The sequence below is a fragment of the Trinickia sp. HAY1-2D genome, assembly GCF_056754935.1.
Window position 1 is genome coordinate 1 of sequence record NZ_JBPGWX010000001.1, and the last position, 230686, is coordinate 230686.

A 230686-nucleotide genomic window follows, 5' to 3' on the forward strand; every position below is an offset into this window, starting at 1 on the left:
ATGGCGAACTGATTGACCGCCTGCCGCCAGGTGATAGGCGGCATCTTCCAGTCCTTTTCGATGTTGCGCAAGGCCAGATACAGCAGTTTGCTGGCCGCTTCGTCGCTCGGGAAGTGACCTCGGTTCTTGACGATCTTGCGAAGCTGCATGTGCATGCTCTCGATCGCGTTTGTCGTATATATGATTTTGCGTACTTCCGGCGGATAGGCGAAGAATGGGATGACTTGCTCCCATTGGCGCTGCCACGTCGCGGCCACTGTCGGGAATTTCTTGCCCCATTCGCTTTGAGAGAAGGCTTGCAGCGCCGCCTCGGCGGCTTCGGCGGTAGCGGCCTGATAGATCGGCTTGAGCGCCGCAGCCAACGGCTTACGGTCCTTCCAACTCGCCAGATTTAGCGAATTGCGGATCAGGTGCACGATGCATGTCTGGATCTGGGCGGCCGGATACACCGCTTCGATCGCCTCGGGGAAACCGCGCAAGCCATCGACGACGGCGATCAGGATGTCGTGCAAGCCGCGGTTCTTCAGTTCGTTGAAGACCTTCAGCCAGAACTTGGCGCCTTCGGTTTGCTCGATCCACAAACCCAGCACTTCCTTACGGCCGTCGGCCCGAATGCCCAGCGCGAGGTACACCGCCTTGTTCTTGACCGTGCCTTCGTCGCGAATCTTCAGCCGAAGTGCGTCGAAATACACGATCGGATACATCGCTTCGAGGGGGCGTTGCTGCCACTGCTCGACTTCGGCCAGCACCTCATCGGTGACGGTCGAAATCAGGTCGGGCGACACCTGTAGGCCATATAGCTCCAGCAAATGGCCTTGGATCTCGCGCACGCTCATGCCGCGCGCGTACATGCTGATGACGTGGTCATCAAAGCCTGGCAGCCGGCGTTGATATTTGCCCACTAGCTGCGGCTCGAACGTCGCCTGCCGATCGCGCGGAATGTCCAGATTCAGTTCGCCGTTGGGCGTGAGGACCGTCTTGGGGCTCGTACCGTTGCGGTGGTTGCCGGCCTTGCCTTGCTCAGCCTCGTTCTCCAGGTGATGCGTGAGCTCCGCTGCCAGCATGCGCTCAGCCAGTCGCTTCTTCAGTTGCCCGGCCAGGCCCGATTCGCCGAGAACCGACTCGGCATCCTTGTTCTGAATCTGCGCCAGCAGCTGATCGATCAGTTCATCGGGGAACAGCTTCGGCGCCTTCGTGTTCTTGCTCTTCTTAGTCACAGTTGCTTCGGTCATAGGACGTAATTTCCGTTATCGTCTCATGACCTCGGCACACTAAAATTCTGACAGGCTCTGCGCCTGCCACAAATCCCATTGCGCTTGCATGCCGACCCACATCTCGGGCGACGTGCCTAGCCATGCAGCAAGCCTAAGCGCAAAACTGCCCGTCACGCCAGCCTTACCGTTCAGCACGTTGGACAGCGTGACGCGGTTGATCTGCAGCGCCTGAGCCGCCTGGCCCACAGTCATGTCTTCGGGGATCCATTCCCGCAGCACCTCGCCTGGGTGCGCTGGGTAGTGCATCATCGTCATAGCAATCACCTTAATGATAGTCCTGGTGTTGGGCCGCAGTCGGCCAGAAGCGGTCAGTCACGACATTCACGGAAACAAGCACTATTCTTCAAGCAGATGCAAGATCCTGTTGAGCACATGGAGCTGCTGCTTGTACAAGACTGAAGCTGTCCCGCCGGGGGTATGGTCGGATGACTTCAACTCGACTCGTCGTATCGACTCCGCTGTCAGGCTGCGTATCGCATCGATACGTTTGTAGGCTTTCGCGAGCCTACGATCGGCATCGAGATACCATTCGTAGACCAGATCGACTTCCTTACGCAACTCATTCAGGTTCAATCTGTCGTAGCTCAGCGTGAGAGCAGTCGCGTTCATCGAAAGCGAAGTGCCCGCGCCAGCCGTAGCGGTAAGTGTGTTTTCGTCCCGCTCAAGATAAATCGGCTTTGTGTACAGGAGATCGCGAAAAAACTCCACGTAGGTCGAGACGTTCCCTAACCCTTCCAGGGAAATCTGTAGTACTTGCTCGTCGCGCGGAGACGCGGGATGAAAGTCATATACAAAACGAAGCTGCAACGCCGAGCCGACCTGCTCGCATTCAGTGACGTACATGTCTTCAGCTGGTATAGCAATATCCATGACTTCCCTCGCAGGCGCAATTTACGAGCGAATGGTATCAACTGCGCCACGATGGCACGGTCAACAACCGCTTTCAAGAGGCCCGGGCGGCCGTTGTGGGTCGAACTGAGCCAGACGCGTTGGACCGGGTTCGGCCACAACCTGACGTTCAGCTAGCGGACGAACCTGCCGTTGGTACGACGGCATTACTCCGTTAACGGCCATTGCTCGCGTGCGGCAACGAATCGCTGCTATGCGTCGACTACCGCCGACCGCATCGGGCGACAGTCGGCCAAGTGCAGTCGTCCGTCCGACATTTCATTCATTTGTGTTGTAAGCAGGCAGGACCGTGTTGCGAAAGCGACCTCTACGCGCCCGATCCTTCGGGTTATGGAAGTGACGGGGCAAGTGAGCGGACCGTGACGCGATCCGAAGTGAAGCGCGATCCTCGTGTCCGGGCTGACGTCGTCAAGCGCGCAGATGGCAAGTGTGAACGCTTGACGTGCGGAGCGATCGCGCGATACAAGGGCTTTCTCGACGTTCATCACATCCTTGGCGTCAGGAATAGCGATCGCGTCTGGAATTGCGTCGCACTCTGCCCAAGCTGTCATCGTGACGCGCATTTCGCACCCGAACGCGACGTGATTAATGACACGCTTCTGGACTTCGCTTCCCGTTTCCGGAAATGACCGTCCGGCATAGCCCGCGCCACTCCCGTACGTTCTTCTCGCCGATGCCTTTCTCCCTGCCGGCTGTCCGGTTGCAGGTCTCGGGCTCGAGCAGATAGTGGCGCACTTCAGCCATGTGCAGCCATCCAATACACCGAATTCAATGTCCGATTTAGGGTGAATAGCCGCCGTCCTTCGCACGGCGAGGGTGGAGTTTCTGAATGTCGCGCATAAGACGCGATGGTCGAGACACCGGCCGATAGCGCGTGGCTCACCAGGAGGGTTCCTGGGCGCAGGCAGTCGCGTCAACGTTCGCTTTATCGCAACGATGCTTTCGCCTCGGTCCCCTTCTTCGTGGCAGGTGAACGTACGACTATACGTCCACGCCTTGACACAACGTTGAGGCCTCTTCCAACAGGATGAGCAATCAAAGTGGACATTAATCAACGTTATCGAGTCGGAAGTGCGACGGTGACGCGCGTCGCCGAGCTCGAGCTCCCGGAAATTCCTTCGGCCTATCTTTTCCCCGACCGTGATCGCACAATTCTCGTGAACGACCCGCCTCTATGGATTGGGCGCGAAAGCGTTTCGCAAGGCGGTGAGGCGCTCGCGCTAAGCGTGCACAGCTGGCTTGTGCAGACAGACACCCACACGATCCTGATAGACACGGGCGCTGGCAACGGAAAGAGCCGGCCGCTCAATCCCGTCTTCGACCAGCTCAACACGCCGTTTCTCGAGCGCCTCGCAGCTGCCGGAGTGCGTCCCGAGGATGTCGACTTCGTCCTGATCACGCACCTGCACGTCGATCACGTGGGATGGAACACGGTACGTCGCGGCGACGCTTGGATTCCTACATTCCCGAATGCGATCTACGTTTTCTCCGACGCCGAATACCGCTTCTATGCCGATGAGGCAAACGTACAAACTCCGAGCGCCGGCGTGTTCGAAGACAGCGTTCAGCCGATTATCGATGCGGGTCAAGCGATGTTGATCGATGCTCGAGCCAATGCGACGGTCGACGGGCTCGACGGCTTCACGTTTCACCCGACCAAGGGACACAGCTTCGACCATCTATCGATTGGCTTTACGTCGAACGGCGAACACGCGCTGTTTTCGGGCGATGTCATGCATCACCCGATTCAAGTCGCGAAGCCGGAATGGAACTCCACGTTCTGCGAGTTTCCGGAAGACGCGCAGCGCTCGCGGCGTTGGGCGTTGACTCACGCCGCTGATCGGAAGGCACTCTTGTTCAGCAGTCATTTCCCAGGAACATCCGTCGGCCTCGTCGAGCAGCACGCCGGTAACTTCGTCTGGATCCCACGCTAACCCTTCACATTTAGCGAAGACATCATGACAACCCAAACGACGATCGAAGCCCGTGATTTCATGGTACCGAGCGACACGCCCGAAATTGACCTGCATATTCGCAACAAGCGCCTCGCTGGCCAGACCGAATTCGGCGAAGCGCGCACCGTGATGCTCATGCACGGGGCGACGTACGGATCGGGCAGTCTTTACGATACGCCGATCGGCGGCTATTCGTTCATGGACTATCTCGCAGGCGCCGGCTTTGATGTGTATGCGGTCGACGTGCGCGGGTACGGAGAATCGACGCGCCCGCAACAGATGAGTGTGTCCGCGTCACAAAGCGAGCCATTGGGGCGCACCGAGTCCGGCGTGCGCGATTTCACGAGCGCCGTGAATTTCGTGCTTCGCACCTCGAGAATCGCACGCCTGAACGTGATCGGCATGTCGTGGGGCGGCAGCGTGACGGGCACCTTCACGGCCCGCAATGGACACAAAGTCCGCAGGCTCGGGCTGGTCGCGCCGCAGTGGGTTAGCGACAAGCCGATTCCGCTTGACACAGGCGGGCCGCTCGGTGGGTACCGCGTCGTGCGCGCCGCCGATGCACGCGACCGCTGGGTCAACGCCGCCCCTCAGCGCAAGCGCGACACCTTGATTCCGGACGGTGGGTTCGAAGCGTGGCTCGAGAACACCGTTCGCTCGGAGCCAGACGAAGCGTTGCGCGAAAGCCAGTCGATTCGTGTCGCAAATGGTCCGATCCAGGACATCCGTGAATACTGGGCCGCAGGCAGGCCGTTCTATGACCCCGCCCAGATCGAGGTCCCTGTACTGCTGATTCATGGCGAATGGGACATCGACGTACCGCTCCCGCTTGCACAGGACTATTTCGCGCATCTGAGCGGATCGCCCGATAAGCGTTGGCTCGAACTCGGCGAAGCAACGCATATGCTGATGCTCGAAAAGAACCGGGTACAGGCGTACCAGGCTTTGGCGAGCTTTCTGAGCGAAGTCTGAGCGCAAGGCGAAGCGTGTTGCAACTGTCGTCGTCTGTGACACGCTTCGCCTGATTTTCGCGTGGGAGAATGTCGAAGCGATGACTTTCGTCCCCTCGATCGGGGCTCACGCATGTTGTGACGCTCGACCGCACGACTCCGACTTCACTTATTGACGCATGGATAAACTCGCCGCGATGCAAACCTTCGTCCGTGTCGTCGACTCGGGCACATTTACACGGGCCGCGGATCTTATGAATGTGCCTAAATCCACGGTGACGCGGCTCGTGCAGGAACTCGAGAAGGAACTCGGCGTGCGGCTCTTGCATCGGACGAGCCGGCAACTCACGTTGACCCAGGAAGGGCAGATCTACTACGAAGGCTCGATTCGCGTACTCGACGAAATCGGCTCGCTCGACGGCAGCGTACTGAGCGCGACGCGTTCGCCGAAGGGAAAAATCAAGGTTGAGTTGCCGGGCTCACTGGCCTATCAGTTGGTCATCCCGGCCATGCCGGACTTCTTTGCTCGCTATCCCGATGTTCAGGTGGAAATGAGCGTCGGCAATCGATCGGCCGATCTCATAGCAGAAAACCTCGACTGCGTGCTGCGTCTCGGACCGTTGCTCAACGATTCGCTGATCGCTCGCCCTGCGGGCACGCTGGCGCTCATGACGTGTGCTTCGCCAGCCTATCTCGAGCGGCATGGCCTGCCGCGCGATCCCGCCGATCTGGCACAGGGTCACACGATCGTGCGCATGATGTCGCCGCGCTCGGGCCGCGACTTTACGTTCCAGTTGCGTCGAGCTGAACAAATGTTCGAGATCCACGGTAGTCATCAGCTCAGCGTCAATGACTCGGGGGCGGCGCTTATCGCCGGATTGGCGGGCCTCGGCATACTCACGACGTATGCGTTCCTCGTGGCCCCGCATATCCGCTCGGGTGCGCTCGTGCGAGTGTTTCCCGACTGGCATGGCGACGACATCCCCGTTCACGTCGCTTACCCGGTCAATCGACATCTCGCGTCCAAGGTCCGCGTGTTCGTCGAATGGGCAATCGAACTCATCAAGGCGGCCGCGCAAGGCGAGTGACTCACGTCAGCCGCGTTTCGTCCGGCGTGCGCCGGACGACGGCGCAGTCGAATCGACACAGTCCCAGTACGGCGGATCGCCGATGTGCTCGCGCATGTGATCAAGGAAGAGCCGGCCTCGGGCGATGTTCGAACGCCCGGGGAGGCGTACTGCATAGATAGCGGATGCGCCTTTCGCCGTGCTGCCGTCGTCCTCTGGAAAGAGTGAAACGAGCGAGCCATCCCGCACACAGTCTCCTACAAGCCAGCTTGCCAGATGCACGATCCCGAGCCCAGCCGTTGCTGCATTCAGAAGCGCTTCGGTGTCGTCACACTGAAACCGGCCATTCACTGGCAGCGCTCCTCCCCGATTAATGCCCGGAAAAGTCCACCAGCCGGGCGGCGTCGGCTTGGACGAAACGGTCAGGCACTCGTGCTCGACGAGTTCTTTCGGCGATTCGGGACGGCCCGCGCGCTTCAAATAGGACGGTGCTGCGCACACGAGACGACGTAGCGGTGCAAGCCGTGTCGCAATCAGCTCCCCATTGAGGTTGCTACCGATGCGAATCGCGACATCGACGGGTTCGCTGGCGAGGTCCACGACGCGGTCGCTGAGCTGGAGATCGACCTGGATTTGCGGGAATTTCGCAAGGAAGGTCTGTACAGCCCGTGCAACGTGGCGCCTGCCGAACGATGCGGGTGCCGAAATGGTCAGCAGGCCACGCGGCTCCGTATCTTGATTCGAGAGTTGCTCGCGCGCTTGGGTTAGCTCGGCGAGCACGTTGCGCGCAGTCCCGACAAACTGTTGCCCCGCGTCGGTCAGCGTGAGCTTGCGATTGCTACGCCGAAAAAGCGCCGTTCCGAGTTCATCTTCCAATCCGTCGATTCGTCGCGTTATCGACGACACGGCGACATCGAGCTCGCGTGCGGCGACGGAGAAGTTTCCCGCGTCGACAACCGCGATGAATACCTCGAGATCCTTCAGCAATGGCGCCTCCTTCTCATTGCGTTTATTGCAAAATGAGTTTGCATTGTAGCTGGTTGTTTAGCGTTATTCGCAAAAGCACAATCACTCCCATGACATCAACGGCAACGAGCCAAAACCAAGGAGAGTGACCATGAATACGTTGAACCTTCGGAAGAACGCGGGAAAATTCATTGCGGGTGTCGCATTCGCGACAACGCTGCTGGGGTCAAACATCGCAAGCGCCGGCGACATCACGTTCACGGCTGCGCAGACCTACCCCGAGAGCATCACGTGGTCGCAGCGGCAACATGTCTTCATGGTCGGATCGGTACGCCATGGCACCGCCGGGAAGATTACTCCCGACGGGCAGTACTCGGTGTTCATCCATGATGATCGCCTCGTTTCGACGCTCGGGTTGTTCGTCGACGATCGACACAACACGCTTTGGGTCACGAACTCCGATCCGGGCGCGGGCGAGCGTACGAGCGACGCGACGCGAGGCAAACTCGCCGCGATCGCGACATATGACGCGACGACCGGGAAGCCGCGTGCCTACTACGACCTCTCGGCGATCGATCCGGGTGCGCACCTGGCCAACGACCTTGTTCTCGATGCGCAGGGCAATGCATACGTGACCGACAGCTTTGCGCCGATCGTCTATCGGATCGACACGCACGGGCATGTGACGGTTTTTGCGCAAGACGCGCGCTTCAAGACGGGCGACGGCTTCAACTTGAACGGCATCGCCGTGCATCCGGGCGGCTACCTGATCGTGGGCAACTACAACTCGGGTGAACTCTTCAAGATCGATATTCACGACCCGTCGAAAATCGAGCAAATCGCGTTGCCAGAGGCGCTCAAGGGCGCGGACGGATTCAACCTGGTCGACGCACGACATCTCGTCGTTGTGCAAAACGCAGGCATCGATCGCACGGTCGAGCTCGCGACGACCGATGGTTGGAAGACCGCGACGATCGTACGGACCCTCAAGAGCGTAGCGTCGATGCCGACTGCGGCGGTGAAGGAGAACGGCGACGTGTACGTCTTGAACTCACGGATCGATACGCTGTTCAAGCAGGGCGCGCCCAAGATCGACGAGTATGTGCTGCAGCAATTCTAAGTCGCGATTTACCGGAGCATTGACAGCGCATCTCAATGCTCCGCCGCAAATCGCGTTTGATATTCGCTCGACGAGAGACCGCGCTTGCAATGGGAGCAGCAAAAGGGAGAACGCGTGAATTGGACGTTGGGCAACGACGTTGGGTTGCTGTTGCGCCCAATCCGCAAAGACTACCCACAGCAGCAAAGCCCCGACGACGGCGACAACGGGTCCAGTTACGTGCCCCGGGATCTGTCGAACAAGGTGAGGTTCAATGCGCGAGCGGACGGGCGTACCGTCCCGTCCGCAATTGAATTCGTGTTCAGCCGAGCGGCGGTGAAACGTCTCGCGAGCACCTGAATCCGCGCTAACCACCGCCTGCCAGCGTCATCAAGCCCGGGGCGAACACGTAGAAACCCACCCCGATGATGATGAGGTAGAGAAGCATGATGAATGTCCATCCCATGTTGTGCCGGATTACTTCCCCTTCGTTACGCACGAAACGGCTGGTCGACACGCCCACGCTCGCGGTCTGCGGCGCAACCGGCTTTCCAACCTCGGCGCCCACCGAGTTGAGCGACGGCAGGAGCAGCGTGGGGAAGCCGAGCAAGCGCCCGACCGTTACCTGAAAGAAGCCGAACATTGCGTTGGTGGACGTATTGCTGCCAGACAGCGCCACGCCGATCCAGCCGAGAATGGGCGCAACGACGATGAAGGCGACACCGATTTTTGAGAATCCCTCGGCAAGGGAGGCCGCCATGCCCGAGAAATTGAAGATGTACGCGAGGCCGAAGATGAAGACGCCTACCAACAAGGCGCCCCACATCTGATGCCAGGTGCGGCGGAAGGCTTCCGCATATTGCGCGGGCTTCATGCCGATCAGCAGGGTGGTGATGAGCCATGCGGCGAAGATCGCCGTGCCCCCGATGAAAGGCGCGAAAGCGAAGACGGCGCTCACTTGAGTGCCCGGGCGAATCGAGGAGCCTGCCGTGACCGCGAGCTTGAGCCAGACTATCTTGGGCAGCGGCGACCATGGGCCGGTCCACAGGACCACCACCACGATCAGCACAATAAAGGGCAGCCAGGCGCGGAACACCTGCGCCCTCGAAAGTCCGTGCGGCGCGTTGCCAAGTGCCGCCGCCGCCGCATCGACCGGCTTGCCGCCATAGCCGAGCACGGTTTTCGGGCGCCAGAATTTGAGCAGCACGAGCAGGGCGGCAAAGCAAACGATCGAACCGGTCACATCCGGCAGATAGGGTCCCAGATAAACCGCGACCGGATATTGTCCGGCGATGTAGCCGAGCGAGCCAACCACCGCGAGCGGCCAGCCGTCACGCAAGCCGGTTCGTCCGGAGACCAGATAGATCAATACCCAGGGCGGCAGCAACGCGAGCACCACCACGATATGCGCGACCGAGGCGGAAAGCGCGAGTATTGGCAGGCCGGTCACGGCTGCCAGGGCAATGATCGGCACACCGAGCGCGCCGTAGGAGACCGGGGCATTATTGGCGATCGCGGCAACGCGGATCGCGTCGAGATCGGGAATGCCAAGCGCGATCAGAATCGGCGCCACGAACGCCCAAGGGTAGCCGAACCCGACAAGCCCCTCGAGCAAGGCGCCGAAAGCCCAGGCAAACAGCATGGTCTGTGCCCTGACGTCCGCCGTGCCCTGGGCGGTGAGCCAGCGCCGGAAATCGTCGAACACACCGGTGAGCGTCAGCGAATTGAAAAGCATGACACCCCAGAACGTAATCCAGTCGACCGCCCAGATGCCCGTCAGCGAGCCATAGATATAGGCCCGGATCCCCGTGCTCAGCGGCATCCCCCATACCGCGACGGCGAGGATAAAGGTGACAATCGCGCCGAGCAGCACGGAAAGCCAGGCAGAAATCTTGAAGACCGCGAGTAGTACCAGCAGAATGATCACCGGTACCAGCGCCAGCAGCCACGACGCGAACAAGCTGCCGGTCGGATTGAGAATTTGCTGGAACATAGATGAGACTCCGGTTTGTTTTTAAATATCGCCGGGAGACGCGTGACCGCGGTGCGGTACCTTTCGCAGTGTAGGTAAGATATTCGATATCGCAATAAGCGCTTCTGTGGATGCGTGTGTCGTTGTCACGGACCGAAGGTGCTCGGGTAATTCCGTACTCGTTAGCACTAGAGGGCGTTCAGATCGAAGTCCTCCTGTTGCGATCAGGCGCCACGTTGCAGAGCTTTCGCCTGGCTGACGAGAGGATCCTGTTCGGGCTGGGGCAAGCGGCCAACTCCAGATTGACATGCCGAAGTCGAAGCCAGGTGTGTCCCGTGCCGTCGGCACGGGCGCCCGTACGTGATAAGCGTTTCGCGGCGGGTAGCCTTTCTCGGCAGCGGAGCGGAATCAACGCCGCATTAGGGGAATTAGTGGGACAACCCAAACGGGTTAGCCCTCCGAATCCATAAAGACACGAAGGTATTCGATCGCTGACCAAGCTCACCGTAGGTCGGCTGTACTTCCATAACTGCCGTTCGGTTTCAGGATCCTCTATGACCGAATCGGGTCGGCATCTGTCGTCCGCCTCGCGTTTGCCAGCGGTGCGGTGCACGCCTCGTCGTCGCCCGGATTCGGCCAAGAGCGGTCAGTCGACTGGGAGACGGAGATCGTCGACAATACAGATGTTCTTGGATCGGTAGGTAGTGGAAATATGCGCGTTGTCGTTGCACTGCTCGCTTTCATGGCCAGCAGCCTTGCTTACGCGGGCTACGACGTTCATGTCACCCGGAAATCTTTCTGGGCGGAAGCATCGGGGCCAAGGATCACACTCGAACAATGGAAGGCATACGTTCAGTCCGACCGGCAAGTGGTGAACGATCCTGCAAACGGACCAACGGACTTCCTCGTAACGGTCAGAGGGGCAGCCTTTCCGCTTTGGTACAACGCCGAGCTGGGTGAGCTCTATACAAACGACCCAACGGACGAAGCAGTTCACAAGCTCGAGGATATCGCTAGGGCGATGCGAGCGAGAGTTCAGGGCGATGACGGCGAGTCGTACCCTGCTCAGCCGTGACCTCTGGTACATGTAAGCTAGGAGTCGGCCAGCCGCAGATAGTTGACACGGCTACAGGATCGGGACAACTTTCGCGGGGGCCGCGCGCCTCGGGCTCGTGGTAAACACACAAACTCGACAACGAAAGAGCCGCTCGAATGTATAAACCGTGGAGGCCCCTCGGGGAAATTGTAAAAGGCGACCGGCCGGGCTTCGAGCTGACGATCAGGGGGCGCAGCCTAACTGTGGACCGCCATGTGTGGCGGGAGCGAATCTGCATTTCGGGAATGTGCCTGAATTTCCAGCACAGCGTAGCGGGTTTCTATCTTATCGACGAAAGCGTTGAAGTTACGTCGAACTACTCGCCTCTTCCGCAAGAATTCGACCATTCGGATGCGGCATGGCGTGGATGCGAAATGTGGGTCGAGGAGAACAGCGCGCGGATTGACCTATACGGGGAGCTTGGAAAAGCAAATTATGAGAAGTTACACAGCTACTACATGGTCGGGCAAGATGTTGTCCTCGTGATCGACGCAGAAAGGGAGCCGACCGTTGTCGAGTTGCCGGCATCTTCGCTGCCAGTGTGGGAATGAATGTTTTCGTAAATTGCGACAGTCGCCTTCGGGTCGACCCCGGGAAGTTCGGGCCAACTCGGCGACGCGCGATGGTCCGCGGGCTCGGCATTCCCGGAATCGGCCAGTTCCAGTCATTCTTAGCGTACGAAGACGTAGCGTTCATGCGGCAGTTCCGCTGCTTACAGCGGACGACTCAGGGCACCGTTTAACAAACGTTGCCTGTGTGTAAGCGAGGCTACACCCGGCCCGCTCCGTATTGCGGGCGCTAGCGCTCTGAGGCCGAGCTGTGATGCTCGCGTGGTGCACCCGGCCTGCTGGGCCGCAGCCAATCTTGAGCGGATCAGTGCGAGTTGAATGCCACGACCGCGATGCGGCAGGTGCGTGCTGGCAATATAGAGTAGAGATGTGCGATCTTCACGAACGAATGTCGTTCGCTCAAGTTTCCCGCAAACGATCCGATATAGCGCGTATCGCGGAATAGTCGATAACGCCAATTAAACGGGACCACCGATGCGCTCAACCTTCAACTTCTTTAACCTGGCCGCGATCTCCGCGCTCACGGTTCTTCTCGTGGGCTGCGCGTCGGCCCCGCGCGCCGAGGTCGATGCGGCGAAGATTCGTAGCGTTCACACCGTTACGGTCGTCTATCCCGGCAAGGCCGTGTACTCCGCCGGGCGGCCGCAGTTCGGGTTCCAGTCTGTAGGCGGCGGCGCGATCGTTGCGATAGCCATGGGCACCGCGGCCGCCGTCGCGAATGCTCACAACGCCAAACAGAACCCGCTCGCGTTTGACGATGTCGTCACGAAGAAGCTAGGCGACACGCAATTGAATCGCAAATTTACGGACGGTATCGAAGCGGCGCTACGTTCGCACGGCTACGTCGTGCGAGAAGTCGATGCGTCAGATCCGGCGCTCCCTACGTTCGCGCGTGACGACCATAACCTCTGGCATGCCGGGGGCCCCGTCTATCGCGACAGCGACGCGGTGCTGATCATTCGTGTGTCGCCAACCTATGGCCCGGCTGGACCGATGAGCTACCTTTCGCGCTTCATCATCGGTGAGATCGTGATGTTCGCGCGCGATACCCACGAAGCCGTCCTTCGACAACGCATTTATTCGGTGAAGCTCTACGACCCGTACAGCTATTACTCGACCGATTTGATCAAAGCCGATCTCGCCCACGCGATCAGCGGCCTCGATGAGAGCATGATGGCGCAAGTCGGCGTCTTTGATAGGTCGCTCGACGGCATAGCGCATTGAAGCGGTCGATCGATACGACGTCTATTGGCGGACGAAGAAGCTCCGGGCAGTGCAGTTGCTACTCGGAGATACGAAGCTGGAGAGCACGGTTTGCTATCTCGGCATTGAGGTTGACGATGCCTGCAACATGACGGCGCGCAACCTGTAAGGCCGAGATCGGCCACAAGCCGTCGCTCGCGCGCGCTGTCGTACAGTCATTCGAGCGACCGCTCCGTATCAGTCATCGGCCGTCAAGGAAGCTTAGCGATATGTCGTCGCGCGATAAACAGAGCTAGCCTCATTGTCAGTCAGCCTTGAAGCGCGTCAAAAAGCCCGCTGCGACCAGAGTAGGAATCATATAAACCAAGAAGGACGGATGATGAAGGAGGGGCCGAGTGGTCGCCAGCGGTTGAGCTGGAACTCCGGCGTCTGCAGTTGATAGTTGCACCGCGAGGGGAGACGTGGGCGAGGGCGGGATCTCGCCCCCAGCCCGCACAGCCTTGGGTCGGGTCAAACTTTTCCACCCGCTACTTATGACCCAGCATATCGAAGCGTACGTAAAATTCGACCGGATCGTCGGACACCTTGAAACAATCCATAAGCGCGGACGGAACAGGCACAAAGATCTTGTTCTTCGTCACGATCGTTGTGGTGATCAATGGACATCCCCCTGCTGCACCTGCGTTCCTGGCGCCGCGAAGTTCGATATCGTAGTAAAGGTTCTGCGGCGAGTTGGCTAACCCGAACAGAAATACGATCCGCCGCCCGGCCCATGCAACTTGTGTCGAATGGGGGAACGCAAAGAAATCCCGTTCGAGCTGGAACAGTCGGTCAGAGAGTGCCAGGAACATACGGTGATTATTGAGTTGAGCGACTTCCCTGTCCGTAGTCAACAGTCTCTCCCTCAGCTCTGTGTCGAGTCGAAGAATTGGAGATCCCGCCATTGGAGCCGAGATGGCCTGGACAGGCTCCGGACTTACCGCTGCATTGACCACGTCGTTCAGGACATTTTCGACGTTGCCGACGGCATCGCTACTGACTCGCTGTGTTTGAGCGGAGCTCACCTGTGCGGCGGCGGTCAAAACCTGGCCCAGTTCCACTTTTCCCGCGAGATATTCCGCGAGCAAAGGCTCGAGTTCGCCCCGGTCGTCCATCTCCAGGCGGTATAGTTCACGTCGTCTCGCGAGCGTTTTTTGAAGAGCGTCGAGTCCCGCCCGTTGCGACGAAGGGACAAACGCCTTGATCTTGTCATAGACGTGGACGCGTACAAAATCCTTGGTCATGCCATCGCCGACATCTGGCGTTGCTTCTATGACGCGGAGCAACGCCTGCACTGCACCCCATGACCTCGACAGCCTGATGATCAGGCGCTCTCCGGCCATCTCGGTCAACATCGGCACGTTGTAACCGATTTTCACCCATTCGACCGCGACTTCGTCGATGAGATAGTCCGCTCTCAGCACGCGCGCTATCGAGAAAGTAAGCGATACCTCTTCCCATGTGAGCTCGCTCGGTGCGTAAGTAGCGAGCACTGTGGCAGTCTGGGGAATCTCTTTCAATTGAACGATTTCGTTGAGATATCGATTTTGTAGTTCGCGTCTCGGACTTTGCTGACTCACTCGGACCAGTGGATTATCTTCGCTGGAAAAGGTGTTTATCGTGTCCGGGTCCTGGCCCGCGTACCAGTGCAGATCGACGTTCGGGAAGGTTTCCCGCAGTTTGCCAAGTTCGACGCGGTTGTCCCCCGGGCTCATTTGTATGCTCACCCGGTTTGCCCACTGAATCCGGTTCAGGATAAGCAGATGCTGTTGGAACAGCGGCAGACTGTCGGCAAGGTCTGTGTCCTTGATTGCCTCGCTCAGAGCCTCCTCGAGAGGCGGGACAAGCTGCGACGATGTCTGGATTGACTCCCTCGTCAAGGCTTCGCGGCCGGCTGTCGGGGTAAGGAAAGGCAAATCAATATAGCCGCCAAGCTGGTAGTACGTGGGCAGGGGTGCCGGGGCCAGGCCGAATCTGGATCGAAGTCCCATGATTTGTCCTGCGCCCTGTCGAAGCCACATCCCGCCGGCCGACGACCTTCCGTCAATGGCGAAGTTCTCGGCAACAACAGCTATCTGTCTTCCGTCACTGAGCAGGTTTGCGTCGAAGGCTATGCCGCCAACGCAGATGTTTTCCTTGCGCGCCAACGACCGCCAGCCCGCTCCGATTCCCGCAGCTTCGCGGGGATCCTGCTGGCTAAGTAGCTCGCCATTGAAAACAACGGGAATCGTGAGGAACTGGACAAAGGGTCTCAGGTAATTTCGCAATGCGTCGACGTTGAGGGGCGCTGACGTGCTGATATCTGCCGTCAACGTGGTTCCAACAGGGAGTGGCGAATCGATCGGCTCCATCGAGATGCAGTCCGACCCGATCGTCAGTTCGCTCTTGACCGCGACAGTGCGAATCCCGGTTTCAGAACCGGATTCCCGCGTGTCTACCTGGAGCCGTTCACAAACACCAAAGTTCGCCATCGCACCGATGCCGAATGTGCCGATGACGCCCGCAGCCCGAGCCTCGTCATTGTTTTTGCCCGATGAGCCGGCACGCCAGAAGTTTTCCCGAAGCACCTGCTCTGACATGCCGATACCTTCGTCGCAGATCTCAATGCGCTGGGGCGAGGCCGTGATCTTCACCGAAAATTCGGACGGGCTACGGCCTTCCTTGCTAGCACGTATGAGTACCGCGTCATAGCCGTTCTGCACGTTTTCACGGGCCATAGCATACGGCGAATCGTAGATTTGCTTGGACAGAATCTCGAGAACTCGCGTCGTCTCGACTTGAAATGGAATTTTTGACATTATCAATTCACCCCGACACGCGCTTTAGCTGTTTCAACACTTATCCGTACTGCGGCATCTTGATTGTTTGCAACGGCTTCCTGAGCAATGAATTCTCGCAACGCCGGCTTTTCGCCCAACAGGTACAGCGCTTCACACAAGGCGATGATTTCCGGGTTGGATTGCGGCACGGCGCAGAACTCGCGGATGCCCTCCCAGTCACCGATGGATGTCAGCGCTTCAAGTGCGACTCGCCGCGCATACGGCTCGTCAGGATATTTTCCCGCGAGCTTGGCCGCCCCCTGGGCGTCACCCGCCCTGAGAAGTTCCGCCGCCTCTCCCGCTGCCTGAATCGGAGAGACGGGCCGCACAGCCATCGTCATCTCAAACGTCATGCTCGAACCTTCGAATTCGGGTACATAGGCCGCACCCCAGACGGGCAGACTGAACGAGTTATTTGTCATTTCGCGAACGTGCAATGCTCCAGAGCTTTTTTCACGGTCGATGGTAACGACATTGTAAGATCGCCGTCTCCCGGTAGGGAGGCTTTGCGGACCGCCACATAGCGTACCCGCACTGAGAACCGTGAGCGTTCGCTTCTTGTCCGCAGTGAACCGGTGCTCAAGGTATTGAGGGCGATGCTGATGGCCGTGCAGGCCAATTGAAAAATGGCCGTCCATTAACGTCTGCAGGAACTCCGCATCGAGATAGTCGGAGTCTTTCGGGCCGCCTGCCAGGTTGTGATGCCAGACGGCAATCGGCAGACGCCCCTTTTTCACGTAGGCCGCGACCTCACGGGTAACGCGGGCAACGTTGTCGGGATGGATTCGCGCCGAGCGGTTAAAGAGATCGTTGTCGGCGCAACTCGACAGCCCGGCAACCACTACGCCCAGCTCAGGAAAGTCGTGCAGGGAAAATTGGGCAGCCGGATCAACGGAGAACTCGCGTCCGCCTTCATAGAACGTCTTAAAGAACAACGCGAAGGGTTCCATCCGGCGGTTGTATTCCTCGGGACTCACAATTCGCCGAAGCGCGAACTCAGCCCACACCCAACGCCAGGCACTGGTCTCGGAAGCGAGTTCGCGAGCAAGCATCTTGCGCTTTTCAGATTCGGTCGGCAGGTCTGCCATTTCCGTTGCGCGCATCACATGTGGATGACTCACGTCGTGATTTCCCGGCACCAGAACCACCCGCTCGCGGTCGCCCGAGAAGAATGTGTCTGCCAGGCGGGCGAGGAAGTCATGGGCCTCATCATATTGCCGCTTTAGCGCCGCGTCGCTATCCGCGTCGCTGGTATTGACACCGTAAACAATATCGCCGCTGACGATTGCAAGATCAGGCGTCGGGAGGCCTTCATGGACATAGCGTTCCCTGTCAAGGCGCAATGACTCCAACAATGATTCCGTTGTTATCCTACTTCCCGAGTCCCGGTGCAGATCAGAAATATGCAGGAGGCTAATCATATTCGATCGAAGGCTTGTTGTTAGAGTCTTGGCGTGTGAGGGCAAAATTATCGCACACGTGAAGAAAAAATCGCATGCCTGCATTGAGATGAACTCGTGTTACTCCAAAGAGGGCCTTTGTAAGCTCATCGTTATCCCCGTCCAGAGCAAATCTTTGAATGTTGAGCCTAGTGACTGCCGCCTTCCGCTTAGCCCGCATGTCGGGGGCTCGGTCCAGGTTGGAAATTGTTTTGCGCGGGGCAATTTTGACCAGTTCCGCTGCTGTCAACTTGGCCATCCCTGCGGCAATGTCGGCGGCCAATCTCTCTCCCCGTGTTTTTTTCACTCATGTCACTTTCTCATGAAACATGATCGTGAGCAAACTATCGCCTCAACCGGAAAACGTGTCGAGTCGGCAGAAAATTATGTAAAGTCCCGGCCCATGCCACTGCCGGCGGCGACGTCTAAGGAGGTCAATCCCTTTCGGTCCTGCCGCGCGAGGAAGGGAGTTTTTCGCGGCTGTGCTGCATCCGACGCTGTGTGCGCGAATGACCGTTGGACTTTTGAGAACGGCCGCTGACGTCGCTGCGACCTGAATAACAGAAACGGGTCGAGATCTGCCGCCCGGACGCCACTGGCTCGCCCGCGCGGCACGACGGCGTCGGGTGGCGCAGTGCTGCCATCTCCAGCCGTTCGCCGTCGCTCTCGGGCGGACATTCGACCGGCAGTTTCACAGCAGTTAACGGACCTTCCGCCGGGATCATGTTCATCGTGTCCTTGAGCCACCATAAATAGTCCGTTGCAGTGTGAAAGACGGCTGGTACGAGCCCAACTTTCGCCTTATGCATATGCAGGTACCGCGCCCGCGGCGATCGCCGCGCTCGATCGTTGTGCGCTAGCCGGCCATAACCGGTCGTTCCGGAATCCCTCTCATTGAGCCCCGCGACTGAACATCCGCTAGACTGAGCTACCTCCAAACCACTCCGCTCTCATCAATCATGCAATGCACCGCCAGAAGGCTGGCTATGATCGGCATGCTCCTGTTATCAGACGCTGCTTTGGCTCATCAGCCGTCGCAGGCAGACGAGCCCCGCGAGTCAGTGCATCGGGCGGGGCCGAAAGGTCTTGAAGGTTGGACGGTGATCTATCCTTCTCCGGACGGTCACGGCTACCCCACCACCTTGGTTATCGCCCAGTGGGGGCACGTTGTCCGTCGAATCCAAGGAAATCCATTGGTGTGGAAATGGATGTTTTGGGAAAACGGAAACCAGGTCGCCTATCAGACTGGATCCTTGCACTTCAACATGGGGTGCGTGCTAGTCGATATCGCAAGTGGCCGACAACTGGCGAAACTCGATTGCTATCGCGAAGTTGCCGAGGATGCCCCTGCATGGGAGAAAGCGTTGCGGGACGCACAGTAAATTGGCGCGAACCCGGCCATGATCATCGTGACAGCACCGTGGTGGACGCTCAATAAATTGGAGCCGGTACCGAGAGACAACGAATGGTGACGAATGACACTGTCGCACTCATCGAAACCTCCATGAAGGACGCGAGGCCATCATCTAATGACAAGCGAGAACGATCTTAACGAACGAGCTGTCCACGGTCCCGCGATTTGTGTGGTCGAAGTTTACGACCAAGAGACGGAAAGCATCGTCCAGACGCACAGCTTTAACGTGCCGGACATTTCCGATCTTTGCAGAATCTTGAGGATCGATTCCTTCGACTCTTGGGCATGCTATGAGTTGGACGAGCGAGATATCGAGTCGCTGAGTGAGGTCTACGAGCTTCGCATTGATCGTGACAGATTGGCGCACCTAAGACTGAGGCGAGGCTACGACGAACATCCGTACTTGCTTCATACCAACCGCGAATTGTTGCTGATGCTAGTGGGACGCAAGCCGTTCAGCGCTTTCGAAGACGAGGACGGATTGTCCGGCAAACCTTCAAGGTTCTTTCCCGAAGCAAAGTTCGACGCCTTCGTGGCGGCGGGCCGTTTTGTGAAGCACGAATATCTCGAACCGTTCGAGGTCGATGCGACGCATCGGATCAGAAGGGTGTTCTATGCGCTACCCGGAGAAGCATGGAGAATTCCCGCCTACATGCTGTTGATGGAAACGTGGAAGTGCGCTGGATGGAACGAGGGCTTCGAAAGAATGCAAGGCTCTCTGCTGGGCTACTCCAAGGAAGAAAACGATATGCATATCGCACTTCAACAGAAGCATGTTATGAGTCGCGGGTAGCTGCGAGGGCCTTTGCCTTCGGGGGCGCTTCGACACCGCTACAGAGAGGCCACGAAGCCCGCTATTCGAAAAATTGCGCGTCGGGTTTGGGCCGACTCCGGTCCCTCGTCATGGACCGCGTGCGGCCAGCTACGGACGTTCGATACCTTGGCACAGATTATCGACAATCGAATGCAACTTCTATCGCGAGCGGATGTTACGCTGCGCACTCCATGTATCGCTGTCGACACTGTGACAGACCAAGACGATGCGAAAAAAACGTGACCTCCTCGCAGTTGACGATCTTGAGACACTCGAGGTTCTGAAGATTATCGAACGCGCTCAAGATATGGCCAAACTCTGGAAAGAGCGGCGCATGCCTCAGAGTCTTACCCATAAGCGCATCGGCCTTGTCGTCAATGACACCGGATGGAGAAATACGACCGCCTTTGATCTTGGCATTCAGGCGATGGGCGGCATATGTGTTCACCCACCCCTGCGCTGGGATACGCGCGAAGCACTCAATGACCTCGCGACCTATCTCGACAACTGGTTCGATGGAATCGTTACCCGTACGCCAGATCTGTCCATTCTGCGTACGCTGGCGGATTTATCACACGGACCAGTTATTAACGCCCGCACACGACACAACCACCCGTGCGAGACGATCGGCGATCTGGCCTTTTACTTTCATCGACACGGCAAGATTGACGGGATCAAGGTGGGCGTTGTTTCTCCTGAGTCGAACATTCTCCGGTCATGGATCGAGGCAACGGCAGCTTTACCTATAACGGTTGTCCAGGTCTACCCGGAAAAATGGCACGTCAAGACCGCTACGATGGCTTATCGCCGGTTCTCCACGAGCACCGACATGGGCGAACTGGCCGACACCGATATTCTTGTGACGGACTGCTGGCCCGACGACGCAACGCCGGCCGAACTAGAAGGCTATCAGATTACGGCTGCGGTGCTGGACCGCCGGCGATCAGACTCCGACTTCATTCCTTGCCCACCGGTATCAAGGGGCGAGGAGGTGTCAGCGGATGCCATGTTGCATCCAACCTGCCGCGTTGTCGAAGCGAAGGCTTTTTTGCTTCATGCCCAGAATGCAGCTCTCGAATGGACGTTCGAAGTGATTTGAAACCGGGCGTTGAGCGATCACCGCATCGCGTTGAACACCTCAGACCCGTCGATCGTTAACGTCAGCAACGTCCGTTGGCTCCATAGCGACAGTAACGCTGCGTTCCGGCTGTCATCTACTGCCTTCCGGTGTAAGAACGTGAACGCCTCGACCACTTACTTTCTATCGATCTCTGCGATGGCCGCGCGCAAAGCGATGAGATAGCTCTGCATTCCGAATCCACAAATCTGTCCCGTCACGATCTCCGCGAAAACCGAGTGATGCCTGAACGGCTCGCGCGCATGGATGTTGGACATATGCAGTTCGACGACTGGGCAAGCGAGGATGGCGAGTGCATCCCGGATTCCGTAGCTATAGTGCGTCCAGGCGCCTGCGTTGATCAGGACGGCATCCTGCTTCTCTTCGAAAGCACGATGGATGCGTTCGCACATCTTCGCTTCGCTGTTCGTTTGGAAGGACTCCACCTGCGCGCCCAGCTCAAGCCCCAAGGCCTGCAGCTTGGCGTCGATCTCGGCCAGCGTGATGGTTCCGTATTGGACCGGATCGCGCTTACCGAACATATTGTGATTGATGCCGTGCAGCATCAAGACCTTCTTCATTCGGATCTCCGTCACGTGTTCAATCGAAGGGAACGGTAAGCTGGTCGATGACGGACCGCGTCTCGGGCCGAATGCCACGCCACCATGCGAATGCTTCTGCCGCCTGTTCCACCAGCATGCCGACACCGTCCGCGATGCCCAGCACGCCCGCATTGCGCGCGAGGCGCAGGAAGGGAGTCAGTCCCTTGCCGTAGGCCAGTTCGTAGGCTGCTCCCTTCGGATCGAATACATTCGGGGGAACCGGTGGTAAGTCACCAGTGAGGCTGGCCGACGTGGCGTTCACCACCAGGTCGAAGCGGCTCATTGCTGCAAGGTCTCCGTAGCCGCAGGCGAGAAGTGAGGCGCGCGCTCCGACTTGCGCCACGAGCGCCTCGGCTTTGGTTACGTTGCGGTTCGCAATAACCAGTTCAACGGGCCGCGCCGCGAGGAAGGGAAGCAACGCGCCGCGCATCGCACCACCCGCGCCAAGGACCAGCACGCGCTTGCCGGCCATCGGCAGGTCCAGATTGACTTCGATATCGCGCACCAGTCCCACGCCGTCGAAGTTTTCCGCCACGATCCGGCCGTCTTCAAACCTTAGCGCGTTAGCCGCTCCGGCCAGTTGCGCTCGCTCGCTGCGGTCATCGGCCATCGCGAACGCCTTCAGCTTGAAGGGCGCCGTGACGTTCATCCCTTTGCCACCCGCGGCCCTAAAAGCGTTCACGGTCTCTTCAAACGCTCCTTGTGGGCTGAGTGGACCTTCGATGGCCGTATAGGACATGTCCTGTTGCGTCTCTTGCGCGAAGAGACCGTGAATCAATGGGGATTTCGTGTGGCCGATCGGGTTGCCGATCACCGCGTACTGGTCAGTCATCATGGCCTCGCGTTTGAATACAGCACGCCGTCGGTCTGCATGGCGTCGATTTCGGCAGCGCCGAAGCCCAGTGACCGCGCCACTTCCGCGTTGTGCTGGCCCAGGTCGGGCGCGACCTCGCGGATCGTCGTATCGCAGTCGGAGAAGCGAAACGGCAGGTTCGGTAGACGCAGCGTGCCGTAGCGCGGATGTTGTTGCTCGACCACCATGCCCCGCGCGACGATCTGCGGATCGGCGAGCACTTCGTCGATGCGCTGTACCTTCGCGCAAGGCACGTCGATGCCATCGAGCAGTTCCAGCACCTGTGCCACCGGCCGGCTGGCAACCCAGGGCTGGACCACGGACAGAATGTCCAACCGGTTGGCATTGCGTCCCGCGCCGTCATGGAAACGCGTGTCGGCTCCGAAGCCGGACGGTCCGCCATAGGCCTCGACGAGGCCGGCGAAGCGTTTCCACGCGTCGTCCACCTGCGCCGCGATCACGAGGTCGCCATCGGCGGCACGGAACACCCCATAGAGCGTCGAAGTGGGCATGTCGTGACCAGTCTGTTCCGGAACGACGCCTTTCAGCGTGTAGCACTGCACCGCGTATTCGTGCATCGACATCAGCGTGTCGTAGAGTGCCATGTCGATGTGCTGCCCCCGGCCGCTCTTCACGCGACCGAGCAGCGCGGCGTTGATGGCCGCCACGGCGTGGATGCCCGTGTACATGTCGCCGAGCGAGATGCGCATCAGCGGCGGCGCCTCGCCGGGAGTGCCGATCATCTGCATGATGCCGCTCTTCGCTTCGGCAATCAGGCCGAATCCGGCGCGATGCGCATCCGGTCCCGTATGGCCATAGGCCGAGATCGAGCAGTACACCAGTTTCGGATTTCGCGAGGACAGCTCCGTGTAGCCCAGCCCGAGCTTGTCCAGAGCGCCCGGCCGGTAGTTCTCGACGAATACGTCCGCCGAGTCGCACAGGCGCTGCATGAAGTCCTTGCCGCGCGGATCCTTCATGTTGACGCTGACGCCACGCTTGCCCATGTTGAGCTGCAGGAAGTAGCCGCTTTGTTCGTCATCGAGCACGGTGGCGTGCTGGCGTCCCGGGTCGCCGGTGCCGGGGCGCTCCACTTTGATGACTTCGGCGCCGAGCGCTGCGAGACATCGCCCCACGTACGGGCCTGCCAGGAAGTGGCTGTAGTCGACGACGCGAATACCTTCGAGAGGACGGGCTTGCATCAGAATGCTCCCGGTCGGCGCGGCACCATCAGGCGATGCTCACCATGCTGGACGACCTGGCCGTGCTGATTGATCAACTCGGATGGCAACACAACGATGCCCCAGCCGCGCCGACTCTTGCTCGCCCGCATCATACCCACGCGGAATTTGACGTGCAGCACCTCGTTGACCTTGATGGGCAGATTGAAGTCCCAGGTCCAGCCGAGCGACATTCCCGGAAGGAAACGGTAGTCACTTTGCGTCTTGAGCCCATCGGCGATAGACAGTCCAAACAGGCCGTGTGCCACGATCGAGCCGAAGTGGCTCCTGTTCGCGTATTCCTCGTCCACATGCACCGGCGTGTGATCGCCAGTGAGTTCGGCATAGGCCAGAATGCGCTCTTTGGTCACCGTGTAGGTCGGGCTTACGCACTCGTCGCCCTCGCTGGCGTCGTCCCAGTATCTATCCACGATCGTCATGTCACACCTCCCCGCGCGGGTTGATCTCGAGTGCCCGCGCGACGCACGAGGCCGGCTTCGCCTGGATCAGTTCGACGGCGAGGCCATCCGGCAGGCGCAACCAGTTGCGCCCCTGTGGCATTTCGCTGACGTCATACCGTTGTGAGGCGGCCAGCGCGGCCTCCATGTCTTCACACATCACGCCCAGGTGTCCGAGCCGGCCCTCAGAAGCGTCATAGTTCGGGTTGTGGATGAATTGCAGACCGCCAAGCGTCCAGTACTGCCGGGGTTCCTCGCGCGTGCCGTCGACCTCGCGCATCGTCATGCCGAGCACGTCTTCAAAAAAGCGGATGTGCCAGTGAATGTCCTTCACCCAGATCGCGACATGTTCCAGATAGGCCTTGCTGCCGTTCATGCGGTTGTCTCCTTTGTCGACCACAGTGGGCGCTGAAGCGCCCACTGTGGTCCCATGCAACTCGCTGCTGCGTTGTCGGTCGGTCATCTCACGCTCGATGCCCTTGATGCAGGCTACCAGCGTCGCGTTGACCGGAGTCGGCACACCATGCCGTTGTCCCCAGCGCACGACCGCGCCGTTGATAAAGTCGATTTCGGTGATGGAGCCTTTTTCGAGGCTTTGCAGCATCGAGGTCTTGAAGGCAGGGGAAAGTCCTTCGCCGGCGAGGGTCCACGGGCGCTCTGGATCTGTGGTGGAAAGCGTCACACCAGCGGCCCGGGCGACGGCCATTGCTTCCGCGACTGCTGCGAGCGCGGTCGTCTTCAGAAGCGGCTCTTCGTACAGTTGGCCGTAGGTCAGGCCCGTGATGCCCGTCAGCGCGCCGGTCGCCACATTGACCAGGAGCTTGTCCCACATCGTGCCGACGATATTGGCGCTGACCGTGGTGGCCAGTCCGGCGGCGTTGAAGGTTTCGGCAATTGCGGTGACGCGGGAAGTGATTTGACCGTCGAGTTCGCCAATGTAAGTGGCCTTGCCGGCGACGCCCGACTCGATGTGCCCCGGGCTGCACATCACCCCGCCGACGTATGTCTTGCCGGCCAGCACTCGCTCCCTACCCACGATGTCAGCGAGAACATCCTCGTGCCCAAGGCCGTTCTGCAACGAAAGGACCAGCGTTTGGGGTCCGATCAGCTCCATTGCGCCACGCATCGCGGCTTCGGTGTGGAACGACTTGACCAGCACGACGACCAGATCAACGGCGCCAGCCTCCGCGGCCCGCGTGGTGGCTCGGACCGTTACCTGGCGGGAACCATTGGGATCGTCCACCCGCAGACCGTCGCGTCGCATGGCTGCCACGTGCGCCACCGATCGGTTCAGCAGCCAGACCTCGTTGCCACCTTCGGTCAGCGCCGCGCCAATCGCACAGCCCAGTGCACCTGCGCCCAGAATCGCAATCTTCACTACCGTCTCCTTGTTGAGGAGACCAAGATACGATTCGGTGTTCATGCCAGCAATGCAATGGATACAATGACGTCATTGCGTGAGGCAATACAGAAATGGATTCGACTGAACTCCCCGATCTGAAGCTATTACAGCTGTTCGACCTGCTCTATGACGTCCGCAGCGTCACCCGCGTGGCCGAGCAGCTTGGACAGAGCCAGCCAACCATCAGCATCTGGTTAGGTCGATTGCGGGAACATCTGCAGGACCCGTTATTCATCCGCACACCGGGCGGCATGGCACCGACGCCGCAAGCCGATGCGCTCATTGGTCCATGCCGGGAAATCCTCGAATCGCTGCGGCGCTTCGTGGCGTGGGAGATAGCATTCGAGCCGGCCACTGCAAAACGGCGGTTCCGTATCTGCATGACCGACGCCAGTCACATCACGTTGCTTCCGCGAATGCTGGCGCATGTCCGCGCGCAGGCACCGGGCGTTCGTCTCGAAGCCGCCAGAATCGACGGCAATACGGAACGCGCGCTGGAATCGGGCGAAGCCGACCTTGCGATCGGTCACGCGCCCTGGCTGAGCGGTGGGATTTATCAGCAGCAGCTATACCAGCAGGATTGGGTGTGCCTGACGAATCGCCATCACCCGCGGCTGCACACGAAGTTGAGGTTGAAGCAATACAGCGCGGAGGGGCATGTCGCGATTACGGCGGGCACGGGCGCGCAGCTGTTGGAACAGGGGCTGGTGCGCGCACACGTCGAACGCGATGTGGTGTTGGAGCTACCCGGTTTTCTTGGGCTCGGAGCAATTATCGAGAGCACCGACCTGATCGCCACGTTGCCGCGACACATCGGTGAGACGCTGGCGAAGGTCAATGATCTGGCGGTCCATCCGTGCCCGGTTCCCGTGGACCGTTTTGCTGTTCGGCAATATTGGCACGCCAGGTATCACCACGAAGCGGGCAATCGTTGGCTCCGCGCCGTGGTGGTGCAATTGTTTGGAGCCTCGGGTTGATCAGGCACATGCCGCGAAGGGGCTCGGATCGATCTATTGCCGATGCGCCGGCGTGTGAACGGAGGTTTGCTTCTTTTTAGAAACGAACCTCCGATTTCAGCAGATCGACCGGCCGCTCGGGGGCGGCTACAGCCAACCGTGTCGGGCGGTAGTCGGCCATCAACGGTTCCTCTCACGACCGGTTTGTGGAGGCCCGCTCGTGAGGCGCGAGCCGACCTTCGACACCGGGCATTACCACTGCGTCCGGACTCTCAAGATATGGTCGACGATTGCCTGAAGGGCTTGCCGTAGTGTTTCTCTGCTAACGGGATCATTCGCTATGGCAACCGGATCGGTCTGTTTGCCCAACAATTGAAGAGTCACGCAAGCCTCCGGGATGAGCGTTGCAGACATCGTCTCCAAGACCAGCTTCAAAGCGGCTTGGGCAGCGGACGCTCGTGGCGATGTGTTGAAAAGGGCGACGGGCTTACCCGGAAAATCCGGGCTCCCTACCAGCCAATCCAGCATGTTCTTGAAGGACCCGGGGATTCCACGAGCATACTCCGGGCAAGCGATGAGGAGGCCGTCAGCCTGATTCACTCGAGCGCGCAAGTCAACGATGCGCCCGGGAAGTTTGTCTTCAAGATCTGGATTGAAGTGAGGTAGTTCGCCAATTTCATTGTAATGTTCGACTACAACGCCGGGCGGTACCAACATGGTAGCTGCGACGAGTGCTTGTGTATTGGACGATGCGGAGCGAAGGCTGCCGGACAGGGAAAGAAGACGAAGCATCTCGATATAGCCGTTGCCGATCGGATGCGTAGTATCCCATGCGTGGCCGCTATTCGTCCCTCAGCCATCACAGCGGCAGTTGGTATCCGCGAGCGGGCGGATTCGGTTTGACGCCTTCACCGGCGGACCAGATTCAGTGCAATGACGGCCAGTCAAGAGATGAAGCGCCACGAAGCTCCAGCCTCCGCCTTCCTCGCGTTGCTCCCGTCATGTCTGTGCGGTTGAAAGGCCTATCATGGGAACGGTGAGGTTGCCATGCGTTGTCAGGACCCATCATCGAATGAAGCCGCCACGTAATACCGACTCCGTGCCAGGGGACTGGTACATCGACACAGCGTGCATCAATTGCGGTGCATCGCGTCACGTCGCGCCCGGGCTGATTGCCGAACGAAACGATAAAAGCGTCTTCGTTCGACAGCCCGTCACGTCGGAAGACCAGCTTGCCGCTTGGCGTGCGGTGTTGGTATGTCCTACGGCATCGGTACGCAGCGAAACGAAGCAGCCTCGCCCGAACGTCGCGATCTTTCCGCAGCAGATCATATCGGGTGTATGGCGCTGCGGATTCAACGCTCGGTCGTCGTTTGGTGCACATTCTTATTTTGTCGCGCGCCCGGACGGCAATCTGCTAATCGACTCGCCGCGGTATGCGGCCGAACTGGTGAATTGGTTTGATGCTTCGGGTGGCATTGCGCACATCCTCCTGTCGCATCGTGACGACGTCGCAGACGCAGACAAATACGCGCGCCGTTTCGGGGCTCGTGTCTGGATCCACCGCCAGGACAGCTCGGCTGCACCCTATGCCACGGATCTGCTCGACGACGGATCGGCACTGAGTATCGCGGCCGGCGTGCGCGCAATTTCGACGCCCGGCCACACTCGGGGTAGCGTTGTATACTTGCTCGAGGATCGCGTGCTCTTCTCGGGTGATTCACTTGCCTGGAGCCCACGCGAGCAAGACCTCGTCACGTTCAGGGACGCGTGCTGGTACTCATGGACCGAGCTGGCCGAATCGCTCGGCAAGCTGGCCGCGTATCGTTTCGAATGGCTGCTTCCTGGTCACGGCTGGTTTGCGCACTTGCCGGCCAAGGAAATGAGTGCTCGCTTGCTCGCATTGGTTGCACGCATGCGAAATGGTTGAAATCGCCGGACATCCTTCCGCATGAGGCGATTCAAATCCGTCAGCTGCTAGCCCTGCAATCAGGTGGCAAGACTCGGCCATCAAGAGCCACTGCTCTTTTCGCCCTCAATGGCCAATCAGCGCCGCGTTCCGGCCGTTCGGCGCTCAAGGTAGACCCTCCCCGAGACACGAGGAGTTGCCGGTTCTGACACATTGGTCGACGTAACCTGTCAGCTTGCCGGATTGCGTGCCATGACGATCCACGCAGCGCCGTTGATCATCACTGACCGCTCGCCGGGAAGGCTCGCAAAGGCGGCACGAACTGCGGCCGAGGCGCGGGCGCGGATGTCGTCGGGCTGATCAGCGAACACACGCGACAGCGGGCCGACCTCGAGCGTCATCTTCACCGCGTCGTCGATCGCAGCGTCCCGCGTCCCGCCCTCGCCGAACGGGACGGCCGCGTCGAAGGGCGAGATAGCGATATCGGTAGAGCCGGCCGTCGTCAGGATGCGTGCCACGCGTTCCCGGTCGCCGAACGAAAACGGGCCGGGCGCTTGGGGATCGGGCAGCGCGCTCGGCGGGAGGATGCCCTTGAGCGCGCCCACCGGCAGGCGCATCCAATCGTTCTCGGCCGCACTGCGCCAGCAAACGAAAGCGACCCGCCCGCCCGGCCGGAGCGCGCGTCGCATATGGGAGAACGCCGCTGTCGGATCGTCGAAGAACATCACGCCGAAACGCGAGAACAGGATGTCAAACGCCCCTTCCGGCAGCTCTGCGCTGCTGGCGTCGGCCACCTGAAACAGAACCGGCGTATCGGGTCGCGCAAGCGCGCGCGCCCGGTCAATCAGCGGTTCCGATATGTCCACGCCCAGCACGTGGGCCGCCGCGCCGACGCGGGCGGCCAGAGCCAGACTTGATGCGCCCGCGCCGCAGCCGATGTCCAGCACGCGCTCGCCCGTCGCGGGCGCGGCGGCTTCTATCGCGGCCTGGCCGAACACCCCAACCAGAGCGTCGAGCCGCGCCTGGTTGGCGACCCAGCGCTCCCCGCTTTGACCATTCCAGTCACCCACTTGATCAGCACTTTGCTTTGCCATGTCATCTCCTCGACTCGACGATCCGTCCTCCGCCGCGCCGATGTACGCCAACCTTTTCGAAGGCGACGGCGCAACGAGAGAGGGGAATCTGTGCTCTCAAACAACCATCGACTGCTGGGCGAAGATACCCGCCATTGCGCCCTGCGACGATGCCTGGGTGACCGAGGGCAAGAAGGGCGTGGCGAGGTCGCCGGCGGCGTAGATGCCGGGCATGCTGGTTTGGCGGCGCTCGTCGACCTTGAGGACGATGCCGGTGGGCGTATCGACCGTGGCGAGGCCCAGTGATTCATGCAGGCTGGCGGACGGCTTGTTGCGCGGATGGGCGAACAGGACGTCGACCGCGACGTTGCGACCGGTATCGAGATTGACGGTGATGATATGGCCCTTCTGATGAGCGATCTCGACGATCCGGCCATCGACAAGAGGTATGTTGCGGCGCGCCAGATCGGCCTGGATATCGGGCGCAATGTCATGACCATCGGCGAAGACAGTCAACTTGTCAGTCCAATCGCGGAACAGCCTGGCCGACTGGTACGACTGCGGGCTGGACCAGACGAGGCCCCAATGCTGGCCGGCGACTTCAAAGCCGTCGCAATAGGGGCAGGGCACGATGGACGTGCCCCAGCTTTCGGCAAAGCCCGGAACATCAGGCATCTGGTCGGCGACGCCATAGCTCAGTATCAGGCGGTGCGCCCTCAAGCTTTCGTGATCGTCAGTGACGACGCAGAAATTGTCGATGGCGCCAGACACGCTCTCGGCCCGGGCATTGACGAGGCTGATCGTTGGATAGCGCGCCAGCTGCTGCCGCGCCTCGACCAGGATGTCCAGCGGCGGCTTGTGATCGTGGCCGAGCAGGCCATGCGAGTGGCCAGCAAAGCGGTTGCGCGGCCGGCCCGTATCGAGAACGGTAACCGTGCGGCGGGCACGGCCGAGTTGAAGGGCGGCGGCGAGGCCGGCAAAGCTGCCGCCGATGATGATGACGTCATTCATGGTGATGGGCTCCGTGTTGTGGATGAGGGGTGGGCCGGGGGCACCGGATCTGGACAACCGGTTGAAATCTGCCCTTTGGCTTGCACATTGCGATACTAAGTGGTATCGTATTAACCAATTTCAATACTGTCAAGTACCAAAATTGTCGTGACCGAAAATAGCCAGGGCCGGCGCGGCCGGCCCGCCAACGAAGCGCTTCGCCAAACGATCGTCGACGCGGCCTGCGAACTCTTTGTGGAATTGGGGTTTCAAGCGACGACCATGGACAAGGTCGCGCAGCGGGCGAAGATATCCAAGCTGAGCATCTATCGGCACTTCGAGAACAAGGAGGCGCTGTTCAACGCGGCCATGGTGGCCCGCTGCGATCAATTTGCACCGCAGGCCCTTTCCGAAGACGTTGACGGTTCGGCCGAAGATCAGCTGGTGGCGGTCGGGTCCTCCCTGCTTCGCACGCTATTGAGCCCGGACGTCCGCAGTGTCGAAGCCATGGTTTTGGCCGACAAGACGAATCAAAAGGCGTTAAGCAAGCTCCATTACGAAGCCGGGCCGGCCCATGTCATCGCCCACATCGAGGCCGTGTTGCGTCAGTTGCACGAGAAAGGGATGCTGAACGTACCCGATGCTCTGCTGTCCGCACGCTTGTTTGCCGCGCTTTTCAAAGGGGCCGATCTCCTGCTGATCGCACGCTTCGATGAGGCGAGAGCAGAGGACGACAACGAAATCGAATCGTATTGCCGGTCGGCCGTCGCCATGTTTATCGCCGCGCACGGTGGCATCTGAAGGTGCGCTATCGCGCCGATGAAGAACGCGCAGCAATTGCATACGCTGTTCGCCCCGAGCAACCTATGGATGATGCGTGGACGAGACTGATGGGCTAGGCTCATGAGCGCAAAAGCCGCCCGCGCGGGCAGGCAGAGGCCGCTTTACACACGATAACGGTCGCTACTGCTGCCTGAGTGGAACGACAGAGAAGGGTCGTCTCCAGAAGCTCGGGGCTCGGCCGGGGCGGGCACGACTCGGTCGGAGCGCGAATTTTCGGCCTCGGCCAGAAGCAGTCAGCCGGCATAAAACTCTGGATCGTTGACAATGAGCGCTTTTTCAACGCCTACGCAATGCCTTACCTTTGGGGTCGTGGAAATTGACGCGAGCGCTATTCGTCTGCAGCCGGAACCGGCTTCGGAGCCCAACCGCGGAAGAGGTATTTTCCTGTTGGCTCGGCGTCGAAGCGGATTCAGCGGGCCTTGCTCCCGATGCGATAACGATCGTGTCGGACGAACAGATCGCGTGGGCGGAGATAATCTTCGTCATGGAACGCGCACACAAGGTCAAATTGTCGAAGAAGTTCGGTTCACTCCTGAAGGGGAAAAGGGTTGTGTGCCTCGACATTCCCGACAAGTATGCATTTATGCAGCCGGAGCTCATCGCCGTACTGGAACAAAGGGCTGGAAGATTTTTGCGGTCGTGAGCGGGGTTGAGTGGCCACCACTCCAGACAGATCCGGATGTCCGGGTTGGGTTGCGAATTCACGCTCGGTGCGGCCAAGAGGAGACACTCGACAGTAGAACGCAGATCGTTGACACTTTCGTTTTTTCGGGAGCGCGAAACGCCCTTGACGAATCGGCGGAAGAGGACTGGTAAGGAAGGCGCAGATGAGCGAAACGTCACCAGCAACGAATCTTGACGCACCTGTCTGGCTGAGCGTCGCGCTTCAGGAGCAAGGCATCAGGCGTTACGGTGTGGGAGATTGCAATCCTCGAATCGCCGAATACAATAATTGCACTCAGCTTGCTGGCTACGACGACAAAATCTCATGGTGCTCATCGTTCCTGAACTGGTGCATGAAGCAATCGGGCGTTCGCGGCACCGGCTCTGCTTTAGCTCGCTCCTGGCTCACCTGGGGACAGCCGCTTGAACAACCGAGATATGGATGTGTTGCGGTTCTGACCGCCGATGACGCGGTCGATTGGAAGGGGCATGTCGGGCTATTTCTTCGAATTGACGCAGACAACGTCTACCTGTTCGGAGGCAACCAGCTCGAAGAGGTTCGGGAACTTGCATACCCGCGCGACCGTGTGCTCTCGTATCGCTGGCCTTAGACCTCCGCGCTCGTCCATTCGCATGGGGCCTGAATTGCTGTTACCGGCCACTTTCGGTCGTTCGACGGAAGGCTCGAAGTCGCTGACAATCTGCCTGCCGGCGGACGTCAGTCTGACGGCGAACCAGATTGTCCGGCAATGATGCTCATCCCCCGTTCCTGTGCCGCTACCGCTAATCTTTTTGCCTGCAATGCCGTGTGATGGGCGCATGTACGCCCATCAAGTCGCAGGGCTCAAAGGTCTTGTATCAGCATCTGTTCAGATACTGGCGTACGCGACGTTGGCCGAGAGTGCTGAGAGCCTGTTAGCGTCCACAGACGGTGCGTTCATCCTTGCTGGCACAGCCTACGGTGGATGTCTAGCGATGGAAGTTCTGGCGCGAGCTCCTGAGCGTGTTCGCGGACTCTGGCTAATGAACTGCCAGCCGGGTGTCCACCCAAACCCGGATTCGGTGCGCACTACCAGCCGCAGGATTCGCTCCCATGACCATGAGCGAGTTATTGCCGAGTTCGCTGAGAACGCAATTCCCGCCGACGATGCCGTATCGAGAGTGGCGTTCGTACACATGGCGCGCGATGCCGGGGCCGAGCTGTTCGCTCGCCAATCCGACGCAACATTGACTCGTTCAGATCACTGGTCAACGCTTGCCTCGACCAAAATTCCAACGCTACTCGTATGGGGGGACGCCGACCGTTTCGTTCCTGTCGATGTCGGCCGTCGCATCGCCACGCTTATGCCGCACGCACGCTTTGTCTCGCTTGAAGGATGCGGCCATTTCCCGACACTGGAGCGGCCGTCGCTATGCACGGAGATTGCACGGCAGTGGTTGCTTGAATCAGCCTTTGGCTGATGGGGCAAGCGGAATCACTAGGAAATCTGGCCGTCGCAACATAGCCCAAATGGCTGATCGAAGGCATGGCGTACTCGTTAAGCGGTGATTCCCGGCATCCGTTGAGCGAGCCATTCGAGCAATGGCGGTCACGGTTTCAAGCATGGCAGGCTGCTTTGGGTCGAGAAGAATATGGACTGCCGCCCGCAGCGTGAAGTGATGCGACGTAGCGGATGTTTGGCAATTGCCGGCCGACGAGGCGTCATTGGATTCATCTCACAGAATTTGCGACAATCGGACTTCGTAACCCCTCAACGATCAGCCAAGCGAATCTCTTCATGCCTGCGTCGGCTTTTGTTGTCAGAGTTCCCGCTGCTGAGTCGCTGGTGGGAGAACTGCGGAATCGCTTTGATGCAACCTCTCAGCTGGGTGTTCCGGCGCATATTACCGTGCTGTATCCCTTTATGCCGCGGGACGAGATCTCCTTGGATGTCCTTCGCAAAGCGAAAAATGCACTGAATACAGTGCCGTCGTTCGACTTTTCGTTGGCAAGCGTTGGGCGGTTCGCGACGACCGCCTACCTTTCGCCTGCGCCACCAGAGCCGTTTATCGCTTTGACTACGGCGCTGGTGGAGTGCTTCCCCATGTATCGACCCTACGCCGGCGCATATGAAAGCGTTGTCCCACACTTGACCGTTGCGCACGGGAGTGCAGAGAATGCGCACAGCGCCGCTGTCGAGTTGGAACATCGGCTTTTCGTGTCGGAGCCAATTCAAACGAGGTGCACGTCCGTCGCTCTCCTTGAGAACTCCTCTGGTCATTGGAAGCAGATGCACGTCTTTGATCTCGCGGAGGCCGACCAACGGGGCATCCTCCAGTCCCGAACGTCCGGTCTCGAGTGATTCGGGGGACCGCTCCGGGTCGCTTGGCGCCGCTTGCCGGCCATGACGGCCGTTCGACACAGGCTCCTCGATCGGTGACAATCTCGGCAGGTTGAGCTTATTCGGAACGCGAACATGAACTTACTTGGGCATCGCCGACTGCATCGACCAGCAACCGGGTCCGAAGGCGCCACCTGCACCGAGAGAACGTCTGCGGACTTTCTAATAGACGGACGGTCCTTGCTGAAAATGCTCGTTGAAAGTGCCGGGGGACACTCCGACTTCATGGGTTGTTTTGTGAGTGGTTACGCGAAGGAATGTGAGCGCATGTCCACGATGTTGCTCGACGTTCCGCCGCTGGGCGGAAAGCGCGTACTACTCTACATCTGTCCAGAGTGCGGCGACGTCGCATGCGGTGCATATTCGGTTCTTGTGCGGCGCGAATTCGAATCCTACAGATGGGAAAGCTTCGCCTACCAGACAAGCGAATCTGACTTGACGACTGTTGAGACGTTAGGACCGTTTATTTTCGACGCAAGTATGTATAAAGACTCTGTGCTCGCTGCGTCGGCGATCGATGGAACCAAGTAGGTCTGTGGCAACAGACGGCCACAAGCGGCCACTCGACGGCCGGTGCGGGATCGGTGACAATCGGTTGCTCTGACGCTCGGCTCCGCACCCGTGATGCCGACATCGCAAATGGGTCGAGCCTCCGAGCGCATTGCCCTCAACACTCTTCTGATGGTTATGAACGACACATGTCGGCTAACACTATCTGGCAAGGCAATTGAGCTTCGCGTTCTCGAACCTGCAGACGCGCCTAGTCTGGTCGACGCAGCGGCAGACGGCGAGCTATGGAATCTCAAAGTGACTGCTGTACCGGGACCGTCGACTATCGACCAATACATCGCTACGGCATTGCGAGGGCGCGAGGAGGGCCATGTGATCCCCTTCGTGATCATCGCTCGTGACAGCGGCCGCATCGTCGGCAGCACGCGCTTTTGGAAGATCGACCGGGACAATCGGAAGCTAGAAATCGGTCACACCTGGCTGAGCCAGTCAGCTCAGCGAACGGCAGCGAACACAGAGGCGAAATATCTCCTCCTGACGTATGCATTCGAGATCATGAGAAGTGTCCGAGTCCAGTTCACCACCGATGAGCTCAACGAGAGGTCGAGGGCGGCGATTTTGCGCATCGGTGCAAAGCAGGAGGGCATTGTGCGCCATGAGCGAATAATGCCTGACGGTCGTAAACGCAATTCGGTGCGATTCAGCATCATTGATACGGAATGGCCCGACGTGAAAGCCGCGCTAGAAGGGAAACTGGCGCCGAACTAGAACGCCGGACGCCATCCATCACCTAACGCTCCGAGACTGGCGGCGTGCGTCGCGTGAGACATCGTGCCTGCGTCTGACAACGTGTTCCCGAATCCGCCAAAAGCGGCCGTTCGAGATCAAGCCGCAGATCGCCGACAATCGACCCGCTTCTCGTCTGCCCGCTTTCGTCGAGCCGCAAGTCAACCACCAGGGCTGTGCCATGCTTGAAGTCCCGCTTCGTTTATATGCCGATGCACAGTTCGCAAGCCCCTACGCGATGTCTGTGTTCGTGGCCCTCCGAGAGAAACAACTGCCATTCGACCTGTCCGCGGTTGACCTTCGAAGTGGCGCCAATCGCGGAGAGAGCTACGCCCGTGAATCATTGACTCAACGCGTACCCACATTAGTGCATGGCGATTTCGCGCTATCCGAGTCGTCGGCGATTACTGAGTACCTGGACGATGCTTTTCCTGAAACGGTCGTTTATCCCCCGGACCGGCATCTCCGCGCAAGGGCGCGCCAAGTTCAGGCGTGGCTCAGAAGCGAAGGTAGCTATCACGAGGCGATGAACGATCTTGACCGCGAGCGGGTGATCGAGGCATTGATCGACTGGATCATTGAGCGAGGACGTACGCCGGCGCAACCATAAGCGCCGCTGCTTGTCGCTTGCGACGCTGGTCATCGCCTTTGCGGGTCTGCATATCCTTATTCGCGACCGAAGCGGCATACATCCGGTGATCCGCAGAAGATACCGTCTTCAGCCTTCATTCGGAGATCGGCCATGCCGGCACCTATTCCCGCACCTCGCCCCGCCCGTGGCGCCGTTGAGCCGATGGATCCGGCCTGCGGCGACCCCGCTCCTCGCGACAATCTCGAGACGCGCCGTCAGACCTCAGCTGCCGCGATACTTAGCGGCCTGACGCCCCCAGCTCGACGGGAGGCTGGCAACGAGGTGCGTGTCATGTCGGAAGTGCTGGGTGCGCTATTCGATTATCAAGAACCTCGCCCACGCTCGCAGCAGCGTCGCCATGAACCGGCCAAGGAGGCATTGCGATTAAGTGTGCTTGCTTCGGCACTCCCCGTGTTGCCACTCGACCTGCAGCCGGCAGTGGCGCAACACTTTTTTCGTGAGATAGATGAATTACCGCCGCAATATGATGCCGGACCGCTCAACGCGCTCCTTGCGGCAGGGCTAATCGAAGCGCCAGCAACGACAATTCAAGGCGCGCTCAACACACTTGGCGAACTCCCGCCAGAAGACCGAGCGACAATGATGGGGGCGATCGCTTCCGCGAGTGCTATGCGCCAGCTCCTCCGGGAACCGGACGCGTCAAGATCCCCTGCCTGTCCAGCATCGCGGCCTGGCTTGCCCAAGCTCGTGGGAACCCTGTTCGGCGGTCCCGCGGCCCCGAGCAGCGATCTCAACGCCGCCCCGCAGCCCAAGGCATCGAAAGAACCTTTCGATTCTCGAGCGTCCTCTACGCGATACTCGAGGCGCCATCGCGTGGCCGCCTCAGAAGCGCAGTGTCTGATTGATGATATTCTCGATATGGGGCCCCAATACGATGCGGAGTCACTTCACCAACTTGGCCCACGGCTAAACGATAAGTCCATTATCGAGCCGGTGATCGATGCCATTCCCAAGCTTGCCCCACACAATCAGCATGCACTGCTGAAAATCCTTGTACCCAAATGTTTTACAGTGGACGAGATCGAGTCTGGAAAGAAAGCAGACCTAGTGAAGGCTACCATCAAGCTCATCGAACTGATGCAGCGAGAAGAACTGCTAGAAGATCCTAAGCCTCTCCTCGCACACCTCGTCGGCGATGACGTTTTCAAATCGTTGAAGCTGAATAAATCGTTGAAGAGCACCGATCGAATGCCGTTAGTCCGTTGCCTCTTTAACGTGGTACAAGAGGAGCAGCCGGAGCACCCGGACCTGTTCTGCGCTTTCTTGACCAACGTTTACGGTCGGCTACCACCGAGCGGTCAAGATTACTTCCATTCGAAAATTCGAGAACTCATAAACAATTCAACACCGGAATACCTGGCCAAACTGTGGCCGGTCCTTGAGTCGACGCAGAACAACAGGTGGCCCATAACTTCCCCCTCGCCGTACGTCTGAAGCGGCTTCAGACCGAGCGCATCATTGACACCGCGAACGGGCTTAGACGCGATGCGCGGCCCGGGCGATGAGCATCGAGCCCACGGCAACAAGTATCGCCCCGGTCACCCGCGCTATGCGCGGACCGCCTGGCGCGACGCGCTCGGCGGTGACAGCAGCGGTGACGAGCAACATGGCCCGGAAGTCCATGACACCTATGACAACGAGCGTGGCGGTGAGTCCGGCGCAGCAATGCACACAGCGCCAGCCGAAGCGTATGCCGTGACGCAATGGTGTATCGGCGTTGCCGCATACCGCCCCGCCGGAGCCTGGTGCCGCTAGGCAGCAGCCGAGCTGACGTATTTTCCAGGTGGTGAATTGTGTCGCGCCCGCAATCAGGACGACCGCGCCGATAGCGAACGGAGCGCCGTGCGCGAGCGCCGGCAACCGCATCTCGGCCGAAGTCAGTGCAGCGCCCATGATAAAGATGCCGAGCCCACACGCGGCCCATACCAGGAAGTAGCCCGATGCGAGCAGCGCCGAGTGCAAAGCGAGGCGCGTTTCGCTCGCCGCGCCGATGGCTTCTCGATACCGCATCAGCATCGGCACGAGCGACGGCAGCATCATCGCCACCATCATCACCGTCCACATGCCGACGAACGACGCGGCGGCGCCCAGCCAAGTCTCACCACACGTCGGCATCCACGTCATCGACATCGACCAACCGCCCGGCATCGGCATCTCGCCCATGGACGACATCGACTGTGACCACATGACCGTCGTCACCGCGCTCGCCGCAAACAGCAGTGCTGACGCTGCGAACAGTGCTGCATGCGAAGTACGTACAGAAGACATGTCGGCCTCTCTCGTCAGTTAGCCGTGCGGCATCCGGTACAGCGTCGCCCGTCGCCAACGATCAGGCGCGCTCATATTCGTCGTGACGGCTCCACCAGATGCCCGTTTCGTTCCGACCGAGCGGCGCGCGATCGAGCCATTGATAGGCGCCCCAAAGTGCATCGAGCCCACGCGCGTAGGTCGCATAGGTGTGATAGACGATTCCATCTTCGAGCGCGAACGCACTCAAGCCAGGCCGATCGCGCGCATAGGTCGGTGCATCCGTTCCGCACGTCTTGGCGAACTGAGCAACGGGCTCGGGCGCAGGCGTCATATCCATCGCATGGCCGCCGCGTTCATAGTTGTATTCGATGGTGCCTTCGCGCTGCTGTTGCTCCGTGAACGAAACATTGAAGTCGAAATTGAAATCGCTGTCGTTCGACGATGCCCATGGAAACGTCCATCCCATGCGCTTTTTATAGGCCTGCAATTTTTCCAGAGGCGCGCGTGACACGGCCATGAGCATGACATCATGCTGAGCCAAATGAACAGCGAAGCCGTTGAACCCATCCGCAATCATCGAGCACGAAGGACATCCGGCCTTGTAGTCAGGCCCGAACATGAAGTGGTAGACGAGAAGTTGGGAACGCCCTTGAAAGAGATCGATCAGCGAAGCTGGACCGGCATCGGTATCGAAAGGTAATCTTTTTCGATCTTTACCCACGGCAGCGACTGCCGTTGTTGCGCCAGCTCGTCGCTGCGCCGCGTCAACTCCTTCTCGGCTTTGAGCAATTCGAGCCGTGCCGCGAGCCACTCGTCACGCGTGGCTGTGATATGTCCGGTCATGATCTTCTCCTATCTGACAGTGCAGTTGAACTGCATGGTGGTGAGTCGGTCAGCGCCGCTGCGCAATGCGACGGGCTGCTCGATATCTGTGTGATAGATTAGGACCACGAACCGAACCGGTGGGAGTGACAAGTGTGGCGGGATTCCGATGGACGCATTGATTACGGCCGCGGCCCGGGCACTGGCTTGCGGTGATCCGCTCGGCGCATTGAATCGCGTTGCGCTGCGCGACGATGCGCACGCACTGGCGCTTCGCGGCATCGCCATGGCACAGCTCGGCGACTTCGTTCGCGCGAAGGCGTTGATGCGCAAGGCGGCCCGTGCGTTCGGGCCGGACGAAGCCGTGGCGCGTGCGCGATGCGAAATCGCCGAGGCGGAAATTGCCTTGGCCGCGCGCGAATTGAGCTGGTCCGCGAAGACACTCACCGCCGCACGCGCCACGCTCGACGCCCACGGCGATCGTGTCAACGCGGCCCATGCGGGATATCTCGAGGCGCGGCGATTACTGCTCATCGGAAAGCTCGACGATGCTCAGCGCGCGCTTGCCGAACTCGTTCACCTATCGTTGCCGCCTGCCCTGACGGCGGCTCACGAACTCGTTGCGGCCGGGATCGCGATGCGGCATCTTCAGGCAGCGACGGCTCGCGCGGCGCTGGCGCGCGCCGAACAGGCGGCGCGTCGAGCGCGCATCCCTGCATTGATAGCGGAGATCGAAACCGCAACGCGCATCGTGAATGAGCCGGCTGGTCGTTTGATTGCGCGCGGCGAAGCTCGGCTCGTCTCGCTCGACGAGATCGAAGCGCTGCTCGCACCCAATGCGGCAACGCTCGTCGTGGATGCCTGCCGCCGTATCGTGCGCATCGGCCCTCGAACGATATCGCTGGCGACGCGCCCCGTATTGTTCGTACTTGCCCGGCTGCTCGGGCAAGCCTGGCCTGAAGATGTGCCCAGGAGTACGCTCATCGCGCAGGCATTTCGCGTGAAAGCAGCGGACGAATCGCATCGCGTGCGATTGCGCGTGGAGATCGGCCGCTTGCGCACGATGCTCGGTTCGATGGCCGACATTCGTGCGACGCGGCGCGGGTTCGTCTTGGTGCCGTCGGGTGCGGCCGAGGTGGCGCTGCTCGATCACCCATCCGAAGAGAAACACGCCGCGTTGCTGGCACTGCTTGCCGACGGGGAATCCTGGTCGAGTTCCGCGCTCGCGCTGGCGCTTGGCGAGAGCCAGCGCAATGTGCAGCGCACGCTCGAATCGCTCGCCGATCTCGGCAAGGTGCGCTCGTTGGGCCGCGGGCCGGCGCGCCGCTGGAGCGTACCGGTAGTGGGATCCGCGACACCGTTGTTACTCCCCGCTCCGTTTCTGAACCATTAGGATGGCGGTTTCTTGATGATTAGGATGAGGAGGGCGCCATGAACCGATTCACTGCAGAAATCATCCGCGAGTACGGGCCTTTCGAGGGCGTCGACCAGGTAGCTGGCGTCACCTATGACGGCGGGCAGGTCTGGTTCGCATCGGGCGACAAGGTGAATGCGTTGGACCCCGCAAGCGGTGCCGTGCTGCGCTCGATCGAAGTGCCCGCGGGCGCGGGAACGGCTTTCGATGGGCGATACCTGTATCAGATCGCCGGGAACGTCATTCAGAAGCTCGATCTCGAGCAAGGCCGTGTGATCGCGACGATACCGGCGCCCGGCGATGGCGTATCGGGGCTCGCGTGGGCCGAGGGATCGCTCTGGGTAGGGCGGTACCGCGAGAAGAAGATCGACGAACTCGATCCCGAGACAGGCGCAGTACGCCGAACCATCGAATCGAATCGATTCGTAACGGGCGTGACCTGGGTGGAGGGCGAACTCTGGCACGCTACCTGGGAGGACGACGAGAGCGAGATCCGGCAGATCGACCCGCGCACGGGCGAAGTGCTGTGCAGCCTCGAGATGCCGGCCGGTACGGGTGTGTCCGGACTCGAATCCGATGGCCGCGAGCAGTTCTTCTGCGGTGGCGGCAATAGCGCAAAGGTGCGGGCTGTGCGGCGGCCAGCACGCGCAGCGCAGTCCGAAACGGAGGTAAGCACCTCGATGGCGGCCGGCGATCCGGCGAACCGTCGATGAACGATGCGAACGGCGTATTGCCGGCGGCGCAGCCGGATCTCTCCGACCTCTTAGCGGGTCGCGGTTCGCTCGCCGAGCGCATGCAGTTGGGTCGCGCCGCGCGAAAGAAGGTGCCGCGCACGCGGCTCGCCGTCTGCAAGCTGACAAAGCGCGACCCGATCGCGCTGCTCGAAGCGTCGAACGTGGGGCGCGTGCCCGAGCTGATACCGATCCGCTACGGGCGCATGGTCGCGAATCCGTTCGCGTTTTATCGCGGGGCGGCGGCGCTGATGGCATTCGATCTTGCGGCATTGCCGCGTACCGACATCATCGTGCAGTTGTGCGGCGATGCACATCTGGCCAACTTCGGGCTCTTCGCGAGCCCGGAGCGGCGGATTCTTTTCGGGCCGAACGACTTCGACGAAACGCTGCCGGGGCCGTTCGACTGGGATGTGCGCAGGCTGGCCGCGTCGTTCGCGATCGCCGCGCGCGAGCGCGGATTCGCGGCGAGCGATCAGCGCAAGCTAGTACGGCGGCTCTGCGAGACATTCCGGCAGCGTATGGGCGAATTCAGCAAGATGGATGTGCTCGATCTCTGGTACTACCAGTTCAGCGCGGCGTCCATGCTCGACATTGCAGATTCCGCCGGCGAAAGAAAAAGGGCGGCGGTAGTCGTCGACGAGGCGAGGCTGCAATCGTCGCGCTCCGTGCTCGATCATGCGGCCGTGCAGGTCGACGGCAAGTACAGGATCAAGGAAAACCCTCCGCTCGTCTATCACGTTCCGCTCGCGACCCAGCGCGAGCGTCGTCAGTACGACGACATGATCAGGCGTTTTTTCGCTGACTATCGGTTGACGCTTTCCGACGAGCGACGCGCGCTGTTCGATCGATACGAATTGGTCGATGTTGCGATTCGCGTCGTCGGAGTGGGCTCCGTGGGAACGCGCTGCTACGAGGCGCTTTTCATGGCTGACGGGGAGTGGCCGCTCTTTCTGCAGTTGAAGGAGGCTCGGACTTCCGTCCTGGAGAACTATCTACCGCGCAGCCAATACTCGAATCACGGCCAGCGCGTGGTCAACGGTCAGCGCCTGCTGCAATCGGCAAGCGATATCTTTCTCGGCTGGTCCAAGATGCATCACACCGGCAGCGATTTCTACGTCAGGCAGTTGCGCGATATGAAGGGCGCCTTCGATTTCGCGAGCTTCGACGTCGAGGATCTTGGCGCGTATGCGGTTTCGTGCGGGACGGCGTTGGCGCATGCGATGGCCAAAGCCGGCGATCCCGCTCGACTGTGCGGCTATCTCGGCAAGTCGGACGCTTTCGATGCGGCCATCGAAACCTTCGCGCTGGCCTATGCCGAGCGCAACGAGGCGGACTGGTCGACGCTGAAAGCGGCCGTCAAGGCGGGGCGGGTTGCGGCGGTTCGCGAGTAAACCGGGGCGCAGCCGGCACAGGCTCAGCTGAGTTGAGTCAAGCGGGTACCGATTCGCTGCTCGCGTTTCACTCCTCGCTGGCCGACGCGGTAACCTTGCGCGAACGCTTGGCCCGCGGCGTCGATTGACCTGGCGCTTTCGCGGTTTTTGCGGCCCTTGGCGCTCTTGCGGCTTTCGTTGCTTTTTCGGGTGCAATGTCAGCCGTCGCTCCCTCGGGCGAGCGGGGCAGTTCCGCGGTTTCGTTGCTGGGCGTACTGGCCACGCTCGTCTCCGCTTCCCTTGCCGCGGCCTTTTTGCGTCCCCGTCGTGGTGCGCGAGGAGGCTGCTCCGTGTGCGCGGTAGCCGCTGCCTCCGCGGGCATCGGCGCTTCCATTGCAGCCGGCTCCGCCGTGGCGGCGCGGCTGAGCTCCGGGTGCGATGCCGCGGCGGGCGAGCTTCGATAGACGAACGCGCCGGATTTATCGTCGCGACCCACTTCGAGCAAACCGCGCGATTGCGCTTCTTCGAGCAGATTGCCGAAGGCGCGGAAGCCGTAGTACGACTCGCTGAAATCGGGCTTGCGCCGTTTGATTGCGCTTTTGAGTACGGACGCCCAGATCTTTCCGCTGTCTCCTCTTTCGGAGACGAGAGCGTCGAACGTTTCGACGGCCAGCGCGATGGCCTGGGCCTTGCGCGTATCCATCGTCTCGTCTTTCGGCTGCTTGTCCTCGTCGGCCGAACGCTTCGCGGCCGGGAGCGCGGCGCGCGCCTCTTGCTTTGCGATGGCGCGTTGCTGCTCGCGCACGAGATCGTCGTAGAAGATGAATTCGTCGCAGTTCGCGACGAGCAGGTCCGACGTCGAATTTTTCACGCCGATGCCGATCACCTTCTTGTCGTTCTCGCGCAGCTTCGAGACCAGCGGGGAGAAATCGGAGTCGCCGCTGATGATGACGAACGTGTCCACGTGCGATTTCGTGTAGCAAAGATCGAGGGCGTCGACCACCAGCCTGATATCCGCCGAATTCTTGCCCGATTGGCGCACGTGCGGAATTTCGATCAATTCGAAACTGGCTTCATGCATGGCTGCCTTGAAGCCTTTGTAGCGATCCCAATCGCAGTAGGCCTTCTTGACGACGATGCTTCCCTTCAATAGCAAGCGTTCGAGGACGGGCTTGATGTCGAACTTTTCATACTTCGAATCGCGAACGCCAAGCGCAACGTTTTCGAAGTCGCAAAAAAGCGCCATGCTGACGCTGTCATGGGGTGAGGCCATTGGTTATTCTCCCGCCGGTGCCCGGCGTCGGTGCCAGCTAGTGGCAATCGTGCGAGTCATGATCGTGCGCTTCGTGGGAATCGGCGCACGCCTGTTCTTCTACCTGAATCGTCGCGTGCGCGACATCGAACCGTATAGCGAGCCGGCGCTGCACGGCGACGACGACATCGTGTGCGGGCACGCCGGCGGTGGGGTGGACATGCAGCGTCACGACATGTCGTTCGCCCGTGATCGACCAGGCGTGAATATGATGCGCATTGTCCACTTCAGGAACGTTTTCTTCGAGGTCGGCTTTGATCTCCGCGAGACTGAGGCTGTCCGGTGCGCCTTCGAGCAGGATATGCGCCGAGGATTTGACGATCTCCCACGCGCTCTTGAGGATGATCACCGCGACGACGATCGACAAGATGGGATCGATCGGCGACCATCCGGTGAGCAAAATGACGATCGCCGCGACAACGGCCGCCGCCGAGCCGAGCATGTCGCCGAGCACGTGCAGCCAGGCGCCGCGCATATTGAGGTTTTCGCGGTTCCCGCCGTGCAGGACGAGAAACGCCACCGCATTGGCGGCGAGCCCGGCCACCGCCACGATCAGCATGGTCTTGCCGACTACGGGTACGGGCGCGGCGAAACGCCGGATGGCCTCGATCACGATCCAGGCCGCGATCACGAAAAGCGCGCAGCCGTTGACGAAAGCCGCGAGAATTTCGAGGCGCTTGTAGCCATACGAGAGTTCCGCTGTGGCCGGCCGCCTGCCGTAGTGGATCGCGACCCAGCTGAAGCCGAGCGCAGCCGCGTCGCTGATCATGTGGCCGGCGTCGGCCAACAGGGCCAGGGAGCCCGAGAGCACACCGCCGACGACCTCCACGATCATGAACACCGCAATCGTGACGAAGGCCCAGGCAATGCGGCGCTGGTCCTCGGCGCCGTACGCATGGTGATGGCCGGCGTGGCTGTGGCTGTGGCCGGCATGACCGTGCCCCGTATGCGCGTGATGGTGCTTGCCGTCGCGGCCGTGAGCGTGTTCGTCGTGCGCCATCGAAGCGGTGCTCATTGGAAATTGTAATGCGCCATTATAGCGATGCCCGTCCTACCTCTATGCCAGCCGGGTTGTTGGGGGGTTTTTTGATTTTTTGTCCTTTTTCGTACGAGTAAGGTGACGGCGACAAGCGGTTTTCCCGCCGCCTCAATGACCACGGAGAAAGTCATGACGTCCGTCAGCGTGGTAATTCCCACACGCAATCGTCCGGAAAAGCTGCAGCGCTGCCTCCAGGCCCTGGCCGTGGCGCGCGAGCAATTGCCTTTCGATGTCTTCGTCTGCGATTCGACGCCGGACCGCGAACTGCAAAAGAAAGTCGTCGATGTGTGCGCCGGTCACGATTTCGTCAAACTGCGCTTTCACGACGGCAAGAACGTTGCCGCCGCACGGAATTTTTGCGCGCGCTCGGCCGATACCGACCTGATCGTCAATGTCGACGACGATATTTGCGTCGAGCCGCAAGCCATTCGCCGTCTGTTCGAGACTTACGAGGCGCAGTCGGGCCACCGCGTCGTCGCGGGCAGCGTTTGCTGGGGCGAAGATTGGAGCGCGCCTGTGGTGATGCGCGCGATCGGGTATGGCCGCGCGGCCAAACCGGGGGAATCGCCCGATTTTCTGATCGGGGCCTTTTTCATCTACGCCCGCAAGCTCGCCCTCGCAAAACCGTGGAACGAGGGTATTCGGACGTCGGACGATCGCTTCATGGGTGCGCTGTGGCGCAGCAGCGGCGTGAAGCTTCTGTTCGAGCCGTCGGCGCGCGCCGTGCACGATCACGAGCACGTCAGCTATGGCGTCGAACACCAGAGTTCGCACATCTACGTCAATCTTTTCGACGCGATGATCGCCAATCCGCGGCCGCTGCGCGTCCTGTCGTACGAGTTTCTCGGGTTCGTCTGGGGCGCCAAGAAAGCCGTGTTGTCAGGCCCGCACCTGTTCCGCTTCTTATCCGCCTGGGGCAAGGGGCATAGTGCCCTGCTGCGCGATTACCGGTATCTGAGCCGGCTCGTTGCCGACCGCCTCCCGCCGCTGTAGGCCCGCCACCGGGTACGCCGCTAGGGTTTGGCCCTCAACGCCGGCACGGCGGTGGCTCCTTCGGCCACATGCATGCCGCCGTCGACCTGCGATTTCGCGTCGATGTCGTGTGTGATGATTGCATCGCGCAAGATCGCGCACATCGTGACGAACAGTGCGAGTGCAATTGCCCCCAGGGCGCAATACCCGATAATTTTGATTTTCATGAACGCCTCTCAACGTTGACGGCTGGTCAACCGTTGCGCAGATATATATCAACTGCCGGCATTTTGCAATCGAAAGCTATTTGAAAGAAATATCGCGGGCGATCGATTGACAGCGATCCACAGCGATTGTCAGCGTAGCTGCGTGGCGGCCACGAGCAGCACCATGCCGCCGGTTGCGCCGTCGAGCAGGCGCCATGCGGACGCTTTCCGAAAAAGCGGCGCGAGAAACCGCGCGCCATATCCAATCGATACGAACCAGATGAGGCTCGCCGTCATCGCGCCGAGCGCGAACGCCACTCGCGCGTTTTCGGGTTCGCGCGCGCCGGCCGTTCCGATGAGCAACATCGCGTCGAGATAGACGTGCGGGTTGAGCCAGGTGAGGGCCAGGGTCGTCAGCACGGCCGCCCATGCGCTTTGCCCGTTCGGGGCGGCGCCATCGCCCTGAACTTCCATGACCGCATGTCCCGGGCGCAACGCCCGGGACAGCGCGCCGATACCGAACCACGCCAGATACGCGAGCCCCGCGTACAAAACGAATTCGACGAAACGCGGGTACCGCGCGGCGAGCGTCGACGCGCCGCCGACACCGGCGGCAATCAGAACGAAGTCGGACAGGCTGCACAGCGCGACGATCTTGCCGACGTGCGAGCGCATGATGCCTTGCCGCAAAACGAAGGCGTTTTGCGCGCCTATGGTGACGATCAGCGACGCCGACAGCACGGCGCCATGCGAGAAAGCGGTCGGATTCATGGGATACGCAGGTAGACGTTTGGGGCGAACGAGCGTAGTCTGCGACTCGGCGGTATGCTAAGGAAAGCTAATTTCCGTTAAGCTCATTAAGCGTTTCTAATGCTCGACTATGCTTTGCTCAACGCGCTCGCGGCCGTGGTCCGTCACGGTTCGTTCGAGCGCGCCGCGAATGAATTGAACGTCACGCCCTCCGCGGTCTCGCAGCGGGTGAAGCTGCTCGAGGAGCGCATCGGCAGCATTCTCGTCAAGCGAGGGCAGCCGTGCGTGGCTACGCCCTCGGGGGCGCTGCTCTGCCGGCATACCGAGCGCGTGCGTCTGCTGGAGGCGGAGCTGAGTGGGCGTATGCCGCTCATGCCGGGCGGCGGTGCGCTCGCTCAGGCATGGCCGACTTTGCGCGTGGCGGTCAACGACGACAGCGTCGGCACATGGTTCGTCGATGCCGTGGCGGCCTTTTGCGTCGAGCGCGAGACGCTGCTCGATCTGGTCATCGACGACCAGGACCACACCGCGCAACGCATCCGCGACGGCAGCGTGCAGGGTGCCGTCACGACGCAGGCGAGTCCCGTGCAAGGATGCCGGTCCACCCGGCTCGGCACGATGCGCTATTTGGCCGTCTGCACGCCGCCGTTTTTTGCGCGCTACTTCGCGAGCGGAGTCGATCGCGATGCGCTGCGGCGCGCGCCATGCGTCGTGTTCAACGCGAAGGACGCATTACAGGCGCGGTTCGTGCGCCGGGTCACGCGTGCGGTCGTCGATCCGCCCGTGCACTGGGTGCCTCACGTCGGCGGCTTTTTGCGGGCATGTTCGATGGGGCTGGGCTGGGGCATGTGTCCGTTGCAGATGATCGCGGAGCCGCTCGCGGCGGGGCAGTTGATCGAGCTGTTGCCGGGCCGGCACCTCGATGTCGATCTGTACTGGCAGAGCTGGCGCTTGTCGATTGGACTGCTCGACGAGTTCGGCGCCGAACTGAAAAGGCGCGCGGCAGCGTTGCTCGATTGAGCGGGAATCGGCCGCCTGTCGCTCGATGGCCCAGCAACTGCGCTCGGCGGCGCCTGGTCTAGTGTTTGGCCCGCTGTCCGACGCGTTCGATGATCGCCATGCTTGCCGCCGGGTTCAGGGTCTTAAAGCCGCTGATCACGTAAAGGTAGACGTCGCGTGGGGTATCTTTGCCGCCGAGCGATGCCTCGTCGCCATCGACGGTTTCGAGCCCCTGCGGCATGCCGCCCGCGGCCCAGCGGCGCACGCGCTCGGCCCATTCATCGAGCGCCCGCTTCGTGTACCCGAGCGGATGTGCCTCTTCGGTTCCCATGATGCGGGCATAGACGAACGGTGCGGTGAGAGCCGCGATTTGAGGGTATTTGCTGTCGCCGGCTATCACAACGGCCACACGGTGCTCGCGCGCCAACGCGATGAATGCCGAATCCCGGAAACTCTCGTGACGTACTTCCAGCGCATGCCGGATCGTGCGGCCGTCGACGCGATGGGGCAGCAGTCGCAAAAACGCTTCGAAGTCCTCAGGATCGAATTTCTTCGTGGGTGCGAACTGCCAGTTGATCGGCCCCAGCTTGGCACCGAGTTCGGTGACGCCGCTGGAAAAGAAGCGTTCGATCGATTCGCCCGCCTCGGCCAGCACGCGGCGGTGCGTTGCGAAGCGTGGCGCTTTGAGGGCGAAGACGAAATCGTCGGGCGTTTCGTCGCGCCACTTCGCGAAGCTTTCGGGCTTTTGGGCGCCGTAGAACGTGCCGTTGACCTCGATGGAGGTCAGCTTGCGGCTCGCGTATTCGAGTTCGCGCTTTTGCACGAGTCCTTCCGGATAGAAGGTCCCGCGCCACGGTTCGTAGGTCCAGCCGCCGATACCTATGCGAATATCGGCCGTCGAGTGTCGGGCAACTTTCAATATCGGCTCCGGTCGGGGTTGCATACCGCGCCGCGGCAACCGGCGCCAGAGCCCATTTTAGGCAAAGTCGGCCGAGTTGGCCGCCAACTGCGCTATGCCGGTTGTCAAGCCCTCAGCGTTGCTGCGCGGGCCCGACAAGGTATTGCTCGTCCGTCACCGACTCCGAACAGGCCCGGCCCGGCGCAGCGCATCGCAGATCAGTCGGAGACGAATGCGCGGGAGCGAGCGCTCGTAGCAGCACCGGCGAGCGCGGCCGCCGAGCGGCGGTGGGTATTCCCGAGTCTGCGCATCAGTGGCAGCAGCAGGATGGAAATTAGCGCGCCTGCTGCGGCGAGCCACCCGAGTTTTGCAAAAAGATCGATATAGAGCGGCAGCGATTGCACCGCGGGCAAATCGTTCGATGGCAATTGCGCGAGATTGGCGACGACGCTGCCCAGATATTGCGCGACACCCGTTGCAACGAAGTAGGCGCCCATCATGAAGCCGCCCATACGCGCCGGGATATAGCGCGCGATCATTGCCAGCCCCAGCCCGCTGACGAGCAGCTCTCCGAGCGAATTGAGCCCATACCCCAGCACCATGAACCACGACGAAACACGGCCGTCCATCGCGTAGCGGCCGCTTACCGCATAGACGAAAAAGCCGGCCGCCACGGCGACGAATCCAAGCGCGAATTTCGTCGCGATGCCGACATCGCGTCCGCCTTGTGCGAGGCGCGTATAGAGCCCCGCAAGCAACGGACTCATCAGCATGACCCAGATCGGATTGAGCGCCTGGAACTGGGCGGGGCTCCACGAAAAAAGCGTGACGCCGGCAATCGAGAGGGCGGGGTCGACATTGCGCAAAGCGAAGAGCGTCAGTGAGGTCGACATCTGTTGATAGAACACGAAGAAGAGAATCGATTGCAGCACCAGGACGAACGCCGCCACGAGCCCGGCACGCTCGGCGCGCTCGCAAGTCAGCGTCATCAACGCGAAGATCGCGACGATTGCCACGGCGGCGACGTAGACGCACGCGACGGCAAGCGCACGATGCTGAAGAACGAAGACCGTCGCAAGTGCGAGCGCGGCACCGGCCGCCAGCACCATGGCGAGGCGCTGACGATGCACGGGCTTGTCGTCGGGCGCCGAGCCGATCCGCACGAGCGTGCCGTATCGCGCGAGACAGTTGATCACACCAACGGTCATGCCCGCACAGCACACGCCGAAAGCCGCATGCCAACCCCAGCGGTCCTTGATCCACGGCGTCGCGAGCATCGATACCGTAGAGCCGACGTTGACCGCCATGTAATAGATCGTGAATGCGCTATCGATGCGGGCATCGTCGCCTTCATAGATGCGTCGCACGAGGTTGGCCGCGTTGGCTTTGAAAAGACCGTTGCCCACCACGATCACGCCGAGCGCGGCATAGACGAATCCGAGCCTGTCGTCGGGAATGGCGAGCATCAGGTAGCCGACGATGAGCACCATCGCACCGAGCAGCATCGTGCGACGCGTGCCCAGCACCTTGTCGCCGATCCATCCACCGATCGAAGGCGCGGCGTAGACGAGCGCCGTGAAGGCACCCCACGTCAAGTTGGCATTGGCGTCGCTAAAACCGACGCGCTCGATCATGAAAAGCACGAGTAAAGCGGCCATGCCGTAATACCCGAAGCGTTCCCACATTTCAATCATAAAAATGGTGGTAAAGGACCGCGTTTGCGATCTAGAGGAATTCATCGATTAGGACTCCTTTATGCGGATTGTCATCGCGAGCCGCAGTTGCGATGCTCAAACTGCGTTTCGCGAGTGGGCGCGAGCGCGCCGGAGGGTGGCTAGGCGAGGCCGCAGCGTCAGGGTGGAATCCGTGGTGCGCCTGAGCCATCGCAATGCCGCGGCGATTCTCATGAAGCGCCTGAAGTGCGTCTCCTCGGGAATACACGGAGCACATCCTCCCCCGCACAGTTGATAGCTGCACACAGGCAATTTCTCGTGATTTGATGCCGCCTTTCTCAGTACGTATCGGGTATTTAGGCTTCCTAACTAGTGTTAGGCGAATCAAAAACACTGATAGAAGAGCGGTGAATGAAAAAAGACAGCTGGTTTGCGGCTCGCCGTATCGCGTCCGTGCTTGTGATCGGGGCAACAACGTGGGCCGGCGCCGGGTTGGCTCGCGCCGACGAGCCAGCGGTACCGCCAGTGCCCTCGGCCGTCGCCAATGCCGATCAGATCGAGGGGTTACCTCCCGAATCGATGCCTATGTCGGCGCTGCCGGCAATGGGCGGGCTGCTTGCGGGCAGCCGCCTCGATTTCGAGTTCCGCAATTACACTGACTATCTGCATAGCGTGGGCGGCCTGTCGCGCCATGCGTGGGTCGAAGGTGCGCAGCTCAGATGGCAATCCGGCTTTACGCCGGGCTTGGTTGGGCTGGGCATCGATGGGGGGCTGTTCGGCGCGCTCAAGCTCGATGGAGGAAACGGCTCAGGCAATATGGTGCACGTGGCTCGGCGCGGCGGTGGGGCGAATCAGCTCGCATGGGCGTACCCTGGGCTCTATGACGTCAAGGCGCGTGTATCGGAAACCGTACTGAAGTACGGCGTGCATGCGGTTTCCAATCCGTTTCTCGAACCTCATGACAATCGTGCGTTGCCGCCGACCTTTCTCGGCACGTCGCTTTCGAGCAGCGACGTGCGCAATCTCACGCTCCAGGCGGGCAGCTTCACCAAAGTAAACGCGCGAGGGCGCACCTCGTTGTCGGGCCTGCGCACCACGTACGGCGGCGTGCCGCTCGATCGCGTCAGCTACCTGGGCGGTACATGGTCGTATTCGCCCGAGGGCAGCGTTTCGTATTTTGCAGATCAGGCCGACGATGTCTGGCGGCAATATTATGCGTCGATTCAACAGAGTACCGGCCATGTCGATACCGTGAAACTGACCGGCACCGCCAACGCCTATGCGACGCACGATGCGGGCGCGGCGCGCCAGGGACCCATCGGCAATCGTGCTTACAGCCTTGCACTATCGGCGCAGCACGGCCCCCATGCGCTGCTCGTCGGCTACCAGAAGATTGCCGGCGACCAGTTTTTCGATTACGTGGACGAAACGGCGGGCGATTATCTGATCAATTCGATGGACGTCGACTACAACGCGCCGCATGAACAATCGCTGCAATTGCGCTACACGTTCGATGGAAAATACGCGAACTTGCCAGGTTTTTCGACATTGCTATGGGCACAGCAAGGCTGGGGCGCGGATGCGAGCGTATCGGCTACCCGTTACGGAGCCCGCGGCCCTGCGTACGGTTCCATCTACTTCAAGAACGGCCAGCCCGTGCATGGCCGGCACCATGAATTCGGTATCACGCCCACCTATGTCGTGCAAAGCGGCCGCTTCAAGCAAACGAAAATCGCCTTGATTGCGATGTGGCACGTCGGGTCGACCTATTATTCGGATCCGACGAGTCAGGTCTATCGCCTGGTCGTCACCGTTCCGGCCCGATTGTTCTGAAATCGATATTCGCGCACGAAAAAAAAGCGGCGGGCATCGAGCCCGCCGCGATCGGTCGAGACAGTCTGGGAGGCGGCTTCAGCGCGCGTGCTGTTCGCCTGGCAGCTCGGCGCCGTTGGCGCGAATGGCGGCGATCAGCTCCGCGGGCGTGATTTCGTACCGCACCTCCCGGTGAATGCCGGGCTTGCGTTCGTCGATTTCGATGAGAAGGATGCTCTTGCCGTCTTCCGCCGGCTCCAGCCGCAGCGAGCGCACTTCGCGTCCGCTAGGCTCGTCGATTTCGGTGAGCAGGGTCATGGCCCCGGTGCAACGGGTGGTGCGCATCGAACGTTTCCTCGAGTCGTGAATGAATTGATTTTACGGGCAGATCGACCATGCGGACAGTGCCGCACGGAAAGCCTGCCGGCGCGCCACGCAACTCGGCCGCGCCATGCCGGCGACCGTGCTGCATGGCCCGATTCATGTCGATGAGTGTAACGCGACTTTTGCGCGCGTCAGTGGGTTTTTAAGGTGCTCGAACAGTGCCCGGCATGCAAGAATCCGTAGGGAGCGCTCAGCCCCTCCCGGTTGGTGCCGCCAGGCCTGCCGACCCGGCGCCGTCAGACGCAGTGCACGCGCTCGCTCTCGATCAGCGTCTGGGCGACTTCCCACGCGTCGCGTGCGGCGTCGGTGCGGCCACTCAACTGCCGTGCGAGCGTCGCACCGTCGAGCAGCAGCGCGCAGCGTTGTGCGAGCCGGACGGCAGCCGCACCGTCGAAGCGTTCGCCGAGAATACGCTCGAGCTGATGAACGAACGCCCGCCGTTGCGCAGCCGAGGCGGCAAGAATTTCGTTCTCCTCGGCGTGAAATTCCGATGCGGCATGGATGAGTATGTTGCCTGTGAACGATTCGGAGCGGAACCAGGCGTCGTGCCAGAAGAAGATGGCGCGCAGTTTGTCCAGTGGTTCGGTATGCGATGCCGTGGCGGCGGCGATTCCCGCGCTCAGTGCCGCCCCCTGCTCGTTGATGACCTCGACGACGAGACGGCTTTTCGACGGGAAGTACTTATACATCGTCATTTTCGCCACGCGCGATTCAGCGATGATCCGATCGATTCCCACGGCATGAAAGCCGAACTTTGCAAATAACCGGGTGGCGGTATCGATCAACGCTTTCTTTTTCTCACTCATTTTCGGCCCGCTTAATATATGTAGAAGTTGTGCATCTTCGCGGTAATTCCCGGTTACCGAGAGATTTCTTCGAAGAAAACGTTGTTTCCCAAAAAAATATTTCTCGGCAGACGGTTTGCGACCTGGACGTCCCGCGCACCTCTCAATGCGCGGCGGATCGTAAGTGATGTCATTCAAATCGAAGCGCGTGCCGAAATCAAGTCCCGCGTTTTAAATCGCCTCGATTCCCACGTTTTGATTCGCGCGACACCAACTGGATCGGCCCGCCCCGCTGGGCGGCGCACCGAGCAGGGCATACAATCGGTAGGCGTGCAAATTTGTTCGGGCGAGAGATGGTGACGCTTTATGACGTGCTGGGTGTGCGCGATGACGCCACCGAAGAGGAAATCAAGCGGGCGTACAGGAGGGCGGCGATGCGCTCGCACCCCGACCGCAACGTCGGGCGCGAGGCAGCCGCGCATGCCGGCTTCCAGCAGGTGAAGGAAGCCTATGCGATTCTGTCGGACCCCGAGCAGCGGCGCATCTACGATGCCGTGTATGCGGAGGAAATGGGGCGTCTTACCCGTCACCGCGAAGAGGAGCGCCGGCGAGCCGAGGAGGAGGCCGAGGCCGAATATGCCCGGTATGTGACGCTCGCCATCCGATTCGCGGACCAGGGCCATGCGCGCGATGTGCTGTTCGGCGTGCTGCTCGGCCGTGACTGCGAGCCGGCGCTTGCGGCTCGCATTGCCGATGGGGTGGCCGCGCTGCAGGCATCGCGTGCGGCCGAATCCGTTGCAGCGGATTCGCGAGCGCAAGCTGGCCCAGGCGACGACCTTGCTCGGGACGCACATGCGGCGCGTGAGGGCGGGGAGGACCACGAGGTCAGCCGAGACGATGAAGGCCGCGAAGCGGGCGATGCTATGCGAGCGCGCGGCGAAGGCGGACACACGAATCTTTTCAGCGCGCTTTGGCATGGCATGTTTGGCCTGCGGCCGTAGTCTTCACTAGCGAGCGGGCGTGCACCTACGCCTTTACGCAACGCTTTGACTCGGCGCGCCGGCCTGATTCGCATAGTCTGTCTGGGATAAACCGGGATCACTCGCATTCCAGCGAATTGGCGCGAAGCCCGATCGCGTCGCAATGTAATAACAAGACGCTTCCAGCGTGGCATACTCCGCCCATTCAAAAAGAATTGGGATTGATTCGATGAGACTCGCATTGCTTCGGGCGCGGGGGCGCCACGTGCTCTGTCACTCGGCTCATGCGGCCGCACTGTCTCTGATGCTTGCCGGCTGCGGTAGCAGCGCACCGCTGTTTACGCACGATGGGCGCCCGACGATCCTTGTTCAGTGTGCGGCGCAGGGTCCGGCGAGCGCGTGCATGGAAAATGCACGTGGCATGTGCGGCGGGGATTTCGACATCATCCAGCAATCGATCACGGACAGTACGCGCAATCTGCTTTTTGCGTGCAAGGCCAAATGAAATTGCACTTTTGCGCGTACCACCGGTCACAGCGGTACTATTCGGCCTAACAAAAGGAGGCGTATATTCATGGCAACGTATAGGCAACTCACCGAACAGCTTGCAAAGGTCCAGGCGCAAATGGCAGCAGCGCGAGAAAAGGAACTAGCCGCGGCGATTGCTCAGATCAAGGAGCAGATTGCGGAATACGGAATCACGGCCGAAGAACTCGGCTTCTCCGGCAAACGCACGCGCAAAGCTCAATCGGGCGGATTGCCGCCGAAGTACCGCGATCCGAAGACAGGCAAAACATGGAGCGGCCGGGGCCGGGCACCCGCATGGATCGGTAAGCGCCGCGACCGGTTCCTCATTCAGGAATGAGCGTTCAGGCGTTCGCCCTCGTCAGCAGGCAAAGCCATCGGAACGACGAACGAAGAATTGCTCGGGAGCGGGCGATCGATTGACGGATGCCTTTTCCCTAAAGATCGATGAAACATAAAGTCATCTACGATACGGATCCAGGCATCGATGACGCGATGGCGCTCGTCTTCGAGGCGCTGCATCCCGACATCGAACTGCTGGGCGTCACGAGCGTGTTCGGTAATGCCGCGATCGAAACGACCACGCGCAATGCGCTCTATCTGACATCGCGTTTCGCGCCGGGCGTGCCCGTCGCCCGCGGTGCGGCGGGGCCGCTTGAAGGCAATGCGCCGACTCCGCTTCCGGCGATACATGGCGACGATGGGCTCGGTAACATCGAGGCGCATTTGCCCGATGGCTGCCGCGCCGATGCGCGCGCTGCGTCCCGGTTCATCGTCGATACGGTGAAAGCCCATCCCGGCGAGGTGACGCTGATTGCCGTTGGGCCGATGACCAACCTAGCGCTCGCGCTCGACGAAGAGCCCGCCTTGGCTTCGCTCGTCAAGCAAGTCATCGTCATGGGCGGCGCGTTCGGCATCGGCGGTGTCATGGGTAACGTGACCCCGGCCGCCGAAGCGAATATGCATGGCGATGCGCAAGCGGCGGACCGTGTGTTCGGTGCCGGGTGGCCCATCGTTATCGTTGGGCTCGATGTGACGCAGCGCACGGTCATGTCCACGGACTACCTCGCGCACTTGCGCGACACGGGCGGAGAGCCCGGACGTTTCGTATGGGATATCTCGCGGCACTACGAAGTGTTTCATCGCGCAAGCGAAGGAGTCGCCGGCATCTACGTACATGACGCTTTGGCCGTCGCCTATCTGCTCGCTCCACAATACTTTCAAACGCGCAATGGGCCGGTACGGGTGCTGACCGAAGGTATCGCCGCGGGACATACGATCCAAAAACCCGAGGGGATGCCCGTTCCCGCGCCTGACTGGGACGCAAGGCCCGCGTGCACCGTCTGTGTCGATGTGGATAGCGACGCAGTATTGGCGCTTTATCGGCGCACGTTGTGCCCCATCTGAACGCCGCCCATGCCGCTCCCCGAAAACACTCACCTTTAGCGCCGCGGCCAACCCCGCGCACGCGCACACGGCCCCGTCTAGCGGGGCTTTCGCGGCACGATCCGCTTCGTTTTTCCTCTGCTCCCGAAAACGCTCACCTTCCGTGGTGGACGACGCCATTGGCTATCGACATTCGCAGCTATCAGGTCGAGCAGTTGTTTCCGCGCCGCGCGCTCAATAGAGTGAATCGGACTTGACGATCGGCGAACGCGCGCCGAACCGGACAACGACACCGATTGCCGTGCGACAGCCGAGCGCTCGGAGCATGCGCAAAGCGCTGTCTCTCGACCGCCACGGTAATGGGACAGGAGACAAAGCGCATGGAACGTCTTTTATCGGCCCTTCGCGGCGGATTGCTCTCGCTCGCCCTGGCAATGAGTTCAGTAACGGCGCTGGCCGCACTAGGTCCCGGCGCGCCGATCGACACCCGCAGCGGACGTAGTGGCGCAAAGCTACCTCCGATGCCGCGCCCGCCCACGCCCTTGCCGCGCTCGCGCGAAGAGTGGCTTTTCGATCTGGCGCCGTCCGAACGGTTGCGTCCCGAACTGATGACGCCGGAGATGCGGCGCCGCGCGAGAGCGAAACGGCAGGCGGGGGCGAGGCGTGCCCATCGATGGACGCGATGGCGGGCCTGCGTGGCGAAGCGCTGGCCGAGCGGGTAGCCACGCTTGCCGACTCGACCTGTGCGAATGCGTTCTTCGAAGCCACCCGCGAACAGGCCCGGCAGTTGTTCAACGACGAAAATCTGAGGTCTGTCGCGACGCGTTTCGCGACCGAGGGTGCGGCATATGGGCCCGGCAATCGCGCCCTGTTGAACCTGACGCTCTTTCTAAGGGCTGCTTACTATCTGGCGAACCAGGGAACAGTACCGCCGCTTCCTGCCGATATGACCAGCAGCTTGCGCCCTGTCATCACGCGAGTACTGACGGGCAATGCGATTCTGCTCCCGAACCCGAGCGCTGCGACGAGCGCCGGTGAGCTCATCACGCTCGTCGTCAATATGCACGACGAATCGGCGTACCTGCCGCTCGCGCGGCAATGGGTCACGCGCTTCACGAATAGCGCGCAGTCTCCGGCAATCGCCGGTTCGCTGGACGAGCCCGGTCTCGCCTATGCGTTCACAGCTATTCTCAAAGTGTTTTACTTCGCGCACTATCGTGACGACGCGGCGCAGATCGTTGGAAACGACCCTTCCTATGCGCTCGCGTTATACGGCTTCGTCAAAGCCAATAAGCGCGATTTGCTTGCCGCGCGGCACGCGGGCTACCTGCTCAATCAGGCGGCGAGCGAAGCATTTCGCTTCGCGACCTATCCGAGCCTGCTGCCGACGATCAGACCGCTCATTCAAGACGCGCTGGCCGACTCGACGATGGCGGGGCCGGACCGTCTCGTTTGGCTGGCCGCGGCGCAGGCCGTTCAGGCTTACGACGCCGATCATTGCAGTGTCTATGGCACGTGCGGGTTCGAAGGGCCGCTGGCGGACGCCATCCTCCCGCGGCGTTATCGCTGCGCGAATGGGGCGATTGCACTGCGCACGGCATCGCTGACGCCGAGTGAGGCGGATCAGGCGTGCACCCTCATGCGGAAAGAAGCGCCTCATTTTCATGAAATGTTGCGTACTCATGAGATTCCCGTGGCCGATGATCACAATACGACGCTCGAGGTTGTTGTCTTTTCGGATAATGGAGAGTACGAGAACTATTCACCGGTACTGTTCGGAAACGATACGGATAACGGAGGCGTCTATTTGGAAGGCGACCCCGCGGCACCGAAAAACCAGGCGCGCTTTATCGCGTTCGTGGCAACCTGGTTGAAGCCGCATTTCGAAATATGGAATCTACGGCACGAGTTCGTCCATTACCTGGATGGGCGATTTGACCTCTATGGCGATTTCGAAGCGTCGACGAACGTGCCGACGGTCTGGTACATCGAAGGGCTCGCCGAATACATCTCGCGAGGCAACGACGACCCGGAATCGATCGAGGCGGCGAAGACCGGGCGCTACCGGCTCAGTGAGATCTTCGCCAACACCTATACGATGGACGACTATGTGAGCCGGGCCTATCGTTGGGGATACATGGCCGTGCGCTTCGTCTTCGAACGGCATCCGGAGGTGTTGTCGACGATTTTGCCGATGTTTCGTAACGGAGACTACGCGGCTTACTGGAGCTATATGTCGGGTTTGCCGTCGCAGCTGGACGGGGAGTTCGCCGAATGGGTGCGCACCGCGACGGCCGACGGCACCCCGGATGACGATTGATCGCGCTCGAGCGCGTTCATGCCTGGGCGACGCGCGCGATATCGGCCTCGACCATCATCTTGCAGAGCGCCTCGAGCGACGTTTGCGCATGCCAGTCGAGCTTCTCGCGTGCTTTGTCGGCGCAGCCGATCAGCAAGTCGACTTCCGCCGGGCGGTAGAACTTCGGATTGACCTCGACGAGCACCTTGCCTGTCGCCACATCGATGCCGCGCTCGGTCTCCTCGCGACCGCCCCATTCAAGTTGATAGCCCGCCGCGGCGAACGCGATGCGCACGAAATCGCGCACGGTCTCGGTGCGCTGGGTCGCAAGCACGTAGGTGTCGGGTTCGTCCACCTGAAGCATGCGCCACATGCCTTCGACGTATTCGCGCGCAAAGCCCCAATCGCGTTTCGCATCGAGGTTGCCGAGCTCCAGCTTGTCGAGCTTGCCGGCCTTGATGCGGGCAACGGCATCGGTGATTTTGCGGGTGACGAATTCGAGGCCGCGCAGCGGAGACTCATGATTGAACAGGATGCCGCAGGCACCGAAGATGTCGTAGGACTCGCGGTAGTTGATCGTCGTCCAGTGAGCGAACAGCTTGGCGACGCCATAGGGGCTGCGTGGATAAAACGGCGTGCTCTCGACTTGGGGGATGGCTTGGACCTTCCCGAACATTTCCGACGTGGAGGCCTGGTAGTAGCGAATGCTCCTGTCGACGATCCGGATTGCCTCGAGCAGATTGAGCGCGCCGATGCCCGTGACTTCGGCCGTGGTGACCGGCTGATCGAACGAGACGCCGACGAAGCTCTGGGCGGCCAGATTATAGAGTTCGTGGGCGTGCGTGCGTTCGAGCAGCCTGACGGTCGAGCCGAGATCGGTCAGATCGTGTTCCACGAGCGAGAGATTGGGATGTTGCTCGATGCCGAGCTCGGCGATTCGCCAGAAATTGACCGAGCTGGTCCGGCGATAGGTGCCGACAACTGAGTAGCCCTTTTCGAGTAGAAGTTGCGCGAGGTAGGCGCCGTCCTGCCCGGTTACGCCGGTGATGATCGCTTTGCGCGCGGGGTTCATCGGAATCATGGAAGTGCTCCTTTTACGTGTAATCCAATGGACGCCGCTTAATCACGGGCCAGCGCGACAGACGAAAGACCCGACCGGCGCTTTTCGCCGCGCACGAGGCGTTTCTCGAGCAGGAACCAGCTCGCGGTTGCGAACGCGAGCGTGAGCGCCAGCGCCGCGAGCGCGCTGGAATACTTGCCGTAATTGAGTTTCCACATCAGGCCGATGAATGTCACATGCACGAGATAAACCGTGTAGCTGATCGTGCCGAGATAGACGAGAACGGGGTGGGAAAGCACCCGCGTGACGATGCCGCGGCTGCGCAGGGCAAGAATCACGACCGACGTGGACAGCACGAGCGTCAGGCTGTAGAGCCCCGCATTCGACAGCGGCCGATTGGAGTCGCGGATGTCCGGATAGTGGAAGTGCAGCCATGCCAGGATGGCGAGCGTACCGGCAAGCATGGCCCATGCGGCCCAGCGGAGCTGTTCCGGCAACTCGGGACGCCGGCGCATCAGTACTGCGAGCAGCGCGCCTGCGCAGAGCAGGTCCATGCGAAACGGGGTAAGAAAATAGATGGGCCAGAACGAGCTGAAGAGTGGTGTGGCGGCCGCGCGCAGAATCGGCGCGACGATAATGCCGGCAGCGGCGACGATGCCGAGCGTGCGCTCGGAGACCAGCAGGACCACGATCGGCCAGACGAGGTAGAACTGTTCCTCGACCGCCAGCGACCACAGCACACCGAATCCCGGGTTGCCCGAATCGCCCAGCGATTGCCCGATATTCGTGGCGAAAAATGCGTACCACCACCACTGCTTGAGCCAGCCGAGGCCGAAGAGCAGCGACGACAAAATCAGCAACAGGATGTACGGCGGCAGAATACGCTTCGCGCGACGTGCGTAAAAATAACCGAAATACGATTGATTGCGCGATTTTCGATCGACCAAAATACCGGTTATCAGGAAACCGCTGAGCACGAAGAAAAGATCGACGCCCATCCATAGGGAAACGCCGAACGCGTGGTTCATGAATACCGCGAGCACGGCGACGGCGCGTACGCCATCGAGCGAGACGATGCGCGCGTGCGGACGGGCGATATCGGCTTGGGGCCGATGAGGCGTGAGCAACTCAGACATGGGTATCCTTGCGAATTCCCTTCGCCGGCGCACATCCCCGGCTTGGGCCAAAAAAGTCCGCCCCATTCTGCGGAAAAAGAAATTGACGAAAAACCACTGATCGTGCAGCGGATGCCTGCCGACCGGAGCAGGGCCGATTCCATTCGAAATAAAGTGCCGCATGGCACGGCGCGCGCCCAATGGGCACGAGAATTTTTTGGAATTATTTGCGCGTTTCCGCCAAATAGTTTGTTCGTACGCTAGCGGTCGGCTCTCTCTCGAATTCAAGGAGGCATTTCGTGCGTGTTCTGTCTCGCGCGGCGCTTTTCGCCGTCGCCCTCGGCATCGGCGCGGTCGCAGGCCTGTCCGCGTATGCGGCCGACGAGGACAACGATAACGTCCTGCCTGCGGTCACGTCATGGATCGGTAACACGTTCGGTTACGGCCACGGCATGTGGACCCAGATCGATATCACGTCGATCGCGGTCTCGCCCGACGGCAAGGTCTACACCAATTCGCCTTGGGACGAAAGCGGCGCCGAGGCGAGTGTCTATCAGAACGGCAAGCAGCTCGAATTCGCGGGCGGCACGCACGGCTGGGGACGCGCGGGCGGCGAGGCGGTGGCCATCAACAGCCGCTATGTCTTCGTGGGCACATCGGTCGGCAACGAGCGCGGCAAGCTCGTTGCCGAGGGCGTCTGGCCCCCAACCGGCGAGCATTGGTTCGGCATTTCGCGGCGGGAGCTTGCGAGCGTCAAGAAGACGGTACCGTTTCGCGCGGTGGCGCGCGCGGACGCGCACGGTCAGCTTGCAGCTGGCTTTCTTCCGGTCAACCGCGTGTCTTCGGGCACCAAAGCGCCGATCTATGGTTTAGCCGCGAGCGAGACGACTGTCTACGCGTCCAATACCACGCACGACGAAATCGACGTGATCGACGCGGAATCGATGCAGCAAAAAAGCGCGTGGAAAGTTCACGAACCGGGGCGGATTGCCCTCGCGCCGGACGGCACACTGTGGGTGCTGACGGACAGCCTAAGCGGCCCCGCACCTCGTCTCGCGCATTACACAGCCGACGGTAAGCCGCTCTCGGACAAGGTCGCGTTGCCGCAGGACGCCACTCCCGTCGATATCGCCGTCGACAAGAAAGGGCGCCTCTATGTCGCTGACAACAGTTGGCGTCAACAGGTGCTCATCTTCACGGCATCGCATCCCGGCCAATACGAGCTGACCGATACGTTCGGCGAGCGCTACGGCATCTGGGCCGGCAAGCCGAGCGAGCAGGGGCGGCCGGGGCCGCTGCGATTCAATGGCTTGACCGGCGTCGGTGTCGATGCGGGCGGCAACATCTATGTCTCGATGAACGGAGTGGGCCCGCAACTGGGCTCGACCGGCGCGGGGCTCGGCGCCTCGCTGCAAAGCTACGCGCCCGACGGCAAACTGCGCTGGCAGGTCGATGGGCTGCTTTTCGTGGACGGTGCCTGCATCGATCCGTCTCGTCCCAACAGCGTATTCACGGGCAACAAGCGCTTCGAACTCGACTGGTCGAAGCCGCCCGGGCACGAATGGAAATATGCCGGCTTCCTGTCGAACCGGTTCAAGTATCCCGAAGATACCGTCTTCCATATGGATCAATGGCCCGGCACGCCGATGGCGCGACAGGTGAACGGCAGAACGTTCCTCTATCTGACGGACATGTACGCCGATCACCTGAAGATCTATCGCTTCGATCCGGCGCACGACGGCGAAACGGCGATCCCTTCGGGCTTCATTGCTGGCCGGCCCGGTCCGGTGCACGCGATCACGACTGCGCCGCCGGGCGGCGAATGGATCTGGCGCAATACCAATGGCGACGGCAAATTCAATCCGCAGGAGTTCCAGCGCAATAGCACCGACGAGCATCTAGCGGGGGGCTGGGGCTGGTGGGTCGATGCGAAGGGCGACATCTGGCGCGCGAACGACACGCGTATTCATCGCTTGCGCTTCGGCGGCGTGGACCGCTCGGGCAACCCGATCTACGCGTACGACAAGATGACGACCTACGCGATTCCCGCGCCGTTCAAAGTCGTGAAGCGCGCGGTCTACGATACGAGGACCGATTCGCTTTACGTCACCGGCTATACCGACGACGCCATGCCCAACAGCAACGACGTGCCGAAAGAGATCGGCCGCGTGCTGGCACGCTACGACGGATGGTCGACCGGCAAGCCGGTCCTGCGCTTCAAGACTCAGTTGCTGTGGCAGCCGCAGGGCAAGGAGCGCCGCACGCTCGTCAGCGTGACGCAGGAGGGCGACTACGTTTTCGCCGTCGAGTTCATCGGCATCGTGCATGTATTCGATCGCAATACCGGTGCGCAGATCGGCGTCATCAAACCGGGACCCGAAGTAGGTAATGCCTCGGGGCACGTGGACGTCGCGAATGCCATCAGCGCGTATAAGCGTGCGAATGGCGAATACGTCGTATTCGTCGAAGAGGACGCACGCGGCAAGGTGCTCATGTACCGCTGGACGCCCGCCGCGGGCCAGAAGAGCCAAGGCGGGAAGAAAGGCGCGAAGGATCAGGCAGCCGGCAACGGCATCGGCGAGGGCTAATGACTGGGCATTCGATGGATAAAGGCATGCTCAAGAATGTCGCGATCAACTTTTTCGGGTTGGTCCTGCCGACATTCGTTTCACTGGTGACCGTGCCCAGCTACATCAAGCTGCTCGGTGTCGAACGTTACGGCGTCGTGAGTCTCGTGTGGACGTTCATCGGCTATTTCGGCGTGCTCGATCTCGGCATGAGCATGGCGGCGCAAAACCATATTTCGAAGGCGCGCGCCTCCAATGACGAAGGCCAGAGCGCGCTCGTTTTCTGGAGCGCTTTCTGGCTCAACCTCATCACCGGGATTGCCGGCGGCGTCATCATCTATATCGGCGGTTATCTCTATACGGCGTATTTCACACATCTGGCGCCGCTGATGCGCGCGGAAGTCATACATGCGTTGCCGTGGCTCGCGCTGGCGATTCCGATTGCCAATGTTTCGTGGGTTTGCGCGGGCGCGATCAACGGCGCCGAACGCTTCGGCGTCTTCAATACGAATCAGACGCTCGGTACGTTCCTCTTTCAGTTGATGCCGCTGGGCGCCGCCTGGCTTATCGCGCCCACGCTGCCGAACGTGCTGGCCGCCGCCGTGGTCGCACGTGCGATCGCCGCGCTGCTGCTCGCGCGTGCGAGCATGCGTGTGCTCGATATCAAGCGCGTGATGATGCCGAGTCTCACCGTGGCCAAGGAGCTCTTCCGCTTCGGTGGATGGATGCTTGCGGCAAGCATGGCCATCATGGTCGGCGATACGCTCGATCGTGTATTGCTGGGTGCCGGACTCGGCGCGCGCTACGTGACCTATTACACGGTGCCGCAAAATCTGGTCACGCGACTGAACATGCTGCCGACGGCCTTCGTGCGCACCCTTTTTCCGCGCTTGTCCGCCGTCGAGCGCGACCACGCCGACGAACTCGTGCGGCAGGCGCTGGAAGTCCTGAACGCGTTGTTCACACCGGTCATGATCGTCGGCATGCTCGCGCTGGGGCCTTTTCTGAATCTGTGGGTGGGCAGCGAGCTCGCTGCCGCATCCGTGAACGTGGGGCGCGTGCTCATCATCAGCGTCTGGCTCGTGGGGCAGGCCGGTGTGACGCGTCTTCTCATTCAATCGCAGATCGATCCCGCGCGCGCAGCCTGGATCGGCATCATCGAGCTACCGTTTTTCGCCGGCATTCTGATGCTGGGTATCGCGCATTTCGGTCTGACGGGGGCCGCCGTCGTCGTGGTCGGTCGTTCGCTTCTTGACTATGGCGTGCTCCTTTATCTGTCTCGAATCCGTGCGCGACAGATCCTGTTCGACATGCTCGGACATCTGGCGTTTCTCGTGGTGGCGGGCTACCTCTCGCATGAGGTGACGAATCTGGCCGCGCTCGTCGTATTGGCGGCGGGATTGTGCCTGCTGAACATGGTCTGGTCCATGACGACGTCCCCCTCTCTGCGCAACATGGCGCGCGCGCTGTTGTTGCGAGTCAATGCAAGGAGAAGCGCATGAGCGACGAAACCCTTGCCGCCGCGGAAACCGCCGCATTCGTACCCGCAACACAGCCGCGGCGCCTCACGCCGGCCGTCGTCACATCGCACATACCGCGCGTTGCGATCGTGCACGATTGGCTCGTCACGTATGCGGGCGCCGAGCGCGTGCTCGAACAGATCATCGCTTGTTTTCCCGATGCCGATCTCTACAGCCTCGTCGATTTTCTCGACGACAGGCGGTTCGTGCGCGGCAAGCATGCGACGACCTCGTTCATCCAACGCATGCCGTTCGCGCGCAAGCGTTATCGGGCCTATCTGCCGTTGATGCCGCTCGCGATCGAGCAGCTCGATCTCAGTGCGTACGACCTCGTCATTTCGAGTTCCCATGCGGTGGCAAAAGGCGTGCTGACCGGGCCCGATCAAATCCATATCAGCTACGTCCATTCGCCGATCCGCTACGCGTGGGATCTGCAACATCAATACCTCGAGCAATCGCATTTGACGCGGGGGCTGCGCTCGGCATTCGCGCGCCTGGTGCTGCATTACATTCGAAATTGGGACATCCGCACGTCGAATTCGGTCGATCATTTCATTTCCAATTCGGAATTCATTGCGCGCCGGATCAAGAAGGTCTATCAGCGCGACGCGCAGGTCATCTTTCCGCCCGTGGACGTCGATGCGTTCGAGCTCTGCGAACAGAAGGACGATTTCTATCTGACCGCATCGCGGCTCGTGCCGTACAAGAAGATCGACCTGATCGTCGAAGCGTTTTCGCGCATGCCGGACAAAAAGCTCGTCGTGATCGGCGATGGGCCGCAAATGAGCGTCGTACGTGCGAAGGCCGGCGCGAACGTCGAGGTCATGGGCTTCCAGCCGTTCGATGTGCTTCACGACCACATGCGCCGCGCGAAGGCGTTCGTTTTCGCAGCGGAGGAAGACTTCGGTATCGCTCCGGTCGAAGCGCAGGCGTGCGGCACGCCCGTCATCGCTTACGGCAAGGGCGGGGCGCTCGAAACCGTACGCGATTTGTCGCAAAGCCGGCCCACCGGCATCTTCTTCCACGAACAGACACCGCAGGCCGTGATCGCGGCCGTCGCTGCCTTCGAGCGTGAGCCACGCCGGTTTTCGCCGCGCGAGTGCCGCGCGAATGCCGAACGCTTTTCCGCCTCGAACTTCCGCGATCGCTTCACCGCTGCAGTCGAGGCGATGTGTCCCGGAGCGACACGTCGGGGTGCGGCCGGCATTGCCGGCGCTGCGGTACCTTCAACGAAGATCCTGGCGATCGATCAGACGGGCGTGCTCGGCGGTGCCGAGCTTTCGCTGCTCGAATTCGCGCGGCACAGAAAAGAGAGTGTCGATGTCGTGTTGTTCGACGATGGACCGTTTCGCCGCGCACTCGCGGATGCCGGCGTGAATGTCGACGTGCTCGATGCCTCGCGGCTGCGCGGCATGTCGAAACAAGGCGCGCCGACGCTCCGCTCGCTGACCGGGATCGCCTCGCTCGTACGCGAAACGGTCCGGCGCGCGCGAAACGCCGACGTCATTTATGCCAATACGCAACGCGCGATGGTCGTCGGCGCGATTGCGGGCGTCATTGCGCGCCGTCCCGTCGTCTGGCATCTGCGCGACATCGTCAGCGCCGAGCATTTCGGCCGGATGCAGCGCATGACGATCAAATGGTTCGGCAGGCTCACGCTCGATCACGTCATCGCCAACTCAGCCGCATCGGCTGCGGCGTTCGTGCAACTCGCGAAGGTGCCGCTCGAACGTGTCGACGTCGTATTCAATGGCATATCGGAAGCGCCGTTTCGCAAGCATGACAACACGCCGCAAACGGTGTTGCGCGAACGCCTCGGTCTGCCAGGCGATGCATTCATCGTCGGTTCCTTCAGCCGCCTCGCGCATTGGAAAGGACAGCACGTGCTGCTCGAAGCGGCGTTGCAAGATCCTCAATTGCACGTCGCGCTCGTCGGCGCGCCGCTTTTTGGCGAGGACGCCTACGAAGCGGCGCTCAAGGCTTTCGTCGAAACGCACCGCATGGCCTCACGCGTGCATTTCCTCGGGTTTCGCGACGACGTGGCCGCCTGCATGCGTGCCGTCGACGTGATCGCGCATACCTCCATCGCTCCGGAGCCGTTTGGCCGCGTCATCGTCGAAGGCATGCTGGCGAAGCGGCCGGTCGTGGCGATGCGGGCGGGCGGCGTCACGGAGATCATCGACGACGGCATGAACGGCCTGCTGTGCGAGCCTGACAGCGCGGACGCGCTTTCGTCCGCCATCACGCGTTTGCGCACCGATGAGCAATTGCGTGCACGGCTCGTCGACACGGGCTACGACATCGCGCGCCGCAGGTTTGGCACACGCACCTACATCGATGGCGTAAGCCGTATTCTCGCGGCTCACGCCAGGCGGCGTACGGGCTGAGCGGCGCGCTCAATCCACGCTTTGGCTGGCAGCAATCTCACGCCTTGCCCCGCATTGCCGGGGCGAGGCCTGCGGCTTCACGCCGCGGCGGGCTGCTCGACGTTGGGTCGGCGTCGCCGGATGCTCGACGACCAGCGCATCGCCGGACGTTCGACACACAGATAAAACAGGCAAGCCGCGCCGATGGCCACAGGCATGAATGCGAACGTCGGCAAGATCGACAATTGCAAGGCGGAGCGGAAGAAAACGGCCTGCAGGCAGATGAATATCGGCAGATGGATGACGTAGAGCGAATAGCTGAACAGACCACAGCGTGCGAGCGCGCGCATCAGGAAAGAGCCATTGCCGAGGGGAACAGCTTCATTTTCGGCCTTAAGCGTCGTGCGCATGAGGCATGCGAAAGCGATCGCCCATAACTGGAATGCGATGTACTGGCCGATATAAACGCTGTAATTGAAGATTGCGCAGCCGAGTACCGCGAGGGCCGCTGCGGCCAGACGCCAGCAAAGCGTTTGCCGCCGCGTCAGCGTCAACTCTGCCGCGGCGACCCGCCTTTCGGCGAGATAGGCGCCGAGCGTCCACGAGAACCAATAGGAAGTGAAAAAGTAGATCCATACCGGCTCCAGCAGATAGCCGGATATGACGTTGATTGCCGCGATGACAGCCATGACGGCCGGCATGCCGAAGCGACGCCGCGCGGCGAAAAGCAGCGGATAGACCACATAGAACTGCACTTCGATCGCAAGCGTCCATAGGGCGCCGTTCGAACCGTAAGGATGCGCAAGCACGCCTTGCAACGAGAGCAGGCTGATCAGGAAAGCCTTGGGGCCGATGGACAGAATCTTGTGATTGACCGGCGGCAGGCTGAGGCTGATCGAATCGAACGCGAGCGTGAGCAGCAACGCCGCGAAGAGCACGGGGTAAATACGCGCGAACCGCCGGGCCCAGAATATCGGAGCGTCGAGGCGATATGCGGGATCGGCGGCCAGTCGGGCGGCGGGATTGCGATGAATGCAGTAGCCGCTGATGACAAAGAAGATCGAGACGCCGGCCGAACCCCAGGCGATCGGCATCGTGAGATAGCCGAGCAGGACGCTCGGCGCGAGCGAGAAGCCCATCGCCTGATGGAAGTGATGCAGCCCGACCCAGGCGACCTGGCGGCAATGGAAATAGGCGACGAGCAGCGCCGCCATGCCGCGCATGGCATCGATGAAGGTCTCTTTCGCGGCTGCCGCGGGCCGCACCGCGTCGATGCGTTGCGTGGGTGCGGCGGCCGGCGCGGTCGCGGAAACCATCGACGAATCGCTCATACAGTGCCCCGACCGATGCGCTCGGAAATAATGACAGATTGTCTTATCACGGAGATATAAAAAGTTCCGAATCCGCGCCTATCGTAGAACGAAAAAAATCGCCGAAAACCGGTTTTTAACAAACGCTCACAACCACCTGCTATGCCTTGCCCGGCAAGGCCTCGCAAAAAATTTCGCACGGCCGGAGGAGATTATTGTTCGGTTTTTTCGTGTTAACTTGCAGTCACCGACAAATCGCAAATGGAGCCGCATCATGGATTTACATTGGATAGCCGGCGTGGCGGTGCTCTTGATTCTCGTAGCCATTTCCGCATATCGCGAGGCCCTCGAATCCGACGGGACGATGCGGATCGGCGCGTTCAAGCGCGAGCGACCGGTGCCGCGCGAAGCGGACCAGGCGATGGAACGCGTCTGATCCACGGATGTTACGAATTCCTTCATGGAGCCTTCATACACAACGACTTTCCCAAGAGGGGATGAACGATGTTGAAAGTCACCAAAGCGGTATTTCCTGTGGCAGGTCTCGGCACGCGGTTTCTGCCTGCCACGAAGGCCAGTCCCAAGGAGATGCTGCCGATCGTCGATAAGCCGCTTATTCAGTATGCGGTGGAGGAGGCAATCGACGCGGGTATCACGGAGCTGATCTTCGTTACCGGCCGAAGCAAGCGCGCTATCGAGGACCACTTCGATACGTCGTACGAGATCGAGGCGGAGCTCGAGGCACGCGGCAAAGAGAAGTTGCTCGATCTCGTGCGCAACATCAAGCCGAGCCACGTCGATTGCTTCTATGTGCGTCAGCCGGCCGCGCGCGGACTCGGTCATGCCGTCCTGTGTGCCGAAAAGCTCGTGTCCGACAGTCCGTTCGCCGTGATTCTGGCCGACGACCTGCTTCATGGCGAACAGCCTGTCATGAAGCAGATGATCGATGTGTTCAATCACTATCACAGCTCGATCGTCGGGGTCGAGGCGATCGCACGGGAAGACAGCCGGTCTTACGGCGTCGTCGAAGGCCGCGAGTGGGAAGAGGACATCTTCAAGCTGTCAGGCATCGTGGAAAAGCCGTCGCCCGAAGCGGCGCCGTCGAATCTCGGTGTCGTCGGCCGGTACGTCCTGATGCCCAGCATCTTTTCGCATCTGCGGAAAATCGAAACGGGCGCACTCGGCGAGCTGCAACTGACCGACGCGCTGCAGGCGTTGCTCGCCGAAGAGCAGGTGCTGGCCTATCGCTATTACGGCACGCGTTTCGATTGCGGCAGCAAGCTGGGCTATCTGAAAGCGACAGTCGAATTCGCGCTGCGCCATCCCGAGATCGGCGCGCCGTTCGATGCCTATCTGCGCGAACACATCACGCAGATGATTTCCTGACGTCGTTCATCGCCTGAGCCCGCTCGCGGCCAGCGCTTCGCTTCACTCCCCTCCCACCGGTACGCCCTGACGGGCGTACCCTTTACCGCCTCGCGTATTGCCGATAGCACTTCGCATCGATGCGTCATGTGCGTTTCATGCAAGAAGCGGCGGGATTCATCGCATCGAGTCTCTCCTCTAACGCACGCTTGCCACATTGAGACGAATGCGTGTTTCGCGCATAACGTTCTTCATCAAGGCGACACGATTCGTTTTTATCGTGTCCGCCATCCGAGGGCCTGTTCACTACAGATGTGCGCTGTCGAGGTCCCATCGTGGGAGGTTCAATGCCAGAGCGTCGACCCTGCAGAGCATGTGGCCGATGTATTTCGTTCGCGCTTGCACGGGCGGTATGCGTGGGACTCGTCGTAGCGCTGGCCGGCTGCGGCGATGATCACGGCAGCCGCGCGGACGATGCGCTGTCGCGCCACGCCGAACGCGTGCCCACCTTGCCTGGCGCCAATCCGGCGCCCCACACTGTCGAGCCCTCGAAACCGGTTTTCGCGCAACGTTTCGGCGTGGGCGGGAGCGCTGTTGCGCCGCCGCCCGCATCGGGCGCGCTATTGCCCCCAGTCATGCACTCTGCCGACTAGCGGGGGCGTCAACAGACAGGGTTCGTTCGACGCGGGTTGTCCGCAGCCGACGACGGTTCAGTTTCAAGTAGTCCGCATGTGTTCGTGCGTGTTCGCTTTGGCCTTACCCGTCGACGTGTCCCGCTTGCGCGAGACCGTCTCGTTCCACTTCCGCCCTACGAATCGAAAATGACCTCGACAAGCCGCCGTGACTTCCTGCGTGCCGCCGCTCAAGCGGGGGGCGCCGCTGCCGCCATGGGTGCATTGCCCGCCGGTATCCGCAATGCGCTCGCCATCCCCGCCAACGATGCGACGCGCAGCATCGACGACATCGAGCACATCGTCATCCTGATGCAGGAAAACCGCTCGTTCGACCACTACTTCGGCACCCTGCGCGGTGTGCGCGGCTACGGGGACCGCCGCGCGATCACGTTGCCCAACGGCCGGCCCGTCTGGTACCAGCCGGCTGCGGCGGATCTCGGTTACGTCTTGCCGTTTCGGCCGAGCGCGCCGGAGCTCGGCATGCAGTTCCTGCAAGACTTGCCGCACGACTGGACGACGACGCATGCCGCATGGAACGGGGGGCGCTACGATCAGTGGGTACCGGCCAAGAGTACGACGACGATGGCTTATCTCACACGTGAAGATATTCCATTTCACTACCAGCTTGCCGATGCCTTCACGATCTGCGATGCCTATCACTGCTCGGGCATGACGCCGACGGATCCGAACCGCTACTACATGTGGACGGGCTGGGTCGGCAACGACGGCAGCGGTGGCGGTCCCGTGATCGATAACGCAGAAGCCGGCTACGGTTGGTCGACGTTTCCGGAGAAGCTCCAGACGGCCGGCATCTCGTGGAAGATCTATCAGGACATCGGGACGGGCCTCGACGCGAAAGGCTCGTGGGGTTGGACGCAGGACGCCTTCATAGGCAACTACGGCGACAACTCGCTGCTGTATTTCAACCAGTACCGCAATGCTCAGCCGGGCGATCCGCTTTACGACAATGCGCGCACGGGCACCCATGTCGCTGTGAGCGGCGACTACTTCGACGTCCTGAAGCGCGACGTGCAGGGCGGTAAGCTCCCGCAGGTCTCGTGGATCGTTGCTCCCGAGGCGTACTCCGAGCACCCGAATTGGCCTGCGAATTATGGCGCCTGGTATATCGATCAGGTATTGCAGGTTCTGACATCGAACCCGGCGGTATGGAGCAAAACAGCGCTTCTCATCACCTACGACGAAAACGATGGCTTCTTCGATCACGTCGCGCCGCCGTTTGCGCCATGGTCGCCGAGCGTCGGCCGCTCGACAGTGGACACGATCGACGAGTACTACCCGGGCAAGGACGGCAATCCTGCGGGGCCCTACGGTCTGGGGCCGCGGGTACCGATGCTCATTGTTTCGCCGTGGTCGAAGGGCGGCTGGCTCTGCTCGGAGACGTTCGATCACACCTCGATCATTCGCTTCATCGAGCGCCGGTTCGGCAACGGCGGAAGGCGCAATCTGAGCGAACTCAACATCACGCCGTGGCGCCGCGCGATCTGCGGGGACCTCACGCGTGCGTTCGATTTCGCTCATCCGAACGCCGCATTCCCGGCGCTTCCGGCAACGACCGGCTATGTGCCGCCCGACAAAGCACGCCATCCGGACTACGTACCGGTGCCGCCGCTCGTTCAGGCGAAGCCGAATCAGGAACCGGGCGTGCGACCGGCGCGCGCGCTGCCGTACGAGCTGTTCGTCCACTCGCGCGTCGAAGCGGCGCAGCGCGCGCTTCGCCTCGAGTTCATCAATACCGGTTCGGCCGCGGCCGCGTTTCTCGTCTATCGTGCAAAAAGCCTCGACACCCCCCGCTCGTACGCCGTCGAAGCGAAAAAGCGCATTGCCGATACACTGGCGCTGCCCGTCGATGGGCGGTACGACTACACCGTGCATGGTCCGAATGGGCTGATGCGCCGCTTCGCGGGTGCGGGCGTGCCGAGTGCCGCAAGCGGCTGGAACGCGGGCACGGCGATGCCCGAGGTCACCGAGTCGTACGACGTGGCGAACGGAAACATCGAACTGCATTTGAAGAACTTCGGCAGCGCGCCTTGCGTGTTTACCGTCGTCAACGCTTACGATGGGAGCCTCGTCAAACGCAGGGTCGCCGGTGGAGAAAGTGCGGACCTGTATATCGATTTGCGGGCATTCCATGCGTGGTATGACTTGAAAGTCAGCGTCGATACCGATCCGGCGTTTCATCGAGCACTTGCCGGTCACGTCGAAACCGGCCGCGACAGCATGAGCGATCCGGCCTTCTGCGCAGCTTGATCGATGAAGCGGGTTCGCTCTTGGGGCGGACCCGTCCTTCCGTTCAATGCCACCGCTCCCTTCTCTCAATAACGTTTCCCCCGTTCCCTTTCCCGTTCCTCTCCTCTAACACGGCCGCCGCGCATTGCGATGGACCGATCGATGGTCCATAACGTCGCTCATCTCGTAATTGCGGGGTCCAGCTCATGACGTCGATCAGCCGCCGCGTTTTCATGCGGGCAGCCGCGCAAGCGGCAGGTACATTTGCCGCTGCCGGTTTGTTGCCAAGGGGCATTCGCAATGCACTCGCGATTCCCGCCCACGATACGACCCGCAGCATCGAGGACGTCGCGCACGTCGTCGTCCTGATGCAGGAAAACCGCTCGTTCGATCATTACTTCGGTACGCTTCGCGGTGTGCGCGGCTACGGCGACCGCCGCGCCATGACGCTGCCGAGCGGCAACCCGGTCTGGAATCAGCCGGTCGTCGCCGGATACGGTCAGCTTTCGCCCTACCGGCCCGGCGTGGCCAACCTCGGCATGAAGTACATGCAAGGCCTGCTGCACGATTGGGCGACGACTCACTTCGCCTGGAACGGCGGCCGCTACGATCAATGGATGCTGGCGAAAGGGCCGACCACGATGGCCTACCTCACGCGCGAGGACATTCCGTTCCACTACGCGCTCGCCGACGCCTTCACGATTTGCGATGCCTACCATTGCTCGAGCATGGCGCCGACGGACCCGAACCGCTATTACCTATGGACGGGCGGGCTGGGCAACAACTGTACCGGCGGCGGCCCCGTGATCGATAACGCCGAGGCGGGCTACACGTGGTCGACTTTTCCCGAGAAACTGCAAGCCGCGGGTGTTTCGTGGAAGATCTATCAGGACATCGGTATGGGCCTCGACGCAAACGGTTCCTGGGGGTGGACGAAGGACCCGTTCATCGGCACTTACGGCGACAATTCACTGCTCTTTTTCAACCAGTATCGCAACGCGCGGCCAGGCGATGCGCTATACGACAATGCGCGCACCGGTACGAATGCGGCGAGGGGAGACGGTTACTTCGACATCCTGAAGAACGACGTGCTCAACGACAGGTTGCCGCAGGTATCGTGGATCGTTCCACCCGAGGCGTATTCCGAACATCCGAATTGGCCGCCCAACTTTGGCGCCTGGTACATCGATCGGATATTGCAAGCGCTGACGGCAAATCCGGCGGTATGGAGCAAAACGGTGCTGTTCATCGCCTACGACGAAAACGACGGCTTCTTCGATCATGTCGTGCCGCCGTTCGCGCCATGGTCGGATCAGACCGGACGTTCCACCGTCGACACATCGAACGAATACTTTGGCGGTGCGCCGGGCAAAGCGTCCGGTCCCTACGGACTGGGCCCGCGCGTACCGATGCTCGTGGTGTCGCCGTGGTCCAAGGGCGGCTGGGTGTGTTCCGAAACCTTCGACCATACGTCGATCATCCGCTTCATCGAACGCCGGTTCAGCCGCGCCGGCAGCGGTGCGCTGCGGGAGTCGAACATCACGGCATGGCGGCGGGCGATCTGCGGCGATCTGACGAGTGCGTTCGATTTTGCCAATCCGAACACCGCATTTCCAGCGCTGCCCGGTACGGATGAATATGGGACGGTCGATCGCCAACGCCATTTCGGCTATATTCCGCTGCCGCCGCTCACCGCATCGCAACCGGCTCAGGAGGCGGGTGTACGACCCGCGCGAGCGCTGCCCTACGAGCTCTTTGCTCATGGTTACATCACGGCGAGCGAGCGCACGTTACGGATCGAGCTGACGAACCGCGGCCGCGCGGGTGCCGCGTTTCTGCTTTATCGCACGGGTAGCTCGGACACCCCGCGCGCGTATGCCGTGGAGATCGGCAAGCGTCTGTCCGACGACGTCCCGCTCGATGCGGATGGTCATTATCACTACAGCCTGCATGGGCCGAACGGGTTTTTCCGGCGTTTCAAGGGCTCGGCGAAAGCGACACGCGGGTGGGGCGGCGGTGTTGCGCTGCCCGAAGTGACCGAAGCGTATGACGTCGCGAACGGCAGTGTCGGCTTGCGGCTCAGAAACATCGGCAGCGCGGCTTGCGAATTCACGGTGCGCGATGCCTACGGTTCTCCCTCCGTCAAACGGCGCGTCGTGGGCGGAGAGATCGTGGACGTCTACTTCGATTTGCGCGCTTCTCACGGCTGGTACGACCTTGCGGTGTTCGTGGACACCGATTCCTCGTTCGAGCGCGGGTTCGCCGGCCATGTTGAAACCGGCCGCGGCAGCATGAGCGACCCGGCGTTCGGCATCGGTTGAGCACGCAAACGTAGGGTTCGCCCCAGGGCAGGTCCGTCTCTTGCACGCCGAGCGCTTTGCGTCCAAACGATTTCGAGGGGGACGTCCGCCGTTTTTCGTGACTTCCGTTGCGCGAGACACGGGCATACAGTCTGCCGAACGCAACAAATTCGGCGTCTTGGCAGGCCTTCATGCATAAAACAGATGCATGAAGGCGCGCGGCGCTTGTAGAATCCGGCCTTGAAGCGCCGCGCATGTTGTGCGTGCTTCGTGCGTTCAACGACCAACAGGTAGGAGAAACATGTCGACTTCCGCAAACAAGGTTGCGAAAAAGGCTGCCGCCGCACCGGCGAAGAAAGCAGCTGCGAAGAAAGTGCCCGCGAAGAAAGCCGCGGCTAAGAAGGTCGCCGTGAAGGCGTCCGGTGCTGCGTCGCCGATCAAGGACACCTTCACGAAGGCCTCGCTGGCTGCCCACCTTTCGGAGCGCTCGGCTGTCGAGCCGAAATCGGTGAAGGCGGTGCTCTCGGCGCTCGAGGACACGATTCTCGGCTCGGTGCACAAGAAGGGTGCCGGTGAGTTCACGCTGTCCGGCCTGCTGAAGATCGTCGTGCAAGCTGTGCCGGCGAAGAAGAAGCGCTTCGGCAAGGATCCGTTCACCGGCGAAGATCGCTGGTTCCCGGCAAAGCCCGCGTCGGTGCGCATCAAGGCACGTCCGCTGAAGAAACTGAAGGACGCGGCTTCGGCCTAAAAACCGTTACATCGCGCGTTTTTCGCAAAAATCCCTGTGGGCCTCGACGGCTCACAGGGATTTTTTATGCGAAAGCGCGCTTCACCGCTGTCGCTGTGGCTTCGATGGCGGCACCGCGTAGCCGTCCGTCAACGTCTTCAGGAAAGCGATGATGTCGGCAATGTCGGCTTGTGTCATAGCGGGCGTATCGCCAGGCTTGCGATCGAACGGCGCATCGGTCTTGTCGATGTTCGCCCGGTATTTGACGGGCAAGTCGTCGTACTGCTCGACTTTTCCCTTGGCGTCGCGCGGATAGATCTTTGCGGGATCGATGTCGCGCAGGTTATAGAAGGTCAGCACCTCGTCGAGCGAGCGGTAGACCCCGTTGTGGAAAAAGACACTGCGCGTGGCAACGTTGCGCAAGCTCGGCGTGAGGAACATGCCGCAGTACTGGGTCTGATTCGCGAGATCGGTCCGGTGGGGACCGCACAGACCGAGGTCGTGATAGTTCGCGTTGCGGTTGACGGCCAACAGGCGGTTACGGGGCACGCCGAGCGCTTCGTACTCGAAGTCCGTGAACATCGGCGGTTGGCCGTCTTGGGTCGGCGTGGATAGATGGCAACCGGCGCAATTGGCCTTTTTCGGATCGTTGAAGAGGCGCAGGCCACGCATTTCCGCACGGGTGAGACGGACTTTGCCCTCGAGCCAGTAATCGTATTTGCTCGTGTAGGGATGGAACGTCGGATCTTCGACCTGATAGCGTGCCACGGCGAACATCGCCTCGGAAAGCAGCAAACGCGGATCGCTCAATACACTCGCGCCGAAGAGCTTCGCAAACGCATCGCGGTAAGCGCTGTGGGCCAGTTTGTCGGCCGCTTCCTGTTCGCTTGCATTGGCCATTTCGACCGGATTGAGCAGCGGACCGTACGCCTGCTGCTGCAAGGTATCGGCGCGCCCGTCCCAGAAGAGGCCGCCTTGCGGCACGAGCTCCGGGGCAGCGGGCGCGGTGCCGGCGGTTTTTTGCGCACGCGTCGCGCTCGATGCCTGCTGCGCGGCTTGTGCGAGATTGGTGGGCTCGTCGGCATCCGCTTGCGAAGGACCGATGCCGAAATTCGGCTGGCGATACAGATACATGAGCGAGGGCGGGGGACGGTCGCCCTGAAGCGTCATGTCGCTGCCGCCAAACTGCACAGGCAATGCATTGGGCGGGCCGTATGCGCGCGCGGGGCTATGACATGACGCACAAGAGAGCTTGCCCGAAGCCGACAGCGTCGGATCGAAGAAGATCGACTTGCCGAGCATCGCCATAGCGCTCAGCGAAGCGGTTTGCGGGCGCTGCAGACGGACCGGGTGCAGGTTCACACCGGTCAGTTGGGCGACGATCCTTCCGATCGGGGCAGGCGCCGAGCGCGGATACGCTGCTGTCAGCGCCAATGCGCCGGCCGCGAGCAGCGCTGCTGCGGCCGCGAGCACGGTCCATCCTCGGCGGCGCGGCATCGATCGAGCGGGAGGGGGCGCGTGGGTAACATTCGTTTGCATGGCGTCATGGCGCGCAGGACAGTGCGCGAAAGCGCGTTTTCATCGTCACGATCCAAACAAGCCAAGGCCCGCGAGGGCCCTGGCTTGCAAACGTCGCGGTGAGGGGCGGACTACTTACTGCTCGTCGCCTTCATGGCGTCCATGGATAGGCGTGCCCAGCGTCGGATCGAGAATGAGGCGCTGGGGATGCGGTCTATGGAAGTCGAACATATCGGAGATATCGCCGGCCGTCGCGTCGAACGAGCCTCCCCCGATGCGCGAGCCGTCGAGCCAGTTGTCTTCGATGAAACGGACGATCGAAGCCTGCGAAATCTGCGTGTGGCTGACGTAGTTCGGCTTCGTCCACGGCGAAATCACGAGGAACGGAATACGCGTGCCCGGGCCGCAGCGGCCATTCACGGGTCCGCCGTTCACCCCGAGCGGCTGCTGACCCGTGCCGCACATTCCCGAGCCGTTGAGCTGATCGGCGACCGGATCGAACGATGCGCTCGTCGGTTTCACATAAGCATGGTCATACCAGCCGTCCGAGTCGTCCCACGTCACGATCACCGCCGTACGGTCCCACTCGGGCTGCTGCTGCAGGAAATTGACGACCTTCGCCGTGAACGCCTGCTCGTCGAGCGGATCCGAGTATCCCGCGTGACCGTCCTGATAGGCGGGCGCCTTCAGGAAACTCACTGCGGGGAAGTTACCGGCCTTGACCGCCGAGAAAAAGTCATCGATATCGTACTGGTGGTTGGCCGGGTCCCTGGTCCTGCCGTCGTCCGCCAGCGTGAAGCCGACCGATTGCAGCGAGCTCGGACGCGAGTGTTGCGGGTTCGACGTGGACGCGTAGTACTGGAACCAGTTGTGGTGCGGGATGTAGTCGGCCGTCGAAGCGTTGACCACGTTCGACAGCGAGCTGCGAGCGCAGCCCGTCGTGCCATTCGCGTTCATTGCCGACAAGTCGAAGCCGCCCATGAAGCCGCCCCACGGGATCGCCTTCGCATTGAGCAGATCGCCGATATTCCTGCCCGACATCATGGCCTGATCGGTCGCGCTTGAGCAGAGGTCATAGGCCGGATCGACGTCGTTGATCATCGTCAAGCCGCCTTGCGTATCGTTCACGTAGTACGAGTTTCTCGACGATTTGACGATCTGCATGCCGTTCGTCTGGCCCGCGATCGCTTCGAGCGCGCCAGGCGTCGACGGACCGTAAGTGTCCGTATAGGCGTTGTCGCTCATCGCGAAGCGCTGGGCATAGTTCCACATGGCCGCGACCGTATTGCCGTCGTAGTAGCCCATGACTTGACCCTTGGTGCCGAAGGCGCCCGCGCCGCCGCTCGAACCCTTACCCGTGTACTTCGGAAAGAGATCGGCAGCACCGTTGTCGTAGGCCTGCTCTTCGGCCGTGTAGGCGTGATTCTGGTCAGCCGTTGCCGCTTGCGTGCGGTCGAGGCGGAACGGATTCGCGGCACCGGTGCCGTTGGCCGTGTTCGTAGAGTTCGGATTGCTCGTCAGCAGTGCGCCGCTCAGACCGTTGACCTTCGGCGTGCCGGGCGCGGGCACGAATACCGGCTCGCCGGCGGGGTTCGTCGCATGCGGGTAGGTCGCGAAGTAGTGGTCGAACGAGACGTTCTCGTTGTAGATGACCACGAGGTGTTTGATCGGCGTAGCGGTCGGGAACGTATCGGCGAACCGGTGCCAATGGCGTGCCTGAGAGTTGTCGCCGTACGCGGCAAACGCGGTCAGCGACACCGCGGCGAGTAGGGCAGGAAAGTACGTGCGGCGAAACATGGGGGCGTGCTCCTGATCGTGGGGGAACGGGCGCATTGGAGCACGCGCAAATTAAGGGACCGAGGCACCGAGCTTTCAGAAGTCGATCGACGAGCTTTCTGTTTGCTTCGTGTTTGCTGGCGATGCCCCCTGCTCTGCGTTGGGCAGGAGTAATCGCTAAAGCGGTAACTCCTGCCTTGCTCTGCATTGGGCAGGAGTAACCGCTAAAGCGATAACTCCTGCCGTAAAAAACAAAAAACCGGCCGGGAACGATCCCGGCCGGTTCATATTGCATCGGAGTCCTGACGATCGCTCGCCGCGACCCCGTTCGACTTCGATCAGAACTTGTGGCGCAGACCCACTGCCACGAGTTCCTGGCTGCTCGTACCGGCGTAGCCGTACGAACCCACCGACGCTTGCGCGTTGACAACCGCCGTGCCCGTCGCGTCACGCGTCTGGCCGCTGGCATGTTGATATGCGCCAACGAGGTAGACGTCCGTGCGCTTCGAGAGCGAGTAGTCGGCACCCAGCGAAACCTGGTGGTACTTGGCCGACGTATCGCCGCTCGACTTCGTGTAGCTATAGCCGAGGCCCAGCAGCATCGCCGGCGTCAACTGGTAGTTCACGAAGCCTTGCCCCGTGTTGTACTTCTCGGTCGAACCGAACGTCGACAAGCCGTCCGACTTGTATTGCGCATTGCTGTAGCCAGCGCCGACCGTGAACGCACCCACCGTGTACTGCGCGGCAACGCGAGCGATATTGATCGACTTCGCCGTCTGGTAACCCAGGTTGATCGGGCCGTTGAACGTGCCGTCCGACGTGCCGTTCCAGCCGCCGCCCGATGCCGTCGGCGTGCGCACGCCGTTCGTGTTGTCAGCCTTGAAGTAGCCTGCCGCAACGCCGAGCGGGCCGTTGTTGTAAGCCGCAGCCACCGACCACGTTTGACCCGAGCCCGTCTTGCCGGCGACACCGCCCAGCGAGTACATGCCCTCGACCTGGAAGCCGGCGTAGTTCGGCGACAGGTACTTGATCGAGTTGTTCGTACGCGAGCTGTTGTCGTAGTTGTCGACGTCGCCTGCCGTTGCGAACACGCTGCCGAAGTAATTGTCAGCCGTGATGCCTTGCACCAGGTCGACGAGCGGATCGTATTGGCGGCCCAGCGTGACCGTACCGAATTGCTTGCTTTCGAGGCCTACGAATGCCTGGCGGCCGAACATGCGGCTACCTTGACCCAGTTGACCCGTGGTGGAGTTGAAGCCGTTTTCCAATTGGAAAATCGTTGCGAGTCCGCCGCCCAGATCTTCCTGGCCCTTCAGGCCCCAGCGGCTGCCGGACAGATTGCCGGTGCCCATGTTCCAGCCGTTGTCGCTACCCGACTGGTGATGTACATACGTGATGGACGTGTCGATCACGCCATACAGCGTCACGCTGCTCTGAGCTTGAGCAGCACCCGCGGCGCCGAGCAATGCGAGCGAGAGCGTCGACAATGCGATTTTTTTCATCATTTCTCCACGCGAATGATTATCGAAGACTGTTGCGAAGCGGAGAATATCGCAATGTCCTTACAAAGGTGACCGGAAAAAAAGAAAGTGTCTCCAAAAGGAAACACCCGTGACACGTGGCCGCGGTAAGCCACCAGGGCGTGCATCGTTGCGTAATGCGAAATTGTCTATTCCTAAATCGGGAATAGTTCACGTTGTGATATTTAATTAATCGAACGCGCGTAATTGTCTGGCTAAAGCGACAGTTAATTCATCAGCGTAGCGTTTTACCGGCTGCCGGCCGGACGGGGCCCGTACGCTGCCGTTCCTTTCGGAGCTGGTCTCTTGCGGCACGCCTCGTGCGATCGCGGGACGCGGCGAACTCCGCGCCGAACAGCAGGACGAGGGCCGAAAAGTAAAGCCACATGAGCAGTGCCGCGAGCGAGCCTGCCGCGCCGAACGCATTGGCCATTCCGGCATGCGCGAGATAGAGCGCGAACAGCTTTTTGCCGCCAGAAAACAGCAACGCGGAGACGACGCCGCCTATCAAGGCATCGCGCCACTCGACACGAGCGTCGGGCAGGAATTTGAGCAGCGCTGCGAACGACAGCGCGAGTACCACGAGCCCGAACGTCAACTGCAGGATGTCGCCGACTGCCGCATACGAGGTACCGCCCCAGAGCCATTCGCCGACGAACGTGATGATGGTATCGAGCACGAGCGAAACGATCGCGAGAAACGCCACGCCGAGCACGAGTCCGAATGAAATGAGCCGCACCTTGACGAGCGAGACGACGCTGGAAAAACGGCTCGTCGCACCGATCGGCCATACGACGGCGAGGGCGCTGTTCAGAGAAGCGAAGGTCGCCGACGCGCCGAGTGCGAGCGCGACGAACGACACGAATGCGGCGAAGCCTCCGCTGTCTTTGTGCGTACGCGCATTGGCGACGATCATCTGCACCGCGGCGGCCGCCTCGTCGCCGATCAACTGATGAACGTCCGAGAAGATTTCTCCGCGGATGGCGTCGGCGCCGAAAAACCAGCCTGCGACGGCGATTACCATGACGAGTAGCGGCGCCAGCGAAAAGGCCGAAAAAAAGGCGATGCCGGCTGCCATCGTCGTGCATCGGTGTTCGCCGAAATGCACGACCGCATCGACGACGCAGGCGACTTCCCGCCGCGCGGCATCGTACATTCTGCGAAGTGAAAGCGCGGTCATGGCGTGCCCCGACAGAAAACCGAGCGATTGCTCCACATCCCGCAGGGGACGTGCCAGCCCGGGGTGTGGCGGCGCAGGAATTCCGCCTGTGCCGGTTGCCGCGCCGACGGCATTGCGTGCGTTCCGATATGGCACTCAGCCGTATCGCGCGCGGCGCTCGATCAGCGCCGACGGCTCGCCATCGTGGCTTTGCTTGGCGGCGTGCATCATGTGCCGCGGCGTGGTGCCGAGCAAACGGCTCATCCAATGCGCCATATGGCTTTGATGCGCGAAACCGGTTTCCAAGGCAATCTGCGTGGCGCTCAGTTTGCCTTGCAAGATCAACTCGCGGGCGCGCTCGACGCGGCGTTGAACGACGTAACGATGCACCGGCATCGCAAACGTCTCACGAAAGAGGACTTTGAAGTGCGGCACGCTGAGTTCGACCAATGCGGCGAGATCCGACAGCGTCAAACGCTGGTCCAGATGGCTCTCGATGAACTCTGCAACGAGTCTGGCCGCGCGCGGCCCGAGCGTTTGCTTGCGCTCGCCAAGCGCGGGCGCGCCTGCAGCCAGGCGCACCGTCATCGCGGTGCACAGGCTCTCCGCGAAGAGCGGATCGGAGGGCAGATCGGATTCGAGCTCGGCACGCAGCGCCCACGCGAGATGCTGCAAGCGCGGATCGCGTAATTGGAATTGCGGGCGGATGCGCGCTTGCGAAGCTGTGAGGCCAAGCTGATCGAAAGTGGTCCGTGCGAAGCGATCCGTCACCCAGACGCGCAAGATCGTACTGTCGGACTCGTCGATCCACTCGCCGTCGAGCCCGGCGGGAACGACATCGGCGTCGCCGTGCGCCTGGATGCGGGCGCATCGGCTCCCGTCGCAGCGGCATCGGGCCTTGACTGGCGCACCGACGTGAAAGGCGATGCGGTGGGCCGTACTTGCCGGAACCTGGTAGGCCCCGGCGGGGAACGCCAACAATTCGGCGCCGAAGCCAGTCCATCCCAGGCCGGTGCTCGAGCGCAGCACGTAGCGCGCAAGGGGCGGGGGGAGTTGATCGCGTGTCGTTGCGTTCATGGCATCGAGGGGCTGGGCGTCGGTTCGAATGGTCGACATTGTGCGACGTTTTCACCGGGTCCGCTGCGGCGTGCCCAACGTGGGGCGCGCAGCTGGGTGCCCATCGTCGCCATCCATATCTGCGAATTGCGATCCGTGCATGCGCGCGAAACCTTCGATGCCGCGATAGGATCGTCGTCATCCTAGTGGACGGAGCAAATCGTGTTCGTCATTTTCGGTGCATCGGGAAATGTGGGGCGCGCGACGGTAACGGCGCTCGTCGAGGCGGGAAAGCCCGTGCGCGCGGTGGTACACGACCGCGCGCAGGGCAACGCGTTTGCACGCATGGGCTGCGACGTGGTCGTGTGCGAATTGGCCGATAGCGCCGCGGTACAGCGTGCGCTCGAAGGTGCGTATGCGGTGCAGATGCTTTGCCCGGTGCCACGCGGCGACAGGGAACCGGCCGATACGATGCGTCGAGCGATCGATGCGGTCGAGACGGCGCTGCGTGCGCGGCCACCTTCCGTTGTGCTTGCGCTGTCGGACTATGGCGCGGAAAAGCCGCGCGGAACCGGGATCACGGTCCTCTTTCACGAACTGGAGCAGCGGTGGCGCGGTATTGGGGCGCGCTCGATCATGCTGCGTTCGGCCGAGCATATGCATAACTGGGCGCGCGTGATGCCGCTTGCGTTGCAAACAGCGGTGCTACCGAGCTTTCACCATCCGCTGAGCAAGCAATTTCCGACGGTGGCGGCATCCGATGTCGGGCGCGTCGCGGCCCAACTGCTGCTCGACGAATCCGAGCAGGCATTGCGGGTGGTGAGTGTGGAATGCGAGCACCGCGTCAATGCGTTCGAGGTCGCGCAAACACTTGGCCAGGCGAGCGGCCGGCACATCGATGCCGTCGCGGTGCCGCGCGAAGCTTGGGAGCAGACGCTCGCCCGTGCGGGACTGAGCGCCGCGCATGTGGCGTTGATCGTCGAGCTTTACGACGCGCATAACGCCGGCATGATCGACGTCGAAGCCGGCGCGGGCGAACGCCGTTTCGGTTCGACGTCGCTGCGCGAGGTGTTCGACGAGATCGTGCCGCGCGTGATGGCGATGCGCAACGCCTCGGTAGGCGGCGAGCAGTTGTGAGGACGATCGAAGCAATCGTGTCGCTCGCCTGGGAATGGGCCCTGCGGCTGGCGTCGATACCGGAAATGCTGGCGGGGATTCCAAACAGTAATGAGGATTTTTCGTTGCATTAGTCTGGCCGGCGTCAGACCGGCCGCTTGCCTTCCTCGAGATATTCAACGATCAGTTGCCGAAGAGCGGCGATGCGTTCGTAAGGCGTGGCCGCGCTGGCGCCGAACGCGCGTCCGTACGCTGGCCCGTGGCCCCGAGCTTGCAGCCATGCTCCGGGAAGCCAGCGCCGTATCGTGTCCGCCAGCATATGTGTCGCCTGTTGCGCAATCGCTGAAGGTGCGGGAGGCTGGCCAGTCGATTCGTCCTGGCGCGTTCCGATGCTGCCGAAGAAGGCCTCGTAGAAACGCTCGACGGTGTACCGCTCGCCATTTGGAAACTGGAGACGGTCGGACATCGGCGAGGCGTAGGCCATGTCGTTCGTCTGCACACCGCCCCATCGCTCCCTATGTCCAGCCGCTGCAATTGCACGGTAGTCGAGGGCAATATCGCTCAGGTCCTTCACGAGGACGTCGACAACCCGCCCGTAAGCGTCAATCACGACATCGATATTCTGCTCGTGCAATTGCGGATGGGCATGCGTGTCGGTGAGCGTGTTCATCAGGATAGCCGCGAGCTTCGGCGCCAACTCGCGAACGAGCCACGATCCTTGAAGTTCGTCGATCGAAGTAGCTCCCCGCGCGCCGGTACCGAAAATCGTTCGTCCTCGCTCGCTATCGGCAAATGCCGGGTCCGTCAGCACATGAACGGGGGCGACGAAGTCGCCATCCTTGAATCCACGACTGGCCACAGGCATTTCGCGCCAAAGCGCGGTGATCGGTGCAGCCCCATCGTCGAATGTCAGCGCAATGCCGGCCGGCTCACGGATATAGTAGGGGTTGCCTTGCAGTGCCGCCGAAAATTGGACTGCGACTTCGACGTCCCGCGGCAACAATCGCTTGTGGGGCGCGTTGAAGGAGAAACGTGGGTTGTCCGGTATCGAAAATTTGAACTGCTGCCAGCCCGAGCCTGTTTTGATCAGTACCGTTCTATACGAACTGCGCATGAAAGCGGGCTCTCTCTGCTCCAGGGTCGGCTGGCCGAAATGTTCGCTCATGCGCTCGAAATTGGTCCGGTCGCCATAGTGCAAGCGGATGCGAACCTTCCCGTCGGGTGCTTCGAATGGCGAGCCCCTCACGTCGCCGAATACCGTCAGACTGCCCCCCTTTTGGGCAATCGTTCGCTCGTCGAGATCCCAAAACGGCGAGACACCGCGTACCGTCGACGGCATGAACTGCGACGCCAGCCGTTCATTGGGGCGGCTGCCGTTGAACTGGCCTTCGTGAAAGACCAGGCCAATTGCGTACTTGTCGTAAGGGGTCTCGATGAGCGGGTCCGATAGCGTTACCCGCGCTCGCTTATGTAGGTATACGGGGGAGTCGTTCGCCGGTCTGGCATTCAGCGGCTGCAGCGCAGGCGGCAGGCTTCGCGTTGCGGGCGTCGGCTCGGGCGGATTCGAAGAGGTGTGTCCGCCCGCGATTGGCTGCTCGCCGTCGGGACGATTCTCGCAGCGGTCCTTTCCAATCCGTGTCATGTTCGAGGCGCCCTCCAATGCAAGTCGACCCCGTCGCTTACGCTCGATGGTGCTCGGTATCCGCGTCCAAGGCTCGACCTTATGCGAATTGGTTTGCGGGAAAACGCAATTCCGGACCGGCCGCCGTGCACTGGATGTAATCGTGTGAACAATGCATCGGGCGATGGATTTCGCGGCGCCAGCCGGATTCTGTCGCGGCTGGCAGGTGCGGCGTCCTAACTAATCTGTCGGTGCGAGTCTGCGCGGCCCAAACGACGGATGCGGCGGGTGAACAACAGCACCCCCGCCACGACCGGAACGATGAGCAAGCCTTCCAGCACCTCGGGGTCCAGCGGCAGTTGTGCCGCGTGGAGCGCGCGTAGCGCCGCGCCCGAAAGATTGAGGACGTAGTACGAGATGGCCGCCACGGAGAGGCCCTCCACCGCATGTTGCAGATGCAGTTGCGTGCGTGCGGTGCGATTCATGCCTTCGAGCAGCGCAGTCGTATGTTCCTCCTGTGCCAGATTGACGCGCGTACGCAGCAGATCGACGGCCCGCGCAACGCGCGTGGCGGACTGTTGATGCCTCGACCATACGGAACTGCACGTTTGCATGGCGGGCAATAACCGGCGCTGCATGAATTCCGCGATCGTAGGGAACCCTTCGATCCGCGCTTCCCGCAGTTCGGCAATGCGTGCGAGCACGAGCTTCTCGTAGGCCGCGGACGCGCTGAAGCGCGTCTCCAGGCCAGCGTGCGCCTCGATCTGGCCGGCCAGGCGGGTGAGCTCCCTGAGCAGATAGGCGTCGTCGTGCTCGGGGCCGGTCTGCTCCATGCGCCGCATGAGCATCGATAGCGATCCGTCGAGTTTGCCGAGAAACTGGCTGTGGCGGCGGGCGTCCGGTAACGCGAGCAACGCCATCATCCGATAGGTCTCGATTTCGAAAAGCCGCTGGATCAGGCGGCCGGCCTGCGCCTCGCGGAAGCCGAGATCGAGTACCAGGAAGCGAGAGAAGTGATCGTCGTGGACGAGCCAGTCGCAGTAGACTTCACCGCCCGAAAGAACCTTGGTACCCACGAGTACGGGCCCAGGCAGTAACGCCCGGACTTCACGGCGTGCCGCATCGGCTTCGGCGTTGCAGAGCAATTCGGCGTGGACGGCGACAAAGACGCTTTTTTCGAGCAGTGCGAGCCATGAGCGCGGAATATCCGCCATCGCTGCGCCATCGAAAAGACGATCCTGTGCGGCCGTGCGCACGAAGGTGAAGGTGGAAAACTCGGTGTGCTTTTCCCACTTGACTTGCCAGTCGCCTTTTCCCGCCGCGTAATGATTGTGCTGGGCAGAAGGCGCCGGAAGTTCCATCGCGGCGGCCAACGCCGCCAGCAAGCGGCCGTGGATGTCTTCGTCGTGCTCGGAATAGATGGCGAGATGGCTCAGTGACGCCGGGCCGGTAATCCGCAGGAAGGGGCGTGCGTGAAGTTCCTTGGAAAGCGGATCTCTAAGCGGATGATTGAGCGAGGCGAACATCGTGAGGAATCGGTAGCCGGGTGCGCCAGTGTACCGTTTCCTCGTGGCCGTTTCGAACGGCGGCGACTGCCGCCAGCCTGCACATCCGCGCGCAATCCTGCGCTCAACGGCGTCCGGCGGGCATCGGCGGAAGACTACCGGCGTCGGTACGGATGGGCCTCGACCGTCACCTTGCTGCGCTCGAGCCTCGTTGCGACACGCGGGCTCGCGCCGCGGATGAACAGGATCGCGCAGGTTGCGACCATGAACCAGATGGAGAGAATTGTCGCGAAAGCGCTCATGTCGGCCTCCCAGAGTGTCGAAGATCGCGACCGGGTATCGGGCTTGTCAGCCATCCGGTCTGTCGATGATTGGCAGTCTGCGCGCGCAACGCGGGCTTCGATTCGATAAAAAGAGGCCGAATTCAGGGCTAATCCGAGCCATGGGAGGCGATGGCTCGAATCTGGAGACTGAAGGGGCTGGGAAAACGCGGGGCATCGAGGGGTTCAGAAAGTTTTACGGCTGCCGTTGATCAGACAGCGTCGCCCGCGTTCGTTCCCTGTAATTGGGCTGCGAGATGGCGCCTCCCCTTGGCCGAGCTCCGAAGAAGGAATTACCCTATGCTGCCCCGTTTCCGTGATCTGCGCATTGGCGCTCGTCTGGCCATCGCCTTTTTCATCGCCGCTTTGCTGACAGCGGTGCTTGGTGTCGTGGCGTATGGACGGTTGTCCGCCATCAGTGGGGAATGGCAGGAGTACGAATCGGTCACAGTCGCGAAACTCCGCTTGCTCGAGCACGCGAAAGACATGTTCGGCGAGGCGGTGCACAGCTACAAGGATTACGTCCTTCGCGGCGGTGCGTATCGCGCGAAGTTCCTCGCGAGCCTGGACGAGATCGATAACTCGGCGCGAACGTCATTGCGCTTGGGTTCATTTGGGCCTGCCGAGTCGGCGGGTGTCGACACGCTGATTGCGGCAACGGCCGCTTACCGTGCGACGCTCGTGGCCCTCGATCCGCTGATCGCGTCAGGTGCTTCGATCGAATCGCGCGACCGTAACGTCGCGGGAGCGGACAAGCCCATCGGCCGTGCCCTCGATGCTTTGATCGCCATCGGGACCGCACGCACGCATGAAAAGGGGGCTTCGATCACAGAAGCCGCCTTGTTCGCGCAACGCACGATCATCGGGGTGACCATCGCGGCCTTGGTGTTGGCCATCCTGTTGGCGTTTTTCATCGCCCGGGGCATTACCGTTCCGATCGGCGCAGCCGTATCGGCCGCCGAGGCGGTAGCGCGTGGCGATCTCACGCAAGCGATCGTCACCGATCGCGCCGACGAGACAGGCAGGCTCCTAAGCGCGCTCGGCGATATGACCGGGTCGCTTCTCCGAGTCGTGGGTCAGGTACGTCGCGGCGCCGATGGCTTGGCGACGGCGACCAGCCAGATCGCCGCGGGCAATCAGGATCTCTCGTCGCGCACGGAGGAGCAGGCGAGCTCGCTCGAGCAGACCGCCTCCAGCATGGAGGAACTCGCCGCGGTGATTCGGCGCAATGCGGACAATGCCCAACAAGGCACCGCAATGGCCGGCAATGCGGCCGAGGTTGCGCTCAAAGGCAGCGCCGTGGTGGGCAACGTCGTGAATACCATGGGCGAGATCAGCGAGCGCTCGGGCAAGATCGCGGACATCACCGGGATCATCGAAGGGATCGCGTTTCAGACGAACATTCTCGCGTTGAATGCGGCAGTGGAGGCTGCGCGCGCCGGGGATCAAGGGCGCGGTTTCGCTGTCGTGGCGTCAGAGGTGCGCAATCTGGCCCAGCGTTCGGCTGGCGCCGCCAAGGAAATCAAGGAGCTCATCGCCACGTCCGTCGCGAAAGTCGACGATGGTGCACGACTGGCATCGGAAGCTGGCGAGACGATGGATGAGGTCACGCGAGCGATCACGGCGGTGCGCGACATCATGAATGAAATTGCAGCGGCATCGGCAGAGCAAAGCCGTGGCATCGAGCAGGTCAATATAGCGGTGGCCCAGATGGATCAGACGACGCAGCAAAACGCGGCGCTCGTCGAAGAGGCCGCGGCTGCCTCGACTTCGCTACACGAGCAGGGGCGCCAACTGAGCGAGGTCGTGGCATTCTTTCAAATCCCGTCGACTCGACTACTGTAGACACCTTCAAGATCTCGAGCGCCGCGGCGCTACCGGCTCGCGCTGGAAACAGATTGGGCGGTCTCGTCCGGATGACCTGCCGCTTCAGGAGGCCGCGTCCGCACGAACGCGCCGGCCAACACCGCGGCGATCGTGGCGGCAATCGCGCCGAGCAAGAACGCGAGATGGTAACCGCCGTTGAGCGCGCGGTTGAGGTCCGCACCCGCGGCGGCAAGCCGATCGCTGCGCGCAGCCGCCAGGCTGGCGAGAATCGCCAACCCCAGCGCGCCCCCCATCATGAACGACGTGTTGACCACGCCGGAGGCTAGACCCGACTCGTCGGGCGCCACATCGCTCATGGCGGCCAGCAGAACCGGGTTGAACGCCACACCGGCGCCGAGGCCCAGCAGGATCATGCCCGGCAGCACGTGTAACGCAAAGCTGCCGTCCACGGGTGCGCGCGCAAACGACGCAAGGCCGAGCGCCGCGACGAGAAGACCGATGCACAACGGGGCGCGAATACCGAAGCGCATGACGAGCTTCGCCGATAGCCCGAGGGAAAAGACGGCCATGATGATATTGGCCGGCAGGAACGCCAGGCCGACTTTCATGGCGCTGTAGCCGAGCACCCGCTGGAGATAGAGCGCCGAGATGAAGAACCATGCGAACATCGCCGCGGCCCAGAGCACGCCTACCACGTTGGCGGTCGCCACATTGCGCAACGCGAACATCCGAAGCGGCATGAGCGGATGTGACACGCGCGATTCGACGATCAGAAAAACGACCATCAAGCCGATGGCGAGGCCGAGCTGTGCAAGAGTCGGTACGGACGTCCAGCCCGCTTCGTTGCCATGCACGATCGCATAGACCGCGAACATCAACGAGGTCGTGACGGCGAGCGCGCCCGCCACATCGAGTTTGCCGCGCTCAGCCAACGGCTTGGCGGCCGGCAGCAGCGCCAGGCATGCCACATAGACGCCGACACCGATCGGGACGTTGACCAGAAATATCCAGTGCCAGCTGAGCGTGCTCGTCAGCAGACCGCCAAGCAGCACGCCGATACTGCCGCCGCTCGCGCAGACGAAGCCATAGACGCCCATCGCTTTCGCGCGATCGCCCGGCGAGGTGAACAGATTCATGATCAGCGACAGCGAGACGGCGGAGACCACCGCTCCGGCCACACCTTGCACCGCGCGCGCAGCGACCAGCAGGCCTTGCGAATAAGCGAGCCCGCATCCGGTGGACGCCAGCGTAAAAAGCGCGATGCCTAGCAGGAACAGCCTCCGGTGTCCGAACAGATCGCCGAGGCGGCCGCCCAACAGTAGAAAACCGCCGAACGTGAGCATGTACGCATTGACCACCCATACGAGCGACGTTTCGGTGAACCCGAGATCCGCGCGGATGGACGGCAAGGCGACGTTCACGATGGTCGTATCGAGTACGATCATCAGCACGCCGAAACAGAGCAGGATCAGCGCGAGCCAACGCCTGCGTTCGTCGATGCCATGTTCCATGAGCCACTCCTCTCGTATTCGCGATTGCTTTTGGGGTGATGTCCATATCTTTGATTCGGCGGCGACAATAGTGGGGACCGTCGCCGCCGCGCCATTCGACGCGAGCAATGATAAATGCTCGGCGCATTCTTCAGCGCCGAGCTGAGCGGGCGCCAATCCGTCACTACGGCTTTTAGTAGATATCGGCAATGTTTGAATGGGAAGGGTGTGCGTGCTTCGCTTTTCCGTAGTTCCACTTCTGGTTTGCGTAGATCATGGGGCCGCTAACGTGACACACTTCGGATGCAGCGCGACTTCAACGAGGTGCTTCAGGTAAAACGGTGCGAATCGATGAATCAGGTGGACGATCTAGCAGAAATTTTACCGAGCCTGTTGCCGCGATTGTGGCGGTTCGGACTGCGGCTTGCCCGCAACAAGGAAGACGCCGAAGATCTCGTCCAGCGGGCTTGCGTGCGCGCGCTCGAGCGGCGACACCAATTGCAGCCGGGCACGTCGGCGCTGAGCTGGACGTTTTCGATCATGCATTCCGTCTGGTTGAACGAGGTGCGAGCGCGCCAGATTCGCAGCCGCGCCAGTCTCGAATGGAGCGAGGAGTTGGTCGATACCATTGCGACCCCGGCCGGTTCCAATCCCGAGCTGAAAGTGCTGCATTGGGAAATCATGAAAGCGGTGGATGAATTGCCGGATGCACAGCGCGTGGTGATGTTGCTTGTTGCGAGCGAAGGACTAAGCTACCAGGAAGCGGCGGACACACTTGGCATTCCGATAGGGACCGTCATGAGCCGGCTCGCCCGCGCCCGGCTTACGATCGGGCAGCGTTTCCACAACGACGGCCGCCGGGCGGTTCGCGCTCCCGCCAACCGGCAAGCCGGCAATATGCGCGATCCGAGGGTGGTATGACGTTTGCGGAAATCGAATGCGCGGGGTTGGCGCAAACGATGACAGGAGAACCTCAATCATGAGCGTCGACGAGATCGTGCTGATGGAGTATGTCGACGGCACGGCCAGTCCCGAAGTGCGGGCCGAGGTCGAGGCCGCGCTCGAACAGTCGCCGGATCTGGCCGAGCAACTCGTCATCATGCGCGCTTCCGCTTTGCCGTTTCAGGCTGCGTTCGAACATCAAGTGCTGCCCGACGTCCCGGCGCAGCTTCGCTCGAACGTCGAGCGGCTTGCCTCGAATGCCCCGGGTGGCCGCCAACGCATGATGCTGCCCTGGCTCGCCGTCGCGTTCGTTGCCGGTGCATTCAGCGCGGGTATCGTGTTCAGATACCTTCCGCCGGTCACGACTGGCTCGCTGCTGGCCGCCGCCGATACGAGGGACTCGCAAGTTTCGCCATGGGTCAAAGCTGTCGTCGATTATCAGGTGCTTTACTCGCGCAAGACGCTCGCCGATCTCGTTACGGACCGCAATGCCACCGCGCGGACGGTGGATCAGATCCGCCGCGTCGACGGTATGCCGACGCTCAGCATTCCCGATCTGCGTGCGGCCGGTCTCACGTTCAAACGCGTACAGCGATTGAACTATGCCGGCCAACCGCTGGTGCAGATCGTTTATCTGCCCGAGCGGGGCGATCCCGTCGCGCTGTGCGCGATTGCCGAAACAGGACCCGACGAGCCGGCGCATGCGGAGCAGGTGGGCGGCATGGACGCCATCACCTGGCGGCGCGATCGTCTCGCGTATGTCCTCGTTGCGAAAAACGACAGCATCGATCTCGCGCGGCTCGGCACGCAGATCGCACAGGGTCGTACTCCGGAGTTGGCGCCTCAGCTCTACGGGAGTGCCGGCGTGTAAGCGCCCGGCGATGGCGATCGGTGAGCGGGCGTGAGTTCTGGCGATAGGTCCGTTGTCGTGTCGATCCCGACCGGAAACCTTTCTGCACTTCCTGTACAAAGACCCATAGCGGCGCGCATAGCGCGCGGTCGCCCATGCGCGCTTTCGTAGTCGCGGAATAAAGTCGGTGCCGGCTGTGTTTTGCAAGTACGCAGCAACGTTATGCGTTCGGTTTGCAGCGGCGAACGTGCGCGCCGATTTACGGAGTTTTCATCCTTCCAGGAGCTAGTCCCCATGATTCGACGATTCGCAAAGCTTCTTCTCAATTTGGCGATATGCGCGAGCGTGTCCACCGGCTCGATGAGCGTGCAGGCGGCCGCGGGCGTCAGTTTTGTCGAGCCTGCCGATGGCGCGACAGTGAGCAATCCCGTGCGCGTCAAATTCGCCGTCAGCGGAATGCGCGTCGCGCCCGCGGGCGAAGTGATCGAAGGGGCGGGGCATCACCATGTCCTCATCGACGGCAAGCCGCTTGCGAAAGGAGACGTGATACCTGCGAACGATCACGCCATTCATTATGGTAAAGGCCAAACCGAAGCCGAACTGACGCTGCCGCCGGGCGACCATACGCTCACGTTGCAGTTCGCCGATGGCGCACATCGATCATACGGACCGGAATGGAGCCAGACGATCAAGGTCCATGTGAAGTAAAACCGCACCCTCGGACGCCGACGAGATGGGTATCCAACCCGGCGCCCGGCCGGCTCATCGGGAAATCCCTCGTTATTGGAATAGTCCAATTTTTCTGGATCTTTTTGCAAGTCGGCTGCGTGCCTTCCCTCTACAATGGCTCGACCACACTGGCCGGGCCCGTTCGACGGATCGCATCAGGACTGCCTAACGCGCAACTTCGTCACCCCGGTCAGAAAACATAAGACAAGACATGGAGGAAGACGATGACAGTTGCCCACGCCGTCGACATTCAGGATTTCATCAACGCTCGGCGCTTTTCGAAGTTCCAGTGGCTGATTTTTTCCATGTGTTTCGTCATCGTGCTGCTCGACGGCTTCGATACCGCCTCGATCGGTTTCATCGCCCCTTCGCTGCTCGGCGAATGGCATCTGACCAAGCCCTCCCTTGCGCCAGTCTTGAGCGCCGCATTGTTCGGTCTGGCCTTCGGCGCGATCGTGGCCGGCCCTTTGTCCGACCGGCTCGGCCGACGCAAGCTATTGATCGGTTCCGTCGCCATCTTCGGCGTGGCCTGCCTGATATCGGCCTTTGCCGGTGACCTGAGTCAGTTGACGATCCTGCGCTTCATAACCGGCATCGGCCTCGGGGCTGCCATGCCGAACGCGGTCACCATGATGAGCGAGTATTGCCCCGATTCGCGTCGCTCCACACTGACCAACCTCATGTTCTGCGGCTTCCCTTTGGGCGCGGCGTTGGGTGGCTTCCTGGCCGCCTGGATCATTCCGCATTACGGCTGGCGCAGCGTGCTCGTCCTGGGCGGCCTCGTGCCGCTGGCGCTCTTGCTGGTCATGGCCGCTGCTTTGCCCGAATCCGTCCGCTTCATGGTGCTGCGTGCGCAATCCAAGGAGAAGATCCGCGCCGCACTGCGGCGCATTTCGCAGGATGCGGATGCGGTCCATGACTTCACGTTGGGCGAGGCGGCTCCCGCGCATCATGGCAATGGGATCGGTGTCGTACTGTCCCGTTCGTACATCTTCGGCTCCATCATGCTGTGGATCGCCTATTTCATGGGACTCGTGATTTTCTATGCGGCAATCAATTGGATGCCGATCCTGCTCAAGGATGCAGGGCTTGCGCCGCAGCGAGCCACGCTGATCTCCGCATTGTTCCCGCTCGGCGGCATCGGTGCCGTGCTGTCAGGCGCGCTGATGGATCGGCGTAACGGAAACCGGATCGTCGCGGCCTGCTTTGCACTGACGGCCGTCAGTGTTTTCATGATCGGCCAGACGGCCGGCAATATCGGCGGCCTCGTGCTGTTGGTATTCATCGCCGGTGTATTGATGAATACAGCTCAGTCGTCGCTGCCGGCGCTCGCGGCTGCCTTCTATCCGACCGCCGGACGCGGTACGGGCGTTGCCTGGATGCTCGGCATTGGCCGATTCGGCGGAATCGCCGGCTCTTTTCTCGTAGCCGAGCTGACACGTCTGCACTTCAGCTTTGCGGGCATCTTCGCAGTCCTGGCCGTGGGCGGCATCATTTCCGCCGTGGCGCTGCTCGTGAAGCAGGCAGTCCATCCTCAGCAAGGGAGCAAGGGTCCGAGCGGCGATCGCGCGCAGGCCCTTGCGCACTGATTGGATTGTCGAAAACAGGCGCAACGGGAGCGGCGCCGACACCGCCGGACGCGATCAGGCATGAAGCATTCGACCTTGCACGACATTCCGATCTTCAAGCTCTATGGGGAAGGTCATGACTGGCGCACGCCGGACCTGCTTCACTGCGAGTCGATCCCGGAGCGCAGCAGCCTGTATGACTGGGAGATTCGCGAGCACCGTCATTCCGACCTCGCGCAACTTCTCTACGTCCGCAGAGGAACGGCTCAGATCGATATCGAAGGCGAGCGCACGGAAATCAAGCGGCCAGCGATCCAGATCGTGCCGCCGCTATGCGTGCATGGCTTCAGGTTCAGTCCGGACGTAGATGGATTCGTCATCACGATCGCAGCACCGCTCGTGAACTGGCTTCAAGAACAGATCGACGCGCCGCGCCCCGTGCTGCAGTATCCCGCCTGCTATCCGGCAGGCGCGGATCGGAAATACCTGGATATGCTCTGCGCGGCATTGAACCGCGAATACCGCAATCCGGCGCCTTCGCGAGATTTGCTGCTGCGCTCGCTCGTGAGCGCATTGATGGTATGGGCTAGCCGCCAGGATCGTCAGCGCGAAGTGGCCAACGAACGGTTGGATCGCGGACATACCCACCTGAAGGCGTTTTCAAAGCTGCTCGAGCAGCGCTATCGCGAGCAACGGCCGATCAGCGAGTATGCGTCGTCGCTAGGGATCACGGCTGTCCATCTGAATGCGGTTTGTCAGCGCCTGGCCGGCCAGAGCGCGCTTTCGATCGTGCATCAGCGGCTGCTGCTCGAGGCCAAGCGGAATCTGATCTATACGACGCTGAGCGTGAGTCAGATCGCCGATTTGCTCGGGTTCTCGGAACCCGCGTACTTTACGCGCTTCTTCAAGCGCCTGACAGGCACCACGCCTAGCGGATTCAGAAAGGGCGATTGAGTCGCGTCGTCCGTTGCAAGCCGATGGCTCGGGACATGCCAAGCTATTTTTATTTCGACGCGTCAGCGCCGTGCAAACCGACTCCGGGGGGCACTGGCCGACGCACGTTCGTCTTTGTGCCGGAAATTGATGCGCCCTTTGGTCAGGTCGTAGACCGACAATTCGAGGCGGACGCGATCGCCCGCAAGGATGCGGATATGGTGCCGACGCATGCGACCCGAGGCGTACGCCCCGACTACCGCGCCGTTTTCGAGTGTGACGCGAAATCTGCTATCGGGCAGCACTTCGTCCACCACACCGTCGAGTTCGAGCAATTCTTCTTTTGCCAAATCCATTTCTCCGTGAGTGAGCCATCGCGAACACGACGACACGCCGAATCCCGGATCCCTGACGGGAAGCGGGTTCGGCAAGTTTTGCGCGCGATTTGGCGGGCGCAGCGGGTGCTGTGAAGCACCCTGCCTATTTACAGAGGCGAGATGTTCGAGGCTTGCATGCCTTTGGGGCCACGCTTCGTCTCGAAGCTGACCTTTTGGCCTTCGGCGAGCGTTTTGAAACCATCGCCGCGAATTTCCGAGAAATGCGCGAAGAGGTCGTCGCCGCCGTTGTCAGGCGTGATGAAGCCAAAACCCTTGCTGTCGTTGAACCACTTGACGGTACCGGTATCCATAAAAGTTCTCCTGATAATGGACAAATGTAGAGATGCGTCGCGAAATCGACGCGGGGAAAAGAATCAAGGAGGGAGAGGACAACGAATACCGCGTTCCGCGGTCAATGATGAACAGCAATCACGCTTCTTGAAGACTTCGGCCCTCACCCTACGCTTGACGTATGCCTCTGTCAAGGTATTTCGCTGAACGCCCCGCGCCGTATCGTATGATTGCCGTCGTGCGCGCTGGCGGTCAAGCCGGCGCAACCGGGACCGTTGCGCATGATCGTCATGCCGCGGCGGCCCATACACTCACAACGCCAAGAGGGAAGCCCTATGACGGCTGCAACGCAATTCGATCAAGTTTCCATCGTCAAACGAGCCAACGTTTACTTCGACGGCAAATGCGTGTCGCACACGGTGCTGTTCGCGGACGGCTCGCGCAAGACGCTCGGCGTCATTTTGCCCGGCACGCTCAACTTCGGTACCGATGCGCCCGAACTCATGGAGGTGCAGGCGGGCCAGTGCCGTATTCGTCTCGAAGGAAGCGACGAGTGGAAGACGTACGGGGCGGGCGAATCGTTTTCGGTGCCGGGCAAGAGCCGCTTCGATATCGAGGTGGTCGAAACGCTCGACTATGTCTGCAGCTATCTCTGATATTCGGAGGCAGTGCGAGCGATGAGGCGACCGCTTGATTGCCGCACCGCTCAGCCTTCGAGCCATGCGGCCACGTCCACTGGCCCGACGATGGGCCCGCCCAGCACGAACGTCGCGTTGGGCGGCGCCGGGACCGGGCGCGGCTCGGCCCCATAGTTGACGGCGAAGCGCAGCGCACCGCGCCTGCGCAGCCGCAGGCCTTCGGGCAACGCCGCTGCGTCGAGGCCGGCATCGCGCGCGCAGCGCGTCATCAAGGCGCCCAGCAGGGCACGATCGAATCCGGCTGTCGCAAACGTCACCCGGCCGTGTCGAAGGATGGCGGGCACGCCATCGTCGAAGCGGGCGATCGTTTCCGTTTGCTCACCGGGTTCCGCATGGTCCCGCCATCGCAGTGCCGATCCGGTGACGCCGTCCAAGCGCAGCGTCGGACGCAACGAGGGCCGCAACGACTCGGCGGCAACGATGCGCATCGGCAGCACTTCCTGAAGCTTGCCCGGTGGCAACTGCGGCACGATCGAAAACGTCTCGGACTTCGCGCCGGTGCGCGGTCCAAAGAGCCAGTGGTTCGATCCTTTACGAATCTGTTCGACGACGTGCTCGGGCAGAATCGGCAGCGTCGGTGCGACGACGAGCGCATAGCCGCTGACATCGGCGCGCGCCGATACGATATCGACATCGAGCCCGCATTCACGCAGTGCGCTATACCACTCGAAAACCAGATGCTGATAGTCGATGTCGACGCCGTGCCGCTGCGTTGCGATGAGCCAATCGGCCTCATAGTCGAATAGCAGCGCAACGTGAGCTTTTGAACTGCTTTGGCCGAGCGAAGCGGCGAGCCGGCGTAGCTCAGCGCCGACTTGCCCGACTTCGCGGCCGCCGGCCGAGAGCGCGTCGTCAGGTGTATGGAGGCCGGAATGCATCTGCTCTTGCGCGTAGGGACACTGCCGCCAGCGGAAGTACGACACGAGCTCGGCGCCATGCGCGAACGCCTCCCACGTCCAAAGCCGCACGATGCCAGGTTCGGGCACCGGGTTCCATGGCGCCCAATTGACGGGTCCAGCCTGCTGCTCCATGACCCACATGCGCCCGTTGCCCACGCCGCGGTAGAGATCGTGGCTGAATGCCGAAACGTCGGGATGCCCGGTGCGTGCCCAGCGGTGCTTGTCCGCTTCGGGAAGCGGCAGGACTTCGGTGCGCGGTACCGGATAGCTGTCCCACGCAGCCACGTCGAGTCCGTTGCGCGCGAATGCATAGTGATCGAATGCGGCGTAAAACCCCATGAAATTGTGGAGCACGTCGCGTCCTGGCGAATGCGCGCGAATCAGCTTGGCTTGCAACGCATGAAAGCTCGCGACCTCGTCGGACTGAAAGCGTCGGAAATCGAGCACATGGGCAGGGTTGGCATCGGTCGGGGTTCGGACCGGCAGTTCGATCTCGTCGAAGCTGCGGTATTCCATGCTCCAGAAAACGTTGCCCCACGCCTCGTTCAGTGCGCCGATGTTTTCATAGCGCGTGGCGAGCCAGCGTCGAAAGCGAAGCAATGCGGCTCGCGTATACGAGGGCAGCGTATCGTGGCAGCCGATTTCGTTATCGGTTTGCCACGCGACGACAGCCGGGTGCGCGCCGTAACGGCGCACCATCTCGCCGACGATCCGCGCACAGTGATCGCGATAGACGGGGCTCGAAATGTCATAGTGGCGACGCGAGCCGAATTGCATCGTGGTGCCGTCGCTTGCAACCGGAAGTATCTCGGGATGCAGGTCGACGAGCCACTTGGGCGGCGCCGCGGTCGGTGTGCCGATGACGAGGGTCAACCCGTGGCGCGCCAGTGTGGCGATGGCATTGTCGAGCCAAGCCCATTCGTAGCGACCCGGCTCGGGCTCGATCCGGCTCCATGCGAATTCCGCGATGCGAACACGTGCGATGCCCATCTCCGCCATGCGGCGCGCATCGCTTTCCCACTGGTGCTCGGGCCAATGTTCCGGGTAGTAACAGACGCCAAGCTGCATTGAGCGTTCCTCGATTCGTTTGTGAAAAATGGTCGACGCGCGAGCTGGCGGTGCGCTAACCCTTCGTTGCGCCGAACGTCAGGCCGGCAACGAAGTGTTTCTGCATGGCGAAGAACATCAGGACGGAGGGCATGGCGGCGAGCACCGAGCCGGCCGACACGAGATTCCATGCGGTGGTCCACTGCCCCCTGAGCGCCGCTACGCCGACGGTAATGGGAGCTGCTTCGTCGCCTTGTGTGAGGCAGAGCGCCCAGAAGTAGTCGTTCCAGACGAAGGTGAAGACCAGAATGGCGAGCGCGGCGAGCGCCGGCCGCACGAGCGGCAGCACGACGCGTGCGTAGATCGTCCACTCGCTCGCCCCTTCGATGCGCGCGGCTTCGATGAGTTCGTAGGGAAGCTCGCGGATGAAATTGCGCATGAACAGTGTGCAAAAGCCCGTCTGGAACGCGGCGTGGAAAATGACGAGCGCCCAGACCGTGTTGTAAATGTTGAGTCCGAGCATCAATTCGCGCACGGGAATCATCAGGATCTGAATCGGCACGAAGTTGCCGGCGACGAATAGGCCGAGCAGCACCGCATTTCCTCTAAAGCGATAGCTGGCCAGCGCATGACCGGCCATCGAGGCGAGCGCGATCGAAATCGCCATGGCCGGCAGCGTGATCAGGCAGCTGTTCCAGAAGTAATGCAGCATCGGCGTCTGCGTGAGTGCCGTGCCGTAGTTTTCGAAGAGCGCGAAGTGTCTGGGCCATGTCCAGTAGTGGCCGGCCAGCAATTCGTCGGTCGAGCGCACGGAGGTGACGAGTACGGCGAGCAGCGGCACGAGCCATAAAAGGAGCGCGACAGGCAGCGAGACGCAATAGAGCAGGCGCGGTAGGGGCCGCCACCGGGCGATAGGCATCGGATACATCGAACGCTCCCCAGGATCTGTTCAGGAATCGGTGCGCATGAGGCGGCGCAATTGCCACGCGATATAAACGAGCATGATCGCGAACAGCACGACCGCGATCGCGGCCGAATAGCCCTCGCGGTAGTACTTGATCGCTTGGTCGTACATGAAATAGGCGAGCACCGTCGAGCTGTCGAACGGACCGCCGCCGCTCATCACCGAAATGAGGTCGAAGCTGCGCAGTGCGCCGATGACGGTCAGCACGAACGCCATGAACGTGGCGGGCCGCAACTGCGGCAGGATCACGTGCCAAAGCAATGCCCAGCCGCCCGCGCCCTCCATGCGGGCCGCTTCGACGATTTCGGGATTGATGCCCGTGAGTCCGGTCAGATAGAGGATCATGCAGAACGGAATTTGCGGCCAAAGCGCGGCAAAAATGATTCCGAAGGTCACGTAGCGCGGATCGCCGAGCACCGGGATGCCGTGACCGACGATGAGCTTCAACAAGCCGAAGGTCGGGTCGTAGAACCACGAAAAGACGAGACCCACCACCACGCCGGGCAGGACGAACGGAGCGAAGAACAACGACTTCACGAGGCGGATGCCGGTGACGTTCTGATTCAGGTAAAGCGCGAGCGCCAATCCGGCGGGCGGGGCAAGCAGAAACAGCGCGAGCCAGGTCAGATTGTTCTTGAGAGCGGTGTAGAACGTGTCAGATGCGATGAGCTCCCGATAGTTGTCGAGACCTGCGAACGTCTTCGCGGTCATGCCGTCCCAGTGATGAAAGCTGAGGACGATGCTGCTCGCGATCGGGTAGATGACGAACACCGTGAAGAGCGCGAGGCCCGGAAGCAGGAAGCAAAGTGCCGCGCGCGTGCGCCGCTTGACGAGCGGCGACGGATTGTTCGTCGCCGGCCGCGCTATGCGACGCGACGCTCGTGGAGTAATGGAAATGGACATCGAGCGACACTCCTGCATGCAGGGCGGGGGCGGTGGCGAGCACCGGCTCCGCCTGCTCGCATTGCCTACTTCTTGTAGATCCGCTTACGCGTGGACTCGAGGCGCTGCAAAATCGCATCGAGCTGGGTCGGATCGGAGAAGAACTGCTGCATCGCCTTCATGCCCTCGTCGGCCATTTCCTTCGTCATGTCGCGATCGTAAAATTGCGCGATGCCGCCCGGGGTACTCGAAAGGGTCTGGAAACCGACCTTCGATATCGGGTCCTGCGGCTCGGGAGCCTTGTTGTTGGACGGCAACGTTCCCCAGCCCTTCGCGAGCTCGCCGTTGATCTCCGGTTGGCCCATGAACGCGATGAGGCGCCGAGCATCGGTTTTGTTTTTTGCCTTGGCAGGGACGATCAGCACATTGACGGGACCGTCCTCGGCCAACGGAACGGAAGCGTCGATGACGGGGAAGCGGAAATAACCCATTTCCTGGCGCGTCGCCGAAGGCAATGCGGCCGAGAAGAACGTGCCCATCAGCATCATCGCGGCCTGACCGTTCACGAGCATCGGACTGATCGAATCGACATCGTACGAGAGCGCGTTCTCGATGAAGTACTTGTCGTCGATGAGCGTTTTCCATGCTTCATAGACATGCTTCACGCGCGGGTCCGTGTATGCGACGTCGCCCGCCATCAGTTGTTGGTGGAATGCGTAGCCGTTGATGCGCAGGTCGAGGTAGTCGAACCAGGCGGCAAGCGTCCACGAATCGCGCGCCGGCACCGCGATCGGCGCGATACCGGCGGCCTTCAGCTTCCTGCAGTCGTCGAGGAACTGCTGCCAAGTCGCAGGTTCGCCGGAAATTCCGGCCTTCTGGAACAGGTCCTTGCGGTAGAAGAACCCATATGCGTCGTATCCGAGGGGTACGCTGTACTGCTTGCCGGCGTAAGTCGACGATGACTTCACCGAAGCGTAAGTCTGGTTCCAGCCGTTCTTTTGCCAATCGCTGCTCAAGTCTTCGAGCAGGTTGCGCCGGGCGAAATAGGCCATCCGTTCGCCGTTGTGCCAACTGAGCACATCGGGCGGATCGGTGGCGAGCCAGCCCGACATCTGCACCTTGTAAGCCTCTTCCCCGACATAGCTGATCTTCAGATCGACATCCGGATTCGCCTTCTTGAACTGATCGAATGCGTTTTGCCAGGTGGCGCGCTGATTGCCGCGCGCGGATACCGTGATATTCAGCGTTCCGGACCAGGCCGAAGATGCCGCTGCCAAAGTCACGCAGCTCAAAGAGGCCAGCGCGAGTGCGCGGACGTTGAGTTTCATCGTTGTCTCCTTTGTTTGGTGTAATGCGAACGGCTGTTTGGAACGGCCTGAAATTTAAGCGCTTAAATTTTTATCGCCAAATTGGCGCGGTCGGTCGTACCATGTCGTCTCCTTGGTGCGCTTCTGATGGGACGGAAGTTAGCGCACCGAATTCGGTCGTGCAACGTTTGGGAGTGCATCCCACCATCTGGGAAAATGAGCTCGGGCTACGGGCAGCGCCTGGCCGCTCGAATCGGGGGAACAGAATTTGGTCACACTTGCCGAAGTGGCGAGGCGAGCGAAGGTGACGGGGGCCACCGTTTCCAACGTATTACGCAATCCTCACAAGGTGAAGCCGGAAACGGTGGAGCGGGTGCTTGCGGCCATCCGCGAGCTCGGTTATCGGCCGAACCTGACGGCCCGCGCGCTCGCGCGCGGCCGTACGTCGACGCTCGCGCTGATGCTTTCGAACATCACGAACCCGTTTTACCCGGAGTTCGTGCGCGCGGCGGAACGCGAAGCGCGTAAGCGCGGCCACTTTCTGCTCGTATGCAACACGGATGACGATCCTGCCATTACGCGTGCCTATCTGGAGCAGATAGCAGGTTCGCTCGCGGCCGGCGTCATCGTCATGAACACGGATCTGAGCGAGCGCGAACTGACGGAGATTGCGGGCAAAAGGGCGGCCGTCGTGCTCTGCATGTGGGAGCACGTCCACGCTTCACGCGCGCTGCCTTGCGTCACCATCGATTTTGCGGCGGCCGGCGCACTCGCGGCCGCGCACCTCTCGGAGCTCGGGCACCGCAAGTTCGGTGCGCTGGTCGGCGCGGGCTCGGGCGGCCCGCAGACGGTGCGGCTTCGCGGCTTTACCGATGCGCTTGCGAAACACGGCCACGGCGAAAACGCAGTTGTCGTCGCGCATGCGCACGATTCGATCGAAAGCGGATACGAGGCGGCCACGAAACTGTTGCGTTCCGATCGAACCTTGACATCGATCTTCGCGACGAACGACCTGATGGCCATCGGCGCAATGCAGGCGGCCGCGGATCTGGGCAAACGCGTGCCCGACGATCTGTCGATCATCGGATTCACCGATATTGCGCTTGCCCATCAATTTCGCCCGGCGTTGACTACGGTGCGGCTGCCCATAGCGGAGATCGCGGCGCGCTCCATCGCGCTCGCGCTCGAGATGGTGGAAGGCGCGAGGCCGGCTCGCGCCGCGCATGTCGTGCCTGGGATGGCGCTCGTCGTGCGCGAATCGACAGGGCACGCGCCGCCGTTGCGGCCGAAGCGAACGCAGGCCCGCTCGCAAAAGCCGCGATAAATTTCCCGTGCCGCTATGGCTGCGGGGCGATTCGACGGCTTGGGATCGACGACTTCATGCCGCTTTGCCTTTCGGTGGCTTCGTTTCCGTATCCGCAGGCGTCTTCCGGTTCTTCTTCAAGGCCGTCCGGTTATAGGCGATCGCTGCGCGCACGAGATTCTTCAACGCGCGCTTGTTCATCTTGTCGCCTTCGAAAAAATCGATCGCTCGTCTTGCGTTGCCTTCGAGCCCCGCGTTGAAGAGCTTATCCGGATCGGGCACGTTCGCGCCGTGCAGAAAAGTGATCTTCACTTTCCCTTTGTGGGCATTGGCGACGGCAATCATCCCATCGCAATACCAGACGGGGCTGCCCATCCACTTCCATTCCTCGACGATATCCGGATCGGCTTCGAGGATGGCCGCACGGAGCTCGGCAAAGATCTTGCCGCGCCAGTCCGTGAGGCCTGCGATCAGTTCGTCGATGCGTTCTGAAGGATTCATCCGGTTTCCTCGATGCGATGCACGCCGTCGCGCAGTCTACTCCAGCCGGCGCGACGGCGCAGCGCCGAAGCCGAACCGCATGTCGATCTGCCGGAGGAGCGTGCGCGCGAACTCGGATGCGCCGCGTTGAATGAGCGTATCGGTGACGCGCGATAGGGCATACGAGGCTGCCACCGCAGCCGCGAGGGTCAGCATGAAGACGGCCAGCGACATCCACGATCCATGCGTGGCGAGGACGGTCGAATCTCTGAAGACGTACATCGCCGCGAACGGGAATATGAAATGCCAGAGATAGACGCCGTAGCTTTCGCGCCCAATGGCGTCCGCGACACGGGCAGTCAGCGACCGGTCGACCCGCGAGCAGCATGCAAGCAACAAGGCCGCGGCCCCGCATGCCGCGACGATGGGGGCCAATTCGTGCGCGAGTCCCAGCCAGACGCCAAGGACGGCGGTGCCCGCGCCGCAGAGGACCGAAACGACCAGCGCAACGGCCATGCCACGGCGGCTCAATTGGGCTTGCCCGACGAGATATGGGCTGAACAGATTCCAGCACCAGAAACCCACGAGAAAACACGGTACTTGGACGGGAGGCCAGAAATAGAAGAACGTATTGTTTTGAACGCTGCATTCGAGGCGGCCACCGCACGCGCCGGTAATCAGGGATGCCGCGCAAGCGGACAAGAGCAGCACGCTCAACGCCGTCAGGCGAGAACGCGAGCCGCCTGTGTAGAAGAAGACGAGCGGCGCGATCAGATAGAACAGCATCTCCACTCCGATCGACCATCCGCCCGGGACGACGTTGTTGATGGCCGAATCGGACAATGCGTGAACGAAGAACAGGTTCAGCAGGATGTCGGAGGTGTCGTGGGGCCCGAGAATCGAGGCGTGGTCGGCCTGAAACGTATAGGTGTACCAACTCATGAGACCGTATCCGACGATCGCGACGTAGTAGAGCGGCGCGATGCGGAAAAACCGTTTGACGTAAAAACGCAAGACGATCTGACCGGTGCTTGCATATCGTGCACGCTCGGTCTCCAGCGTCATGAAGATCGTAACGGCGCTGATCACGAAGAAAAGCTGCACTCCATATTGCCCCATACGAGCGACGATCTTCGCCCAATGCGGCAGATGAGGAAATTGAAACGACAAGTGAACTGCGACGACTGAAACGACGGCAATGGCCCGACCGCAATCGAGACCCGGTACTCTTTTTCGATTCATCCACTCTCCTTGCATCGGCTCGAGCTGTTGTTTGCATGACAGGACAGCTCAGGCTCGCCGGCCTTCGAGGCGTATATATGTGCATTGAGTAGTGTTCGGTTCAGGATCGCGCGAAAGTTCCCCTCGTGCTGGAACGCGTGCCTCGGACGGTAGCCAGTACAAACCCTGTCATACATCCGTTTCTCGTGCTCATCCAGGCGAAGACATCCTCCATCCCCTCGTAGAATGGCGCGGGCTCGAGACAGTGCGTACGCTTTGATACATGCTCCACGCGTTCTTGCAACGAGCATCGACTTTTCGGAGAACCACGATGTCTCGGCTGAACACATGGCTTTTGTTGGGCAGCAACGCCTACGACGAATATACCTACGTGCCATGGCTCGGCAAGAACGTCTATCGCCGCACCGTCGATCTGCGTCACGTCACATTGCTTTGACCGTTCCAGCGCGGCGCGCAATCTGATTGCCGCCGCGTCTTTTTCCCACACCGCTGCACCGAGCGAGGCGCTGCCGAACGAAGCGGCGAAGCGCCGGCAGCGCGTCCGCGTTTACCGGTCAATCCACGAAGAGAAGGGAATCCGCCGCATCGCGAGCGTTGAGCCGCGCGGGCAACCGTGAGCGCTCAGCGCGGCTCGCGTTCGTCTGACGATTGGTGCGTCGTGGGTTCAGTCGCTCGGATCGTCGAGCATCGCAAACATGCGTGCCGCGTCCGATTCCTTACGCAAGACGCATCGACGCGATTTCTCGATCGCCCGCACGGTACGCGTGCGGCCGGGGCCGCGCGTCGCACGCGACGCACGCAGCGAAGATCGCTCGCCGAGTCGGCACCGTGCCCGAAATCGTTCCGCTCTGACCGCCATGATTGTCCACCGCAAAGACGCATTGACGAATCCGTCCGGCATCGTGCTCGCGGCCGACATGCCGCGCCTATCCGGATCGGGCTCCCGGGCGCAATGCCTGAAGAGGTGCCGCCCTGCGATCAAAGGTAGGCCACCGCCTGCCCGGCGACAACTGTGCAAGAAGACGCCGCGCGCGCACGATCGTTTGATGCCTTCATACCTAGGTATAGCCGGCCCCCGGAGAAGCAAGTGCAGTAGCGGCCTATGTGCCGTACCCCTCGTGCGGTACGCCTCGCGCGTCCTATAATGACTGCCGATTCCCGCGTTGCGGCGGCGCCTCGTGCGCCTCGTGCGCACCGGGTTCACGGGGGCCGCATGGTATCCGCTCAGCATTCGACATTGACCAAGACAGGCGACGATTCCCCCATCGTCTATGTAGTCGACGACGACGAAGGGATGCGCAACGCGTTACGCAATCTATTGCGTTCGGTAGGATTTGTGGTCGAGACGTTCGGGTCGGTACGCGATTTCCTCGACTTCAAAAGAAAGGCCGTGCCGAGCTGTCTCATTCTTGACGTCAGACTGCCCGGCGAGAGCGGTCTCGCGTTTCAGCAGGATATGAGCCGCACTGGCTTGCGCATGCCTGTTCTGTTCATGTCGGGCCATGGCGACATCGAAATGTCCGTCAAGGCGATGAAGGCCGGCGCGCTCAATTTCTTCCCCAAGCCGTTTCGCGAGCAGGATCTGCTCGATGCAGTCAACGACGCGCTCGCGCGCGACGGCGAACGGCTGGCCGCGGAACGCTCGCTCGCATCGCTCGGCGCGGCTTACGAATCGCTGACGCCGCGGGAACGCGAGGTCATGGCGTTCGTGATCGCTGGCCTGATGAACAAGCAGATTGCCGCTCGAATGAATCTGAGCGAGATCACCGTGAAGATTCACCGTGGTCAGATGATGAAGAAGATGGAAGCGCGTTCGTTGCCGGATCTCGTGCGAAAGGCGCAGGCGCTGGGGGTCGAGCCGCGGCGTTGAGACGCATGCGGACCGCGCCCGATCGTGGTGAACAGAGCCCTTAAACGCGCTTGCCCACGGCTCGTGCCAGACATCGCTGCAACTCCTGCGTGTCGATCGGCTTTTTCAGGAGCGCCAGCGCACCGTTTGCCGCTACGCGTGCGCGCAGCGCTTCGGTCGTGAACGCCGTGACGAAGATGGTGGGCGGCGCATCGCCCGAGGCCAGCAGTTGCTCATGTAGTTCGATGCCGCTCATGCCCGGCATCCTGACGTCCGAAATCAGGCATCCGAGTTCGTCGACGTCCGCCAGCGACCGGCGCGACAAATACGCCTCGGCGGAATCGAACAGCAGCGTCTGCCAGCCGAGCGAGCGCACCAGGTTCGCGATCGCGAGGCGCGACGCTTCGTTGTCATCGACGATAGAGACGGTACCGAAAAAGGGCATGAATGAGCTCGTATCGGCGAGCGGCGGTAATACATGCCGCACGCCATCGTTTATCAGTACCGAGGGTAGTCCGTAACCCGTCGAACCGACATCATACGGAGGTATGCCGTCCGATCGCCGCGGTGGTAGGATGGACTCACCGTTGTCTCGAAAGCGGTACAGGAAGCAGCGAGACAGCGTTGAACGCGGCGCGGCCTGCCGGCGCCCGTTCGGCGTGCCGCAGCGGAGGTGGACGAAATGGCACAGGAGACCCCCAACGCGCCGGCGGACGCCGGCGACCGCGCTGCGGCGCCCGATGCCGACGGGCGTGGAGCGCAGGCAGGTATCGATCGGCCGCTGCGCGAGAGCGAGGCGCACTGGCGTGAGGTGTTCGAGCACAATCCCGTCATGTACTTCATGGTCGATGCCGACGGCGTCGTTCAATCGGTGAACGGATTTGGCGCCGCGCAGCTCGGCTATCGTGTCGACGAACTGGTCGGCCAATCCGTTCTCGCGGTGTTCCGTGAAGAGGATCGGCCCTTCGTCATCGAGCAGATGAGTATTTGTCTGGGCGATCCCGGTCTTTCGCACAGTTGGGAAGTCCGCAAGATCAGGAAAGACGGCTCGTTGCTCTGGGTGCGCGAGAACGCGAAAGCGGTGCGTCGCCCGGACGGCTTTCTGGTTCTCGTGGCCTGCGAGGACATCACCGAGCGCAGGCGAACAGAAGACGCGCTCCGGCAAAGCGAGATGTATCTGGCCGAAGCGCAGCGCATCAGCCATACCGGCAGCTTCGGCTGGCGGATTCCGAGCGGCGAACTGATCTGGTCTGCGGAAACGTACCGTATTTTCGAATACGATCCGTCCGTCGAGCCCACCGTCGAACTCGCGCTCCAGCGCATACATCCCGACGATCGCGAGTTCGTGCGGCAACTGCTGGAGCGCGTGATGCTCGAGCAGACGGACTGGGACGTGGAGCATCGGCTGCTCATGAGCGACGGGCGGGTCAAGGACGTTCGCGCAGTGGCCCACGCCGTGCGTGACGGTGCGGGCAACCGCGAGTTCATCGGTGTCGTGATGGATGTGACGGCGTCGCGCCAGGCGGCTCAGGAGTTGAGCCGCGCGCGCGCCGAGCTTGCGCATGTGATGCGCGTGACGACGCTCGGCGAGTTGGCCGCCGCGATCGCGCATGAGGTCAATCAGCCTATCGCGGCGATGGTCACGGATGCACAGGCATCGTTGAATTGGCTGGGCCGCGAGCCTGTCGATCTCGGCGAAGTCGATCAGGCGCTGCACCGTATCGTCGAGAACGGCAATCGCGCGGCCGATGTCATCGGCCGCATCCGCGAACTGGTCAAGAAGGCGCCGCCCCGCATGGGGATGGTCGACCTGAACCTGGCCGTGAAGGAAATGATCGCACTGACGCGCGCGGAGATTGCGGGCTCGGGCGTGGCGCTGGAAACCGCGCTCGAGCACGATCTACCTTCGGTGCACGGCGATCGCGTCCAACTGCAGCAGGTACTGCTGAATCTGATCGTGAATGCGCTCCAGGCGATGAGCGCAGTGCCGCCCGGGCAAAGAAAATTGCGCATTTGCACCGCGCGCATCGAGCTCGACCGCGTGCGCGTGTCCGTGCAGGATTCGGGACCTGGTTTGTCGGCGGCGCTCGTCGATCGCATCTTCGCGCCTTTTTATTCGACGAAGCCCGATGGACTCGGGATGGGATTATCGATCTGCCGTTCGATCGTAGAGGCGCATGACGGACGTTTGTGGGCAAGCTCGGACGAGCCCGGCGCGACGTTCCATTTCACGATACCGGTCGACGCTGCCCGGTAATGGTCGGAAAACGCCGCATCAAGCGGTCATGCCGTGTCGCTCGTGCCATTTCCGCCATGCGGCACGCACGATCGCGCGGTCCCGCGGGCGTTCGAGAAACCACAGTGCATCTTCGTAAGTGGCGAGGATCAGGGCCTGCGTTTCCCAACCCGCGTCCCGCACACTGCCGCCGATGCGATCTCCTTCGAAGAACCGGGTATCGTTGCTCGTCGGCGCCCTGAGTTCGGGCGGCGTCGGATCGTATTCGAGGCCGAAATCGCCGACGACACTACGCAGCCGCGCGCGCATCCCGGTCTCCTCGAACAATTCACGCAGGGCGGTAACGGGAAGCAGTTCGCCATCGTCGGCGCCGCCTTGCGGCAATGTGACGCGGCCGCCGTACCCGTTGCTCGGCACGACCAGCCATAGCCTTGGCACGGGCCATCCTTCGAAAATCACGACGCCGGCGGTGGGGCGGCCATTCGATGCGAAACCGAACGGATAGGGCGTGTCTATCGCGATATCTTCCTTGGAATCGGCAAGCCAGGCGCGCGCATCGGCGGGTGGCGTGGCGCTGCGCATCGGAATGCCGTTGAGCGCGGCTGGCGCGGGCGCACCGGGTACGAAGGTCAGCGAGATGTCCTTGCGCGGCCACAACGCCGGGGGCGAAGGCGTGGTGGGCACGTGAATCGCGAACTCGCCTTCGGGCAAAGCGGGGTGCCATGCGTGCAGAGGGCGATCCGTTTCGGGGAGCGCGGCAATCAAGGAGGCCAGGGGCGGCTGGCGACGCATGATGTGGTTCGTGATGTTGGCGGCGATCTGCGTTGCATCGATGAGCGGACGGATCGAGGCGCCAGGGCCAGGCAGGACGTTGGTGAGCCAGTTTATTCCCTCGGTGGCCATGCCAACAACATCGATGGTCGTGACGGGATTGCCGGAGCCGTCGACGACATGGCGTCGAGAATCGATCTCGATCCCGCCCGCGGCGAACTCGCCGTTTCGGTAGCGCTGAATCAGCCCGCTTTCAAGCAGATTGGCATACAGCGAATCCGCTTGCGGTTGATCCGTAATATCGCCGAGCTGCGCATGGATCAGCACGTCGGCCTCCATGCCGTGCGCAACGCCGAGCGAGTTCGATCGCAGGACGAAACGCGCGGCAGCTTCATCGAGTTCGATATCGCTGCCCGGGCCCGGTCCGGCGACGACCACGCCGGCGTCGATCAATGCCAGAAGCTCCTTGTTGCGTCGATCGGGCACGGCGCCGGCAGTGCGGTCCATTCGGGCAGCCAACTCGAGAAAGCGACGGTGGCTGTCGGGCGTGAGTCCACCGAAATCGACGGCGTAGCGCAATACATCGCGGATTTCGCGCAGCACGTGAGCCGCGGCGTTGAACGGATGGTTGACATTGCCTTGATGTGCGCGAGACACGTCGTCCGCCAGGCGCTCCCTGAAGGCGTGCGCGTAGCTCTGATAGTCAGCGAATGCGGGCGGCTCCGGGGCCGTCAGCAGCGAGCGCGCCGCACCCAGCTCCTGCTCGGAGGGCTCGAATCGCGATGGGTCGACCGACGATGCACCTTCGCTGCTGCAATGAATCGCGTACGCGAGCTCCTGCTCCAGACGTGGCAGCACATCGGTTTCGAGGTCGAGCTGCATGCTTCCGGTGCGCGCCATGGCATCCGCGCGAAGCGCGTCGATGACGGTGCGGGTAAGAAAGTGCGGTTCGAACGCTTCATCGTGACCTTTGTGATCGATTGGGCGCGTATCGAGTGCGAAGCCGCTGCGCGAGTAAAGCACGATCCGCGGCTCGCGTCCGCTCGCCCGATAGCTCAGTTGGCCGGCGGCCGAACCGACGAAACGGCCGCCCCGTCCGACGGTCAGCTCCGCTATCACATCGTGGCAGCTGCGGCCCATTCCACGCACCGCCACGACCGCCCCCGGCGCAATGTCCTGCAGCGCCTCGAGCGGGTGAGGCCGGGGAACGAACCGGAGTTGCGCGTTGCGCTCGCGGCAACGCGCCACACGTTCGAGCAATTCGGAGTCTTCCGCGGTGAGCGAGCCCTCGGGAGGCGCTGTCAACACCACATGATCGACGATCAACGGCAGCCCTTGTTCGAGCACGATCTTGACGCGGCTCGGGTGGGCTTGCGTGCCGTCTTCGGACAGATCGGACGGACGCAGTCGCAAATCGACCGCACGCAACGGGTGATGAATCAACCGTAGCCGGGAATCCTCGTCGACAAGTTTTTCCAGCGTTCGATACACGTCGTCGAGGTACCTGCCGAGCAATGCGCGGGGCAGATAATCGTCGTCCCGTACCGCGCGTCCCGCGCGAGTGTTGTTCACGAACTGGCCGTCGACGAACCGATAGCCATGCGCGTTGGCCCACTCCTTCAGGGATGGGCCGACGGCATATTCCTGATCGGCACGGTCCCACATCGTGACGGCCCCGGCACCCGTGTTGAGCAACTGGTGCGATGCTGCATCGGGCGAGTGAACGCCGTGCCCCGGCTCGCCCGGCTCGATCAGATGAATATTGATGCGAGAGTTCAGGCCGATATGAAGCAGGTGCTCTTCGGACAGCATCGCTTGAATGCGCTCGAGCACGCTCAGTCCGCGCGGGCCGGCACCGATGATCGCCACATGAAAGATCGGCGGGCGCTGATGCTTGGACCCCGCCACATGGACGGCCGGCGCGATGGATTCGATGCGGTGATGCGGGGTCGAAGCATGGGCCTTCGCGAGGGAAGCCGCGCCGTTTTCGGTCGCCATTCCGGACTCGCCGGGCTGCCGTTTCGGTCTGGCTCGAAGTGGGTCGAAGATCGATGACACCGGTGGTTTCGTCGCAGCCGGTGGCGCCGATGATTGGGTCGAACCGGTCGCGCCTCGGTTCTGCGCAGCGCGGTGCGCGGGATCGGATGCGGAGATATGCGTCATGCGTAATTGATCTCAAAGCGACTGTCGGCCGCTTCATATGTCTCGTCGAAAGTGCGTCGGATCGACTCGCGCACCGCGACGAAGACGAACTGATCGGCACGGAGGCGGGATTGTCGCGGATCGGCCGATTCATCGCGAGACGATTCCGAAGCGCGTGCGGTCGTCGCGAAGCGTGGGCATGTTTTTTCTTCATGCGGGGCATATGTCGGAGTGGTTCGTCCTGCCTTTCCGGGCTTCGCGCCATAGCGCAGCGGAGGATCGGATTTCGCGTCAAATGTCGCGACATCGAAAACGGAGGAATCAAGTGTCATTGAAACTTGGAGCCCACGACGGGCGCACGCTGGCTGTTACCGATGCAGCAGTGTCCGGCACGATGACTGCGCCACCTGGCAGCGTCTCGCCCACACGCCGCGGAACGACGGACCCGCGGTTCGAGCAGATCGGCCGCACGCCGCTGACTGACGACACGTCGGGGCGCCCGCCGAGCGTGGCTTCGTTCAGGGTATCGACACGATCGCCTTTGCATGTGGTCGTGCAAGGCCCCAGTGCACCGCGCGATACGCTCGAACGCCTGCAGGCTTGCCTGCGTCCCGGTGCGGCGACGGTTCGCTTGCCACCGGGCGCGCTGCACGGCGATGCTTTCCGTCTGCATGACGTATCGTACGATGCGGCCGACTATGCGCGTGCCGAGGAACTGGCGAGCGAGGCCTTGCTCGACATTTCACCGGTACCGGACGATCGTCATATCGACAAGCTGGCGCTCTTCGCAACGGATGTGGACAAAACGTTGATCGACGGTGATTTCCACGCGAAACTGGTTGAACTCAAGGGCGACCCCGAGGCCGATGCCCTGGCCTGGCGCGAAGATATCGTCGAATCGATGCGTGGCCGCGTGGCAACCCTCGCGGGCATCGGCATGGAAGATTTTCACGAGGTGGGCGACATGATGGCTCGTCGTCTCATGCCCGGCGCGCGCGAGTTCATCGGTATGCTTTCGCCGCAGGCTCGCGTGCTGCTCATATCGTCCGGTTTCACCCAGTTCGTGGAAAAGCTGCGAGATGAGCTGGGTGCAAAGCACCTGCACGTGCACGCGCATGCCAACCGGCTCTTGACGACGCTTGCCGAAGCGCAAACGTCCATCGACGACGGGAGATTCGATGATGCTGCCTCGTCATTATCGAGCGAGGCGTCGCGCGTCATGTCGGAGTTGCTGACCGGCAAGATGGACGGTGAGTTCCTGGATGGCAACGTGAAGGAGCGACTGTTCCGCCAATACCACGCCGACCTGCCTGACGACGCGCATTCAGCCGCGATGGGCGATGGCGAAAACGACATTCCGATGTTGGCCGCGGCGGTGGAATTGGGCGGGGTAGGCGCCGCCTTCAGGCCGGGCTACGGCCGGCATCTCCTTCCGCCGGGCGTCGATGTCATCGAACATTCGGGGTATGACGCACTGGGCAATCTCTTCATGGGCATCGAGCACAGACGGCGCGATACCGGACAGTGAAGTGACGTGACGGCGCGCCGCGCGCGGCGCGCAATGCATCGCGCTCAACTCATCAGCAAGAGTCCGAGCCCCACCTGGGTAATCATGCCGGCGCCGATTACGATCTCGGGATCGATTCTGCGCAACAGCCCGCCGTCGGCGACGAGATGCGGCTGTGTGATATCGACGGGCGATGCTTCCGCGCCGCGCACCGGCGGTTTGATCGCAGCAATCGGCCCCCGCCGGACGATCGGGCCGCGACCATGATTCGCGCCATGGGCGTGTTGATGCGCGAGCTGGAATCCGCGCAGGAACACACCATCGGCCGCAACCATACCCATTTGTACGGAGGCGGATGCAATGTCGCCCGTCATGATCGAATGCGCGGCACCCAATGCATTGGCCGCTGCGAATGGCACCGACGCGATCGTTGCGCCCAGCATCTGGAATTCGGGCAGCCTTTGAAAGAACGGCGGCTTGTAGAGCCGGCCCCCATCGGGCCGTTTTCTGCTGTAAACGAGGAGCTCGCCGAGCGCTTTTCGTACCCACAGCGGACGCTCGTCGTTGCCCGGCAGGAATCGACGCAGCTTGTCGCCGGCCGCCGGCACGGTCGGATCGAAATTGTGCTTGTTACCGATCACTTCGAGCGAGCGGGCGAGCCGTTGCCCCCCGTTGCCGCTCAGATGCACGGGAACGAACATCAGCGTAGCCAGGTTGGCGAGCCAGGTCGCCGTCCCTTCGATCGAATCGAAGCCCGTCAGCATGACTTGCGGTGCGAGCCAGATGCCGGCTGCGGCGATATCGCTCGGCGCATAGCTTGCGCCCCAGAAGACGCGGCGCGCGCGCTCGACGGGGCTTTCGGACGCGAAAAGCCCTTCGTTGGCGAGCGTATCGAGCCGACGGAAGGCATCGACGTCGTCCGGCGTGGTCCGCAATATTTCAGCGAACATCGCAAGCTCGTCGCGATCGTGACGTCGATATCCGCGCACGAGGCCACGCACCCCCGTCGTCCGCCTTTCCAGCAGATCCAGCGCGGGCATGTCCGCAGGTTCCAGTGACGAGGAGACGCCCTCGACCTCGGCGCCAGCACCCGCGGCGCGTGTCAGCACGCGCTCGCGATCGGAAGCGAGTTCGTCGAGACGCTGCATGACGCGGATCTGGACGATGCGCTTGGCCGCATTGATGCCGGCGCGTGCTCCGAACATCGCGCGCCCCGTTTCGAGCATCGTTTCCATCGTGGTGTCGGCGGGCATGTGCAGGCCGTACCGCATGCCCACGTAGGCGCCGGTAGCCGTCGCGGCGATCTTGCCGAGTGCAAGCGCGCCCGCTCGACGAATCTTGCGCTGGGGCATGCCGGTCACCGGCGGTGCGCCATAGGGCTCGCCCGGCGCCATGCGATATTTCGCGAGCGTATTCGCAACGGTGATCTGGTACAACGTGCCGCCATCGTCGAGCACCATCGCGGCTCGCGCGACGAGTTCCGTCTCGATGCGCCGCTTTCTGAGGCTGGTCTGCAGCTCGCGCGGGGGCCCTTCGATGCGATAGATCGCCACGTCGGCGTCCGGGTTGGATTTGAGTATGCGAATGGCGTGCTCGCGTGCACTGTCGAGGCTCGCGAACGGACGCGTATGCACATCGAGCGTCAAGGCGCTGCCGTCGCTGCCGAGCACATCGACGGGCATCTGTTTCGTCGAAAGGACATAGTGGGCCGAATCCCGTCGCGGCCCGGCGATGAATCGATGACCTTCGCGCCGCTCCTCGGGCGTCAGCGCGCGAATACGCGTGCCGAGCGAGATATGGTCCGAGACATAGGGGGGCGGCGCTTGAAACGCGGCGAGGCCTTCGCGCTGCTTTTCCGTCATCTCGTGCGGCAGAGTGCCGACACCGGCGCGCGCCAGTCGCACTTGCTCGGGCAGCGCGCGCATCGCACTATCCGATTGCGGGCCGAGGTGCGACGTGAACGTGGCGGCAGGCAGCAACTCGACGCCTTCGGCGCGTTCGTGGCTCGGATCGTCATGCTCGGGAATCTCCGGTGCGAGGACGGTGACGTTGTCGATACCGTCGGTCTCGGCGCCTGTGCTTGCGCTTACGCTTTGCCCATCATGTTCGTCCTCGAGCTTGGCCGCAAGGAGCTCGACTAGCGGAACGGGTAGCTGTTCGTTGAGCAACGCCCGGAAAAAATCGATGACACGTGGGTCGGTCCCGGGTGCCGCTTCGAACGCTTCGAACGGCACCTCGGCGTTCCACTGCGGTTTGTTGCCGGGCGGTTGTTCGAAATCGTTGGGCGGCATGTGGGCCGGCCGTTGTCCGAACCATTTCGCGAGCAGCGCGCGGATCGCAAGTCGTTCTTCGTCCGTGCATCGGCTCAGTATTTCGAGTGCGGCGGGTGTTTCGCGCAAATGTCGCTGCTCGTACCATCCTGCTTCGATGGCCGATATCCGCATGGGCTCGCGGATATCGTCGCGGCCCGATTCCTTCGCCTTTTCGATGGCTTCGTCGAGCATTCGCGCACTTTCCGAATGACCGGGATGCACGGCGGCCTCCGAGCGCAGACTGAAGGCTACGGCCGGCTTCTCTTCAGCGATGATTCGCGCGATGAATTCGACGATACGCTCGCGGTTCCAATCGGCGATATGACTGTATCGAACGCTGCGTTCTGCGGGCGAGTTGTACGGACTGCGGTCCGGATAGCTGAGCACATGGATTTTCAAAAGAGCTGGATCGGGGCACAAATCGGCGAGAAAGCCGAACGATTGAGCGATGCGCGTCGCGCCGTATTGCTCCGAGTAGAGCGCCTCCTTTCCCGTTGCGGCGAACTTCGGCCGCTGAATGTCCGTTTCGCTCGTGAATGCCGTGCCGCCGTTCGATTGCGTGAGGTAGACGATATTGACCTTCACGCCCATTGCAAACAACGTGCTGATCGTTTTGACCATCATCGTTTCGTCGTCGGGGTGAGCAAGCACGATCAGCGCGCTGTCGAAGTTCCAGCCTGGCGCATGGCGATCGAGCAGCGCCCGCATCGCCGGATGGATCTCGTTGGCTCGCACGGTTTCGTCCGCGTCGGACGACACACTGCCGCCGACTGCATTGACGTCGGTGGGCTTGGACTGTGTATGCGCGTCGTCGCCGCAAGGCCTGGCCGCTTGCGCACTTGCATTGCGACGCGCGCGTTTGTCACCGGGCAAGCCGGCCAGCCGCATTGGCGCATCCGATCGTCGGAGCGGTCCGTCGTGCTGAGCCGAGGATCGACCTTCCGAAGGGCGGGACGCGTGCTCGTGCTCGGTGGCATGTGTTCGGGAAGTGCGCTTCAACACGGCAGGGCTCTCTTCGAAGAAACGAAGTGACACGCGTGTACTGCACGTTTCGCGTCGTCACTGGGACGGGGAATAGGTTGGCGATTATTGTGCACAGCCACGACGCTCGTGGCGTGCCGTGCTTCGGCGCACGACGCAGGTCTTCGCGCCAGATCGTGCGCAGCGGTATCGATAGTCGTCGGATGAACAAGAAACGAAAACGACAAACGACCTGCGAACCCCGTGGCGAGCGTCTGCCCGTCGACAATGCGGCCCCAAATCGATGCTCTGTCACTAAAGTCGGAACGGCCTGCGCCGATATTCTCCTAAGAGCGCGCATAGCGACCACGCGCGCAGGCATGCGCGCGTTGCAGCGCAACAAATTGAATCCAGGTTGAAAGACGGCATGCGTGTCGCGATCTCTTGTCGGGCCAAGATGGCAGTTCACAGGTTAATCGGCATTGCGCGCTCCGCCGGCGAGTGGCTTCGCCGTATCGAAACGGGCTCCCGTGCGTTTCGTCCCATGGCACTCCTCCTCTTGAGCGTGGGGACGTTTGCGTGCGGTGCCGCATACACGCTCGCGTCGCACAAGCAGGCGCACGACGTGCGCACGCGAGCAATGCATGTCCGTACCAGCGTCGAAGCGCTGCAATCGCTGCTGCTGCAGGCCAATGCGGAATTTCTGCTGGGCCTGGGCAGTGCGCAGGCGACCGACTATGGTTGGCCGATCGAACGCGTGGGAGAGGCCGCGCGTTGCTTCGAGCGTCTCGAAGAGCTACTGGCGAACGATCCCGCCAGTGTCCGTCTCGTCGCCGCGCTTCGGCAGGATACGGCGCGCTGGGCATCGCAGCTTGCCGATACGGCCGTTCATGCGAGCGCGAGCCAGCAACGGGCCACCATCGATAGCGACCGGCTGCTGTCGACCAACCGCAATCTGACCGGTATCGTGAGTCGGCTCGCGGTTCTGCGTGCGGTGCAGGTCGAGATTCTGCGTATCGACTCCGACAGGACGGCCAACCGGCTGTTCATCGAACGGACCGTGCTGGCTTCCACCGCGGCGATCGCATTCGGCCTGCTGCTTTATGCGTTCGCGGCACGGCATCGAGTCCAATTGGCCCGGCAACGCGTGCATGTCGTGGCGCAGGAAAGCCAGCGGCGCTTTCGCGAGTATTTCGATCACCATCCCTTGCCGATGTTGATCTTCGATGTGGGGACTCACGCCATACTCGCCGCGAACGATGCGGCGGCGCTGCAATACGGTCGCTCGAAAGAGGAGCTTTGCGCCTGCACGATGACATCGCTTTACGCGCCCGAGGACCTGCCGGCGTTTCGCGACGATTTGCGCCGGTTTCGGCAGGCCGAGGTGCTGAGCGGATCGGCGGGACTGTGCCGGCAGCTCGACAAGAGCGGAGCGCGTATCTTCGTCGAGCTGTCCTATCATTTTCTGGACTATGCCGGGCATGACGCCTGTTTCGTGACGGCAATCAACGTGACGAGGCGAAAGCACGCCGAGCTCGCGTTGCGTCTGCGCAGCAAGGCGCTCGATGCCATCGGCAACGGTGTGTTGATCATGCGGCCGACCGATGCGGGCAACGTCATCGAATACGCGAACCCTGCGTTCGAGAAGATCACGGGATTCGCGCGAGAGCATATCGTTGGATGCGACCTGAGCACCGTCGACAGCCGATTCGGTCATCACGCGGTCGTCGCGGCGATCGGTCGCAGCCTCGTGCAAAAGGCGGATCTCTCGACCCTTTTGCGCAACCGCCGGGAAGATGGCAAGACGTATTGGAACCAGCTGCATGTTTCGACGGTTCATCCCGAAGATGAACCCCATACGCATCACATCGCGGTCATCAACGATGTCAGCGAGCTCATCGAATCGCGCGACCTGCTGCTAAAACAGGCGCGATTCGATGCGCTGACCGCGCTTCCGAACCGTGTCATGCTCGCCGAGCTGCTGGATCAGGCCATTGCGCAAAGCGGCGCGTTTGCGTTGCTGTTCATCGATATCGATCACTTCAAGGACGTCAACGACAGCCTGGGTCACGGTGCGGGCGATGCGCTGCTGCGCGAAGCCGCAATCCGGCTGGCGAGTGCGATCGGCGTCGACGATGCCGTCGCGCGGTATGGCGGCGATGAGTTCGTTGTCCTGATCGATTGCACGAAGCGCGACGATGCGCTCCAAGCGGCACTCGAACGTGTGAAGCGGGCATTCGACGCACCGATCGCCATAGACGACGTCCAATTGCACGTGCAATCTAGCATCGGTGTGACCTGCTATCCGACGGATGGCGCCGATGCGGAATCCCTGCTTCGGAACGCGGATCTCGCGATGTATCGCGCGAAGGCGCTCGGCCGCAACAGCATTCAGCACTTCAGGGCAGAGCTCGCGCACGAGGCCAAGCGCCGGATCCTGCTGTCGCGCCGACTGCGCGAGGCCTTGGCGGCCGATGCGTTCGAGCTCGTCTACCAACCGCAGATCGACACCGGTTCGATGACCGTGACGGGCGTCGAGGCGCTGATCCGGTGGAACGACGAGGAGCTTGGCGCGGTCAGCCCCGCATCGTTCATTCCGCTCGCGGAAGAACTCGGTCTCATTGCATCGATCGACGAGTGGGTCCTCGATGCGGCCTGTGCTCAGGCCAAGCTTTGGGAAAACGTGCTGCCTGGGGTGCGCATGTCGATCAACGTTTCGCCGCGCCAGCTCGCACGGCGGGACTTTCACCATACGGTGCGTCAGGCGCTGGACAAGGCGCGGCTTTCGCCGGAGCGCCTGGAGATCGAAATCACCGAGCGCGCATTGGTTGCGCAAGGCGCGCTGCCGACATTGCGGGCGCTGAGCGAGATCGGCGTAGCGATAGCGATCGACGACTTCGGCTCCGGCTATTCGAGCCTGTCGTATTTGCGCAGCTTTCATGCGGACCGACTCAAGATCGACATGTCTTTCGTGCACGGCATCGGCAAGAGCCGAGAGGACGAAGCAATCATCAAGGCAATCCTGGCGCTCGCGCACAGCCTGCATTTCGAAGTCGTCGCGGAAGGGGTGGAAACGGCCGATCAGCTGAATTTTTTGGTCGGCGTGCATTGCGATGCAATTCAGGGGTACATTTTTTCGCCTCCCGTTTCGGCAAAGGATGCACCGGAGCGGATCGCATGCCTTGGTTGCACCCCTTCTCGATTAGTGAATCTTGTCTAAATCCGTTTTTTTCGCTTACACCTCTTCGCGTTTATTGCTTCACTTCATGTCGCTGGCGGGCGGCAGGCTCCGCGCGCTGCCTGACCCAAATCAGATCATTTCCGATGGACGAATCGGAGGGGGCGACATGACAGGACCGATCAAAAGAGCGGTGTTTTCCGGCGCCATAGTGCTTGCGTCGATCGTTGCGACCTGGCCGGCCGGTGTGGGCGCGGCGCGAGCGTCCCAGACGATCTCGGCGGCTGTGTCAACGGCGGCCACCGTTGCCACCGCTGGCGCGGCCGATTCCTATGCGGCAACGCGCTACCCCATCGTGCTCGTGCACGGTCTCACCGGGACGGACCGGTACGCGAATGTGCTCGACTATTGGTACGGCATTCCGCGCGATCTGCAATCGCATGGCGCGGCGGTTTATGTGGCGAATCTTTCGGGTTTCCAGAGTGACCTCGGTCCCAATGGGCGCGGCGAGCAGTTGCTCGGCTTCGTCAAAGAGGTGCTCGTGGCGACGGGCGCGCAAAAGGTCAACTTGCTCGGGCATAGCCAGGGTGGCCTCAGTGCGCGCTACGTGGCGGCCGTGGCGCCGGAGCTCGTTGCCTCGGTGACGACGATCGGCACGCCGCATCACGGCTCGGAGTTCGCCGACTTCGTGCAAGATGCGATGCGCAAGGACCCGACGGGGCTCGCGCAACCGGCCATCGCGCAGCTCGCCAACGTCCTCGGTGTATTGCTGAGCAGCAATCGCAATACGAACCAAAATGCACTCGCGGCGTTGCATGAGCTGACGAGTGCTGGCGTCGCCTCCTTCAATGCGGCTGTGCCGACCGGGGGCCTGGGCACCCCCGGCAGTTGCACGACGGGCGCGGCCACCGAGACGGTGGGCGGCTACACGCATTACCTCTATTCGTGGGCAGGCACGGCCATCGAGCCGAAGGGGTCTCTCTTCGGGGTGCGCGGCGCGAAAGACACGAGCGTGTCCGGTGCGCTCGATCCCGCTCTGTTCGCGGATCCGGGCACGCTGGCGCTCTTGGGCACCGGCACGATCATGGCCAACCGCCACGCGGTGCCCAACGACGGACTCGTGTCGCTGTGCAGTGCGCTCTATGGCAACGTGCTCGGCACTCACTATCACTGGAACCACCTCGACGAAATCAATCAACTGTTCGGTCTGATGGGGAGCAACGCGGAAGACCCGGTCGCCGTGATTCGCACGCATGCGAACCGGTTGAAGCTGCAGGGACTGTAGCGCGTGGCCGGCGGTTCGCGCAGCAGCGCAGGCTCACGCTTGCGCTCGTTCCTGTCGTGCAGTGCTTTTCGAGCCGTTGCAGCAACACTGAGCGGCCTTGCGGCGTTTGCGTTCGTGGTTTGGTGCGTGGATATCTCCATGGCCGACAGTCTCGCCAATCACGCAACGAAGCCTGTCGGACGTTCTACGCTGTCGCGGCACTCGAGCGCCGGCGAGCGCGAGGCAATTTCGCGGTCAGCCGGGCCAAGCGCGGCAACATCGGGCGGGGGCGAACCGCGGTCGCTGTCCGGATCGATGGCGCCGCGCTTGCCGCTCGATGTCCGGGGACATTTGGCCGTCACGCGCGCCGCGCGAGACTTCTTCGACTATTTCCTGACGGCTCGTCACGAAGTGACGCCCGAAGCGCTCGATGCCATGGTCAGGCGAGCGATTGCGGCGCAGCTCGAGGGCAGCATTGCCCAATCGGAAGCGCTCGATCTCTGGCAGCGCTACCGTAGCTACCTCTCCGGGCTGGCCGATCTTGCGCCGCTGCAGGTCCCTGCTATCGAGCGCGGCGCCAGCGCAAATGCGGACGCATTGCAAGCGGCGTTCGATGCGCGGGCATCGCGCGCGAGCCGCACGATGGGGGCTGCGTGGAGCGAAGCCTTCTTTGGCGAGCAGTGGCGAACAACGGCTTATTCGCTCGCGCGCTTGCGAATCGCCAGCGATCCGACGTTGACGGACGAGCAAAGGGCCGCACGACTCGACGCATGGAGGCAATCGTTACCGGCCGAAGAGCGCGCGTCGCTCGAGCGCGAGGCTAAAGCGCAAGCGAGCGTGGATACGATCGCCGAATTGGCCCGGCAGCAGGGCTCGGTCGACGAATTGCGCGCGCAAGCCACTCAGGCGTTGGGTGCTCAGGCGGCCGAGCGGATCGTGCAAATGCGCAGGCATGACGACGAATGGCGTGCGCGATATGCCGATTACTCGGCGCAGCGGGCGCAGATCGATGCCATGGGGCTCTCGGCCGAGGCCTACGAGGGGCGGGTGACACAACTGCGCGAGCGGATGTTTCCGAGTGCGGGCGAGCGCGTGCGTGCGGCAGCGCTCGATGCGGGGGCTGCGCGGTAGCGGATTCGTCGACGTGTGCGGGGGCTACGCGACAAGAGCGCGGTGCAGGCGAGCGCGAACTCATGCGACCCGCTCGGTGCGGCGCTTGCCGAGCTGGCTTTCGATCGCGCGTGCCAGCGTATCGAAAGCCGGCGCCATTTTATCGTTCGGTACGCAGGCGTAGCCGAGCAGCAGGCCGCGCCGCGCAGCGTGTTCGGCGCTGTAGTAGGCCGAGAGCGGTCGCACGATCACGCCGGCTTCGAACGCCGCGGTGGTCACCGCGCGATCGTCGGCCGAATCGGGCAGCCCCAGCACGAGGTGAAGGCCGGCTTCATCGCCCATCACGGGTAGCGCGTCGCCGAAGCGCGACGCGATCGCATCGATGAGCAGTTGGCGACGCTCGCCGTACAGCGTGCGCATGCGGCGCACATGCGACGTAAGGTATCCATCCATGATGAACTCGGCGAGCACGGCCTGGTGCATGAGCTGGCCTTCCCGATACAGTTCGGCCACGCCGGTACGAAACGTATCGACGAGATCTTCGGGCGCCACCATGTAGCCGATTCGCAGCCCCGGGTACAGAATCTTGCCCAGGCTGCCGACGTAGATGACCCGTCCGGCTTCGTCGAGCCCCTGCAACGACGCGATCGGCCGGCTGCCGTAGCGGAACTCGCTGTCGTAATCGTCCTCGACGATCCACATTCGATGCTGACGCGCGTATTCGAGCAGCGTGCGGCGCCGCGCGAGGCTCATGACCATGCCGAGCGGATATTGATGGGAGGGCGTGACGACGGCGAGCCGCGGCGGTTCTTTCAACGAGGGTTCGCGCGGATTGAGTCCTTCGTCGTCGACGGGCACAGGCGTGAGCGCGAGTCCGGACGACTGCAACACGCTGCGCGCGCCCCAATAACAAGGTTCCTCCACCCAGGCGCGATCGCCGACATCGGTCAGAAGCCGCACGGCGAGATCCATGGACTGATGGATGCCCGTCGTGATGATGATCTGATCGGGAGAGCACTTTACGGAGCGCGCGACGCGCAGATAATCCGAGAGCGCTCGCCGCAGCGGCCGGTAGCCGCCGCCCGGCGCGTAGGTGAGCAGCTCGGGGTTGGCCTCCTTCCAGAGCCGCGCTTGCAGGCGGCTCCACGTGCGAGCGGGAAATTCCTTGACATCGGGCACGCCCGGCATGAATGCGCCCCATTGCTTCGGCGCCACGCCGGCACGCGCGATCAGCTGCCGGCCGCGGTTCGAGAGGAGGGGTGCCGCGGCGTTGCCCAGGGTTTTCCCTGCGGCGGAGCCGGGGGCCGCGCCTGTTTGCACGTTCGGCGTATTTGCCGCACCGGCGCCCTGATCCGTTCGGGCCGTGGGTTTGACGCGCACGGCTGCCGCGTCGGGGCGGGTATCGGCAACATAAGTACCGCTGCCCGTGGTGGAAAGCACGTAGCCTTCGGCGGTCAGTTGGTCGTAGACACGGAGCACCGTATTGCGCGCAATATCGAGGTCTTCGGCCAGCGTTCGCGAACTCGGCAGCTTGGTGCCGGGCGCGAGTTGCCCAGTGAGAATGGCCTGTTGGACCAGCCGCAGCACCTGGCGGTACATCGGTTCGGTCGTACCGCGCTCGAGCCGCGCGCCGAGCCAGTCGGACAAGATGATCGTGTCCAAAGTGGTTCCTCTCGGAATAATGAAATGGCTCCGTTGAGTGGAACCGTAACAGATTATATTGGATCGCACAGGAAGCGCGGTGCGCAACTGTCGATGGAGCCATTCGGGAGGAGACGATGAAATCGGAACAAGTGATTGTTAGCTTTCGCGGCGTGCGCAAGACGTACGACGGCGAGACGCTCGTCGTCAAGGGGCTCGACCTCGACATCTATCAGGGCGAATTCCTGACGCTGCTCGGGCCGTCCGGTTCCGGCAAGACCACTTGCCTGATGATGCTCGCCGGCTTCGAGTTTCCGACCGGCGGCGAGATCCGGCTGGACGGACAACTGCTCAACACCGTACCGCCGCATAAACGCAACATCGGCATGGTGTTCCAGAACTATGCGCTTTTCCCTCATTTGACCGTTGCCCAGAACGTCGAATATCCGCTGACCGTGCGCAAGCTCGGCGCGTCCGAGCGCGCGGCGCGCGTCCATGACGCGCTCAAGATGGTGCGCATGGAAGCGTTCGCGAAACGCTATCCGGCCCAGCTGTCGGGCGGGCAGCAGCAGCGCATTGCGCTTGCGCGCGCGCTCGTATTCGAGCCGCGCCTCGTGCTGATGGACGAGCCGCTCGGTGCGCTCGACAAGCAGCTGCGCGAGCACATGCAGCTCGAGCTGAAGGCGCTTCACGAGAAGCTTGGCGTCACGTTCGTCTACGTGACGCACGACCAGGGCGAAGCGCTGACGATGTCGGACCGCGTAGCCGTCTTCGACAAAGGGATCGTCCAGCAGCTCGATACGGTCGACCGGCTCTACGAGTCGCCCTGCAATGAGTTCGTCGCGAACTTCATCGGCGACAGCAATACGCTGCACGGCACGATCGCCGGCGTGGACGGCGAATTCTGCCAACTGCGTTTGCGCGACGGCACGCACGTCGTTGGCCGAAATGTCGCCAACGCGATTGCCGGCGCGCCGGCCATTGCCTGCATCCGTCCCGAGCGCTTGCGGCTTGCGCAGGGGGGCAACGGTGCCACGAGCGGCGGCCGCAACGGTCACAATGCGCTGGCGAGCGAAGTGCGCGGCCTGATCTATTTCGGCGACCACGTGCGCATGCGCTGCGCCGTGCCGCAACAGGACGAGTGCTTCGTCAAGGTGCCGCTCGGTACCGAGGCGATCGATGCGTTCGAGCCGGGGGCGCCGATCGCGCTCGAGTTTGCTCCTGAACACCTGCGCGTTTTTGCTTGACCCGCGCGAAGCCACGGTTTCGCGCGCGCTGCACATTACCCGTCGCCGTAGTGGCGGATCCGCCCACGAAGAGGAGAACCCAGATGAAGACCAACATGATTTCGCTGCACCGTAGCGCCGTGACGGTGGCCCTTGCCGCCGCCGCGACGCTTTCGTTCGCGGCGGTAACGCAGGCCGCCGAGCTGACCGTCGTCAACTTCGGCGGCGCGAATGCCGACGCACAGAAGGTCGCTTACTACCAGCCGTTCGAGAAGCAGACCGGTGACAAGGTCACGGCCGTCGAATACAACGGCGAGACCGCCAAGATCAAGGCGATGGTGGAAGCCAAGCACGTTAATTGGGATGTCGTGGAAGTGGAGTCGGGCGACCTGGGCCGGGGCTGTGACGAAGGTCTGTACGAGAAGCTCGACTGGTCGAAGATCGCGAAAAAAGACCAGCTGATCCCCGAATCGCCGCGCACTTGCGGTGTCGGCTTTTTCGTTTGGTCGACAGCGCTGGCCTATAACGCCGACAAGCTGAAGACTGCGCCGACCGGCTGGGCCGATTTCTGGGATGTGAAGAAATTCCCGGGCAAACGGGCGCTGCGTAAAGGTGCGCGTGGCAATCTGGAGTTTGCGCTGATGGCCGACGGTGTCGCGCCGAAGGACGTCTACAAGGTGCTCGCCACGAAGGCAGGTCAGGATCGCGCGTTCAAGAAGCTCGACGAACTGAAGCCGAACATTCAGTGGTGGGAAGCCGGTGCGCAGCCGCCGCAGTTTCTCGTTGCGGGCGACGTCGTGATGTCTTCGGCCTTCAACGGCCGGATCAGCGCGGCGCAAAGCGAGGGTAAGAATCTCAAGGTCGTCTGGAACGGCAGCATTTACGATCTCGACTATTGGGTCATTCCGAAGGGCTCGCCCAACAAGGCGCTGGCCGAGAAGTTCATCGCCTACACCGTGTCCACCGATCCGCAGAAGGTCTACGCGCAGCACATCACTTACGGTCCCGCCAACCGCGGCGCGATCAAATCGCTCGACGCTAAAACGCTGGCCAATCTGCCGAATTCGCCGGCCAACGGCAAGAACGCCGTGCTGCAGGATGCGGCGTTCTGGACCGATTACGGCGACGAACTCGAGCAGCGTTTCGCGGCATGGGCGTCGAAGTAAGCGGCGAGACGATTTGAAGCGACACCGCGGCGCCGCCCGCTCGCAAGAGTGGGTGGCACGCACCGCGAGAGGCACGGTGGGAGATGAGCGTGAACACGATGACGATCACGGGCGAGTTGAATGCGGCGGCGAGCGCTGCGCTCAAGCGTGAACTGAGGGCCGCACAGGCTCGTAAGCGGGCAGTGGCTTTGCTCATGATCGCGCCGCTCGCGGTGTTTTTGCTGCTGATTTTTGTCGTCCCGATCGGAGCGCTGCTTACGCGAGCCGTCGAGAATCCCGAGGTCGCGGGTGCGTTGCCCAAGACGGTTGCGCAACTGCGCCATTGGGATCGCAAGAGTGCTTTGCCCGACACGGCCTATGCCGCGCTGGCGGCCGATTTGACTACGCTCGAGGATGGCGAGTCGCTCGGCGGTCTCGCGCGGCGGCTGAACGTTGAAATCCCGGGGTACCGCTCGCTCGTTGCGAAGACTGCGCGGGCGATGCCGCTCAAGGACGATGCCGGTCAGTTGCTCCCGCCCGAGCAGATTCGCGCGAGGATGATCGAGATCGATGGGCGCTGGGATGACGCGCGCTACTGGCGTGCGATCGCGAAGAATGGGTCGCGTTACTCGCCGTTTTACCTGCTTGCCTCGCTCGACCATCGGCAAGACGCGTTTGGCCATATCGAGGCGACCGATCCCGATCAACGCATCTATTTGACGGTTTTCGGGCGGACGTTCGTCATCAGCGCCGTCGTAACGCTGGCCGCGCTGCTGCTCGGCTATCCGCTCGCGTACTGGATTTCGACGCTCGACGAGCGGCGTGCCAATCTGGCGATGATCCTGGTGCTCATTCCGTTCTGGACGTCGATTCTCGTGCGTGTGGCGGCCTGGATCGTGCTGCTGCAAAGCGAAGGGCTCGTCAATCGCACGTTGCAGTCGGTGGGATTGACTCATGCGCCGCTCGCGCTGTTGTTCAATCGGGCGGGCGTGTACATATCGATGACGCACATTCTGTTGCCCTTCATGATTTTGCCGCTCTATAGCGTCATGAAGGCGATTCCATCGACTTATCAACGTGCGGCCGTTTCGCTCGGCAGCCATCCGTTTGCCGCCTTCTGGCGCGTGTATGTGCCGCAGACTTATCCCGGCATCGGAGCGGGTGCGCTGCTCGTCTTCATTCTGTCGATCGGGTACTACATCACGCCTGCATTGCTGGGTGGGCCCGACGACCAGATGGTCAGTTATTACGTGGCCTACTTTACGAACGTGACGATCAACTGGGGGATGGCATGTGCGTTGGGCGGTCTGTTGCTTGCAGCCACGCTCGTGCTTTATGCGATCTATGGGCGCTTTACGCGCGCCCAGCCGAGCCTTTGATTTGGTTTCCCGTTGACGGGTAACGGGGACGGAGCTGAACATGAGATTCGCCAAACCGATGTTTGCGCCGCATACGTCGCTTATCGAGCGCATTTGGTACTTCGGGCTACGTGGCCTGGCGGCGCTTACATTGCTTTATCTGGTGTTGCCGGTGCTCGCCATCGTGCCGCTTTCGTTTTCGTCGAGCACGTTTCTGGTCTATCCGATTCCGAGCTGGTCGATGCGCTGGTACGTCAATCTCGTGACGTCGGGCGAATGGCAGCAGGCGGCCAAGAACAGCTTTATCGTCGCGCCGTCGGCGACGCTCCTCGCAACAGTTCTTGGCACGCTCGCGGCGCTCGGTTTGGCCAAGGCGAATTTTCGCGGCAAGGCCGTGCTGATGGCGATTTTGATTTCGCCGATGATCGTGCCGGTGATCGTGGTCGGTGTCGGCATGTATTTGTTCTTTGCCCCGCTCGGGCTGGCGAACACCTATGCGGGGCTCATCATGGCGCATGCCGCGCTGGGCGTGCCGTTTGTCGTGACGACAGTCGGGGCGACGTTGCAGGGCTTCGACGGGAATCTCGTGCGGGCGAGCCTATCGCTGGGTGCCAATCCGACGCGGACCTTCTTTCGGATTACGCTGCCCGTGATTGCACCTGGGGTGATATCCGGTGCGCTGTTCGCGTTTGCGACTTCGTTCGATGAAGTCGTGGTGACGCTGTTTTTGGCCGGGGCGGATCAGACCACGCTGCCGCGGCAGATGTTTACCGGTATCCGCGAGAACATCACGCCGACGATAGCCGCGCTTGCCACGATTCTGATCGTGTTCTCGACGTGTCTGCTGCTCGTGCTCGAATGGTTGAGGGGGAGGAACGCGGCGCGGGCGGTGGCGTAACCGGAAGAGCATCGAGTCGCCCCATCGACGCGAGCCGCCGTACGTCGATCACGTCATTTCTGGCAGCATTGCGGGAACCTTGCGGCCAAACGAGGGCCTCAGAATCGATCCGATTGCGCCCGAACGGCGCCCGCCCATTCGAACGACATGATCCGCACACCTCGACAAAGACGTATTCCGCGCCGCGCGCCGCTCTGTGCCGCGTTGCTTTTCGCCTGCCTTCCGGCCGGCGCCTTCGCACAAGCCGCGCCCGCAGCGCCGGCCAGGTCGGCCATGCCCGCATCCGCTCCCGAGCAGGCACCCGTAGACCCGGCGGCCTTCGATAACTGGAAGGCGCAGTTTCGCAAGGATGCGATTGCGGCCGGCATTACAGAGCAAACATTCGACCGTGCGTTCGCCGATGTCGCTCCAGATCCAGCGGTGATCGCACGGGATCAGGCGCAGCCCGAGTTCGTCACGCCCATCTGGGACTATTTGGACAACGTACTATCGGCCCCGCGAGTACAGCGCGGGCGCGACGCGTTGGCGGCCAATATTTCGACGCTGGCGGCAGTGTCTTCGCGTTATGCGCCGCCGCCACGAATTCTTACCGCGATCTGGGGAATCGAAAGCAACTACGGTCAGCAGATGGGAGATCTGCAAGTCATCAGATCGCTCGCCACGCTGGCGTACGACGGACGCCGGCGTGCCTTCGCTCAAACAGAATTGATCTCTGCGCTGAAAATTCTCCAGCACGGCGATGTGACGCCAGGCCAGATGTTGGGCTCGTGGGCTGGCGCAATGGGGCAGACGCAATTCATCCCGTCGACTTACAACCGCTATGCAGTCGATTTTGACGGCAACGGCAAGCGCGATATCTGGACGTCCAGCGGAGATGCACTGGCGTCCGCGGCCAACCTGTTGCAATCGCTCGGCTGGCAAGCCGGCGAGCCCATCGCATTGGAAGTCACACTTGGCGACGGCTTCGATTATGCGCAGGCCGACCTCGGCATCAAAAAGACGGTAGGCGACTGGACTCGTGCGGGCGTGCGCCCCATTGGCAGTTCACCGTCGTCGTTACGCGAAGACGAGCGAGCATCGGTGCTCTTGCCGGCAGGGTATAAAGGCCCGGCATTTCTGGTGTTCGACAGCTTCCGCGCGATTCTCGGCTACAACAACTCGACGTCCTATGCGCTCGCCGTGACGCTGCTTGCTCAGCGTTTCGACGGGCAGGGGCAGGTGCGCGGCACATGGCCGAAGGACGATCCGCCGCTTGACCGTCCCGGTCTGACGCTGCTTCAAACTTTGCTCGGGCAGCAAGGTTACGACGCGGGCACGGTGGACGGTATGCTGGGGCCGGCTACGCGTGCGGCCATTCGCGCCTTTCAGGCAAAGAACGGACTGCCCGCCGATGGGTATGCGAGTGCCTCGCTTCTCGAACGAGTGCGCGGTCATTGATTCGGCGCATGCGGCGCAGGTTTGCACGCGGTACCGAGGCGAATGTCGCGAAATCGGCCAATTCGAGAGGATTGACTGCAGGTGCTCTGGGAGGGTGAGCGCATTTCGCTGGTCAACGGCGCTACGCTCAGTTCGACGCACATCCCACGGTCTGACTCGAAACGTCGCTAAGTGCACGAAGTGCTAGCGGTGAGTCTGCCTTGGAGACCACGAGCATGTTGAGCCCCAATCCGTCCAATATCCTGAAGAGTCGGTCGGCGCCCACCGGGTGTCCATTCTCGAGGCGCGACAGGACGTTCACCGAGACGCCGATTAGCGCCGCCGCGTCGTCGATGCGCATGGACTGTTCGAGGCGTTTGTTGCGCACCAGCCGACCCAACGCCAGAAGGTCTCGCGCCCAGGGAATGGCGGAGAAGTCAGGTCTGGACAATGTTCGAGCCATGATCGCGCGATGTAAAAACGATGACGAACCAAAAGGCCGTGGGCGAAAGTTTCCATATAACGAAACAATCGCCTCACGCCCAGCGTGCAGCGCATAGTTTTGCGAATATGGAAACTTATAGTTCATCCCGGGACCTGCGTCAATAGTTTCCGTATGTTCAAAACTATTGACGCACGACCGCCGTCACCGGTGCGATTCGAGGAATCTTTTCAGGCGCGCAATCCCCGCATCGATCCGCTCTACATCGCATGCGTAGCACCAGCGCACGAATCCTTCGCCTTCGGGCCCGAATGCGCTTCCCGGCGCGAGACCGAGCCCCGCCTCGCGTACCAGCGCTTTGCATAGTGCAAGGCTCTCCTTCGCGCCCGGCATGGAGAAAAAGACATACATGGCGCCGGGCGGCGACGCGGCATCGATACCGGGCAGAGCCCGCAGCGCCGCAACGAGATGATCGCGCGACGCGCGCAACGCGCGTACGAGCGTACGAGGGGTCTGCCCATCGTCGCCCAGGGCAGCGATCCCTGCCTGTTGCACGAACGCCGGCGCGCACGACGTGTTGTATTCGATGAGCTTCGCGAGGTCGTCCATCAGCGATGCCGGGGCGACGAGCCAGCCGAGGCGCCACCCGGTCATCAGATAAGCCTTCGAAAACGAGTTCACGCAGATGACCCGCTCGTCCCGCGACGCCAGATCGAGAAAAGACGGCGCACAGACGTCCTCACGAGCGTCGTCGTAATAGAGACGCTCATAGACTTCATCGGCGACGATCCAGATTCCGTGCCGCCGGCAGTGATCGAGTACCGCTTGCTGCTGCTCGCGCGGCATCACCCAGCCCGAGGGGTTGTCGGGTGAATTGATGATGACGAGGCGCGTATCGGGGGTCAGTGCTCCGATGAGGCGATCGACGTCGAGCTGCCAACCGTTTGCGCCGTACTCGAGCGACACCGTCTCGACGCAAGCGCCCAGAATTTTCGGCATTTCGACGATGTTCGGCCAAAGCGGCGTGACCGCGACGACCTTGTCGCCCGCGCCGACGACGAGTTGCGATGCGAGCATCAGCGCGTTGACGCCAGCGCTCGTGACCGCAACATGGCCAGCATCGGTCGGACCATGCCAGGCCGATACGTGGCGAGCTATTGCTTCGCGCAATGGCGCGATACCGAGGTTGTGCGTGTAAAAGGTATCGCCGGCAGCCAGCGCGGCGCACGCCGCATCGCGGATGAATCGTGGCGTGGCGCGATCCGACTCTCCGAACCAGAACGGCAATACGTCGGGATTTCCGAAGCCTGCGTTGGCCACCTCGCGGATTTGCGAAGGTCGCAGCGCACGAACCGCTTCGCGCGCATGGGGTACGCCGACGAGCGGTGCGCTCGGTGATGAGAGTTTTGTCATGGACACATATCGCCGCGCCCGGACCGGGCGCGGCGCCTGCGGACAACGTTGCGAAGGTTACGCCGCCAGCAACGAGCGCAGCACGTACGGCAGAATCCCGCCGTGCTTGTAGTAGTCGACTTCGATCGGCGTATCGATGCGCAACAACACCGGCACGCGCTGCGTCTTGCCATCCTTGCCATGGATGACGAGCGTGACCTCCTGCTGCGGCTTGAAGTCGGCTCCGAGACCCTCGATATCGTACGTCTCTTCGCCCGTGATGCCGAGCGATTGCACGCTGTCCGATCCCTTGAACTGCAGCGGAAGCACACCCATGCCGACGAGATTCGAGCGATGAATCCGCTCGAAGCTGCGTGCAACGACAGCTTTCACACCCAGCAGTTGGGTGCCCTTGGCGGCCCAGTCGCGCGACGAGCCCGTGCCGTACTCTTCGCCCGCAAAGACGATAGTCGGCGTGTCTTGGTCGATGTACTTCATCGCCGCATCGTAAATGGAGAGCTGCTCGCCGCTCGGCTGGTGAATCGTCAAGCCGCCTTCCACGCGCGTCCCGTCAGTCTTCGGCGGAATCATGAGGTTCTTGATCCGCACATTCGCGAACGTGCCGCGCATCATGACGTCATGATTGCCGCGGCGCGAGCCGTAGCTGTTGAAGTCGGCCTTTTGCACGCCATTCGCCTTCAGCCACTTGCCGGCCGGCGAGTCTTCCTTGATCGAGCCGGCAGGGCTGATGTGGTCGGTCGTCACCGAATCGCCGAAGACGCCGAGGGCGCGCGCGCCCGTGATGGCCGGAATCGAGTCCGCCGGCCGCATCGAGAACTCGCTGCCGAAGAACGGCGGCTCCGCAATGTAGGTCGACTTCGGCCAATCGTAAACCTGGCCTTCCTCGCCTTCGATCTTGCTCCAGAGGTCGCCGTCCTTCGTCAATTGCGAGTAATTGGTGCGGAAGGCATCCGCGTCGAGCGCAAACTTGAGCAGCGCGTTGACTTCCTCGCTCGACGGCCAGATATCGCCGAGATAGATGTCCTTGCCGCCCGTGCCCTTGCCGACAGGCTCGGTCATGAGATCGCGCGTGATCGTGCCGGCGATCGCATAAGCCACCACGAGCGGCGGCGAAGCCAGGAAGTTCGCGCGGATGTTCGGGTGAATGCGCGCCTCGAAGTTGCGGTTGCCCGACAACACGGCTGCCGCCACGACATCGTTCGTCGTAATCGCTTCGTTGAGCTCGGGCGTCAGATCGCCCGCATTACCAATACACGTCGTGCAGCCGTATGCGGCCAGCTCGAAGCCGAGCGTCGACAGGTAGGGCAAGAGCCCGGTCTTCGTCAGATACTCGGTGACGATGCGCGAACCCGGCGCGAGCGATGTCTTGATGTGCGGAGCAACGGTCAAGCCGGCTTCGACAGCCTTCTTCGCGAGCAGGCCGGCAGCCAGCAGCACGCTCGGGTTCGACGTATTCGTGCACGAGGTGATCGCCGCGATCAGCACGTCGCCGTTCTTCAACGCAATACCGTTCGACGTCTTGTACGCCGCGTCGAGGTCGGTGGGCTTCTTCGCAAAGCCGTTCTCGCCGACAGGTTTCGAGAACAGATCGGCAAACGTCGATTTCACGTTGCCGATTTCAATGCGGTCCTGCGGACGCTTCGGACCGGCGAGCGACGGCGCAACGGTGGCGAGATCGAGCGTCACGACCTTCGTGTAGTCGATCTGGCCAGCCTTTGGAATGCCGAAGAGCTGTTGGGCCTTGAAGTAGTTTTCGAAGGCGGCGATTTCGGCCTCGGTGCGGCCCGTGCCCTTGAAATAGGCGATCGTCTTTTCGTCGACGGGGAAGAAGCCCATCGTCGCGCCATACTCCGGCGCCATATTGCCGATCGTCGCGCGATCCGGCAGCGTCAGCGAAGCGGTGCCGTCGCCAAAGAATTCGACGAACTTGCCGACGACCTTCTCCTTGCGCAGCAATTCGGTGATCGTGAGCACGAGGTCCGTGGCGGTCACGCCTTCGCGCAGCTTGCCCTTGAGCTCGACGCCGACAACGTCCGGCGTCAGGAAATACACGGGCTGCCCAAGCATGCCGGCTTCGGCCTCGATGCCGCCGACGCCCCAGCCCACCACGCCGATGCCGTTGATCATCGTGGTGTGGCTGTCCGTACCGACGAGCGTGTCGGGGTAATAAACGGTATCGCCGCCCTCGGCCTTCTTGTGAACGCCGCGCGCGAGATATTCGAGGTTGACCTGGTGCACGATGCCGACGCCCGGAGGCACGACCTTGAACGTATCGAACGCCTGCATGCCCCACTTCATGAACTGATAGCGCTCGTTATTGCGCTGGAATTCCAGTTTCATGTTCAGATCGAGCGCGTCCTTCTGACGGTAATAATCGATCTGAACGGAATGGTCGACGACGAGATCGACCGGCACGAGCGGTTCGATCGCCTTCGGGTCCTTGCCCGTGCGCTTGGCCACGCCACGCATCGCGGCGATATCGGCGAGCAGCGGCACGCCAGTGAAGTCCTGCAACACCACACGCGCGACAACGAACGGGATTTCGTCGACGCGCGCGGCGGTCGGCTTCCAATTGGCGAGTTGCGCGACGTGCTCCTCGGAAACTTTCTTGCCGTCGACATTGCGCAGCACCGATTCGAGCACGATACGGATCGATATCGGCAGACGATCGATCTCGACGTTCAGGGCGCGGCCGAGTTCCGGCAGCGAATAGAACTTGCCTTTGCCGCTTCCGCTATCGAATTCCTTGAGCGTGTTGTGGAGGTTATGGGCCATGGTTTTTCCTAGGTTTGGAGCGAGGAAATGACGTTATGACGTTTCTGAAACCTGATGTTGATACGTTGAAACCATTGCATGCCTGGCGCTAAATCACATAGAGGTCGACGTACTCGTGAACCGGCATGGCTTCGAGCCGTGCCTGATCGAGCGAGACGTCGAGAATCGCTTGCTGCTGCTTGCCGGGAAACCGCCGCGCGAGATTCATCCTGAACTTCTCGACGAGCAGCGGGATGCCTTCGGCTCGGCGGCGTTTGTGTCCGATCGGGTATTCGACGACGACTTCGTCGAGCGCCGAACCGTCGTCGAAGACGATCGTCAACGCGTTGGGGATCGAACGTTGGTCGGGATCGTGATAATCCTTCGTGAACTGCGGATCCTCGACGCATTCGATCTTCGCGCGCAACGCATCGATACGCGGATCGGCCGCGAGCGCGTCTTCGTAATCGGCCGCCGTCAGGCGCCCGAAAATGAGCGGTACGGCGACCATGTACTGAATGCAGTGATCGCGATCGGCCGGATTCGCGAGCGGGCCTTTTTTGTCGATGATGCGAAGCGCCGCTTCATGTGTGCGGATCGTGATCCTGGCGATGTCGGCAACACGCTTGCCGCTCGAGCGCAGGCGCCCGTGTAACGTCATGGCCGCTTCGACGGCGGTCTGCGCATGGAATTCGGCCGGAAACGCGACCTTGAACAGCACGTTCTCCATCACGTACGAGCCGTACGGACGCTGAAACCGGAATGCGTTGCCTTTGAACAGGACGTCGTAAAAGCCCCAGGTCTTCGCGGTCAGTGCCGATGGGTAACCCATCTCGCCGGTCCTGGCGATGAGCGCGAGCCGCACGGCGCGCGAAGTGGCGTCGCCCGCGGCCCACGACTTGCGCGAGCCCGTATTCGGAGCATGCCGATAGGTACGCAGCGCGTGACCGTCGACGAACACGAGCGAGACGGCGTTGATCAATTCGTCGCGCGTCAGGCCGAGCATCTGGCCCACCACGGCTGTCGATGCCAGTTTGACGAGCAGCACGTGATCGAGACCGACGCGGTTGAACGCGTTTTCGAGCGCGACGACGCCCTGGATCTCGTGGGCCTTCACCATGGCGACGAGCACGTCGCGCATGACGAGCGGGGCCCGCCCGGCGGCGACGGCGGTACGCGAGAGCCAATCGGCCACGGCCAGGATGCCGCCGAGATTATCGGAGGGATGGCCCCATTCAGCGGCGAGCCAGGTGTTGTTGAAATCGAGCCACCGGATCATCGCGCCGATGTTGAAGGCGGCCTGAACCGGGTCGAGCTGGAACTGCGTGCCGGGCACCTTCGCCCCGTTGGGTACGATCGTGCCCGGCACGATGGGCCCGAGCAATTTGGTGCAGGCCGGATAGGAAAGCGCCTCCAGTCCGCAGCCGAGCGTATCGAGCAGACAATTGCGCGCGGTATCGAGCGCAAGCGCGCTGTCGATCCTGGTGTTCAGGACATAGTCGACGATGTCGGCCAGCACCTGATCGGGCTCTGGCCTGACGTTTTCGATCGCGGCGGACATGGAGGAAGGCTGGCGCCCTGGCGCTCAGTTCGACTTCTGGATGGCGGTGCTTTGCGTGGGTGCCGGCTCGCCTTGCGTCATCGACGCGGTCTTGCACTCGTCAGCGAGGCGCGCGCTGTCCTTGTCGGAGAACAGCATGGCCTTCGTCGGGATCACGACGAGGTCCATGCCCGTCGCGGCATCGTGGAAGCGATCGGCACCCGTCGTCGTCGTTTCGCGCGGCAGCTTGTAGTTCTTGGTGCCCCAGTGCACGGTGACGATCTGGTCGCGCTTCATGTCGCCCTTGAGCTCGAAGTGCTGGCTTTCAGCGCACGACCATTCGACCGAGCCCTCTTCGATGGGATCGGCTTTCGCGGGCGTGGCGCCCGGCTTGCGTTTGACGATGCGGTGCTTCGGCGCCGGCTTCTTCACCGTGGCCGAATGGGTGCTCGTCTGGGCGGCCGCGTCGGCGCTGACCAGCAGCATCGTGGCGGACAGCGTGCCGATGAGGGAAGCAAGCAGCAATTTCTTCATGGGAATCGAGACCTTTCGAGTAACTTTGAGACGGAAACGGGCCTGGGTCGGTATTTCACCGTCAATTGGGACGGGGGTCGACCTCAGGTGGCCGCGTCTTTTGAGACACGGCGGTCGCTATTTTCTCCTATTTGGCCGGCCCCGCGAAAAACGATGCTGTTTCTATTGGAAGCGTTTTGCCCGTCGCTTGCGCGCGGCGCAGTACGGACCAGTAGTAGCGGTAGCTCGCGCGGTCGTGCAGCGTGTCGCCATGACGCGTCGGTCCCCACTGCGCGGCCTGCGCTGCAAGCAGAATCTCGGCGGCGAGCGCGATGGCCTCGTCGCGCGGCGCGAACGCGGCGACGATGACCGGAACTTGCGCGGGATGGATGCTCCACATGCGCGTGTAGCCGAATTCGTCGCGTGCCCGCTCCGCATCGGCTGAGACGATCCTCATATCGCGCACCTCGGTGCTCACGTTGTGCGAAGGCACGCATCCGTGGGCATGGCACGCCGCTGCGATTTCGAGCTTGGCGCGCCGCACGAGCGGATGGTCGAACTGTCCCGGCGAGCGCATGGCCGTATCGGGAATGGCACCGTCATGCGCCGAGACGAAATCCATGAGGCCGAACGACAGGGCCTCGACGGTGGACAGCGCGGCCAGCTCGAAGACATGCGCGAGTGCACCGTGCGTCTCGATCAGCAGTTGCGTCGGGATCGGTGAAGCGATGCCGAGCTCACGCCGCGTGGCCTCGATGAATGCGCACATCTCGGCCGCATCGGCGACATGGCGAATCTTCGGCAGCGTGATGTAGGCCGGCGCGCGTTTCGCGGCGCGCAGGATGAGCCGCACGTCGTCGCGCCAATGCGGATGATGGAAGTCGTGGATACGTACGCCGACGCGGCCGAACGCGTCGTGCTCGCTGCCGATGAGCGACGCCACGAGTTCGGCATGCTCGGCCTCGCGGCCGACTTGCGCGCCATCCTCGCAATCGAGCGTGACATCGAAGACCGGCCCGAGCTCGGTCTGCAGCGCGAGCGATTTGAGCATCAGCTTTTCGCTGCCCGCATAGTGGTCGCAAACGGGCAGGACGCTCGGCGGAGCTTCGCCGTCAAACAACACTTCGGCGGGGGAGAGGGCGCGCATCTTCGGCGTCACAAAACGTCAGTCGTCGTGAACAAGAGCGGATTCGGGCGGGCTTCAGCGGGGTACCTGCTCGAACGCAAGGATGAAAGCCAAAGCGCGCGCGAATCCACTGCGAAGTCTTGCGGGCGGCGGCGCGTCTATCGAAGCATGCTGCCGGCGCGCCGCGCACTGCAAGAACTACCCAGGCACGGCGCACCGGTTTTTGCACGCCCGCTGCCGCGGGCGGACCGGCGCGCCGGGCATCGACCGCGATCAGCCGAGCAGATGCTGAACGCCGTCGCGCTCTTCGAGCAGTTCGTTGAGCGTGAAGTCCATCTTTTCGCGCGAGAAAGCGTCGATTTCAAGGCCTTCGACGCGCTTGTACTCGCCGTTCTCGCAGGTGACGGGCACGCCGTACACGATGTCTTCGGGGATGCCGTAGGATCCGTCCGACGGGATGCCCATCGTGACCCATTTGCCGTTCGTACCGAGAATCCAGTCACGCACGTGATCGATCGCCGCATTGGCCGCCGAGGCGGCCGACGACAGGCCGCGCGCCTCGATGATGGCCGCGCCGCGCTTGCCGACGGTCGGGATGAAGACGTTGCGGTTCCACTCGTCGTCGTTGATCAGCTTGGTGAGCGATTGGCCTTCGGCCGTCGCGAAGCGGAAATCGGGGTACATCGTCGGCGAGTGATTGCCCCAGACGGCGAGCTTTTCGATCGATGCCACAGGCTTGCCCGACTTGGCGGCCAGTTGCGAGAGCGCACGGTTATGATCGAGGCGCAGCATGGCGGTGAAGTTCTTCTTCGGCAGATCGGGTGCCGACTTCATCGCGATATAGGCGTTGGTGTTGGCCGGGTTGCCGACCACGAGAACCTTCACGTCGCGGCTTGCCGCTTCGTTCAGTGCACGTCCCTGCACCGTGAAGATTTCGGCGTTCGCGGAAAGCAGGTCCTTGCGCTCCATACCCTTCGAGCGCGGGCGGGCGCCGACGAGCAGCGCGACGTCGGCATCCTTGAAGGCGACCTTCGGGTCGTCAGTCACGACCACGCCCGCGAGCAACGGAAACGCGCAGTCTTCCAGTTCCATTACGACGCCTTTGACGGCGGCTTGCGCTTGCGGCAGATCGAGCAGTTGCAGGATGACGGGCTGGTCCTTGCCGAGCAGATCGCCGTTGGCGATGCGAAAGAGCAGCGAGTAACCGATTTGACCTGCGGCGCCGGTGACGGCAACGCGCTTAGCGGACTTAGCCATTGAGAACTCTCCAGGACGATGCGTTGGTGCGTTTTGACTAGGAAAACGCCATTTTATGCGCGTTACGCGAAGCGTGTAGGCCGAGCGGCTCTGGGCGAGCGGTATGCCGATACGCGGCGCGCCTCGCGGTTCGCGCTGGAGTGTAGGAGCGCAGTGGAGCAAAGTCAACCTTATCTTATGTCTTATATAAGACACATGAATCGATACGAAGACCTGGACGCGCGAGCCGCGTTTATGTTGAAATGCGCGGCATGAATGCGAACCAGGCGAGCGCTGCGAATCAGAACGGCCAACCCGAAGACGGGCCGGCCGCGAACGCCACTTCGCCGACGTTCAGCCCGCTTTACCGGCAAATCAAGGCACTTATCACGCAGAGTCTCGAGTCCGGCGAATGGAAGCCCGGCGAGATCATTCCCAGCGAGGTCGAGCTGGCGGTGCGCTACAAGGTGAGCCAGGGGACGGTCCGCAAGGCCATCGACGAACTCGCGGCCGACAATCTGCTCGTGCGCCGTCAGGGCAAGGGCACGTTCGTTGCGACGCACAACGAAGAGCGCGCGCAGTTCCGCTTTCTGCGATTGCTGGCCGATGACGGCGCCGAGCACGCGCACGTGAGCCGGCTGCTCGAGTGCCGGCGTTTGCGCGCGCCGGCCGAGATCGCGCGCCAACTCGAATTGAAGCCGTCCGATCCGGTCGTCCAGATCCGGCGCTTGCTCGAGTTCGACGGCGCGACGACGGTTTTCGATGAAATCTGGTTGCCCGGCGGCGTGTTTCGCGGCCTGACGTTCGAGCGGCTGAGCGAATACAAGGGGCCGCTTTACGCCATGTTCGAAGCGGAGTTCGGCACGCGGATGATCCGCGCGTCCGAGAAGATCCGCGCCGTGGCGGCCGAGGCTCCGGTTTCCGAACTGCTCGGCGTGCCGGCAGGATTTCCGCTGTTGTCCGTGGAACGCGTGTCCTATACGTACGGCGATCGCGCGGTCGAGGTGCGCCGCGGTTGGTATGTCACAACCGGGTACTACTATCAGAACGATCTGAGCTGAGGCGCTGCGGTGGCGCTGCCAAGAGCTGCCAAGCGCTGCCAAACCCGTGCTGCGCGGGACATGTCCGGCTCGGCGCCGCATCCGCGCGGGCGGCCGCCGCAACAGGGTTCGAGGTTTTTCGCTGCGCCGCGGTATGAAAAGGCGCTAAAATCGCGGGTTAGTGTGACTACATAGTAGGGGTCTAGTATGGCAGAAGCCGTAAAAAAGCCGAGGCCGGAGTTCCGGAACATCGGCATCGGTCAGATATTGACGGCGTATCGTCTTCCTCTGGCGGGGCGTGTATCGATCCTGCACCGCGTGAGCGGTGCGCTATTGTTCGTATTCCTTCCGTTTCTGCTCTACCTCTTCGATCAAAGCCTCACCTCCGAACTGAGCTTCGAAGTCTTCAAGCTCTTTCTCTCCAACATCCTCGTCAAGCTCATCACCCTCGTCCTCGCGTGGGCTTTTCTCTTTCATTTCTGCGCCGGTATCCGCCATTTGCTGATGGATACGAACCACGATGCGGTCTCGAAGGAGAGCGGCAAGCGCACTTCCATCGTCGTGTTCGCAGTCTCGTCGGTCCTCACGATCGCCTTCGCGCTCAAACTGTTCGGAGCATTCTGAGAAATGGCAGCCAATAATCGAATCGGCTCGAAGCGCCTTGTCGTAGGCGCGCATTACGGTTTGCGCGATTGGCTCGCGCAACGCATCACCGCCACGATCATGGCGATCTACACCGTCATCCTGCTCGTCTGGTTCTTCGGCGCGCGCGATTTCTCGTACGAGGGCTGGGCATCGATCTTCGCCACGCAGTGGATGAAGCTCGCGACCTTCGTCACGCTGCTCTCGCTGTTCTATCACGCCTGGGTCGGCGTGCGCGACATCTGGATGGATTACGTGAAGCCCACCGGTGTGCGTCTCACGCTGCAAGCGCTGACGATCGTTTGGCTGCTCGCGTGTGCGGGCTACGCTGCGCAGATTCTCTGGAGAGTGTAAAAGAATGGCTGCAATCAAGAATTCTCTGCCGCGTCGCCGCTTTGACGTGGTCATCGTGGGCGCCGGCGGTTCGGGAATGCGCGCTTCGCTGCAACTCGCGCGCGCGGGCCTGTCGGTCTGCGTGCTGTCGAAGGTGTTCCCCACGCGCTCGCATACGGTCGCCGCGCAAGGCGGCATCGGCGCATCGCTCGGTAACATGAGCGAAGACAACTGGCACTACCATTTCTACGACACGATCAAGGGCTCCGACTGGCTCGGCGACCAGGACGCGATCGAATTCATGTGCCGCGAAGCGCCGAATGCCGTCTACGAACTGGAGCACTTCGGCATGCCGTTCGACCGCAATGCGGACGGCACGATCTATCAGCGCCCGTTCGGCGGCCATACCGCGAACTACGGCGAAAAGCCCGTGCAGCGCGCTTGCGCGGCCGCCGACCGCACCGGTCACGCGCTGCTGCATACGCTCTATCAGCAAAACGTCGCCGCGAAAACGCAGTTCTTCGTCGAATGGATGGCGCTCGATCTGATCCGCGACGCCGATGGCGACGTGCTCGGCGTGACGGCGCTCGAGATGGAAACGGGCGACGTCTATATCCTCGAAGGCAAGTGCACGCTGTTCGCCACGGGCGGTGCAGGCCGTATTTTCGCGGCATCGACGAACGCGTTCATCAACACGGGCGACGGTCTCGGCATGGCGGCCCGCTCGGGCATCGCGCTGCAGGACATGGAGTTCTGGCAATTCCATCCTACCGGCGTGGCCGGCGCGGGCGTGCTGATCACGGAAGGCGTGCGCGGCGAAGGCGGTATCTTGCGCAACGCCAACGGCGAGCGCTTCATGGAGCGCTACGCGCCGACGCTCAAGGACCTCGCGCCGCGCGACTTCGTCTCGCGTTCGATGGACCAGGAGATCAAGGAAGGCCGCGGCGTGGGCCCGAACAAGGACCACGTGCTGCTCGATCTCTCGCACATCGGTGCGGAGACGATCATGAAGCGTCTGCCGTCGATCCGCGAGATCGCGCTGAAGTTCGCCAACGTCGATTGCATCAAAGAGCCGATTCCCGTCGTGCCGACCATCCACTATCAGATGGGCGGTATTCCGACGAACATCCACGGTCAGGTCGTCGGTACGTCGCGCGGCCACGAAGATCCGGTCAACGGCTTTTACGCCGTGGGCGAATGTTCGTGCGTCTCGGTCCATGGCGCGAACCGTTTGGGCACGAACTCGCTGCTCGATCTCGTGGTGTTCGGCCGTGCGGCCGGCAACCATATCGTCAAGCACGTCAAGGACATCAAGGAGCACAAGCCGCTGCCGCTCGACGCCGCCGACTTCGCGCTCGCGCGCCTCGACAAGCTCGACAAGTCGAGCTCGGGCGAATATACGCAGGCGATTGCCGGCGACATCCGCACCTCGATGCAAACGCACGCGGGTGTGTTCCGCACCTCGAAGCTGCTGGCCGAAGGCGTCGAGAAGATCAAGGAGCTGGCCGAGCGCGTCAATCATGTGCACCTGAAGGACAAGTCGAAGGTGTTCAACACGGCACGCGTCGAAGCACTGGAGCTCGCCAATCTGATCGAAGTGGCACGCGCGACGATAGTCTCGGCCGAGGCCCGCAAGGAAAGCCGCGGCGCGCACGCGCAAAGCGATTACGAGCACCGCGACGACGACAACTGGCTGCGGCATACGCTGTGGTTCAGCGAAGGCGATCGCCTCGATTACAAGCCTGTGCACATGAAGCCGCTGACGGTCGAATCGGTGCCGCCGAAGGCGCGGACGTTCTAACGCGGCCCATTCCAAGGACAGCTGAAAATGGCAAAACGAATTTTCGAAATCTATCGCTACGACCCCGATAAGGATGCAGCGCCGCGCATGCAGACGTACGAGCTCGAACTCGAGCATGAGCGGATGCTGCTCGATGCGCTCGTCAAGCTGAAGGCCGTCGACGAAACGCTTTCGTTCCGTCGCTCGTGCCGCGAAGGCGTCTGCGGCTCGGACGCAATGAACATCAACGGCAAGAACGGTCTGGCATGCTTGACCAACCTGAACGACCTGCCGCAGAAGATCGTGCTGCGCCCGTTGCCCGGCCTGCCCGTGGTGCGCGATCTGATCTGCGATTTCACGCAGTTCTTCAATCAATACCATTCGATCAAGCCGTACCTCATCAACAACACGCCGCCGCCCGAGAAAGAGCGTCTGCAATCGCCTGAGGAACGTGACGAACTCGATGGGCTGTATGAGTGTATCTTGTGTGCGAGTTGCTCCACCTCGTGCCCGAGCTTCTGGTGGAATCCGGACAAGTTCGTCGGCCCGGCGGGGCTCCTGCAGGCGTACCGCTTCATTGCGGACAGCCGCGACCAGGCGACGGGCGAGCGGCTCGACAATCTGGAAGATCCGTACCGTCTGTTCCGTTGCCATACGATCATGAACTGCGTCGACGTGTGCCCGAAGGGCCTCAATCCGACGAAGGCGATCGGCAAGATCAAGGAATTGATGGTCCGTCGTACCGTTTGAGATGGAAGACACCGCGCATCAATCCGACCCGTTGCGTCGCGCGCGCCTGCGCTGGCGCGCGCGGCGGGGTCTGCTGGAAAACGATCTTATCTTCGAGCGTTTTTTCAGCCGTTACGAGCAGAGCCTCAGCGACGACGACGTGGGTGCCTTGACGCGCCTGTTCGAGCTGAGCGACAACGACCTGATGGACTTGCTTCTCGCCCGCAAGGAACCGGAAGGCGAACTTTCCGACCCGGCTGTCGTCCGGGTGCTGGGGCTTTTGCGCGCTGTGTGAGCGTCGCAGCTGTGGGGCGCCGCGCGCGCATGATCGGAAAACCGTTCCAACTTCGATTGAGGATGCCATGACTCCGTCAGATGTTAAAGCCACGCTATCGTTCAGCGATAATTCGCCGAGCGTCGAATTGCCGATTTACAAGGGCACGATGGGCCCCGACGTGATCGACATCCGCAAACTGTACGGTCAGACCGGCAAATTCACGTACGACCCGGGCTTCATGTCGACGGCATCGTGCAATTCGGCCATTACGTACATCGACGGCGACAAGGGCGAACTGCTCTATCGCGGCTATCCGATCGACGAGCTTGCGCAAGTCGCGGATTTCCCCGAGACGTGCTATTTGCTGCTGAAAGGCGAGCTGCCGACCAAGGCGCAGAAGGCCGAATTCGTGGGCACCGTCACGCGTCACACGATGGTGCACGAGCAGATGCAGTTCTTCTTCCGCGGGTTCCGTCGCGACTCGCATCCGATGTCGATTCTCGTCGCATCGGTTGGCGCGCTGTCGGCGTTCTACCACGACTCGCTCGACATCACGAATCCGCATCATCGCGACGTATCGGCGATCCGTATGATCGCCAAGCTGCCGACGCTCGTGGCCATGGCCTACAAGTACAGCATCGGCCAGCCGTTCGTCTATCCGAAGAACGACCTCTCGTACAGCGCGAACTTCATGCGGATGATGTTCTCGAACCCGTGCGAGGAGTACAAGATCAACGACGTGCTGGTGCGCGCGCTCGATCGGATCCTGATCCTGCATGCGGATCACGAGCAGAATGCATCGACTTCGACGGTGCGTCTGGCAGGTTCTTCCGGTGCCAACCCGTTCGCATGTATCGCGGCCGGTATCGCTTGTCTGTGGGGCCCGGCGCATGGCGGCGCGAACGAAGCCGCGCTCAACATGCTCGAGCAGATCGGCTCGCCCGACAACATCCCCGAGTTCATCAAGCAGGTGAAGGACAAGAATTCGGGCGTGAAGCTGATGGGCTTCGGCCACCGCGTCTACAAGAACTACGACCCGCGTGCGAAGCTGATGCGCGAGACGTGCCACGAAGTGCTCGAAGAGCTGGGCCTGCATGACGATCCGCTCTTCAAGCTGGCGATGCAGCTCGAGAAGATCGCGCTCGAGGACGAATACTTCGTCTCGCGCAAGCTTTACCCGAACGTCGACTTCTATTCGGGTATCGTGCAGCGCGCACTCGGCATCCCGACGTCGATGTTCACCTGCATCTTCGCAATGGCCCGTACGGTCGGCTGGATCGCTCAGTGGAACGAAATGATTTCGGAGGCCGAACAGAAGATCGGTCGTCCGCGTCAGCTCTTCATCGGTGAAGGCCCGCGCGAAGCGAAGCCGATCGATAAGCGTTGATCGAGTAATCTTGGCGGAGCCGTTCTTGCGACGGCTCCAGCGGCGCCCCGGCGAGTTCTTCGGCCGGGGCGTTTTATTTTTGTCAGGCGCTCGTTTCTTCCTGTTGGGCGAGCGCGCTCAACGCAAGCTCGGACACGCGTTTGATGTGCGCGCACGATGCAGCCGAGGCGGCCTTCGCATCGCGGCGTTCGATTGCGTCGAGCAGTGCGTTCATTTCACGATTCGATTCGTCCTTGCGGCCCGGCGTTGCGATGGTCAACGCCCTGAGCCGATTGATCCGCGCATTCAGCGATTTGACGACGCTTAGCGATACGAGCTTGCCGGCGCCTTCGAACATCGCATCGTAGAACTGCTCGGTGTGCTCGAGCACGCGCGGAACGTCACCCGAGGCGAATGCAGCTTCGATCATGCGGCGGGTATCGCGCAACCGAGCGACGAGGGCAGGTGTGGCGCGCTCGGCGCACGCCGCGGCCGCATGCGCCTCGAGCAGGCTCCGCAGTTCGTAGATCTCACCCACTTGGCTCGGATCGAGCCTTGCCACGATCGGCCCGTGCCGCGCAACGATTTCGACCAGGCCTTCGGTTTCGAGGTGTCGAAGCACTTCGCGCACCACGGTCCGGCTCACGCCGAGTTCTTCACAAAGCGTTCGCTCGACCAGGCGCGCGCCAGGCTTGAAGTAGCCTTGGACGATCGCGCCGCGCAGCTTGTCGAGCGTGAGCTCTCTCAGGGTTTTGGTCGTTCGGTCGATTTTCAGATCTGGCATGGTGCGTAACGGGTGGACGGTCTTCTGCGCGCTGCGTACCGGATAGCCCGCGGCGGCACGTTGGCATTCCGTATTATTACTTAACTTCCCCCCGCCCGGCGGCGTTCCACGCCAACCCCTCCGCTCCCGAATCGCTCCTCGATATCATGGTATTCCATGATATCGGTGCTCTCGTTCACGCAATAAGATGGTATACCATAATCTCAGTCAACGGCCCCCGGGGCCTTTGCCCCGGCAGGAGAACGCTATGAAGCTCGAAGTGCGCAAGGTGGTCACCACGATCGAAGAAACGCTTATCGAAGGCGGCAAGACGGCGGCTCGACCGCTGAAGTTATTTGGTGTTGCGGCTGTACTGCGCAACCCGTGGGCGGGTCGAGGCTTCGTCGAGGATTTGAAGCCGGAGATTCAAGCGCTCGCGCCGCAGCTCGGCGAGCTATTGACGGCGGAGATTTTGCGCATCGCCGGATCTGGCGACGCAGTAGAAGGCTATGGCAAGGCGGCTGTCGTCGGTACTTCCGGCGAGCTCGAACACGCTTCGGCGCTGATCCACACGCTGCGATTCGGCAATCACTACCGGCAGGCAGTCGGAGCGAAGAGCTACCTGAGCTTCACCAACCTGCGCGGCGGCCCCAACTGTCCGATTTCGATTCCGCTGATGCACAAGCATGACGAAGGTATGCGTTCGCACTACCTGACCGTTCAATTCTCGATTTGTGATGCCCCCGCGCACGACGAACTCGTCGTCGCGTTGGGCGCCTCCATCGGCGGACGGCCGCACCATCGCATCGGCGATCGCTATCAGGACTTGAAGGAGCTCGAGTCCAATGAAGATTGAACGTGCGCTCGAGTGCGCCACGACGAGCGGCATCGCAGCGAATACGAGCTACAGCATTTATTCGCCGCAGACCGGCGATGCGTGCGAAACGGTGGTGCTGATTCATGGTGTGGGCATGAACCGCAGCGTATGGGCGCCGCAGATCGACGCGCTGGCCGCGCATTATCAGGTCATCGCGTACGACATGCTCGGCCATGGCGACAGCGCGCTGCCGACGGCCGAGCCGACGCTTGACGAGTACGCGTCGCAACTCGAGGCGCTGCTCGACGCACTGCGGATCGAGCGCACACATATAGTCGGTCACTCGATGGGCGCGCTCGTCGCAATTGAATTCGCGCTCGCGCATCCGTTGCGTACACGCAGCGTCGCCGCCCTGAACGCTGTCTACGATCGCTCGCCCGGGCAACGCGAAGCGGTCATGAGCCGCGCAGCAAATCTCGGCGATGCGCCGCAGGATGCGGGTATCGATGCCACACTCGCTCGCTGGTTCGGCGATCCGGTGCCGGCTCATCTGACGAAAGCGGCGCAGGCCGTGCGGGCGTTATTGCTGTCGGTCGACCCGGTCGGCTATGCGCGCACCTATCGTCTATTCGCGCGGTCGGACGACGCACACGTCGGGCGGCTCGCCGGCCTGGCCGTGCCCGCACTCTTCCTGACCGGGGAATGCGACGCGAATTCGAATCCGGCGATGTCGCTGGCGATGGCGGCCGCCGCGCCGTTCGGTCGCGCCCAGATCATCGCGAATGAACGTCATATGATGAACGTGACCGATCCGGCGCAAGTGAACGAACGGTTGCTCGAATTCCTGCGGGACGCTTCCGAAGCAAGCGCGACCGCCGATCGGCGCAATGGGCCGGGGAGGGTGCAATGACTGAGTCGATCAACGGTCAGGCGATCGATATCGCCGAATTTCGCCGCGCACTCGGTGCGTTCGTGACGGGTGTCACCGTCGTGACGACGGTTCAGCCGGACGGCTCTCCGCGCGGGTTCACCGCCAACTCGTTCACGTCGGTGTCGCTCGATCCCCCGCTGATTCTCGTTTGCATCGCGAAAACGGCATCGAGCTACGCGGTGTTTTCGCAGACGCGCCATTTTGCGGTGAGCGTTCTCGCTGAGGACCAGAAGGCCGTATCGGGCGTGTTCGCCTCGAAGGCGCCGGACAAGTTCGCGCAAGTGGCATGGCACGCCCGTGTCACGGGTGCGCCCGTGATGGACGGCGCGGCGGCGAGCTTCGATTGCGCGACGCACGATGTCGTCGACGCGGGCGATCACATCATTCTGATTGGCCGCGTCGTCGACTTCCTTCACACGGCGTCGTCGCCGCTCGGTTACTGCCGCGGTGCCTATGTGAACTTCAGTCTGTCGCTCGACGCTCTGGCCGCCGCGGGGCCGAGTGCACGAGTCGGAGCGATTCTCGAGCACCGGGACGGTTTGGTGTTGCTCGATACGCCGGAAGGTTTGCGTTTGCCGACGGGCGTCAAGCTCGAACCGGAAAGCGATCCTCGCAGTCTGCAGGGCGTATTGGCAAAGCTCGGTCTAAAAGCCCATCTGGACTTCCTTTTCGCGGTGTTCGAGGCGAAAGGCGGCCCGACCCCGGGCGTGCAGATTTATTACCGTGGCCGCGTGAAAAACGACATCGTGCCGCAATCGGGCGGTGCCATGCGCATCGTGCCGTTGGCACAGATACCGTGGGACGCTTTTCGCGACGATGCCGTGCGTTCGATGCTCGAGCGCTACGTGCGCGAGCGTAGCGAGGATGCGTTCGGCATCTACGTTGGCGATACGGAAGCGGGTACGGTGCAACCGCTCGCGCCGACGCACTGAACCGGCTTACAGATAAGGATCGCTGCGAGGCGATAGGAGACAAGTCATGAAGTTTTCGTTGTTCCTGCATATGGAGCGGTACGACACGAAGACGTCGCATCGCGAACTGTTCGACCAGCTGACCGAGCTCGTGCAGATCGCCGAGCGCGGCGGGTTCGAGACAGCGTGGATCGGTGAGCACCATGCGATGGAGTTCACGATCGCGCCGAATCCGTTCGTCAATCTGTCGTATCTCGCCGCGAAAACCGAGCACATCCGTTTGGGCACCGGCACCGTGATCGCGCCGTTCTGGCATCCGATTGCGCTGGCGGGTGAAGCGGGCATGGTCGATGTCGCGAGCAACGGCCGGCTCGACCTCGGCATTGCGCGTGGGGCATATTCGTTCGAATACGAGCGCCTTTTGCCGGGGCTCGATGCGATGAGCGCCGGCGCGAGAATGCGTGAGCTGGTGCCGGCGTTACGCAAGCTCTTCCAGGGCGACTACGCGCATCGCGGCGAATTCTGGTCATGGCCCGCGACAACGCCGGTTCCGCGCCCCATTCAGCAGCCGCATCCGCCGATGTGGCTCGCCGCACGCGATCCGAACTCGCATGCATTCGCTGTGGCGAACGGCTGCAACGTGCAGGTGACATCGCTGGCGGCGGGCGACGCCGAAGTCGCGAGCCTGATGGAGCGTTTCAATGCGGCGTGCGCCGCGCATCCGGAGGTGCCGCGCCCGAAGGTCATGATGCTGATGCATACGTTCGTCGGGGCGAACGCTGCCGAAGTCGATGCAGCAGTGGAGGACCTGGCGCGCTTTTATCGGTACTTCAGCAAGTGGTTCAAGAACGAACGCCCGATCGAGCAAGGTTTCATCGAGCCGCTCACGGGGGCCGACGTCGAGATGTTCCCACAGTACTCGCCCGAAGCCATACGGAAGAACCTCGTCATTGGGGAGCCGAGCCAGGTGATCGATCGGTTGAAGCGCTATGAGGAACTGGGCTACGACCAATACAGCTTCTGGCTCGATAGCCATATGAGCTTCGAGCGCAAGCGCAAGTCGCTGGAGCTGTTCATTTCCGAAGTCATGCCCGCGTTCGGCCGCGTGCGCTGATTGAATGACTGACGCTTTCAGCCCACTTCATTGAAGGAGCGGATCGACATGTCTCAACGGTTTCAGCAGTACATCGACGGCGCGTTCGAGGATGCCGCCGAGCATTTCGACAGCATCGATCCGTCGTCAAGCCGCGTCTGGGCGCAGATGCCGGCGGCGAGCGCGCAGGACGTGGACCGTGCGGTGCATGCCGCGCATCGTGCGCTCAACGATCCGGCATGGGCCAATCTCACGGCGAGCGCGCGCGGCAAGCTTTTGTACCGGCTCGCCGAGCTGATCGAACAGCACGCGCCGCGCCTTGCAGAACTCGAAACGCGCGACACCGGCAAAATCATCCGCGAAACGCGAAGCCAGATCGGTTACGTCGCCGAATACTACCGTTACTACGCCGGCGTGGCCGACAAGATTCAGGGCGCCTGGCTCCCCGTCGATAAACCCGATATGGAAGTGACGCTGCGGCGCGAGCCCGTCGGCGTCGTCGCGGCGATCGTTCCGTGGAATTCGCAACTGTTCCTCTCGGCTGTCAAGGTCGGGCCCGCGCTCGCCGCCGGCTGCACGGTCGTACTCAAGGCGTCCGAAGACGGCCCGGCGCCGTTGCTCGAATTTGCGCGGCTCGTGCATGAAGCCGGCTTTCCAAATGGCGTCGTCAACGTCGTGACCGGCTTCGGCAACGAATGCGGGCGCACGCTGACGAGCCATCCGCTCGTCTCGCGCATCGCATTCACGGGTGGACCTGAAACCGCGCGCCACGTCGTGCGCAATTCGGCCGACAACCTCGCGGCCATGTCGCTCGAACTGGGCGGCAAGTCGCCCGTGCTGGTGTTCGACGATGCCGATCTCGACAGCACCTGCAATGCCGTCGTCGCAGGCATTTTCGCGGCGACGGGGCAAAGCTGCGTGGCCGGTTCGCGCCTCCTCGTGCAACGCGGCATTCACGATGCGCTCGTCGAGCGCTTGATCGCTCGCGCACGCACGATCCGGATCGGCGACCCGCTGGATACGGCAACCGAGATGGGACCGCTCGCGACGCGTCGGCAACTGGACCACATCGAGCAAGTGTTGCTCGCGAGCGTCGAGGCCGGCGGCCGCGTCGTAGTCGGGGGCTCGCGGCCGGCGGGTTTCGACGATGGCCATTACTTTCTGCCGACGATCGTCGATTGTCCGCATGCGCAGGTGCCCAGCGTCATGGAAGAACTCTTCGGCCCGGTGCTCAGCGTCGTGACGTTCGATACCGAAGCCGAAGCCATTGCGCTCGCGAACGATACGCGCTATGGGCTCGCATCGGGTGTGTTCACGCGGGACCTCACGCGCGCGCATCGGCTGACCCGCGCGTTGCGCGCGGGCATCGTATGGGTCAATACATACCGCGCGGTGTCACCGATCGTGCCGTTCGGCGGTTATGGCCTCAGCGGTCTCGGACGCGAGGGCGGCCTCGAAGCCGTGCTCGAGTACACGCGTACGAAGTCCGTCTGGATTCGCACGTCGGACGAGCCGATCGCCGATCCGTTCGTGATGCGTTGAGAGAAAGGGGGAGAAACGCATGTTTTATGAAGTTCGCACGTATCGCATCAAGACGGGAGCCGTGCCTGCTTATCTGAAGCTCGTCGAGGAGGAGGGCATCGAACTGCAGAGGCGCTATCTGGGCCAACTGGTCGGCTATTTCTACTCGGAGATCGGACCGCTGAATCAGATCGTTCACATCTGGGCGTACCCGAGCCTGGACGAACGTGAACGCCGGCGGGCCGCGCTCGCCGAGGACGCGGCCTGGCGCGCCTTCGCGCCGAAGATTCAGGCGCTGATGGAAGAGATGGAAAGCAAGATCATGAAGCCGGCGTCTTTCTCGCCGCTTCAATGAGCGTCGATGGGATTTGGCGGTATCGCGGTTAGACGATTCAAAAACTATGGGATCGGAGTCAGTGCTCCAGCACTCGCTCCATTCGACAGGAGACAAGCATGAGCAGCAGGAGCGTTTTTTTCACGGCAGCGACGATCGCATGCGCGGCGGCCCTCATGACGGCCAGCGTGCGTGCGGCCGACCCGATCGTATTCACGAGCTGGGGCGGCACGACGCAGTCCTCCCAGGAAAAGGACTGGGCGCAGCCGTTCACGAAGGCCACGGGCATCAACGTGCTGATGGACGGTCCCACCGACTACGGCAAGCTCAAGGCAATGGTCGATAGCGGCAACGTGAATTGGGACGTTGTCGACGTGGAAGGCGATTTCGCCTATGCCGCGCAAAAAGCGGGGCTCATCGAGCCGATCGACTTTTCCGTCGTCAAGAAAGACGATCTCGATCCGCGCTTTACCTCCCCGGACGCCGTCGGGAGTTTCTACTATTCGTTCGTGCTCGGCTACAACAAGTCGAAGTTCACGGGGGCCCAACCGTCCACGTGGGCCGATCTGTTCGATACGAAGCGCTTCCCCGGCAAGCGCACGCTTTATAAATGGTCCGCTCCGGGCGTGCTCGAAATTGCGTTGCTTGCCGATGGCGTGCCGCCGAACAAGCTCTATCCGCTCGATCTCGACCGCGCGTTCAAGAAGCTCGACACGATCAAGAGCAGCATCGTCTGGTGGAGCGGCGGCGCGCAGTCGCAGCAGTTGCTCGCATCCGGGGAGGCGCCCATCGGCATGTTCTGGAACGGTCGTCTGCATGCGCTCGAACAGACGGGCGTACCCGTCGGCATCTCGTGGAATCAGAACCTGACGGCTGCCGACATGCTCGTGATCCCGAAAGGCGCCAAGCATCGTGCCGAGGCGATGAAGTACCTCGCCGCCGCGACGAGCGCTCAGGCGCAGGCCAAGTTCGCGGCGGATACGGGCTACGCGCCGATCAACGTGAAAGCGCCCGCGTTGATGCCCGCCGCCGTCGCCAAGACGCTGCCGGACCAGTACAAGTCCTCGCAGATCGATCTCGATATGAAGTACTGGGCCGAGAACCGCGACGCCATTGCCAAGCGATGGTACGCGTGGCAATCGAAGTAGGCCTGCGCGAGCGCTTGGAAGTCTCGATTGGGAGTCAACATGCCTAACGTTTTGAGTACCGTTGCGCATCCGGCGACGACGCCCGCGCGTCGGCGGCGCGATTGGCGCAGCCTCCGTCTGCTGACGCCTGCGCTGCTGCTGCTCGTGATTTTCTTTTTGCTGCCGGTGCTGTCTCTGCTGTTGCGCAGCGTGCTCGAACCGACTCCCGGTCTGCACAACTACGCGCAGCTCCTCGGCTCGACGACGTACCTGCGCGTATTCGGCAATACGTTCCTCGTTGCGACGGTGGTGACCGCGGTGACCGTCGCGATCGGATTCCCGACTGCGTGGTTGCTGGCCATCGCGCCGCGCAGGGTGAGCTCGGTGCTGTTCGCCATTTTGCTGCTCTCGATGTGGACCAATCTGCTTGCGCGCACGTTCGCATGGATGGTGCTGCTGCAAGCGACGGGGCCGATCAACCGGGTGCTGATGGCACTCGGGTTGATCAGCGAGCCGCTGGCGCTGGTCAACAACCTGATCGGCGTGACGATCGGCATGACCTACATCATGCTGCCGTTCCTCGTCATGCCGCTGCATGCCACGTTGCGCAGTATCGATGCGTCGACGCTGCGCGCGGCGGCGATCTGCGGTGCGAGCCGCTGGCAGGCGTTCTGGCGCGTACTGGTGCCGCTCGCGATGCCGGGCGTTGCATCGGGGGCTCTGATGGTGTTCGTCATGGCGCTCGGCTATTTCGTCACACCGGCGCTACTGGGCGGACCCTCGTACATGATGCTGGCGGAACTCATCGCGCAGCTCGTGCAGGAACTGCTGAACTGGGGGCTTGCCGGTGCTGCGGCACTGGTGCTGCTCGCGGTGACGCTCGGGCTCTACGGGCTGCAACTGCGCTTCACAGGCGGTGCACGCGCGGGACTGGGAGAATGACATGCTTCTAGATTTCGACCGCCTGGGCGCACTGCGCTGGGTACTGACGGCCATCGGCGGAGCAGTCGCCATCTTTTTGCTGCTGCCCATCGCGTTCATCGTCGCGTTGTCGTTCGGCGATTCTCAATGGCTGATCTTTCCGCCGCCAGGCTGGACCTTGCAGTGGTATCGCCAGCTCTTCACCGACTCGGGGTGGCTCAGTTCGCTGCTGACGAGCGCGGAGCTGGCAGTCATCGTGACGGCGCTGTCCGTCGCGATCGGTTTGCTCGCCTCGCTTGCGCTGGTCCGCGGCAAGTTTCGTGGGCGGGGTGCACTGCAGGCGTTCTTTCTCACGCCGATGGTGCTGCCCGTCGTCGTCCTCGCAGTGGCGTTGTACGCATTCACGTTGCGCATCGGGCTGAACGGCACGATGACGGGTTTCGTGATCGGTCATTTGATCATCGCGCTGCCGTTCTCGATCATTTCGATCAGCAATTCGCTAGCGAGCTTCGATACGGCGCTCGAAGATGCCGCACTGATCTGCGGCGCATCGCCGCTCGAAGTGAAGCTGCGCGTGACGCTGCCCGCGATCAAACTCGGTCTTTTCGCCGCCGCGATCTTCTCGTTCCTCGCATCGTGGGATGAGGTGGTCGTTTCGATCTTCATGGCGAGCCCCACGTTGCAGACGCTGCCGGTGCGAATCTGGACCACGTTGCGACAGGACCTGACACCGGTCGTGGCAGCGGCGTCTTCGCTGCTCGTCGGTCTGACGACGGTATTGATGTTGGCGGGCGCGGTAGTGCGCCGCGCCCGATAAAGAGGTGGATGAGCCATGACTGCTGCATTCTTGCAAATCCAGCGCCTGCGTAAAACATACGACGATGTCGTCGCCATCGATCAAGTCTCGCTCGATGTGCGCAAGGGCGAATTCATGACGTTCCTCGGGCCCTCGGGCTCGGGCAAGAGTACGACGCTCTACATCGTCGCGGGCTTCCAGGAGCCGAGCGAGGGCCGCGTGCTGCTCGACGGCAAGCCGTTGCTGTCCGTTGCGCCGAACAAGCGCAATATCGGCATGGTGTTTCAGCGCTATACGCTGTTCCCGCATTTGAGCGTGGGCGAGAACGTCGCGTTCCCGTTGCGCGTACGCGGCCGCCCCGAGCGCGAGGTGAAAGCGAAGGTCGATCAGATGCTCGAGCTCGTGCATCTGTCGGAGTGTCGCGAGCGCATGCCTGCGCAACTGTCCGGCGGTCAACAGCAACGCGTCGCGATTGCGCGGGCGCTGGCGTACGACCCGCCCGTGCTGCTGATGGACGAGCCGCTCTCCGCGCTGGACAAGAAGCTGCGCGAGGAGATTCAACTCGAACTGCGCCGCATCCATCAGGAGACGGGCGTCACGATTCTTTACGTGACGCACGACCAGGAGGAGGCGCTGCGTCTTTCCGACCGTATCGCGGTATTCGACAAAGGGCGAATCGAGCAGGTCGGTACCGGCGAGGAGCTGTATGCCAACCCCGCATCGCGTTTCGTCGCGGGTTTCATCGGCAACTCGAATTTCCTGCCGGTGCGCGTAACGTCGACAGGCGACAGCAGTGCGAGCGGCGTATTTCCGAACGGCCATGCGGTGACGGCCGGCAGCGTCGGGCACCGGCTTGCGGCGGGCGAGGAAGGTACGTTGATGATCCGCCCCGAGCAAATGCGCATTCGCGCACTGCAAAGCCCTGACGCAGCGGCGGGGTTGCCGGTAACGGTACGCGACATCACCTATCTCGGCGATGCGATGCACTACGCGGTGGCGACGCCGTGGCAGCAGGAGATATCCATTCGGATGCCGGCGAGCCACCGTCATGAGCTTGGATTGTCGATCGGCAATCGAGCGCTCGTCGATTGGGAGGCGCGCGATGTTCGGCTGTTTGCGCAGGCGTGAATGGAATGAGTGACGCGCTTCCTTCGCTGAAAGTCGAGCGGCGGACCACGACGCTGCGCGAACTCGCGCTGAAAAAGATACGCACTGCGATCCTCGATGCGCACTTCGTGCCTGGCGAGCGGCTCGTCGAGCGCTCGCTGTGCGAGGAGCTCGGTGTGAGCCGCACGGTGGTGCGAGAGGTGCTGCGGCATCTGGAGGCCGAGGGGCTCGTCGACTCGATTCCGAATCAAGGACCGATCGTGGCCATGCTCGATTCGGACACGGCGGCGCAAATCTACGAGATTCGCGCGCTGCTGGAAGGCGACGCCGCGATGGAATGCGCGCGGCATGCCGATGAGGGCGTGACATCGCGGCTCGCGCAGTGCATCGCGAACATCGGGCTGGCGTTCGAGAGCCATGACTATGCGGCGGTGCGCGAATTCACCACGACGTTCTACGAACAAATGTTTCATGGCGGCGACCGAACCGTCGCGTGGGAAATCGTGCAGACGTTGAATGCGCGGATCAACCGCTTGCGTGCGATGACGATCGCCTCCGACGACCGCGGCCGGCAGGCCGTGGAGGAAATGAATCGGATACTCGACGCGATCCGCGCACGCGACCCGCAGCGCGCTCGCGATGCGGCGATGGCCCATGTGGCGCGTGTGGCCGCCATCGCCGAGCAGCTTTTGCGGCAGGGCCACGAACAACTCATGTGCGAAGGATAGGAACCATTCATGGAACTGAAGGAAGCGTTGAAGGATGTCTCGCTGCTGCGGCATCAGGCTTACGTGGCGGGCGAATGGCGGGCGGCCGATTCGGGCGGGACATTGGAGGTGTTCGATCCCGCAACGGGCGGCTCGCTGGGTACGGTTCCGAACATGGGTGCGGCGGAAACAGCACGCGCGATCGACGCCGCTCAGGCGGCATGGGCCGGCTGGCGAAAGAAAACGGCCAAAGAGCGTGCGGTCGTGCTGCGCCGCTGGTACGAACTCATGATCGAGCACAGCGACGACCTCGCGCTGATTCTGACGACAGAACAGGGCAAGCCGCTGGCCGAGGCCAAAGGCGAGATTGCCTATGCGGCTTCGTTCCTCGAATGGTTTGCGGAGGAGGGCAAGCGCGTGGCCGGCGACACGCTGGCTACGCCTGCTGCCGACAAGCGTCTCGTCGTCGTGAAGGAGCCCATCGGCGTGTGTGCCGCCATTACGCCCTGGAACTTCCCTGCCGCGATGATCACGCGCAAGGTCGGGCCCGCGCTCGCGGCGGGATGTCCGATCGTCGTCAAGCCGGCGGAGGCGACGCCTTTTTCGGCGCTCGCCATGGCGGTACTCGCCGAGCGCGCCGGCCTGCCCAAGGGTGTGCTGAGCGTCGTCACCGGCGAGCCGAGGGCGATTGGCGCAGAGATGACGCGCAACCCCATCGTTCGGAAGCTGTCGTTCACCGGTTCCACGGCCGTGGGGCGGTTGCTGATGGCACAGAGCGCGCCGACCGTGAAGAAAGTCACGCTCGAACTTGGCGGGAACGCACCGTTCATCGTATTCGACGACGCCGATCTCGACGCCGCCGTCGAGGGTGCAATCGCGTCGAAATACCGCAACAACGGACAGACCTGCGTCTGCACCAATCGCTTTTATGTGCATGAGCGTGTCTACGACGCATTCACGGACAAGCTCGCAACCGCGGTCAACAACCTGAAGGTCGGACGCGGGACGGAAAGCGGCGTCGCGCTGGGTCCGTTGATCAACGAGGCAGCGCTCGAGAAGGTGGAGTCCCACATTGCGGACGCGCTCGCCAAGGGCGCACGCCTTATTACCGGCGGCAAACGGCACTCGCTCGGTCATGGCTTTTTCGAGCCGACGGTGTTGACCGATGTGGCTGCGGGGATGGCCGTGGCGAAAGAGGAGACGTTCGGGCCGCTCGCGCCGCTCTTCCGGTTTTCATCCGATGAAGAAGTCATACGCCTGGCCAACGATACGGAGTTCGGTCTTGCCGCCTATTTCTACAGCCGCGATATCGGCCGAGTCTGGCGCGTGGCCGAGGCGCTCGAATACGGGATGGTCGGTATCAACACGGGCCTGATTTCGAACGAAGTCGCGCCGTTCGGCGGCGTGAAGCAATCGGGGCTCGGCCGTGAGGGGTCGCACTACGGCATCGACGACTACGTCGTCATCAAATATCTGTGCATGGCTGTTTGATCGGGACGCCGGGACGCGGGGGCGCGTCGATCGGCGTCGGCAAAAAAAGAAGTGGCGGTAGCTGTAGTGTCGTAGACGTTCAGCAAAAACATGGTGGAGAACTTGGAGACTTCGATGAAATCGATTCGTATTAATAAATTAGTAGTCCTAAGTAGTATCTGCGCGGGACTGGGATGTTTGCCGGGCATGGCCGCCGCGCAATCCTCGGTGACGCTTTACGGTGTCATCGATGAGGGCATCGACTATGTGAACAACAGCGGGGGCCATTCGCTCTGGCGCATGCGCGATGGGACTTACGACGGCATGTACGGCAGCCGCTGGGGCCTGAAAGGAAGCGAAGATCTGGGCAATGGCTTGAGTGCGATCTTCAAGCTCGAAGCGGGGTTCAGCCTGGAGAACGGGCAGATGCGACAGGGCGGCCGCGAGTTCGGGCGGCAAGCCTATGTCGGGCTTTCCAAGCAGGGGCTGGGTACGGTGACGCTTGGCCGCCAGTACGACTCGGTCGTCGACTACGTTCAGCCGGTGACGGCGGTGGGCCAATTCGGTGGTCCATTCGTACGGGGCGGCGATATCGACAATACGGATAACTCGTTCCGCGTCGACAACGCGATCAAGTATGCGAGCCCCTCGATCGCGGGCTTTACTTTCGGCGGCATGTATTCGTTTACCAACTCGAACGCCCCGGGCGTGGGGACGACGGGCATGTGGAGCGTGGGTGCGAGCTATGCGCACGCCGGCTTCAACGCGGGCGCGGCGTACTTCTACGCGAAGAATCCGGCGAGCCTCTTTACGGACGGCGATTTCATCGGCAACACGACAGGCGCCGCGATCGGCGCCAGCGGTCCGTTCAGCTACGTCGGTCACCCGCACAACGAGCGGATCATCGGCGTGGGTGCGAACTACACGCTGGGCGCGGCAACGGCGGGCGTCGACTATACCAACACGAAATTCGAGGATGCGAACGGCACGACGAGCTCCGTGACGTTCAGCAACTACGAGGTATGGGGCAAGTACAGCCTCACGCCGAGCACGACGTTGGGCGCGGCATACGCCTATACCGATGGCAGGGTGAATTACAACGGCAGCAAGCCCAAATACCATCAATTTTCGTTGATGGGCAGCTATGCCCTGTCCAAGCGCACTACGTTGTATGCGATGGGAGCGTTGCAGCAAGCGGCCGGGGATGCAAAACAAGCCGACATCTTCGATTTCTCGATTGCGGATGCGTCGACGACCCGTCGGCAGTTGATGTTCCGCACGGGTATCGTGCATCAGTTTTAACGAGGGACGAACCGGCGGCGGGGCATGGACTTTGCCGCGCCGCTTGCCTGATGCGAGGTTGAGGCTGAATCCCGTGGCTCGGGGCTACCAAACCGCCGCCAAAGCGGTGACGCCCCGTAGGTTGCCGCGCTGGTTCCAATTCAACCGGCTCAGCTCGGGTAGCCGAAGATTCGGCAACCGTTCGAGCAATGCGCCGAGTGCGGATTCGAGTTCGATCAGCGCCAGGCGGTATCCGAGGCAATGATGGATGCCTGCGCCGAACGTCTGGGCGCGTCCTTGTTGTCGCTCGATATCCAGGCGATCGGGCTCGTCGAACTGATCGGGATCGCGGTTGGCGGCACCCAACATCAAGAACACCATCGTTCCGCGCGGCACCGTCTCACCTTCTACTTCCACATCCTCCATGGCAGTACGCATGGTCATCTGGACGGAGCCGTCATAACGCGTGCATTCGAGCACGGCATTCGGCATTTTCTCCGGATGCCGCTTAAGCAAATCGAGCTGCTGCGGATTGCGATGCAGCGCGATCAACGCGTTGCCGATCATGTTCGACGTCGTTTCGTGGCCGGCGATGAACAGCAGGATGACGTTGGAGACGATTTCGTCGTGGGTCAGCGTGTCGCCCGCTTCTTCGACGCGCAGCAGCATGGAGATCAGATCGCTGCCGGGGCGCATGCGGCGGGCTTCGGTGGTTTGACCGAAATACCGTGCGAGTTCGTCATAAGCGGCACTTGTCTGGGCCAGCGCTTCGGCATTCATCGGCGCGGGATCGAAGACCTTCGCCACTTTTCCGACCGTAGCGCCGAGCGCCGTTGCTTCTTCCACGGGGATATCGAGCATCCGGCAGATGATGAGCAGCGGAAGCGGAAAGGCGAATTGGGCTACGAGGTCGGCTTGTTTGCGCGGAGCGAATCCGTCGACCAGTTCATGGGCCGTGGCGAGCGCCAGTTCGCGCATCGTTTCGACCTGTCGCGCGTTGAATGCCTTCATCATCAGCGCTCGCACGCGCGTGTGCGCCGGCGGATTGAGCATTAAGAACATCCTGCCGACGCCCTGAAACAGCGGCATATTCGGACCATCGTCGCCATAACGCACGCGGACACTTTCCAAATAGCTCTTGCCCATCGACCTGTTTTGCAGCAGCGCATCGACAATGCCATAGCGCCCGGTCATCAACGCGTTCGGTGCGACGCGTACGAACGGGGCCTGTTCACGCAGTGTTGTGTAGAGCGGGTAGGGATCTTCGAGGAATGCGGGAGTGGACAGATCGGCTAGCTTCATCGAGGTTGGATGAAAAGAGATGGAGAACGTCACCCGGGCAGATGGCGATACGTGGCAACGGTGAGCGCGATGATACCCGGCAAACGGTTCACTCGTTTTTCAAGTCATCGACAAATGCCGAAAAGCCGAGCCCGGTTTTGCTGTCCAACCGCGCTGCTCGATCGCCGATCGCGTCCCAATCGAGGTCGGGGCGGCCTTTCCAAAGTGCCATCACGCCTTGGACGGGCGAAATCGCAATGAATTTTCTGCATGTGAAGACGCTCGATACAGTCGACATGAATCGAGCGGCCCACTCGGCGGTCGGCTCGTAGACGTTCACCGTCATCACACCGCCCGGGCGCAAGATTCGGTGACATTCCCGGTAAAAGTCCGGCGTGTGCAACGCATCGACCGGGCGGTAGCCCTCGCCGAACGCGTCCGACAGAATCAAGTCGCACTGTTCGTCGCCATGGTTTCGAACAAAGTCGGCGCCATCCTGGACCACTACACGCAATCGATCGTCGTCAGGGGGAAGCCCGAAATGCGTGCGCGCGAGTTCGACCACTTCTGCGTCTATCTCCAATCCAATCGTTCGCAGCTCGGGCAGGTATCGGTGAATGAATTTGGCCTGCTGGCCTCCGCCGAGTCCGATCAGCAACACGTCAGTCGCTGAGGGGATGAAGGCCAGCGGCAGCAACATCTTTCGCGCGTAGAGAGCGGGAAGATCGTTCGGCTGCGCGAGTTCCATGACCGTCATCGCGCCGTTCTCGTCGTTCGCCAAATGCAGAAACAGGCGCCCATCGCTCATCTGGACGCGATATTTCTCCGTTCTCTCCACGCAGGAATCGTCAGCCATCGTTCGGTAGCCTGAGTCAGTGTTCGACATGAACGAACCCTAATTTGCGCGACGGATTGCTTCGCCGCCACGAGGCGAACATTGCGGTTCGTCAGCGAACCGGGCGCCAGCCGGAAGCGAGCAGCGTTTCCGACGCCTCCTTGACCTCCGCGATCGTCGTATCGCGCGTCGCCGCACGAATGCCCAATCCGAAGTGCCTCGCGACGCCTGCCGCACGGACATCCGCCATGATCGATGCCGGCTGATCCGTCGCACGCCCGGGCCGCGTTTGCGCGTCCCTTACGGCTTGAACGAATACATGGCTGAGTACCGACATCGGGGAATAAGCCCCGCGGATTGTCTCGAGGCTTACGCCGGGTCGCGACGCTAAGCGGACCCATTTCGATGTCATACGCCGCGCGGTATCTTCGAACGTCCGCATGATTCGCCGATCGTTTTGCATCGCATTCGCCATCTTCCCGACGCCGCTCGCAAACAACCGGGCGCTCGCCTGGGTCAGGGCAAGGTCCAGCGTGACATCGCCTATGACGACCGGCTGAGACGGGCTGCCGTCCTGCGTAGGCGGCGAATTCGACGCGACATGCGGCCCCTGACGACGAGAGTCTTCGGCAAGTATTGCGGGCCCCTCCGCCCATGAGTCGAGAATCACCTGTTGTCCTGCGCCGCGCCTTCGTTCGACGTTCGCCCACGTATGTGGAAACGGCGAATAGGCCCCGACGATCGTCAGCATCTCTCGTGCGCCCACTTTTGGCGCATGCTGGACCAGCGACACATAGGCATGAGCGTCGCAGTATCCGCTTTCGTTCACGATGGAGCCGGCGGCGAGCGCCATGTAGGAACCCATGGCGGCGACACGGCCTGGGGCATCCCCAGTCAGGCCAGTGATCTCTTCTTGCGGCAGCGTATTCGATAGGCGCACGCCGGCCGGGTCTTTGCTACGGCTCTGGAGCACCGATTGCAGCGCGCGCTGCCCAACGAGTGCGGCCTGCGAGCGGCCCACCGCCACGAAATTCGTTTTTCGGTTGTCGTCGATGACGTTGCCGCGCCCTTTGCCGAGGATCGCCCTGGTTTCCGTCAGCGTGTCTTGCCCGTCGATCAGCGAGGCGGCGTCTTGCGCATCGATCGTTCTTCGAATGGATGCTCGCGCATACAAATATCCGGCGAGCGGTAGACGCGCACGGCCGATCGCCGGTTGCGCGATCTGGGAACCGGATTCGCCCTCGGTGCGATCCGCGCGGGGCCGCAGATTCTCGAAGACGGACGATGTCGCGGCACGCGCCGCGTTGCCGCCCACATGCTGCGCGACGGCGTTATCGATCGCTGGATTGCTGCTGCTCGTCTGTGAAGACGTAGCGCCTATTCTCTGCACATCAAGACTCCTTAGGACGGCGTCGGTCAAGCTGCCGCCCGGAGCCGATGGCCCGGTTTGCCGCGGGGGGCGTGGGCTCGACGTGCAGCGCGGCGCAAGGCGTCCAACGTAGCTTTGAATAGTGTGTCTATCGTTTGCGCTCGGCGAAATAACGGAGAAAAACGCGAGATGACCGCGGTTGCAAACGCACCTCGACGACTGCCATTCGCCGGACTCTCATCTATTTCGCTCGTTAGCCCGAACGGACGCGTGCGCATTGCTAAGGTCGATCCGTCATCGTTGTAGGCACCGGCCGTCAGCGCGGAGAAAAACATGAGCAAAGATGTGCGCCTTAGCTCTGCGCAACCTCTAACCAATGACGAATCCTCGATAACGAGCGAACGGCGGACTCCAGATAAGGGTGACGGGCGTTCATCGTCCCGGGCACGGAGCGTCTCGTCGATGCTGGCGCGGCTCAATCCGCTGCGTCGCGCGGGCAAAAAAGCGGGTGCTTCCGAGAACCCTGGCCCGATCGCTCAGCCAGTTGCGACTGCCGCCGTCTTGCAGAGCCAGACGACCGGACGCCCTCGGGTTTCGCTGCGAGATTTGCTTGAGCTTGAAGAAGAGGCGCGGCAAGGCACCGCACCTGCTGGAACGACCGGTGCTGCCGCCGAAGCGGAACAGGCGCAATCGGCCCATCGTTCGGATCTCCTGGCGCCGCAAGCAACGGCGCTCGGGCGCGGCACCGGTGGTCCGAGCCGGTCGCTCGATGTGCTCGCCGAGGACGATGAGGAGGAAGTCGACGATGACGGCGGCACCGAGCACGGGTCACTATCCGCAGCCTCTTCGCCGACGCGCGACATGTCCCCACGCGAGGATTTCGGCCTTGCGGGTGGGGTGCATCTTCATCGCGTCGAGCGACACGAGGAGCTCCCGCTAGCCGGCTATCTGCTGGCGCGCGAGATCGACGGCCGCGCCGTGCCGGAGCAGGAGCTTGGGCGCCTGAGGTCCGCCCACGAAACGGTCGTGCAGACGCGCAAGCTGCTTCCATGGGGACGCGGCAACGTCCGTTCGGACGTCGAAGCCACCGGTGGCGAGTCTCTCGCGCGCGCGTATCTCGCTCAGGAGCTGGCCCAGGACCTGGCGAAAGACAAGGCGCCCGGATTCGAAGATGCACCGAACGTTGCAGGTGCCGCGATGTTCGCGCGGGCGGGCGTCTGCAGCAACCACGCTGCTGTCGCCATGCATCTGCACGCTGGAAAGCTGGATGCCCCGGATGAAGCCGTCCATTTCGCAGGGCGCCCGCTGGTCGACCATGCCTGGAGCGAATTGCGCAAGGGCCGGGGCCGCAAGAATGTGATCGTCATGGACGCCTGGGCGGAAGGCTCCGCGGTGTACGCGGAAGACGCGCGTCATACCCGCGTGGCGCTCGGCGTCAAGAGCTACGGCCGCTATGATGCTTCAAACGGTCCGGCCGCGGCCGACCGGGCCTTCGAGGCGGCGGCGAAACTCACCGAACTTGCGCCTCACGAAACGATCGATGAAATTCGTCACGCGCTCAAGGAGCAGCCGCCGAGCGACAACAAGATGCGCGACGCCCGAACGGTGCTGGACAAGCGGGTCACGCAGCGGGTCGAAAAGAAGATGGCCGCGCCGCTGACGGCGACCCAGGCCCAGCAGATCGGGCGCAATCGTTCGGGGCTCGGCGGTGCGTTGAAGGGCAGCCTCTCAGCGCTCGGCATCGCGAAGCGCGATCCGAGCGGGCGGCCGCGCGGCGCGGAACTCGAGCGGGAGGCTCGGCAAATTGCGACGCGACGCATGCAGCGGGATTCGGGCGCGCCGCGCGAAACCGATTGGCCGACGGCTCAACGCGAAGCGAAAGCGCAACTGCGCGCCGACTACGCGAAGGCAGAAAAGCGCTTTGCCGCCGCGCAGGCAAGCGTTCGAAACGATATCAAGGCAATCGGGGTGGCTCGCTCGCTTGGCTGGGCGGCGACAGTGAAGGACGCCGTCGCCGATGCGAAGGAAATCGTTGCCGCGGCCCGTGATCCGGAGCGCGCGACGCGCGCGCAAACGCTGCCGAAAGCGGGGGCCCCGCAGCAAGACGAGGAGACGTGAGCCGAATGCCGGTGCCAGTAGCACAAGTCGCCTTTGCGGCCCTCGGCTCGGTTTCGATTCAACGCGTCAAGGCTGCGGAACAGCGGTCCGATTGGCCGGTACGATCTGTGGCTGAAACGAGAACACCTCACGGGTGCGGTCATCGACGAACACTTTCAACCAATGTACATCGTTGTTGCCGTGAGCCTGGTTGTCGCCGAACGTTTCGACGCGGGTGAAGTTCTCGAGCCGTCTGCCTTGCGCGTCAAGAAATGGGCGATCGATGCGGAAATAGTGCGAATCGCCATGCACGTAAGCAACCGGTTTTCGGAAGGCAATCACTTCGTCGCGCAGTGCAAGCAGGAAGTCCTTGAAACCATCGGGAGTTGCGCTCGGATAGGCGGGGTCCGAACTGGGTAGCGAGTCGTTTTCCACCAGGGTCTTGGGGTCGCGCGTGGGTGCGCGCGTCGCGTCGGAGTTATCCCACCCCGGGTCGGCCTGTGAAATAAACATGACAGCTGAAGCGTGGCGCGCTATGGCCTCCTGAAACGTCTGCTGCATCCAGAGGATATCGGCACCGTTGCGCGCCGCAAATTCCGCGGGGTCCGGTTTCGTATCGCAGAGGTTGTTGCACGAGCCTTGGATGTTGAGCGTCGCGTAGACGACACCGTGCAGCATCCAGCGCCGATTCTCGACACAGCTTACGAGCTGATTGTCATTGTTCAGGCAAAGCCGGTCGGTTTGAACCTCCTGAAGCATCGGTCGTTGTCCGAGCGAATAGGGTGAATCGAAGAAGGCCTTGCGCTCATGGTCGAGCCTCTCCCGCGACGAAAATGCGCCGTTCGAGGCGCGATCGCAGTCCGTCCAGTTGTTGTCGCCAGGAGTCAACATCGCGGCTGACTTCAACGCGTTGAAATATCCGAGCGCCTGCACGTAGAGTGCGTCGCTACACGTTGTAGGCGTTGCCGATCCAGGCGTGCCGCTGCCAGCCTTGAGATCGCCGTCATGGACGGTAAACGCGAGTTTTTGCGAGTTCATGTCGGCGATCAAGTTCGGCACACCGACTTGCGCCTGCATGTCGGAGTACGGCAGATCGCCCCATAGCCCGATGGCGTACGCGCGGCTTTCGCTGTGTCCGTCGTCATCGTGCGCGAACGAATCGGCGGCAGGCCACACCGCCGAGGCGGCCGCCACCGCAAGACAGGCGACGTTCCGTAAGAATCGCCACCAATTCACGTTAGATTCAGTCCGCAAGCCACCCTGCACATACCGATCTCTTGTCATCGTTAGCTCCAGTGTCCATCGCGCGAATTGCGCGTCCTGAAGTGAAAGCGCTGCGTGTGACAGGTGTGTGTCGGTGAACGTGATGTGCTTTGGTGTATAGATAGAACGGAACCTCGCGATCGGCCGCGTCGATGCCGCCTGGGAAGAAAGAGTTCAGTTTCGATAGAGCATATCGACCCCGCGTGCCGCGCAGACATCGTAAAAGTCGCCCGGGTTGAATCCGACAAATGCATCTATCGAAAGCTGGACATCCTGAATCGGGTATCGACGCATTCAAATAGCGTGGGCCACGGAATCAAGAGAGTATGGATGGACAGATCGTCCTCCAACACTCGTGCGGTCGTGTGATGCCTGTCTCTTTCGTTGAACAGTGCAATCCAATACCCCGTATCGATGAGAATATTTTTTGCCATCAAAGGTCATCCTCGCCAGGACCGAACTCCCCATATCCTTGCCATGGAGATGCTTTCCGCTTGCCGATGATGAATCGTCCTTTATTGGAGCCATCGCCATTCGTCCATACTATGTATACGCGATCGGTTTTCGAAAATTCAACGTTTGATTCCAGCTCCGTCTTGATGAAGTCCGGCACGGATTCATTCTCGGCGATATCGACCTTGAAATAGGCGACGCTATCGCCGCATTCCATGGCCTTTACGGTGTCTAGCCACCGATACAGATTGGCGTAATCGCCTTTGACACCGAGATCATAGGAAAGCCAAACCGTTTTTTGCATACGACCGAAACTCCACAAAACAAATGACGATGCGCGCGTATCCCTGCTACGACGAGGCACTTCTGTCGCTTGGCAACGGTACGGGCTCCACGAGGGCCTCATGTTACCGTCGCTGGCGGAGCGGCGGAGGTCGACCGAAAGTACTAGTCAAATTGGACGTCCTGGTGCCGCGAAGCGCCAGTCCGGCGCCGGGCCCCGCGGGCATGGTAGTAGCGATCCAGGTACCGCGACTACCACCATAACCCACTGTTTTTTATCGCTTTTTTCATCCATCCAGTACCCCGCGAGCGGTCTGCGTGGCATAATCGACCGAACCGAAACGCCCGTGATTCGATTCACTTCCCCCGCATACCATGCCAAAGACTCTTTACGACAAGCTCTGGGATTCGCACGTCGTTCACACCGAAGAAGACGGCACCACCCTGCTTTACATCGATCGTCAACTGCTGCATGAAGTCACGAGCCCGCAAGCGTTCGAAGGCCTCAAGCTGGCCGAGCGTCCCGTCTGGCGCGTCAGCGCGAACCTGGCGGTGTCGGACCACAACGTGCCGACCACGGACCGCAGCCACGGCATTGCCGATCCGGTTTCGAAGCTGCAAGTCGATACGCTCGACGCCAACTGCGACGCCTTCGGCATCACCCAGTTCAAGATGAACGACCTGCGTCAGGGCATCGTTCATATCATCGGGCCCGAACAAGGCGCGACGCTGCCGGGCATGACGATCGTCTGCGGAGATTCGCACACGTCGACGCACGGCGCATTCGGCGCGCTTGCGCACGGCATCGGCACGTCGGAAGTGGAGCACGTGCTTGCCACGCAAACGCTGCTGCAGAAAAAGAGCAAGAACATGCTCGTCAAAGTCGAGGGGCAACTGCCGCGCGGCTGTACGGCGAAAGACATCGTGCTCGCGATCATCGGCAAGATCGGTACCGCGGGCGGCACCGGCTATGCCATCGAATTCGGCGGCTCGACCATTCGCGCACTCTCGATGGAAGGCCGCATGACCGTCTGCAATATGGCGATCGAAGCGGGCGCACGCGCCGGCATGGTCGCCGTGGACGACACGACGATCGACTACCTGAAAGGCCGCCCGTTCTCGCCGCAGGGTGCCGAATGGGACGTCGCCGTCGAGTACTGGCGCACGTTCACATCGGACCCGGGTGCCGTGTTCGATCGCGTGGTCGAACTCGATGCGACTCAGATCGTGCCGCAAGTCACGTGGGGCACCTCGCCTGAAATGGTCACGCCGATCGATTCGCGCGTGCCCGATCCCGAGCGCGAGAAAGACCCCGTCAAACGCGCGGCGATGGAACGGGCGCTGCAATATATGGCGCTCGAGCCGAACGTGCCGATGGAATCGATCAAGCTCGACAAGATCTTCATCGGCTCGTGCACGAACGCGCGCATCGAAGATCTGCGTGCCGCGGCGTATGTCGTCAAGAAACTCGGCCGCAAGGTGGCATCCAATATCCGGCTCGCGATGGTCGTCCCGGGCTCGGGTCTCGTGAAGGCGCAAGCCGAGCGCGAAGGGCTCGACAAGGTGTTCCGGGAAGCAGGTTTCGAGTGGCGCGAGCCGGGCTGCTCGATGTGCCTCGCGATGAACGCCGACAGGCTGGAGCCGGGCGAGCGCTGCGCCTCCACGTCGAATCGCAATTTCGAAGGGCGGCAGGGCGCGGGCGGCCGCACCCATCTCGTGAGCCCGGCGATGGCGGCTGCCGCGGCCATCGAGGGTCATTTCGTCGATATTCGCAAGCTGGGCTGAGGCGGAGCAACTGAACATGGATAAGTTCATCGTACATACGGGCATCGTCGCTCCCCTCGATCGTGAAAACGTCGATACGGACGCGATCATGCCGAAGCAGTTTTTGAAGTCGATCAAGCGCGCGGGCTTCGGTCCGAATCTGTTCGACGAGTGGCGCTATCTCGACCACGGCGAGCCGGGACAGGACAATTCGCGCCGCCCGCTCAACCCCGATTTCGTGCTCAATCAGCCGCGCTATCAAGGCGCGTCGGTTCTGCTCGCACGCAAGAATTTCGGCTGCGGCAGCTCGCGCGAACACGCGCCCTGGGCGTTGGAACAGTACGGCTTTCGTGCGCTGATCGCACCGAGTTTTGCCGATATTTTCTTCAACAACTGCTTCAAGAACGGTCTGCTTCCGATCGTCCTGACCGAGCAGCAGGTCGATCACCTGTTCAACGAGACGTATGCGTTCAACGGCTATCAACTAACGATCGATCTCGCTGCGCAATGCGTTCGCACGCCGGACGGCCGGGAATATTCGTTCGAAGTCGACGCGTTTCGTAAGTACTGCTTATTGAACGGCCTCGACGACATCGGCCTGACGCTGCGGCAGGCCGACAAGATCCGCGCGTTCGAGGCGGAGCGGCTGGCAAAGCAGCCGTGGCTCGCTCACCGGATCGTCGGCTGAACGTCCCTCGGGGCCCGCGGTGCAAGTGGCTGCGGCAGTCCCTCAGACAACCCAACATCACGTACACAGGAAGGATGCACGAAGATTGCAGTGCTGCCCGGTGACGGCATCGGTCCGGAAATCGTCAAGGAAGCGGTCAAAGTGCTCGGCGCGCTCGGCGAGTCGTTCGAACTCGAGGAGGCGCCCGTCGGCGGCGCCGGCTACGAGGCACATGGCCACCCGCTGCCCGAGTCCACGCTCGCGCTCGCGAAGGAGGCGGATGCCATCCTCTTCGGGGCCGTCGGCGATTGGAAATACGATTCGCTCGAACGCGCATTGCGTCCCGAGCAGGCCATTCTCGGTCTGCGCAAGCATCTGCAGCTCTTTGCCAACTTCCGTCCGGCGATCTGCTATCCCCAGCTGACCGGCGCATCGTCGCTCAAGCCCGAGATCGTCTCGGGGCTCGACATCCTGATCGTGCGCGAGCTCAACGGCGACATCTATTTCGGCGCGCCGCGCGGCATTCGCCCGGCACCCGACGGCGCATTCGAAGGGGAGCGCGAAGGCTTCGACACGATGCGCTACTCCGAGCCCGAAGTGCGCCGCATCGCGCATGTCGCGTTCCAGGCGGCGCAAAAGCGCGGCAAGCGGCTGACTTCGGTGGACAAGGCGAACGTGCTCGAAACGTCGCAGCTCTGGAAGGAAGTCATGATCGAGGTCGCCAAGGCGTATCCGGACGTCGAGCTTTCGCATATGTACGTCGACAATGCGGCGATGCAGCTCGTCAAGGCGCCGAAGTCGTTCGACGTGATCGTCACGGGCAACATGTTCGGCGACATCCTCTCGGACGAAGCGGCGATGCTGACGGGATCGATCGGCATGCTGCCGTCGGCTTCGCTCGACAAGAACAACAAGGGTCTTTACGAGCCCTCGCACGGTTCGGCGCCCGATATCGCGGGCAAGGGTGTCGCCAATCCGCTCGCCACGATTCTGTCGGCCGCGATGATGCTGCGCTATTCGCTGAACAAGGCGGAGCAAGCCGAGCGCATCGAAAAGGCGGTGCAGAAGGTGCTCGAAGCCGGATACCGGACGGGCGACATCGCTACACCGGGCTGCCGCCAGGTCGGCACGGCCGAGATGGGCGATGCGGTGCGTGCGGCATTGTAAGGACGTTTTCGTGTAGACTGTCGCGATGCTGCGAATCCCCTCTATCCCCTCGATAGCAACGCTCGTTGGCGCAACGCTCGGTGCGCAGGGATTCGCCATTGCCGGCGCCATTGGCGTGGCCGGCATCATTTCGATCAAAACGATTACCCCCAAAACGATCACGAAAAGCTGATCGTCCGCCGTGCCCGCCCGTCTTCCCCGCGCGGTCACGCCGGGCAAGGTTGCGGGGAAGCGTCCATTCGAAGGGATAATCATGAACGTAGGTCTCGTAGGTTGGCGCGGTATGGTCGGCAGCGTCCTGATGCAGCGTATGCAGCAAGAGGGCGATTTCGAGCTGATCGAGCCCGTTTTTTTCAGCACGAGCAACGCGGGCGGCAAAGCGCCGGCGTTCGCCAGGAACGAGACCCAGCTCAAAGACGCGACGAACATCGATGAGCTGAAAAAGTGCGATGTCGTCATCACGTGCCAGGGCGGCGACTACACGAACGAGGTCTTTCCGAAGCTGCGGGCGGCGGGCTGGAACGGATACTGGATCGATGCCGCATCGTCACTGCGGATGAAAGACGATGCCGTCATCATTCTCGATCCCGTGAACCTCGACGTCATCAAGGATGCGCTCGTCAAGGGCACGAAAAATTTCATCGGCGGCAACTGCACCGTCAGCCTGATGCTGATGGCGCTGGGCGGCCTCTTCCGCGAAAACCTCGTCGACTGGATGACGGCCATGACCTATCAGGCCGCATCGGGTGCCGGCGCGCAGAACATGCGCGAGCTGCTCGCGCAAATGGGCACGCTGCATGGCGCGGCCAAGGATGCGCTGGCCGATCCGTCGTCGGCCATTCTCGATATCGACCGCAGCGTGCTGGCGGCGATGACGAGCGACGCCATGCCGACCGACCACTTCGGCGTGCCGCTTGCCGGCTCGCTGATCCCGTGGATCGACAAGGATCTCGGCAACGGCATGTCCAAGGAAGAATGGAAGGGCGGCGCCGAGACGAACAAGATTCTGGGCAAGCCCGCGATGGGGCAGCCGGGCTCGATTCCTGTCGACGGTCTTTGCGTGCGTATCGGTGCGATGCGGTGCCATTCGCAGGCGCTGACGATCAAGCTCAAGAAGGACGTCCCGCTCGACGAGATCGACGGCATCCTCGCGTCCGCCAACGATTGGGTGAAGGTCGTGCCGAACGAGCGCGAAGCGTCGATGCGCGAACTGTCGCCGGCCGTGGTCACGGGCACGCTCTCGGTGCCGGTCGGGCGGCTGCGCAAGCTGGCGATGGGCGGCGAATATCTATCGGCATTCACGGTGGGCGATCAGTTGCTCTGGGGCGCCGCGGAGCCGCTGCGCCGCATGCTGCGGATTTTGCTCGACAAGTGAAGCGTCATCGCAGGCTTGCGCGGTGGTCTTGCCGCGCTTCCTAACGTAAACTACGCGTTTGCGGCGTAGGACTGTAAAGGCGTCGCGCCGGTCGCGGCGCTTTTTTTACGGCCCCAGTTAGCGCTTTAGCGCTTACTGGGGCCCAATGCAGAGCAACGGCCGATGGCGGTGAGCGCTTCTCCTGTAGGCCCGGAGGAAGTGCGGCAGATGCTTCGAGCACCCATGGCCTCATGCAGAGCACCTGTTCCAACCCATGCAAAGCTGCCGTATCAGACCTTGTCCCTTTCCAAACGACATTCATGGCCGCGCCGCGAGGCGCGGAACAACCACATGACAGCACGTTCGACCTCTCGCGCGCCTGTGTTGCGGACTGATGCCGATGCGCCGTACGCGCGCGGCGCGGCCGTTGGCATCGCCACTGCCACGGTGTTCGCGATTGCGGTCGCCACGACGGTCTTCGCGTCGCCGCGGGCCTTCGCAGCCGATTCGGCGAGCGCAGCCGCGGCGGCATCCGTCCCGGGTGCCGAGTCCGCGACCCAGGTTACGGTGAAGCCCGGGCAATCGCTGAACGACGTTGCCATTGCCGTCACGCAATCGCACGATCGCGCCGTGTTGTCTCGCGCGTCGAAAGCGATTTTCGATGCGAATCCTTCCTCGTTCATGCGAGGCGATCCGAGCCTCATGAAGCTCGGTGCGATCCTCACTATCCCCCCGCTCGATTCGACGGGGGCCGTCCTTGCCCAGGCTCCCGCGCCGGGTAGCGCGCCCAGCGCTGCCTCCGCGCCTGCCGCAACTGCGGCGAGCGCATCTCGCGGCGCAACGCCTGCGCCGTCAGGCGTTGCCGCGTCGTCGTCGGGCGCCAGCGTGCCCGCGCACGGGGTGCGCCCAGAAGCAAGCGCTGCGGGTGGGGTGGTGGCGTCGCCGAACGCCGCCAGCGCGCCGGGCGAGCCGGCGGCGCCTCGGGCCGCCGCGCAGTCTCCGAACGGTGCGGCGCCGGCAAGCACTCCGGCGGCCCCGGCTGCCGGCGGCGCTCACGCCTGGACTGGGGCTATTCAGCAGGCGCCGACCGTTCCGGCGGCGTCCGAGGCATCGGGGGCTGGCGCGAGCGGGTCAGCCGCGTCCGTGCCCGGCGCCGCATCATCGACGGCAGCAGTCGCGACGGCGCCGGCTAGCGCTCCCGCAACGGCGGCACGCCCGCATCCGTTCTCGAGTCTGCAGCAGCTGCTCGCGTTCAAGAACCGCGTGTTGATGGATCTGCAACGCCACGGGTTCGGCTCGAAAGCCGCACGCGAATCGGGCAGCTCAGCGGCTGCGAGCGGCACGTCGGTTGTCGTGCCAGCGCAGGCCCCCAAGCAGACCGGGCCGGCGGCCGTGCCGGCGCCGCGTGCGCCGCAATCGGGCGAACGTTTCATCGGTATCGGCGGCTACGGCATCAGCGTCGCGCGCGCGTCCGTACCGGCGATCGCAGCAGTAGCGTCGGCTGTCGTCGCGGCATTGCTCGTCTTGATCGTTGCCCTCGCGATGAGCGGGCGCAAACGCCGTGCGGCGCGCGCGACGGCCGCGCCGGCACCGGCGTCGGGGACTGCGTCGGCAGGTGGAGCCGTCGAGCGCGAGCCCGTACCGGCGCACGCCGAGGGGCCGCGAGACCCGGTCGAGGCCGAGCACCTGTCCACGCTGGCGCGCACGCCGACGAGCAAGCGCGCACTGATGGGTCTCGCCGGACATTACGCCGAACGCGGTAACGCGCGCGGCTTCGACGAAATCGCCCAGCGCATCATGCATTTGTCGGGCGGACGGGGGCCGAATTGGCTGCATATCGCGGCGCTCGGGCGGCAGCTCGACCCGCACAATCCGCTGTACGCCATTTCCGCGGAGCAGACCGAGGATACGCTCGACGAATCGGTGGCCGGCGAAGATGTGCTGCCGCCGCATTCGGCGCGGGCTCAAAGCGACGAGCACGAGCCGGACGTCGAAGTGAAATTGTCGGGAGCCGGGTATTCGGATTTGCCGGGGCAATCGTCGATTACTGAGGCGGAGGAAGCCGAATCGAGCACGCCTGCTGGCGCCGAGGCGCCGCACGAGCCGCATGAGAACGAGGCAGCCGTCCCCCCGGCACCATCGGCCGAGCCCAGCGAAGAGGCCTCGACCGTCCAGCAGGCCGCCGGTCCGGAGGAACGGACAGTGGCAGGCATGCGCGAGCCGCGTTTCCCCGAAGAAGCGATCGCAGCACTCAACGATCTCGAGCTGGGGCTGCCGCCGCGCGTCGAAGCGGCGCCGGGGCTCGGCGCGGAACCCACGCGGCACGAGGATGGAATGGCGGATACGGGCGCTGTCGAACGGATCGAGCCTGAGTTCACGGCCGAGCCGGAAGACGCGCGCGGTCCAGAGCCGGAGCAGGAACCGCACGATGCCGAAGCGCATCTCTCTGCGCACGACGCCGAACCCGCGCACCCGCCCGGATTCGCGGATCATGTCGAGCACGAGCACGAGCACGAGCACGAGCACGAGCACGAGCACGAGCACGAGCACGAGCACGAGCACGAGCACGAGCACGAACCGGAACCCGATCTCGGTCGCGACCCCGAGCCTCACGCGGCGTCCGCGTCCGAAGCCATTGGCGAACCCGAATCCCCGCCAAAGACCGAGCATGAGCCGACCCACGAGCCGGTCGCGTCCGCGGCCATGCCCCCTGCCGTAGCCGGTCTCGGGGCGGCGCGTTTCGGCCCGCTCAAGCTCGCATTCGACCTGGACCTGCCGGCTGACGATTCAACCGGGGCCGCGGCGTCGACACCGCCGCAACCCGCGTTCACCCCCGAAGAGATTGCGAGGATCGCACGCAACAAGCTCGAGCTGGCGGCTGAATATATCGAGCTCGGCGATCTGGGCGGTGCACGCACGCTGATCCATGAGGTGATCGAATCGAACGATCCGGCGACGCGAGACGAGGCGCGTGCGCTGCTCGCGACGCTCGCGCCGCTTTCCTGAAGGACCGCGTCCGCCAATGCGCATCGCTCTGGGCATCCAATACGACGGCACGGCATTCAACGGCTGGCAATCGCAGCCGCACGGCAAGACCGTGCAGGACGTGCTCGAGCGCGCATTGGCCGAGTTTGCGCGTACGCCGCTGCAGACCGTCGTGGCCGGGCGAACCGATACGGGCGTGCACGGCCTCGGGCAGGTCGTTCATTTCGATACCGAACTCGATCGGACGGCATTTTCATGGGTGCGGGGCACGAACGCGTTCTTGCCGCGCACGGTAGCCGTGCAATGGGCGAAGCCCATGCCGGATACGTTTCACGCGCGGTTTTCCGCGTTCGAGCGCACCTACTACTATGTGTTGCATGTGCATCCGGTGCGCTCCCCGATGCTTGCGGGCCGCGCAGGCTGGATCCATACGCCGCTCGACATCGACGCGATGCGCGAGGCGTCGCGATGTCTGATCGGCGAGCACGATTTTTCGGCGTTTCGTTCGTCCGAGTGTCAGTCGAAAACGCCGGTCAAGCATCTGTATCAGATCGACATCCGGGCCGCGGGCGAGATCGTTCATTTGCGTTTTCGAGCCAACGCGTTCCTGCATCATATGGTGCGCAACCTGATGGGTTGCCTCGTGGCGGTCGGGCGGGGGCGCTATCCCGCCGCCTGGATGGCCGATGTGCTGGCGAGCCGGGACCGCGGCCGCGCAGCGCCCACTTTCATGCCCGAGGGGCTTTATCTGGCGCGCGTGGGATATCCCGAGCCGTTCGCGGTGCCGCCCGCGTCGCTCGGCAGCATGCCTTTCGGCGGTATTTGGAGCGAATGACATGAACTCAACGACAGCCGCCTCGCCGGAACCGGCAGGCCACACGCCGCATCGCACCCGCATCAAGCTGTGCGGGCTGTCGCGTCGCAGCGATATCGCGCTCGCGGTCGAGTTGGGTGCCGATGCGATCGGCCTCGTCTTCTACCCGCCGAGCCCGCGGGCGGTCGGCGTGGCCGAGGCGATCGACCTCGTGGCGGGATTGCCGCCTTTCGTGACGGCCGTTGGGCTGTTCGTCAACGCCACCGAGGAATGGATCGGCGAAGTGACCAGCAACGTGCCGCTTGGCATGCTGCAGTTCCACGGCGACGAGACGCCGGGGCAATGCGAACGGCTCGGCAACGTCGCCGGTTTGCCGTGGCTGCGCGCGCTACGCATCGCGGCCGAGACAACGCCGGCCGATTTGGTAGAATCGGCGCTTAACTATTCAGCAGCCGGCGGCCTGCTTTTCGATACCCATGTCGAAGGCTATGGCGGCGGCGGGAAGACTTTCGATTGGTCACTTATCCCTGCAGAGCTCGCGCGTCGGGCCGTTTTGAGTGGTGGGTTGAACGCGCAAAACGTCGGTGAGGCGATTCATCGCTTGCGCCCGTATGCGGTCGATGTCTCCAGCGGCATCGAAGTGCCGGGCGCCAAGGGCATGAAGGATCCTGCCCGAATGGCGGCATTCGTGCGCGCGGTGCGCGAGGCGGATGCTCAGTGAATCGACGCGGCGCGGCAAAGCCTTCAGCGGCCCGCGCGCCGCTTCTGCAAGAGTGACGAATATGTATAACCTTCCCGATCAGCAGGGCCATTTCGGCCCGTATGGCGGCACGTTCGTGGCCGAGACACTCGTTCACGCGCTCGATGAGCTGCGTGCTGCCTATGAACATTTTCGCCAGGACCCGGCGTTCATCGCCGAGTACGAGCGCGAGCTCAAATACTTCGTCGGCCGTCCTTCTCCGATCTATCACGCGCAGCGCTGGAGCGAGCTGCTCGGCGGTGCGCAGCTCTATTTGAAACGCGAAGATCTGAATCATACCGGCGCCCACAAGATCAACAACGTGATCGGTCAGGCGCTGCTGGCCAAGCGCATGGGCAAGGCACGTGTCATTGCCGAAACCGGCGCCGGCCAACACGGCGTGGCCACGGCGACGATCGCGGCCCGCTTCGGCATGGAGTGCGTCGTCTACATGGGCGCGGAAGACGTACGCCGGCAAGCGGCCAACGTCTATCGGATGAAGTTGCTCGGTGCGACGGTCGTCCCGGTCGAATCGGGTTCGCGCACGCTCAAGGATGCGCTCAACGAGGCGATGCGCGACTGGGTGACCCATGTCGAAAACACGTTCTACATCATCGGCACGGTGGCCGGGCCGCACCCGTACCCGATGATGGTGCGCGATTTCCAGCGCGTGATCGGCGATGAATGCCGCGTGCAGATGCCCGAGCTGACCGGCCGCCAGCCCGATGCCGTGATCGCGTGCGTCGGTGGCGGCTCGAACGCGATGGGCATCTTCTATCCTTACATCGACGATACCGCCGTGAAGCTCATCGGCGTCGAAGCAGCGGGCGATGGGCTCGAAACGGGGCGCCACGCCGCATCGCTGATCGGCGGCAGCCCCGGCGTGCTGCACGGCAACCGCACGTATTTGCTGCAGGACGACGACGGGCAGATCATCGAAACGCATTCGGTCTCGGCGGGGCTCGATTACCCGGGCGTCGGCCCCGAACACGCGTGGCTCAAGGATAGCGGCCGGGCGCAGTATGTCGCGATCACCGACGAAGAGGCGCTCAAGGCGTTTCACGACTGCTGCCGCATCGAAGGGATCATCCCGGCGCTCGAATCGAGCCATGCGCTCGCCTATGCGGCCAAGCTCGCCCCCACGCTGGCGCGTGACAAGTACCTGCTCGTGAACCTGTCCGGTCGCGGCGATAAGGACATGCACACGGTGGCCGAGCGCTCGGGCATCCGCTTTTAGAGCGCGCCGCGATGCGTGAGGTGATCGACGACTTCGAGGAGCCGCAGCCCGGCGCGGGCGGCACGCCCATGCCGGCGCCGGGCCGGGCGGCCGACCGCCCGCTGGCGGCCGCGCATGCGGCCCATGCGGGCATCGAGCTGCACAACCGCGATTTTCTGGTCGATGCGGCGAATCTGCCCGATGCATCGGTGGACCTCATCGTCGCCGATCCGCCTTACGCGCTCGGCAAGGACTACGGTAACGACTCGGACATGCTGACGGGTGAGGCATTCCTCGCCTGGACGCGCTGCTGGCTGGAGCTCGCCATCCCGAAGCTCAAAGCGACGGGTTCGCTCTACGTTTTTTGCACCTGGCAGTACGCGCCCGAGATTTTCTCGTTTCTCAAGACCAGGCTGACGATGGTCAACGAGATCATCTGGGACCGACGGGTGCCGAGCATGGGCGGCACGACGCGGCGTTTCACTTCGGTGCACGACAATATCGGGTTTTTCGCGGTATCGAAGCAGTATTACTTCGATCTCGATCCCGTGCGGATTCCGTACGACGCCGCAACGAAGAAAGCGCGTTCGCGCAAGCTGTTCGAAGGCAGCAAGTGGCTCGAGGTCGGCTATAACCCGAAGGATGTCTGGTCCGTGTCGCGCTTGCATCGCCAACATGCCGAGCGTGTCGATCACCCCACGCAAAAGCCGCTCGAGATCGTCGAGCGCATGGTGCTCGCGAGCTGTCCGCCGGGCGGACGCGTGTTGGACCCGTTCATGGGCAGCGGCACGACGGCCGTGGCCTGTGCGCGTCACGGACGCGAGTTCGTCGGCTACGAGATCAACGAAACTTATTGCGCAATCGCGCGCGAGCGTGTGGGTGCGGTCAGGGGCGAGCCTTTGGCTGCAACCGCCGCGGTGCCTGAGTCGATGCCCCGATGACCCGCGGTGCCGATTCGTTCACGCCCTCGGCACGACCGGCGCAACCCTTATAAGAGAACTCATCATGTCCCGTATTGAAAAAACATTCGCGGCGCTTGCCGAGCAAGGCCGCAAGGGGTTGATCCCGTTCATGACGGCGGGCGACCCCGATCCCGCCCGGACGGTCGAATTCATGCACGCGTTGGTGGCGGGCGGCGCCGATGTCATCGAGCTCGGCGTGCCGTTTTCGGATCCGATGGCCGATGGCCCCGTGATTCAACGTTCGTCGGAGCGCGCATTGGCGCGAGGCGTCTCGTTACGCAATGTGTTGGACGACGTGAAGCGCTTTCGCGAGCGCGACAGCGAGACCCCCGTGGTGCTGATGGGCTATGCGAATCCGATCGAGCGCATGGGCACGGCGGCGTTCGCGACGGCCGCGACGCAAGCCGGTGTCGACGGCGTGCTCGTCGTCGACTATCCGCCCGAGGAGTCGATCGATTTCGCGGCGGCGATGCGCTCGGCCGGCATCGATCCGATCTTCCTGCTTGCGCCGACTTCGACGGACGAACGCATTGCATCCGTCGGCAAGGTGGCGAGCGGTTACGTCTACTACGTCTCGCTCAAAGGAGTGACGGGGGCGGCAAATCTGGACGTTTCCAGCATCGCGAGTAAAATCCCGGCCATCAAGTCGCATGTTCGGCTGCCGGTCGGCGTGGGTTTCGGCATCCGCGATGCCAGTACGGCTCGCGCGGTGGCCGAGGTTTCCGATGCCGTCGTGATCGGCAGCCGTATCGTGCAATTGCTCGAAGAAACACCGCCCGAGGCCGCCGCGAGCGCGCTGACGGCGTTCGTCGCCGAGGTGCGTCGCGCCCTCGACGGACAGTAGCCGCGAAAAATCACAAATGGGGCGGGATCTTTTCCGGTCCACGCGACGCGCGAGCGGTGCCCGAAGAATGCCAAGAACGTTAACCGACGCCGGCCTGCCCGAGACGGGGCAGGCCGCGGCCGGGAGACCATTGAAAGGAACGAGTATGAGCTGGCTCGACAAACTGCTGCCACCGAAGATCAAACAGACCGACCCGAAAAGCCGCAAGGGCATTCCGGAAGGGCTCTGGGTGAAATGCCCCTCGTGCGAAGCGGTGTTGTATCGCAACGACGTGGAAGCGAATCTGCATGTTTGCCCGAAGTGCAGCCATCACATGCGCATTGGCGCGCGGGCGCGACTCGATGCACTGCTCGATGCCGAAGGCCGCTATGAAATCGGTCAGGAGATCGTCCCGGTCGACGCGCTCAAATTCAAGGACAGCCGCAAGTACCCGGACCGCATCAAGGATGCGATGGACGACACGGGCGAAACCGACGCGATGGTGGTCATGGGCGGTGCCATTCATACGCTGCCGGTCGTGGTCTCCTGCTTCGAGTTCGCGTTCATGGGCGGCTCGATGGGTTCGGTCGTCGGCGAGCGCTTCGTGCGCGGCGCTCAAAATGCGCTCGAGCAGCAGGTGCCGTTCATCTGCGTGACGGCGTCGGGCGGCGCCCGCATGCAGGAAAGCCTGTTGTCGCTGATGCAAATGGCGAAGACGACGGCCATGCTGACGAAGCTGTCCGAGGCCAAGCTGCCGTTCATTTCCGTGCTGACCGATCCGACGATGGGCGGCGTGTCGGCCAGTTTTGCGTTCCTGGGGGATGTGGTCATCGCCGAGCCGAAGGCGCTGATCGGCTTTGCCGGCCCGCGCGTGATCGAGCAGACAGTGCGCGAAAAACTGCCGGAAGGGTTCCAGCGCGCCGAATTCCTGCTGCAAAAAGGTGCGATCGACATGATTATCGACCGGCGCAAGCTGCGCGAAGAGCTGGCGCGGCTGATCGCTTTGCTCACGCGCCAGCCGGCGGATGCGGTCGCGTGACGACTTACGCCAGTCTCGACGCCTGGCTCGCGCATCTCGAGTCGGCGCATCCCGTCGGCATCGACATGGGGCTTGCCCGGATCGGCAAGGTCAAGGAGGCGCTCGGCCTCACCTTCGCGTGCCCGGTCATCACGGTCGGCGGCACGAACGGCAAGGGCTCGACCTGCGCGATTCTCGAATCGATTCTGCTGCGCGCCGGCTATAAGGTCGGATGCCATACGTCGCCGCACTTGCTCGAGTTCAACGAGCGCGCTCGCATCAACGGGGAAAACGCGGCCGATGCCGTGCTGCTGCCGCATTTCGAAGCAGTCGAGGCGGCACGCACGAGCCTGCCCGAGCCGGTTTCGCTGACCTACTTCGAATTCACGACACTCGCGATCATGCATCGCTTCGCGGCGAGCGGGCTCGATGCGGTGATTCTCGAAGTCGGGCTCGGCGGGCGGCTCGATGCGGTCAATATCGTGGATGCCGATTGCGCGGTGGTGACGAGCATCGACCTCGATCATGTCGACTATCTCGGCGATACGCGCGAGAAAATCGGCTTCGAGAAAGCCGGGATCTTCCGGGGCGGCAGGCCGGCGATCTGCGCCGATCCCGCGCCTCCGCAGACGCTCGTCAACCACGCGGCCGCTATCGGCGCCGAGCTGTGGCTCTTTGGACGCGATTTCCGCTACGAAGGCCAGGCCGGCAGCGAGCGCCAGCAATGGAGCTACGTCGGACCGACGATGCGACGCTCCGCGCTCGCCTATCCGGCGTTGCGCGGCGCGAACCAGCTGATCAACACATCGGCGGCGCTGGCTGCGCTCGAGGCGCTGCGCGAGCGGCTGCCCGTTTCAGCGCAGGACGTGCGCCTCGGACTGGCCAACGTCGAATTGCCGGGACGCTTTCAGGTGCTGCCCGGACGGCCGGCGATCGTGCTCGACGTCGCCCACAACCCCCACGCGGCTGCCGCGCTTGCGCAAAACCTCGGCGGCATGGGCTTTTTCCGCTACACCTATGCCGTGTTCGGAGCCATGCGCGACAAGGATATCGCCGGTGTCGTCAAGCATCTGAAAGGTGAAGTCGACCACTGGTGCGTGACGGATCTGCCGACACCGCGCGCCGCTTCGGCCGAAGCGCTCGAAGCCGAATTGCGCGGCCTGGGCATCGCGGATGGGCCCGACAGCAGCGTCAAGCGCTTTGCAACGCCGGCGCTGGCGTTCGAAGATGCCGTAAGCCGAGCGACGGACGATGATAGAATCGTGGTTTTCGGCAGTTTCTTCACGGTCGGCGGCGTGATGGCCTACCGCAAGTCGCGGCAACATTGACCGGATTCGGGCGCGGGCCAGGATTTCAGCAATTCATGGGACTTTTTTCGTTCGGCAATAAAGACGACGCGCCGCGTCGGCGTGGCGCCAATGTCCGATCGGCGCGCACCGAAGGCAGCCGCCGTCGCACCGAGCGCGCGGCCGATGCGGACGCGATGCTGCTCGATCCCACACTTCCCGAAAAGCAGCGTGCTCGGCGCCGGCTCGTCGGCGCAATTGCGCTCGTGATCGGGGCCGTCGTGGTTCTGCCGATGGTGCTCGATTCGCACCCGAGGCCCGTAACTGACGATATCGCCATCGATATCCCCAACCGCCCCGCCACGGTGCCCTCGCATGCAAACGACGATACGGCTCGCAAACGCGACGTGACGGCGGACGTGGCACCGGATAGCGCGAGCGGCGCGGCTGCCGCAGCGGCAAGCTCGTCGGCGGCGCGCTCTGCAACCCGCGCCGAGGAAACCGGCGGCTCGGACAAATCCACTCCATCCGACAAATCGGACAAAGCGGCGCAACCCGCCGTGAAATCGGCCGGTGCGGCCCGTAGCCAAGGTTCCTCGAAAGGCGCTGGGTCGGCCGCAAAGACCTCGTCCGGCAAAGAGGCCACCGCCGCGGCCGATGCCGCGAACGCGACGACGAACGAGCCGAATACCGGTTCGGCAGCGGCAACGGCCGCGCCGGGTGCGCGCTTTGCGGTGCAGCTCGGCGTATTTGCCGACGACGCGAACGCGAAGCGGTGGGAAAGCAAGCTCAAGGCGGCCGGCGTGCCGGCCTATATCGAACATCGCAAGCAAGCGGATGGCTCGACACGCTCGATGCTGCGCGCCGGGCCGTTCGCCGATCGGGCGGCGGCGTCCTCGGCCATCGCCAAGGTGCGTGAAGCCGGGCTGACGGCCAATTCGGCGCAGTGACGGCGTGGCGATGCTGACTGCGTTCGATTATGCCGCGCTGGCCGTGATCGGCCTGTCGGCGCTGCGTGGCGCGTGGCGCGGCCTGCTTGCGGAGGTATTTGGGCTGATTGGCTGGGTGGCGGCATTTTTTGTGGCCAGCCGCTATGTTGGGGTCCTGGTGCCCTATATTCCAGCTAACTGGCCCGGTGGCGCGTTGACGCAGTGGTTATTGGCGTTCGCGGCGGTCATGGTGGGCGTGGTGCTCGTCGCCGGCATCGTGAGCGCGCTGATTTCGCGCCTCGTTGCGGCAAGCGGGTTGGACGGCGTGGACCGTTCGCTCGGCATGATGTTCGGGATCGTGCGCGGGATCTTGCTGGTTCTCGTGCTCGTCGTGCTGGCGGGGTTGACCGATCTGCCGAAACAGGAATTCTGGCGTAACGCTTTGCTGCGGCCCTATGCCGTGGAAGGCGTGCACAAGCTGAAACCGCTGCTTCCCGAGGCGCTTGCTCAGTACGTGCGAATCTGATTTCGTATCTTTGAAGGACCTGCCATGTGCGGCATCGTAGGCGTAGTCTCTCACTCTCCCGTCAACCAGCTGATCTACGACAGTCTGCTGCTTTTGCAGCATCGCGGCCAGGACGCAGCGGGCATCGCGACGGCGAACGGCAGTACATTCCACATGTCGAAAGCCAACGGAATGGTCCGCGACGTGTTCCGCACGCGCAACATGCGCAGCCTGCCGGGCACTTCGGGCATCGGGCAGGTGCGCTATCCGACGGCCGGCTCGGCATCGAGCGAAGAGGAGGCCCAGCCGTTTTACGTGAACGCGCCTTTCGGCATCATCCTCGCGCATAACGGCAATCTCACGAATTGGCAGCAGCTGAAAGACGAGATGTTTCGTATCGATCGGCGCCACGTGAACACGAATTCCGACACCGAAGTCTTGCTGAACGTGCTCGCACACGAGGTGCAGCTTGCGACGTCGGGTCTTCAGCTCGACCCGGCGACGGTTTTCAAGGCCGTTGCCGGCGTGCATCGCCGCGTACGCGGCTCCTACGCCATCGTTTCGTTGATCGCAGGCTACGGCCTGCTTGCCTTCCGGGATCCGTTCGGCATTCGTCCGCTTTGCATCGGCAAGCTCGAAACGGATGAGGGCGTCGAGTGGATGGTGGCCTCGGAATCGGTTGCCGTCGAGGGCATCGGCTTCGAATTCGTGCGCGATGTTGCGCCCGGCGAAGCGATCTTCATCGATCAGGAAGGCCGGCTGCACGCTCAGCAGTGCTCGGACAAACCCAGCCTCAATCCCTGCATCTTCGAATACGTCTATCTCGCGCGGCCCGATTCGGTGCTCGATGGCGTGCCGGTCTATAACGTGCGGCTGCGCATGGGCGATTATCTTGCCGAAAAGATCAAGCGCGAGTTGCCCGATGTGCCGATCGACGTGGTCATGCCAATTCCCGATTCGTCGCGGCCTGCGGCGATGCAGGTGGCCGCGAAGCTCGGCATCGAGTATCGCGAGGGTTTTTTCAAGAACCGTTATGTCGGCCGCACGTTCATCATGCCCGGTCAGGCTGTGCGCAAGAAATCGGTCCGCCAGAAGCTCAACGCCATGGCGATCGAATTCAAGGGCAAGAATGTGCTGATCGTCGACGATTCGATCGTACGCGGCACGACCTCGCATGAAATCGTCCAGATGGCGCGCGATGCGGGCGCGAACAAAGTCATCTTTGCCTCCGCGGCACCGCCGGTGAAGTTTCCGAATGTCTACGGCATCGACATGCCCACGCGCGGCGAGCTCGTCGCGCATGGCCGTACGGATGATGAAGTCGCGAAGATCATCGGCGCGGATCACCTCGTTTATCAGGATGTCGAAGCGTTGAAGCAGGCGGTGCGCGATATCAATCCGTCGCTTGCGCGTTTCGAGGCATCGTGTTTCGATGGCGATTACATCACCGGCGATATCACGACCGAATATCTCGACGTCATCGAACGCGCACGGACGGAGCCGGCATCGCAAGCCGACCGCGACTCGGCTGGGGATGTCAACGACAGCACCGTGACACGGTCCCAGTTGCATTTGCAGTTGTCGGTGGAGTGAGTCGGACCGGGATCATACCCGGGCCGTTCGCCTGAACGATTTCAACGAAGCCCGCTTCGGCCAATGCCGAAGCGGGCTTTTCTCATGTATGGCGCTGCATTTCCAGTCCGGCCGGATCGTAGGCGATTGCGCCGCGAGTCTCGCGCCGGTCGCCGGACTCCGCAAATAACGATCCTATTAAAACCGTTGGGATAGATCCACTTCAACCGGATGTATCGTGGTTCCATGCCGTCGAAAATCGGCGCCGGGCCTGGAATCCGCGCAGGCTCGCTCCAGCAAAAGAATTGCTGGCAGACCTTTCCGGAGATCGAGAAAATGGAAGACCAACAAGTGGAATCTAACGGTTCGACGAGCGCAACGATCGAGCACCGGGCCGCTACGTCGAATGCGCCAGGCGGCAACCCCCTCGGCGATCCGACACCTCGCGTTGATACGGTTGTGTACGAAGGGCAGAAAGTGCCGATCAGTATCAACACGAATAACCTGGCCGGCGATAGCTATACCGACGTCCAATTCTGCGTGGCTGTGGATGACGAGAAGCATCCATTGCAGAATCCCGATGGTATAAGCCCGACGGGCACTGCGGTCCATCCGGATTCGATGGGTAAGTTGATTCAGCCAGTGATTTCCAATCAATCAGATTATGGAATCGACATTGTTATCCAAGGCAAAGGGGGCGAAATTGCGACTTGGAACGTCTATATCACGGGGAGTGGGGCAACCCCCCCGACCCCGCTGAAATATAATCCCGACGTCCAATATGTAACGAAGGATGTGTCTCTCAACCCGCTTTGGGCGTATGAATTCTTGCTGCCGGGAAACAATACGCAGGCGACGAACGATGACGGTCTGCACATAAGCGCTTACCAGGTCATGGACGAAACGGGCGCTGCGGTGCAGAAGCCGTTTTCCGCGAGAATCTTCCTGAGCCCGGGTAGCGAGCAAGCTGATCTGACGTGTCTCCACTTCTTCGACGCAAGCAAAACCGAAATTCGCCCCACTGCCGACAAGCAGTCGGTGTGGATCGATAGCGACGCGCAGGGCGTACTCGACTTCTACGTTACAGCGAATACGCCGCTCACGAGCTGGAACCTCGTGACGCTGACCATGGACGTCGGAACGGAGGGCATCGTCCTTCCGGGGCTGATCATCGTCGACCTCGCACAAGTTCCGAAGGATGCGCAAGTGGATCCCCCGGCGATCGACGGGGCGAGCGGTCAGGTCAACATCGACCCGTCCGGTCCGCCGATGGGTGTCATTGTGCCAAGTACCACCATTTCGAATGGGCAAATACACGTCGACGATACATTGTTCCTCGGCGTCAATGGAACCGTCCTGCCGGAAACGGGAAAGAAAGTCGTGCCCAACGATAAAAATTTGATCCTGAGTAACCAGCCATTTTTTCAAATCGCTCCAAGTTTGTTGAACTATTCGAATACGGGTGGCGATAACAAGATGCTAATTTTGATCGTCAGGCCGGAAAATGGGGCGGTCAAGTCGACAGAATACACGTTCTCTGCATTTGGGGATGAAGGTGATTCTGGAACTGTCTCGCCATTCCCGGTTGGGGATCAGAAATTTCCTCCGTTGAGCATTGTCGAGTTTAACGCGGGCCATGTCATCAATGCGCAAGATATCAAAAATGGTCTTACCGCAAAAATCAGCTGGGCGTCATGGTTGCCTCAATACAAGCCCCGCTTGAATGACACGTTTACGATCTATGGTCTGATCGCGGGATATGATCGCTTTAGTAATTTTACGCCTGTGATCTTTAATGTTACGAGTCTCCCTGTAACGCAGGACAATCTCAACAGTGACTCTATCGAGACGCGGATCGACTCGCCTAGCCTGCGAGGATGGAGCGTTGGTCCTAATGGAGAGAAATCCACCATCATTTTCCAATTCAAGGCGGGCAACGAATACTCGAAAGCAACGCCTCAATACACGATCTATACGCTCCGTGCCGGCGGGGTATGACAAACGTATGCGGTGCGGCCTGCAATCGAGGTCTTTTGACGTCGGCGGCTGCACTATTGACGGGGCGGATCATGAGAGTTGCGTTCAACGGTCCGGGCGTGGGCCAGAACACCTTGTTGTCGCCGCCGGGTCTGCCGCAGGCCCAAGGCGGGATCCTCGATCTCGGGTCGCCGGACATCACGGCCGAGGGTGCCATAAAGGTAGAGATACCGGCCTACGCGCAGCTCGGATGGGGCGATCGCGTAACGGTCGTATTCAGAGATGAATACGACAGGTCGATCGTCAGACTCGCATATCTGCCGAATCCGGCGCAATTCAAGGACGAAGCGTACGTCGCCGAAGTGCGTGTACGTCCGTTATCGGCGTTGGCGTCCGGCAGCTATCACGTTGCGTATTCGGTTGCGAGCCGGACAGGAAACATCTCGAACTCGGAGGCGATCCCGGTGACAGTCACCCATTCGTCGTATGCCGGTGGCGGGCCCGTGACCACCGTCGGTACGGCATTTTTTGGCACCTATGTCTGCGGCGTGATCGGTAGCTGGGTCGTGCCCGCGGACTATTCGCTCTCGACGAATAGCGACATAGTCGTGCGTTCGTTGAACGGATTAGCTCCGCCTGGGGCGACCACCACCGACGTTCGGTTGAAGATTCAACGAATTCCTCCCGATGGTGGGACCGAGTCGATTGCCGTCGTGCAATCGAGCGACGGCAATGAATGGACGGTGAGCGCGGTGGGCAACACGAATGTCGACCTTCATAAAGAGGACCTCATTTCCATCGAACTAGATGGGGTGAGTAACGCGCGCTTCTTCGTCGCACTGGCGCTATAGCGGAGCAGGTTTTTCATTTTCGACGAGAGATTCATGCCGCTGACGCTTACAACGGATTGCCCTTCGCAGGAGACCGGCGGGGAATACGCCTTTTACAACTATCAACGCGTGATATTGACGGCAACGCTCGATCACGCGGAAGGCGACATCGTCGACGGTACGCTCGTCTATTTTTCGCACGTTGGCGAATACGAGCAGCTGCAGCCGGTCGGCAACGATTGGATGCCCGTGGACGGTGAGTTCGCTGTCGGTGTGCCGCTACTGAGAGCGCCCGATGCCGGAGAAAAATGGTACGCAAAACTGGTTGTTCGGGTGACAGGCCGGGATCTCGGGAATGGCTTGACCTACGCCTATCTCGACAACAGCCGTCGATCCGCCGATCTGCCCTATACGATCAACCCTGTTTCCTGCGTCTGCCCGAGCTACATCGACGGATTCGGGCTGGCTTATCCCGAAGAGAATCAATCGTCCGACTTCTGGCTCGATTATGCCGAGCAGGATCAGTCGCCCGATAACCCAGGCAACAACTATCTCTACTATCGCTTTCAAGTCACCGATCCCGAAAGCCAGGTGGGCCTGCCCAACGTCTTCGTGCGGGTGACCTCGAGCATGTCCACTCCGGAGTTGATCAAGGGCAGGCAGATTCTCTTGTACGACCGCTATAGCGGAGCGCGCGCGCTGAACGGCGATGCGGCTTATGACGACGACTCCGTCTACCTCTATACCGACGATAACGGCGTGGCTGAGCTCTATCTGTGTCCGAAGGGCAAGACCTCGAGTATCGGTGCGTTGACGTACCAGATCGGGACGAACGCAGGCGGATTGGGACCTTATCTGATCGTCGATCCGAATGCTCAGTGGTCGTCCCTCGAGTCGCCTCAGACCGACGACCCGGTTCAACTGAGCGGGCCCTCCTACGAGTTGGCGGACATCCCTCAATACATGGACATCGGTGCGGATCAATGGCTCTTCCTGCTTTGCAACGGCAGGTTTCAAAGCTCGAAAAGGCTACGGCAAGCAGACATCGGGGGCGACGCCGACATTACGATGCCGTTCCAGAATTCCGTGCTGCGCTCGCAGACGGCCCCGTTCGACGACGCCACGCGAAATTCGATGATCTATGTCGTTTATAGCCTGGTCATACGCGTATCGAGCAGTTGGGACTTCAACGCAGCAGGTACGCCTCCGCCCGCATCGTCCAATGACGAAGGGAATCGAACGCTGAATGCGCCGCAGCTTCGCGAGAGCCTGGACGGTTGGCCCATCAACGCCGCGCTGCTGTCGCGCGAATTGCATATCCGTGTGCCACTCGATCAGGCACAAATCGAAATCGGCGATGAAATTCGTATTCACATCTATTTGAACGCTTACCGGCGCGGTTCGGATGAACCGCTGGGTGTATCCCTCGGCGGCCCGTTCAATTGGTATGTCACGCGGTTCGACATCGAGAACGGGTTCGTCGAGTGGCCGTTCCTGCCGCAGCCGTTCTGGGGCCTGGGCCAGGAGCAGTCGACGGGCGACGTCGGAACGATCCGTGTGAATTACGACGTGGTGCGCGGCACCCACGTGGAAATAAAACGCATCGCCTATTCGTCTCAGGACCTTTTGATCGGCATCGACACCATTTTGCCGAACGGATACACCGCCGAGCTGTTTTGACGAAGTGATCGATTCCGTCATGGGGGAACAGTGAAAATCGAAGCCAACGCTGCACTGCCATCGGTCCGGCTTTTTCAAGCCACGGACGGCGTGCTCGATCTGCAGCGCCTCAATCCGCCCAACCCCGATATCGTCAACGACCCTGGCGACCCGGTGGTGGTCAGCGTTCTCGTGCCGTACGGGCAAGGAGGAGAAGTCGTCGTTTGGTTCGGCGACAAGAGCCAGAATTTTCCGGTTAACGATTCGAAGCGCGCCGTACAGGATATCTGCTTTACCAAGGATCGATTGCCGGCACCAGGGCAGTGCTACGACGTTTATTACGAATTCGGCGGGAAGCGTTCGGAGCCCGTTCAAATCACGCTGATCGATTCGGGCGAGCGGCCTCCCGTCGTGGCGCGTCACACGTGCAGCCTCTTTGGCACCTACGCCAAAGGCGTTGTCGCGGCCTGGGTGATCCCTGCGCCGCGGACATTGACGAGTGCCGATCCGGTCATTCGCTCGGTTCCAGGCGGCAGCCCATCGGAAGGCGCCAGCCTTGCGCTGCTTTTGCAGTCGGAAGCGAGCCAACCCGTCCGGATCGGCGAAATCGTTTATGGGCACAGCGAATGGTCGATCACGCTCGATCAAGAGGTCATGCAACTGAACCGTTCGGATGTTTTGGCCTTGCAGGCCAGTGCCGATCGGACCTTTCTGAATTTTTCTCTCGACGTGTAGCACGACCTGCAATGCGGAACAGAACCCCACATCGTCAACGATTGAAATATAGCGCGCTCTTTGCATCGCTGATTTCAGCCGGCGTGGTCTATACACCGGCACGAGCGGCATGCACGAACGGGTACACGTGGGTCGGCAATTCGGTAACGAGCAATCTAGGCGTGTGCCAGGCGGTCTATTTCGGAGACACGCGGACGCAGAACCTTTTCTCGAACGACGACACGGGGACGACGATTACCGCGAGCGGCGACGACATGTACACGGATCAGCGTGGACCCAACGCCGGCGATGGTGCGTCGGCCGTTGCGACGTTCATCGCCGTCAACTCGAATTCGCTGAACACGGCGATCGAGTTGCAGGGCTCGCAAAAGATCGTGGGTCTCGCCACGAGCGGTACGGAGACCGGGATATCCGTCGGCGGCTCGAGTGCCGGTTCGACGGCAGCGTTATTGCTGAACGGCGCGGACTTGCAGATCAACCTGCTAACGCGCGCGGGAACCGGCATTTTCATTTCGGGGAATGGTGTTGCTCCATTGGCTGGGCCCTATTCGGCGTCTGCCACGCTGACGGGGGGCACGAAGGTGGCAATCGATGCCACGCTTCTAGGCATCTACGTGGAGAAAGGCGGGGCATGGAACGGCAACGATCCGACGGGCTCGTTGACGATCGGCGCGGCGATCTCGCCCAACGACGGGATCAAGCTGGTGAACGCGGGCAGCTTCGTGTCCACTTCGAGCATCAACGTCACCGCCAATCACAGTGGCATATCGGTGGGCAACGCCGAGCGGTTCTCGTTGGACGGCGGAGACCAGACGAGGAGTGCGGTCAATGTTCTCGGCTGGAGTGCGAGCGGGACATACGCTTACGAAACCGGGATCGACTATTCCGACGCGGGGATAGCGACGGGACTCGTCAAGAACGTGACGATCAATATGCTCGATACCGGAGCCAACGGCTTTTACGGCAACGGCTACGGCGTCAATATGCAACAGGGCAGCCTCGCGCTCGATCACGTGACGATCAATTCGCAAAATATCGACGGTGCGGCAGTGACCGGTATCGGCGGTACGCTGAATGCCACAGCGCTCACGATCAACGCGCAGGGGAAGGGAACGGCGGGCATTCAGTCCGAGCGTCACTCGCCCAATTCGATGTCGTTCACGCTTGGCGGTGCGACGACGAACACGGTGCAAACAAACGGCGACGCCGATCCATCGAGTACGGCATTCGGCAACTATAAATACGCAGCGGGCATCAATCTGCTCGACGGGACCGTCAATGTTTCGAATACGAACGTCATCACGACCGGGACGCAGGCCTATGGAATCTATCTAAGTCAGGGGAGACTCGATGCTCACTTGTTCGCGGGGCCAGGAACGGGAGTCAGCATTCAAACGAGCGGGGCGGGTGCGGACGGTGTGGTTTACAACCCGCAGAATGCGAATACGGCGGGGTTTTCCGTCGCGTTCGATCCGAGCACGAAGATTTCGACAACAGGCGAGAACGCCAATGGCTTTGCGGCTGACGGCGAAAACCTGAACCGTACGACGAGCCCGTTCTCGCTCTCGTTCGATTCTCTCGGCCTCGATTTCGCGAGCTTTTCGCTTTCGGGTGCCGGCGCGGCGGCAATCGACGCACGCAACGGCGCGGAGGTCGTGCTCGGTACGGGCAATCTCGGCGCGGCGACGCTATCGCCCGGTGCGTTCGGCGCCAAGGCCGAAGCGCTCGGCAAGGTGACGTTCACCAACGCTACTCGCACCGGTGGCGCGGCGCTGTGGGCAGCGCAAGGCGGTACGCTTGCCTTCAATGGAACGTCGGATGCGTCAGGCTCGACGATCGTTCTCGATCAGGGCGCGAACTCGCAAGGTGGCGGGCTGCTGGATCTCAGCAGCCGGAGTTCCGATCTGACGGTCGGGCTGCTCGAATCGAATGGTTCGGGCGCGCTCAATGGCGTCGTCAATTTGGGTAGCAACAGTCTTGTCCTCGACGGCGCCGGAGTCGCATCGCCGTTTCAGGGAACGATTCAAGGCTCGGGTGGACTGACGATGGCCGGTACCGGCACGCAGGTCCTATCCGGTGCCCATGTGTTCGATTACACGGGTGCCACCCGCATTCAGAGCGGCACGCTTGCTGTGCAAAACGCCGCGATCGGCAAAGACGCGGCCGGCAACTGGAAAGTGTTCCAGATCGGTGCTCCGGGGCAGCCAGGCGGCACGCTCGATGTCAGCGACAACGGCGGCGTGTTCGAGTTGGGCGGCATTTCCGGCGCAGGCACGGTCAAGCTCGGCACGATGGGCAGTCCCGTTTCGACGCTCGCGCTGGCGGATGCCGGTACGAGTCTGTTCTCCGGGACGATCGCGGGCGATGGCGGCGTGACGCTGCAAGGCGGCACTCAAACATTCTCCGGTTCGAATGTCTTCGACTACACGGGTGAAACCCAGATTGCCGGGGGCACGCTCAAGGTCGGCGGGGCCGGCGGCAACCACGTGGCATCGAGCCTCTTCCGTTTTACATCGACGGGCGGCACGCTCGACGTCAGCGGCGGTGGCTTCACATTGGGCGGCATCGCTACTGACGATGGCGCCGCGAATGCAACGGTCACGCTCGGCAGCCCGAGCGCACCGGCGAATTTGACGATAGCGGGATCCGGCAACTACGCCTATGCCGGCACGATCTCGGGCACCGGCGATATCGTCAAGAGCGGCACGGGTGTCCAGACCCTTTCCGGCACTGCCGCCTTTGCGAACACCGGCAAAACCGTCGTGCAAGACGGCGTGCTCGAGATCCGAAACATCAGCAATCCGGCGCAGTTCAATTACACGGTCGAGTTGAACGGTGGCTGGCTCGACCTATCGGACAGCTCGTTCGATCCAACCGGTGCGACGGCGACGCAGTGGGCCCAATTGCATGTCACCGATGGCGCGAACGCGGCGCGCGGCGGCATTCTCGCCGGCAACGACAAGATCACGCTGGGCCAGAACGGTGCGGATCAAAGCGAAGCGGCACAGATCGGCGGGGACGGCTCGAACGTGAACCAGCAGGGTGTGTTCGTCGTCAAGTCGGGCTCGAATACCGTCACGCTCGCGGGCGATAACCATTACGTCGGTTACACACGTATCGCCGGCGGGACCCTGAAGGTCTCGCAAGACAGCAATCTCGGCGAGACGAATTGCTCCGTGAGCACCGCATGCGAGCGCGAGGTGATACTCGACGGCGGCAACCTCGAGATTGCCGGCGACTTCACGTCGCAACGTCAACTCCAATTGCGGCAAGACGGCCAGGTTCGCGTCGATGCACCAGGCGTGGCAGCGACGACCGCCACGTTAGGTAGTGTCGCGGGCGAGGACAGGACGCTGACGAAAACCGGCGCAGGCACACTGGTTTTGACAGGCGAAAGCTTCCTCGGACACGCGGATGTGCAGCAAGGGGCGCTCGACTTGGGGCCGGCCGTCGTCGATGCCACGAAGATGGCCGGCTCGAACGCGATCACGCAAGCCGAGGGTACGACGGTCAACGTCACGAGCGGCGCCATTTCGAGCGCGACCGACGCCATCGTGGCCAATGGAACGAGCACGGTCAATCTGTCGAGCGGGACGACGGTGACGGCGGGCGTGGGCAGTGCGCTGTATCGCGTGACCAGCGGAACGGGCACGCTGAACGCGACCTCCGTCGAATTGACCGGCCTCTTGCAGGCGCAGGGGGCGGGCAGCCAGCTCGCGCTTCATCTCGCGGGAGGCAGCGTCTATACCGGCACGCCGAGCGTGGTCAACGGCGCAACGGCGAGCTTGTCGACCGATGCCACGAGTACCTGGAACGCGACCGGGGATGCGGCGCTGACCGGGCTCGACAATCAAGGCACGATCGTCTTTGCGGATGCAGCCGCTACAGGACAAGGCGTCGGCCGCGCGGCAATGAAGGCCGCGCAGACGAGTGAGCCGGCTTATCACGCCATTACGGTCGACGGCAATTACACCGGCGGCGGTACGGTGAAGATGCGGACCGATCTGAGCAACATTGCGACGGCTGGGAATCCCAATACCGACCGTTTGCTGATCTCGGGCAGCGCAAGCGGGCAAACCACGCTCAGCGTATCAGTCTCCGGAAGCGGTGCCATCGTGGCACCTGCGTCCACCGGACAGCCCACGTCGACGCAAGGCATCTCGCTCGTGCAGGTCGGCGGGTCCGCCGGTGCGAATTCGTTCAAGCTGGCGGGCGACTATGTCGCCGTACCGGGCAGCCCGTTTCAGTATCGGCTTTTCTCCTACGGTCCAAGCGGCGAGGGTCTGCCTGATTACACGCAAAGTGCCTTGCCTGCGGGCCAGGCGCAGCAGTGGGACTATCGGCTCGAGGCTGCCTATGACGATCCGACGCCCACGTCGGGGCGGCTCGCGCTCGTTCCTCAAGGCAGCACCTATCTGACTGCGCCGCTCGCGCTCCAGCATTACGAGGCGACGATCGTCGACAACTTGTATCGCCGCCTCGGCGATATTCGTCATGGCGTGTCCGATCCCAGCGGCGCTGAGGCCGAAGTCTTTGCGCGAACGATCGATTCGCGCAGCGCTTATCACAGCGACCTACCGTATCAAAGCTACGGATTCAACTTCAACCAAACCATTACCGCGCTGCAATTCGGCGGCGATTGGCTGCACCGATCGAGCCCGGACCACGACATGCGTCTCGGCGTTGCTTTCACGCTGGGCCACACGTCGGTGACGCCGCAGGCCGCAGCGGCGAGCGCGAGTACCGCCTCCATCGACACCTACGGGCTTGCGCTGACGGGCACATGGCAGCGCCACGATGGGTGGTATGTCGACGGGGTCCTGTCGGTCGGGCGGTACGTCGGTACGGTGAACTCGGAGCAGCGAGGCGAGGTGGGCCGCATTTCGGCGAATGGATACGACGCGTCGGTGGAGACCGGGCGCACGTTCGATTTGCCCTATGGCATCGAGATGGAGCCGCACGTGCAGTGGCTCGCTCAAGCTATCCAATTCGACAGCGGAAAGGATAAAGACGATGTCGTCGACTCGACGAGCGATCTCTTCGCATTGACCGGGCGGCTCGGCGTGCGTTTTTCCGTGGCTGCTCCAGGAACGCTTTCGTGGAGACCGTATATGCGCGTCGATCTGCTGCACACCTGGATGAATTCGCCGAAGGCCACGTTGTCGGGCCAATCGTTCGAGATCGGCAAGCCCGGCAGTGCGATGGAGCTCGGCATCGGTGCAACGGGCATGCTCACGCCGGCACTGTCGATCTACGGCGAATTTTCCGGAAGACAGCGGCTCGGGCGCGGATTCAGCGATATCGGCGCAACGTTGGGCGTGCGTTATTCGTTTTGAGCGAGGAGATCATCGATGTTGCCAATTGCCACAAAGAACGACTTGGGTGCGGTGAAGATTGGGGCAGGGCTGCAAACGGATGACGCCGGGACATTGAGTGTGGTCGACGAGCGCAGCGCTGGCAGCGTGTTGTCGATGATCGTGACGTACGGCAGCCCCCGAGCCGATCCTTCGATGGCCACGTGGCTTCCGGCCAACATCGTCAGCGTGTATGGACCGCCGGGGCTGCCGGTGCTCGTTACCGTGACCGACGGTGCCACGCTCGTCGACCCCGATCCCGGCTCGGCCGACATGAAATCGCTGCAGCTCTCGGCTCGGGGTACGGCGCAGGCTCAGGTCCAGCTCGCAGCCGGGTCCGGCGACCGTGCGGTATCGGTCGTTGCCGCACCCTATATCCAGCCCGCGGACGTAGTCGGCGCCGAATTGCTTGCGGCGCTGGCCGTCGCCGGCCCCGTGCAATGCCCAGCGTTCTTTTATCCGACGATGCATGATGCGTCATGGACATTCTTCGGGGCGTTCGGCTATACGCGAGGCGCACCGAGCGATGGCGTTACCCCGTGCGTGGTTAGCGTGTTTGTGAACACTTCCTTGAACAATGCAAATGACATCACGCAGCTCCAGATGAAAGTGACCAGCGGCGACGCGGTGTTCGATAAAGGATTGCGAACTGCCAGTCCCACAATAACCTCGGTGGCGCAGGATGTCGGCCTTGCAACGGCGAATATTTACAGCGCGTCGCCGGGGGTTTCGACGATCGAGGTTTCCGTACCCAACGATGTTTTTCCTGACAAGGCGCTCGTCTATGTGTCATTCGTCGCACCGCCTGTCGATGAAGCAATCATGCATGAATCGGAGGATGTGTGAACGACGACCGCGATTTGCAAATCAAGCTCGATATCCGAAACGATCCTCAACCTGCCGATGACACGAGCCTCATCTGGATCAGAGCGCAAGTCTATACGGTTGTCGGAAGCGAGACGTATATTCCGCCGCCGCAGGACGTGACGTTCGAAATCGAAGATGGCGGCGAGGGACAAAGCAATGCCGAGTTCGTGGGCACCGGCACGAAGCAAGCCCATGGAAAAAGCAATGAAACGACAGGCTGGACCTCGTGGCAGTACTTCAAGAGTGCGCAGGACGGGCCTGGTACCGTGAAGGCGTCTCTGACCGCGAATACGAACGTGTTCGATACAAAGCACTTTTCGTTCGTGCCGGCCATCGGCACCTTGCCGTCGGGCGGCATTCTGGAAGTGTTTGGGCAAGCCTATTATTGGACGAGCGAGTTCAGTTACGTGCCCACGATCATCGGCGCATACGCTCCGAGCCGTTATTCCGCATCCGGGTTTTGTTTCGAGCCGGCCGGGAAAAACGCGGTCAAGATTCGTGACTCGCGCAACCGCTACGTGAACGTTGGCCCAGGGAATTCTTTCCTCAGCATGGAGGGGCCGGGAACCGCTTTCACGGTCGGGTTCGTAAAAGGTCAGAACGCCGTTATCACGCTCGAGGCGAACGGCCGTTACGTCTGTGCATACTGGGCCGGAAACGACGGTTGGGATGGCTTCAATCTCCTCGCGAATGGCACGAATCCCGACGATCAGGCAGCGCTTTTCCAGGTTCAGCCTCAGCCCGTGCCGCCCTACAAGCTGACGATCACGAAGTGTCCTGCTTCGATGAGAGTGGGCGAGAGCGCCGACGTATCGGGCACGCTGACCGGGTTGAACGGGCCGGTGGCATCGGCCGTTTGCAACGTGAACTATCGAAACACGCTCAAGGGTCCGTCGACGACGCAGTGCACCGATGGCAAGTTTTCGTTTACGGTTACCGCGGATGCGATGCCCGATCAATCGGAGGCCCTCGTGGCCGTCAACTATCAGACGCCCGACTATACGGCGGCCGACGGGAGATGGATCAAGATTACGGGGCAAGTATGAACGACGATCGAACGAAATTCCTGTCGGGATCCGCACCAAGGCTTACGTCCGCACCGGCATCGCGTACCTTCGCGATCCACCTGAAGGGAACGCCGTACTACTGGTCCTGCTCACAGGACCTGTTTACGCCGGGCAAGATTGTTGCTGACGCAACGAGTCCGACCGACGCGCGAGCCAAATTCACGTTGGAGATCGTACGGCAGGTAGCGCCAGACGTTCACGCAGTGAAGATTCGCGACGACAAGGGATGCTACGTCAAGGTGGAGAGCAACGTTCTCTACGCGACTGGGCTCGACGCGACGATCTTCCGGATGGCGACTATCGATGGCTCGACAGTCAGGTTTCAGCAATCCAACGATGGATATGTGTACGGAATCGCAAATGGCGCTGATGACGCCTATGACCTCTACGCGGACGGGCAAGGCGGCGACGGGGAAGTCATCGATTTCGTGCTCGTCGATACGACGATGCCGACGTCGATCACGCTCCAGTCAGTTCCGCTCCAACTGGTTCTGCATGGTTATGCATCGGATTTTGGGTTAGGCAATGTCATCGCCGCCGACACGGTTGCCGATCCGACAGACAGCGTGTTTCAGGCCGTTGACGTCGGTGGCGGAAACATTGCGCTGAAGGCAAGCAACGGTCAGTTCATAGGTGCGTTCGATGGATCGTACAACCCGCATAAGCCGGTTTTTGTCTTCAATAAGGTGATGTGCGCGAACGTGGAATCGATTGACGATCCCAATGCCTTGGTGCGCGTCGACGCCATCAGTGGTGATCGCGGATATGGAAGTGTCGTGAGGCTCTTTCACCAACAGTCGGGCATGTATTACAAAGTGGTTTTACATGGAAGCGATTACTGCGTCCAGGCCATAACGACCGACCCCGATGATGTTTTCACGCAGTTCCATATCGGGAACCCGGACGCCGTACCGCCCGCAAGCGAAGATTCGGACGATTAGCATGGCCGCGGGGCACCGTCATGGCGCCCCGCATGGCCTGCCGTGGTGCGAGGAGGTATCATCCCCTATTCGCCGACTCCCTCGTAGCCATTGCGACCATGAACGACCCTTTTAATCTGGACACGCTCGCCGTGCGCGCCGGCACGGTTCGCACCGAATACAACGAACACTCGGAAGCGCTATTCCTGACATCGAGCTTTTGCTTCAAGAGCGCGGCCGAAGCGGCCGAGCGCTTCAAGCATTCCGAGGACTACTACACGTACTCGCGGTTCACGAACCCAACCGTCACGATGTTCCAGGACCGTCTTGCCGCGCTCGAAGGCGGCGAGGCTTGCATTGCGACGGCCTCGGGCATGAGTGCGATTCTTTCGGTGGTGATGGCGGCGCTGCAAGCCGGCGACCACATCGTCAGCTCGCGTGCGTTGTTCGGCTCCACGCTCGGTCTGTTCACCCAGATCTTCGGCCGCTTCGGCATCGCAACGACCTATGTCGACCCGAACGATCTCGACGCATGGCGCGCTGCCGTGCGTCCTGAAACGAAGCTGTTCTTCGTCGAAACACCGTCGAATCCATTGACGGAGTTGTGCGATATCGAGGCCATCGGCCAGATTTCGAAGGCGGCCGGTGCACTGTTCGTCGTCGACAATTCCTTTTGCAGCCCAGCCGTTCAGCAGCCGTTGAAGCTTGGCGCCGATGTCGTCATGCACTCGGCCACGAAGCTCATCGACGGGCAAGGGCGCGTGCTCGGCGGGGCGCTCGTCGGTACGCGCCAGTTCATCATGGAGAAAGTGTTTCCGTTCGTGCGCACGGCGGGCCCGACGCTGTCCGCTTTCAACGCGTGGATTCTGCTCAAGGGCCTCGAGACGCTTTCCCTGCGGGCCGAGCGCCATTCGGCTAGTGCCCTGACGCTCGCGCGCTGGCTCGAAGCGCATCCGCGCGTCAAGCGCGTCTACTACCCGGGGCTCGAGTCGCACCCGCAGTATGCGATCGCGCAACGACAGCAGCGCTCGGGCGGATCGGTGCTTGCGTTCGAAGTCATCGGCGACACACCTGAGGCTCAACGTGCGAATGCCTGGCGCGTCATCGACGGTACGCGATTGTGTTCGATCACGGCCAACCTCGGCGATACGCGCACGACGATCACCCATCCGGCCACGACGACGCATAGCCGTATCACGCCCGAAGCGCGGGCGGCCGCGGGGATCACCGAAGCACTGCTGCGTGTGGCCGTCGGACTCGAGGATGCGGGCGATATCTGCGCGGATCTCTCACACGGTCTCGGTGAGTGAGCGGTTCCGTTCCACTGTCCGGGCTCCGGGGGTGGCTCGCCATTGCCCGGGCGCGATGCCGAAGCGGCGCGTGAAGGCATGCGTGAACGCGCTTTGATCGCCAAAGCCGACGCCAAGCGCCACCTCGGCCAGCGAGTTGCGCGGATCGCGCAATAGTGCGAGCGACGTGTCGAGCCGCAATCGCTGCAAATAGCGATGTGGCGTCGTGCCGAACGCCTCGTCGAAAAGCTGGTGAAAACGACGCACACCGAAGCCGCAATACGCCGCGAGATCGGCCACGCGCAACGGCTCAGATAGACGTGCGCGCAGCCAGCCGTCGATGCGTGCGAAGTCGAGCCCCGCAGCCGGCGCGGCGTCGGTCAGGCCACCGAGCATGGCGAGTGCCGAGGCGAGACGTGTGGCGGCCTCCCATCCGAATCGACGCGCCGGCCACGATCGGTCGGTGTCTGCCGCGCCCGCTGGCCCCATCTGCGCACGCGCTCGCACGACATCGGCAACGAGCGCCGTCATGGCCTCGTCGAGCGTCAATACCAGCGCTCGCGCAAAGAGCCGCTCGGGAATGGCGAGCGAGGCAGGCGGTAGATCGACCACGAGTTGCCGGTTCTCGCCGATGCCGGCGTACTCGTGCAACGCGCCTGCGGGAACGAGCCAGGCGCGGCCGCGGTCGATGCGCTCGCCGATGCCATCGACCGTCATCTCCATCGCACCATCGGAGCCGATGACGACCTGATGGAACGCATGCTCGTCGCAGGCGCGGGATTGCTCGAAGCGCCGCAGCGAAACGCCCGGTGATGAAAGGACTGGTGTGCTCATATCAGCCCGCGATGGCGATATGTGGACCGATACGGATCGCGACGAATGGACCGTCGATCAGACGTCCAGCAATTCCACTTCGAACACGAGCGTTGCATTGGGCGGAATCACGCCGCCGGCGCCGCGTGCACCGTAACCGAGCTGCGGCGGAATCGTCAGGCGTCTGACCCCGCCGACCTTCATGCCTTGTACGCCCTCGTCCCAGCCCTTGATGACCATTCCGCCGCCGAGTACGAATGCGAATGGGTCGTTGCGGTCCTTGCTCGAATCGAATTTTTGTCCGTCGGTCAGCCAGCCGGTGTAATGGACGCTGACGGTGCGGCCGGCCGTGGCTTCGGCGCCGCTGCCTTCGGTCAGATCTTCGTATTGGAGGCCCGACGCGGTGGTCACGCTCGACATGAGATTGCTCCTCGAATCGCAATGGAAAACCGCCATTGTAGGCGCTTGCCGTCAGGCAAGGTGCCTATAATGTGGTTTCCCGACATACCCGGGTCCTTCGGGAGTCGCCGACGCCAATGTCGCGACCGTGTCGCGCAGGGGCGCGCAACTCGGGGCAACCGGACACCCATCCATCCAGAGGCCGATCGTGTCGACGTCTTTCAATGCCGTTGCCGCTGCCACATCCGATGAACGCTTCGCGCGCATGCGCGCGGAGACGGCGCTGTTCATGCGCGACCACGTACTGTCGATCGTGTCTCACGATCTGCGCAGCCCGCTGAACGCGATTCATAGTTGGGCGTATGTGCTCGAACGCAAGATCGATCCGAACGATCCGGCTGGGCTGCGCGCCCTCGCGGGGATCCGTTCCGGTGTCGAACAACAAGTCAAGCTGCTCGAAGACGCTGTCGACGGTACGCGCGCCGAGACGAAAGCGTTGCCGATCGAGCGTGCGGCTTTCCAATTGCGCCCGGTGCTCGAGCGCGCCCTCGACGAGCTCAGGCGCTCGCTTGCCGAGGCGCGAGGTGTGTCGTTCAGTTTCGATTCGCCGCTCGACGGCGAGCAATGCGATGGCGACAAGGAGCGCCTGCTGCAAGCCGTATGGGTGATGCTCGCGTTCGGCGTCGAAGGCAGTGCGCCCGGCACGGTCGTGACGCTCCAAAGCAGTATCGACGGGGGCTTTTGGCGCACCGAGGTCAGCCATACGATCAACGCGGCCGCGCTGACGAATGCGGAACTGCCGCACGCGTTCGAGCCCTTCGCACGCAAGCAGGTGTTGCTGCCGCGCGAGGCAGGCCGCGTTGCGTGGGTGCTCGCGCTGCCTCAGCGCGTGGCGCTCGCGCATGGCGGCACGTTCGAGCAGAGCGGCGCCGGTGAGGGCGAAATATCGCGGCTTTCGCTGCGCGTTCCGCTGATCGCGGTCTGACCGACCCCAGCCGGATGTCAGCCGCCGTTATCGCCTGACGAAACGCGCAAACGCGCAAACGCGCAACGCCGGACGCACGGCGCAGAGCACGTTTTGCCGGACCGTCATCGCCCCGGCACGCCTTCCTCGACAAGCAACGCAACGGGCAATGCGCTCAGCACATCGCGCACGAAGAGGCGGCCGTCGTCGCCCACCTTCGGCGCCGCGGGGCTCAACCAATCGAATAGCGCACGGCCGGCGAGGGCGAGCGGCAACTCGATCGACGTATCGTTCCACCGCAGCGGATCGACGAGCGGCAGATCGCGTTGCGGCGAAAGCAGTGCGGCGGCGAGCCGGGTTCCGACGACGATGGCATATGCATCGCCGTGTCGGCGCGCGAATGCGACCACGTGCCGCGCGCCGCTACCATGCACGCGCAACGGTAGATAGGCACCCGCGAGAAAGAGCGCCGGCGAGACGGCGCGCAGCGCCAGCGCGCGGTGAACGATACCGAGCTTCACGCGCGCATCGCGCCACGTGCCAAGTCGTTCGCTCGGTGGCGTATCCGCGAGTGCGGCACGGCGTGCCTCGAAGTCGACGGGCCGGCGGTTATCGGGATCGACGAGGCTGAAATCCCAAAGCTCGGTGCCCTGGTAAAGGTCGGGGACGCCCGGCGATGCAATGCGCACGAGGGTTTGCAACAGACTGTTCACCGCTCCCGCGGGCGCGATGCGCGCGACGAACGAGGCAAGCTCGTTCAAGAAGCCGTCGCGGCGCTGCGGAGCGAGGATATCGAAGAGAAATGCGCGTGAGGCTGCCTCGTAGGCCAGATCGGGCGCCTGCCAGCTCGTGCGCAGCTTGGCCTCGCGCAGGGCTTTCAGTTGCCACGTGGCCACTCGCTCGGCGAAGGCCTCGACGCCCCGAGCGTCGGACGGGTCGAGCTCGAGCGGCCAGCAGCCCACGAGCGTCTGATAGAGCATCGCCTCGGCGCACGCGCCGGGCGCCCAGTCGCGCGATGCGGCCGCTCCAGGCGCGGCCGCATCGGCGGCCAACTCCCCTGTCGCGGTACGTCGATGCGGCGCGTTGAGTGCCGACCACGCACGCTGTACGGCGCACCATTCGCTCGCGATTTCGCTGAGCACGGCGAGCCGCGCCCGTACATCCTCGCCGCGCTTGTGGTCATGTGTGGCAGTTGTGACAAGACCGTGCGGAAAGCGCTGCGCACGCTCGAGGTTCGCCGCATGGAACTGCTCGACCGTCAACGCGAATACGCCGGGGTCGGCGCCGACCTCGTTGCGCGACAATAGCCGTCCATAGCGGTAAAAAGCCGTGTCTTCGACGGCCTTGGCGGCCAGCGGCGCGCTCAATTGCGCGAAATAGGCGCAGGCTGTGCGGCGTTCCCGGCCCGCCGCGCCGGCGCCGGCGCTTGATGCGCCCGCCTGCTCGTCGCGTGCATCGTGTCCGCCGAGCCATAGATCGATTTGATCGAGTACGGCCGAGTAGCTTGCCGGCAGCGATGCGCGCGCACCGTCCAACGCGGCTTGAAAATATGGCTCGTCATCCTGCGTCCGGACGGCGTTGTTCGGATAGATCCGATAGACGCGGAAATGCACGGCCAGCTCGGTCAACGCGCGCCGAATCGCGGTGAACGTGAAATCGCGCGTGGCGGGATGCTCGCGTGCCAACCGGTGCAGGGCGCGGCTTGCGCGATCGAGCTCGGCCGAGAGGTTCTCCGCAAGAATCTTTCGACGGGCCGCACGCGCTGTCTCGACGAACGACGTTTCACTGCCGGCGAGGTCGTTCCACCCGGCAGTGAGCGGCGCTTCGCCGTTCGGGTCGTGCAACAGCGCACCGATCCGATCCATGAAGTCGTAACCGGTCGTGCCGTCGGCGTCCCAGTCGGCCGGTAGCGTTTCGTCTGCCGCCAGGATTTTCTCGACGATCAGATATGCGCGCGCATCGCCGAGCTGGGGCGGGCGCTGTCCCTGTCGCTCCGCGAAGCGCTCGCGCAAGCGGTGGCAATACTCGCGTGGATCGACGAGGCCATCGATATGATCGATGCGTACACCGTCGATGACGCCCTCGGTATAAAGCCGCAGGATGAGCGCGTGCGCTGCCTCGAAGACTTCGGCGCGTTCGGCGCGAACGGCGGCGAGCGAGCCGATATCGAAAAAGCGCCGCCAATTGATTTCGTCGGCGGCCGTGCGCCACCAGGCGAGGCGATAGAACTGGCGCTCGAGCAGCCGATGCAGGCGCTCGCGCGATGCACCGGCATGTGGGGCATAGGCGGCGAGCGCGTTCTCGATCGCCTGTGTGCCGTGCGTGACGACATAGGCTTGCAAGCCATCGAGGGCGCTCGATGCGCGCGTGCGGTCCTCCGGCTGCGGCGTGAGGTTGTCGAAGCGTTCGGCGATCGCAGCCAGCGCCGAGTCGGGCGCGGCTTCCGCGGTTGCCCCGCCCCGCAGGATCGCCGCGTAGTCGACGGGGCAAATCGGAAAGACATGCTCCGCATAGCGTGCGGCGAAGCGCGCGCGCTGGGCATCGAACACGAGCGTAATGCGGCCAGCCGCGAGCTCCGCGCCATACTGCGCGCCGAGGCACGGAGCGAGGACCTTGCCGCGCAGGGCCGGATCCGGCGAGTGCCAGTCGATGTCGAAGTGGCGGGCGTAGGTGCTGTGGCGACCCCACTGGAGCACATCGAGCCACCATTTGTTGCCCGCCTGCCAGATGCCCATGTGATTGGGCACGATGTCGGCGACGATGCCCATTTGCCGTGCGTGCAGCGCATCGGCCAGGCGCTTTAGCGCGGCTTCGCCGCCGAGTTCCGGATTGACTATGCCGTAGTCCACCACGTCGTAGCCGTGCATCGAGCCGGGCGCGGCCGTCGTCAGCGGAGACAGATAAAGGTGGCTGACACCGAGCGCCGCGAAGTAGTCGGCGTTGGCGGCCGCATCGTCGAACGTGAATCCGCGGTGCAGCTGCAACCGAAGCGTGGAGCGCGGCAGCGTCATGATCGGCGGGGCGCCCTGTCCGGGGCTTGCGCGGGCGGCGCCGTGCCGGCGTTACCGGCGTTACCGGTGTTGGCGGTATTGCGCGGCCGCGCATGGGCGATGGCGCGCAGCCTGTCGTTGAACCCGTCGTCGGCGAACAGCGCATCGATCGATACCGCGAGACGGCGCCGCCAGTTCGGATGTTCATCCACGGAACCGGGCAGATTGGGCTGCTCGGCGAGGCCCATCAGGTCTTCGAGCGGATAGACGACGAGCGGTGCCGGCGTGGCGCACACATAGGCCAGCGCTTCGTCGATGGGCGGCTGCTCCGGCGGTGGTGCGTCGACGGCGCGCGGGGCGATGCCCGCCTGCTGGAGCGCGCGCCATAGGGCATCGCGATCGGCGGCGCGTTCCGCCTTCGCAAGCGCGACCGGATCTCGGCGATCCGGTCGCGCTGCCGTTTGTCCGATGCGGTGCCGCCAGTCGATATCGTGACCTTGCCACCAACCCGCGATCGTGGGCAGATCGTGCGTTGTCGTCGTGGCGAGCGCGCCCTCATCCCATTGCCCGGGCGCGGCAAAGCCGTTGCCGTCGGCGGTTCGCTCGAACCAGAGCACGCGCATGCCCAGCATGCCGTGATGCGCGAGGCGATCGCGGAAGCCGGCCGGCACGGTGCCGAGATCCTCGCCGATCACGACGGCATGATGCCGCCACGATTCGAGCGCGATGAGCCGCAGCAGGTCGTCGAAGGGATAGGCCAGGTAGGCGCCGTCGGCCGCCCGTGCGCCTTCCGGCACGAGCCATAGCCGTTTGAGTCCCAGTACGTGGTCGATGCGCAGGCCGCCCGAATGAGCGAAGGCGGCGCGCAGCATGTCGATGAACGCGGCGTAGCCTTGTTGGTTCATGGCGCGCGGTGAGAATGTCGTCAGCCCCCACGCTTGCCCGGCCTGATTGAACAGATCCGGCGGCGCACCGACGGAGACGCCCTGCAGCATCTCGTCCCGATACGACCACGCATGGCTGCCGGCGCCATCGCAGCCGACGGCGAGGTCGGCGATCAGGCCTATCGCCATCCCGGCATCGCGCGCGGCGTGTTGCGCGTGGTCGAGTCCTTTGGCGGCCAGCCATTGCAGGAACAGGTGAAAGTCGATCTCTTGCCGCTGCTCGCGTGCGAAGGCTTCGGTTTGAGCACTGCGCGGATGCCTCAACTCGGCTGGCCAGTCGCGCCAGTGATCGTGGCCGTGGCGGGTGCGCTCGAACGCATCGATCGCTTCGAAACGCGCGTGATCCTCCAGCGGCTGTCCGCCGCGCGCGCAAAACGCCTCGAAGTCGGCCGCATTCGGTGAGCTGCCGGCCCGATCGCGCAGACAGAACCGCTCGAACAGCGCCCGCAGCACGATGAGCCGCAGCCCCACGGCATTCGGCCAATCGACCAGCGGCTCGGCCTCCAGGGCTGCCCACGCCTGCGTCGCTCCGACGGCCTGCAGCGCGCTCTGGGCAGCATCGCGCCCGAGCACGGCCGCGGGATCGATATGCGCCACGTTCAAAAAGAGGCGCGACGACGGCGAGTACGGACTGAACTTGGTCGGTGCCGCGCTGAACATCGCATGCGTCGGGCTGATGGCCAGTGCATTCGCGCCGCGGCGCGCACTCTCGATCGCAAACGCGGCGAGCGCGGAGTAGTCGCCGATGCCGCCGTCCCCGTCGCGGCGCAGGCCGTACAACTGCGCCGCGATGCCCCATAGCGCCGGGCGCGCTGCTGCGATGCCGGCTGCGCGGCAGGCGTCGGCCACGGTATGGCAACGGCTGGGCGCAACGGCCAGCTGCACGCAATGATCATCGACGCAAAGCGTGTGGTAGCCGGGCTGCGAGACAGGGGCAAGCAGCGCCGTTTCGCCCCTCGGGGTGCCGAGACGCCCTTCGATCGATTCGCCGCCTTCGAGCTCGATCCGATATCGGCTGGTCGGCTTTACGGCGTGTGCGGGCAACGCGATAGCGTGGCCGCATTCGGCGGTGATGAGCGGCGGCAACGTGTGAGCGGCTTGCTCCGCATCCAGCATGGCAAGGCTCGCTTGCGCTTCGCGGCGCGTGCGGCAGGGCAGCCCCAGTGCATCGAGGAGCGTGGCGAGCGTGTCGTGCGGCACTCGATGCTCGTGGCCGTTTGCGTCCTCCCATCGCACTTCGAAGCCGGCGCGGGTGGCAAGACGCTCGATCGCGTCGTGTTCCGATCGGTTGGGCGGGGCCTTTGCCATGATCGCGCTCACGTGTCGCGCCGCTGTGCGTCGACGGCGCGCGCATCGTGCCGCAGCGCATAGCTGTTGACGTCGCCGGTCAGCCAGGCGATGCAGGCGTAGGGCGGCAGCTCCCCGGCGTCCACGGCATCGCGCGTGCGTGGCGGTGTTTCGAAAACGACCATCCCGTCGGGCCGTTCGGGAAACGGTAGCGGATCGGGTGTGAGATTCAGGGCGATCGACAAGATCTCGCCGTCGGCGAGCCGCCAGCGCGCGACGAGCGCATTGGCGTCGAGTCCGCTTGGCATTTTCAGCACCGATGCGCCGAGCGCGCGCGAATGCTCGATGCGCTGCGCGATCAGTTTGGCGCGCACCGCCAGCGCGGAGCGATAGAAGTGCAACCAGGCGTCGTGCTCGCCCACGGGGCTCCTACGCGGTGTCGTTTGCGTCTCGCAGACATCGTCCGGTGCCGGCGGCGAAGACAGGGCGAACGTCTGCGCGGCATTCGGATCGGGAATGCGGGCACGCCGTTCCGGATCGCTGAATGCGGCGAACTTCGCGAACTCCTGCCTCCGCCCTTCGCGTACCGCGTCGGCGAGTTCGCCCGCGTAATCGGTGAAATAGAAGAACGGTTGCGTGGAGCCCGATTCTTCCTCCATGAAAATCAGCGGAATTTGCGGTGCGAGCAGCACGAGCGCGCTCGCGGCGAGCAGTGCCTGCGGCGCGCACAACGTGCGCAGACGCTCGCCGAACGCGCGATTGCCGACCTGATCGTGATTCTGCAAGAACATCACGAACGAGGTGGGCGACAGATGCGCGCTCGGTTCGCCGCGCGGCGCGCCATCATGGATGGGCGAGGGCTCGCCCTGGTAGGCGAAACCTTCGGCCAGTACGCGTGCGAGCTTCTCGATCGGCTTGTCGGCGTAGGCGCGGTAGTAGCCCTCGTGCTCGCCGGTCAACAGTACGTGCAGCACGTTGTGCGCATCGTCGTTCCATTGGGCGTCGAACGGACCGTCCAGCAGGCTGGCCGTGTTGTGCTCGTTCTCGAGCACGAGATGGACATGGCGACCGGGCTCGACCGAGCGGCGCACGCGTTCGCCCAACTCGCGCAGCCATTCGTCGTTGCCGATGGCATGCACGGCGTCGAAGCGCAGGCCGTCGAACCGATATTCGTGCAGCCAGTAGAGCGCATTCTGACAAAAGAACTCGCTGACTTCCATGCGAGCGAAGTCGATCGCGGCGCCCCATGGCGTTTTGACGTCGCTGCGAAAGAACGACGGCGCATAGTGCGGCAGATAGTTGCCTTCGGGACCGAAGTGGTTGTACACGACATCGAGGAAAACGGCGAGGCCGTGACCATGCGCTGCGTCGATCAGCGCCTTGAGGTCTTCAGGGCGTCCGTAGGACGAATCGGGCGCGAACGGCAGTACGCCGTCGTATCCCCAGTTGCGGTGGCCGGGAAAATCGTTGAGCGGCATCAGTTCGATGGCCGTGACCCCGAGCTCGGCGAGCCGCGGCAAGCGCTTGGCGATACTCGCGTAGCCGCCCAGCGCGCCGACGTGCATCTCGTAGAGGACCGTTTCCGTCCAGGGCCGGCCTTGCCATTCGGCGTGTTGCCACGCGTAGGCGCGCGGCGCGATGACCTCGCTCGGACCGTGCACGTCTTCCGGTTGAAAGCGCGAGGCCGGGTCCGGTACCGCGAGGCGGCCGACGCCGTGGTCGCTGTCGATCAGATAGCGATAACGCGCGCCCGCGCCGCACGCGGCCTGCGCCTCGAACCATCCGTTGCCTGTCGCATGCATGTCGACGAGATCCGTCGACGCGTTGTATTCGATTTCAACGCGCACCGCCTTGCATGCCGGCGCCCAGAAGCGAAAACGCGTACGCGGTTGCGCGCCCGGTGCGGTATCGAGCAGGTGCGCGCCGAAGGGCAGACAGTGCGCGTGTCGGACGGCGCGGTCGAACGGATGTTCGTGCATGAGACTGATCCTTCCTTCAGCGATGAGTGTCGACCGCTGCGGTGCTATCGTGCGCGGCGGATGCGCCGGCTTGCGGCGGCTGCGCGCAAAGAACGGCAAACCCGTGTTCGCCGAGAACGAGCGTTTCGCCTTCGAGGCGATGAGAGGGAACCTCCGGCTCTGTACTATCGATCAGCACGTTCCATTCCAGAGCGGGCGCGGGCGGCGTGAACGCGAGCGGCATCGGGCCCCCGTTGAGCATCAGCAACAGCACTTCGGTCTCACCGGTCATGCCGGCTCCTGCACGGCGCAGCGTGAGTGCCCGACCCTCGGGGTCCTGCCACGCTTCGTCCGTCAGCGGTTGGCCGCGCTCATCGAACCAGCCGACGTCCTTGATGCCGGGCAACACATCGTCCGCGCCGTGTAGAAACCGCGTGGAGCGCAGCAGCGGGTGGCGCTTGCGCAGCGCGATGAGCCGCGCGACGAATACGACGAGCGCCTGCCCGTCGCCGGTTTCGGCCGCGTGCCAGTCGAGCCACGAAATTTCGTTGTCCTGACAATACGCATTGTTGTTGCCGCCTTGTGTGCGGCCGAATTCGTCGCCGGCCGACAGCATCGGCGTGCCGAGCGAGGTGAAGAGCGTCGCCAGCATGGAACGCGTGACGCGAGCGCGAGTGGCGACGATCGCGGGATCGTCGGTCGGGCCCTCGGCACCCCAGTTCGCGCTGCAGTTTTCGTTGTGCCCGTCGGCGTTGTTTTCGCCATTGGCTTCGTTGTGCTTTTGCTCGTATGAGACGAGGTCGGCCAGCGTGAAACCGTCGTGCGACGCGAGATAGTTGACCGACGCCCATGGCCGCCTGAAGCGATGATCGAACAGCTCGGCCGAACCGGCGACGCGCGCGGCGAGCTCGGCGCGGACATTCGAATCGCCGCGCCAGAAGCGCCGTACGCAGTCGCGAAATTTATCGTTCCATTCGGCAAAGCCGGGTGGATGCCGGCCGACCTGGTAGCCGCCCGGGCCGACATCCCAAGGCTCGGAAATCAGCTTGCGTTGCGAGAGAATCGGGTCCTGGCGAATCACATCGAAAAATCCCGAGCCGGGATCGAAACCGGTGCCTTCGCGGCCGAGCGTCACACCGAGATCGAAACGAAAGCCATCGACGTGATAGGCATTCACCCAGTACCGCAGCGAATCCATGACCATCTGCAGCACGCGCGGGTGCGAGAGATTCAGCGTATTGCCGCAGCCCGTATCGTTGATGTAATGGCGCTCGTCGCCGGGGATCAGACGGTAGTAACTCGCATTGTCGAGACCGCGCCAGCAGACGGTCGGCCCGAGCTCGTTGCCTTCGCACGTGTGGTTATAGACCACGTCCAGTATCACTTCGATGCCCGCGGCGTGAAATTGACGTACGGCGATGCGGATTTCACTGAGCCGGCGCGTGGAGAGGTAGGCGGGGTGCGGCGCGAAAAAGGTCGCCGTGTTGTATCCCCAGTAGTTCGACAACTGGCGCTCGAGCAGGAAGCGTTCATCGAGAAACGCATGGATCGGCAAGAGCTCGATCGTGGTGATGCCGAGTTTATGCAGATGATCGATCAAGCGCGGCGATGCAAGCGCAGCGAAGCTGCCGCGTTCGTGGGGACGAATGTCATCGTCGGTCATCGACAGGCCTTTGACGTGCGCCTCGTAGACGATCGTTTCGGCCCACGGAACCTCGGGACGCACGTCGTGCGACCAATCGAATGCTTCGTCGATGACGACGCACTTCGGCATGGCCGGTGCCGAATCGCGTCGATCGATCGACAGATCGTGGCGGTTCGAATGGACGCGATAGGCAAAAAGCGCATCGGACCACCGAAACGCGCCGGCGAGCTTCTTCGCATAGGGATCGAGCAACAGCTTCGATGGATTGAAGCGATGACCGTCATAGGGATGATAGGGGCCATGCGCGCGAAACCCGTACACCGTGCCTGGATGGGCGCCGGGAAGATAGCCGTGCCAGACCTCGTCCGTACATTCGGGCAATGGGTAGCGGGCGAGCTCCTTATGGCCTGTCGGATCGAAGAGACAAAGATCGATTTGCTGCGCGTTGGCCGAAAAGACGGCGAAGTTGACGCCGAGTCCGTCCCACGAAGCCCCAAGCGGATACCCTGCACCGGCCTCGAGTCTCTCGGGTAATGCGTTCGCCATGCCCCGTCATCCTTTTCGGTTCGTATGGTTCGTATCGTGGGGTGCCGCTCACGTCAGTTCGCGCGCAGCACGATCGTCGCGAGCGGCGGCAGCGTCAGCAGCAGCGACTGAGGCTTGCCGTGACTCGCGACGTTTTCGGTCACGGCGACACCGCCGTTACCGACATTCGATCCTCCGTAGATGTCCGCGTCGGTATTGATGATCTCGTGCCACGGGCCCGCACGCTGCATGCCTATTCGGTAGCCGTGACGGGGGACCGGCGTGAAGTTGCAGACCACGGCGACCTCCCTGCCGGCGCCGTCGCAGCGCCGGTACGCGAGCACGCTGTTTGCGCTGTCGTCGCCGACGAGCCATTCGAAGCCGCCCGGGTCCGAATCGAGCGCATGCAGTGCCGGCTCCGCGGCATACAGACGGTTGAGGTCGCGTACGAGCAGTTGCACGCCGCGGTGCATCGGGTCGTCGATCAGATGCCAGCGCGGCGAGCCGTCGTGATCGAACTCGGTGTCCTGCGCAAACTCGCCGCCCATGAAGAGCAGCTTCTTGCCGGGATGGGTCCACATGAAGCCGAAATACGCACGCAGATTGGCGAAGCGCTGCCACCGGTCGCCCGGCATTTTGCCGAGGAGCGAACCTTTGCCGTGTACGACTTCGTCGTGCGAAAGCGGCAGTACGAAACGCTCGGAATACGCGTAGACCATACCGAACGTCATGTTGTGATGGTGGTAGCGTCGATAGACCGGGTCTTCCTGCACGTAGTGCAGCGTGTCGTGCATCCAACCCATGTTCCATTTGAAATTGAAGCCGAGTCCGCCATCTTCGACGCGCGCCGTGACGCCGGGCCATGCCGTCGATTCCTCCGCGATGGTGATCGCACCGGGTACCCCCGGTGCGTAGCCCACTTCGTGATTGACGCGTTTGAGGAACGCGATGGCTTCGAGATTCTCGCGGCCGCCGTAGATATTGGGCACCCATTGGCCTTCGGCGCGCGAATAATCGCGATAGAGCATCGAAGCCACGGCGTCCACGCGCAATCCGTCGACGTGATAGCGCAGCAGCCAGGCGAGGGCGGAAGCGATGAGGAACGCGCTGACCTCGTGGCGACCGAGGTTGTAGATCATCGTGTTCCAGTCCTGATGGTAGCCCTCGCGTGGATCGGCATGCTCGTAGAGCGGGGTGCCGTCGAATGCCGCGAGACCGTGCGCATCGTTCGGGAAGTGCGCGCTGACCCAGTCGAGAATGACGCCGAGCCCCGCTTCGTGCGCGCGATTGACGAATTCCGCGAAACCTTCGGGCGGGCCGAAGCGGGCCGACGGGGCGAACGGCGAAAGCGGCTGGTAACCCCAGGAGCCGCCGAACGGATGCTCCGCGATCGGCAGGAATTCGACATGCGTGAAGCCCATGTCGAGCGCGTAGGGGATCAGCCGCTCGGCCAGCTCGGACCAGTTCAGCCCGCGATGCCCAGCTTCATCGATGCGCAGCCACGATTCGGGATGCACCTCGTAGATCGAAATGGGCGCGTCGGGTGTTTGCAACGATCCACGGTTCGCAATCCATGCACCGTCGGTCCAGCGAAATTGCTCGATACGCTCCACGTCGGCCACGACCGATGCGGTTGCCGGTGTGCGCTCCGTTTGCATGGCGCAAGGATCGGCCTTCAGCGGCAGCGTGTGGCCGTCTCTCGCAATGATTTCGTATTTGTAGGTCGCGCCTGCCGCGAGGCGCGGGACGAAGAGCTCCCATACCCCGGCGACGTGCCTGAGCCGCATGGGGTGGCGACGGCCATCCCATGCATTGAATTCGCCGACGACCGAGACACGCCGCGCATTGGGTGCCCACACGGCAAAACGCACCCCCGGTATGCCGTCTTGCGTGCACGGCCGCGCGCCGAGGCACTGTATGACGGCGTAGGGGTCCGCCCGCGCGAGCCGTTGCAGTGCGTCTTCGTCGAGCACGGACCCGAACGAGTAGGTGTCCTCGATTTCTTGCTCGACGCCATGCCAGTCGATGCGCAGTCTGTAAGGTACGGCGCGCTCGACGAAGCCCGCGAACAGGCCGCCCGCGGCGATCTCGGAAAGTTGGCCGAGCACAGCGCCGCTCGCGCGGTCGATGACAGCCACGTGCGCCGCGCCGGGCAACAGGGCGCGCACGACATGGCCCGCGCTCGTCGAATGCATGCCGAGCCGCGAGAACGGATCGGGATGGCGGGCGTCCACGAGCGCCTCGATGTCGACGGGATCGAGCCCGATCGACGGATTGCGGTCGGCACCGGAGTGGCGGGGGAAGGATGTATCGTTCATGAGTACACCGAAGCAGATCAAGGCGACGCGGGCGAGCCGTCGGCGTGGCCGTCGTCACCCAGTGCGCTGGTTTTGCCGCCGCCACTGCCGGCTCCGGACGCCGGTACGCCGAGCAGCCGGTCTGCGAGCGCGGCAAGGCCGCGCACGGGCAGCGCCAGCCAGGTCGGCCGATTGGCGGCTTCGTAGCGGACCTCGTAGGCGGCTTTCTCGATCAGGAAAAGATCGAGCAGGGCGGCCTGCGTCTCCCCGGTGACGAGCGGTTTCACCGCTTTGTCGATCGCCTCGCGATAGCCGGCCAGGAAGGCTTCCTCGCCGCTCGTGCGGAAGCGCTCGAACAGCATGCGCTTGCGATCGGCGGTCGGCGCCGGCGCGTTTTCGAGCGTCGGCTGCGCGGCGGCGCTTGCATAGGAAAGCGAGCGCAGCAGGCCGGCCACGTCGACGAGCGGGCTTCTCTTCATACGCCGTTCCTCGAGCGACCGCGCGGGCTCGCCTTCGAAGTCGATCAGATAGACATCGTTTTGCGCGATCAGCACCTGCCCCAGGTGGAAGTCGCCATGCACGCGAATGCGCAACGCGTCGACGGTCTCGGGAACATGCTTCTCGATCGCCTCGGTGAGCCGTGCGCGAATCGAGACGAGGTGCTCGGCTGCCGCGCGCGTATCGGGCAAAAGATGCTCGCCGGGTTTGGCGAGCTCCGCGGCGAGAACATCGAGCCCGGCCGCCAGCATCGTTTTCACGCCGTCGACCCACCCGCGCACGTCTTTGCGCGTGGCGGGCTCCGGCGCGAAGGCCGGGTTGTCGCTGGGCGCCGCGAGTGCCGCGTGAAGCTCGCCGAGCCGGCGTCCGATCGTTCCAGTGAGGCCGCAATAGGCCGCGAACTTGTCCGCTTCCTGTTCCGGCTCCTCGGTTTCGGCGGCGAGCGCGAGCTCGTCGACGACCCGGCGCAGATAGTCGAGGGCCCAGTTCCACGCGTCGCCCTGGTTTTCGATGAAGCCTTGCAGGAGGACGAGCGTATGCGGCACCCCCTCGGGATCGACACGCACGACTTCACCGTAAAGCGGTGCCGTGTTGGCATAGCCGATGTCGGTCAGATAGCGGCTCATCTCCGCTTCGGGGTGAACGCCGCCGACGACGCGCCGCACGAGCTTGAGCACGACGCGCTCGGCCACGATCAGCGAGCTGTTGCTCTGCTCGGCGGCCAGCCAGCGGATCTCCGCGGATTCGCCGATGTCCTCGAGTTCGTCGAAGCGTGCAGTCGGCACGAAGCGGATTTCGCTCTTTTGGACGGTCTGCACGATGGCGCGCTCGCGCAGTTTTTTCAGTACGCCATGCGCGAACTGCGGCAGCGCGAACGCATCGGTCAGATGTCCGATGTTGCGCCCACGTCGCACACGAGCGAGCGCGAGCTGCATGAAGAGCGGCACGGTGGTATCCGAGCCCCAGGTGATGCCGAGCGGCAGCACGTAGCGCTCGGTATGGCTGCCGACATCGGCTTCGATTTCCGTGAAGGCGAAACCGGCATCGGGAATGGTGGTGAGGGCGGCGAGCCGGACTGCCTTGAGCTTCTGGTCCTTGGAGGCGAACCAGCGCCGACGGCTCAGATACGATGGCAGCACTTCCGATTCGAGCAGCCGCACGTTTTCGGGCGTCGGTCCCGTCTGCTCGGACCGAATGACGAGCGTGACGAATTCCGGCAGTTGCTCGGAACCGGGCTGGCTCCACGACGGACGGTCCTCGCGCGAGCACAGCGAGAACCAGAGGAAGCCGTAGGGTGGGAACGTCAGCAGATAGCTGAGCTGCCCGATGGCCGGAAAGACGGAATCGGCCGTCATTTCGACGGGGACGCGTCCGGCAAACTCCGACAGATCCAGCTCGACGGCCTGCGGCGCGCGCGAAAGATTCGCGACGCAAAGGATCGGCGGCTGCCCTTCGAGCTCGCGCAGGTAAGCCAGAATCTTGCGATTCGCGGGCCGCAGGAAGCGGATGCTGCCGCGCCCGAACGTGTGGGCCGAACGGCGCGTCGCGAGCATCCGGCGCGTCCAGTTGAGCAGCGAATGCGGATCGCGCGTTTGCGCTTCGACGTTGACTGCGTCGAAGCCGTAGAGCGAACCCATCAACGGCGGCAGTACCAGTTGCTCGGGATCGGCCCGCGAAAATCCGCCGTTGCGGTCGGACGACCACTGCATCGGCGTGCGCACGCCATCGCGATCGCCGAGATGGATGTTGTCGCCCATGCCGAGTTCGTCGCCGTAATAGATGACGGGCGTGCCCGGCATCGACAGTAGCAGCGAATTGATGAGTTCGATGCGGCGGCGGTCGCGTTCCATGAGCGGAGCGAGCCGCCTGCGGATGCCGAGATTGAGCCGCGCGCGACGATCGCTCGCATAGGTGTTCCACAGATAGTCGCGCTCGGAATCGGTCACCATCTCGAGCGTGAGCTCGTCGTGGTTGCGCAGGAAGATGGCCCACTGGCAAGTGGGCGGCAACTCCGGGGTTTGCCGCATGATGTCGGTGATCGGGAATCGGTCCTCGCTCGCGATCGCCATGTAAAGACGCGGCATCAGCGGGAAGTTGAATGCCATGTGGCATTCGTCTTCGTTGCCGAAGTACTCCTGCACGTCCTCGGGCCACTGATTCGCTTCGGCAAGCAGCATCCGGTTCGGATACTCCGCATCGATCGTCGCGCGAATGCGCTTCAGGATCGCGTGCGTCTCCGGCAAATTCTCGTTGTTGGTCCCTTCGCGCTCTACGAGGTACGGTACGGCGTCGAGCCGCAGCCCGTCGATGCCCATGTCGAGCCAGAAGCGCATGACCTGCAGCACTTCGCGCATCACGGCGGGATTGTCGAAGTTCAGGTCGGGCTGGTGCGAATAGAAGCGGTGCCAGTAATACGCGTTCGCGACCGGGTCGTGCGTCCAGTTCGACGGCTCGGTGTCGATGAAGATGATGCGCGTGCCGGCGTACTTCTTGTCCGTATCGGACCAGACATAGTAATTGCGATAGTTCGAGCCCGGTTTGGCGCGCCGCGCCCGCTGAAACCATGGATGCTGATCCGACGTATGGTTGATGACGAGTTCGGTCACGACACGGATACCGCGCGCGTGGGCACCCTGGATGAAGCGGCGCACATCGGCGAGCGTGCCGTAATCGGGGTGCACGTCGCGATAATCGGCGATGTCGTAGCCATCGTCGCGGCGCGGAGAAGGATAGAACGGCAGCAGCCAGATCGTATCGACGCCGAGACCGGCAATATAGTCGAGCTTCGCGATGAGGCCCGGAAAGTCGCCGACTCCGTCGTTGTTCGCATCGAAAAACGACTTCACGTGCACTTGATAGATGATCGCGTCCCGGTACCAGAGCGGATCGTCCGTCAGCGGCGATTGCTTTGCCCGGCGGCGGGCCCGCTCGCGCTTGCGGCTCGCGTCCGGGGCACGGTCGGCCTCGGCGGTGGCCGGGTCGACGTGATGATCTTCACGCTTCATGATGGGTCTCCGCGGCGGCGGGCCGGCCATGTTCGAGCTGCGCGCGCGTATCGCGCGGCAACCCCGCTGCAGGCGCGATGCGCAGTATTGCGAACGGCAGCGTGTCGGGCTCGATCCGGATGTGCTGATGGCGGCCACGCCATTCGAAGCGTGCGCCGCTGACGAGATCGGTCACGGCCAGTGCATCCCCGTCGAGCATGTGCCAGTGAGCGAAGGTGTGCCACGGCAGCTCGACATCCGCCTCCTGCGGCGAAAACGGATCGAGGCAGATGGCGACGAGGATCACGTTGTCGCGCGCTGGGGTCGCCTTTTCGAAAAAGAGAATGCGCTCGTTGTGCGCGCTGAGGAACGTGAGTCCGAGATGCGTTTGCAAGGCGCGGTTGGCGCGACGGATCCGATTGAGTGTCGTGACCACATCGACGATATTGCCGGGCCTGTCCCAATCCCAGGCACGCAACTGATACTTCTCGGAATCGAGATACTCCTCGCTGTTGGGCAGCGCCTTCGATTCGCAGAGCTCGAAGCCGCTGTACACGCCCCATAGTCCCGAGAGCGTCGCCGCGAGCGCGGCCCGGATCATGAACCCCGCTCGCCCTGACGCTTGCAGGTGACGCGGATTGATATCGGGCGTATTGACGAAAAAGTGCGGGCGGAAGAATTCGCGCACGTTCGTCTGCGTGAGCTCGCTCAGGTAGTCGGTGAAGTCGCGCTTCGATTCGCGCCACGTGAAGTACGTGTACGACTGCGAAAAGCCGATCTTCGCCAACCGGTACATAAGACGAGGACGCGTAAATGCCTCGGACAGGAAGATGACATCGGGATGCGCAGCACGAATATCGCCGATCATCCATTCCCAGAACGGCAACGGCTTCGTATGCGGGTTGTCGACGCGAAAAATCCGTACGCCCGCATCGATCCAGAAGCGGATGATGTCGCGCAGCGCGAGCCACAACGCGGGCTTCGCATCGTGCGCGTAGAACTCCGGGTTCACGATGTCCTGGTACTTCTTCGGCGGATTCTCGGCGTAGCGCAGCGAGCCGTCGGGGCGCCAGGCGAACCACGATGCATGTTCGGCGAGCCACGGGTGATCGGGCGAGCACTGGATCGCAAAGTCGAGCGCGATTTCGAGGCCGTGCTCGTGCGCGGCAGCCAGCATGCGCTTGAAGTCGTCGAGCGTGCCGAGCTCGGGATGAACCGCCGTGTGCCCGCCTTCTTGGCCTCCTATCGCGTAGGGGCTGCCCACGTCGCCGGGCTGCGCGTTCAGCGTATTGTTGCGGCCCTTTCGATTCGTTTTACCGATCGGGTGAATCGGCGGGAAGTAGAGAACGTCGAAGCCCATGTCGCGTATGCGCGGCAGCTTTGCGATGACATCGTCGAAGGTACCGTGACGCGTGGGATCGTCGCTCATCGAGCGCGGGAAGATTTCGTACCAACTGCCGAAGCGGGCCGCGGACCGTTCCGCGTCGATGCGGTAAATCACCGGGTCGCGCGAAAGAAACGGGCGGTGGCGGGCCAGCGCAACGGCGCTTTCCGTTTCCGGCGAGAGCACGATGTCGAGCCGAGCCGCCGGGTTGGCCTGCGCGAATCGCCGGGCCAACTCCTTGAGGCGCGCGATCGCATCGCGCTGCGCTTTATGGGCGTCATGCTGATCCCGATGCGGATCGGCGTCGACCGTATCGGCCGTCTGAGCCTCGGCCAGCACGCGGGCGAGCAGATGACGGGCTTCTTCGAGCTCGAGATCGACGGCCTGGTCGGCTTTCAGTTTTTTGCGGATGTGATCGACTAGCGAGGCGAAATCGTCGCGCCATGCGATCACCGTGAATTCATACCGCCCGACGCGTCCCAGCGCGATCTGCGCGCGCCAAAGGTCGAGTCCCGCGGGTTCGGCCGGGACCATCCGTGTCTCGCGCCACTTGAGCTCATCGGCGGCACGCCAGATGACAGCTGCCGCAATCTTGTCGTGTCCTTCGCCGAAGATCGCCGCGCTGATCTCGATCGGCTCGCCCACGACGCGCTTTGCGACGAAGCGGCCGCCGTCGATGGAAGGCGACACGCTTTCGATCGCAACGCGCGGGGCCGCGATCGCTTCCGTAACGGCTGCCGTCGCCGCGCGTTTCGTAGCGTGACGCGAGCTCACGCACGGGCTCGCGACGGCGCGCAAAAGCCGCGTTTCCCCGGGCGCGAGCGTGAACGGGTCGAGCGGCTCGGCCGGTGCCGTGCAGGGCTGGACGAGCGGCTTGAATAACGTCAGGTTGCCGGGCACGCCGTCGAGAAGTTGTCCCGGATCGACGAAGGCCGGCGCCCTGAGGTCCGGGTTGGCCAGCAGCAGTGCCCCCTCGCGCGCATCGCGCAAGTCGGCGGATTCTCCGCGCAGCAATGCGGCCACGTGCGCGCCGGCGCTCGAAAGGGCTCGCAGCTCGCCCACCGTCGCCAAAAGAGGCGTTTGTTGGAGCATGCGGTTGGTTTGCGCGATGTATTCGCTCAGATCGAAGCGGCCCGCGTCGAGAGCCGCCCGGTAGGCCGCAGGGCTGCCCGAACGGTACGAGAACGGCTCGTCGATGCCGCGCTCGAAGCCCATCGGCACGAGCCAGCCGGTCCCCAGTGCGGCACACGCATCGATCGCGCGCCGGTAGGCGCGCTCGATCGCCACCGCGTCGGTCGAACCCGTGTAGTCATTGACGAGGCGTGGTCCATACGGCGTCTCCGGAAAAGCGATCGGTGCGCCGATGCGCGCGAGCGCCGCGTGTTCTTCCACGAGCCAGTCTTGACGGAAGTCCCACCATCGGACCGACGAGAAGACGCTGTCGAATCCCGCGCGCTCGAGACGCGCGAGCTCGCCGCGCGCGAGGCCCGGCGTTGCGGCCAGAAAGCGCGTTTCGGGGTGGCGGGCACGCAGCGCGGCGCCCAGTTCGCGCCAGACATCGGCGCTGACCCGGTGCGGCGAATCGAAACGAAATCCCGCCACGCCGGCCTGTGCGAGCGCGGTGAGCCGCTCGCCCCACCAGGCGCCGAGTTCCGCGGCGGCGCGTGCGTCGTCGAAGTCCGCATGGGCGGCATGATCCACGCGAGGCGCGTGCCGTGGATCGAGCTTCCACTCGTCGATCTCGGAACGGCGAAACCACTCGCCGTGACCGCGCACGAGCGCGCTGTTGCCGGCGACGCGATCGAGTACGACATCGACGAGCAACGCGAGACCGTTGGCGCGGGCCTCACGCGCAAGACGCCCGAGCGCCGTGTTCGCATCGTCCGCGCTCGCGAACGCAGGATGAAGCCGGTCGTGGTCGGCGACGAGATAGAGATGGCCCGCTTCGTCGGGCGCGAATGGCGAGCCGATCAGGACGTGATCGAACCCGAGCGCGGCCGCGCGCTCGAATTGGGCCGGCCACGCGTCGAGGTGCCCAACGAGAAGGGGGTGAATGAAGTAGATCCGCGGCGCATACGCTTGACGTCGTTCCATCGGTCGATTCCAGGTCGTCCGGCGGTGTGGATGCACGCGGCTCGCGCGCGATCGCATCGCCATAGAAGGTGGCGCTCGAGGCGCGCCGGGACGGGAGGCATCGGCCCGGGACCTCGGCGGCGCTTGCGCGCGAACGAGAGCAACGCAAGCAGGTTGCATGCCGCGGTGGCGGGACGGCGCGCCCATGTCGGCGCGAATCGTCAATGGCGACCAGTATGCGCGCGTTGGCCGCGGAGGTGAGGTGTTTTGCGCACCGCGAGCGGCGCTCGCGGCCCGCGCCGGCCGGAGCGGGTAAATCTGGCGTGCCGCGCTGGCGCGTTTTTACATCGGATGCCGATTTGGCGCGCATTCGCCCCATCCGGACGCGCGAAGCATTATCCGACGATTGTCGAATGCAGCCGAGACGGCTATATTTCGTCGCTGTGGGCGCCGCCCGCGCATCTCGCACGATCTCGCATAATGAAAGACCGCCAGTTCAAGGGCGGCGCCAAGACCGGATTCGGGGGCGACCTGCAATGCCGGCGCGTGCCGGCAGGGTCACGATCAGACCTTGGAGCCCACATGACAGATGCCCGAGAGAGCCGGCGCCGCAACGCGCCGGCGGCTTTCGCCCGTAGAACGTTCGTGCTCGGCACGTCCGCCTTCGCGAGCGCGCTATCGATCGCCACGATGCTGGGCCTGCCGTTCGGCACCCGCTCGGCGTTCGCATTCTCGCCCCCGGCGGGCGGCGGGTTCGATGCGTTCATCGCGTTGACGAAGGAGCTGTGCGGACGAAGTCAGCTCGATCCCGCGCTCGGCAAGCGCATCTACGAAGCACTCGTCAAGACCGACAACGCGTTCACGCAAAACGTCGCCGCAATCAATACGTGGCTCAAATCGCACGGCGGTGTGCCGCGCGATATCGTGACGGCTGCGCTGCGGGCCGCGGAGCCGCCACTCGCGAAGACAGTCGGCCAGATCATGCGCGCGTGGTACCTCGGTCTAGTCGGCGAGTCGCCCACCGTGAAAGTGCTCGCCTACGAAAGAGCCCTGATGTTCGATCCCGTCAAAGACGTGCTGACCGTGCCGTCGTACTGCCGGGATGTGCCGTTTTACTGGACGCGCAAGCCTTAGCCGAACCTACTACAACACATGGCAAACAACCCTTCTGCCGATGTCGTCGTAATCGGCTCCGGCGTGGCGGGCAGTCTCGTTGCGCATCAGCTCGCGTTGGCGGGCGCGTCGGTCATTCTCCTCGAAGCGGGGCCGCGCCTCGCTCGCTGGCAGATCGTCGAGAACTTCCGCAACTCGCCTGCCAAGGCGGACTTCGCGACCCCCTACCCGTCGATGCCCTATGCACCGCATCCCGAGTATTCGCCGCCGAACAACTATTTGATTCAGAAGGGAGAGTATCCGTACGAATCGCAATACCTGCGGCTCGTCGGGGGCACGACCTGGCACTGGGCCGCCGCTGCGTGGCGTCTGTTGCCCTCCGATTTCAAGCTGAAGACGCTGTTCGGCGTCGGCCGCGACTGGCCGTTTCCGTACGAAACGCTGGAGCCTTGGTACTACGCGGCTGAGGTCGAGCTCGGTGTGTCCGGCCCCGAGCTGTCGGTCGATCTCGGGTCGCCACGCGCCAAGCCTTATCCGATGCCGGCGCTGCCGCTCTCGTTCATGGATGCGCGGTTTGCCGAAGTGCTCAACGCCAATGCCTTCAAGGTGGTGTCCGAACCGGTCGCGCGCAATAGCCAGCCCTACGACGCGCGCCCCACCTGTTGCGGCAACAACAACTGCATGCCGATCTGCCCGATCGCGGCGATGTACAACGGCATCGTGCATGCCGAGAAAGCCGAGCGCGCGGGCGCTCAGCTCGTGCCGCAGGCGGTGGTCTATCGAGTAGAAGCCGACGACAAGGGGCTCATCTCCGCCGTGCATTACAAGGACCCTTCGGGCGGGACGACGCGCGTGACGGGCAAGTTCTTCGTGCTGGCGGCGAACGGTATCGAGACACCGAAGCTGATGCTGATGTCGACGAGCGACAAGTTTCAGCACGGCGTCGGCAACCGCTCCGATCAGGTCGGCCGCAATTTGATGGATCACCCCGGCACCGGTGTGAGCTTCCTCGCGAACGAGGCGTTGTGGCCCGGGCGCGGGCCGATGGAAATGACATCGGTCGTCAACTTCAGGGATGGCGCTTTCCGCTCGGAGTACGCCGCCAAGAAGCTGCACCTGTCGAACGGCGTGTCGACGATGGCGGTGACGGCCGCATTGTTGCAAGCGGGGCTGACCGGTGCCGAACTAGACCGGCAGATCCGCGATCGCGCATCGCGCACGCTCACCATCAACAGCTTCCACGAGATCCTGCCCGAACCGGGCAATCGGATCGTGCCGTCGGCCGACCGTAAGGATGCGCTCGGCATTCCGCAGCCGGAGATTTACTACGCCATCGGCGAGTACGTGAAGAAAAGCGCGGCGCACACGCACGACGTGTATGCGCAGATCGCGGCGCTGTTCGGCGGCACGGAAGTGACGTTCGACGATCGTTTCGCGCCCAACAACCACATCATGGGGACGACGATCATGGGCGCCGATCCGGCGGACTCGGTCGTCGACGCCGATTGCCGCACGCACGATCACCAGAACCTTTTCCTCGCGACGAGCGGCGTGATGCCGAGCGCCGCATCGGTCAACTGCACGCTGACGATTGCCGCGTTGGCGCTACGCCTTGCGGACAAGCTCAAGCATGAACTGTAGACACTGTTTGGACACCGCACTTGGCACGCCGATCCGATGAGACTTCCGATGACGAACCCGCGACCTCGCTCCGATCCAGCCGGTATGGGCCACGAAGCTGCAAGGCGTGCGCGGCGGCGGTTGCGGCGCATTGCCACGGTCGCCACCGCGTTTTGCGGATTTGCGTTGTATCTCGCCTGGCATGCGTCGGTCGATGCCGATCTGTCGCCGGCCGATGAGTTGCCGCTTTCGGTCGCGCAGGCGCAAGGACCCGATGCGGCGCTTGCCGCCTCGTCACGCTCGGGAACGGTAGCGGCGCCGGTGCATGCAGCATTGCCGTCTTCCGGCGCGAGCGAGAGCTCCGGCGTATCCAACGCATCTGCCGCATCTGCCGCATCTGCCGCATCTGCCGCATCGACGACCGAACCGCCGACAGCGAGCACGCCCGCGGCGGCGGTGCCGGTGTCGAACGTGGCGGGCTCGGCGTCATCGTCGGCTTCGGCGACGACGTCGGCTTCGACTGCAGTGGCGAGCGCACCGACGCCGACCGAATCGCCCTCCGGCGCGCCGGGTCCCGAAGGTGCGTCGGCCGATGCCGCAACGATCGCCCCCACCTTTACGCAAGCCGACGCGGAGAGTGCCGACCTGGTGAAGCGCGGTGCCTATCTGGCCCGCGCGGGCGACTGCATTGCGTGCCATACGGCCGACAAGAGCCGGCCTTACGCGGGCGGATTGCCGATCGGCACGCCGTTCGGGACGATCTATACGCCCAACATCACGCCCGATCCCGATACGGGCATCGGCCGGTGGACCGACGCCGACTTCGTGCGGGCCATGCACGAAGGGGTCGGCAAGGGCGGAGAGCATCTCTATCCCGCCTTCCCCTATACGGAGTACACGCGTATTGCCGAACGCGACGTATTGGCGATTCGCGCCTATCTGAACACACTGACGCCCGTTCATTACACGCCGCCGCGTAACGACCTCAAGTTCCCGTTCAATCAGCGGTGGTTGCTGTTCTTCTGGAAGCTCTTCAATTTCCATGAGGGCCGCTTCGTCCCCGATCCGAAGCAAAGTCCGCAATGGAACCGCGGTGCCTATCTGGTCGAAGGGCTCGCGCATTGCGAGGAGTGCCACACGCCCCGCAACTTCATGCAAGGGCTGAAGACGAGCGGTCGGCTTTCGGGCGAAGTGCAGGCAGGTTGGCACGCATTCAACATCACACCCGACAAGACGTCCGGCATTGGCAACTGGGGCGACGACGACCTCGTGCACTATCTGTCCGTCGGCGTTGCGCCGGGCCGCGCCAATGCGGCAGGGCCGATGGCGGAGGTGGTCGCCGACAGCACCCAGTTTCTGACCAACGAGGACCTGCGCTCGATCGGCGTGTATTTGCGTTCGGTGCCGCCTGTCGCTGGCGGCGACGCCCGAGCGCGCGATCAGTGGGGCAAACCTGCCGACGATGTAACGCAATTACGCGGTACGTCGCCTGTCGGCGTGAACGGCGCCCAGCTTTTCGTCGGCAACTGTGCGAGCTGTCACGACTGGACCGGCCGCGGCATCGGTGGTGACGCTGCGTTGGCTTACCCGTCGCTGATTCATAACTCCGTAGTGGGCGCAAATAATGCTTCCAACCTCGCGTTGGTGGTGCTGCATGGTGTGGTGCGCAAGACGAAGCACGCAAACGTGTTGATGCCCGGCTTCGGCGATCAACTGAACGACGAGCAGATCGCGGCGATCGTGAACTACGTCACGCAGCACTTCGGCGATCCGCGCGCCACGTTGACGGCCGGCGACGTGGCGCAATTGCGCGCGCAGCAGCAATAGGAAATTGCATTGCGGGGCGCGGCAACGCGCACGAGCATAAGATGCGGTATGGAAACTCAAAACATTCCCCTCGTTTGCCGGCATGAATCGAATACGGCGGGCCGCGATTTCGTGGTCGGCGATCTGCATGGCTGCGTGGACGCGCTGCGCTATCTACTGCGCGAAATCGAGTTCGACGGCACACGGGACCGGCTCTTTTCGGTCGGCGATCTCGTCGATCGAGGCAGCCAGTCGGAGGCGGCGCTCGCGCTGCTCGACAAGCCGTGGTTTTATTCCGTGCTCGGCAACCACGAGGAGGCTTTGTGTCTCGTAGCGGAAGGCGGCATGCGCCGCAGTTGGTGGCATGGCATCGGCGGCGACTGGGCCGACGATTTGTCGGATGAAACGCTCCAGGAGTATGCGCGGCGTTTGCGCACGCTGCCGCTCGCGCGGGTCGTCGGTGCGGGGATGCGGCGTTTCAATATCGTGCATGCGGAATTCTTCGGCTCCGACCTCGACCTCGATTCGGGCGTCTTCACCGAGCGCGTCAGACAGCAAATGCTGTGGGGCCGTGAACTTGCGCTTGGCAACGGCGACCCGGCGCGACAGGCGGGCTTATCGCTGACTTATTGCGGCCACACGCCGATGCGCGAAATGGGGCGCATCGGCTCTCAGGTCTTCATCGATACCGGCGCGTTCGCCGTGACGGGCAAGCTGACCATCACCGAAGCGCTGACGCCACGCGCATGGTCCGTATCGGTCGAAACCGCCTTGGCGGAGGGCGCGTCTCATATGGCGTTGCCCTGAATCGCCCAGGACTCGCGCCTGAAGACGGAAGGGCACCATCGGTTTCGATATCGACGCCCTCGCTGCGGGGTAGTGCCCATCGCTGCGGACTCGCCTCAACTTCGCGACAGTCCCGCCGCGAGAATGCGCAGTGCCGAATGAGCGCGCGGCTCGCGCACTCGCGAATGAAGGACGATGTGCGACCGCGGCAGCGGCGGCAGTCCCGCGGCGCTGCCGATATCTACGAGGCCGACGGGCGCCACGCGCCGCGCGAGCGCCGATACCGCAAGGCCGGCAGCGACCGCGGCGCCGACGGCCGCGATCCCGCCCCCGACGAACGTTTCCTGCCAGGCGATGTGCGCTCGATCCAGCGTTTGCAATGCCACCGAGCGCACGCCGCAAGGACCGGCCAGCGTGGCGAGCGGCAACGGGAGCCCGGCAGTACGCTTCCAGCCCGGTGCGGCGACCCATACGAGCGGTTCGACGAAAAGTGCCTCGGCATCGCTGCGCGCACGCCATGCCGGCGTTTCGTTGGCCTCGTAGCGCACGATGCAGGCATCGAGTTGCCGCTCGTCGTATTGCGCGAGGAGCGCCGCCGACAGTCCGAGATGCATTTCCACGACGAGTTGCGGATCGTGCCGGTGCAGGCCGGCAACGAGTTGCGGCAGTTGCGGCCCCGAGGCGTGTTCGCTCAGACCGATTCGTAGCCGGGCGCGTTCGGTCCCAAGCGATGTCAGCGCCTGCTCATGTGCATCGAGCAGGCGGCGCGCCGATTCCAGGAACGCATCGCCCGCAGCCGAGAGCCGCACCGAGCGCGGCGTACGCTCGAACAGCGCCTTGCCGAGCTGGGCTTCGAGGCGCTTGATCTTGAGGCTGACCGCTGACTGCGTCGTCTCGAGCATCTCGCCCGCTCGCGTGAAACTGCGCAGGTCCGCGACATGGACGAAGGCCCGAACCGCATCGAGGTCCAATACTTTCATTTTGAAACGAAATGGATGAAATATAGATACATGACTGTTAATTATGATCGACTGAACTTATTCTGCCTACTCCATCGTTCATCGCGGAGACCGTCATGCCCCTCACTCGAATTTCGCTAGCCGCCGGTAAATCCGACGCCTATCGCGCGGCGTTGGTCGACGGCGTACAACGTGCGCTCGTCGAAACGTTCAACGTTCCGCAGGACGATCAATTCGTCCTCATCGACGAGCACGCCCCCGGGTCCCGGGTCTATAACCGGCACTACCTCGGAATCGAGCGCAGTGACGACTTCGTGGTCGTTCAGTTGACCGTCAGCAACACGCGCGGTCTCGAGCAAAAGGAGGCGCTATACCGGCGCATCGTCGATCTGCTGGCGGAACGGCCGGGCTTGCGGCCGGAAGACGTCTTCATCAATCTCGTGGAGGTGCTGCCGGAAAACTGGTCGTTCGGTCATGGCGTGGCGCAGTACGTCAAGCGTTGAGCCGGTGGGCAGCGCCGCTGCCTATAATGGGCGGCGCCGATTCACGTTCTTCCGCCAACTGTTCCAGTTCACGTCGAGCCCATGAGCGAAGTGCCACCGTCCCGTGCAGCGTCCGATTCCGGCCCGCAGGCGGACGCCCGTGCCGGGGCGTTCGGGCTCGGTGGCTCGCTTTGGCTCAGCGCGGGCGGCGAAACGCTGGCCGGGGCGGCGCGCATCGCGTTGCTCGCGGCGATCCGCGAAACGGGCTCCATCACCGGCGCGGCCAAAGCCGTCGGCATCAGCTACAAAGCGGCCTGGGATGCAATCGATGCGATGAACAACCTCGCAGGGGTTGCGCTCGTCGTGCGCGCGACGGGAGGCAAGGGCGGCGGCGGCACGACACTGACGCCGCGCGGCGAACGTCTTATCGAAACGTTCCGCGCCATCGAGCGGGAGCACCGCAAGTTCATCGAGCACGTGAGCGCGGGGATCGAAGACTTCGCCCGCGATTGGGCGTTGATAGGAAGAATCGGTATGAAAACGAGCGCGCGCAATCAGCTGTTCGGAACGATCGTGTCGATCGCACAAGGGGCCGTCAACGACGAAGTGACGATGAAGTTGCCGGGCGGACAGCAGATCGTGGCGGTGATCACGTGCGAGAGTACCGCAACGCTCGGCTTGACCGCGGGCGCAACGGCTTATGCGCTCGTCAAGGCGTCGTGGGTCATGCTTGCCGTCGGCAACCCGGACACCCCGGCGAGCGTCGCGCCCTTGCGTCTTTCGGCGCGTAATCAACTGCACGGCCGCATCAGCCACATCGTTCCCGGCGCCGTGAACGCTGAAGTATCGCTCGTGCTCGACGCCGGCGCTGCCATGGACGACGCGGGAGCGGCGCCTGCTCCCACGGTCGTGACGGCCGTTGTCACGAACGAGAGCGTCCGCGAACTGGGGCTCGCCGTTGGCATGCCCGCTATCGCGGCATTCAAGGCGTCGAGCGTGATTCTCGGAACGGACGGCTGATTTGCAGCGGGTCGCTCAGTGCGCCGCGAGCGCGTGGAGCGGCGGGTTGTCTTCCACCTTGCCTTCCTGCAGCCGAATGACCTGGTCCCCGAACGCTGCGACATCGGCCGCATCGTGTGTAATCAAAACCATTGGAATGTCGAGGCGCGCCTGCAGCTCCGCCAGTTCGCGCCGCGTCCGCTCGCGCATGCCGGCGTCGAGCGCGGCGAACGGTTCGTCGAGCAGCAGCATGTTCGGTTGGGAAACGAGCGCGCGCGCGAGCGCAACGCGTTGTTTCTGGCCGCCCGACAACTGCGCGGGATAGTTGCCGGCTACGCTTTCGAGCGCGAAGGCATCGATCCAGTAATCGACGGACTCGTGCGCTTGCCGCGCGCCCGGGTTGAGCCATCCCCGCCGCAATGAAAAACCGATGTTCTGCCGGACGTTCAGATGCGGGAAGAGCGCATAGTCCTGGAAGAGATAGGCCGCGCCGCGTTCGCGCGCGGGCAGATCGATCCCGCGCGCCGAGTCGAAGAGGGTCTTGCCCGCGAGCGAGATGACGCCGTCGTCGGGCCGCAGCAAACCCGCGATCGCCTGCAACGTCAGCGTCTTGCCGGCCCCCGACGGGCCGAACAGCACGATACGGCGGCAATTGGCCTCGAACGAGACGTCGAGCGTGAAGCGCCGCTCGCGCGTGACCAGCGTTTTCCGGATGGCGACGGAAAGGATCATCCGCGGTGCGTCGGTGGCGCGTGCAGCGAGCGTGGAACCGTTCGATCCTGTCATCTCAGCGCGAAGTCAAAAGCGAATGTTGCGGAACGAGCCGTCCGGCAATGAGCAGCACCGCGACGCAGACGACAGACGTCACGAGCACGAGCGTGTTTGCGGTTGCATCGTCGCCCGCTTGAACGGCGGCGTAGACCGCGACCGATAGCGTCTGCGTGCGTCCGGGCAGGTTGCCCGCGATCATGAGCGTGGCGCCGAACTCGCCCAGCGCGCGTGCAAAAGCGAGCAGTGCGCCGGCGAGGATACCGCGCGCGGCAAGCGGCAGCGTGACGCGGAAAAAGAGCGCCGTTTCCCCGAGCCCCAGCGTACGCCCAGCCTGTTCGAACTGAGGCTCCACGGCCTCGAACGCGGCCCGCGCCGACTTCAATACCAGCGGAAACGCGGCCACCATCGCCGCGACGACGGCTCCTTGCCAGCTGAAAACGAGGTGAATGCCCAACGACTCGAGCTGTCCACCCAGCACGCCCCGCCGGCCGAGCAACACCAAGAGGTAATACCCGAGCACCGTGGGCGGCATGACGAGCGGTAACGTCAGCAGTGAATCGACGATATCGCGCGCGCCGGATCGCCAACGCGCGAGCGCGAGCCCCACTGCAACGCCAAGCACGAGATCGAGCGCGCTGGCCCATCCGGCTACTTTCAACGAGAGGAGCAGAGGCGTCCAGGCGGGTTCCATCATCGGTCGGCCCGTGTCTAGGGTCTGTTTACATATGGAACGCACGTGCGTTGCCACGAGAACGGCCGCTCGCGAGGCGCGCGACGCTGCGAATACTGGGACGTATTCGCAAGGAGCGCAACGCGGCGAGCGGCCGTTCTCGTGGCAACCCCATATCTAAAATTCATTCCAGGGGAATGCGCGAAATCGCCCGCATGGCGGCGTCGATCGTCGCTTGTTTGGCTCGGCCAAACGGCGCTCCTCACTCCTTGCCCTGCGAGCGATTTCGGGCATTCGCACGTGCGTTCCATATGTAAACAGACCCTAGGCATCGATATCGATCATTGCGCAGCCGGCCTGAAGCCGTATTTGACGAGCGTGGTTTGCCCCGCCGATGAGCGGACGTAATCGACGAATGCCTTCGCCTCGCCGGCGTGCTGGCTCGTTTTGACGATGGCGATGGGGTAGGCGATCGGTTGCGGCGTCGGCAATGTCGCCGCGACTTTCACGCGCCGCCCGGCAATGGCGGCATCCGTGCCGAAGACGAATCCCGCCTCGACTTCTCCGCGCGCGACGTAATCGAGGCACTGCCGAACGTTGGTCGCCAGTACCGCCTTCGCCTTGATCGCTTCCCAGAGTTGCTTGCTGTCTGCTTCGAGCGCCTTTTGCGTGTAGCGGCCCGCGGGCACCGACGCCGGATCCGCGAGGGCGACGCGTTCGAAGTCCGAACGCGTGGCGAGCTCGTGTGGCGTCTTGAGCGCCAACTTGCCGTCGGCCGGTACGATCATCACCAGCGAATTTGCGGCGAAGTCGACGCGCGATGCAGTATCGATCACCCCCGCGCCTACGGCCTTGTCCATCGCAGTCTGGTCTGCGGACGCGAAGACGTCGGCCGGCGCGCCGTTGGCAATTTGCCGCATGAGAATGTCCGAAGCGCCGAAGTTGAGTATCACTGTCGTCCCGGGATGCTGTTGCTCGAACGCTGCGGCGATGTTCTTGAAGGCGTCCGTCAGGCTGGTAGCGGCGGATACCACGAGTTCATGGGCATGAGCCGGTCGATGCAAAACGCAGCCGAGTACCGCGACGGCCGCTGCGGCGAGCCTGGCACCGGTGCGCCGCCCGGTAGGCGAAAAGAAGATCATGACGCGCAGGGTCGGAGTGAAAACGCTATCGTAATATAACCGAGGTTATAACGGTTCGCCCTCGCACGGTAGTAGGAGTACGTTCCTCGCGGAAAGGAAGGTGCAAAGGGCCGACGACGCCTGAAGCGAACCGGCTTTCAGGCCACGCCGGGCCCGAGCGCGGCGTCGCGCGGCAAGACGGCTGCAGGCGCTCGACGCGGCGCCTCGATGCGGGCTTTCCAGCGTGCGCGAATGAAC

Annotated in this window: 191 protein-coding genes and 4 pseudogenes (1 of these 195 cut by a window edge); 116 read left to right on the forward strand and 79 right to left on the reverse strand. The window is 62.4% G+C overall.

The genetic code is table 11. The features are described from left to right. The 3 genes from ACR9ZC_RS00005 to ACR9ZC_RS00015 form a co-directional block, all read right to left on the reverse strand. A partial coding sequence (locus ACR9ZC_RS00005) for an IS256 family transposase (RefSeq protein WP_481578602.1) occupies positions 1–1232 on the reverse strand: 1232 nt, incomplete at its 3' end. A gap of 39 nt (positions 1233–1271) precedes the next feature. Further along, the gene (locus ACR9ZC_RS00010) at positions 1272–1529 is read right to left on the reverse strand and encodes a HigA family addiction module antitoxin (RefSeq protein ID WP_481578603.1); all 258 of its coding nucleotides are present in this window, start codon (positions 1527–1529) and stop codon (positions 1272–1274) included. An 81-nt stretch (positions 1530–1610) separates the two neighbouring features. Further along, the gene (locus ACR9ZC_RS00015) at positions 1611–2144 is read right to left on the reverse strand and encodes a hypothetical protein (protein ID WP_481578604.1); all 534 of its coding nucleotides are present in this window, start codon (positions 2142–2144) and stop codon (positions 1611–1613) included. Between the two features lie 413 nt (positions 2145–2557). Between ACR9ZC_RS00015 and ACR9ZC_RS00020 the strand changes: the two genes are divergently transcribed. The 4 genes from ACR9ZC_RS00020 to ACR9ZC_RS00035 all read left to right on the forward strand — a co-directional run bounded on the left by ACR9ZC_RS00020 (position 2558) and on the right by ACR9ZC_RS00035 (position 6176). Further along, on the forward strand, positions 2558–2812 hold the full coding sequence (locus tag ACR9ZC_RS00020) for an HNH endonuclease (RefSeq protein WP_481578605.1): 255 nt from the start codon (positions 2558–2560) through the stop codon (positions 2810–2812). 411 nt (positions 2813–3223) lie between these two features. Further along, positions 3224–4117, forward strand: a complete 894-nt coding sequence (locus ACR9ZC_RS00025; protein ID WP_481578606.1) for an MBL fold metallo-hydrolase — start codon at positions 3224–3226, stop codon at positions 4115–4117. A gap of 24 nt (positions 4118–4141) precedes the next feature. Next, the gene (locus ACR9ZC_RS00030; protein WP_481578607.1) at positions 4142–5110 is read left to right on the forward strand and encodes an alpha/beta hydrolase; all 969 of its coding nucleotides are present in this window, start codon (positions 4142–4144) and stop codon (positions 5108–5110) included. Positions 5111–5285: 175 nt separating this feature from the next. Beyond that, on the forward strand, positions 5286–6176 hold the full coding sequence (locus ACR9ZC_RS00035) for a LysR family transcriptional regulator (protein WP_481578608.1): 891 nt from the start codon (positions 5286–5288) through the stop codon (positions 6174–6176). Positions 6177–6182: 6 nt separating this feature from the next. Here the strand turns inward: ACR9ZC_RS00035 and ACR9ZC_RS00040 are convergent, their stop codons facing one another. Next, positions 6183–7142 carry a LysR family transcriptional regulator gene (locus tag ACR9ZC_RS00040; protein WP_481578609.1) on the reverse strand — a complete coding sequence of 320 codons (960 nt, stop codon included), beginning with the start codon at positions 7140–7142 and terminating at the stop codon, positions 6183–6185. Positions 7143–7272: 130 nt separating this feature from the next. Here ACR9ZC_RS00040 and ACR9ZC_RS00045 point away from each other — a divergent pair, with 130 nt between their 5' ends. Beyond that, positions 7273–8241, forward strand: coding sequence for an SMP-30/gluconolactonase/LRE family protein (locus tag ACR9ZC_RS00045; protein ID WP_481578610.1), 969 nt, complete (start codon positions 7273–7275; stop codon positions 8239–8241). 114 nt (positions 8242–8355) lie between these two features. Next, entirely contained in the window at positions 8356–8580 is a 225-nt protein-coding gene (locus tag ACR9ZC_RS00050) for a hypothetical protein (RefSeq protein WP_481578611.1), read from the forward strand. Between the two features lie 7 nt (positions 8581–8587). Here ACR9ZC_RS00050 and ACR9ZC_RS00055 read toward each other — a convergent pair whose 3' ends face one another. Then, positions 8588–10213 carry an L-lactate permease gene (locus ACR9ZC_RS00055; RefSeq protein ID WP_481578612.1) on the reverse strand — a complete coding sequence of 542 codons (1626 nt, stop codon included), beginning with the start codon at positions 10211–10213 and terminating at the stop codon, positions 8588–8590. A gap of 1191 nt (positions 10214–11404) precedes the next feature. On the opposite strand from ACR9ZC_RS00055, the gene ACR9ZC_RS00060 reads away from it, so the two are divergent. Beyond that, the gene (locus ACR9ZC_RS00060) at positions 11405–11839 is read left to right on the forward strand and encodes a hypothetical protein (RefSeq protein ID WP_481578613.1); all 435 of its coding nucleotides are present in this window, start codon (positions 11405–11407) and stop codon (positions 11837–11839) included. A 492-nt stretch (positions 11840–12331) separates the two neighbouring features. Then, positions 12332–13081, forward strand: a complete 750-nt coding sequence (locus tag ACR9ZC_RS00065) for a hypothetical protein (protein WP_481578614.1) — start codon at positions 12332–12334, stop codon at positions 13079–13081. A gap of 506 nt (positions 13082–13587) precedes the next feature. Here ACR9ZC_RS00065 and ACR9ZC_RS00070 read toward each other — a convergent pair. The 4 genes from ACR9ZC_RS00070 to ACR9ZC_RS00085 all read right to left on the reverse strand — a co-directional run bounded on the left by ACR9ZC_RS00070 (position 13588) and on the right by ACR9ZC_RS00085 (position 18088). Further along, entirely contained in the window at positions 13588–15897 is a 2310-nt protein-coding gene (locus tag ACR9ZC_RS00070) for an ATP-binding protein (protein WP_481578615.1), read from the reverse strand. A 2-nt stretch (positions 15898–15899) separates the two neighbouring features. Next, positions 15900–17423, reverse strand: a complete 1524-nt coding sequence (locus ACR9ZC_RS00075) for a metallophosphoesterase family protein (RefSeq protein ID WP_481578616.1) — start codon at positions 17421–17423, stop codon at positions 15900–15902. Then, a complete protein-coding gene (locus tag ACR9ZC_RS00080) occupies positions 17332–17640 on the reverse strand; it encodes a hypothetical protein (protein ID WP_481579744.1) in 309 nt (102 codons plus the stop codon). The genes ACR9ZC_RS00075 and ACR9ZC_RS00080 overlap by 92 nt, the downstream gene beginning before the upstream one ends. A gap of 151 nt (positions 17641–17791) precedes the next feature. Next, positions 17792–18088 carry a hypothetical protein gene (locus tag ACR9ZC_RS00085; RefSeq protein ID WP_481578617.1) on the reverse strand — a complete coding sequence of 99 codons (297 nt, stop codon included), beginning with the start codon at positions 18086–18088 and terminating at the stop codon, positions 17792–17794. A gap of 255 nt (positions 18089–18343) precedes the next feature. Between ACR9ZC_RS00085 and ACR9ZC_RS00090 the strand changes: the two genes are divergently transcribed. The 3 genes from ACR9ZC_RS00090 to ACR9ZC_RS00100 all read left to right on the forward strand — a co-directional run bounded on the left by ACR9ZC_RS00090 (position 18344) and on the right by ACR9ZC_RS00100 (position 20684). Beyond that, positions 18344–18739 carry a hypothetical protein gene (locus ACR9ZC_RS00090; RefSeq protein WP_481578618.1) on the forward strand — a complete coding sequence of 132 codons (396 nt, stop codon included), beginning with the start codon at positions 18344–18346 and terminating at the stop codon, positions 18737–18739. Between the two features lie 147 nt (positions 18740–18886). Then, on the forward strand, positions 18887–19564 hold the full coding sequence (locus ACR9ZC_RS00095; protein WP_481578619.1) for a hypothetical protein: 678 nt from the start codon (positions 18887–18889) through the stop codon (positions 19562–19564). A 247-nt stretch (positions 19565–19811) separates the two neighbouring features. Next, positions 19812–20684: a hypothetical protein gene (locus ACR9ZC_RS00100; protein WP_481578620.1), complete on the forward strand. Its 873-nt coding sequence runs from the start codon at positions 19812–19814 to the stop codon at positions 20682–20684. A gap of 155 nt (positions 20685–20839) precedes the next feature. Here ACR9ZC_RS00100 and aroQ read toward each other — a convergent pair whose 3' ends face one another. The 6 genes and pseudogenes from aroQ to ACR9ZC_RS00130 form a co-directional block, all read right to left on the reverse strand. Further along, positions 20840–21283 (reverse strand): type II 3-dehydroquinate dehydratase, encoded by a 444-nt coding sequence (gene aroQ, locus ACR9ZC_RS00105; protein ID WP_481578621.1) that lies wholly within the window; start codon positions 21281–21283, stop codon positions 20840–20842. Positions 21284–21302: 19 nt separating this feature from the next. Continuing rightward, a complete protein-coding gene (gene aroE / locus ACR9ZC_RS00110; protein ID WP_481579666.1) occupies positions 21303–22136 on the reverse strand; it encodes a shikimate dehydrogenase in 834 nt (277 codons plus the stop codon). After that, entirely contained in the window at positions 22136–23356 is a 1221-nt protein-coding gene (locus ACR9ZC_RS00115; RefSeq protein WP_481578622.1) for a CaiB/BaiF CoA transferase family protein, read from the reverse strand. Before ACR9ZC_RS00115 ends, aroE begins: the two co-directional genes overlap by 1 nt. Further along, positions 23356–23814, reverse strand: coding sequence for a MaoC family dehydratase (locus tag ACR9ZC_RS00120; protein WP_481578623.1), 459 nt, complete (start codon positions 23812–23814; stop codon positions 23356–23358). Before ACR9ZC_RS00120 ends, ACR9ZC_RS00115 begins: the two co-directional genes overlap by 1 nt. Before the next feature lies 1 nt (position 23815). After that, entirely contained in the window at positions 23816–24208 is a 393-nt protein-coding gene (locus ACR9ZC_RS00125; RefSeq protein WP_481579667.1) for a VOC family protein, read from the reverse strand. A 69-nt stretch (positions 24209–24277) separates the two neighbouring features. Continuing rightward, positions 24278–25210: pseudogene (locus ACR9ZC_RS00130) on the reverse strand (ketopantoate reductase family protein); the annotation flags it as partial. Between the two features lie 95 nt (positions 25211–25305). On the opposite strand from ACR9ZC_RS00130, the gene ACR9ZC_RS00135 reads away from it, so the two are divergent. After that, positions 25306–26211, forward strand: a complete 906-nt coding sequence (locus ACR9ZC_RS00135) for a LysR family transcriptional regulator (RefSeq protein WP_481578624.1) — start codon at positions 25306–25308, stop codon at positions 26209–26211. A 231-nt stretch (positions 26212–26442) separates the two neighbouring features. Here the strand turns inward: ACR9ZC_RS00135 and ACR9ZC_RS00140 are convergent, their stop codons facing one another. After that, complete coding sequence (locus ACR9ZC_RS00140) at positions 26443–26982, reverse strand: NADPH-dependent FMN reductase (protein WP_481578625.1); 540 nt, start codon at positions 26980–26982, stop codon at positions 26443–26445. A 280-nt stretch (positions 26983–27262) separates the two neighbouring features. Here ACR9ZC_RS00140 and ACR9ZC_RS00145 point away from each other — a divergent pair, with 280 nt between their 5' ends. Then, positions 27263–28120, forward strand: coding sequence for an MBL fold metallo-hydrolase (locus tag ACR9ZC_RS00145; protein WP_481578626.1), 858 nt, complete (start codon positions 27263–27265; stop codon positions 28118–28120). A gap of 209 nt (positions 28121–28329) precedes the next feature. Here the strand turns inward: ACR9ZC_RS00145 and ACR9ZC_RS00150 are convergent, their stop codons facing one another. Beyond that, positions 28330–29193, reverse strand: coding sequence for a class I SAM-dependent methyltransferase (locus ACR9ZC_RS00150; protein ID WP_481578627.1), 864 nt, complete (start codon positions 29191–29193; stop codon positions 28330–28332). Positions 29194–29289: 96 nt separating this feature from the next. Continuing rightward, positions 29290–30183: an NAD(P)/FAD-dependent oxidoreductase gene (locus ACR9ZC_RS00155; protein WP_481578628.1), complete on the reverse strand. Its 894-nt coding sequence runs from the start codon at positions 30181–30183 to the stop codon at positions 29290–29292. A gap of 147 nt (positions 30184–30330) precedes the next feature. On the opposite strand from ACR9ZC_RS00155, the gene ACR9ZC_RS00160 reads away from it, so the two are divergent. The 10 genes and pseudogenes from ACR9ZC_RS00160 (at position 30331) to ACR9ZC_RS00205 (ending at position 37431) form a co-directional block, all read left to right on the forward strand. After that, on the forward strand, positions 30331–30963 hold the full coding sequence (locus ACR9ZC_RS00160) for a TetR/AcrR family transcriptional regulator (RefSeq protein WP_481578629.1): 633 nt from the start codon (positions 30331–30333) through the stop codon (positions 30961–30963). A 358-nt stretch (positions 30964–31321) separates the two neighbouring features. After that, complete coding sequence (locus tag ACR9ZC_RS00165; protein ID WP_481578630.1) at positions 31322–31648, forward strand: low molecular weight protein tyrosine phosphatase family protein; 327 nt, start codon at positions 31322–31324, stop codon at positions 31646–31648. Positions 31649–31832: 184 nt separating this feature from the next. After that, positions 31833–32279 carry an NlpC/P60 family protein gene (locus ACR9ZC_RS00170; protein ID WP_481578631.1) on the forward strand — a complete coding sequence of 149 codons (447 nt, stop codon included), beginning with the start codon at positions 31833–31835 and terminating at the stop codon, positions 32277–32279. Positions 32280–32487: 208 nt separating this feature from the next. Next, entirely contained in the window at positions 32488–33129 is a 642-nt protein-coding gene (locus ACR9ZC_RS00175) for an alpha/beta fold hydrolase (RefSeq protein WP_481578632.1), read from the forward strand. A gap of 5 nt (positions 33130–33134) precedes the next feature. Next, positions 33135–33328: pseudogene (locus ACR9ZC_RS00180) on the forward strand (hypothetical protein); the annotation flags it as partial. A 118-nt stretch (positions 33329–33446) separates the two neighbouring features. After that, on the forward strand, positions 33447–34010 hold the full coding sequence (locus ACR9ZC_RS00185; RefSeq protein ID WP_481578633.1) for a 2'-5' RNA ligase family protein: 564 nt from the start codon (positions 33447–33449) through the stop codon (positions 34008–34010). Between the two features lie 219 nt (positions 34011–34229). After that, positions 34230–34580, forward strand: coding sequence for a hypothetical protein (locus ACR9ZC_RS00190; protein WP_481578634.1), 351 nt, complete (start codon positions 34230–34232; stop codon positions 34578–34580). A gap of 156 nt (positions 34581–34736) precedes the next feature. Next, positions 34737–35327 (forward strand): GNAT family N-acetyltransferase, encoded by a 591-nt coding sequence (locus ACR9ZC_RS00195; RefSeq protein WP_481579668.1) that lies wholly within the window; start codon positions 34737–34739, stop codon positions 35325–35327. A 199-nt stretch (positions 35328–35526) separates the two neighbouring features. Further along, positions 35527–35853 (forward strand): annotated as a pseudogene (gene yfcF, locus ACR9ZC_RS00200) (glutathione transferase); the annotation flags it as partial. A gap of 414 nt (positions 35854–36267) precedes the next feature. After that, positions 36268–37431, forward strand: coding sequence for a hypothetical protein (locus ACR9ZC_RS00205; protein ID WP_481578635.1), 1164 nt, complete (start codon positions 36268–36270; stop codon positions 37429–37431). A gap of 42 nt (positions 37432–37473) precedes the next feature. Here ACR9ZC_RS00205 and ACR9ZC_RS00210 read toward each other — a convergent pair whose 3' ends face one another. After that, entirely contained in the window at positions 37474–38265 is a 792-nt protein-coding gene (locus tag ACR9ZC_RS00210) for a DUF2182 domain-containing protein (protein ID WP_481578636.1), read from the reverse strand. A gap of 61 nt (positions 38266–38326) precedes the next feature. Continuing rightward, positions 38327–39090, reverse strand: a pseudogene (locus ACR9ZC_RS00215) (DUF899 domain-containing protein). A gap of 148 nt (positions 39091–39238) precedes the next feature. On the opposite strand from ACR9ZC_RS00215, the gene ACR9ZC_RS00220 reads away from it, so the two are divergent. Genes ACR9ZC_RS00220 through ACR9ZC_RS00230 form a run of 3 tightly spaced genes read left to right on the forward strand, consistent with a single transcriptional unit; the run spans position 39239 to position 42608 of the window. Continuing rightward, positions 39239–40462, forward strand: a complete 1224-nt coding sequence (locus ACR9ZC_RS00220; protein ID WP_481578637.1) for a helix-turn-helix domain-containing protein — start codon at positions 39239–39241, stop codon at positions 40460–40462. Between the two features lie 38 nt (positions 40463–40500). Beyond that, a complete protein-coding gene (locus ACR9ZC_RS00225) occupies positions 40501–41196 on the forward strand; it encodes an NHL repeat-containing protein (RefSeq protein WP_481578638.1) in 696 nt (231 codons plus the stop codon). Further along, positions 41193–42608 carry a DUF2252 domain-containing protein gene (locus tag ACR9ZC_RS00230; protein WP_481578639.1) on the forward strand — a complete coding sequence of 472 codons (1416 nt, stop codon included), beginning with the start codon at positions 41193–41195 and terminating at the stop codon, positions 42606–42608. Before ACR9ZC_RS00225 ends, ACR9ZC_RS00230 begins: the two co-directional genes overlap by 4 nt. A gap of 67 nt (positions 42609–42675) precedes the next feature. On the opposite strand, the gene ACR9ZC_RS00235 is transcribed toward ACR9ZC_RS00230, so the two are convergent. Both ACR9ZC_RS00235 and ACR9ZC_RS00240 read right to left on the reverse strand, forming a co-directional pair. Beyond that, positions 42676–43860: an NYN domain-containing protein gene (locus ACR9ZC_RS00235; RefSeq protein ID WP_481578640.1), complete on the reverse strand. Its 1185-nt coding sequence runs from the start codon at positions 43858–43860 to the stop codon at positions 42676–42678. A gap of 37 nt (positions 43861–43897) precedes the next feature. Continuing rightward, on the reverse strand, positions 43898–44914 hold the full coding sequence (locus tag ACR9ZC_RS00240; protein ID WP_481578641.1) for a cation diffusion facilitator family transporter: 1017 nt from the start codon (positions 44912–44914) through the stop codon (positions 43898–43900). Positions 44915–45067: 153 nt separating this feature from the next. Between ACR9ZC_RS00240 and ACR9ZC_RS00245 the strand changes: the two genes are divergently transcribed. Then, on the forward strand, positions 45068–45931 hold the full coding sequence (locus ACR9ZC_RS00245; protein WP_481578642.1) for a glycosyltransferase family 2 protein: 864 nt from the start codon (positions 45068–45070) through the stop codon (positions 45929–45931). Positions 45932–45951: 20 nt separating this feature from the next. On the opposite strand, the gene ACR9ZC_RS00250 is transcribed toward ACR9ZC_RS00245, so the two are convergent. After that, complete coding sequence (locus ACR9ZC_RS00250) at positions 45952–46137, reverse strand: hypothetical protein (protein ID WP_481578643.1); 186 nt, start codon at positions 46135–46137, stop codon at positions 45952–45954. 129 nt (positions 46138–46266) lie between these two features. After that, the gene (locus tag ACR9ZC_RS00255) at positions 46267–46887 is read right to left on the reverse strand and encodes a LysE/ArgO family amino acid transporter (RefSeq protein ID WP_481578644.1); all 621 of its coding nucleotides are present in this window, start codon (positions 46885–46887) and stop codon (positions 46267–46269) included. Positions 46888–46986: 99 nt separating this feature from the next. Between ACR9ZC_RS00255 and ACR9ZC_RS00260 the strand changes: the two genes are divergently transcribed. Next, on the forward strand, positions 46987–47886 hold the full coding sequence (locus ACR9ZC_RS00260; protein WP_481578645.1) for a LysR family transcriptional regulator ArgP: 900 nt from the start codon (positions 46987–46989) through the stop codon (positions 47884–47886). Positions 47887–47944: 58 nt separating this feature from the next. On the opposite strand, the gene ACR9ZC_RS00265 is transcribed toward ACR9ZC_RS00260, so the two are convergent. Beyond that, positions 47945–48808 (reverse strand): DUF72 domain-containing protein, encoded by an 864-nt coding sequence (locus ACR9ZC_RS00265; protein ID WP_481578646.1) that lies wholly within the window; start codon positions 48806–48808, stop codon positions 47945–47947. Positions 48809–48981: 173 nt separating this feature from the next. Continuing rightward, positions 48982–50502 (reverse strand): peptide MFS transporter, encoded by a 1521-nt coding sequence (locus ACR9ZC_RS00270; RefSeq protein ID WP_481578647.1) that lies wholly within the window; start codon positions 50500–50502, stop codon positions 48982–48984. A gap of 345 nt (positions 50503–50847) precedes the next feature. On the opposite strand from ACR9ZC_RS00270, the gene ACR9ZC_RS00275 reads away from it, so the two are divergent. Further along, positions 50848–52269, forward strand: a complete 1422-nt coding sequence (locus ACR9ZC_RS00275; protein WP_481578648.1) for an OprD family outer membrane porin — start codon at positions 50848–50850, stop codon at positions 52267–52269. 78 nt (positions 52270–52347) lie between these two features. On the opposite strand, the gene ACR9ZC_RS00280 is transcribed toward ACR9ZC_RS00275, so the two are convergent. Both ACR9ZC_RS00280 and ACR9ZC_RS00285 read right to left on the reverse strand, forming a co-directional pair. Beyond that, entirely contained in the window at positions 52348–52593 is a 246-nt protein-coding gene (locus ACR9ZC_RS00280) for a hypothetical protein (RefSeq protein WP_173260884.1), read from the reverse strand. Positions 52594–52868: 275 nt separating this feature from the next. Beyond that, positions 52869–53438: a TetR/AcrR family transcriptional regulator gene (locus ACR9ZC_RS00285; RefSeq protein WP_331571544.1), complete on the reverse strand. Its 570-nt coding sequence runs from the start codon at positions 53436–53438 to the stop codon at positions 52869–52871. A gap of 332 nt (positions 53439–53770) precedes the next feature. On the opposite strand from ACR9ZC_RS00285, the gene ACR9ZC_RS00290 reads away from it, so the two are divergent. The 5 genes from ACR9ZC_RS00290 (at position 53771) to ACR9ZC_RS00310 (ending at position 58628) form a co-directional block, all read left to right on the forward strand. After that, positions 53771–54418 carry a J domain-containing protein gene (locus ACR9ZC_RS00290; protein WP_481578649.1) on the forward strand — a complete coding sequence of 216 codons (648 nt, stop codon included), beginning with the start codon at positions 53771–53773 and terminating at the stop codon, positions 54416–54418. A 208-nt stretch (positions 54419–54626) separates the two neighbouring features. Then, positions 54627–54902, forward strand: coding sequence for a YgdI/YgdR family lipoprotein (locus tag ACR9ZC_RS00295; RefSeq protein ID WP_481578650.1), 276 nt, complete (start codon positions 54627–54629; stop codon positions 54900–54902). A 69-nt stretch (positions 54903–54971) separates the two neighbouring features. Beyond that, on the forward strand, positions 54972–55262 hold the full coding sequence (locus ACR9ZC_RS00300; RefSeq protein ID WP_481578651.1) for an H-NS histone family protein: 291 nt from the start codon (positions 54972–54974) through the stop codon (positions 55260–55262). A 107-nt stretch (positions 55263–55369) separates the two neighbouring features. Then, entirely contained in the window at positions 55370–56329 is a 960-nt protein-coding gene (locus ACR9ZC_RS00305) for a nucleoside hydrolase (RefSeq protein WP_481578652.1), read from the forward strand. 652 nt (positions 56330–56981) lie between these two features. Continuing rightward, positions 56982–58628 carry a collagenase gene (locus ACR9ZC_RS00310; RefSeq protein ID WP_481578653.1) on the forward strand — a complete coding sequence of 549 codons (1647 nt, stop codon included), beginning with the start codon at positions 56982–56984 and terminating at the stop codon, positions 58626–58628. Positions 58629–58644: 16 nt separating this feature from the next. Here ACR9ZC_RS00310 and gmd read toward each other — a convergent pair whose 3' ends face one another. Both gmd and ACR9ZC_RS00320 read right to left on the reverse strand, forming a co-directional pair. After that, positions 58645–59679: a GDP-mannose 4,6-dehydratase gene (gmd, locus tag ACR9ZC_RS00315; protein WP_481579669.1), complete on the reverse strand. Its 1035-nt coding sequence runs from the start codon at positions 59677–59679 to the stop codon at positions 58645–58647. Positions 59680–59726: 47 nt separating this feature from the next. After that, positions 59727–60803: an acyltransferase family protein gene (locus tag ACR9ZC_RS00320; RefSeq protein WP_481578654.1), complete on the reverse strand. Its 1077-nt coding sequence runs from the start codon at positions 60801–60803 to the stop codon at positions 59727–59729. A 323-nt stretch (positions 60804–61126) separates the two neighbouring features. Here ACR9ZC_RS00320 and ACR9ZC_RS00325 point away from each other — a divergent pair, with 323 nt between their 5' ends. From ACR9ZC_RS00325 to ACR9ZC_RS00335, 3 genes are read left to right on the forward strand one after another with little or no spacing between them, the layout of a single operon-like run. Beyond that, the gene (locus ACR9ZC_RS00325; protein ID WP_481579670.1) at positions 61127–63370 is read left to right on the forward strand and encodes a hypothetical protein; all 2244 of its coding nucleotides are present in this window, start codon (positions 61127–61129) and stop codon (positions 63368–63370) included. 14 nt (positions 63371–63384) lie between these two features. After that, the gene (locus ACR9ZC_RS00330) at positions 63385–64851 is read left to right on the forward strand and encodes an oligosaccharide flippase family protein (protein ID WP_481579671.1); all 1467 of its coding nucleotides are present in this window, start codon (positions 63385–63387) and stop codon (positions 64849–64851) included. Continuing rightward, on the forward strand, positions 64848–67256 hold the full coding sequence (locus ACR9ZC_RS00335) for a glycosyltransferase family 4 protein (protein WP_481578655.1): 2409 nt from the start codon (positions 64848–64850) through the stop codon (positions 67254–67256). Before ACR9ZC_RS00330 ends, ACR9ZC_RS00335 begins: the two co-directional genes overlap by 4 nt. A 77-nt stretch (positions 67257–67333) precedes the next feature. Here ACR9ZC_RS00335 and ACR9ZC_RS00340 read toward each other — a convergent pair whose 3' ends face one another. After that, entirely contained in the window at positions 67334–68551 is a 1218-nt protein-coding gene (locus ACR9ZC_RS00340; protein WP_481578656.1) for an acyltransferase family protein, read from the reverse strand. A gap of 268 nt (positions 68552–68819) precedes the next feature. Here ACR9ZC_RS00340 and ACR9ZC_RS00345 point away from each other — a divergent pair, with 268 nt between their 5' ends. From ACR9ZC_RS00345 to ACR9ZC_RS00370, 6 genes are all read left to right on the forward strand, one after another. Beyond that, positions 68820–68981 carry a hypothetical protein gene (locus ACR9ZC_RS00345; protein WP_331573320.1) on the forward strand — a complete coding sequence of 54 codons (162 nt, stop codon included), beginning with the start codon at positions 68820–68822 and terminating at the stop codon, positions 68979–68981. Positions 68982–69049: 68 nt separating this feature from the next. Next, positions 69050–69931, forward strand: coding sequence for a UTP--glucose-1-phosphate uridylyltransferase GalU (galU, locus tag ACR9ZC_RS00350; protein ID WP_331573318.1), 882 nt, complete (start codon positions 69050–69052; stop codon positions 69929–69931). A 395-nt stretch (positions 69932–70326) separates the two neighbouring features. Next, positions 70327–70563 carry a hypothetical protein gene (locus ACR9ZC_RS00355; RefSeq protein ID WP_481578657.1) on the forward strand — a complete coding sequence of 79 codons (237 nt, stop codon included), beginning with the start codon at positions 70327–70329 and terminating at the stop codon, positions 70561–70563. 168 nt (positions 70564–70731) lie between these two features. Next, positions 70732–72852: a phosphocholine-specific phospholipase C gene (locus tag ACR9ZC_RS00360; protein WP_481578658.1), complete on the forward strand. Its 2121-nt coding sequence runs from the start codon at positions 70732–70734 to the stop codon at positions 72850–72852. Between the two features lie 185 nt (positions 72853–73037). Continuing rightward, positions 73038–75152 carry a phosphocholine-specific phospholipase C gene (locus ACR9ZC_RS00365; RefSeq protein ID WP_481578659.1) on the forward strand — a complete coding sequence of 705 codons (2115 nt, stop codon included), beginning with the start codon at positions 73038–73040 and terminating at the stop codon, positions 75150–75152. 280 nt (positions 75153–75432) lie between these two features. Further along, positions 75433–75879, forward strand: coding sequence for an HU family DNA-binding protein (locus ACR9ZC_RS00370; protein WP_331568219.1), 447 nt, complete (start codon positions 75433–75435; stop codon positions 75877–75879). 81 nt (positions 75880–75960) lie between these two features. Here the strand turns inward: ACR9ZC_RS00370 and ACR9ZC_RS00375 are convergent, their stop codons facing one another. The 5 genes from ACR9ZC_RS00375 to ACR9ZC_RS00395 all read right to left on the reverse strand — a co-directional run bounded on the left by ACR9ZC_RS00375 (position 75961) and on the right by ACR9ZC_RS00395 (position 82908). Next, the gene (locus ACR9ZC_RS00375; RefSeq protein WP_481578660.1) at positions 75961–77397 is read right to left on the reverse strand and encodes a cytochrome-c peroxidase; all 1437 of its coding nucleotides are present in this window, start codon (positions 77395–77397) and stop codon (positions 75961–75963) included. A 114-nt stretch (positions 77398–77511) separates the two neighbouring features. After that, positions 77512–79173 carry a phospholipase C gene (locus ACR9ZC_RS00380; protein WP_481578661.1) on the reverse strand — a complete coding sequence of 554 codons (1662 nt, stop codon included), beginning with the start codon at positions 79171–79173 and terminating at the stop codon, positions 77512–77514. 317 nt (positions 79174–79490) lie between these two features. After that, positions 79491–80654: a porin gene (locus ACR9ZC_RS00385; protein ID WP_481579672.1), complete on the reverse strand. Its 1164-nt coding sequence runs from the start codon at positions 80652–80654 to the stop codon at positions 79491–79493. A gap of 253 nt (positions 80655–80907) precedes the next feature. Continuing rightward, positions 80908–81852: a YihY/virulence factor BrkB family protein gene (locus ACR9ZC_RS00390; protein WP_481578662.1), complete on the reverse strand. Its 945-nt coding sequence runs from the start codon at positions 81850–81852 to the stop codon at positions 80908–80910. A 135-nt stretch (positions 81853–81987) separates the two neighbouring features. Further along, positions 81988–82908, reverse strand: a complete 921-nt coding sequence (locus ACR9ZC_RS00395) for a helix-turn-helix domain-containing protein (protein ID WP_481579673.1) — start codon at positions 82906–82908, stop codon at positions 81988–81990. Positions 82909–83109: 201 nt separating this feature from the next. Here ACR9ZC_RS00395 and ACR9ZC_RS00400 point away from each other — a divergent pair, with 201 nt between their 5' ends. Further along, positions 83110–84024, forward strand: a complete 915-nt coding sequence (locus ACR9ZC_RS00400) for an NmrA family NAD(P)-binding protein (RefSeq protein ID WP_481578663.1) — start codon at positions 83110–83112, stop codon at positions 84022–84024. A 124-nt stretch (positions 84025–84148) separates the two neighbouring features. On the opposite strand, the gene ACR9ZC_RS00405 is transcribed toward ACR9ZC_RS00400, so the two are convergent. The 3 genes from ACR9ZC_RS00405 to ACR9ZC_RS00415 all read right to left on the reverse strand — a co-directional run bounded on the left by ACR9ZC_RS00405 (position 84149) and on the right by ACR9ZC_RS00415 (position 87431). After that, positions 84149–85645, reverse strand: coding sequence for a hypothetical protein (locus tag ACR9ZC_RS00405; RefSeq protein ID WP_481578664.1), 1497 nt, complete (start codon positions 85643–85645; stop codon positions 84149–84151). Between the two features lie 215 nt (positions 85646–85860). Next, positions 85861–87150 carry a DUF3422 family protein gene (locus ACR9ZC_RS00410; protein WP_481578665.1) on the reverse strand — a complete coding sequence of 430 codons (1290 nt, stop codon included), beginning with the start codon at positions 87148–87150 and terminating at the stop codon, positions 85861–85863. Positions 87151–87284: 134 nt separating this feature from the next. Further along, the gene (locus tag ACR9ZC_RS00415; protein ID WP_331573720.1) at positions 87285–87431 is read right to left on the reverse strand and encodes a hypothetical protein; all 147 of its coding nucleotides are present in this window, start codon (positions 87429–87431) and stop codon (positions 87285–87287) included. Between the two features lie 318 nt (positions 87432–87749). Between ACR9ZC_RS00415 and ACR9ZC_RS00420 the strand changes: the two genes are divergently transcribed. After that, positions 87750–89294, forward strand: coding sequence for a methyl-accepting chemotaxis protein (locus ACR9ZC_RS00420; protein WP_481578666.1), 1545 nt, complete (start codon positions 87750–87752; stop codon positions 89292–89294). Positions 89295–89323: 29 nt separating this feature from the next. On the opposite strand, the gene ACR9ZC_RS00425 is transcribed toward ACR9ZC_RS00420, so the two are convergent. After that, on the reverse strand, positions 89324–90787 hold the full coding sequence (locus ACR9ZC_RS00425) for a DHA2 family efflux MFS transporter permease subunit (protein WP_481578667.1): 1464 nt from the start codon (positions 90785–90787) through the stop codon (positions 89324–89326). 330 nt (positions 90788–91117) lie between these two features. On the opposite strand from ACR9ZC_RS00425, the gene ACR9ZC_RS00430 reads away from it, so the two are divergent. The 5 genes from ACR9ZC_RS00430 (at position 91118) to ACR9ZC_RS00450 (ending at position 95809) form a co-directional block, all read left to right on the forward strand. Continuing rightward, complete coding sequence (locus ACR9ZC_RS00430; RefSeq protein ID WP_481578668.1) at positions 91118–91687, forward strand: RNA polymerase sigma factor; 570 nt, start codon at positions 91118–91120, stop codon at positions 91685–91687. 58 nt (positions 91688–91745) lie between these two features. Continuing rightward, on the forward strand, positions 91746–92579 hold the full coding sequence (locus ACR9ZC_RS00435; protein WP_481578669.1) for an anti-sigma factor family protein: 834 nt from the start codon (positions 91746–91748) through the stop codon (positions 92577–92579). Positions 92580–92918: 339 nt separating this feature from the next. Then, a complete protein-coding gene (locus ACR9ZC_RS00440; RefSeq protein ID WP_481579674.1) occupies positions 92919–93266 on the forward strand; it encodes a DUF4399 domain-containing protein in 348 nt (115 codons plus the stop codon). A 245-nt stretch (positions 93267–93511) separates the two neighbouring features. Beyond that, on the forward strand, positions 93512–94876 hold the full coding sequence (locus tag ACR9ZC_RS00445; protein ID WP_481578670.1) for an MFS transporter: 1365 nt from the start codon (positions 93512–93514) through the stop codon (positions 94874–94876). Between the two features lie 60 nt (positions 94877–94936). Further along, positions 94937–95809 carry a helix-turn-helix domain-containing protein gene (locus ACR9ZC_RS00450; RefSeq protein WP_440560915.1) on the forward strand — a complete coding sequence of 291 codons (873 nt, stop codon included), beginning with the start codon at positions 94937–94939 and terminating at the stop codon, positions 95807–95809. A gap of 62 nt (positions 95810–95871) precedes the next feature. Here the strand turns inward: ACR9ZC_RS00450 and infA are convergent, their stop codons facing one another. Together infA and ACR9ZC_RS00460 are read right to left on the reverse strand one after the other, a co-directional pair. Then, the gene (gene infA / locus ACR9ZC_RS00455) at positions 95872–96138 is read right to left on the reverse strand and encodes a translation initiation factor IF-1 (protein ID WP_331573707.1); all 267 of its coding nucleotides are present in this window, start codon (positions 96136–96138) and stop codon (positions 95872–95874) included. 134 nt (positions 96139–96272) lie between these two features. Further along, complete coding sequence (locus ACR9ZC_RS00460) at positions 96273–96476, reverse strand: cold-shock protein (RefSeq protein WP_173259452.1); 204 nt, start codon at positions 96474–96476, stop codon at positions 96273–96275. Between the two features lie 315 nt (positions 96477–96791). Between ACR9ZC_RS00460 and ppnP the strand changes: the two genes are divergently transcribed. After that, positions 96792–97112, forward strand: a complete 321-nt coding sequence (gene ppnP / locus ACR9ZC_RS00465; protein WP_481578671.1) for a pyrimidine/purine nucleoside phosphorylase — start codon at positions 96792–96794, stop codon at positions 97110–97112. Between the two features lie 50 nt (positions 97113–97162). On the opposite strand, the gene ACR9ZC_RS00470 is transcribed toward ppnP, so the two are convergent. The 4 genes from ACR9ZC_RS00470 to ACR9ZC_RS00485 all read right to left on the reverse strand — a co-directional run bounded on the left by ACR9ZC_RS00470 (position 97163) and on the right by ACR9ZC_RS00485 (position 102274). Continuing rightward, on the reverse strand, positions 97163–99121 hold the full coding sequence (locus tag ACR9ZC_RS00470) for a beta-galactosidase (protein WP_481578672.1): 1959 nt from the start codon (positions 99119–99121) through the stop codon (positions 97163–97165). 55 nt (positions 99122–99176) lie between these two features. Continuing rightward, positions 99177–100028 (reverse strand): carbohydrate ABC transporter permease, encoded by an 852-nt coding sequence (locus tag ACR9ZC_RS00475; protein ID WP_481578673.1) that lies wholly within the window; start codon positions 100026–100028, stop codon positions 99177–99179. A gap of 21 nt (positions 100029–100049) precedes the next feature. Then, positions 100050–100967: a carbohydrate ABC transporter permease gene (locus tag ACR9ZC_RS00480; RefSeq protein ID WP_481578674.1), complete on the reverse strand. Its 918-nt coding sequence runs from the start codon at positions 100965–100967 to the stop codon at positions 100050–100052. A 65-nt stretch (positions 100968–101032) separates the two neighbouring features. Next, positions 101033–102274 carry an ABC transporter substrate-binding protein gene (locus tag ACR9ZC_RS00485; protein ID WP_481578675.1) on the reverse strand — a complete coding sequence of 414 codons (1242 nt, stop codon included), beginning with the start codon at positions 102272–102274 and terminating at the stop codon, positions 101033–101035. A 247-nt stretch (positions 102275–102521) separates the two neighbouring features. Between ACR9ZC_RS00485 and ACR9ZC_RS00490 the strand changes: the two genes are divergently transcribed. Then, a complete protein-coding gene (locus tag ACR9ZC_RS00490) occupies positions 102522–103577 on the forward strand; it encodes a LacI family DNA-binding transcriptional regulator (RefSeq protein ID WP_481578676.1) in 1056 nt (351 codons plus the stop codon). Between the two features lie 54 nt (positions 103578–103631). Here ACR9ZC_RS00490 and ACR9ZC_RS00495 read toward each other — a convergent pair whose 3' ends face one another. Together ACR9ZC_RS00495 and ACR9ZC_RS00500 are read right to left on the reverse strand one after the other, a co-directional pair. Next, positions 103632–104057: a DUF1801 domain-containing protein gene (locus ACR9ZC_RS00495; RefSeq protein ID WP_481578677.1), complete on the reverse strand. Its 426-nt coding sequence runs from the start codon at positions 104055–104057 to the stop codon at positions 103632–103634. A 36-nt stretch (positions 104058–104093) separates the two neighbouring features. Next, on the reverse strand, positions 104094–105278 hold the full coding sequence (locus ACR9ZC_RS00500) for an acyltransferase family protein (protein ID WP_481578678.1): 1185 nt from the start codon (positions 105276–105278) through the stop codon (positions 104094–104096). Between the two features lie 310 nt (positions 105279–105588). On the opposite strand from ACR9ZC_RS00500, the gene ACR9ZC_RS00505 reads away from it, so the two are divergent. Together ACR9ZC_RS00505 and ACR9ZC_RS00510 are read left to right on the forward strand one after the other, a co-directional pair. Further along, a complete protein-coding gene (locus tag ACR9ZC_RS00505; RefSeq protein WP_331573689.1) occupies positions 105589–105714 on the forward strand; it encodes a hypothetical protein in 126 nt (41 codons plus the stop codon). 777 nt (positions 105715–106491) lie between these two features. Next, a complete protein-coding gene (locus tag ACR9ZC_RS00510; protein ID WP_481578679.1) occupies positions 106492–107148 on the forward strand; it encodes a response regulator transcription factor in 657 nt (218 codons plus the stop codon). Between the two features lie 40 nt (positions 107149–107188). Here ACR9ZC_RS00510 and ACR9ZC_RS00515 read toward each other — a convergent pair whose 3' ends face one another. Continuing rightward, complete coding sequence (locus ACR9ZC_RS00515; protein WP_331573685.1) at positions 107189–107572, reverse strand: response regulator transcription factor; 384 nt, start codon at positions 107570–107572, stop codon at positions 107189–107191. A 237-nt stretch (positions 107573–107809) separates the two neighbouring features. Here ACR9ZC_RS00515 and ACR9ZC_RS00520 point away from each other — a divergent pair, with 237 nt between their 5' ends. Continuing rightward, positions 107810–109384, forward strand: coding sequence for a PAS domain-containing sensor histidine kinase (locus tag ACR9ZC_RS00520; protein ID WP_481578680.1), 1575 nt, complete (start codon positions 107810–107812; stop codon positions 109382–109384). An 18-nt stretch (positions 109385–109402) separates the two neighbouring features. On the opposite strand, the gene ACR9ZC_RS00525 is transcribed toward ACR9ZC_RS00520, so the two are convergent. Next, entirely contained in the window at positions 109403–112132 is a 2730-nt protein-coding gene (locus ACR9ZC_RS00525; RefSeq protein WP_481578681.1) for an FAD/NAD(P)-binding protein, read from the reverse strand. Between the two features lie 469 nt (positions 112133–112601). On the opposite strand from ACR9ZC_RS00525, the gene ACR9ZC_RS00530 reads away from it, so the two are divergent. Next, a complete protein-coding gene (locus ACR9ZC_RS00530; RefSeq protein ID WP_481578682.1) occupies positions 112602–113804 on the forward strand; it encodes an HAD family hydrolase in 1203 nt (400 codons plus the stop codon). A 44-nt stretch (positions 113805–113848) separates the two neighbouring features. Here the strand turns inward: ACR9ZC_RS00530 and ACR9ZC_RS00535 are convergent, their stop codons facing one another. Further along, the gene (locus tag ACR9ZC_RS00535) at positions 113849–116983 is read right to left on the reverse strand and encodes a PIG-L family deacetylase (RefSeq protein WP_481578683.1); all 3135 of its coding nucleotides are present in this window, start codon (positions 116981–116983) and stop codon (positions 113849–113851) included. Between the two features lie 616 nt (positions 116984–117599). Between ACR9ZC_RS00535 and ACR9ZC_RS00540 the strand changes: the two genes are divergently transcribed. The 3 genes from ACR9ZC_RS00540 (at position 117600) to ACR9ZC_RS00550 (ending at position 122628) form a co-directional block, all read left to right on the forward strand. Further along, on the forward strand, positions 117600–120275 hold the full coding sequence (locus tag ACR9ZC_RS00540) for a putative bifunctional diguanylate cyclase/phosphodiesterase (protein ID WP_481578684.1): 2676 nt from the start codon (positions 117600–117602) through the stop codon (positions 120273–120275). A gap of 127 nt (positions 120276–120402) precedes the next feature. After that, positions 120403–121518 (forward strand): esterase/lipase family protein, encoded by a 1116-nt coding sequence (locus ACR9ZC_RS00545; RefSeq protein ID WP_481578685.1) that lies wholly within the window; start codon positions 120403–120405, stop codon positions 121516–121518. A 138-nt stretch (positions 121519–121656) separates the two neighbouring features. Beyond that, positions 121657–122628 (forward strand): lipase secretion chaperone, encoded by a 972-nt coding sequence (locus ACR9ZC_RS00550; RefSeq protein ID WP_481578686.1) that lies wholly within the window; start codon positions 121657–121659, stop codon positions 122626–122628. A gap of 60 nt (positions 122629–122688) precedes the next feature. Here the strand turns inward: ACR9ZC_RS00550 and pdxR are convergent, their stop codons facing one another. Further along, complete coding sequence (gene pdxR / locus ACR9ZC_RS00555; protein ID WP_481578687.1) at positions 122689–124269, reverse strand: MocR-like pyridoxine biosynthesis transcription factor PdxR; 1581 nt, start codon at positions 124267–124269, stop codon at positions 122689–122691. 116 nt (positions 124270–124385) lie between these two features. Here pdxR and ACR9ZC_RS00560 point away from each other — a divergent pair, with 116 nt between their 5' ends. From ACR9ZC_RS00560 to ACR9ZC_RS00580, 5 genes are all read left to right on the forward strand, one after another. Beyond that, complete coding sequence (locus ACR9ZC_RS00560) at positions 124386–125495, forward strand: ABC transporter ATP-binding protein (protein WP_331568606.1); 1110 nt, start codon at positions 124386–124388, stop codon at positions 125493–125495. A gap of 83 nt (positions 125496–125578) precedes the next feature. Continuing rightward, on the forward strand, positions 125579–126640 hold the full coding sequence (locus ACR9ZC_RS00565) for an ABC transporter substrate-binding protein (protein ID WP_414720210.1): 1062 nt from the start codon (positions 125579–125581) through the stop codon (positions 126638–126640). A gap of 89 nt (positions 126641–126729) precedes the next feature. After that, positions 126730–127998: an ABC transporter permease gene (locus tag ACR9ZC_RS00570; RefSeq protein ID WP_481578688.1), complete on the forward strand. Its 1269-nt coding sequence runs from the start codon at positions 126730–126732 to the stop codon at positions 127996–127998. A gap of 40 nt (positions 127999–128038) precedes the next feature. Next, on the forward strand, positions 128039–128875 hold the full coding sequence (locus tag ACR9ZC_RS00575; RefSeq protein WP_331568608.1) for an ABC transporter permease: 837 nt from the start codon (positions 128039–128041) through the stop codon (positions 128873–128875). A gap of 273 nt (positions 128876–129148) precedes the next feature. After that, positions 129149–130312 carry a lytic murein transglycosylase gene (locus ACR9ZC_RS00580; RefSeq protein WP_481578689.1) on the forward strand — a complete coding sequence of 388 codons (1164 nt, stop codon included), beginning with the start codon at positions 129149–129151 and terminating at the stop codon, positions 130310–130312. A gap of 127 nt (positions 130313–130439) precedes the next feature. Here the strand turns inward: ACR9ZC_RS00580 and ACR9ZC_RS00585 are convergent, their stop codons facing one another. The 7 genes from ACR9ZC_RS00585 to ACR9ZC_RS00615 all read right to left on the reverse strand — a co-directional run bounded on the left by ACR9ZC_RS00585 (position 130440) and on the right by ACR9ZC_RS00615 (position 139336). Continuing rightward, entirely contained in the window at positions 130440–130880 is a 441-nt protein-coding gene (locus tag ACR9ZC_RS00585; protein ID WP_481578690.1) for a helix-turn-helix domain-containing protein, read from the reverse strand. Between the two features lie 57 nt (positions 130881–130937). Continuing rightward, positions 130938–132146, reverse strand: a complete 1209-nt coding sequence (locus tag ACR9ZC_RS00590) for a pyridoxal phosphate-dependent aminotransferase (RefSeq protein ID WP_481578691.1) — start codon at positions 132144–132146, stop codon at positions 130938–130940. Positions 132147–132203: 57 nt separating this feature from the next. Next, positions 132204–134921, reverse strand: coding sequence for an aconitate hydratase AcnA (gene acnA / locus ACR9ZC_RS00595; protein WP_481578692.1), 2718 nt, complete (start codon positions 134919–134921; stop codon positions 132204–132206). Between the two features lie 88 nt (positions 134922–135009). After that, complete coding sequence (locus ACR9ZC_RS00600) at positions 135010–136461, reverse strand: bifunctional 2-methylcitrate dehydratase/aconitate hydratase (RefSeq protein WP_481578693.1); 1452 nt, start codon at positions 136459–136461, stop codon at positions 135010–135012. A 24-nt stretch (positions 136462–136485) separates the two neighbouring features. Next, positions 136486–136974, reverse strand: a complete 489-nt coding sequence (locus ACR9ZC_RS00605; protein WP_331568618.1) for a hypothetical protein — start codon at positions 136972–136974, stop codon at positions 136486–136488. Positions 136975–137101: 127 nt separating this feature from the next. Next, positions 137102–138100: an HpcH/HpaI aldolase/citrate lyase family protein gene (locus ACR9ZC_RS00610; RefSeq protein WP_481578694.1), complete on the reverse strand. Its 999-nt coding sequence runs from the start codon at positions 138098–138100 to the stop codon at positions 137102–137104. A 252-nt stretch (positions 138101–138352) separates the two neighbouring features. Beyond that, positions 138353–139336, reverse strand: coding sequence for a malate dehydrogenase (locus tag ACR9ZC_RS00615; RefSeq protein ID WP_331568622.1), 984 nt, complete (start codon positions 139334–139336; stop codon positions 138353–138355). A 242-nt stretch (positions 139337–139578) separates the two neighbouring features. Between ACR9ZC_RS00615 and ACR9ZC_RS00620 the strand changes: the two genes are divergently transcribed. The 7 genes from ACR9ZC_RS00620 to gltA all read left to right on the forward strand — a co-directional run bounded on the left by ACR9ZC_RS00620 (position 139579) and on the right by gltA (position 145503). Then, the gene (locus ACR9ZC_RS00620; protein ID WP_481578695.1) at positions 139579–140376 is read left to right on the forward strand and encodes a GntR family transcriptional regulator; all 798 of its coding nucleotides are present in this window, start codon (positions 139579–139581) and stop codon (positions 140374–140376) included. 186 nt (positions 140377–140562) lie between these two features. Further along, positions 140563–140979 carry a succinate dehydrogenase, cytochrome b556 subunit gene (gene sdhC / locus ACR9ZC_RS00625; protein WP_331568626.1) on the forward strand — a complete coding sequence of 139 codons (417 nt, stop codon included), beginning with the start codon at positions 140563–140565 and terminating at the stop codon, positions 140977–140979. 3 nt (positions 140980–140982) lie between these two features. Continuing rightward, on the forward strand, positions 140983–141351 hold the full coding sequence (sdhD, locus tag ACR9ZC_RS00630) for a succinate dehydrogenase, hydrophobic membrane anchor protein (RefSeq protein WP_173256621.1): 369 nt from the start codon (positions 140983–140985) through the stop codon (positions 141349–141351). A 4-nt stretch (positions 141352–141355) separates the two neighbouring features. Then, positions 141356–143131 carry a succinate dehydrogenase flavoprotein subunit gene (gene sdhA / locus ACR9ZC_RS00635; RefSeq protein WP_481578696.1) on the forward strand — a complete coding sequence of 592 codons (1776 nt, stop codon included), beginning with the start codon at positions 141356–141358 and terminating at the stop codon, positions 143129–143131. Positions 143132–143158: 27 nt separating this feature from the next. Further along, positions 143159–143860 carry a succinate dehydrogenase iron-sulfur subunit gene (locus ACR9ZC_RS00640; RefSeq protein ID WP_481578697.1) on the forward strand — a complete coding sequence of 234 codons (702 nt, stop codon included), beginning with the start codon at positions 143159–143161 and terminating at the stop codon, positions 143858–143860. 1 nt (position 143861) lies between these two features. Continuing rightward, positions 143862–144134 (forward strand): FAD assembly factor SdhE, encoded by a 273-nt coding sequence (locus ACR9ZC_RS00645; RefSeq protein ID WP_173256624.1) that lies wholly within the window; start codon positions 143862–143864, stop codon positions 144132–144134. 67 nt (positions 144135–144201) lie between these two features. Beyond that, complete coding sequence (gene gltA / locus ACR9ZC_RS00650; RefSeq protein WP_331568632.1) at positions 144202–145503, forward strand: citrate synthase; 1302 nt, start codon at positions 144202–144204, stop codon at positions 145501–145503. Positions 145504–145585: 82 nt separating this feature from the next. Here gltA and ACR9ZC_RS00655 read toward each other — a convergent pair whose 3' ends face one another. Continuing rightward, on the reverse strand, positions 145586–146266 hold the full coding sequence (locus tag ACR9ZC_RS00655) for a GntR family transcriptional regulator (RefSeq protein ID WP_481578698.1): 681 nt from the start codon (positions 146264–146266) through the stop codon (positions 145586–145588). A 247-nt stretch (positions 146267–146513) separates the two neighbouring features. Here ACR9ZC_RS00655 and ACR9ZC_RS00660 point away from each other — a divergent pair, with 247 nt between their 5' ends. The 13 genes from ACR9ZC_RS00660 to ACR9ZC_RS00720 all read left to right on the forward strand — a co-directional run bounded on the left by ACR9ZC_RS00660 (position 146514) and on the right by ACR9ZC_RS00720 (position 159282). Continuing rightward, the gene (locus ACR9ZC_RS00660) at positions 146514–147101 is read left to right on the forward strand and encodes an amino acid synthesis family protein (RefSeq protein ID WP_481578699.1); all 588 of its coding nucleotides are present in this window, start codon (positions 146514–146516) and stop codon (positions 147099–147101) included. Next, entirely contained in the window at positions 147091–147972 is an 882-nt protein-coding gene (locus tag ACR9ZC_RS00665; RefSeq protein WP_481578700.1) for an alpha/beta fold hydrolase, read from the forward strand. The genes ACR9ZC_RS00660 and ACR9ZC_RS00665 overlap by 11 nt, the downstream gene beginning before the upstream one ends. After that, on the forward strand, positions 147969–148925 hold the full coding sequence (locus tag ACR9ZC_RS00670) for a flavin reductase family protein (RefSeq protein WP_481578701.1): 957 nt from the start codon (positions 147969–147971) through the stop codon (positions 148923–148925). The genes ACR9ZC_RS00665 and ACR9ZC_RS00670 overlap by 4 nt, the downstream gene beginning before the upstream one ends. A gap of 46 nt (positions 148926–148971) precedes the next feature. Continuing rightward, positions 148972–150018, forward strand: a complete 1047-nt coding sequence (locus ACR9ZC_RS00675) for an LLM class flavin-dependent oxidoreductase (protein ID WP_481578702.1) — start codon at positions 148972–148974, stop codon at positions 150016–150018. Positions 150019–150066: 48 nt separating this feature from the next. Continuing rightward, entirely contained in the window at positions 150067–151539 is a 1473-nt protein-coding gene (locus tag ACR9ZC_RS00680; protein ID WP_481578703.1) for an aldehyde dehydrogenase, read from the forward strand. A gap of 19 nt (positions 151540–151558) precedes the next feature. Beyond that, positions 151559–151873, forward strand: coding sequence for an NIPSNAP family protein (locus ACR9ZC_RS00685; protein ID WP_331568646.1), 315 nt, complete (start codon positions 151559–151561; stop codon positions 151871–151873). Between the two features lie 98 nt (positions 151874–151971). Then, positions 151972–153000, forward strand: a complete 1029-nt coding sequence (locus tag ACR9ZC_RS00690; protein ID WP_481578704.1) for an ABC transporter substrate-binding protein — start codon at positions 151972–151974, stop codon at positions 152998–153000. A 39-nt stretch (positions 153001–153039) separates the two neighbouring features. Then, complete coding sequence (locus tag ACR9ZC_RS00695) at positions 153040–153921, forward strand: ABC transporter permease (protein WP_481578705.1); 882 nt, start codon at positions 153040–153042, stop codon at positions 153919–153921. Between the two features lies 1 nt (position 153922). After that, on the forward strand, positions 153923–154717 hold the full coding sequence (locus ACR9ZC_RS00700) for an ABC transporter permease (protein ID WP_481578706.1): 795 nt from the start codon (positions 153923–153925) through the stop codon (positions 154715–154717). A gap of 15 nt (positions 154718–154732) precedes the next feature. Next, a complete protein-coding gene (locus ACR9ZC_RS00705) occupies positions 154733–155824 on the forward strand; it encodes an ABC transporter ATP-binding protein (protein ID WP_481578707.1) in 1092 nt (363 codons plus the stop codon). A 5-nt stretch (positions 155825–155829) separates the two neighbouring features. Further along, complete coding sequence (locus ACR9ZC_RS00710; protein WP_481578708.1) at positions 155830–156531, forward strand: GntR family transcriptional regulator; 702 nt, start codon at positions 155830–155832, stop codon at positions 156529–156531. Between the two features lie 9 nt (positions 156532–156540). After that, positions 156541–158001: an NAD-dependent succinate-semialdehyde dehydrogenase gene (locus ACR9ZC_RS00715; RefSeq protein ID WP_481578709.1), complete on the forward strand. Its 1461-nt coding sequence runs from the start codon at positions 156541–156543 to the stop codon at positions 157999–158001. Positions 158002–158115: 114 nt separating this feature from the next. Beyond that, positions 158116–159282, forward strand: a complete 1167-nt coding sequence (locus ACR9ZC_RS00720) for a porin (protein ID WP_481578710.1) — start codon at positions 158116–158118, stop codon at positions 159280–159282. 84 nt (positions 159283–159366) lie between these two features. Here ACR9ZC_RS00720 and ACR9ZC_RS00725 read toward each other — a convergent pair whose 3' ends face one another. From ACR9ZC_RS00725 to ACR9ZC_RS00735, 3 genes are all read right to left on the reverse strand, one after another. Further along, positions 159367–160563, reverse strand: coding sequence for a cytochrome P450 (locus ACR9ZC_RS00725; protein WP_481578711.1), 1197 nt, complete (start codon positions 160561–160563; stop codon positions 159367–159369). 88 nt (positions 160564–160651) lie between these two features. Beyond that, positions 160652–161398: a spermine/spermidine synthase domain-containing protein gene (locus tag ACR9ZC_RS00730; protein WP_481578712.1), complete on the reverse strand. Its 747-nt coding sequence runs from the start codon at positions 161396–161398 to the stop codon at positions 160652–160654. Positions 161399–161489: 91 nt separating this feature from the next. Then, the gene (locus ACR9ZC_RS00735; protein WP_481578713.1) at positions 161490–162767 is read right to left on the reverse strand and encodes a hypothetical protein; all 1278 of its coding nucleotides are present in this window, start codon (positions 162765–162767) and stop codon (positions 161490–161492) included. Between the two features lie 585 nt (positions 162768–163352). Between ACR9ZC_RS00735 and ACR9ZC_RS00740 the strand changes: the two genes are divergently transcribed. Then, complete coding sequence (locus ACR9ZC_RS00740) at positions 163353–164864, forward strand: hypothetical protein (protein ID WP_481578714.1); 1512 nt, start codon at positions 163353–163355, stop codon at positions 164862–164864. 66 nt (positions 164865–164930) lie between these two features. Here the strand turns inward: ACR9ZC_RS00740 and ACR9ZC_RS00745 are convergent, their stop codons facing one another. Next, positions 164931–166127: a hypothetical protein gene (locus ACR9ZC_RS00745; RefSeq protein WP_481578715.1), complete on the reverse strand. Its 1197-nt coding sequence runs from the start codon at positions 166125–166127 to the stop codon at positions 164931–164933. 412 nt (positions 166128–166539) lie between these two features. Then, positions 166540–166863 (reverse strand): hypothetical protein, encoded by a 324-nt coding sequence (locus ACR9ZC_RS00750; RefSeq protein ID WP_481578716.1) that lies wholly within the window; start codon positions 166861–166863, stop codon positions 166540–166542. Positions 166864–167216: 353 nt separating this feature from the next. On the opposite strand from ACR9ZC_RS00750, the gene leuC reads away from it, so the two are divergent. From leuC to ACR9ZC_RS00870, 24 genes are all read left to right on the forward strand, one after another. Further along, the gene (gene leuC, locus ACR9ZC_RS00755; protein ID WP_173256631.1) at positions 167217–168626 is read left to right on the forward strand and encodes a 3-isopropylmalate dehydratase large subunit; all 1410 of its coding nucleotides are present in this window, start codon (positions 167217–167219) and stop codon (positions 168624–168626) included. 16 nt (positions 168627–168642) lie between these two features. After that, on the forward strand, positions 168643–169293 hold the full coding sequence (gene leuD / locus ACR9ZC_RS00760; protein ID WP_331573247.1) for a 3-isopropylmalate dehydratase small subunit: 651 nt from the start codon (positions 168643–168645) through the stop codon (positions 169291–169293). Between the two features lie 84 nt (positions 169294–169377). After that, positions 169378–170439, forward strand: coding sequence for a 3-isopropylmalate dehydrogenase (gene leuB, locus ACR9ZC_RS00765; protein WP_481579675.1), 1062 nt, complete (start codon positions 169378–169380; stop codon positions 170437–170439). Positions 170440–170692: 253 nt separating this feature from the next. After that, complete coding sequence (asd, locus tag ACR9ZC_RS00770) at positions 170693–171814, forward strand: aspartate-semialdehyde dehydrogenase (protein ID WP_481578717.1); 1122 nt, start codon at positions 170693–170695, stop codon at positions 171812–171814. A 330-nt stretch (positions 171815–172144) separates the two neighbouring features. Beyond that, on the forward strand, positions 172145–174799 hold the full coding sequence (locus ACR9ZC_RS00775; protein ID WP_481578718.1) for a motility hub landmark protein FimV: 2655 nt from the start codon (positions 172145–172147) through the stop codon (positions 174797–174799). 16 nt (positions 174800–174815) lie between these two features. Next, positions 174816–175613: a tRNA pseudouridine(38-40) synthase TruA gene (gene truA, locus ACR9ZC_RS00780; protein WP_331568571.1), complete on the forward strand. Its 798-nt coding sequence runs from the start codon at positions 174816–174818 to the stop codon at positions 175611–175613. A gap of 1 nt (position 175614) precedes the next feature. Continuing rightward, on the forward strand, positions 175615–176313 hold the full coding sequence (locus ACR9ZC_RS00785) for a phosphoribosylanthranilate isomerase (RefSeq protein ID WP_481578719.1): 699 nt from the start codon (positions 175615–175617) through the stop codon (positions 176311–176313). Between the two features lie 61 nt (positions 176314–176374). Continuing rightward, positions 176375–177568 (forward strand): tryptophan synthase subunit beta, encoded by a 1194-nt coding sequence (gene trpB, locus ACR9ZC_RS00790; protein WP_173256639.1) that lies wholly within the window; start codon positions 176375–176377, stop codon positions 177566–177568. An 11-nt stretch (positions 177569–177579) separates the two neighbouring features. Then, complete coding sequence (locus ACR9ZC_RS00795; RefSeq protein ID WP_481578720.1) at positions 177580–178488, forward strand: DNA-methyltransferase; 909 nt, start codon at positions 177580–177582, stop codon at positions 178486–178488. A gap of 64 nt (positions 178489–178552) precedes the next feature. Beyond that, entirely contained in the window at positions 178553–179353 is an 801-nt protein-coding gene (trpA, locus tag ACR9ZC_RS00800; protein ID WP_481578721.1) for a tryptophan synthase subunit alpha, read from the forward strand. A 145-nt stretch (positions 179354–179498) separates the two neighbouring features. Then, positions 179499–180371, forward strand: coding sequence for an acetyl-CoA carboxylase, carboxyltransferase subunit beta (accD, locus tag ACR9ZC_RS00805; protein WP_440562631.1), 873 nt, complete (start codon positions 179499–179501; stop codon positions 180369–180371). Beyond that, the gene (gene folC, locus ACR9ZC_RS00810; protein WP_481578722.1) at positions 180368–181678 is read left to right on the forward strand and encodes a bifunctional tetrahydrofolate synthase/dihydrofolate synthase; all 1311 of its coding nucleotides are present in this window, start codon (positions 180368–180370) and stop codon (positions 181676–181678) included. The genes accD and folC overlap by 4 nt, the downstream gene beginning before the upstream one ends. A gap of 35 nt (positions 181679–181713) precedes the next feature. Beyond that, positions 181714–182586: an SPOR domain-containing protein gene (locus tag ACR9ZC_RS00815; RefSeq protein WP_481578723.1), complete on the forward strand. Its 873-nt coding sequence runs from the start codon at positions 181714–181716 to the stop codon at positions 182584–182586. A 10-nt stretch (positions 182587–182596) separates the two neighbouring features. Continuing rightward, on the forward strand, positions 182597–183091 hold the full coding sequence (locus tag ACR9ZC_RS00820; protein WP_331568559.1) for a CvpA family protein: 495 nt from the start codon (positions 182597–182599) through the stop codon (positions 183089–183091). 24 nt (positions 183092–183115) lie between these two features. Continuing rightward, the gene (gene purF / locus ACR9ZC_RS00825) at positions 183116–184663 is read left to right on the forward strand and encodes an amidophosphoribosyltransferase (protein ID WP_331568557.1); all 1548 of its coding nucleotides are present in this window, start codon (positions 183116–183118) and stop codon (positions 184661–184663) included. Between the two features lie 225 nt (positions 184664–184888). Then, a complete protein-coding gene (locus ACR9ZC_RS00830; RefSeq protein WP_481578724.1) occupies positions 184889–186640 on the forward strand; it encodes a hypothetical protein in 1752 nt (583 codons plus the stop codon). A gap of 71 nt (positions 186641–186711) precedes the next feature. Further along, complete coding sequence (locus ACR9ZC_RS00835) at positions 186712–187470, forward strand: hypothetical protein (RefSeq protein WP_481578725.1); 759 nt, start codon at positions 186712–186714, stop codon at positions 187468–187470. 33 nt (positions 187471–187503) lie between these two features. Beyond that, complete coding sequence (locus tag ACR9ZC_RS00840) at positions 187504–189129, forward strand: hypothetical protein (RefSeq protein WP_481578726.1); 1626 nt, start codon at positions 187504–187506, stop codon at positions 189127–189129. Positions 189130–189159: 30 nt separating this feature from the next. Continuing rightward, positions 189160–189843: a hypothetical protein gene (locus tag ACR9ZC_RS00845; RefSeq protein ID WP_481578727.1), complete on the forward strand. Its 684-nt coding sequence runs from the start codon at positions 189160–189162 to the stop codon at positions 189841–189843. An 11-nt stretch (positions 189844–189854) separates the two neighbouring features. Further along, entirely contained in the window at positions 189855–195179 is a 5325-nt protein-coding gene (locus ACR9ZC_RS00850; RefSeq protein WP_481578728.1) for an autotransporter outer membrane beta-barrel domain-containing protein, read from the forward strand. Positions 195180–195194: 15 nt separating this feature from the next. Then, entirely contained in the window at positions 195195–196043 is an 849-nt protein-coding gene (locus ACR9ZC_RS00855; RefSeq protein WP_481578729.1) for a hypothetical protein, read from the forward strand. Further along, positions 196040–197110, forward strand: coding sequence for a hypothetical protein (locus tag ACR9ZC_RS00860; RefSeq protein ID WP_481578730.1), 1071 nt, complete (start codon positions 196040–196042; stop codon positions 197108–197110). Before ACR9ZC_RS00855 ends, ACR9ZC_RS00860 begins: the two co-directional genes overlap by 4 nt. Beyond that, positions 197107–198072 (forward strand): fascin domain-containing protein, encoded by a 966-nt coding sequence (locus ACR9ZC_RS00865; protein WP_481578731.1) that lies wholly within the window; start codon positions 197107–197109, stop codon positions 198070–198072. The genes ACR9ZC_RS00860 and ACR9ZC_RS00865 overlap by 4 nt, the downstream gene beginning before the upstream one ends. Positions 198073–198170: 98 nt before the next feature. Then, on the forward strand, positions 198171–199361 hold the full coding sequence (locus tag ACR9ZC_RS00870) for an O-succinylhomoserine sulfhydrylase (RefSeq protein ID WP_481578732.1): 1191 nt from the start codon (positions 198171–198173) through the stop codon (positions 199359–199361). Here ACR9ZC_RS00870 and ACR9ZC_RS00875 read toward each other — a convergent pair. Both ACR9ZC_RS00875 and ACR9ZC_RS00880 read right to left on the reverse strand, forming a co-directional pair. Beyond that, complete coding sequence (locus tag ACR9ZC_RS00875) at positions 199341–200174, reverse strand: helix-turn-helix transcriptional regulator (protein WP_481578733.1); 834 nt, start codon at positions 200172–200174, stop codon at positions 199341–199343. The genes ACR9ZC_RS00870 and ACR9ZC_RS00875 overlap by 21 nt on opposite strands. 57 nt (positions 200175–200231) lie before the next feature. Continuing rightward, the gene (locus ACR9ZC_RS00880) at positions 200232–200573 is read right to left on the reverse strand and encodes an FKBP-type peptidyl-prolyl cis-trans isomerase (protein ID WP_173256657.1); all 342 of its coding nucleotides are present in this window, start codon (positions 200571–200573) and stop codon (positions 200232–200234) included. Positions 200574–200760: 187 nt separating this feature from the next. Here ACR9ZC_RS00880 and ACR9ZC_RS00885 point away from each other — a divergent pair, with 187 nt between their 5' ends. Next, positions 200761–201537: a sensor histidine kinase gene (locus ACR9ZC_RS00885; protein ID WP_481578734.1), complete on the forward strand. Its 777-nt coding sequence runs from the start codon at positions 200761–200763 to the stop codon at positions 201535–201537. A gap of 104 nt (positions 201538–201641) precedes the next feature. Here the strand turns inward: ACR9ZC_RS00885 and treY are convergent, their stop codons facing one another. Genes treY through ACR9ZC_RS00920 form a run of 7 tightly spaced genes read right to left on the reverse strand, consistent with a single transcriptional unit; the run spans position 201642 to position 220122 of the window. Continuing rightward, entirely contained in the window at positions 201642–204527 is a 2886-nt protein-coding gene (gene treY, locus ACR9ZC_RS00890) for a malto-oligosyltrehalose synthase (RefSeq protein ID WP_481578735.1), read from the reverse strand. Further along, on the reverse strand, positions 204524–206758 hold the full coding sequence (gene malQ / locus ACR9ZC_RS00895; RefSeq protein ID WP_481578736.1) for a 4-alpha-glucanotransferase: 2235 nt from the start codon (positions 206756–206758) through the stop codon (positions 204524–204526). The genes treY and malQ overlap by 4 nt, the downstream gene beginning before the upstream one ends. Positions 206759–206766: 8 nt before the next feature. Continuing rightward, positions 206767–208716, reverse strand: a complete 1950-nt coding sequence (gene treZ, locus ACR9ZC_RS00900; RefSeq protein ID WP_481578737.1) for a malto-oligosyltrehalose trehalohydrolase — start codon at positions 208714–208716, stop codon at positions 206767–206769. Positions 208717–208732: 16 nt separating this feature from the next. Then, positions 208733–210886 (reverse strand): glycogen debranching protein GlgX, encoded by a 2154-nt coding sequence (gene glgX, locus ACR9ZC_RS00905; protein ID WP_481578738.1) that lies wholly within the window; start codon positions 210884–210886, stop codon positions 208733–208735. Between the two features lie 53 nt (positions 210887–210939). Next, the gene (glgB, locus tag ACR9ZC_RS00910; protein WP_481578739.1) at positions 210940–213183 is read right to left on the reverse strand and encodes a 1,4-alpha-glucan branching protein GlgB; all 2244 of its coding nucleotides are present in this window, start codon (positions 213181–213183) and stop codon (positions 210940–210942) included. Between the two features lie 17 nt (positions 213184–213200). Next, on the reverse strand, positions 213201–216665 hold the full coding sequence (treS, locus tag ACR9ZC_RS00915; RefSeq protein WP_481578740.1) for a maltose alpha-D-glucosyltransferase: 3465 nt from the start codon (positions 216663–216665) through the stop codon (positions 213201–213203). After that, entirely contained in the window at positions 216655–220122 is a 3468-nt protein-coding gene (locus ACR9ZC_RS00920; RefSeq protein WP_481578741.1) for a maltotransferase domain-containing protein, read from the reverse strand. Before ACR9ZC_RS00920 ends, treS begins: the two co-directional genes overlap by 11 nt. Before the next feature lie 561 nt (positions 220123–220683). Between ACR9ZC_RS00920 and ACR9ZC_RS00925 the strand changes: the two genes are divergently transcribed. Genes ACR9ZC_RS00925 through ACR9ZC_RS00940 form a run of 4 tightly spaced genes read left to right on the forward strand, consistent with a single transcriptional unit; the run spans position 220684 to position 225447 of the window. Next, the gene (locus ACR9ZC_RS00925; RefSeq protein WP_481578742.1) at positions 220684–221235 is read left to right on the forward strand and encodes a sugar dehydrogenase complex small subunit; all 552 of its coding nucleotides are present in this window, start codon (positions 220684–220686) and stop codon (positions 221233–221235) included. Between the two features lie 18 nt (positions 221236–221253). Next, entirely contained in the window at positions 221254–222855 is a 1602-nt protein-coding gene (locus ACR9ZC_RS00930; RefSeq protein WP_481578743.1) for a GMC family oxidoreductase, read from the forward strand. Positions 222856–222903: 48 nt separating this feature from the next. Then, positions 222904–224661: a c-type cytochrome gene (locus tag ACR9ZC_RS00935; protein ID WP_481578744.1), complete on the forward strand. Its 1758-nt coding sequence runs from the start codon at positions 222904–222906 to the stop codon at positions 224659–224661. Positions 224662–224709: 48 nt separating this feature from the next. Next, positions 224710–225447, forward strand: coding sequence for a metallophosphoesterase (locus ACR9ZC_RS00940; protein WP_481578745.1), 738 nt, complete (start codon positions 224710–224712; stop codon positions 225445–225447). A 95-nt stretch (positions 225448–225542) separates the two neighbouring features. On the opposite strand, the gene ACR9ZC_RS00945 is transcribed toward ACR9ZC_RS00940, so the two are convergent. Next, complete coding sequence (locus ACR9ZC_RS00945; protein WP_481578746.1) at positions 225543–226406, reverse strand: LysR family transcriptional regulator; 864 nt, start codon at positions 226404–226406, stop codon at positions 225543–225545. A gap of 95 nt (positions 226407–226501) precedes the next feature. Between ACR9ZC_RS00945 and ACR9ZC_RS00950 the strand changes: the two genes are divergently transcribed. After that, entirely contained in the window at positions 226502–226888 is a 387-nt protein-coding gene (locus tag ACR9ZC_RS00950) for a tautomerase family protein (RefSeq protein WP_481578747.1), read from the forward strand. An 81-nt stretch (positions 226889–226969) separates the two neighbouring features. Next, entirely contained in the window at positions 226970–227887 is a 918-nt protein-coding gene (locus ACR9ZC_RS00955; protein WP_481578748.1) for a TOBE domain-containing protein, read from the forward strand. Positions 227888–227902: 15 nt separating this feature from the next. Here ACR9ZC_RS00955 and ACR9ZC_RS00960 read toward each other — a convergent pair whose 3' ends face one another. The 4 genes from ACR9ZC_RS00960 to ACR9ZC_RS00975 all read right to left on the reverse strand — a co-directional run. Then, positions 227903–228598: an ATP-binding cassette domain-containing protein gene (locus ACR9ZC_RS00960; RefSeq protein ID WP_481579676.1), complete on the reverse strand. Its 696-nt coding sequence runs from the start codon at positions 228596–228598 to the stop codon at positions 227903–227905. A 55-nt stretch (positions 228599–228653) separates the two neighbouring features. Further along, positions 228654–229328 carry a molybdate ABC transporter permease subunit gene (modB, locus tag ACR9ZC_RS00965; RefSeq protein ID WP_481579677.1) on the reverse strand — a complete coding sequence of 225 codons (675 nt, stop codon included), beginning with the start codon at positions 229326–229328 and terminating at the stop codon, positions 228654–228656. A gap of 320 nt (positions 229329–229648) precedes the next feature. Beyond that, a complete protein-coding gene (gene modA / locus ACR9ZC_RS00970; RefSeq protein ID WP_481578749.1) occupies positions 229649–230449 on the reverse strand; it encodes a molybdate ABC transporter substrate-binding protein in 801 nt (266 codons plus the stop codon). A 137-nt stretch (positions 230450–230586) separates the two neighbouring features. Further along, positions 230587–230686, reverse strand: the 3' portion of a protein-coding gene (locus ACR9ZC_RS00975) for a phosphatase PAP2 family protein (protein ID WP_481578750.1). 596 nt of this gene lie beyond the right edge of the window; 100 of the gene's 696 nt are visible here — the last part of the coding sequence; its start codon lies off the right edge, out of view; its stop codon occupies positions 230587–230589.

Coding starts and splice junctions, on each gene's coding strand:
- ACR9ZC_RS00010 (WP_481578603.1), bottom strand. CDS start 1,529: ATGACGATGATGCACTACCCAGCGCACCCAGGCGAGGTGCTGCGGGAA.
- ACR9ZC_RS00015 (WP_481578604.1), bottom strand. CDS start 2,144: ATGGATATTGCTATACCAGCTGAAGACATGTACGTCACTGAATGCGAG.
- ACR9ZC_RS00030 (WP_481578607.1), top strand. CDS start 4,142: ATGACAACCCAAACGACGATCGAAGCCCGTGATTTCATGGTACCGAGC.
- ACR9ZC_RS00035 (WP_481578608.1), top strand. CDS start 5,286: ATGCAAACCTTCGTCCGTGTCGTCGACTCGGGCACATTTACACGGGCC.
- ACR9ZC_RS00045 (WP_481578610.1), top strand. CDS start 7,273: ATGAATACGTTGAACCTTCGGAAGAACGCGGGAAAATTCATTGCGGGT.
- ACR9ZC_RS00055 (WP_481578612.1), bottom strand. CDS start 10,213: ATGTTCCAGCAAATTCTCAATCCGACCGGCAGCTTGTTCGCGTCGTGG.
- ACR9ZC_RS00060 (WP_481578613.1), top strand. CDS start 11,405: ATGTATAAACCGTGGAGGCCCCTCGGGGAAATTGTAAAAGGCGACCGG.
- ACR9ZC_RS00065 (WP_481578614.1), top strand. CDS start 12,332: ATGCGCTCAACCTTCAACTTCTTTAACCTGGCCGCGATCTCCGCGCTC.
- ACR9ZC_RS00070 (WP_481578615.1), bottom strand. CDS start 15,897: ATGTCAAAAATTCCATTTCAAGTCGAGACGACGCGAGTTCTCGAGATT.
- ACR9ZC_RS00075 (WP_481578616.1), bottom strand. CDS start 17,423: ATGCAGGCATGCGATTTTTTCTTCACGTGTGCGATAATTTTGCCCTCA.
- ACR9ZC_RS00085 (WP_481578617.1), bottom strand. CDS start 18,088: ATGAACATGATCCCGGCGGAAGGTCCGTTAACTGCTGTGAAACTGCCG.
- ACR9ZC_RS00090 (WP_481578618.1), top strand. CDS start 18,344: ATGATCGGCATGCTCCTGTTATCAGACGCTGCTTTGGCTCATCAGCCG.
- ACR9ZC_RS00095 (WP_481578619.1), top strand. CDS start 18,887: ATGACAAGCGAGAACGATCTTAACGAACGAGCTGTCCACGGTCCCGCG.
- ACR9ZC_RS00100 (WP_481578620.1), top strand. CDS start 19,812: ATGCGAAAAAAACGTGACCTCCTCGCAGTTGACGATCTTGAGACACTC.
- aroQ (WP_481578621.1), bottom strand. CDS start 21,283: ATGAAGAAGGTCTTGATGCTGCACGGCATCAATCACAATATGTTCGGT.
- aroE (WP_481579666.1), bottom strand. CDS start 22,136: ATGACTGACCAGTACGCGGTGATCGGCAACCCGATCGGCCACACGAAA.
- ACR9ZC_RS00115 (WP_481578622.1), bottom strand. CDS start 23,356: ATGCAAGCCCGTCCTCTCGAAGGTATTCGCGTCGTCGACTACAGCCAC.
- ACR9ZC_RS00120 (WP_481578623.1), bottom strand. CDS start 23,814: ATGACGATCGTGGATAGATACTGGGACGACGCCAGCGAGGGCGACGAG.
- ACR9ZC_RS00125 (WP_481579667.1), bottom strand. CDS start 24,208: ATGAACGGCAGCAAGGCCTATCTGGAACATGTCGCGATCTGGGTGAAG.
- ACR9ZC_RS00135 (WP_481578624.1), top strand. CDS start 25,306: ATGGATTCGACTGAACTCCCCGATCTGAAGCTATTACAGCTGTTCGAC.
- ACR9ZC_RS00140 (WP_481578625.1), bottom strand. CDS start 26,982: ATGCTTCGTCTTCTTTCCCTGTCCGGCAGCCTTCGCTCCGCATCGTCC.
- ACR9ZC_RS00145 (WP_481578626.1), top strand. CDS start 27,263: ATGAAGCCGCCACGTAATACCGACTCCGTGCCAGGGGACTGGTACATC.
- ACR9ZC_RS00150 (WP_481578627.1), bottom strand. CDS start 29,193: ATGGCAAAGCAAAGTGCTGATCAAGTGGGTGACTGGAATGGTCAAAGC.
- ACR9ZC_RS00155 (WP_481578628.1), bottom strand. CDS start 30,183: ATGAATGACGTCATCATCATCGGCGGCAGCTTTGCCGGCCTCGCCGCC.
- ACR9ZC_RS00170 (WP_481578631.1), top strand. CDS start 31,833: ATGAGCGAAACGTCACCAGCAACGAATCTTGACGCACCTGTCTGGCTG.
- ACR9ZC_RS00175 (WP_481578632.1), top strand. CDS start 32,488: ATGTACGCCCATCAAGTCGCAGGGCTCAAAGGTCTTGTATCAGCATCT.
- ACR9ZC_RS00185 (WP_481578633.1), top strand. CDS start 33,447: ATGCCTGCGTCGGCTTTTGTTGTCAGAGTTCCCGCTGCTGAGTCGCTG.
- ACR9ZC_RS00195 (WP_481579668.1), top strand. CDS start 34,737: ATGAACGACACATGTCGGCTAACACTATCTGGCAAGGCAATTGAGCTT.
- ACR9ZC_RS00205 (WP_481578635.1), top strand. CDS start 36,268: ATGTCGGAAGTGCTGGGTGCGCTATTCGATTATCAAGAACCTCGCCCA.
- ACR9ZC_RS00210 (WP_481578636.1), bottom strand. CDS start 38,265: ATGTCTTCTGTACGTACTTCGCATGCAGCACTGTTCGCAGCGTCAGCA.
- ACR9ZC_RS00220 (WP_481578637.1), top strand. CDS start 39,239: ATGGACGCATTGATTACGGCCGCGGCCCGGGCACTGGCTTGCGGTGAT.
- ACR9ZC_RS00225 (WP_481578638.1), top strand. CDS start 40,501: ATGAACCGATTCACTGCAGAAATCATCCGCGAGTACGGGCCTTTCGAG.
- ACR9ZC_RS00230 (WP_481578639.1), top strand. CDS start 41,193: ATGAACGATGCGAACGGCGTATTGCCGGCGGCGCAGCCGGATCTCTCC.
- ACR9ZC_RS00235 (WP_481578640.1), bottom strand. CDS start 43,860: ATGGCCTCACCCCATGACAGCGTCAGCATGGCGCTTTTTTGCGACTTC.
- ACR9ZC_RS00240 (WP_481578641.1), bottom strand. CDS start 44,914: ATGAGCACCGCTTCGATGGCGCACGACGAACACGCTCACGGCCGCGAC.
- ACR9ZC_RS00245 (WP_481578642.1), top strand. CDS start 45,068: ATGACGTCCGTCAGCGTGGTAATTCCCACACGCAATCGTCCGGAAAAG.
- ACR9ZC_RS00250 (WP_481578643.1), bottom strand. CDS start 46,137: ATGAAAATCAAAATTATCGGGTATTGCGCCCTGGGGGCAATTGCACTC.
- ACR9ZC_RS00255 (WP_481578644.1), bottom strand. CDS start 46,887: ATGAATCCGACCGCTTTCTCGCATGGCGCCGTGCTGTCGGCGTCGCTG.
- ACR9ZC_RS00260 (WP_481578645.1), top strand. CDS start 46,987: ATGCTCGACTATGCTTTGCTCAACGCGCTCGCGGCCGTGGTCCGTCAC.
- ACR9ZC_RS00265 (WP_481578646.1), bottom strand. CDS start 48,808: ATGCAACCCCGACCGGAGCCGATATTGAAAGTTGCCCGACACTCGACG.
- ACR9ZC_RS00270 (WP_481578647.1), bottom strand. CDS start 50,502: ATGAATTCCTCTAGATCGCAAACGCGGTCCTTTACCACCATTTTTATG.
- ACR9ZC_RS00275 (WP_481578648.1), top strand. CDS start 50,848: ATGAAAAAAGACAGCTGGTTTGCGGCTCGCCGTATCGCGTCCGTGCTT.
- ACR9ZC_RS00280 (WP_173260884.1), bottom strand. CDS start 52,593: ATGCGCACCACCCGTTGCACCGGGGCCATGACCCTGCTCACCGAAATC.
- ACR9ZC_RS00285 (WP_331571544.1), bottom strand. CDS start 53,438: ATGAGTGAGAAAAAGAAAGCGTTGATCGATACCGCCACCCGGTTATTT.
- ACR9ZC_RS00290 (WP_481578649.1), top strand. CDS start 53,771: ATGGTGACGCTTTATGACGTGCTGGGTGTGCGCGATGACGCCACCGAA.
- ACR9ZC_RS00295 (WP_481578650.1), top strand. CDS start 54,627: ATGAGACTCGCATTGCTTCGGGCGCGGGGGCGCCACGTGCTCTGTCAC.
- ACR9ZC_RS00300 (WP_481578651.1), top strand. CDS start 54,972: ATGGCAACGTATAGGCAACTCACCGAACAGCTTGCAAAGGTCCAGGCG.
- ACR9ZC_RS00305 (WP_481578652.1), top strand. CDS start 55,370: ATGAAACATAAAGTCATCTACGATACGGATCCAGGCATCGATGACGCG.
- ACR9ZC_RS00310 (WP_481578653.1), top strand. CDS start 56,982: ATGGACGCGATGGCGGGCCTGCGTGGCGAAGCGCTGGCCGAGCGGGTA.
- gmd (WP_481579669.1), bottom strand. CDS start 59,679: ATGAACCCCGCGCGCAAAGCGATCATCACCGGCGTAACCGGGCAGGAC.
- ACR9ZC_RS00320 (WP_481578654.1), bottom strand. CDS start 60,803: ATGTCTGAGTTGCTCACGCCTCATCGGCCCCAAGCCGATATCGCCCGT.
- ACR9ZC_RS00330 (WP_481579671.1), top strand. CDS start 63,385: ATGGATAAAGGCATGCTCAAGAATGTCGCGATCAACTTTTTCGGGTTG.
- ACR9ZC_RS00335 (WP_481578655.1), top strand. CDS start 64,848: ATGAGCGACGAAACCCTTGCCGCCGCGGAAACCGCCGCATTCGTACCC.
- ACR9ZC_RS00340 (WP_481578656.1), bottom strand. CDS start 68,551: ATGGTTTCCGCGACCGCGCCGGCCGCCGCACCCACGCAACGCATCGAC.
- ACR9ZC_RS00345 (WP_331573320.1), top strand. CDS start 68,820: ATGGATTTACATTGGATAGCCGGCGTGGCGGTGCTCTTGATTCTCGTA.
- galU (WP_331573318.1), top strand. CDS start 69,050: ATGTTGAAAGTCACCAAAGCGGTATTTCCTGTGGCAGGTCTCGGCACG.
- ACR9ZC_RS00360 (WP_481578658.1), top strand. CDS start 70,732: ATGACCTCGACAAGCCGCCGTGACTTCCTGCGTGCCGCCGCTCAAGCG.
- ACR9ZC_RS00365 (WP_481578659.1), top strand. CDS start 73,038: ATGACGTCGATCAGCCGCCGCGTTTTCATGCGGGCAGCCGCGCAAGCG.
- ACR9ZC_RS00370 (WP_331568219.1), top strand. CDS start 75,433: ATGTCGACTTCCGCAAACAAGGTTGCGAAAAAGGCTGCCGCCGCACCG.
- ACR9ZC_RS00375 (WP_481578660.1), bottom strand. CDS start 77,397: ATGCAAACGAATGTTACCCACGCGCCCCCTCCCGCTCGATCGATGCCG.
- ACR9ZC_RS00380 (WP_481578661.1), bottom strand. CDS start 79,173: ATGTTTCGCCGCACGTACTTTCCTGCCCTACTCGCCGCGGTGTCGCTG.
- ACR9ZC_RS00385 (WP_481579672.1), bottom strand. CDS start 80,654: ATGAAAAAAATCGCATTGTCGACGCTCTCGCTCGCATTGCTCGGCGCC.
- ACR9ZC_RS00390 (WP_481578662.1), bottom strand. CDS start 81,852: ATGACCGCGCTTTCACTTCGCAGAATGTACGATGCCGCGCGGCGGGAA.
- ACR9ZC_RS00395 (WP_481579673.1), bottom strand. CDS start 82,908: ATGAACGCAACGACACGCGATCAACTCCCCCCGCCCCTTGCGCGCTAC.
- ACR9ZC_RS00405 (WP_481578664.1), bottom strand. CDS start 85,645: ATGACACGGATTGGAAAGGACCGCTGCGAGAATCGTCCCGACGGCGAG.
- ACR9ZC_RS00410 (WP_481578665.1), bottom strand. CDS start 87,150: ATGTTCGCCTCGCTCAATCATCCGCTTAGAGATCCGCTTTCCAAGGAA.
- ACR9ZC_RS00415 (WP_331573720.1), bottom strand. CDS start 87,431: ATGAGCGCTTTCGCGACAATTCTCTCCATCTGGTTCATGGTCGCAACC.
- ACR9ZC_RS00420 (WP_481578666.1), top strand. CDS start 87,750: ATGCTGCCCCGTTTCCGTGATCTGCGCATTGGCGCTCGTCTGGCCATC.
- ACR9ZC_RS00425 (WP_481578667.1), bottom strand. CDS start 90,787: ATGGAACATGGCATCGACGAACGCAGGCGTTGGCTCGCGCTGATCCTG.
- ACR9ZC_RS00430 (WP_481578668.1), top strand. CDS start 91,118: ATGAATCAGGTGGACGATCTAGCAGAAATTTTACCGAGCCTGTTGCCG.
- ACR9ZC_RS00435 (WP_481578669.1), top strand. CDS start 91,746: ATGAGCGTCGACGAGATCGTGCTGATGGAGTATGTCGACGGCACGGCC.
- ACR9ZC_RS00440 (WP_481579674.1), top strand. CDS start 92,919: ATGAGCGTGCAGGCGGCCGCGGGCGTCAGTTTTGTCGAGCCTGCCGAT.
- ACR9ZC_RS00445 (WP_481578670.1), top strand. CDS start 93,512: ATGACAGTTGCCCACGCCGTCGACATTCAGGATTTCATCAACGCTCGG.
- ACR9ZC_RS00450 (WP_440560915.1), top strand. CDS start 94,937: ATGAAGCATTCGACCTTGCACGACATTCCGATCTTCAAGCTCTATGGG.
- ACR9ZC_RS00460 (WP_173259452.1), bottom strand. CDS start 96,476: ATGGATACCGGTACCGTCAAGTGGTTCAACGACAGCAAGGGTTTTGGC.
- ppnP (WP_481578671.1), top strand. CDS start 96,792: ATGACGGCTGCAACGCAATTCGATCAAGTTTCCATCGTCAAACGAGCC.
- ACR9ZC_RS00470 (WP_481578672.1), bottom strand. CDS start 99,121: ATGCAGCTTGGCGTCTGTTACTACCCGGAACATTGGCCCGAGCACCAG.
- ACR9ZC_RS00475 (WP_481578673.1), bottom strand. CDS start 100,028: ATGTATCCGATGCCTATCGCCCGGTGGCGGCCCCTACCGCGCCTGCTC.
- ACR9ZC_RS00480 (WP_481578674.1), bottom strand. CDS start 100,967: ATGTCCATTTCCATTACTCCACGAGCGTCGCGTCGCATAGCGCGGCCG.
- ACR9ZC_RS00485 (WP_481578675.1), bottom strand. CDS start 102,274: ATGAAACTCAACGTCCGCGCACTCGCGCTGGCCTCTTTGAGCTGCGTG.
- ACR9ZC_RS00495 (WP_481578677.1), bottom strand. CDS start 104,057: ATGAATCCTTCAGAACGCATCGACGAACTGATCGCAGGCCTCACGGAC.
- ACR9ZC_RS00500 (WP_481578678.1), bottom strand. CDS start 105,278: ATGAATCGAAAAAGAGTACCGGGTCTCGATTGCGGTCGGGCCATTGCC.
- ACR9ZC_RS00505 (WP_331573689.1), top strand. CDS start 105,589: ATGTCTCGGCTGAACACATGGCTTTTGTTGGGCAGCAACGCCTACGAC.
- ACR9ZC_RS00510 (WP_481578679.1), top strand. CDS start 106,492: ATGGTATCCGCTCAGCATTCGACATTGACCAAGACAGGCGACGATTCC.
- ACR9ZC_RS00515 (WP_331573685.1), bottom strand. CDS start 107,572: ATGCCCTTTTTCGGTACCGTCTCTATCGTCGATGACAACGAAGCGTCG.
- ACR9ZC_RS00520 (WP_481578680.1), top strand. CDS start 107,810: ATGGCACAGGAGACCCCCAACGCGCCGGCGGACGCCGGCGACCGCGCT.
- ACR9ZC_RS00525 (WP_481578681.1), bottom strand. CDS start 112,132: ATGGCGACCGAAAACGGCGCGGCTTCCCTCGCGAAGGCCCATGCTTCG.
- ACR9ZC_RS00535 (WP_481578683.1), bottom strand. CDS start 116,983: ATGCGGCTGGCCGGCTTGCCCGGTGACAAACGCGCGCGTCGCAATGCA.
- ACR9ZC_RS00540 (WP_481578684.1), top strand. CDS start 117,600: ATGGCACTCCTCCTCTTGAGCGTGGGGACGTTTGCGTGCGGTGCCGCA.
- ACR9ZC_RS00545 (WP_481578685.1), top strand. CDS start 120,403: ATGACAGGACCGATCAAAAGAGCGGTGTTTTCCGGCGCCATAGTGCTT.
- ACR9ZC_RS00550 (WP_481578686.1), top strand. CDS start 121,657: ATGGCCGACAGTCTCGCCAATCACGCAACGAAGCCTGTCGGACGTTCT.
- ACR9ZC_RS00560 (WP_331568606.1), top strand. CDS start 124,386: ATGAAATCGGAACAAGTGATTGTTAGCTTTCGCGGCGTGCGCAAGACG.
- ACR9ZC_RS00565 (WP_414720210.1), top strand. CDS start 125,579: ATGAAGACCAACATGATTTCGCTGCACCGTAGCGCCGTGACGGTGGCC.
- ACR9ZC_RS00575 (WP_331568608.1), top strand. CDS start 128,039: ATGAGATTCGCCAAACCGATGTTTGCGCCGCATACGTCGCTTATCGAG.
- ACR9ZC_RS00580 (WP_481578689.1), top strand. CDS start 129,149: ATGCCCGCATCCGCTCCCGAGCAGGCACCCGTAGACCCGGCGGCCTTC.
- ACR9ZC_RS00585 (WP_481578690.1), bottom strand. CDS start 130,880: ATGAACTATAAGTTTCCATATTCGCAAAACTATGCGCTGCACGCTGGG.
- ACR9ZC_RS00590 (WP_481578691.1), bottom strand. CDS start 132,146: ATGACAAAACTCTCATCACCGAGCGCACCGCTCGTCGGCGTACCCCAT.
- acnA (WP_481578692.1), bottom strand. CDS start 134,921: ATGGCCCATAACCTCCACAACACGCTCAAGGAATTCGATAGCGGAAGC.
- ACR9ZC_RS00600 (WP_481578693.1), bottom strand. CDS start 136,461: ATGTCCGCCGCGATCGAAAACGTCAGGCCAGAGCCCGATCAGGTGCTG.
- ACR9ZC_RS00605 (WP_331568618.1), bottom strand. CDS start 136,974: ATGAAGAAATTGCTGCTTGCTTCCCTCATCGGCACGCTGTCCGCCACG.
- ACR9ZC_RS00610 (WP_481578694.1), bottom strand. CDS start 138,100: ATGCGCGCCCTCTCCCCCGCCGAAGTGTTGTTTGACGGCGAAGCTCCG.
- ACR9ZC_RS00615 (WP_331568622.1), bottom strand. CDS start 139,336: ATGGCTAAGTCCGCTAAGCGCGTTGCCGTCACCGGCGCCGCAGGTCAA.
- ACR9ZC_RS00620 (WP_481578695.1), top strand. CDS start 139,579: ATGCGCGGCATGAATGCGAACCAGGCGAGCGCTGCGAATCAGAACGGC.
- sdhC (WP_331568626.1), top strand. CDS start 140,563: ATGGCAGAAGCCGTAAAAAAGCCGAGGCCGGAGTTCCGGAACATCGGC.
- sdhD (WP_173256621.1), top strand. CDS start 140,983: ATGGCAGCCAATAATCGAATCGGCTCGAAGCGCCTTGTCGTAGGCGCG.
- sdhA (WP_481578696.1), top strand. CDS start 141,356: ATGGCTGCAATCAAGAATTCTCTGCCGCGTCGCCGCTTTGACGTGGTC.
- ACR9ZC_RS00640 (WP_481578697.1), top strand. CDS start 143,159: ATGGCAAAACGAATTTTCGAAATCTATCGCTACGACCCCGATAAGGAT.
- ACR9ZC_RS00645 (WP_173256624.1), top strand. CDS start 143,862: ATGGAAGACACCGCGCATCAATCCGACCCGTTGCGTCGCGCGCGCCTG.
- gltA (WP_331568632.1), top strand. CDS start 144,202: ATGACTCCGTCAGATGTTAAAGCCACGCTATCGTTCAGCGATAATTCG.
- ACR9ZC_RS00655 (WP_481578698.1), bottom strand. CDS start 146,266: ATGCCAGATCTGAAAATCGACCGAACGACCAAAACCCTGAGAGAGCTC.
- ACR9ZC_RS00660 (WP_481578699.1), top strand. CDS start 146,514: ATGAAGCTCGAAGTGCGCAAGGTGGTCACCACGATCGAAGAAACGCTT.
- ACR9ZC_RS00665 (WP_481578700.1), top strand. CDS start 147,091: ATGAAGATTGAACGTGCGCTCGAGTGCGCCACGACGAGCGGCATCGCA.
- ACR9ZC_RS00670 (WP_481578701.1), top strand. CDS start 147,969: ATGACTGAGTCGATCAACGGTCAGGCGATCGATATCGCCGAATTTCGC.
- ACR9ZC_RS00675 (WP_481578702.1), top strand. CDS start 148,972: ATGAAGTTTTCGTTGTTCCTGCATATGGAGCGGTACGACACGAAGACG.
- ACR9ZC_RS00680 (WP_481578703.1), top strand. CDS start 150,067: ATGTCTCAACGGTTTCAGCAGTACATCGACGGCGCGTTCGAGGATGCC.
- ACR9ZC_RS00685 (WP_331568646.1), top strand. CDS start 151,559: ATGTTTTATGAAGTTCGCACGTATCGCATCAAGACGGGAGCCGTGCCT.
- ACR9ZC_RS00690 (WP_481578704.1), top strand. CDS start 151,972: ATGAGCAGCAGGAGCGTTTTTTTCACGGCAGCGACGATCGCATGCGCG.
- ACR9ZC_RS00695 (WP_481578705.1), top strand. CDS start 153,040: ATGCCTAACGTTTTGAGTACCGTTGCGCATCCGGCGACGACGCCCGCG.
- ACR9ZC_RS00700 (WP_481578706.1), top strand. CDS start 153,923: ATGCTTCTAGATTTCGACCGCCTGGGCGCACTGCGCTGGGTACTGACG.
- ACR9ZC_RS00705 (WP_481578707.1), top strand. CDS start 154,733: ATGACTGCTGCATTCTTGCAAATCCAGCGCCTGCGTAAAACATACGAC.
- ACR9ZC_RS00710 (WP_481578708.1), top strand. CDS start 155,830: ATGAGTGACGCGCTTCCTTCGCTGAAAGTCGAGCGGCGGACCACGACG.
- ACR9ZC_RS00715 (WP_481578709.1), top strand. CDS start 156,541: ATGGAACTGAAGGAAGCGTTGAAGGATGTCTCGCTGCTGCGGCATCAG.
- ACR9ZC_RS00720 (WP_481578710.1), top strand. CDS start 158,116: ATGAAATCGATTCGTATTAATAAATTAGTAGTCCTAAGTAGTATCTGC.
- ACR9ZC_RS00725 (WP_481578711.1), bottom strand. CDS start 160,563: ATGAAGCTAGCCGATCTGTCCACTCCCGCATTCCTCGAAGATCCCTAC.
- ACR9ZC_RS00730 (WP_481578712.1), bottom strand. CDS start 161,398: ATGGCTGACGATTCCTGCGTGGAGAGAACGGAGAAATATCGCGTCCAG.
- ACR9ZC_RS00745 (WP_481578715.1), bottom strand. CDS start 166,127: ATGACAAGAGATCGGTATGTGCAGGGTGGCTTGCGGACTGAATCTAAC.
- ACR9ZC_RS00750 (WP_481578716.1), bottom strand. CDS start 166,863: ATGCAAAAAACGGTTTGGCTTTCCTATGATCTCGGTGTCAAAGGCGAT.
- leuC (WP_173256631.1), top strand. CDS start 167,217: ATGCCAAAGACTCTTTACGACAAGCTCTGGGATTCGCACGTCGTTCAC.
- leuD (WP_331573247.1), top strand. CDS start 168,643: ATGGATAAGTTCATCGTACATACGGGCATCGTCGCTCCCCTCGATCGT.
- asd (WP_481578717.1), top strand. CDS start 170,693: ATGAACGTAGGTCTCGTAGGTTGGCGCGGTATGGTCGGCAGCGTCCTG.
- ACR9ZC_RS00775 (WP_481578718.1), top strand. CDS start 172,145: ATGACAGCACGTTCGACCTCTCGCGCGCCTGTGTTGCGGACTGATGCC.
- truA (WP_331568571.1), top strand. CDS start 174,816: ATGCGCATCGCTCTGGGCATCCAATACGACGGCACGGCATTCAACGGC.
- ACR9ZC_RS00785 (WP_481578719.1), top strand. CDS start 175,615: ATGAACTCAACGACAGCCGCCTCGCCGGAACCGGCAGGCCACACGCCG.
- trpB (WP_173256639.1), top strand. CDS start 176,375: ATGTATAACCTTCCCGATCAGCAGGGCCATTTCGGCCCGTATGGCGGC.
- ACR9ZC_RS00795 (WP_481578720.1), top strand. CDS start 177,580: ATGCGTGAGGTGATCGACGACTTCGAGGAGCCGCAGCCCGGCGCGGGC.
- trpA (WP_481578721.1), top strand. CDS start 178,553: ATGTCCCGTATTGAAAAAACATTCGCGGCGCTTGCCGAGCAAGGCCGC.
- accD (WP_440562631.1), top strand. CDS start 179,499: ATGAGCTGGCTCGACAAACTGCTGCCACCGAAGATCAAACAGACCGAC.
- ACR9ZC_RS00815 (WP_481578723.1), top strand. CDS start 181,714: ATGGGACTTTTTTCGTTCGGCAATAAAGACGACGCGCCGCGTCGGCGT.
- ACR9ZC_RS00820 (WP_331568559.1), top strand. CDS start 182,597: ATGCTGACTGCGTTCGATTATGCCGCGCTGGCCGTGATCGGCCTGTCG.
- purF (WP_331568557.1), top strand. CDS start 183,116: ATGTGCGGCATCGTAGGCGTAGTCTCTCACTCTCCCGTCAACCAGCTG.
- ACR9ZC_RS00830 (WP_481578724.1), top strand. CDS start 184,889: ATGCCGTCGAAAATCGGCGCCGGGCCTGGAATCCGCGCAGGCTCGCTC.
- ACR9ZC_RS00835 (WP_481578725.1), top strand. CDS start 186,712: ATGAGAGTTGCGTTCAACGGTCCGGGCGTGGGCCAGAACACCTTGTTG.
- ACR9ZC_RS00840 (WP_481578726.1), top strand. CDS start 187,504: ATGCCGCTGACGCTTACAACGGATTGCCCTTCGCAGGAGACCGGCGGG.
- ACR9ZC_RS00850 (WP_481578728.1), top strand. CDS start 189,855: ATGCGGAACAGAACCCCACATCGTCAACGATTGAAATATAGCGCGCTC.
- ACR9ZC_RS00855 (WP_481578729.1), top strand. CDS start 195,195: ATGTTGCCAATTGCCACAAAGAACGACTTGGGTGCGGTGAAGATTGGG.
- ACR9ZC_RS00865 (WP_481578731.1), top strand. CDS start 197,107: ATGAACGACGATCGAACGAAATTCCTGTCGGGATCCGCACCAAGGCTT.
- ACR9ZC_RS00870 (WP_481578732.1), top strand. CDS start 198,171: ATGAACGACCCTTTTAATCTGGACACGCTCGCCGTGCGCGCCGGCACG.
- ACR9ZC_RS00875 (WP_481578733.1), bottom strand. CDS start 200,174: ATGAGCACACCAGTCCTTTCATCACCGGGCGTTTCGCTGCGGCGCTTC.
- ACR9ZC_RS00880 (WP_173256657.1), bottom strand. CDS start 200,573: ATGTCGAGCGTGACCACCGCGTCGGGCCTCCAATACGAAGATCTGACC.
- treY (WP_481578735.1), bottom strand. CDS start 204,527: ATGACGCTGCCGCGCTCCACGCTTCGGTTGCAGCTGCACCGCGGATTC.
- malQ (WP_481578736.1), bottom strand. CDS start 206,758: ATGGCAAAGGCCCCGCCCAACCGATCGGAACACGACGCGATCGAGCGT.
- treZ (WP_481578737.1), bottom strand. CDS start 208,716: ATGCACGAACATCCGTTCGACCGCGCCGTCCGACACGCGCACTGTCTG.
- glgX (WP_481578738.1), bottom strand. CDS start 210,886: ATGGCGAACGCATTACCCGAGAGACTCGAGGCCGGTGCAGGGTATCCG.
- glgB (WP_481578739.1), bottom strand. CDS start 213,183: ATGAACGATACATCCTTCCCCCGCCACTCCGGTGCCGACCGCAATCCG.
- treS (WP_481578740.1), bottom strand. CDS start 216,665: ATGAAGCGTGAAGATCATCACGTCGACCCGGCCACCGCCGAGGCCGAC.
- ACR9ZC_RS00920 (WP_481578741.1), bottom strand. CDS start 220,122: ATGGAACGACGTCAAGCGTATGCGCCGCGGATCTACTTCATTCACCCC.
- ACR9ZC_RS00925 (WP_481578742.1), top strand. CDS start 220,684: ATGACAGATGCCCGAGAGAGCCGGCGCCGCAACGCGCCGGCGGCTTTC.
- ACR9ZC_RS00930 (WP_481578743.1), top strand. CDS start 221,254: ATGGCAAACAACCCTTCTGCCGATGTCGTCGTAATCGGCTCCGGCGTG.
- ACR9ZC_RS00935 (WP_481578744.1), top strand. CDS start 222,904: ATGACGAACCCGCGACCTCGCTCCGATCCAGCCGGTATGGGCCACGAA.
- ACR9ZC_RS00940 (WP_481578745.1), top strand. CDS start 224,710: ATGGAAACTCAAAACATTCCCCTCGTTTGCCGGCATGAATCGAATACG.
- ACR9ZC_RS00945 (WP_481578746.1), bottom strand. CDS start 226,406: ATGAAAGTATTGGACCTCGATGCGGTTCGGGCCTTCGTCCATGTCGCG.
- ACR9ZC_RS00950 (WP_481578747.1), top strand. CDS start 226,502: ATGCCCCTCACTCGAATTTCGCTAGCCGCCGGTAAATCCGACGCCTAT.
- ACR9ZC_RS00955 (WP_481578748.1), top strand. CDS start 226,970: ATGAGCGAAGTGCCACCGTCCCGTGCAGCGTCCGATTCCGGCCCGCAG.
- ACR9ZC_RS00960 (WP_481579676.1), bottom strand. CDS start 228,598: ATGATCCTTTCCGTCGCCATCCGGAAAACGCTGGTCACGCGCGAGCGG.
- modB (WP_481579677.1), bottom strand. CDS start 229,328: ATGGAACCCGCCTGGACGCCTCTGCTCCTCTCGTTGAAAGTAGCCGGA.
- modA (WP_481578749.1), bottom strand. CDS start 230,449: ATGATCTTCTTTTCGCCTACCGGGCGGCGCACCGGTGCCAGGCTCGCC.